This is a genomic window from Paenibacillus sp. FSL R10-2796, from assembly GCF_037965315.1.
Taxonomy (GTDB): Bacteria; Bacillota; Bacilli; order Paenibacillales; family Paenibacillaceae; genus Paenibacillus_AQ; species Paenibacillus_AQ odorifer.
In genome coordinates this window covers 6,339,492-6,570,177 of sequence record NZ_CP150178.1, presented here as the reverse complement: position 1 = coordinate 6,570,177, position 230,686 = coordinate 6,339,492, and the positions used below count along the sequence as shown (strand labels likewise).

199 protein-coding genes, 16 tRNA genes, 2 rRNA genes, 2 riboswitches and 1 other annotated feature (2 of these 220 only partly in view) are annotated in these 230,686 nt (G+C 44.2%); of the genes, 190 read left to right on the top strand and 27 right to left on the bottom strand.

Features of this window, described 5'->3' with window-relative positions; all coding sequences use genetic code 11:
- The 41 genes from NST58_RS29275 to NST58_RS29075 form a co-directional block, all read left to right on the top strand.
- On the top strand, positions 1 to 784 hold the 3' portion of the coding sequence (locus NST58_RS29275) for an ACP S-malonyltransferase (protein ID WP_076193957.1). The gene continues 485 nt to the left of window position 1, outside the view; only the last 784 of its 1,269 coding nucleotides appear in the window; the start codon falls outside the window, past its left edge; the stop codon is at positions 782 to 784.
- Positions 785 to 814: 30 nt separating this feature from the next.
- Positions 815 to 4,636, top strand: coding sequence for a beta-ketoacyl synthase N-terminal-like domain-containing protein (locus NST58_RS29270; protein WP_339245118.1), 3,822 nt, complete (start codon positions 815 to 817; stop codon positions 4,634 to 4,636).
- A complete protein-coding gene (locus tag NST58_RS29265) occupies positions 4,633 to 5,154 on the top strand; it encodes a nucleoside deaminase (RefSeq protein WP_076193961.1) in 522 nt (173 codons plus the stop codon). Before NST58_RS29270 ends, NST58_RS29265 begins: the two co-directional genes overlap by 4 nt.
- A gap of 5 nt (positions 5,155 to 5,159) precedes the next feature.
- The gene (locus NST58_RS29260) at positions 5,160 to 5,843 is read left to right on the top strand and encodes a 7-carboxy-7-deazaguanine synthase QueE (protein ID WP_081387933.1); all 684 of its coding nucleotides are present in this window, start codon (positions 5,160 to 5,162) and stop codon (positions 5,841 to 5,843) included.
- A gap of 16 nt (positions 5,844 to 5,859) precedes the next feature.
- A complete protein-coding gene (locus NST58_RS29255; RefSeq protein ID WP_076193963.1) occupies positions 5,860 to 7,239 on the top strand; it encodes a coproporphyrinogen-III oxidase family protein in 1,380 nt (459 codons plus the stop codon).
- Positions 7,240 to 7,244: 5 nt separating this feature from the next.
- Positions 7,245 to 8,444, top strand: coding sequence for a class I adenylate-forming enzyme family protein (locus NST58_RS29250; RefSeq protein WP_076193965.1), 1,200 nt, complete (start codon positions 7,245 to 7,247; stop codon positions 8,442 to 8,444).
- Entirely contained in the window at positions 8,441 to 8,806 is a 366-nt protein-coding gene (gene queD / locus NST58_RS29245; RefSeq protein ID WP_076193967.1) for a 6-carboxytetrahydropterin synthase QueD, read from the top strand. The genes NST58_RS29250 and queD overlap by 4 nt, the downstream gene beginning before the upstream one ends.
- 43 nt (positions 8,807 to 8,849) lie before the next feature.
- Positions 8,850 to 9,134: a hypothetical protein gene (locus NST58_RS29240; RefSeq protein WP_076193969.1), complete on the top strand. Its 285-nt coding sequence runs from the start codon at positions 8,850 to 8,852 to the stop codon at positions 9,132 to 9,134.
- On the top strand, positions 9,131 to 10,201 hold the full coding sequence (locus NST58_RS29235) for a BtrH N-terminal domain-containing protein (RefSeq protein WP_076193971.1): 1,071 nt from the start codon (positions 9,131 to 9,133) through the stop codon (positions 10,199 to 10,201). Before NST58_RS29240 ends, NST58_RS29235 begins: the two co-directional genes overlap by 4 nt.
- Positions 10,192 to 11,052 (top strand): 3-hydroxyacyl-CoA dehydrogenase family protein, encoded by an 861-nt coding sequence (locus NST58_RS29230; RefSeq protein ID WP_076193973.1) that lies wholly within the window; start codon positions 10,192 to 10,194, stop codon positions 11,050 to 11,052. The genes NST58_RS29235 and NST58_RS29230 overlap by 10 nt, the downstream gene beginning before the upstream one ends.
- A 30-nt stretch (positions 11,053 to 11,082) precedes the next feature.
- Complete coding sequence (locus NST58_RS29225) at positions 11,083 to 11,340, top strand: acyl carrier protein (RefSeq protein WP_076193975.1); 258 nt, start codon at positions 11,083 to 11,085, stop codon at positions 11,338 to 11,340.
- A 13-nt stretch (positions 11,341 to 11,353) separates the two neighbouring features.
- Positions 11,354 to 12,484, top strand: coding sequence for an acyl-CoA dehydrogenase family protein (locus NST58_RS29220; protein ID WP_339245114.1), 1,131 nt, complete (start codon positions 11,354 to 11,356; stop codon positions 12,482 to 12,484).
- Between the two features lie 36 nt (positions 12,485 to 12,520).
- Complete coding sequence (locus tag NST58_RS29215; protein WP_076193980.1) at positions 12,521 to 13,600, top strand: HAD-IIIC family phosphatase; 1,080 nt, start codon at positions 12,521 to 12,523, stop codon at positions 13,598 to 13,600.
- On the top strand, positions 13,587 to 14,186 hold the full coding sequence (gene folE / locus NST58_RS29210) for a GTP cyclohydrolase I FolE (protein WP_076193982.1): 600 nt from the start codon (positions 13,587 to 13,589) through the stop codon (positions 14,184 to 14,186). The genes NST58_RS29215 and folE overlap by 14 nt, the downstream gene beginning before the upstream one ends.
- Before the next feature lie 41 nt (positions 14,187 to 14,227).
- Positions 14,228 to 16,054 (top strand): ABC transporter ATP-binding protein, encoded by a 1,827-nt coding sequence (locus NST58_RS29205; RefSeq protein WP_081387935.1) that lies wholly within the window; start codon positions 14,228 to 14,230, stop codon positions 16,052 to 16,054.
- Positions 16,044 to 17,855 carry an ABC transporter ATP-binding protein gene (locus tag NST58_RS29200; protein WP_076193984.1) on the top strand — a complete coding sequence of 604 codons (1,812 nt, stop codon included), beginning with the start codon at positions 16,044 to 16,046 and terminating at the stop codon, positions 17,853 to 17,855. Before NST58_RS29205 ends, NST58_RS29200 begins: the two co-directional genes overlap by 11 nt.
- A gap of 35 nt (positions 17,856 to 17,890) precedes the next feature.
- Positions 17,891 to 19,108 carry a radical SAM protein gene (locus NST58_RS29195; protein ID WP_076193986.1) on the top strand — a complete coding sequence of 406 codons (1,218 nt, stop codon included), beginning with the start codon at positions 17,891 to 17,893 and terminating at the stop codon, positions 19,106 to 19,108.
- Positions 19,105 to 20,367, top strand: a complete 1,263-nt coding sequence (locus NST58_RS29190; protein ID WP_076193988.1) for a nucleotide disphospho-sugar-binding domain-containing protein — start codon at positions 19,105 to 19,107, stop codon at positions 20,365 to 20,367. Before NST58_RS29195 ends, NST58_RS29190 begins: the two co-directional genes overlap by 4 nt.
- 10 nt (positions 20,368 to 20,377) lie before the next feature.
- Positions 20,378 to 21,583, top strand: a complete 1,206-nt coding sequence (locus NST58_RS29185) for a crosslink repair DNA glycosylase YcaQ family protein (protein ID WP_076193990.1) — start codon at positions 20,378 to 20,380, stop codon at positions 21,581 to 21,583.
- An 18-nt stretch (positions 21,584 to 21,601) separates the two neighbouring features.
- Positions 21,602 to 22,609 (top strand): hypothetical protein, encoded by a 1,008-nt coding sequence (locus NST58_RS29180; protein WP_076193992.1) that lies wholly within the window; start codon positions 21,602 to 21,604, stop codon positions 22,607 to 22,609.
- Between the two features lie 18 nt (positions 22,610 to 22,627).
- Complete coding sequence (locus NST58_RS29175; protein ID WP_143762778.1) at positions 22,628 to 23,764, top strand: hypothetical protein; 1,137 nt, start codon at positions 22,628 to 22,630, stop codon at positions 23,762 to 23,764.
- A gap of 5 nt (positions 23,765 to 23,769) precedes the next feature.
- On the top strand, positions 23,770 to 25,296 hold the full coding sequence (locus tag NST58_RS29170; RefSeq protein WP_076193995.1) for an amino acid adenylation domain-containing protein: 1,527 nt from the start codon (positions 23,770 to 23,772) through the stop codon (positions 25,294 to 25,296).
- 33 nt (positions 25,297 to 25,329) lie between these two features.
- Entirely contained in the window at positions 25,330 to 25,575 is a 246-nt protein-coding gene (locus NST58_RS29165) for an acyl carrier protein (protein WP_076193997.1), read from the top strand.
- A 24-nt stretch (positions 25,576 to 25,599) separates the two neighbouring features.
- Positions 25,600 to 26,583 carry a Gfo/Idh/MocA family oxidoreductase gene (locus NST58_RS29160; RefSeq protein ID WP_076193999.1) on the top strand — a complete coding sequence of 328 codons (984 nt, stop codon included), beginning with the start codon at positions 25,600 to 25,602 and terminating at the stop codon, positions 26,581 to 26,583.
- Positions 26,584 to 26,628: 45 nt separating this feature from the next.
- Complete coding sequence (locus NST58_RS29155; RefSeq protein ID WP_076194000.1) at positions 26,629 to 27,609, top strand: hypothetical protein; 981 nt, start codon at positions 26,629 to 26,631, stop codon at positions 27,607 to 27,609.
- Positions 27,610 to 27,621: 12 nt separating this feature from the next.
- The gene (locus NST58_RS29150; protein ID WP_076194001.1) at positions 27,622 to 27,888 is read left to right on the top strand and encodes an acyl carrier protein; all 267 of its coding nucleotides are present in this window, start codon (positions 27,622 to 27,624) and stop codon (positions 27,886 to 27,888) included.
- A complete protein-coding gene (locus NST58_RS29145; protein WP_076194002.1) occupies positions 27,888 to 28,607 on the top strand; it encodes a 4'-phosphopantetheinyl transferase superfamily protein in 720 nt (239 codons plus the stop codon). Before NST58_RS29150 ends, NST58_RS29145 begins: the two co-directional genes overlap by 1 nt.
- Positions 28,608 to 28,627: 20 nt before the next feature.
- Complete coding sequence (locus NST58_RS29140) at positions 28,628 to 29,710, top strand: hypothetical protein (RefSeq protein ID WP_076194003.1); 1,083 nt, start codon at positions 28,628 to 28,630, stop codon at positions 29,708 to 29,710.
- A 45-nt stretch (positions 29,711 to 29,755) separates the two neighbouring features.
- Positions 29,756 to 31,033, top strand: a complete 1,278-nt coding sequence (locus NST58_RS29135; RefSeq protein WP_076194004.1) for a cation:proton antiporter — start codon at positions 29,756 to 29,758, stop codon at positions 31,031 to 31,033.
- A gap of 59 nt (positions 31,034 to 31,092) precedes the next feature.
- Positions 31,093 to 31,224 carry a hypothetical protein gene (locus tag NST58_RS29130; RefSeq protein ID WP_256716575.1) on the top strand — a complete coding sequence of 44 codons (132 nt, stop codon included), beginning with the start codon at positions 31,093 to 31,095 and terminating at the stop codon, positions 31,222 to 31,224.
- Positions 31,225 to 32,347: 1,123 nt separating this feature from the next.
- Positions 32,348 to 32,551 carry a hypothetical protein gene (locus NST58_RS29125; protein WP_076194010.1) on the top strand — a complete coding sequence of 68 codons (204 nt, stop codon included), beginning with the start codon at positions 32,348 to 32,350 and terminating at the stop codon, positions 32,549 to 32,551.
- A gap of 952 nt (positions 32,552 to 33,503) precedes the next feature.
- Complete coding sequence (locus NST58_RS29120; protein ID WP_256716578.1) at positions 33,504 to 34,043, top strand: TnsA endonuclease N-terminal domain-containing protein; 540 nt, start codon at positions 33,504 to 33,506, stop codon at positions 34,041 to 34,043.
- 22 nt (positions 34,044 to 34,065) lie between these two features.
- Positions 34,066 to 36,246, top strand: a complete 2,181-nt coding sequence (locus tag NST58_RS29115; RefSeq protein WP_339245102.1) for a Mu transposase C-terminal domain-containing protein — start codon at positions 34,066 to 34,068, stop codon at positions 36,244 to 36,246.
- A complete protein-coding gene (locus NST58_RS29110) occupies positions 36,239 to 37,885 on the top strand; it encodes an ATP-binding protein (RefSeq protein ID WP_256716577.1) in 1,647 nt (548 codons plus the stop codon). Before NST58_RS29115 ends, NST58_RS29110 begins: the two co-directional genes overlap by 8 nt.
- 89 nt (positions 37,886 to 37,974) lie before the next feature.
- On the top strand, positions 37,975 to 38,922 hold the full coding sequence (locus NST58_RS29105) for a TniQ family protein (protein ID WP_339245099.1): 948 nt from the start codon (positions 37,975 to 37,977) through the stop codon (positions 38,920 to 38,922).
- Between the two features lie 179 nt (positions 38,923 to 39,101).
- The gene (locus NST58_RS29100) at positions 39,102 to 39,779 is read left to right on the top strand and encodes a TnsD family Tn7-like transposition protein (protein WP_339245097.1); all 678 of its coding nucleotides are present in this window, start codon (positions 39,102 to 39,104) and stop codon (positions 39,777 to 39,779) included.
- A 66-nt stretch (positions 39,780 to 39,845) separates the two neighbouring features.
- On the top strand, positions 39,846 to 41,246 hold the full coding sequence (locus NST58_RS29095) for a TnsD family Tn7-like transposition protein (protein WP_076194020.1): 1,401 nt from the start codon (positions 39,846 to 39,848) through the stop codon (positions 41,244 to 41,246).
- Between the two features lie 334 nt (positions 41,247 to 41,580).
- On the top strand, positions 41,581 to 43,566 hold the full coding sequence (locus NST58_RS29090; RefSeq protein WP_076194022.1) for an AAA family ATPase: 1,986 nt from the start codon (positions 41,581 to 41,583) through the stop codon (positions 43,564 to 43,566).
- A complete protein-coding gene (locus NST58_RS29085; protein WP_076194024.1) occupies positions 43,563 to 45,503 on the top strand; it encodes an ATP-dependent helicase in 1,941 nt (646 codons plus the stop codon). The genes NST58_RS29090 and NST58_RS29085 overlap by 4 nt, the downstream gene beginning before the upstream one ends.
- Positions 45,504 to 45,697: 194 nt before the next feature.
- Positions 45,698 to 46,744: a hypothetical protein gene (locus NST58_RS29080; protein WP_339245093.1), complete on the top strand. Its 1,047-nt coding sequence runs from the start codon at positions 45,698 to 45,700 to the stop codon at positions 46,742 to 46,744.
- Between the two features lie 1,431 nt (positions 46,745 to 48,175).
- The gene (locus tag NST58_RS29075; protein WP_076194028.1) at positions 48,176 to 48,634 is read left to right on the top strand and encodes a hypothetical protein; all 459 of its coding nucleotides are present in this window, start codon (positions 48,176 to 48,178) and stop codon (positions 48,632 to 48,634) included.
- Between the two features lie 421 nt (positions 48,635 to 49,055).
- On the opposite strand, the gene NST58_RS29070 is transcribed toward NST58_RS29075, so the two are convergent.
- The gene (locus tag NST58_RS29070; protein WP_081387940.1) at positions 49,056 to 49,730 is read right to left on the bottom strand and encodes a DUF4097 family beta strand repeat-containing protein; all 675 of its coding nucleotides are present in this window, start codon (positions 49,728 to 49,730) and stop codon (positions 49,056 to 49,058) included.
- 254 nt (positions 49,731 to 49,984) lie between these two features.
- Here NST58_RS29070 and NST58_RS29065 point away from each other — a divergent pair, with 254 nt between their 5' ends.
- From NST58_RS29065 to NST58_RS29030, 8 genes are all read left to right on the top strand, one after another.
- Positions 49,985 to 50,779, top strand: a complete 795-nt coding sequence (locus tag NST58_RS29065) for a MerR family transcriptional regulator (protein WP_076304933.1) — start codon at positions 49,985 to 49,987, stop codon at positions 50,777 to 50,779.
- A gap of 474 nt (positions 50,780 to 51,253) precedes the next feature.
- Positions 51,254 to 51,658, top strand: a complete 405-nt coding sequence (locus tag NST58_RS29060) for a GNAT family N-acetyltransferase (protein WP_038573410.1) — start codon at positions 51,254 to 51,256, stop codon at positions 51,656 to 51,658.
- Between the two features lie 192 nt (positions 51,659 to 51,850).
- Entirely contained in the window at positions 51,851 to 52,339 is a 489-nt protein-coding gene (locus NST58_RS29055) for a DUF2199 domain-containing protein (RefSeq protein WP_076194036.1), read from the top strand.
- Positions 52,340 to 52,839: 500 nt separating this feature from the next.
- Positions 52,840 to 53,058 carry a helix-turn-helix transcriptional regulator gene (locus tag NST58_RS29050; protein WP_038573407.1) on the top strand — a complete coding sequence of 73 codons (219 nt, stop codon included), beginning with the start codon at positions 52,840 to 52,842 and terminating at the stop codon, positions 53,056 to 53,058.
- Positions 53,042 to 53,476, top strand: a complete 435-nt coding sequence (locus NST58_RS29045; RefSeq protein WP_076129794.1) for a hypothetical protein — start codon at positions 53,042 to 53,044, stop codon at positions 53,474 to 53,476. The genes NST58_RS29050 and NST58_RS29045 overlap by 17 nt, the downstream gene beginning before the upstream one ends.
- 58 nt (positions 53,477 to 53,534) lie before the next feature.
- Positions 53,535 to 53,906: an iron chaperone gene (locus NST58_RS29040; RefSeq protein ID WP_036681355.1), complete on the top strand. Its 372-nt coding sequence runs from the start codon at positions 53,535 to 53,537 to the stop codon at positions 53,904 to 53,906.
- A gap of 192 nt (positions 53,907 to 54,098) precedes the next feature.
- Positions 54,099 to 54,293: a hypothetical protein gene (locus NST58_RS29035; RefSeq protein WP_339245089.1), complete on the top strand. Its 195-nt coding sequence runs from the start codon at positions 54,099 to 54,101 to the stop codon at positions 54,291 to 54,293.
- 828 nt (positions 54,294 to 55,121) lie between these two features.
- Positions 55,122 to 55,481, top strand: coding sequence for a hypothetical protein (locus NST58_RS29030; protein ID WP_076282697.1), 360 nt, complete (start codon positions 55,122 to 55,124; stop codon positions 55,479 to 55,481).
- Between the two features lie 72 nt (positions 55,482 to 55,553).
- Here the strand turns inward: NST58_RS29030 and NST58_RS29025 are convergent, their stop codons facing one another.
- A complete protein-coding gene (locus NST58_RS29025; RefSeq protein WP_076220913.1) occupies positions 55,554 to 56,057 on the bottom strand; it encodes a hypothetical protein in 504 nt (167 codons plus the stop codon).
- Between the two features lie 471 nt (positions 56,058 to 56,528).
- Here NST58_RS29025 and NST58_RS29020 point away from each other — a divergent pair, with 471 nt between their 5' ends.
- The 6 genes from NST58_RS29020 to NST58_RS28995 all read left to right on the top strand — a co-directional run bounded on the left by NST58_RS29020 (position 56,529) and on the right by NST58_RS28995 (position 60,060).
- Positions 56,529 to 56,894: a hypothetical protein gene (locus NST58_RS29020; RefSeq protein WP_076277820.1), complete on the top strand. Its 366-nt coding sequence runs from the start codon at positions 56,529 to 56,531 to the stop codon at positions 56,892 to 56,894.
- 13 nt (positions 56,895 to 56,907) lie between these two features.
- Positions 56,908 to 57,096: a hypothetical protein gene (locus NST58_RS29015; RefSeq protein WP_076219833.1), complete on the top strand. Its 189-nt coding sequence runs from the start codon at positions 56,908 to 56,910 to the stop codon at positions 57,094 to 57,096.
- Positions 57,097 to 57,553: 457 nt separating this feature from the next.
- Entirely contained in the window at positions 57,554 to 58,075 is a 522-nt protein-coding gene (locus NST58_RS29010; RefSeq protein ID WP_339245087.1) for an AAA family ATPase, read from the top strand.
- Positions 58,076 to 58,099: 24 nt separating this feature from the next.
- Positions 58,100 to 58,963 (top strand): hypothetical protein, encoded by an 864-nt coding sequence (locus NST58_RS29005; protein ID WP_339245084.1) that lies wholly within the window; start codon positions 58,100 to 58,102, stop codon positions 58,961 to 58,963.
- Positions 58,964 to 59,004: 41 nt separating this feature from the next.
- Positions 59,005 to 59,505 carry a hypothetical protein gene (locus tag NST58_RS29000; protein WP_076303170.1) on the top strand — a complete coding sequence of 167 codons (501 nt, stop codon included), beginning with the start codon at positions 59,005 to 59,007 and terminating at the stop codon, positions 59,503 to 59,505.
- Positions 59,506 to 59,535: 30 nt separating this feature from the next.
- A complete protein-coding gene (locus NST58_RS28995; protein ID WP_339245081.1) occupies positions 59,536 to 60,060 on the top strand; it encodes a hypothetical protein in 525 nt (174 codons plus the stop codon).
- Between the two features lie 55 nt (positions 60,061 to 60,115).
- Here the strand turns inward: NST58_RS28995 and NST58_RS28990 are convergent, their stop codons facing one another.
- The gene (locus NST58_RS28990; RefSeq protein WP_076129799.1) at positions 60,116 to 60,949 is read right to left on the bottom strand and encodes an AraC family transcriptional regulator; all 834 of its coding nucleotides are present in this window, start codon (positions 60,947 to 60,949) and stop codon (positions 60,116 to 60,118) included.
- Between the two features lie 170 nt (positions 60,950 to 61,119).
- Here NST58_RS28990 and NST58_RS28985 point away from each other — a divergent pair, with 170 nt between their 5' ends.
- The 14 genes from NST58_RS28985 (at position 61,120) to NST58_RS28920 (ending at position 85,077) form a co-directional block, all read left to right on the top strand.
- On the top strand, positions 61,120 to 63,171 hold the full coding sequence (locus NST58_RS28985; RefSeq protein WP_076186533.1) for a beta-galactosidase: 2,052 nt from the start codon (positions 61,120 to 61,122) through the stop codon (positions 63,169 to 63,171).
- A 71-nt stretch (positions 63,172 to 63,242) separates the two neighbouring features.
- A riboswitch (TPP riboswitch) is annotated at positions 63,243 to 63,352 on the top strand.
- A 102-nt stretch (positions 63,353 to 63,454) separates the two neighbouring features.
- The gene (gene thiC, locus NST58_RS28980) at positions 63,455 to 65,197 is read left to right on the top strand and encodes a phosphomethylpyrimidine synthase ThiC (protein ID WP_339245079.1); all 1,743 of its coding nucleotides are present in this window, start codon (positions 63,455 to 63,457) and stop codon (positions 65,195 to 65,197) included.
- A gap of 85 nt (positions 65,198 to 65,282) precedes the next feature.
- Positions 65,283 to 66,269, top strand: a complete 987-nt coding sequence (locus NST58_RS28975; protein WP_076194052.1) for a phosphotransferase — start codon at positions 65,283 to 65,285, stop codon at positions 66,267 to 66,269.
- A 253-nt stretch (positions 66,270 to 66,522) separates the two neighbouring features.
- Positions 66,523 to 70,074 (top strand): alpha-amylase family glycosyl hydrolase, encoded by a 3,552-nt coding sequence (locus NST58_RS28970; RefSeq protein ID WP_339245076.1) that lies wholly within the window; start codon positions 66,523 to 66,525, stop codon positions 70,072 to 70,074.
- 93 nt (positions 70,075 to 70,167) lie between these two features.
- Entirely contained in the window at positions 70,168 to 71,046 is an 879-nt protein-coding gene (locus NST58_RS28965) for an aminoglycoside phosphotransferase family protein (protein ID WP_339245072.1), read from the top strand.
- A gap of 249 nt (positions 71,047 to 71,295) precedes the next feature.
- Positions 71,296 to 71,859 carry an alkyl hydroperoxide reductase subunit C gene (gene ahpC / locus NST58_RS28960; RefSeq protein ID WP_036681373.1) on the top strand — a complete coding sequence of 188 codons (564 nt, stop codon included), beginning with the start codon at positions 71,296 to 71,298 and terminating at the stop codon, positions 71,857 to 71,859.
- A gap of 14 nt (positions 71,860 to 71,873) precedes the next feature.
- Complete coding sequence (gene ahpF, locus NST58_RS28955) at positions 71,874 to 73,403, top strand: alkyl hydroperoxide reductase subunit F (RefSeq protein ID WP_076277814.1); 1,530 nt, start codon at positions 71,874 to 71,876, stop codon at positions 73,401 to 73,403.
- Positions 73,404 to 73,660: 257 nt separating this feature from the next.
- Positions 73,661 to 74,482, top strand: a complete 822-nt coding sequence (locus tag NST58_RS28950; RefSeq protein WP_339245069.1) for a methyl-accepting chemotaxis protein — start codon at positions 73,661 to 73,663, stop codon at positions 74,480 to 74,482.
- 116 nt (positions 74,483 to 74,598) lie between these two features.
- Entirely contained in the window at positions 74,599 to 75,315 is a 717-nt protein-coding gene (gene deoD / locus NST58_RS28945) for a purine-nucleoside phosphorylase (RefSeq protein WP_036681380.1), read from the top strand.
- 301 nt (positions 75,316 to 75,616) lie between these two features.
- Positions 75,617 to 81,766: an S-layer homology domain-containing protein gene (locus NST58_RS28940; RefSeq protein ID WP_339245068.1), complete on the top strand. Its 6,150-nt coding sequence runs from the start codon at positions 75,617 to 75,619 to the stop codon at positions 81,764 to 81,766.
- 233 nt (positions 81,767 to 81,999) lie between these two features.
- A complete protein-coding gene (locus NST58_RS28935) occupies positions 82,000 to 83,028 on the top strand; it encodes a cation diffusion facilitator family transporter (protein WP_076128819.1) in 1,029 nt (342 codons plus the stop codon).
- A 74-nt stretch (positions 83,029 to 83,102) separates the two neighbouring features.
- Positions 83,103 to 83,423, top strand: coding sequence for a metal-sensitive transcriptional regulator (locus NST58_RS28930; protein WP_076128794.1), 321 nt, complete (start codon positions 83,103 to 83,105; stop codon positions 83,421 to 83,423).
- Positions 83,424 to 83,528: 105 nt separating this feature from the next.
- Entirely contained in the window at positions 83,529 to 83,858 is a 330-nt protein-coding gene (locus NST58_RS28925) for a four-helix bundle copper-binding protein (protein WP_076128792.1), read from the top strand.
- 220 nt (positions 83,859 to 84,078) lie between these two features.
- Positions 84,079 to 85,077, top strand: a complete 999-nt coding sequence (locus NST58_RS28920) for a globin-coupled sensor protein (RefSeq protein ID WP_076128790.1) — start codon at positions 84,079 to 84,081, stop codon at positions 85,075 to 85,077.
- Between the two features lie 78 nt (positions 85,078 to 85,155).
- Here the strand turns inward: NST58_RS28920 and NST58_RS28915 are convergent, their stop codons facing one another.
- Positions 85,156 to 85,326 (bottom strand): hypothetical protein, encoded by a 171-nt coding sequence (locus NST58_RS28915; RefSeq protein WP_155288200.1) that lies wholly within the window; start codon positions 85,324 to 85,326, stop codon positions 85,156 to 85,158.
- A 137-nt stretch (positions 85,327 to 85,463) separates the two neighbouring features.
- Here NST58_RS28915 and NST58_RS28910 point away from each other — a divergent pair, with 137 nt between their 5' ends.
- The 15 genes from NST58_RS28910 (at position 85,464) to arsC (ending at position 100,515) form a co-directional block, all read left to right on the top strand.
- On the top strand, positions 85,464 to 85,787 hold the full coding sequence (locus NST58_RS28910) for a PadR family transcriptional regulator (protein WP_036681391.1): 324 nt from the start codon (positions 85,464 to 85,466) through the stop codon (positions 85,785 to 85,787).
- Positions 85,788 to 85,803: 16 nt separating this feature from the next.
- Complete coding sequence (locus tag NST58_RS28905; RefSeq protein ID WP_076193619.1) at positions 85,804 to 86,340, top strand: DUF2812 domain-containing protein; 537 nt, start codon at positions 85,804 to 85,806, stop codon at positions 86,338 to 86,340.
- 238 nt (positions 86,341 to 86,578) lie between these two features.
- Entirely contained in the window at positions 86,579 to 87,811 is a 1,233-nt protein-coding gene (locus NST58_RS28900; RefSeq protein WP_339245062.1) for a glycosyl hydrolase family 8, read from the top strand.
- Between the two features lie 839 nt (positions 87,812 to 88,650).
- On the top strand, positions 88,651 to 89,451 hold the full coding sequence (locus tag NST58_RS28895) for a CPBP family intramembrane glutamic endopeptidase (protein ID WP_076219253.1): 801 nt from the start codon (positions 88,651 to 88,653) through the stop codon (positions 89,449 to 89,451).
- A gap of 137 nt (positions 89,452 to 89,588) precedes the next feature.
- Positions 89,589 to 91,970, top strand: coding sequence for an ATP-binding protein (locus tag NST58_RS28890; protein WP_339245061.1), 2,382 nt, complete (start codon positions 89,589 to 89,591; stop codon positions 91,968 to 91,970).
- On the top strand, positions 91,948 to 92,604 hold the full coding sequence (locus NST58_RS28885; protein ID WP_248549609.1) for a response regulator transcription factor: 657 nt from the start codon (positions 91,948 to 91,950) through the stop codon (positions 92,602 to 92,604). Before NST58_RS28890 ends, NST58_RS28885 begins: the two co-directional genes overlap by 23 nt.
- A 168-nt stretch (positions 92,605 to 92,772) precedes the next feature.
- Positions 92,773 to 93,291 (top strand): DinB family protein, encoded by a 519-nt coding sequence (locus tag NST58_RS28880; protein ID WP_076128815.1) that lies wholly within the window; start codon positions 92,773 to 92,775, stop codon positions 93,289 to 93,291.
- 18 nt (positions 93,292 to 93,309) lie between these two features.
- Positions 93,310 to 93,453, top strand: coding sequence for a hypothetical protein (locus NST58_RS28875; protein WP_175620025.1), 144 nt, complete (start codon positions 93,310 to 93,312; stop codon positions 93,451 to 93,453).
- 207 nt (positions 93,454 to 93,660) lie between these two features.
- On the top strand, positions 93,661 to 95,622 hold the full coding sequence (locus tag NST58_RS28870; protein WP_076128781.1) for an ABC transporter ATP-binding protein/permease: 1,962 nt from the start codon (positions 93,661 to 93,663) through the stop codon (positions 95,620 to 95,622).
- A 28-nt stretch (positions 95,623 to 95,650) separates the two neighbouring features.
- Positions 95,651 to 96,319, top strand: a complete 669-nt coding sequence (locus NST58_RS28865; RefSeq protein WP_076128780.1) for a response regulator transcription factor — start codon at positions 95,651 to 95,653, stop codon at positions 96,317 to 96,319.
- Positions 96,320 to 97,663, top strand: coding sequence for a HAMP domain-containing sensor histidine kinase (locus tag NST58_RS28860; RefSeq protein ID WP_076277125.1), 1,344 nt, complete (start codon positions 96,320 to 96,322; stop codon positions 97,661 to 97,663).
- A gap of 39 nt (positions 97,664 to 97,702) precedes the next feature.
- Entirely contained in the window at positions 97,703 to 98,248 is a 546-nt protein-coding gene (locus tag NST58_RS28855) for a GNAT family protein (protein ID WP_339245058.1), read from the top strand.
- Between the two features lie 81 nt (positions 98,249 to 98,329).
- On the top strand, positions 98,330 to 98,656 hold the full coding sequence (locus NST58_RS28850) for a metalloregulator ArsR/SmtB family transcription factor (RefSeq protein ID WP_036680319.1): 327 nt from the start codon (positions 98,330 to 98,332) through the stop codon (positions 98,654 to 98,656).
- Between the two features lie 128 nt (positions 98,657 to 98,784).
- Positions 98,785 to 100,074, top strand: coding sequence for an arsenic transporter (locus tag NST58_RS28845; protein ID WP_076128777.1), 1,290 nt, complete (start codon positions 98,785 to 98,787; stop codon positions 100,072 to 100,074).
- A 21-nt stretch (positions 100,075 to 100,095) separates the two neighbouring features.
- Positions 100,096 to 100,515 (top strand): arsenate reductase (thioredoxin), encoded by a 420-nt coding sequence (gene arsC / locus NST58_RS28840; protein WP_076280270.1) that lies wholly within the window; start codon positions 100,096 to 100,098, stop codon positions 100,513 to 100,515.
- A gap of 18 nt (positions 100,516 to 100,533) precedes the next feature.
- Here the strand turns inward: arsC and NST58_RS28835 are convergent, their stop codons facing one another.
- The gene (locus NST58_RS28835; RefSeq protein ID WP_076128773.1) at positions 100,534 to 101,718 is read right to left on the bottom strand and encodes an oxalate decarboxylase family bicupin; all 1,185 of its coding nucleotides are present in this window, start codon (positions 101,716 to 101,718) and stop codon (positions 100,534 to 100,536) included.
- Between the two features lie 164 nt (positions 101,719 to 101,882).
- Here NST58_RS28835 and NST58_RS28830 point away from each other — a divergent pair, with 164 nt between their 5' ends.
- The 5 genes from NST58_RS28830 (at position 101,883) to NST58_RS28810 (ending at position 107,914) form a co-directional block, all read left to right on the top strand.
- Positions 101,883 to 102,047: a hypothetical protein gene (locus tag NST58_RS28830; protein ID WP_339245055.1), complete on the top strand. Its 165-nt coding sequence runs from the start codon at positions 101,883 to 101,885 to the stop codon at positions 102,045 to 102,047.
- A 3-nt stretch (positions 102,048 to 102,050) separates the two neighbouring features.
- Positions 102,051 to 102,737 carry a copper amine oxidase N-terminal domain-containing protein gene (locus NST58_RS28825; RefSeq protein WP_339245052.1) on the top strand — a complete coding sequence of 229 codons (687 nt, stop codon included), beginning with the start codon at positions 102,051 to 102,053 and terminating at the stop codon, positions 102,735 to 102,737.
- A 55-nt stretch (positions 102,738 to 102,792) separates the two neighbouring features.
- A complete protein-coding gene (locus NST58_RS28820) occupies positions 102,793 to 104,349 on the top strand; it encodes an SAM-dependent methyltransferase (RefSeq protein WP_339245049.1) in 1,557 nt (518 codons plus the stop codon).
- Between the two features lie 45 nt (positions 104,350 to 104,394).
- Positions 104,395 to 104,655: a binding site (T-box leader), on the top strand.
- 81 nt (positions 104,656 to 104,736) lie between these two features.
- On the top strand, positions 104,737 to 106,416 hold the full coding sequence (locus NST58_RS28815; RefSeq protein WP_339245046.1) for a glutamine--tRNA ligase/YqeY domain fusion protein: 1,680 nt from the start codon (positions 104,737 to 104,739) through the stop codon (positions 106,414 to 106,416).
- A gap of 205 nt (positions 106,417 to 106,621) precedes the next feature.
- Entirely contained in the window at positions 106,622 to 107,914 is a 1,293-nt protein-coding gene (locus tag NST58_RS28810; RefSeq protein WP_076219332.1) for an Nramp family divalent metal transporter, read from the top strand.
- A 94-nt stretch (positions 107,915 to 108,008) separates the two neighbouring features.
- On the opposite strand, the gene NST58_RS28805 is transcribed toward NST58_RS28810, so the two are convergent.
- Positions 108,009 to 109,166 (bottom strand): N-acetylmuramoyl-L-alanine amidase, encoded by a 1,158-nt coding sequence (locus NST58_RS28805; RefSeq protein ID WP_312151008.1) that lies wholly within the window; start codon positions 109,164 to 109,166, stop codon positions 108,009 to 108,011.
- Positions 109,167 to 109,315: 149 nt separating this feature from the next.
- On the opposite strand from NST58_RS28805, the gene NST58_RS28800 reads away from it, so the two are divergent.
- Positions 109,316 to 110,323 carry a TIR domain-containing protein gene (locus tag NST58_RS28800; protein WP_175617364.1) on the top strand — a complete coding sequence of 336 codons (1,008 nt, stop codon included), beginning with the start codon at positions 109,316 to 109,318 and terminating at the stop codon, positions 110,321 to 110,323.
- The gene (locus NST58_RS28795) at positions 110,320 to 110,559 is read left to right on the top strand and encodes a hypothetical protein (protein WP_036680302.1); all 240 of its coding nucleotides are present in this window, start codon (positions 110,320 to 110,322) and stop codon (positions 110,557 to 110,559) included. The genes NST58_RS28800 and NST58_RS28795 overlap by 4 nt, the downstream gene beginning before the upstream one ends.
- 61 nt (positions 110,560 to 110,620) lie before the next feature.
- Here the strand turns inward: NST58_RS28795 and NST58_RS28790 are convergent, their stop codons facing one another.
- Positions 110,621 to 111,706 carry an LLM class flavin-dependent oxidoreductase gene (locus NST58_RS28790; RefSeq protein WP_076128762.1) on the bottom strand — a complete coding sequence of 362 codons (1,086 nt, stop codon included), beginning with the start codon at positions 111,704 to 111,706 and terminating at the stop codon, positions 110,621 to 110,623.
- Between the two features lie 246 nt (positions 111,707 to 111,952).
- Here NST58_RS28790 and NST58_RS28785 point away from each other — a divergent pair, with 246 nt between their 5' ends.
- The 3 genes from NST58_RS28785 to NST58_RS28775 all read left to right on the top strand — a co-directional run bounded on the left by NST58_RS28785 (position 111,953) and on the right by NST58_RS28775 (position 115,038).
- On the top strand, positions 111,953 to 113,305 hold the full coding sequence (locus NST58_RS28785; protein ID WP_339245043.1) for a PQQ-binding-like beta-propeller repeat protein: 1,353 nt from the start codon (positions 111,953 to 111,955) through the stop codon (positions 113,303 to 113,305).
- A gap of 164 nt (positions 113,306 to 113,469) precedes the next feature.
- Positions 113,470 to 114,753: an ArsB/NhaD family transporter gene (locus NST58_RS28780; RefSeq protein WP_036680299.1), complete on the top strand. Its 1,284-nt coding sequence runs from the start codon at positions 113,470 to 113,472 to the stop codon at positions 114,751 to 114,753.
- Between the two features lie 90 nt (positions 114,754 to 114,843).
- Positions 114,844 to 115,038 (top strand): hypothetical protein, encoded by a 195-nt coding sequence (locus tag NST58_RS28775; protein ID WP_339245040.1) that lies wholly within the window; start codon positions 114,844 to 114,846, stop codon positions 115,036 to 115,038.
- Positions 115,039 to 115,470: 432 nt separating this feature from the next.
- On the opposite strand, the gene NST58_RS28770 is transcribed toward NST58_RS28775, so the two are convergent.
- Positions 115,471 to 118,566, bottom strand: a complete 3,096-nt coding sequence (locus NST58_RS28770) for an S-layer homology domain-containing protein (RefSeq protein ID WP_339245037.1) — start codon at positions 118,564 to 118,566, stop codon at positions 115,471 to 115,473.
- 327 nt (positions 118,567 to 118,893) lie between these two features.
- On the opposite strand from NST58_RS28770, the gene NST58_RS28765 reads away from it, so the two are divergent.
- The 8 genes from NST58_RS28765 (at position 118,894) to NST58_RS28730 (ending at position 126,684) form a co-directional block, all read left to right on the top strand.
- Positions 118,894 to 119,670, top strand: a complete 777-nt coding sequence (locus NST58_RS28765) for an ABC transporter ATP-binding protein (RefSeq protein ID WP_036680296.1) — start codon at positions 118,894 to 118,896, stop codon at positions 119,668 to 119,670.
- Between the two features lie 106 nt (positions 119,671 to 119,776).
- Positions 119,777 to 120,580, top strand: coding sequence for an ABC transporter permease (locus NST58_RS28760; RefSeq protein ID WP_076128755.1), 804 nt, complete (start codon positions 119,777 to 119,779; stop codon positions 120,578 to 120,580).
- Between the two features lie 35 nt (positions 120,581 to 120,615).
- Positions 120,616 to 121,503: an ABC transporter permease gene (locus NST58_RS28755; RefSeq protein ID WP_339188546.1), complete on the top strand. Its 888-nt coding sequence runs from the start codon at positions 120,616 to 120,618 to the stop codon at positions 121,501 to 121,503.
- A 24-nt stretch (positions 121,504 to 121,527) separates the two neighbouring features.
- Positions 121,528 to 123,135 carry an FAD-binding protein gene (locus NST58_RS28750; protein WP_036680291.1) on the top strand — a complete coding sequence of 536 codons (1,608 nt, stop codon included), beginning with the start codon at positions 121,528 to 121,530 and terminating at the stop codon, positions 123,133 to 123,135.
- Positions 123,132 to 123,464, top strand: coding sequence for a ferredoxin family protein (locus NST58_RS28745; protein WP_036680289.1), 333 nt, complete (start codon positions 123,132 to 123,134; stop codon positions 123,462 to 123,464). Before NST58_RS28750 ends, NST58_RS28745 begins: the two co-directional genes overlap by 4 nt.
- A gap of 47 nt (positions 123,465 to 123,511) precedes the next feature.
- Positions 123,512 to 124,576: an ABC transporter substrate-binding protein gene (locus NST58_RS28740; RefSeq protein WP_076282670.1), complete on the top strand. Its 1,065-nt coding sequence runs from the start codon at positions 123,512 to 123,514 to the stop codon at positions 124,574 to 124,576.
- A 159-nt stretch (positions 124,577 to 124,735) separates the two neighbouring features.
- A complete protein-coding gene (locus NST58_RS28735; protein WP_076185452.1) occupies positions 124,736 to 126,346 on the top strand; it encodes an FAD-binding protein in 1,611 nt (536 codons plus the stop codon).
- Positions 126,343 to 126,684, top strand: a complete 342-nt coding sequence (locus NST58_RS28730; RefSeq protein ID WP_076099941.1) for a 4Fe-4S binding protein — start codon at positions 126,343 to 126,345, stop codon at positions 126,682 to 126,684. The genes NST58_RS28735 and NST58_RS28730 overlap by 4 nt, the downstream gene beginning before the upstream one ends.
- Positions 126,685 to 126,750: 66 nt before the next feature.
- Here NST58_RS28730 and NST58_RS28725 read toward each other — a convergent pair whose 3' ends face one another.
- Positions 126,751 to 127,296 (bottom strand): glutathione peroxidase, encoded by a 546-nt coding sequence (locus tag NST58_RS28725; RefSeq protein ID WP_038573366.1) that lies wholly within the window; start codon positions 127,294 to 127,296, stop codon positions 126,751 to 126,753.
- Between the two features lie 623 nt (positions 127,297 to 127,919).
- Between NST58_RS28725 and NST58_RS28720 the strand changes: the two genes are divergently transcribed.
- From NST58_RS28720 to NST58_RS28695, 6 genes are all read left to right on the top strand, one after another.
- A complete protein-coding gene (locus NST58_RS28720; RefSeq protein WP_076185451.1) occupies positions 127,920 to 128,996 on the top strand; it encodes a bifunctional 3-deoxy-7-phosphoheptulonate synthase/chorismate mutase in 1,077 nt (358 codons plus the stop codon).
- A 261-nt stretch (positions 128,997 to 129,257) separates the two neighbouring features.
- Positions 129,258 to 130,634, top strand: coding sequence for a SulP family inorganic anion transporter (locus NST58_RS28715; RefSeq protein ID WP_254857101.1), 1,377 nt, complete (start codon positions 129,258 to 129,260; stop codon positions 130,632 to 130,634).
- 188 nt (positions 130,635 to 130,822) lie between these two features.
- The gene (locus NST58_RS28710) at positions 130,823 to 131,305 is read left to right on the top strand and encodes an Rrf2 family transcriptional regulator (protein WP_076137019.1); all 483 of its coding nucleotides are present in this window, start codon (positions 130,823 to 130,825) and stop codon (positions 131,303 to 131,305) included.
- Between the two features lie 21 nt (positions 131,306 to 131,326).
- Positions 131,327 to 132,325 (top strand): LLM class flavin-dependent oxidoreductase, encoded by a 999-nt coding sequence (locus tag NST58_RS28705; RefSeq protein WP_339245032.1) that lies wholly within the window; start codon positions 131,327 to 131,329, stop codon positions 132,323 to 132,325.
- A 192-nt stretch (positions 132,326 to 132,517) separates the two neighbouring features.
- Positions 132,518 to 133,291 carry a hypothetical protein gene (locus NST58_RS28700; protein WP_076128735.1) on the top strand — a complete coding sequence of 258 codons (774 nt, stop codon included), beginning with the start codon at positions 132,518 to 132,520 and terminating at the stop codon, positions 133,289 to 133,291.
- A gap of 105 nt (positions 133,292 to 133,396) precedes the next feature.
- Entirely contained in the window at positions 133,397 to 134,230 is an 834-nt protein-coding gene (locus NST58_RS28695) for a prohibitin family protein (protein WP_076128733.1), read from the top strand.
- Between the two features lie 73 nt (positions 134,231 to 134,303).
- Here NST58_RS28695 and NST58_RS28690 read toward each other — a convergent pair whose 3' ends face one another.
- Positions 134,304 to 135,296 carry a ketoacyl-ACP synthase III gene (locus NST58_RS28690; RefSeq protein ID WP_076277142.1) on the bottom strand — a complete coding sequence of 331 codons (993 nt, stop codon included), beginning with the start codon at positions 135,294 to 135,296 and terminating at the stop codon, positions 134,304 to 134,306.
- A 10-nt stretch (positions 135,297 to 135,306) separates the two neighbouring features.
- Complete coding sequence (locus tag NST58_RS28685) at positions 135,307 to 135,648, bottom strand: hypothetical protein (protein ID WP_076185444.1); 342 nt, start codon at positions 135,646 to 135,648, stop codon at positions 135,307 to 135,309.
- 297 nt (positions 135,649 to 135,945) lie between these two features.
- Between NST58_RS28685 and deoC the strand changes: the two genes are divergently transcribed.
- The 7 genes from deoC to NST58_RS28650 all read left to right on the top strand — a co-directional run bounded on the left by deoC (position 135,946) and on the right by NST58_RS28650 (position 145,562).
- A complete protein-coding gene (gene deoC, locus NST58_RS28680; RefSeq protein WP_036680262.1) occupies positions 135,946 to 136,623 on the top strand; it encodes a deoxyribose-phosphate aldolase in 678 nt (225 codons plus the stop codon).
- A gap of 311 nt (positions 136,624 to 136,934) precedes the next feature.
- Positions 136,935 to 138,227: a homocysteine synthase gene (locus tag NST58_RS28675; RefSeq protein ID WP_036680260.1), complete on the top strand. Its 1,293-nt coding sequence runs from the start codon at positions 136,935 to 136,937 to the stop codon at positions 138,225 to 138,227.
- Positions 138,228 to 138,439: 212 nt separating this feature from the next.
- Entirely contained in the window at positions 138,440 to 139,510 is a 1,071-nt protein-coding gene (locus NST58_RS28670) for a hypothetical protein (protein ID WP_076128725.1), read from the top strand.
- A 1,232-nt stretch (positions 139,511 to 140,742) separates the two neighbouring features.
- The gene (aroB, locus tag NST58_RS28665) at positions 140,743 to 141,882 is read left to right on the top strand and encodes a 3-dehydroquinate synthase (protein WP_339245029.1); all 1,140 of its coding nucleotides are present in this window, start codon (positions 140,743 to 140,745) and stop codon (positions 141,880 to 141,882) included.
- Between the two features lie 324 nt (positions 141,883 to 142,206).
- Positions 142,207 to 144,171 carry a heavy metal translocating P-type ATPase gene (locus tag NST58_RS28660; RefSeq protein ID WP_339245026.1) on the top strand — a complete coding sequence of 655 codons (1,965 nt, stop codon included), beginning with the start codon at positions 142,207 to 142,209 and terminating at the stop codon, positions 144,169 to 144,171.
- 183 nt (positions 144,172 to 144,354) lie between these two features.
- Entirely contained in the window at positions 144,355 to 145,296 is a 942-nt protein-coding gene (trxB, locus tag NST58_RS28655) for a thioredoxin-disulfide reductase (RefSeq protein ID WP_076128718.1), read from the top strand.
- A 32-nt stretch (positions 145,297 to 145,328) separates the two neighbouring features.
- Complete coding sequence (locus tag NST58_RS28650) at positions 145,329 to 145,562, top strand: glutaredoxin family protein (RefSeq protein ID WP_076128716.1); 234 nt, start codon at positions 145,329 to 145,331, stop codon at positions 145,560 to 145,562.
- Positions 145,563 to 145,700: 138 nt separating this feature from the next.
- On the opposite strand, the gene NST58_RS28645 is transcribed toward NST58_RS28650, so the two are convergent.
- Both NST58_RS28645 and NST58_RS28640 read right to left on the bottom strand, forming a co-directional pair.
- On the bottom strand, positions 145,701 to 145,901 hold the full coding sequence (locus tag NST58_RS28645) for a hypothetical protein (RefSeq protein ID WP_036680251.1): 201 nt from the start codon (positions 145,899 to 145,901) through the stop codon (positions 145,701 to 145,703).
- Positions 145,902 to 146,093: 192 nt separating this feature from the next.
- Positions 146,094 to 147,254, bottom strand: coding sequence for an ROK family transcriptional regulator (locus NST58_RS28640; protein ID WP_076277146.1), 1,161 nt, complete (start codon positions 147,252 to 147,254; stop codon positions 146,094 to 146,096).
- Between the two features lie 268 nt (positions 147,255 to 147,522).
- Between NST58_RS28640 and xylA the strand changes: the two genes are divergently transcribed.
- The 4 genes from xylA to NST58_RS28620 all read left to right on the top strand — a co-directional run bounded on the left by xylA (position 147,523) and on the right by NST58_RS28620 (position 154,065).
- Positions 147,523 to 148,839, top strand: a complete 1,317-nt coding sequence (gene xylA / locus NST58_RS28635; protein ID WP_076128712.1) for a xylose isomerase — start codon at positions 147,523 to 147,525, stop codon at positions 148,837 to 148,839.
- Positions 148,840 to 149,026: 187 nt separating this feature from the next.
- A complete protein-coding gene (xylB, locus tag NST58_RS28630; RefSeq protein ID WP_339245023.1) occupies positions 149,027 to 150,523 on the top strand; it encodes a xylulokinase in 1,497 nt (498 codons plus the stop codon).
- Between the two features lie 207 nt (positions 150,524 to 150,730).
- A complete protein-coding gene (locus NST58_RS28625; RefSeq protein WP_076219214.1) occupies positions 150,731 to 152,518 on the top strand; it encodes a sensor histidine kinase in 1,788 nt (595 codons plus the stop codon).
- On the top strand, positions 152,515 to 154,065 hold the full coding sequence (locus tag NST58_RS28620; protein ID WP_339245020.1) for a response regulator transcription factor: 1,551 nt from the start codon (positions 152,515 to 152,517) through the stop codon (positions 154,063 to 154,065). Before NST58_RS28625 ends, NST58_RS28620 begins: the two co-directional genes overlap by 4 nt.
- A 78-nt stretch (positions 154,066 to 154,143) precedes the next feature.
- On the opposite strand, the gene NST58_RS28615 is transcribed toward NST58_RS28620, so the two are convergent.
- Positions 154,144 to 154,545 carry a hypothetical protein gene (locus NST58_RS28615; RefSeq protein ID WP_076277147.1) on the bottom strand — a complete coding sequence of 134 codons (402 nt, stop codon included), beginning with the start codon at positions 154,543 to 154,545 and terminating at the stop codon, positions 154,144 to 154,146.
- A 742-nt stretch (positions 154,546 to 155,287) separates the two neighbouring features.
- On the opposite strand from NST58_RS28615, the gene NST58_RS28610 reads away from it, so the two are divergent.
- The 5 genes from NST58_RS28610 (at position 155,288) to NST58_RS28590 (ending at position 162,905) form a co-directional block, all read left to right on the top strand.
- Positions 155,288 to 156,268 (top strand): ABC transporter permease subunit, encoded by a 981-nt coding sequence (locus NST58_RS28610; protein ID WP_076100584.1) that lies wholly within the window; start codon positions 155,288 to 155,290, stop codon positions 156,266 to 156,268.
- A 65-nt stretch (positions 156,269 to 156,333) separates the two neighbouring features.
- A complete protein-coding gene (locus tag NST58_RS28605; protein ID WP_076128700.1) occupies positions 156,334 to 157,239 on the top strand; it encodes a carbohydrate ABC transporter permease in 906 nt (301 codons plus the stop codon).
- Positions 157,240 to 157,380: 141 nt separating this feature from the next.
- The gene (locus tag NST58_RS28600; protein ID WP_080742630.1) at positions 157,381 to 159,138 is read left to right on the top strand and encodes an ABC transporter substrate-binding protein; all 1,758 of its coding nucleotides are present in this window, start codon (positions 157,381 to 157,383) and stop codon (positions 159,136 to 159,138) included.
- Positions 159,139 to 159,253: 115 nt separating this feature from the next.
- On the top strand, positions 159,254 to 161,626 hold the full coding sequence (locus tag NST58_RS28595; protein ID WP_339245016.1) for a glycoside hydrolase family 95 protein: 2,373 nt from the start codon (positions 159,254 to 159,256) through the stop codon (positions 161,624 to 161,626).
- A 139-nt stretch (positions 161,627 to 161,765) separates the two neighbouring features.
- Positions 161,766 to 162,905: a transglutaminase domain-containing protein gene (locus tag NST58_RS28590; RefSeq protein WP_076273155.1), complete on the top strand. Its 1,140-nt coding sequence runs from the start codon at positions 161,766 to 161,768 to the stop codon at positions 162,903 to 162,905.
- Positions 162,906 to 163,014: 109 nt separating this feature from the next.
- Here NST58_RS28590 and NST58_RS28585 read toward each other — a convergent pair whose 3' ends face one another.
- Complete coding sequence (locus NST58_RS28585) at positions 163,015 to 164,496, bottom strand: amino acid permease (protein ID WP_076219968.1); 1,482 nt, start codon at positions 164,494 to 164,496, stop codon at positions 163,015 to 163,017.
- Between the two features lie 199 nt (positions 164,497 to 164,695).
- A riboswitch (Lysine riboswitch) is annotated at positions 164,696 to 164,901 on the bottom strand.
- 101 nt (positions 164,902 to 165,002) lie between these two features.
- Positions 165,003 to 166,139 carry a virulence factor gene (locus NST58_RS28580; protein WP_339245011.1) on the bottom strand — a complete coding sequence of 379 codons (1,137 nt, stop codon included), beginning with the start codon at positions 166,137 to 166,139 and terminating at the stop codon, positions 165,003 to 165,005.
- A 223-nt stretch (positions 166,140 to 166,362) separates the two neighbouring features.
- On the opposite strand from NST58_RS28580, the gene NST58_RS28575 reads away from it, so the two are divergent.
- Both NST58_RS28575 and NST58_RS28570 read left to right on the top strand, forming a co-directional pair.
- Positions 166,363 to 167,328, top strand: coding sequence for an MBL fold metallo-hydrolase (locus tag NST58_RS28575; protein ID WP_339245008.1), 966 nt, complete (start codon positions 166,363 to 166,365; stop codon positions 167,326 to 167,328).
- A 155-nt stretch (positions 167,329 to 167,483) separates the two neighbouring features.
- Positions 167,484 to 169,109 carry an ATP-binding cassette domain-containing protein gene (locus tag NST58_RS28570; protein WP_036680232.1) on the top strand — a complete coding sequence of 542 codons (1,626 nt, stop codon included), beginning with the start codon at positions 167,484 to 167,486 and terminating at the stop codon, positions 169,107 to 169,109.
- Positions 169,110 to 169,433: 324 nt separating this feature from the next.
- Here NST58_RS28570 and NST58_RS28565 read toward each other — a convergent pair whose 3' ends face one another.
- A complete protein-coding gene (locus NST58_RS28565) occupies positions 169,434 to 169,619 on the bottom strand; it encodes a hypothetical protein (protein WP_036680230.1) in 186 nt (61 codons plus the stop codon).
- Positions 169,620 to 169,752: 133 nt separating this feature from the next.
- Between NST58_RS28565 and NST58_RS28560 the strand changes: the two genes are divergently transcribed.
- Both NST58_RS28560 and NST58_RS28555 read left to right on the top strand, forming a co-directional pair.
- Positions 169,753 to 170,622 (top strand): cation diffusion facilitator family transporter, encoded by an 870-nt coding sequence (locus NST58_RS28560; RefSeq protein WP_076128688.1) that lies wholly within the window; start codon positions 169,753 to 169,755, stop codon positions 170,620 to 170,622.
- Positions 170,623 to 170,826: 204 nt separating this feature from the next.
- On the top strand, positions 170,827 to 171,906 hold the full coding sequence (locus NST58_RS28555; RefSeq protein ID WP_339245004.1) for an SH3 domain-containing C40 family peptidase: 1,080 nt from the start codon (positions 170,827 to 170,829) through the stop codon (positions 171,904 to 171,906).
- Between the two features lie 220 nt (positions 171,907 to 172,126).
- Here the strand turns inward: NST58_RS28555 and NST58_RS28550 are convergent, their stop codons facing one another.
- Both NST58_RS28550 and NST58_RS28545 read right to left on the bottom strand, forming a co-directional pair.
- A complete protein-coding gene (locus NST58_RS28550; RefSeq protein WP_076128684.1) occupies positions 172,127 to 172,504 on the bottom strand; it encodes a hypothetical protein in 378 nt (125 codons plus the stop codon).
- A 219-nt stretch (positions 172,505 to 172,723) separates the two neighbouring features.
- A complete protein-coding gene (locus NST58_RS28545) occupies positions 172,724 to 172,891 on the bottom strand; it encodes a DUF1328 domain-containing protein (RefSeq protein ID WP_036680225.1) in 168 nt (55 codons plus the stop codon).
- Positions 172,892 to 173,080: 189 nt separating this feature from the next.
- Between NST58_RS28545 and NST58_RS28540 the strand changes: the two genes are divergently transcribed.
- The 9 genes from NST58_RS28540 (at position 173,081) to NST58_RS28500 (ending at position 183,560) form a co-directional block, all read left to right on the top strand.
- Positions 173,081 to 173,587, top strand: a complete 507-nt coding sequence (locus NST58_RS28540) for a DUF948 domain-containing protein (protein WP_076146325.1) — start codon at positions 173,081 to 173,083, stop codon at positions 173,585 to 173,587.
- 59 nt (positions 173,588 to 173,646) lie between these two features.
- Entirely contained in the window at positions 173,647 to 174,171 is a 525-nt protein-coding gene (locus NST58_RS28535) for a hypothetical protein (protein ID WP_339245002.1), read from the top strand.
- A 237-nt stretch (positions 174,172 to 174,408) separates the two neighbouring features.
- On the top strand, positions 174,409 to 175,575 hold the full coding sequence (locus NST58_RS28530; RefSeq protein ID WP_076128679.1) for a fused response regulator/phosphatase: 1,167 nt from the start codon (positions 174,409 to 174,411) through the stop codon (positions 175,573 to 175,575).
- 2 nt (positions 175,576 to 175,577) lie between these two features.
- Entirely contained in the window at positions 175,578 to 179,246 is a 3,669-nt protein-coding gene (locus tag NST58_RS28525) for a response regulator (protein WP_339248808.1), read from the top strand.
- 79 nt (positions 179,247 to 179,325) lie between these two features.
- Entirely contained in the window at positions 179,326 to 180,192 is an 867-nt protein-coding gene (locus tag NST58_RS28520) for a protein-glutamate O-methyltransferase CheR (protein ID WP_051491113.1), read from the top strand.
- 21 nt (positions 180,193 to 180,213) lie between these two features.
- Positions 180,214 to 181,884 (top strand): response regulator, encoded by a 1,671-nt coding sequence (locus tag NST58_RS28515; RefSeq protein ID WP_076224272.1) that lies wholly within the window; start codon positions 180,214 to 180,216, stop codon positions 181,882 to 181,884.
- A gap of 96 nt (positions 181,885 to 181,980) precedes the next feature.
- The gene (locus NST58_RS28510) at positions 181,981 to 182,319 is read left to right on the top strand and encodes an STAS domain-containing protein (RefSeq protein WP_076128675.1); all 339 of its coding nucleotides are present in this window, start codon (positions 181,981 to 181,983) and stop codon (positions 182,317 to 182,319) included.
- An 18-nt stretch (positions 182,320 to 182,337) separates the two neighbouring features.
- A complete protein-coding gene (gene rsbW, locus NST58_RS28505; RefSeq protein WP_036680217.1) occupies positions 182,338 to 182,793 on the top strand; it encodes an anti-sigma B factor RsbW in 456 nt (151 codons plus the stop codon).
- On the top strand, positions 182,790 to 183,560 hold the full coding sequence (locus tag NST58_RS28500; RefSeq protein ID WP_339244999.1) for a sigma-70 family RNA polymerase sigma factor: 771 nt from the start codon (positions 182,790 to 182,792) through the stop codon (positions 183,558 to 183,560). Before rsbW ends, NST58_RS28500 begins: the two co-directional genes overlap by 4 nt.
- Before the next feature lie 185 nt (positions 183,561 to 183,745).
- Here NST58_RS28500 and NST58_RS28495 read toward each other — a convergent pair whose 3' ends face one another.
- The 3 genes from NST58_RS28495 to NST58_RS28485 all read right to left on the bottom strand — a co-directional run bounded on the left by NST58_RS28495 (position 183,746) and on the right by NST58_RS28485 (position 186,744).
- Positions 183,746 to 184,078, bottom strand: coding sequence for a DUF5665 domain-containing protein (locus NST58_RS28495; RefSeq protein ID WP_036680215.1), 333 nt, complete (start codon positions 184,076 to 184,078; stop codon positions 183,746 to 183,748).
- Between the two features lie 148 nt (positions 184,079 to 184,226).
- The gene (locus tag NST58_RS28490; RefSeq protein WP_339169818.1) at positions 184,227 to 184,724 is read right to left on the bottom strand and encodes a YtxH domain-containing protein; all 498 of its coding nucleotides are present in this window, start codon (positions 184,722 to 184,724) and stop codon (positions 184,227 to 184,229) included.
- Positions 184,725 to 184,977: 253 nt separating this feature from the next.
- The gene (locus NST58_RS28485) at positions 184,978 to 186,744 is read right to left on the bottom strand and encodes a glycoside hydrolase family 13 protein (RefSeq protein WP_305953968.1); all 1,767 of its coding nucleotides are present in this window, start codon (positions 186,742 to 186,744) and stop codon (positions 184,978 to 184,980) included.
- A 446-nt stretch (positions 186,745 to 187,190) separates the two neighbouring features.
- Here NST58_RS28485 and NST58_RS28480 point away from each other — a divergent pair, with 446 nt between their 5' ends.
- The 4 genes from NST58_RS28480 to NST58_RS28465 all read left to right on the top strand — a co-directional run bounded on the left by NST58_RS28480 (position 187,191) and on the right by NST58_RS28465 (position 192,011).
- Complete coding sequence (locus NST58_RS28480) at positions 187,191 to 188,540, top strand: maltose ABC transporter substrate-binding protein (RefSeq protein WP_339244995.1); 1,350 nt, start codon at positions 187,191 to 187,193, stop codon at positions 188,538 to 188,540.
- Between the two features lie 18 nt (positions 188,541 to 188,558).
- Positions 188,559 to 189,866 (top strand): ABC transporter permease subunit, encoded by a 1,308-nt coding sequence (locus NST58_RS28475; protein WP_339244992.1) that lies wholly within the window; start codon positions 188,559 to 188,561, stop codon positions 189,864 to 189,866.
- Positions 189,863 to 190,699, top strand: a complete 837-nt coding sequence (locus tag NST58_RS28470; protein WP_076128667.1) for a sugar ABC transporter permease — start codon at positions 189,863 to 189,865, stop codon at positions 190,697 to 190,699. The genes NST58_RS28475 and NST58_RS28470 overlap by 4 nt, the downstream gene beginning before the upstream one ends.
- A gap of 307 nt (positions 190,700 to 191,006) precedes the next feature.
- Positions 191,007 to 192,011, top strand: coding sequence for an asparaginase (locus NST58_RS28465; protein WP_076224266.1), 1,005 nt, complete (start codon positions 191,007 to 191,009; stop codon positions 192,009 to 192,011).
- A gap of 131 nt (positions 192,012 to 192,142) precedes the next feature.
- Here the strand turns inward: NST58_RS28465 and NST58_RS28460 are convergent, their stop codons facing one another.
- Positions 192,143 to 192,367 carry a DUF1128 domain-containing protein gene (locus NST58_RS28460; protein ID WP_036680203.1) on the bottom strand — a complete coding sequence of 75 codons (225 nt, stop codon included), beginning with the start codon at positions 192,365 to 192,367 and terminating at the stop codon, positions 192,143 to 192,145.
- A gap of 143 nt (positions 192,368 to 192,510) precedes the next feature.
- Between NST58_RS28460 and yyaC the strand changes: the two genes are divergently transcribed.
- The 6 genes from yyaC to NST58_RS28430 all read left to right on the top strand — a co-directional run bounded on the left by yyaC (position 192,511) and on the right by NST58_RS28430 (position 199,661).
- Positions 192,511 to 193,035 carry a spore protease YyaC gene (gene yyaC / locus NST58_RS28455; RefSeq protein ID WP_248549634.1) on the top strand — a complete coding sequence of 175 codons (525 nt, stop codon included), beginning with the start codon at positions 192,511 to 192,513 and terminating at the stop codon, positions 193,033 to 193,035.
- A 108-nt stretch (positions 193,036 to 193,143) separates the two neighbouring features.
- On the top strand, positions 193,144 to 193,950 hold the full coding sequence (locus NST58_RS28450; RefSeq protein WP_339244986.1) for an alpha/beta hydrolase: 807 nt from the start codon (positions 193,144 to 193,146) through the stop codon (positions 193,948 to 193,950).
- A 194-nt stretch (positions 193,951 to 194,144) separates the two neighbouring features.
- The gene (locus NST58_RS28445) at positions 194,145 to 194,816 is read left to right on the top strand and encodes a DUF6483 family protein (RefSeq protein ID WP_076128661.1); all 672 of its coding nucleotides are present in this window, start codon (positions 194,145 to 194,147) and stop codon (positions 194,814 to 194,816) included.
- Positions 194,816 to 195,634 carry a PhzF family phenazine biosynthesis protein gene (locus tag NST58_RS28440; protein WP_256717064.1) on the top strand — a complete coding sequence of 273 codons (819 nt, stop codon included), beginning with the start codon at positions 194,816 to 194,818 and terminating at the stop codon, positions 195,632 to 195,634. Before NST58_RS28445 ends, NST58_RS28440 begins: the two co-directional genes overlap by 1 nt.
- 88 nt (positions 195,635 to 195,722) lie before the next feature.
- Positions 195,723 to 196,913 carry an SAM-dependent methyltransferase gene (locus NST58_RS28435; protein WP_076303094.1) on the top strand — a complete coding sequence of 397 codons (1,191 nt, stop codon included), beginning with the start codon at positions 195,723 to 195,725 and terminating at the stop codon, positions 196,911 to 196,913.
- 408 nt (positions 196,914 to 197,321) lie between these two features.
- Positions 197,322 to 199,661, top strand: a complete 2,340-nt coding sequence (locus NST58_RS28430) for an O-antigen ligase family protein (protein WP_339244984.1) — start codon at positions 197,322 to 197,324, stop codon at positions 199,659 to 199,661.
- Here NST58_RS28430 and NST58_RS28425 read toward each other — a convergent pair.
- Positions 199,650 to 200,306, bottom strand: coding sequence for an SdpI family protein (locus tag NST58_RS28425; RefSeq protein WP_076193667.1), 657 nt, complete (start codon positions 200,304 to 200,306; stop codon positions 199,650 to 199,652). The two genes, NST58_RS28430 and NST58_RS28425, sit on opposite strands and share 12 nt — an antisense overlap.
- On the bottom strand, positions 200,306 to 200,644 hold the full coding sequence (locus NST58_RS28420; RefSeq protein ID WP_076179758.1) for an autorepressor SdpR family transcription factor: 339 nt from the start codon (positions 200,642 to 200,644) through the stop codon (positions 200,306 to 200,308). Before NST58_RS28420 ends, NST58_RS28425 begins: the two co-directional genes overlap by 1 nt.
- 216 nt (positions 200,645 to 200,860) lie before the next feature.
- Here NST58_RS28420 and NST58_RS28415 point away from each other — a divergent pair, with 216 nt between their 5' ends.
- The 20 genes from NST58_RS28415 (at position 200,861) to NST58_RS28320 (ending at position 218,221) form a co-directional block, all read left to right on the top strand.
- Positions 200,861 to 201,619, top strand: coding sequence for an SDR family oxidoreductase (locus tag NST58_RS28415; protein WP_076193669.1), 759 nt, complete (start codon positions 200,861 to 200,863; stop codon positions 201,617 to 201,619).
- Positions 201,620 to 201,969: 350 nt separating this feature from the next.
- The gene (locus NST58_RS28410) at positions 201,970 to 202,584 is read left to right on the top strand and encodes a DedA family protein (RefSeq protein WP_036680184.1); all 615 of its coding nucleotides are present in this window, start codon (positions 201,970 to 201,972) and stop codon (positions 202,582 to 202,584) included.
- Complete coding sequence (locus NST58_RS28405) at positions 202,581 to 203,147, top strand: thioredoxin family protein (protein ID WP_076128653.1); 567 nt, start codon at positions 202,581 to 202,583, stop codon at positions 203,145 to 203,147. The genes NST58_RS28410 and NST58_RS28405 overlap by 4 nt, the downstream gene beginning before the upstream one ends.
- A 4-nt stretch (positions 203,148 to 203,151) precedes the next feature.
- Positions 203,152 to 203,781 carry an MBL fold metallo-hydrolase gene (locus NST58_RS28400; RefSeq protein ID WP_076128651.1) on the top strand — a complete coding sequence of 210 codons (630 nt, stop codon included), beginning with the start codon at positions 203,152 to 203,154 and terminating at the stop codon, positions 203,779 to 203,781.
- 545 nt (positions 203,782 to 204,326) lie between these two features.
- The gene (sigY, locus tag NST58_RS28395; protein WP_076179762.1) at positions 204,327 to 204,872 is read left to right on the top strand and encodes an RNA polymerase sigma factor SigY; all 546 of its coding nucleotides are present in this window, start codon (positions 204,327 to 204,329) and stop codon (positions 204,870 to 204,872) included.
- Positions 204,859 to 205,188, top strand: a complete 330-nt coding sequence (locus NST58_RS28390) for a YxlC family protein (RefSeq protein ID WP_076136947.1) — start codon at positions 204,859 to 204,861, stop codon at positions 205,186 to 205,188. Before sigY ends, NST58_RS28390 begins: the two co-directional genes overlap by 14 nt.
- Positions 205,185 to 205,400, top strand: coding sequence for a hypothetical protein (locus tag NST58_RS28385; RefSeq protein ID WP_036680176.1), 216 nt, complete (start codon positions 205,185 to 205,187; stop codon positions 205,398 to 205,400). The genes NST58_RS28390 and NST58_RS28385 overlap by 4 nt, the downstream gene beginning before the upstream one ends.
- Before the next feature lie 52 nt (positions 205,401 to 205,452).
- On the top strand, positions 205,453 to 205,644 hold the full coding sequence (locus NST58_RS28380; protein ID WP_036680175.1) for a PLDc N-terminal domain-containing protein: 192 nt from the start codon (positions 205,453 to 205,455) through the stop codon (positions 205,642 to 205,644).
- The gene (locus NST58_RS28375) at positions 205,644 to 206,558 is read left to right on the top strand and encodes an ABC transporter ATP-binding protein (RefSeq protein ID WP_076193671.1); all 915 of its coding nucleotides are present in this window, start codon (positions 205,644 to 205,646) and stop codon (positions 206,556 to 206,558) included. Before NST58_RS28380 ends, NST58_RS28375 begins: the two co-directional genes overlap by 1 nt.
- Entirely contained in the window at positions 206,555 to 207,325 is a 771-nt protein-coding gene (locus NST58_RS28370) for an ABC transporter permease subunit (RefSeq protein ID WP_076128640.1), read from the top strand. The genes NST58_RS28375 and NST58_RS28370 overlap by 4 nt, the downstream gene beginning before the upstream one ends.
- Before the next feature lie 147 nt (positions 207,326 to 207,472).
- Positions 207,473 to 207,856, top strand: a complete 384-nt coding sequence (locus NST58_RS28365) for a hypothetical protein (protein WP_036680170.1) — start codon at positions 207,473 to 207,475, stop codon at positions 207,854 to 207,856.
- A 254-nt stretch (positions 207,857 to 208,110) separates the two neighbouring features.
- Complete coding sequence (locus tag NST58_RS28360; RefSeq protein ID WP_036680329.1) at positions 208,111 to 208,608, top strand: sigma-70 family RNA polymerase sigma factor; 498 nt, start codon at positions 208,111 to 208,113, stop codon at positions 208,606 to 208,608.
- A 24-nt stretch (positions 208,609 to 208,632) separates the two neighbouring features.
- Positions 208,633 to 209,805: a DUF4179 domain-containing protein gene (locus NST58_RS28355; RefSeq protein ID WP_339244978.1), complete on the top strand. Its 1,173-nt coding sequence runs from the start codon at positions 208,633 to 208,635 to the stop codon at positions 209,803 to 209,805.
- A 156-nt stretch (positions 209,806 to 209,961) separates the two neighbouring features.
- Positions 209,962 to 210,249 carry an Asp-tRNA(Asn)/Glu-tRNA(Gln) amidotransferase subunit GatC gene (gatC, locus tag NST58_RS28350; RefSeq protein WP_036680166.1) on the top strand — a complete coding sequence of 96 codons (288 nt, stop codon included), beginning with the start codon at positions 209,962 to 209,964 and terminating at the stop codon, positions 210,247 to 210,249.
- 27 nt (positions 210,250 to 210,276) lie between these two features.
- A complete protein-coding gene (gatA, locus tag NST58_RS28345) occupies positions 210,277 to 211,734 on the top strand; it encodes an Asp-tRNA(Asn)/Glu-tRNA(Gln) amidotransferase subunit GatA (protein ID WP_076128638.1) in 1,458 nt (485 codons plus the stop codon).
- Positions 211,735 to 211,757: 23 nt separating this feature from the next.
- Entirely contained in the window at positions 211,758 to 213,191 is a 1,434-nt protein-coding gene (gatB, locus tag NST58_RS28340; RefSeq protein WP_172628862.1) for an Asp-tRNA(Asn)/Glu-tRNA(Gln) amidotransferase subunit GatB, read from the top strand.
- A 122-nt stretch (positions 213,192 to 213,313) separates the two neighbouring features.
- A complete protein-coding gene (locus tag NST58_RS28335) occupies positions 213,314 to 213,784 on the top strand; it encodes a GNAT family N-acetyltransferase (protein ID WP_076146333.1) in 471 nt (156 codons plus the stop codon).
- Positions 213,785 to 213,829: 45 nt separating this feature from the next.
- On the top strand, positions 213,830 to 215,731 hold the full coding sequence (locus NST58_RS28330) for a DUF4097 family beta strand repeat-containing protein (RefSeq protein ID WP_254849011.1): 1,902 nt from the start codon (positions 213,830 to 213,832) through the stop codon (positions 215,729 to 215,731).
- Positions 215,732 to 215,857: 126 nt separating this feature from the next.
- On the top strand, positions 215,858 to 216,289 hold the full coding sequence (gene perR / locus NST58_RS28325) for a peroxide-responsive transcriptional repressor PerR (RefSeq protein WP_036680160.1): 432 nt from the start codon (positions 215,858 to 215,860) through the stop codon (positions 216,287 to 216,289).
- Positions 216,290 to 216,499: 210 nt separating this feature from the next.
- Positions 216,500 to 218,221: a glycosyl hydrolase family 18 protein gene (locus NST58_RS28320; protein ID WP_076128634.1), complete on the top strand. Its 1,722-nt coding sequence runs from the start codon at positions 216,500 to 216,502 to the stop codon at positions 218,219 to 218,221.
- Between the two features lie 117 nt (positions 218,222 to 218,338).
- Here NST58_RS28320 and NST58_RS28315 read toward each other — a convergent pair whose 3' ends face one another.
- Complete coding sequence (locus tag NST58_RS28315; protein ID WP_036680151.1) at positions 218,339 to 218,704, bottom strand: DUF2614 family zinc ribbon-containing protein; 366 nt, start codon at positions 218,702 to 218,704, stop codon at positions 218,339 to 218,341.
- Positions 218,705 to 218,831: 127 nt separating this feature from the next.
- On the opposite strand from NST58_RS28315, the gene NST58_RS28310 reads away from it, so the two are divergent.
- The 19 genes from NST58_RS28310 (at position 218,832) to NST58_RS28220 (ending at position 226,466) form a co-directional block, all read left to right on the top strand.
- Positions 218,832 to 219,710: a nucleotidyltransferase-like protein gene (locus tag NST58_RS28310; RefSeq protein WP_076128632.1), complete on the top strand. Its 879-nt coding sequence runs from the start codon at positions 218,832 to 218,834 to the stop codon at positions 219,708 to 219,710.
- Positions 219,711 to 220,135: 425 nt separating this feature from the next.
- Positions 220,136 to 221,693, top strand: a 16S ribosomal RNA gene (locus NST58_RS28305).
- A gap of 262 nt (positions 221,694 to 221,955) precedes the next feature.
- Positions 221,956 to 224,882: ribosomal RNA gene (locus tag NST58_RS28300) — 23S ribosomal RNA — on the top strand.
- Together the 16S and 23S rRNA genes with 16 tRNA genes alongside form the textbook arrangement of a ribosomal RNA operon.
- Positions 224,883 to 224,942: 60 nt before the next feature.
- Positions 224,943 to 225,018, top strand: a tRNA-Asn gene (locus tag NST58_RS28295).
- A 3-nt stretch (positions 225,019 to 225,021) separates the two neighbouring features.
- Positions 225,022 to 225,114: transfer RNA gene (locus NST58_RS28290), tRNA-Ser, on the top strand.
- Between the two features lie 18 nt (positions 225,115 to 225,132).
- Positions 225,133 to 225,207 (top strand) — tRNA-Glu (locus NST58_RS28285).
- A 55-nt stretch (positions 225,208 to 225,262) separates the two neighbouring features.
- A tRNA-Val gene (locus tag NST58_RS28280) sits at positions 225,263 to 225,338 on the top strand.
- Positions 225,339 to 225,355: 17 nt separating this feature from the next.
- A tRNA-Met gene (locus NST58_RS28275) sits at positions 225,356 to 225,432 on the top strand.
- Positions 225,433 to 225,457: 25 nt separating this feature from the next.
- Positions 225,458 to 225,535, top strand: a tRNA-Asp gene (locus NST58_RS28270).
- 10 nt (positions 225,536 to 225,545) lie between these two features.
- Positions 225,546 to 225,621 (top strand) — tRNA-Phe (locus NST58_RS28265).
- A gap of 28 nt (positions 225,622 to 225,649) precedes the next feature.
- A tRNA-Thr gene (locus NST58_RS28260) sits at positions 225,650 to 225,725 on the top strand.
- Between the two features lie 5 nt (positions 225,726 to 225,730).
- A tRNA-Tyr gene (locus tag NST58_RS28255) sits at positions 225,731 to 225,816 on the top strand.
- Between the two features lie 6 nt (positions 225,817 to 225,822).
- Positions 225,823 to 225,896: transfer RNA gene (locus tag NST58_RS28250), tRNA-Trp, on the top strand.
- A 23-nt stretch (positions 225,897 to 225,919) separates the two neighbouring features.
- A tRNA-His gene (locus NST58_RS28245) sits at positions 225,920 to 225,995 on the top strand.
- A 43-nt stretch (positions 225,996 to 226,038) separates the two neighbouring features.
- Positions 226,039 to 226,114 (top strand) — tRNA-His (locus NST58_RS28240).
- A 19-nt stretch (positions 226,115 to 226,133) separates the two neighbouring features.
- A tRNA-Gln gene (locus NST58_RS28235) sits at positions 226,134 to 226,208 on the top strand.
- A gap of 6 nt (positions 226,209 to 226,214) precedes the next feature.
- Positions 226,215 to 226,289: transfer RNA gene (locus tag NST58_RS28230), tRNA-Gly, on the top strand.
- Positions 226,290 to 226,299: 10 nt separating this feature from the next.
- Positions 226,300 to 226,373, top strand: a tRNA-Cys gene (locus NST58_RS28225).
- A 14-nt stretch (positions 226,374 to 226,387) separates the two neighbouring features.
- Positions 226,388 to 226,466 (top strand) — tRNA-Leu (locus NST58_RS28220).
- A gap of 135 nt (positions 226,467 to 226,601) precedes the next feature.
- Here NST58_RS28220 and NST58_RS28215 read toward each other — a convergent pair.
- Entirely contained in the window at positions 226,602 to 227,357 is a 756-nt protein-coding gene (locus NST58_RS28215; RefSeq protein WP_076130295.1) for an AraC family transcriptional regulator, read from the bottom strand.
- Positions 227,358 to 227,684: 327 nt separating this feature from the next.
- Between NST58_RS28215 and NST58_RS28210 the strand changes: the two genes are divergently transcribed.
- From NST58_RS28210 to NST58_RS28195, 4 genes are all read left to right on the top strand, one after another.
- Entirely contained in the window at positions 227,685 to 228,824 is a 1,140-nt protein-coding gene (locus NST58_RS28210) for a BMP family ABC transporter substrate-binding protein (protein WP_076280292.1), read from the top strand.
- Between the two features lie 124 nt (positions 228,825 to 228,948).
- On the top strand, positions 228,949 to 230,184 hold the full coding sequence (locus NST58_RS28205) for an ABC transporter ATP-binding protein (protein WP_339244974.1): 1,236 nt from the start codon (positions 228,949 to 228,951) through the stop codon (positions 230,182 to 230,184).
- A 3-nt stretch (positions 230,185 to 230,187) separates the two neighbouring features.
- Complete coding sequence (locus tag NST58_RS28200; RefSeq protein ID WP_339244971.1) at positions 230,188 to 230,511, top strand: hypothetical protein; 324 nt, start codon at positions 230,188 to 230,190, stop codon at positions 230,509 to 230,511.
- Positions 230,504 to 230,686 carry the start of an ABC transporter permease gene (locus NST58_RS28195; RefSeq protein WP_036685569.1) on the top strand. 864 nt of this gene lie beyond the right edge of the window, so 183 of the gene's 1,047 nt are visible here — the first part of the coding sequence; it begins with the start codon at positions 230,504 to 230,506; its stop codon lies off the right edge, out of view. Before NST58_RS28200 ends, NST58_RS28195 begins: the two co-directional genes overlap by 8 nt.

Sequence of the window (230,686 nt, the reverse complement as noted above, 5' to 3'; positions counted from 1 at the left end):
CAATTCGGATGAGCAAGTGACGATTTCCGGAAGCAAAAGGGCCCTGTACGAAGTGTCGGCCCGATTGAAATTAGAGGGAGGCGGAATACTACCGATTTCGGTTCGTGGGCCGTACCACAGCCGGTTGATGGAAACTTCTTTGCCATCAATGAAGGTCGAGTTGGATAGCTGTTCATACGCTCCAATTGGTATCCCCGTCGTTTCCAGTATCACGGGAAACCTCTACACGTCGGAAAGGGAGATTCCTGAACAGTTGGCCATTCAACTGGTTAGCCCCGTCCGTTGGACACAGGTATTAGCCTGTCTGGCTGAAGGAGGGATGAGAGATTTGATCGAGGTAGGTCCCCAGACTGTTTTGCGTAATCTCTCGCTGACCAACCGCCTCGACCTGACAGTGTACGGGGCAGAAAATCGTCGAGATTTTCAGGAAATTGTGAGATTGTTCTCGGCGGTTCGCAAGTTGGAAGCCGTGAAGGAGTCCAGCCGATACCAACTAATTAACGATTGTCTCAAAGAGGCGGTATGCGCTCCCAATTCCAACTTCAACGAAAAGGAGTTTGAACAGGGGGTACTGATTCCTTATAGGCAGGTTCTCTCGGGGTTGAAGAATTTAGAAAAAGAGGGGAGGCTGCCCAGTTACAGGGAGATGAGAAACGGACTGGACATGCTTCTACAGGTTCTGCTCACCAAAAAAGTAGCGAAGGCGGAGTGTAAAGAGATTGTAGAAGAGGTGTTGCTTGACAGCGGGCTGTTCGATTGTTATCACGAGTATCTGGATGTGTGATCACGAAAAAGGAGGAGGTGAGTACAGGACATGGAAAATACGAAAGATATCGCAGTGATCGGCATAGGTTTGAAATTTCCCCGGGCGGATTATCCCAAGGCGTTCTGGGAGTGTCTGCGCGACGGGATGGATTGTGTGGGCACCCTGCCTGAGGGAAGAATGCAGGATGCAGAGGAATATGTCCGGGCCATTCATAACGACGTCGAAGTGCCTGACTATCGGAAAGCTGCATACCTGGAGCGGATAGATACGTTCGACTACGAATTTTTCAAAATTTCTCCCAAAGAAGCGGCGCTGATGGACCCTCATCAGAGGTTGCTGCTGGAGACAGCCTTTCATGCCATCGAAAACGCGGGTTACGCTCGGAAGATCGCGGGGACCAAATCAGGCGTATTTATAGGGTTTCCAACTGAATTCTCGGCCATTATGTATCAGCATCTCATTATGAAGCTGAATCCGGAGCAAGCGGAAAACTCTTTCTCAGGCAACTTGCCCGCTGTTCTCGCCGGGCGCATCTCCTATTTTTTTAACCTGAAAGGGCCGTCCCTGCTGGTCGACACATCCTGCTCGTCCTCATTGGCGGCTGTACATATGGCTTGTAGCAGTCTGATCAACGGCGAATGCGAGACGGCTCTGGTCGGTGGCATCAATTTGTTCATAGTGCCGACGGTGAATAAAGTTGTCGAAAATATAGGGATTATCGCCCCGGACGGGCGCACGAAGTCGTTTGATGAGGACTGTGACGGGGTGGGACAAGGCGAGGGAGTAGGCGTCATGCTGCTGAAACCACTTTCCCGGGCACTTGAAGACCATGATTATATTCATGCCGTTATCAAGGGCAGTGCCGTGAACCAGGACGGTAAATCAATCGGAATTACCGCACCGAGCGCCGGCGCCCAGGAGCAAGTGCTGATGCAGGCATGGGAAAACGCCGGAGTGGATCCGGTGACAGTCAGCTATATTGAGACGCACGGGACGGCGACGAAGCTTGGCGACCCGACCGAGATTCTCGGTATTCGTAAGGCTTTCGCGAATTACACGCCGTGCAGGCAATTTTGTGGGATCGGATCGGTCAAATCCAACATTGGTCACACGATAGGTGCGGCTGGAGTCGCGGGCATGATTAAAGCGATTCTGTCGCTTGAACAGCGTCAGATTCCGCCCAGCCTGAATCTGATGAGACCGAACCGGAAGATCAAATTTGAAGATTCTCCGGTCTATCTCAATCACCGGTTGCGGCCGTGGTTAGTAAGCCCACGTAGATGCGGTGTCAGCTCGTTCGGTATCAGTGGAACTAACGCGCATGTGGTTCTGGAAGAAGCGCCGGAGTTGTGTAGAGAGAGTCAGGCCGAGCCGGGCCGCTGTATTTTCACACTGTCGGCTATCGGACGTGAACAGCTTCGGGAACTTGCGGAACGTACGGCGGACTATTTGGGCGGTGACCGTTCCGACTCGTTGATTGATCTCTGCTATACCTCTACTGTAGGCAGACTGCACCTGAAATATCGCATCGCGCTTTTAGCGGAAGATGTTGGTGATCTGAGACGTAAGCTGGTCTTGCTGAGCCGGAACCCAGATACACCGCAGGCCAGTGTATGGACCAACAGCGGAAGCTGTACTCCAGCTCCGTCTGACTTGGAGGGAAGAGATATGGTGCCTGTGATGGATGACGCCGCTACCATTTGCGAGAGTTATGTCCGGGGAAGAGATATTCCCTGGGAAAACCTCTATTCTGACACTCCGGCTTACACGGTACCACTTCCGCACTACCCGTTCAAAAAAAATCGTTGCTGGATTCAGACCGATCCGCGAGTGCTGGCCGAACGGAAGCCGAATTCCGCAGAAGAGATGTATCGGACTGTTTGGAACGGCGATCCGCTTCCTTCGACGGCGTTAGCCTGGACCCGCAAGCAGGTGGTCCTTTTCACAGACCACTCGGTCGCAAGCGCTACATTGGCCGCCATGTTGCGGCGCCAGGGCAACCGGGTGCTAGAAATCGAGATCGGTCCGGTATACGTGCCAATAGCAGAGGAACGCATATGCGTCGCTTTGACCGAATCGGATTTCGAGCGGTTGCTTCCGCACTTGCAGGCGTTCGTACCGGATAAGATCATCCACTTGACGACCGCCTTCGGCGACGGGGATCCCGATACTCTCGGACAGCTGGAGTTGAATTTGGAGGCGGGTGTCTACAGCTTGCTGTACCTCGTCAAGACGCTACACAAGCTGAAGCCCGCCGTGGGAATGGAGCTTGTTATCGTGACTGCTGGTACTGCACGCATTGAATCCAGTGACCTGGTCCAACCGCACAATGCAGCACTGGTGGGTCTAGGCAAGACAGTGCGGTGGGAATATCCACAACTGAAATGTAGAAGCATTGATGTCGGTCGGGGTAGCACGGTCGAAGATCTGATGACTGAAATCCAGTGCGTGAGTGGCGAATATACTGTGGCTCTTCGTGGGGGACGACGGTACGTCGAAGCGGTCGAGGCGGTGCCTGCTTCTTCGATGTCCACTCGGCCCGGCCCGTCTCTGTACCAAGGTGGTACTTATGTGATTACCGGTGGGTTGGGCCGGATCGGGATCCGCCTGGCCGAGATGCTGTCCGGCCGCCAAAACATCAATCTGGTGCTACTCGGGCGATCGGAATTTCCACCGAGGGAGCGGTGGCAGGATCTTCTCGCCGGAAGCGATGAAAGGGAGAACGGGCTCAGAGAGACCCTCGTCAAGCTCGCTAAGATCGAGCAGGGTGGTTCCAGTGTTGATGTTCGATCCTGCGACATCGGCGACCGGCATCACGTGGAGGTAGTGTTCCGGGACATCCGCCGCGATTACGGAAGTATCGATGGCCTGATTCATCTGGCTGTTGCCGACGAGACCTGCACCCTGACCGAGCTGACCTCGGAAATGCTGAATAGCTCGATTAGGGCAAAAGTTCACGGTACCTGGATTCTGGACCGGGAGACGCGTGGGGATAAGCTGTCCTTCTTCATCCTGTTCTCATCGGTGATGACACTGGTATCAGGACTGGGGAACGGGACTTACACTTTGTCTAATGCATATCTGGACGCTTACGCCGGGTATCGAAACTCCCAGATGCCGGGAGCGATGGCCATTGATTGGCCGGAATGGGAAGACATCGGCCTGACCGAGGATAAGCAGACCGACGAAGGACGGTCCATCTTCAAAAAAATATCTGCCCAACAAGGGATCGAGACGTTCTCCCGTATGCTGAGCCTGAACGCGGACCGGCTTATCGCGGGGGAACTGAACGTAAGCAGCCAGGTATTCAAGTTGCTGGATTACTTGCCGTTCCGATTGTCGGACGAACTGACTGCCCGGATCCAGTATTACGGTAAGGCGAATCCCGTCTCCCGTCCGCTGGCCGCCGCGGAAATGAGTGTCACACCGCCGTATGAGCAGGGGACGCATGGCCGGGAGGTGCAATCGGCGGTCGGTGTGTCGCAGGTAAGCGTATGGCCGGGGCTATTCTCCGAGAGCCCGGCCCCTGCGCTCGCTGTAGTTCCGGTTCAGACCGAAGTTCTCAGCCAGCCGCTTCCTATTCAACCGGGAAGAGATACCGGCCTGGAGGGAAGGCTGTCGGGTGAATACACCAGCTATGAACGGATACTGGTGAACGCATGGCAGGACATGTTCGGTTACGAGACAATCAACGTCACAGACAACTTTTTTGAATTAGGCGGCGATTCGATCTTTGCCTTCAGGCTGGCCGTGAAGCTTGCCGACGAGGGGCTGAATGTGGAAGCATCCGACATTCTGCGCTATCAATCCATCGAATCTATTGCAGACTTTATCGGTAAATCGGTAGGAGTGGGTGCCGTTACGACATGAAGAAGTATGATGAGGACTTCATGCGCTTGGCCGTCGCGTCAGCCCGTGACGGGATTGAGCGGCTGGAATTTCCCTTCGGCTGCTGTATAGCCCAGGATCGGAACCGTTATGTCTTCGCCGGAAATCATTCACTGAAATCCGGTGATCCCACTTCGCATGCCGAGATCAACACCATACGGGAGTGGAGCCAACGGTACGGGGCCGCCAGTCTGAAAGAAACAGTCATCTATACCACAAGTGAGCCGTGCCTTATGTGCTTGGGCGCCATCAACTGGGCACAGATTCCGCGGGTTGTCTTCGGAACTTCGCTGAACCGATGTATCCATCACGGTTTTTCGGAGGCGAATATCGACTCCGCCGTTCTGACAGCCTCCTTTCCTCATCCTGTTTCTATGGAAGGGGGGATACTGGAGCAAGAGTGTGAACAACTGTTCACGCTCTGGAATAAAAAAAGACGGTTCGTCGATTTATTCTCTAGGCCCTATACGGGCGAAAGACGCCATGAGAGAAGGAAGTGAAAGCGATGAAGAAAATTGGAATCTATGAAATGTTTGCATCTATCCAGGGAGAAGGTCTTCTGCAAGGTATTCCCTCTGTCCTGCTTCGTCTGGTCGGATGCAACCTCTCCTGCTCATGGTGCGATACTCAGGATTTTCTGCAGGGAGGAAGAGGGACGTATTACAGCCTGGAGGAAATTATGGACGCTCTGGCAGTCTACGACTGCCGTAATATCGTAATAACGGGGGGAGAACCTTTTATCCACCCGGAGCTACCTCTGCTGACCCAGGAACTGCATCAGCGCGGATACCACATCACCATCGAAACTAACGCTACACTGTATCAGGAGGTAACGTGCGATCTTATCAGTATGAGTCCTAAGCTGACCAATTCTGTCGTTACGGAAGCAGACGGACAGAAGAGAAACAAGATTGACCTTGAGACTATACGTAAATTCATCGCTAATTACAGCTATCAGATCAAGTTCGTGGTCAGCGAACGGGATGATATGGACGAGGTGGCTTCTATACTGGCAGAGGTTGGGGACTATGATCCTTTCCGGGTGATGATTATGCCGATGGCAGCCACCATACAGGAATTGCAACGGGTGCAGAAAAAGGTGCTTAAAATGTGTATCGACCACAATATGAGATACGCGAACCGTCTTCAACTGCAAATATGGAACAACAAAAGTGAAATTCTAAATTAACGGAGGAGGCAATGAAATGAAAGGACCACTAAGTTTGAAGGAACGCATGGACGATTTTTGGGTGTATCCGAAATTGTCGAAAGTGAATGACAACCGCGAGTACGAGGATACTTTCTTTGATTTCCTGGAGCAGCCGTCTTCAGATAGCAAGGCGGCGAACAACCTATACATACACATTCCGTTTTGTGACTCCGCCTGTATTTTTTGCCCTTATTACAAAGTTCATGGAAGCAGGGATTTGGAAGGGAAAATTTCGTCTTACATCGACATGCTGATCGCCGAGATGAAGCACTACGCCTCGACGCCGTATTTCAATGGGAAAAAGATCGATTCTGTGCATTTTGGTGGAGGCAATCCGCTCCTTATGCAACCCCTGGATTTTGAGCGGATCATTCAGGCCGTTCAGAGTTATTTCCAGGTGGAGTTCAAGGATAACTGGTCGGTTGAAGGTTCAATCAACTGTGTGAAAAGTGTCGATCAAATTCGTCAGATGATGGATCTTGGCATCAACCGAATCAGCTTTGGCATTCAGACGTTCAAGGAAGATATCCGTGAGGCTATGAATATGAGAGTGACCTTGGATGATATCTACCGCGGAGTGGAGATTTTGAACGCTGCCGGTCTTAATGAGTACTGTATCGACATGATGTACAATATGCCGAATCAATCGATCGCCGACTTCATCGAAGATCTTGAGAAAGTAACGGCATTGAATCCCTATCATATCGATATTTACAATATGGCTGTTTTCCCGAACACCTATCTCGACCGCCAGATCAAGAAAGGGGCTTACCGGATCAATCCCTCCAATCCGAACCAGCTGGCCACCTTCCGCGAAGCTCATAAATGGCTGAAAGAACATGGTTATCAACAGATTACGACCAATACCTACTCCTTGCGGCAAAAGGAAACACACATCGGCGATCGCTTGTATCTGACAAACAACAATGTACTGGGAATTGGAGTTTCATCAAGAGGATATTTGGACGGATATGTTTACAAAAATGTATGCGATATTAAGCAGTATGCGGAACAGGTAAGTCTGGGCAAGTTCCCGGCCAATTTGGCGCATAAGCTTTCAGAAGAAGAGCACGACGACCGAACGATGGTTTTTTTCCCAATCACTTTGGCGATTGACAAAGAGTATATCCCGAACTATGCCTTCTATGAAGAAAAGATTAATACAATCATCAGTATGGGCCTCGCCGAATGGATCGGAGATACGTTGAAATTGACCGAGGAAGGGGTCGTCTGGGCGGGTAATATAGCAGCTCATTTTATCAGCGAGGAACGATGGAATACGTATATGAGTTCCTTTTTCCAGTCGGTTCGTGACAAGACGAATTTCTATAACGAAGATGACACAGGGATGAAAGTTGTGGAACTGGAGGCTTAGTCTGCATGCTATACTCCAGTTTGCTAAAAGCAAAAAATAGTGCCCCTGAGCGATGTGCTGTCAGTTGTGACGGACAGCGCATGAGCTATACCGAGCTGGTGAGAGCGGTAGATTATGCGGCAGATCGGCTGGGTGAGCAGGGGATCGGAACTGGCGAGGCGGTTGGCTTAGTTTTGAACAACTCGCTCGAATTCGTCATCTGCCTGTACGCTCTGTCCAGCAGGCATGTGTCTGTGGTGCTGATCAACCCGCAGAATGATGTGCAGAAAATACGCGAAAATCTGCTTGCGATTCAGTTAGATACGGTAATTATGGAGAATCACCTTTTTGATTCCCTGTTGCGCATAGAGGCATCTTTTTCGTTTCGGCTGCTTTTGCGTAAGGATCTTCCCCAGTTTTGCTTTCCCGGTGAGGCGTCGTCTATAGGAGGGGAAACTGCGGACTATCAATTACGAGGCGACGAAGATCCAGTTATCATCCAATGTTCCTCCGGGACGACAGGGATGCCCAAGATGGCTGTCCGCACGAATCGGAATCTGTTGGCGGACACGGACAACATCATCTCAACCTTCGCCTATACAAGGGAGGATATCGTCTATTGTGCAGTCCCAATATGCCATGGATATGGGCTGACAATGGGGCTGCTGGCCCCGCTGAAGGCGGGTGCTCAGGTATGGTTGGAGCGCTGGTTCATGCCGAATCGCCTTTTCAAAGCTTTTTCAGAGCTCAGCCCTTCTGTATTCCTGGGAACTCCCGAGTATTACGACATTCTGAATCGGGCCGAATATGTCGATAGGAACGTTAGTTTTAGGGACGGCCGGTTATTGTTATGCTCCAGCTCGCCTTTGGAAGAGGAGACCAGTCTATCATTTCATCGGCGGTATGGACGTTGGATTCAACAACTGTATGGCATGATGGAAGTCAGTACCATTTCTTGCAATCTGGATGCGGATGAGCACAATGTTGCAAGCGTTGGTCGAGCGGTAGACAATGTCTTGATCCGGATCGGTGCCGGGGATGAAATCGAAGTGTTCAGCGACACTATTTCTGGGAGTTACATCGGAGACCGGCTCTCTAATACTCCCAAACGCCACGAATGGTTTGGTACGGGCGACCGGGGCTATATAGACGCACACGGTCAGTTATATATCCGGGAGCGGATTCAAGTTTCTAATCATCCTATTGAATCGGAGAGTGAAGTATGAAAGTAACTATCGGTAAAGAATTTCTGTTCGAGGCCGCCCATAAACTTCCGAAGGAGGAAGTATACGGATCCTGTCAGAATCTGCATGGACACCGTTATGAATTGGCTGTGGAAGTGACTGGCGATGTAAATGATCTGGGCTGGGTGTGTAACTTCAAAGAATTAAAGGCAATCGTTAAAGAGAATGTAATCGAACGATACGATCATGCCTACCTAAATGATTATTTCGATCTGCCGACCGTCGAGATCATGGCCGTGCACATCTTCAACGTGCTGTCCGAGAAATTGCGCAACAAGCCTTACGATTTGAACCGGATTGTTCTGTACGAAACACAGGACAGCTACGCCGAGATCAAAGCCTGAACAGGATTAACACACTCAGCCAATCTGAAGGGAGAATAACGTTATGGGAATTCTGTACAATCAAAAATCCGAAACAGACCTTCGCCTCTTTATTCTGAAGAAAATCAGCGAGGAGAGCGTGGATGCTGAGCTGTTCGATGAGAATACCGAGCTTGTAGACAGTAAAATCATCTCCTCTATCTCTCTAATCAATTTGCTCGCGGGAATAGAGGAGTTCCTGGACCAGGAAGTCGTCAACAACGAATTTGGTATTGAAAATTTCACTTCAGTCAACAAAATCATTCAAACTGTCAGAGCTGCCTTGCAATGGCCGGATCAAGTTCAATGACCGAAAGCTCACTCATGCAGGCAGAGTTCGTCTTCCATAAAGAATTTGAGTATTATTGCTTCAAAAATTGTTATTGGAAGCTTTTAGGGTTCTATGGTGTGGATCGTCCAGAGTTGTTTCTGGATTGCGGAGTGGAATGGCTGTTTGCTGAGGAAGAAGAAACGGGTAGGTACGGTTACCGTTTCAGCACCGGAGATTTTTTTTCCAGCTTCCTCCCTTCCTGGAGAGGGCATGCTCATTTCCATTCCGATCCAGGTAGCGGGGAAACCGCTACAGAGATCTGGGAGGTCAACCGGCGCAAGTTGAAAGAAGGGGTTCCGCTGATCATGGCAGCGGATGTACATGAGCTGGATTACACCCCCTTTTATCGCAAAAAGCACTCCTATCACTCACTGCTGCTTACGGGTTACGAGGAGAAAACGGAGCAATATCAGGTAATTGACTGGTATCCACCCTGGTTCTTCAAGGGAGAACGCTCCCAAGCTATGCTCGATCCAGCCAGATCCTCAACTAATGAAGCAGACGGGATTTTAAGCGGAAATCCGATTCGCTATCTTTGGGTCGAAGTGGAGCGGGACGGATGGAATTCACCGAAGAAGCATCTGATCGATGAGGCGCTAACATTGTGCCTGGAGCAGTTTTACTGTAGACCGGATGAAGGGCGGCCCGAGCGGCGGGGAATCAACGCCCTTCATGCCCTCTTCGAAAAGATCGAGCAAATGAAGGACGACTCCAGAGATCGGAAGGGTTTTTTGGAAGATCTGCACGGACAACTGTTCTTCACCGCTTCGCGAAAAACGTTTCTGAAATTCTATCTGAAGTCGGCGGCCGCTGAGTGGCCCTCACCTAAGCTGTATAGCTGCATGAACCACTTGGAGGAAACGATCAAGGAATGGAAAAAGCTTTCTTCTGTCGTGATCAAGGCCTCTCTCTCAGAAAAGGCCGAGCTTTTTCAGCAATTGACAGATTTATTTAGACGTCAGATTGATTTGGAGAAGCAGTTCTATTACCAGTTGTACAGCTTAAGCAAAAGTCTGAAGGTGGAGGGGTATCCGGTATGGATATAAAACAAGTTGCAGTCATCGGCGCCGGCATCATGGGAAGAGGGGTCGCTGAGGCATTAGCCGTTGCCGGTATTGCAGTTATCCTGATTGACCGTGAGGAAGATGTGTTGCAGCAATCCAGAGAGCAGCTTCGGAATGATCTGCGGATGCGGGCACTCTTTCGTCAGACCGGAGCTTCAGTTGAAGAACCGGAGGCTATTCTGGAACGAATAGAATGGACAACCCACTTGGAAGCTTTGAATGAGGCGGATTTCATTGTGGAAAATGTTCCGGAAGTAACCCATTTGAAGAAGGAGCTATATCAGCAGATGGCCCCCTTTCTTCCGGAATCCTGTGTCATAGCGGTAAACACTTCCTGTGTATCCATTACCGAGCTGGCTTCAGGCATACATTGGCCGGAGAGGGTTATTGGAGTTCATTTCATGAACCCCGTACCGCTGATTGCAGCCGTCGAAGTAATCCGGGGATACCATACGTCGGAGGATACGCTGAATGTGACCACGTCGCTAATGGGGCGGCTCGGGAAGGAAGCGATCGTGGTTAACGATTTGCCTGGCTTTGTATCTAACCGCATATCCCATCTGATGATGAATGAAGCCGCCTTTGTCGTTCAGGATCAGGTGGCGACAGTCCGGGAGGTCGATGATATTTTCAAGAAATGTTATGGCCACAAGATGGGGCCTTTGGAGACGGCTGATTTGATCGGTCTTGACACTGTAAAGAATTCACTCGAAGTATTGTATGAGAGTTATCAGGATTCCAAGTTCCGCTGTTGTCCGCTTCTCAAGAAAATGGTGGATGCCGGCCTGCATGGCCGGAAGACGGGGGAAGGATTTTATCAGTACCACATTTAAACTTATTTGGGGACAGGAGAGAAATAACCGATGGATGAGGTTCAGTTGAGAATTGAACATTTTCTGCTTCGTATGTTCCGTGTCAATACGATCGGCCTGCACGATGATATTTTTGCGCTTGGTTCCATTAACTCGTTGTTTGCGATGCAATTGATTCTTTTTCTGGAAAAGGAATTCAAAATTCGCATTGAGAACCAAGATATGGATCTGAATCAATTCAAGACGCTGGCTTCCATTACCGAACTAGTGGAAAGAAAACGTCTTATGCTACGGTCATCAGGCGAATAGAGGGGGGAAAAACATGGGGATTTCCGGGATTCTTCAGACCTTTCGGCATGAGGATTTCAGACGGTTCACCGAGGAAGAAGTAATGCCACTGGCTGCCCAGATTGACCGCGATGAGCACCTTCCGGTTGAACTGATTCGAAAGCTGGGGGAGGCAGGTTATCTGGGTGCATTCCTGCCGAAGCGTTACGGAGGACAAGAGATGAACATGGTGGATGTTGGTCGCTTGAACGAAGAACTGGGCAGATGTTGCTCCTCGACCCGGGGAGTCTTAACAGTGCAGGGGATGGTAGAAATCGCCATCGACCGCTGGGGCGTGGAGAAGCAGCGTGAGGAATGGCTGCCCAAGCTAGCTAAGGGTTCCGTCATCGGTGCTTTTGGTTTGTCCGAGCCCGGGGCAGGAACGGATGCGAAAAGTATTCAGACCACAGCCGTTATCCAGGACGGTAAATATGTGCTGAATGGGCACAAGAAATGGATTACGATGGGGCAATTGGCCGATCTGTTCGTTATTTTCGCCAATTGCAACGAGAAGGTGACCGCCTTCCTAATGCCAAAGTGTACCCCTGGCCTGACTGTTCAGCCTATCCGCGGAATGATGGGTGTCAGAGGGTCTATGCTGGCTGAATTGCATCTGGACAATTGTCGGATACCATTGGAGAACCTGCTGGGTTCTGAAGGCGCGGGACTGACCCATGTCGCGATGTCCTGCCTTGATTACGGCCGATATACAGTGGCCTGCGGTTGCGTTGGTTTGGCTCAGGCCTGTCTGGAGGGATCGTTGTTGTATGCACGCAAGAGAAAACAGTTTGGCAACTCGCTTAGAAACCATCAGCTTATCCAGAAAATGATAACCGAGATGGTGGTTGGCATTCAAGCAGCCCGAGTCTTGTGTGAAAGTGCGGGGCGTCTAAAGGACGAGGGAGACCCGGACTCCATTATGGAAACGTGGAATGCGAAATACTTTGCGTCCAAAATGGTCGCTAAAGCAGCCGCTGATGCGGTGCAGATTCAGGGAGCCATCGGGTGCAGCGCGGAAAGTCCGGCAGAGAGGCATTATCGGGATTCGAAAATTTACGAGATTATCGAAGGAACCTCACAAATTCACGAGTCGATGATCGCAACGCACGCTTTTCGGAGAATGTAGACGGGCCGAGTCGGCCGGGGGGGGCATCTGAAAACGATGGTCAAAAGTATAAAATGTGTGGTCTGGGACTTGGATAATACCCTGTGGGACGGCGTCCTTAGCGAAGGAGATCAAGTGGTGCCGAGTAGTGTTGTCTTGGAGACGATAAAGGCGCTCGACTGTAGGGGGATTCTTCAGTCCATCAGCAGTAAGAACGATTACGACACAGCGATGCGGAAGCTGAAACAGTTCGGTATCGAACACTTTTTTCTTTATCCGCAAATTCATTGGAATCCCAAGTCCGAGGCAGTACAGACTATTATCACACGATTGAACATTGCGGAAGACGCGGTTGCCTTTATTGATGACCAGCCCTTTGAACGGGATGAAGTTGCAGATCTTCTGCCCGGTGTGATGATGATAGACGCTGTTTGTATAAGCCAAATTCTTGATTACCCGGAAATGCAGCCAAGGTTTATCACCGATGATTCCCGTCGGCGCCGGGAAATGTATATGCAGAACCAGCAAAGGAACGAGAGCGAGCATAGCTTCACGGGGAATAAAGAGCAGTTCCTGGCCGAGTTAAATATGGTAATGTCCATTTCCAAGGCGGAAGCGGAAGACCTGAAACGCGCGGAGGAGTTAACTGTTCGAACCCATCAGCTGAACTCGACCGGTATTACATATGATTATGAGGAACTTGACAGCATTAGGCGGTCATCGGATTATCGTCTGCTGATGGCGGATCTCAAGGATCGCTACGGGGACTACGGAAAAATCGGCCTCCTGCTGGTGGAATGTGGTTCCCGGGATTGGACCATCAAGCTGATGCTAATGTCCTGCCGGGTCATGTCCAGGGGTGTGGGAACGGTTCTGCTCAGTTATATCCAAAGAGAAGCGAAGTTGGCAGGCGTAAGGCTGTTGGCTGAGTTCTTGCCAAATGACCGCAACCGGATAATGTATGCCACCTACAAGTTTGCCGGCTTCGCCGAAGTGCCATTGGATCACGGGAAAGGTGTTATTGTGCTGGAGCATGACCTGCACAATCAGGCGGTATACCCGGATTATATGAAGATCATCACACCAAATGAAACGCATGAAAATATGAGGGAGAGGCTGCCTTATGGTAAAAGTTAGCGATCTGTTTGTTCCAGACAGTAACCAAGCCAACACTGAGGAGATTTCCGGCTATATACGTCAAATTTTGCGGCTAATCGGAGAGGATCCGGATCGGGAAGGGCTGCTGGATACACCGATGAGAGTGGCCAAGATGTACACGGAAATTTTCAAAGGTTATTCCGCAGATTGTGAGGAGCTGCTGTCGGCTACATTCAATGAGAATTACGATGAGCTGGTAGCCCTGAGCCATATTAAATACTTCAGCATGTGCGAACATCATATGGTTCCCTTTTACGGACAGGTTCACATCGGTTATATTGCCAATGATCGAATCGTTGGTCTTAGCAAGCTAGCACGGTTGGTTGACGCACTATCCAGCAAGTTGCAGGTTCAGGAGAGATTGACAACGGAAATAGCCGATATGATCGAACAATATTTGAAGCCTTTGGGCGTAATCGTAATCGTGGAAGGTGAGCACCTTTGCATGTGTGCCAGAGGCGTCAAAAAGCCGGGAGTGATCACCACTACATCTGTCAGCCGGGGCGTGTTCAAAACCGATTACAACCGCAAAATTGAATTTTTACATTATATTAGACACGAGTAAGCATACGTAAAAAGACTTCGGGAATTCAAAGGAGCTCGATTATGCTTTTAAAGAAAAAAAAGTACAACCTGTTCGACTCTATTTCTATTGCCTTTCGAACAAACCCGATTACAGTAGTCTGTATTCTGGTGTTTGCCGCAATCAATGGTATTGTTCCGTTCTTGCTGATTCTCATGAATTCCAGCTTTATCGATGCGGCGATTGATTACGTCAACAAAAGTACTCCTTTCGGCGATGTACTAACGCCCCTGCTATTGATCTTTCTGTTAATCGGCTATCTTCAGATGTACGCCGTTGTGTCCCAGATTCTTTTCTCCAGGGTCACGATCAGTCTGAGAGAAAGTTTCAATACGGCCATTATTCAGAAACAGCTGTCGGTAAAATATGAGCATGTGGAAAATGAGGAAACCAGTGAATTGTTGAACCGGATTGTCAAAAACCCCGGGTTTTACGCCATTAATGAAGTGTTCAGGCATCTTGTGGATCTGATTGGCATTTTGATTAACTTTGTTGCGGTAGGCTGGCTGGTGTTCAATCTGAAATGGTGGCTGGGTGCCATTCTATTTATCGTTTCCATTCCGCTAGTGCTGATTTCCTACATCTCGCACCGGGATATTTACAACACACTGAGGTCTACTAGCGACCTTGACCGGAAATCGGGGTATATCGAATTTGATGTGCTCCGCGGTCGCGATCTGGCATCTGAACGCAAGTTATTTGGCTTCACTGTTTATTTCAACGAAAAATTCGAGCAATATTTCAATGGCGCCATAAATTTATCGAAGAAGGTCAAATTTAAATGGCTGGCGATCAACAAATTTTCCGTCTTATTTATTATTATCACCTGTATCGGCTTTACCTTCATGCTGCTGACACCTTTGAAAACCAAAGAAATCAGCCTGGGCTATTTCATCTCGCTCATAACGGCAATCTTTCAGCTGCAGGATAAAATGGCGCACCAGATGTCTGACATCATCGGATTTTTGTCGCGGGACAGTGAATATATGAAGGATCTCAATCGGTTTGTTCAATTGGAGGATGAAGAGGATGCTATAGATCTTCAATCTTTAGAAAAGGAAATACCGATCCAGCGAATAGAGACGATTGAATTTAAGGATGTGTATTTCAAATATCCGGGTACGTCCACGTATATCCTGAAGGGCATGTCTTTTAACATCCGGAGCGGAATGCATTATGCGGTTGTAGGGAAGAACGGTTCGGGTAAAAGTACGATTACCAAATTGCTGCTCGGCCTTTACGCGCCGGACCGGGGAGAGATTCTTATTAACGGAATCAGCATTAACCGGATCAAGCCCCATACGTTGCACACGCTTTTCTCGATTGTATATCAGGATTTTGCCAAGTACTCGCTATCAGTGGGTGAGAATATCGCATTGGGGGATACCCATCATTTCAGCAGTAAGGAGCAGATAAACAGGACTAAAGTGATTGAAATCGCTGAATATGTGGGACTCAAAAAAAATGTTGAGCAGCTTCCTCAGCAGTTCGATACTCCCCTGGGTAAAATTCTGCCGAACGGAATCGACCTGTCGGGCGGGCAGTGGCAAAAAATAGCATTGGCCCGATCGTTGATGAAGAGCGATACCGTTCGTATTCTGGATGAACCGACGGCGGCGCTTGACCCGCTGGAAGAGAGCAACCTGTATAAGCATTATTCCAAAATTTCATCAGAGGATACAACCATTTTCATTTCACATCGCCTGGGTTCTACCAAACTTGCAGACATTATTCTGGTCATTGACGACGGGCAGGTTATCGGATGTGGAAGCCATGAGGAGTTAATACAGGACAAAGGGATTTACTATGACATGTTTAATTCACAGAAGGAATGGTACTATGAATCCTAAAACTATGATGAATTATAAAACTAAGATAAAGCCTAAAACGATGTCTTTCCCAAAAATAATGAGCAGGACCTTATCATATGGATTTCAGAAATTACCTGGTTACTTCATCTTTTACATCTTCATCTCCCTATGTTTGGCGGCGCTGAACTTCCTGTCCATCGATATCATGAAGCGAATGTTCGATACCGTCTCCATGGCCTTTATTTCAGGAAAATGGGGAGAGGCCGCCTCCATTATAGTCTGGGCGGGTTTGATTCTGATTGTATATCAATTCATCGATGGTTATCATAACTTTCTAAATGAAGACTACTTTCTGAAATTCATGAGCAAGATCCTGAAAGACATGAACGCTAAGGCAGGAAGACTCGAATTGATAGAATTCGAGTCGGTGGAGCTTTATGAAAAAATCAGTATGGCCATAGGCGGTGTTCATCACGCAATTAAATCGACCATTCTGTTGTTAAACGGTGTAATTTTCCATCTGGTGTTCTTTGTTAGCATCAGTATTTATTTCTTTTCGATCAAGCCCATTCTTGTTTTATTGTGTTTCCTGTTCTTCATTCCAAAGTTCATCTCCCAGCTGATAAAAGGCTCCAATCTGTACAAATTACAGGAAGAGCTTGTACAGAGCACGAGAGAGATGGAATATTATCAAAAATGTCTTACGGATAAAGAGTATTACAAGGAAACGAAAACCTTGAACGCGAGATCGTATTTCTTCGACTTATACAAAGAGAAGCTCCACCAATGCAATCAGAAGGAATGGAAAGCCAATCTTAAAATTGGCCTGGTTGATTTGCTGCTCAGTTTTATCACTTATTTGGGCTATATTGGTTCCTTCGCTTTAATCACCTATTCCCTGTTGAATGGAGATTTATCAATTGGGATATTTGCCGCTGTCTATTATTCGCTGAATAAATTGATGAACGGTATGAGCGATATGATGGAACTGTTCGGTAACATCTACCAGAATGCGAATCTGGCGGGCAAGCTCTACGACTATCTGGCGATTCCAGAGAGTTCAGGAGAGGAAATCCAGCTGCCCGAACTGGAAAAACTCACATTGCGGAATGTTTCCTTTACTTATCCTTATAAAGATAAAGAATCATTGAGAAATATCGATCTGGAAATCGCCAAGGGCACCAAACTGGCAATCGTGGGCACGAACGGATCGGGCAAAACGACACTTGTCAAAATTATTATGGGACTATTTCGAATGTCTGAGGGCGAAGTTCTTTACAACGACGTCAGTATGTCCAACGTACAGCAGAAGAGCATGTACAGCAGGATTTCAGCGGTTTTTCAGAATTTCGGCAAATATAAGCTGACACTTAAAGAAAATGTCATGCTTAGTGAAATTGACAAACCCTATGATGGGGAGTATTTCGATAGCACCTTAACTAAATCGGGATTTAACAACAACAAAGACGGGTTAAAGGATGGAATTGAGACGATGATGTGCCGCTCGTTCGGAGGGATTGATCTGTCTGGAGGAGAGTGGCAGCGATTGGCTATTGCAAGAGGACTATACAAGTCAAGCGATCTTATCGTGCTGGATGAACCTACTTCGGCCATCGACCCGATAGAGGAAGCCAATGTGTACAAACGCTTCAACGAAATAGCTAAAGACAAAACGACTATCTTCGTAACCCATCGTCTGGCATCAGTCAAATCAGCAGACCGAATTATCGTGCTGGATTCAGGCTCCATTCTGGAAGACGGTAGCCATGAACAGCTGATGAGCCAAAAGGGTAAATACTATGAAATGTATATGTCCCAAGCCGAATGGTATGTTCGCTAGAAGAGCTACACATTTTATCCAAAGGAGAGATAATTATGGACGATTTCCTCCTGAGTTATCTGGAAATCAAAATTACGGAGCATTGCAATTTAAACTGTAGCGTATGCTGCGACTTTGGAAACATCGCCGAGGCCGATGAATACGGTGTGGAAACTTACGAGAAAGATATGAAACGGCTGGTGCAGCTTGGCGTGAAGATCAAGAAAATTCGGTTACTAGGAGGGGAGCCGCTTCTGTCCAAGCATGTAGCTACATACATCAAGCTGACGAGAACCTATCAACCAGAAGCGGACATCCATCTAGTTACGAACGGTATGCTGCTTAGAAAAATGCCTCAGGATTTTTTTGAGATAGTTCGGGGGAACGACATTACAGTTCAAATTTCGAATTACCCGGAAGAGAAAAATCAGCCTTATATTGCTGAGGGGCGGCAGCGGTTGGAGGACGAGGGCGTCGTAAATTTTGAATACAAGCCAGTATGCTTCGAGATCGATTATACCTTTGAGGACAATCTAGAGGATGTAGAGAAGATTTTCAAAAGATGCAATTTAATATACAACTCCACCAATCTTTATCGAGGGAGAATATATAAATGCCCACGACCAATCAGTCTAAGACATTATGACAAGAAATATGGAACTGCGCTCTCTGACATGAGTGACGGTATTGACTTGTTCGAGCAGGGAATGACCTCGACTATAATCGAGCAAAGACTTGAGGAGCCGATAAGATCCTGCCGATACTGCACGCTCTATCGGGGTTATGTGGAGTGGGGGCAGAGCGCTCCGAACCCCAATTATTGGATCAATACGCCGGACAATGATCTGTTGATTGACAACTACGAACCGGGCAGCAGGAAAATGTACGATGCTCTCAACAAGTTTGAATATTTGATTATTGAGAATATAGAGGGAAACCTATCCTTCAGGAAAATTCAAATGGGGGAAATTATGGATTATCCCGATCACAGCTTTAATTTATGGCTCATTGATAAATACAGCATAGAGCGTTTCCATTTCTTCAAACGATTGATAAAAAGGCTAAACCGGAACATTACGGGCTATATCATGGACAATGAAGATTTCCTATGCTGGCTAGACGAACAGGAGCAGCAATCGCTGATCGACAAAAAAAAGATTGGGAATCTTCAGAAATCGATAACTATCTTATTCAGTACTGACGAGAAACTCACCTTAAAGAGCCTATCGTCAGTATTGAGAAAAGAGAAAAGAAGAACCGGGAGTCTGACATGAAAATTGTTGTCCTGACCCTCCCTGAAGAAAGTCATGTTAAACCGTTTCTTCATCTGTTCGATTATTTGACGGGGTTGAAACATGAGGTCACGATTTATATTAAGGACTCTCACCGTGCGATTCTACATAATCCCGATATGAAGCTAAAGATTTATAATCAGTACTTTCTGGACTATATCTTCAATTTCGGCAGAAACCTCTCACCGGCTAACGAACAGGTAGTCCCCAAGAACAGGATAGCCCGAACAGAACCGGAGAAGAAAGGCCAGGTGCTTGAGGCTAGCTATTTGTACCGATGGCGGTGTATCAAAAAATACTTAAAAAATCTGGAGGAGGATTTCAGTCAGTACGATTTGCTCCTGTATGATTACTATCTCTACTTTGGATATGTAGTATCAAAAACCTATGGTCTGACGCCGATATCCCTGATTCCGACGTTGTTGCCGTGCGGCTCGATACGGGATGAGAACCTTGATGATTTCCTGAGGATGAACTATGTTCTTGACACCGATAAACCTTTATTCTCAAGAAAAGGCACGGTCGACATGCTGGATGACTTCTCCAAAAGGCTTAGTGCCCAAACGAAGATGGACTTCGATTACTTCAGTAGCTTCTTCAGCGAGACCAATATCGTGGCAAGTTCACGTGAGCTCTATCCGGAAAGTTACTTGAAGAAGGCCGAACAGGCGTATTGTTTTATCGGTAGACAGCCAGCAGACGGTAACTTGCCCAATAGACCTGTACTGGAGAATGCCCCACCCTTAAAAGACTTATTGGTGTACATGGGGGAGATCGAGGATGTGGAGCAAGCTGAGCGAATGAACGACATCATTAAACAACTGTCGGCTTCCGGTTTGTCCGCGTATATTATCACTCGCAATTTGGATCAATGGGCGACGGAAGAGGTGTGCGTTTCTACCAACGTGGTCTGTCACACATATTTACCGATAGAGGAATATCTGAAGCAAGTGAGGGTGTTCGTCAGCCACGGTGGACTAAGTAGCATTAGTGAAGCTGCAATGGAGGGATTGCCGATGCTTCTGATTCCAACATCCGGCGAGCGGCTAATTAACGCCAGAAGGATTCAAGAACTGGGGGCTGGGGTTATGATGTCCGGGGATGTAGCATCTTTCTGTCTGCTGGACAGGATCGGATTGCTGCTGGCAGACGATAGTTACAACGTTAGATCGCGCAGACTGGGAGCCTCACTCCGGAACGCAAGCACCAACCTTTCCATCACCCTAGAGAATGTATTGTAAGGAGGAAGAAATGGACAGTATAGAAGTTTCCAAAGAAGATCTGAGAACGTTTCTGATCGCTTATCAAGGCTTGCTCCCAACGAAGCCCAGTGCTGACCGGCTGGGTATCATCGAATTCATCAAGAGAGTGGGCTGTATTCAGTATGACCCATTGAACATGGTCGGGCATAATCCCGATCTTGTGCTTCAGTCCCGCTTTAACGATTACGACCCAGACTTACTGGACAAGCTCCTCTACGAGACAAGGGATTTAATTGACGGATGGGATAAGATGATGGCGATTTATTCTTTGGAGGATTGGCCATACTTCCAAAGGCTTCGGGTCAGAAAGAGGGAAGAGACCGAGGGAATTCTGGCATACCGAAAGTCGAGTGAAGCGCTCAAGTACGTGGATAACGTCAGGGAATTCATTGCGAACAACGGTCCCGTATCCCCTTCGCGGTTGGACCTTGGCCGCGCTGAGAACGGACGCTGGGGCCATGGAAAACTGTCAAGCGCCACCATGGATTACATGTGGAACATGGGATCCTTGTCGGTGAAAGAAAAGAAAAACACCCAGAAGATCTATGATCTGACCGAGAATCTGCTGCCACAGGACATTCTGGAGCGGGCAGATCCGTTCGGGGACGACCATGCCTTTTATAAATGGTATTTCAAGAGGAGGATTGGAAGCATAGGGGCCTATTGGGACCGTAACGGAGGGGGCTGGCTCGGCCACTTCGTGTCGGACAAGCATCTGCGAGCCCAGGTGCTGAATGAATTGTCCGAAGCTGGTGAGTTGATCAGACTTAAGGTCTGGGACCTGAAGGAGACGTTTTACATGAGGGCCGAAGATATGGCCATTCTGAACAAGACGGCTTTAGATGTGGACCGGAAAGCCTTTTTCCTGGCTCCTCTAGACAATCTGCTATGGGATCGGAAGCTGGTCAAGGACATTTTTAATTTCGAGTACAGCTGGGAAGTATACAAACCCGTTTCTAGTCGGAAATACGGTTACTATGTGCTTCCGGTGCTTTACGGTAACCAACTTGTGGCCAGATTCGAGCCCGAGAAACACCGGGCGAACGAGCCGCTTAGTATCAAAAAATGGTGGTGGGAGGAGGGGGTCGCCGTAACGGACAACACAATCTCCGCGGTGACGGAAGCGCTGCAGGCTTTTTGCTCCTATCTGAAGGCGGACGGGCTGACTGCGGAATCGCTACTCAAAATTATGTAATTAGGTAGGTGACATTCATTGATCGGTTCATTTCCGCAAGAGAAGCGTTTTTTGAACATGGCTGACCCGTTGCTCAGTTCTTACTCCGACAGCGCCAATTTGTTCTCGGTTCTACAGACCCATGAAACCGTCGACCGTTTTAAGCAATGGGTGATCGACCACTATACTGGGCTGTACATCATCAACGACCCATACTCCGATGCCGATTGTTCGCTCAGCTACACGCAAAACTACGGCGAGTCTCTTCTGCTGAATTGTGATCTACTGGAATACCGAAAGTTCGACAGGGCCGATGTCGGACCGGACGGCGTGGCAAGTTGGATCAGACAGGCGATAGATGAAGGTTTCTACGTCGCCGTGTCCCTGAACAAGTATTATCTCCCTTGCGCCGCGGAATACCGGAAGCGGCATTTCAACCATCAAACAATGTTCTATGGATACGACCATCGTTCCGGGCTGTTGTATGCAGCGGACGGCTACAAAGGGGGGAAATACGCGCTGGAGCCGATTACTTATGAGGACGTGTATAACGCCTATAACGCATTCGATGAAGGTATCAATCCGGTATTTCACGATGTCTACCTACTTAGGAAGTACACGGAGGAAAACGGAGAGTGGAACACCTCAACCTTCCGCTCTTCCCTGGCCGACTATGTTCATGGAACACAGTCGGCCGAAGCCATCGGCGGACTGGCCCTTTATGATCGCGCCGTAGAAAGTCTGTCGGATGGGACCTGTCTGAATTGGGGCTTCTTCCATGTGCTACACGAGCGTAACATGCTGCTACGGGTGAAGGCAGAGTATCTGCAAGCCCTGGGGCTTCTGGACCTCACATCGGCTTCCTTCCGAAAGTTTGGCCAACTGGAAGAGGACAGCCTGCGGGTTCGTAATTTCCATTTTAAATATCAGATCATGACAGAACGGGTCGAGAACGAAACCCTCAAAGGTAAAGTGAGACAGGAGCTTCTGAACCTGAAGGAACTTGATGCCGAATGCTGTGAACTGTTGATGAATCTTATGGGGTAATTTAGAAAGGGTGAAATAATGAGGAAAATATTGGATGTTGCCAAGCCGCCATTCTCGTGTGATGTGGACGATGCGGATCTGTTGTCCGTGCTGTGGGTACACGAGGATGATATCAACATGAAGAAGTGGTTTATCCGAAACTTTATCGATCTGTGGTGCTATGAAACGGACGGAATCCAAACGATGTCATTCGACAAGCCATTCTCGACCAAGCTGCATTGCTTTAGACCGGAAGGGACAAAGCATAATTATTTTGACAAGCCTTTTCCGGACAGCTCGATTCACGATTGCCAGCTTCTGAGTAGGGTGGAATGGGACCGGGATACGCTGGAGAAAAAGTATGAGACGATAACGGATTTGATTGAGGAATGTATTTCCAACGGACTGTATATGTTTCTGGAAATTGACTGCTTTTACATTCCGGTCGCCTTATTCAACCAGAGAATCCATTACAACAGCCGCACGCTGATCTATGGCTTTGACACTGAGCAAAAGATCCTGAACGTGGCCGACTTCTACGGGCCCTTCGACCGGAATGTAGCTTTCAAATTCAGGGAAGTCAGCTATGAGGACTTCATCAAGGCCTATAGTAGCTATGAATGCAGCAAAAATCTGGAGCATGAGCGGTTACTGGCCTTCAAGTACAGCTCGACCGAAATCAGTCTCAACAAAGGTGAACTGAAGTACGCACTCAAACGTTATCTGGACGGTTTTGAAGACCCCTACAATAACATCCGGTTCGGTGTTAAATGTTATGATGCGATCAGTGAGGAGCTGGACAAGAAATACATGGACTTCCGGTTGTTCAATTTTGTGTACAGCCATGCCAAAGCTATGAAGATGCGGGCAGCCTATATGAAGGAGCTCGATGTGTTGGATGAATCATTCACGGATTTAAGTGCATTTGACGAATTGGAGAAGTTCGCCCTATCCTGCAGAAACAGCCTTATAAAATTCGTGGTTAGCCAGGATAAAGGCGTGAAGAACAAAGTCATCCAGCTATACGAAAAATTGCGCGACAAGGACATCGAATGCACCCGGTTACTGATGGACCATATCAAGGATGCTGAGAATGTGTACCGCTGGAAAAAAGGGCTGAAAGAGATTGAGCAAATAAGTGCTGATAACAAAGTAATTTATGCGGATAAGGGTTGATTGCCATGCCCAATGACCGTTATGACTTGGATACCGGCACTCTCGTTCCCTATATCCGGCTTTTTCGAGAACGTCTAGACGGTAACCTGATGAAGACGGCACTCGTCTGCGGTGAACAAGCTTTGTCGTACGAAGAGCTGGACAAGCGGTCGAACCGGGTGGCGGCGTTTTTGCAACGGAGGGCGGTTACGAGTCGGAGTGTTGTCGGTCTTTTTATGAACCGGACGTTGGACCTGTCGGTAGCGTTGCTGGGTATTATGAAGACCGGAGCGGCGTTCCTGCCGCTCGACCCGCAGTATCCGCCTCAGCGAATCAGACATATTGTTGAGGACAGCGGCTGCGAACTGATAATCGTTAATCAGAGCCTTGTGCCCAGTCTGGCTTACTATGAGTATACGGTCGGTTACGAGGAGATCGACCTGGTGGACGAATTCGGACTGCAGCCCGCGACAGCGAATCTGGACGAGGCTGCATACCTGTTGTACACATCCGGATCGACGGGCTTGCCAAAGGGCACGGTCATTACCCAGGAAGCGCTAGCTTCATTCGTGTACGGCATCACCGGCGAGATAGCATTCCCGGACGGCGGTGCAATGCTCTTCCTAACAACCATTTCCTTCGATATTTCACTGCTGGAACTACTGGTTCCCCTCTTGTACGGCATGCGGATCGTAATCGCTAACGAGAGGGAGCAGCGAAATCCGCATTTGCTGAAGAAGATCATTTCCGAGAAGGAAATAGACATAGTTCAGATGACGCCTTCCGCTATGCAACTACTGCTGGATTACGATAAGGAACTTGACTGTCTTCGGCGGGTGACCGATGTGCTACTTGGGGGAGAGGCGTTGCCTTTACCGGTGCTGGAGCATATCCGGACCTACACGGACGCCAACATTTATAACCTTTACGGTCCCACCGAGTCTACAATCTGGTGCATGGCTGCTAATCTGAAGAGCCGTAATTCCATCACCATTGGCAAACCGTTTCGTAGTGTGAAGGTGTACGTGCTTGATCCGGACATGAAGGAAGTGGAACCGGGGGTGATCGGGGAGCTGTATATCGGCGGGCCTCAGGTGGCCAAGGGCTATCTGAATCAGCCACAGCTAACCGCCGAGAAGTTCAGGAAAAATCCGTTTGAAGACGGGGGGATGATCTTCAAGTCCGGCGATTTGGTCCGGTGCTCGGATGAGGGGACTTTCGAGTTCCTGGGCAGGAACGACCATCAGGTCAAAATCCGTGGATTCCGGATCGAACCGGGTGAGATCGAATCGGTTCTGTTATGGCAGCAAGTTATTACTCATGTCGCCGTTGTGCCGAAGACTGGGAAAAACGGTCATTCCTATTTGTGTGGGTATTATGTGTCGGATGGGAGTGTAGACGAGCGGCAGCTGATCTCGAGCCTGCGAAAGGTATTACCCGGCTACATGATCCCGGAACAGTTGATCCGGCTAGACCAGTTGCCTTATACCCCGAATTTCAAAATTGACCGAAACGCCTTGATAAGCTTGGAGAATCTGACGGTCCCTCAATGACGGGGAGATCCATAACGAAGGAGTGTGGAAAAGATGAATTCCGTTGAACAGAGAGTCAGAGAGATTATTACAAGCCATGTTGATGTTTCTGTCGATATGGACAAAGTGAAGAACAACAGCTATCTCGATACGATCGGCGTAAACTCCATTAATTTTATTCGATCCGTGCTCGATTTGGAAAGCGAATATACCATCGAATTTGATATTGATATGCTAGGATTCGACAGCTTTGAGACCTTCGGCAATCTGGTGAAATATGTGGAACAGAAGATCAGTTGAAGTATTCAGCGGTGGGGAGATTAAATGGATAAGGAACATCTGAATGTGGCCGTCGTAGGGACGGGACCCTGGGGGAATCAGCACCTGATTTCCTTCGATCGAAACCGGCATACGAAACTGTGTGCCGTGGTCGGTAGGGATGAAATAAAGACGAGGGAAATCGCCGGACGGTATAACATTCGTCCTTACACCGATATCCGCGAGATGTACCGCAGTGAGAAGGTCGACCTGGTCAGTATCTGCCTGAACGGAATGCATAATTATTTGGACACGCTCTATGCAATCCGGCAGGGAGTGCCACTACTGATCGAAAAGCCCTTATCGTTCTCTCTCGCGGAAGGAGAACGGTTATTACAGGAGATCGAGAGGACGCATACCTTTGTCTCGATCAACTTCATGCACAGATTTGGCAAACCTGTGCAGTATGCCTATAAAGCGATCCAAAAAAACAAGCTGGGCGATCCTTTGATCGTCCTGTGGAAGCTTGAGCATCAAGGCAGCTGCGCGGATCACGAATACCGAAATCTTATCGAGAGCCAATGCCACGGGTTGGATCTGATTGAACATTTGTGCGGTGAGATTGAATCCGTTATGGCCGAGATGACAAATGTGACGCAAAAAGGGTGCTCCTCGCTAAGTGTGGCGTTTAAGCTGAAGAACGGGGGGGTGGGGAGTCTTGTTGGTTCTTATGACTCCATTGATTTTTACCGGCCTTCCCAATTCATGGAAATTACAGGAACAAAAGGAAAAATAAGGATAGAAGACTTCGTGAAAAGGTACAGCTTCCAGAGCATGGGAAGCGAAGATCTAGTAGAGTGGCGTCCTAGTCTTTTTAATTCCGTTGATTGTGATGTGATTTACAACCTGGACAAGCACATTAACGAAATATGCAAAGCCCTTGTGCTTGGTAAGGATCCTCCCGTTAAGGCGAGCCACGGCTACAGAGTATTGTATCTGGCAAACCGAATCATAGAATCCTTTGAACGAGGAGTGCGAGTGCTGGTCTAGAACCTTGAGAACAGGCGTTAGTCCATTGAAACACAGGGGGTAAGGATGGAACTTCTCATACCAGTAAGTTTAATCGATCATGACGACGCAAGAAATTGCACCGAGGAGTCTTTGGCCACCATCGCCTCCTTTCTTGGTAAGGATCACATGCTGATGTACAAAGACGCCTGGCACTTTGCTTATGTCACCCACGATCTGGGAGCCGGACCTTACATGTTCGGTCCTTTGCTGAAGCATGACGAAAAGATTGGCCATAACCTCGAATATTTGGCCCAGTACCACGGTATCCGATTTCATTACCTTAAGAAGTCTACGGAACCGGATATTTCCGGTTTTGTCATGGATGAGCTGAAGGATTCCCGGCCCGTTGCCTTGGATATCGACGGCTTTTGGTGCCCGTGGATCGCGGAATATCAAACCAAACATATCGATCATGGTATTGTCATTTCCGGTGTTGATCGTTCCCGGTGTAGCTTCATTTGTACGGACAGCTTCTACGGTAAAAATGGGGTGACTCTACCCTTTAATCACTTGGACAATGGGCTGCTCGGAGTCTACAGATACGAACTGACCTCGTCCCAGATATATCGCTACGAGCAAATCGGTGCCGATATACTGGCGAACTACGAGAAATACGGATCTCTGGAATCGCTGGAGGAGTTCACTGCGGATTTCGGCCGGTATTTCGACTTTGCCACAGAAATTGAAGGTGTACCCGGCTATGACGTTTCACTGTTCTATATTAACTTTGACCGCTATCGGAAGAACAGAAACAAAATGTCCAAGCTACTTGCTTTTATCGCTCACCGAAGCCAATCCGAAAAGATTCATGGGTTGTCCACGGACATGCATGAGATTTACAGGAGCTGGGATATTTTCCATAAGTACATGCTCAAATTGTACCTATCCGGTAAATTTGATGGGGTTAAGGAGAAGGTGATCCGTTATCTCAACGACATTTTGGTCAAGGAAACGCAGTTCTACGAGAAATTAAAACATGCGAATACTCTATTTAACTACTTGTAGGAGTGAGAAGCAATGCAACAAGCGGAGATCGGACTTATTGTAAGGGAAATTGTGAATGAAGTGGCCGAAGCTAATAGGGAACCATTGAGCTTTGATTTTATGAAGTACGAACTAAGCGATTACACCCTTAACTCTATTACTTTCGTTATGCTGATTGTGCGGCTGGAAGGAGAATTCGATATCGAATTCGACGATGATTATTTGAGTCTGGAACGATTCTCCACCTTTGACGATTTCGTCCGGCTCATTTCCGAAAAGCGGCACGAGCAGGTGCTTTGATGAGAGGTATGCATAAGGGAACCTGTACTCAAATGTATATGATGCAAACACGGTTCGATGAGCTGGAGATAGACGAGACCTTTTTGTACGGCCGGTTGCAACTCGGCGAAATTCGGTCCCTGCCTGAGAGAAGGCGGAGTCTGTTTGCCAGATGCCTGTTGTATTATGTGCTGGAGAAGGACTGGGGTATTGGCGACATAGCGCTTGTCAACGGAAGATTTGGTAAACCGCACTTAAACGGTGGGCATGGGGTTCAGTTCAATATCAGCCATTCGGGTGATTGGGTGTGCTGCGCCGTCAGTCCGGACGTAGTGGGTGTGGATATCCAGGTCGTTCACGAGTTGGATTTGGAGATCAGCCAGCGTTTTTTTATGGAGGAAGAACATGCCTTTATTTTATCCGGGGAAGATCCTGTAAGCAGAACTTCCAAGTTCTTTGACATTTGGAGCTGCAAGGAAGCTTATATCAAAATGCTGGGATACGGCCTAAATAAGCCGTTAAACAGCTTTGAAATTAGGCCGAGTATGGAGGATGGCTACTGTGTGCACGATGAGTTGGCGGTGGAGGACTGTCGTTTGTATCTACAGAAGTATGAGGAGGTTTACAAGCTGGCCGTCTGCTACAACACGCCTGAGCTTGTAATGACTGTAGAGGATCATTCGGTGGTGCTCGCGTTCATCTCGGGTAAGTATGGCGGAAAGCAAACAACAGTATTATGAGGTAAGGGAGGCCAAACGTTTTGGAAACCGTTCAAAAGTCAATCCCGGATATGGATATTCCTTATTATATCCCATGTCTATATCCTTTGATCAATATGTGGTTGAACGCCAACCGGTATGATATTGGTATTAATCTTCTGACAAATCACGATCTACTGAGCGTTCCGACGTTCGCCCTGGACCGAACGGATCTTAGAGGCGAAGTATACATGTGGGACGTTCAACGGCTAGGACGCCAGTATTTACAGACAAAGCTGGGTTTGACACTGGAGTTTATTGAAATCGAAGAAAGTGCAAAGCAGGATTACCTTCATCGCTATCTCAAGCAGGACAACTGCCTGATTATGGGTGGAACGACGTATCATTTGCCACAATCCAAGGATTATCACAGCCGACACTTCGTGGATAACATTGTCCGGGATGGCCGCTTGATGCTTATGACGCATTGGCTTGCCGTTACGGGTGGTGATTTTACGTCATATCAACTGTATGACCCGGTCCCAAATAAATTTCAGGGAGATATCGACGGTGATAATTTGATGCAATTCTGGAAAGGTTTGAGGTATATCCCGGAAATTAGCGAGTTTGAGGATGTAAAAGAGCAGTTGGTCAACGGAGTGTGCCACGTCCATATGGACAAAAAACGACTGCCGGACAAACAAGTACTGGCCCGGGATATTTTGCGTGAAATCATACAGATCCATTACCATCGGGGCCCGGTACGGGAAGGCAATCGAGATTTTTACTACGGCATTAATGCCTTGCAGCAATTAGGCTCATTCTACCGGGACGCAATTACGCAGGTTTTGGATGTTCAGGAGAGAGAAGCGCTGTGGAAATGTTTTTTCGACCTGAAATTCAGTTTTCATTTTCTCAGGCTGTTGTTCGAAGAATTCAGCGAAGTGGAGGACGCCCTTCTAGTAGAGAAAATTAAATCAGACCTGGATGAACTGATCGTGAACATTATTAAGCTGTCAAGCATCATGCAGGCCAACCGTATGCGGGGAAAACATGAGAATTATATTCAAAGCAAAGTGGAGAAAAGTCTGGAACAAATAATGAAGAGTCAGAAATCGCTGCTGCTTCTCATGGAGGGATTGTGACCGACTGGTAGGAGAAATCATTAAAATCGGGACGGGGGTTGACAGGTGGAAGGCGATCTATTTCTGTTTTTTATGCAGATCAGTATTCTGCTCTTAGCTGCGCTTAGCCTGGGCGGACTAGCCAGAAGAATCAATCTTCCGGCAATTATCGGAGAATTGCTCGCGGGTATTTTACTCGGTCCAAGCATCATGGGCCTTCTACCCGAAACGTATTCGAAAATGTGGGGGTTTACCGGAGGCGTTTCCGAGCCGCTGAGTTATTTTACCCAGTTTGCGATGTTGTTTTTTATGTTTTATCTGGGCCTGGAAATTGAACTGAAGCATTTCTTCAATAGCCGGAAGACGATTATCATAACAAGCGTGTTAAGTCTGATTGTTCCCATGTTGATCGGAATTGGAATCATTTTTGTCTTTTCCGAAGTTTTCACTTCCGGCTCGGGAAATCTGCATCCGGTTTATCTCGCCGGGTTTATGGGTGTGGCGCTCTCCATTTCTGCCTTGCCGATCATTCTGAAGATTTTGTCGGATCTGAACATTCTGAATACACGGACTGGTTCGATCATAGTCGGATCGGCGATCATCAATGATTTGATCGGCTGGAGTCTATTCGCGGGCGGTATCTTCCTGATCTCGCAGGAGAATCGGTCGGGGCTTCAAATTGCAACCCGGATGCTAACCATCGTGACGTTTCCCTTTATTATGGTGCTGGTCTTCAAATGGCTAAAGTCGTTCATCAATCAGCAGCTGACACGTGTAAAGGGAGCGAACATTGGCTTTGTTATTTTTCTGGTTGTCCTGATCGCCGCATTGGCTGAAAAAAACCATGTACATCCGTTTTTCGCTGTTTTTATAATGGGTATTCTGTTCAAGCATCAATTCTACAACGACACTATTAAAACACTGAAAGGTGGCTTGTCTTCGATTTGTACGTATTTTTTTTCGCCCTTGTATTTCTCGACGATCGGCCTAAAGGCCAACTTCTTTCAGGATTTTGACCTCCAATTGGTATTGATTATTGTTGTGTTCGCCTGTATAGGGAAAATTCTCGGATCCTCGGTCGGTGCGCGTCTGGGAGGGTTGCGCTGGAACCAGGCACTGACGATCGGATTGGGACTGAACGCCAGAGGAGCCGTGGAAATAATTATCGCCTCGATTGCGCTTGAAGCCCAGGTCATTGATAGGAGAATTTATGTCAGCCTGGTTATTATGGCCATTGTGACCTCGATCGGCAGCGCCCTTGGTCTGAAGCTGATCTACCGAACCCCAGCCGTAACGATTCTTCGCCCGGCTGCAAGCCCGCATCCGCTTCCTCTTGAGGAATGATTTCATAAAAAGTGTATGTAGAGTCCCCATTCACTCTCCTTATTATGAACAAACCGTAGATGATCACGGAAACCGGTTACCAGTGGGAGATTAATCTACGGAATGAGACCGTGTTAACCATTGCGAACGGATATATCGGTCTGAGTGGAAGCTGGACGATCCACTCGGTGAGCCGGACCTACCTGAATTGATTCTAAGGCACGGTTCCCATCACTTACGTGGAAGAAGCCTACTGTTATTCCGAAAATAACCAATATATGTTGAACGTAATGAACATCAAGAATGTTGAAATTTATATTAATAGAGAGAAATGCAGTTTGTTCCCCGGTAAGGTTCATTCACACATACGGCGGCTGGATATGCGGCGTGGATCCGTGATCCAGAAACTGGAGTGGGAGACGATAACCGGGAAACGGGTGGAAATTGTATGGGGGGATGGCCTCAACGGATATGTTACAAGCTTTAGCTATGGATGACTGGTATTGTTCTGTTGGTGCTGCACTTTAATACAACATTTTTGTGCATGAATGCCAAAGAAAAATCCTTATTCGCAAGAAATTCAGGACTTCTATTAGAGATATTCTCTGGTAGAAGTCTTATTTTGTTAAGTGCGGTATTGAATATCGCGTTACAAACAAAAAATTTGTTATATGAATTCTACTTTGTGATATTTGACGAATGTCCATAGTAGAAATGCTTGTTAAGCAAATTTAATGTAAGAGATGAAGCCCGTTAGAATCTTATTTGGTTATTATGGATATTCATCTGAGTTTTCTTTGAGAGAAGCATTTAAAGTAAAGATTGATGCGATGCATACATAAGTCCCCTATATGAGGGGGAATGGAACTGCTATGGTTTAACAACGCATAACTCATTTCTGAATCTTTTAGACCTTTAACAGATTCATCTCTAGGCTATTTGACAAACGGATAGAGGGTAAGAGTGTTCATAAAAAATTACAAGTATTTGTATTAAATCTTCTAACGAATACATCGGAATAAAATATTGGGTTTTAGACAATAATGGTTAGTATGGAAACAATGAAGTGTGTTTACCAAACTAATATGTAGTATAACTATTATTTGTTTTTTGGCATGTTCTTTGTGAAATCAAACTAGATTCATAAATGTACTAAGGGTTCACTATTAGATCGTAGCTTAGAGTTCCTGAAAATTAAACTGACATCCGGCATCAAAGAAGTCTGTTTTAAAATATGATAATGAGGTTAATTGGTTACATATAATACTTCTAGAGACGCATGACAGACCTGTTAACCTGTTATGCGTCTTTCTGTATTGAAAGGAGGAGGATTGAATGACAAATTCTGTATACAAAATACATCTAAATCGACTTAGAGATGGAAGAGGACAAGGAAGAGGAGCAGACTACATTCCTTTCATTCAAGCAAATGATAATAAAGTAGCATCCGAAGGATGGTTAACCCGTACTCCAGGCTGGCATTCAAACCGGATACATCATACGCTGTATAAATATGGGTATCAGTATCTGCTAGTATAAGAATGGGAAGGACAAGTTACAGATTGAGTGGGAGCCCCTCATTTAAAATCGATACTAAAAGGAAATCAATACGGTGGATTGGAATCATGACGAACGGTGATCCAGGAGCCGGTTCATTTTTGGTGTTAGATTATCGCTTGGTTCTTAAATTTTTAGATCAAAAATACTTAAATAACTGAAATGAGCTTATTGTAAAATTGAAGAAATAATAACTCCTGTGCCTCTTCCGCTGCCCTGGTTGGATCATCTCGTTCGGAAATAAAATGAGCACCAGCTTCACTTAAATATCTGGAAGCTACTTCTCTAGCTTCTTTGTCAATATTCTCAAATTGGGAGCCAAGTGCTCTTTGTGCGTTTCCAAAAAAAATGTGTATTCTCCGCTTTGTGGCTCTTTTTGAAAGTAAGGCATATAAATGAAAGGCTTCATTTTTTCATTCCTTTCTGAAGAACTTAACGAAATTGTATGTTCGTGATGTCTTCGTGAAATAATTACGAATATATAGAAAATAGTTTAAATTGAAATAAATGGGTTAAAGATTAATAATAACACCTCAGAATAAACATAAACAACTTGAAGGTAACGGCTTCGCCCTTTTTAAGGGCGAGGCCATTAGTTGTTTGAATATGGTATCAAAAACTGGGGGGTTAATATATGTCACGCCGAGCTTCACGCATAGTTAAACTTCAAGAGAACTATATTAAAAAAGGTAGGGGTCAAGGAACTGGAGATCAGTACCAACCCTTTATTCAAGCACACGACAATAAAGTGGCATCTGAGGGATGGATAACAAGGCATAAGGGGTGGAAGACCAAAAGAATTCACCATACCCTATCAGAACATGAAAGAAAATATCTCTACTACTGTGAATGGCTAGATAGTGTTATTGATATAAGAGAACAATACCCTCTTCTTCCTCTGGAAAGAACTATAGAGATATCTAACTGATTAGGTATCCAACATGCCCATGTTGATGGTTCCCCTGTCATAATGACTACTGACTTTATGCTCACTATACGAACTGCTAATGGACCTACCCCTGCAGTCAGAACAATTAAACCCTTACATAAACTAGATACGAGAACTTTAGAACTATTTGAAATTGAAAGAAGATTTTTTGAAGAACTGGGAATAGATTGGTGCATAATCACTGAAAATAGAATTCCTACTACATTGGTCGCTAATGTTGAATGGATGAGCGAGGCCAGATACCTTGATACACGTCCGGGGATGGATGAGGAGCTGCTATTGCTTGTCTCTGAAGTTTTGATACAAGTCTTACTGAAAGATTCATGCATAACACCGGTTGGTAAACTGTGCCTGTTGACTGATCGAGATATTGGTTTACAGCCAGGTACGTGCATGTTTGTTTTGCAACATATGTTAGCTAATAAAAGATGGAAGTGCGAGATGAATAGTAAAATCATTCGGGAAATGGAACCATTAGAAGTTTCACCAATAGAAAAGCCGTTTGTGAATATTAATTTAGCTTAAATCCTTGAGGGGAGTATGGAGTATGCTTATTGTTCAGAATACGATTATTGAGCGGTTGAATGATGAAAATGAAACAGTGGCCTTACTTAGAGTGTTATGGGTATGGGAAGAAGAAAATTATATTGTTGTTATAAACATTGATAGTTCTCATGAGATAGAGTTACCCTTTTTTCTAAACTATGAAGATCTGGTAAAAGAAATATCTGAACAAAAGAGTCGAATAAGCACAATGGAGACTGATTTAAGGTTGATTTCACCTGAAGATTCTTATCTGGAAAAATATAAAGATAGTAGAGATAAAAGATGGGAAATCATTAAAGACATCGTTACCCAAGAACCGGATATTTATATATCTGAGTCAAGGGGAAGGTTGATAACAAAAGCACATCTAAAGTCAGGTAAAGCAAAAAAAGTGATAAGGGATTATTTGAAAAAGTATTGGTTTTACGGAAAAATGAGAAATGGATTATTAGATAATTATTTTGATTGTGGAGCTCCTGGAAGAGAGCGAACATACCAAAATAAACCGGGAGCTCGCTCTCAAGATGGGAATACTTTTTTGATCACTGAAATGGATAAGAAGATTTTTCTCTCTGCAATCCGCTTGTTCCATATTAGAAAGAATATGGATATTAAAACTACTTATGAGCATATGTGTGAAACATTCTACAAACGTGGCTTCTATAGGAAATTTGGTGTTAGAGTGCCTATAGTAAACCCTGAAAAATCCCCCACACTTCGTCAATTTAGATATTGGTATCAAAAAGATACTTCATTTTCAAAAAGGTACGCAAACAGACATGGAAAACGTAGAGCGTCAATTGATGTAAGGCCCTTGCAAGGGAATGCATCTGAAAGAGCTACTTCCATTGGTGCTTTATTTGAAATCGACTCCACGCCAGCAGATATTTCATTAGTTTCATTTGATCGGAAAACAATTCTGGGAAGACCAACTCTATACATTGTAATAGATGTATTCAGTCTTCTTGTGGTAGGGTATCACGTAAGTTTGGCACCACCGTCCTGGATTGAAGCTATGGTTGCACTAGAGAATGCTGTAACTAATAAAGTTGAAAACTGTGCCAGATATAATATGCAAATTGAAGCGGAAGAGTGGCCGTGTCATTATTTACCCCGGAAATTAGTCTGCGATAGAGGAGAATTGAAAGGGAAGAATGCAGAAAAATTCGTGAATCTTGAAGTTGATGTTCTAAATGCACCGTCCTACCGGGGAGATTTGAAACCATTCGTAGAAAGACGATTTAGAATTACAAATGAGACAATTAGGCAGTTATTACCTGCAGGTATTGGTCCTAAGCCACTTGTTAGAGGAGACAGAGACCCCGCTAAAGATGCAGCACTTACTATTGAAGAATTCAATCAGTTTTTAATAGTTTTCTTTTTGACGTATAACAAGAGTGCCCTTAATCGCGAATATCTCCCAACAAAAGAGATGTTTGAAGAAGGTGTAGAATTAACACCACTCAAAGTTTGGAATTGGGGGAGCGGAAAAAGACTTCTTCATGAAAAATCAAGAAACCTCATTCGATATAACCTAATGCCGCGGGAACAAGCGAAGGTTTCAAGATTCGGAATTGAGTTCAAAGAATTATGCTATACCTGTGAGATAGGAATAAAGGAAGGCTGGTTTGAGGAAAAAGGGGTCAAGGGTAGCAAGTATATAGAGGTTACTTATGATCCTAGAAATTGCAGCAGTATTTACTATACACATAAAGATGGTAATTTAATTCAATGTATACTTACTTCAAAATATCAAGAATATAACGATCTGCACTTTGATGAAGTATCTCTGATCATGAAGTATCGAAAGGAACAAATTAAGCTGCAGGAACGGAATGAGAAACAACATAATTCAGAGCTACATGCATTTTCTCAGGCACTTACTAGATCTGCAACGATCGAAACAAAAAAAGAAACCGCGGAAATGAGCTTTTATGCAAAACAAAAGGATAAACGTGAGCATAGAAAAGTAGATAAGGGAAGATGGGGGGCAACTTATGCTTGGACTAATACCAGTGAGGGCAGTGAAAAGAATCAAGATGCAGATCCAGGAAGATTAATTCAACTAAATCAAGGCTCAAAGATCGAAGAAACGGGAAACAGTGATTTTTACGACGATGCACAGACGCTATTTTCAAGGCGAATAAGTGAGAGGAGGGTAAAACGTGAACTTGATGAATGAAGAATATACTAACTTAAAAGGCACCCACTGCATGGCTAGCTACATTACTCAAATCCTTCCTCAAAACCAGGGCAACCCGTTTATTGAGGCAATACCAAACCGGTTAAACGAAGAAGAATTTATTGATGCACTACATTCTGTACCTCCTTTAATTGATGATTATGAATTATTAAGTATTGAAGATAGATTAGAGTTTGTTCAACAAATAAAACCAAGTTTTTGGCTTCCATATCCTGCACACTATGATAAGTATAGAAACTTATACACTATGATAAAAATAGGTTACCAATCAAGAAATCCGATGCATGCTATGTATAATAGGCAGTTGGCCGTAGGATGGGACAAGATTTTTAAGGCTGGAATAGATGAGAATGGTGCAAATTTAGCAGGGAATGTACAAACAGCTCAAAGTCATGTGGAAATTGCTATCAGTGGATCAGGAAAATCAAAAGTATATGAAAGAATGTTAACTCAACTATTTCCTCAAGTTATACATCACTCTGAATATAATGGTCGGAAGTTACCGTACACACAAATCGTGTGGATGAAAATTGAATGCCCCTTTAATAAATCAGTGGGTGCTTTATGTAAAAACTTTTATTACGAGGTAGATCGGCTATTGGGGACAGATTTCTACGAAAAATTCGGCGAAAAAAAGGGGAGATTAGATACACATGCTAGAAGAATGATAAAAGTCGCTACTCAGATTAACCTTGGTGTACTGGTTATCGATGAAATACAAAAAATTCAAAAAGCTTATTCCGGTGGTGAAGAAGATATGATTGATTTCATCACTGAATTAGTTAATACAATAGGTATTCCAACGGTTTTAATTGGCTCTTATAAAGCCTTGTATTTATTTAATAATTCATTGGCAAATACCCGCCGTGGTATACCGGATGAATTTTCTGAGAATATAACAGGATACATGTTAAAAGAGAGTTGGGAGTGGAGAGAATATATTCATAATTTATGGGATAGTCAATACACAAAGACATTCACGAAAATGACTGAAGAGATTTTGGATACTATGTATTACCACAGTATGGGGATTCCGGATATTGCCGTTAAGCTATTCATGCATGTTCAGTCCAGGGCAATTGTAAACGGGGGTACAGAGACAATCACAGTTAATCTCATAAATGAGGTTGCAGGAAGAAGTTTGAGACTACTACAGCCTATTTACCAGAAGATACGAAGTGGAGATACGGAAGGGTATAATCAATTAGAAGATATCCAACCTGATTGGCTTCCATTAAGAGGATATATTCAAGAAGCAAGTCATCGAATAAAGGTTCATGGAAATCTGATAGAACAACAACAAAGGGCTCTGCAGCAGAGGAATAAAAGTGAGTTACTTGAGAAATTAACATCTTTCGCATTTCATATTGTTAAATCAAGAAGTGTTGCGGAAACTCTTGCTAACCAGGTCTTTGAAGCTAGCGATGGCAAAGGTGATATTGATAATATGTTTGCTGGATTGGCTCGATTAGCTTTAGCTATAAAAGCACCTTATCAGGGAGAGGAAGCGCCTATTTCTACTGAAAGCCTACCGCAACAAAAAAAGCCGCGAAATAAGAATAAGCCGGCTCTGGAGGAGAAGGACATTCGTTATGTGGTTAAGGTTGGTCATCAATGAGGGATGACTACAGAAGAAGCGCTTGAAGAGCGTGGACTTATCAGAGAATGTGATGAATTAAATGATTTTGTCCTGAGAGGAAGGATTTCATGAGTCGTATTCTTATGTTTCCAGAACCCTTTCCTGATGAGGACTTCAGGAGCATTATTTTTAGATATCATGTGCGTTCAGCTAATGCAGATTTTTCTGAAAGTAAATTTGAGCTTTTTGGTACAACTTCATACAAACAAACAGTTTTCCCTAGAAGACTTAATTATTTATTGGGAAAACTACCTATAGGCAGTACTCTTTCAAAAGAGTTACTTTTATACAATCACACATGGTATGGCCTCTATAAGGTTTTTTATATGCCTGAACGTTTTAATAGAACTCTGAAGATTATTAACGGTGAGAGTGGGAGGAAAAGTGAATTTGACGGTTTTTCTCATAGGATGGCTCAATCAATCTTATCTAAAGATATAAAATACTGCCCTGTATGCGTGAATGAGGATGAAGAGATGTACGGTGAAGCTTATGTGCATAGAGGGGACCAAATAGACTTTCTTATATCATGCCCTCAACATAATGTATTGTTAGAGAATAAATGCGCTGAATGTGGTGAAGCCTATGCACACTCAGAGTCGGGAATCCTTTTAAGATCTAAATATTGTGGCTGCGGGAGTAAGATGAAAATAGTAAGGGTGGGGAGTTCTGGCGAGATTGTAAAATTTCAATGCGAAATTTATAATGATCTAGTCATATTAAGAGAGCGGCATTTGGATGTCAATGTTGATATTCTATATCATCAGTTAATAGGATATTTATATAGAGAAAAGTATATCGGAATAACGGGTAAAATTCATAAAAAAATATTAATTAAAGATTTTTTAACCCACTATTCTATTGAGAAACTTAATGGAATAAATATTTCAAAAGATAATATTTCAACTAACCATTTCAGAACACAATTCCTTAATCGGGTTTCAATGTCCAACTTCATTGGGTTCTATTTACTTTTAATTCGCTTTTTAGAAAGCTCATTACAAAAGTTTTTTTAGCTAAGACGGAAATATCATCGAAAATATTTTTCGGTAATGGTCCTTGGACTTGTCGAAATACCGATTGTGTAAATTATAATATCCCCTTAATAAAAATGTGTGTGAGAAAAATAGACAACTGCGAGGATGAGTTAGGTAAGTTGAAGTATTCCTGTGATTTATGTGGATATGCGACCCTCTTGAGAGGGAACATAAATGGAGATTATTGTTCTACTACTTATAAAGATAAGTATGAAAGAAAAGTTAGTTCTGTAGATAACAACTCTCGAATAATCGTTACTGTGGGAGAAAAGAAAAGATTACATGAAAGAAGAAAAGAAATAATTAGAATTTTAGATAAAGGGGTGGATACTCGTAAAAAAATACGACAGGAGAATGAGGCTGTGTATACATGGTTAATGAAATATGATAGAACATGGTTACTAGCTAGACTACCTCCTGAAATAGATAAAAAAGCACGAAAAGTAGATTTTGCTCAATTAGACAATGAACTTTTGATAAAAATCAAGAATGCTGCTAAAAATATTAATCCGAATTACCCTTATCGAATTACTAAACAAACAGTATGTAATCTTTTGGAGGCTACTGAACGTAATAGACTAAAAACTTACAGAGCTTCATTACTTCCATTAAGTTATCAAGAGTTAGAGAAGTATGTTGAGTCCAGGAAAGACTTCCTAATCAGAAGCATACCGAGATTTTATAGTAAATTAGTTAATCGCGGCACTACATCAATGAATATTTATCTATTTAAATCTGCTACAGCTGCCTTTTATCAAGTAGAGGCCGAAGAGAATATAGAAATAGAAAGAGAGATAATTAAATTTCTAGAAGAGAGAAATGCTCTAATAAAATAATAGTTTTAATAAAGTTATAAATGGAAAGAATAGATACTACCAATACTACTTAGTTGGAGTGAGGGTATGATATTTTTTCCGATTACATATGATGATGAACTTTTTTATAGTGTAATGGCACGTTATCACTGGATTTCAGGAAATGAAAATTCGAAAACATCCATGTTAGAGATGTTTGGTTCTTCGCATATTTGTGCAACAAAGTTGTTCCCTACACATCTACAACAATTATGCGAGAGATTGCCCCTTCCTAATATACATACTCCGTCTGACTTCATAGAAAATAATACATTCCTTCCTTACTATTCGAAATTTATTCCGATGGAAAGATATAAAAAATTAAAAGATATTATGATGTACGGCAACGGAACTTCTGTCTATATGTTACTTGGTATAACAGCGAGTGAAATGAAAAAAGCAAAAGTTCTAAAATTTTGCTCCAGTTGTGTAATAGATGATGAAAAAATATATGGGGAGGCATATTGGCATAGGTCGCACCAAGCAGATAGTATCTCTATATGTTTTAAGCATGGGTGCCAGTTACAACTTTCTAATGTAGAAACTAATCAAAGACATAAGCATGCAATGGTGACTTTGAGCAGCTACCTTACTAATGATCATTATTTTCAGGAAAGTGCTGATGAGTTATTGAACTCAGACCATAATCAGTTTATTGCAGAACAATCGTATTTTTTATTAAAGAGCAAAGTGAGTTCAGTAGGATTAGAACGATTGAGGCAATATTATATAATGAAACTTAAGGAGAAAGACTTAATAACTAAATCAGAGAGAATCAGATGGATTAAGTTAATCTCAAAATTTAATCAATTCTACAGTGAAAGCTTTCTGAATAGTTTGAATTGCAAAGTTATTGTAGGTGATGAGCATACCTGGTTTCATAAAGTACTACGTTCACCAAGAGTGACGTGTCATCCATTAAGACACATTTTGATTCTTGGATTTTTAGGAGAAACAATGGACTCTATGTTTGACTATCTTTCTAAGAATAACATCACTGAGAAAAATAACAGTAAAAGATTAAATAGGCCATCACCTACTTTAGGAGATAGTCAGCTTAAAGTTAGAATTGATTGGAAACAACGCGATTCAGAAATTGCTGATAATATTCGTTTAATTGCCAAACATATTTTCAAAGATGAAAATACAATACGAGTAACAAAAAATGAAATTGGAAGGCGTCTTAGAATTCAGTCCCTACTTGTACGAGCTATAGATAAACTACCAGAATCCAAGAAAGCACTAGATGAAGTAGTGGAGTCTGTAGAGCAATTTCAGAAAAGAAGAATTAAGAAAGCGGTAAAGGAATTAACTAAGGATAGAGCAGCCGTGCAACCCTGGGAAGTCGTCCGAATTGCTGGGTTAAGAAAGACGTACGCGGATAAATTAGAGAACGACATATTAAATGAAATAGATATAAATAAGCAATGTTTCCAAGGGAATATCTAAGTTTGCGATTTGAAATGAAACTCACCTCAATATGTTGAGAGACTGAATGCAATGCATTCAGTCTCTTCTGCACTGGATTTTTACCCCATTAGCCTCCCCTTCATATTCTTCAGTACAATTACTCTCTACACACTATTACTAATTATCTATCAGCAAATTCAACGGTAGGTTCAGATCTCCAATTGCATAATACAAGAGCAGTTTCTTCTTTTTATCCAATTCAGTCCTTCCTTTAATGTTAGTTTTATTATTGTATCAAGAGGCAATTCTCTTTTTTTGTCGTATAATGTTAATAATAGGAATTTGGTGTGGAGAAAAGAAGGGTGGGGCATAAGTGCATATATCTAAGTTGTACATTTCAGGATATAAGAATGCTAAAGATAGATCTGAAATAAGGCTAAACAAAGGACTCAACGTGCTAGTTGGAGAAAATGGTTCGGGCAAAACAACAATTGTTAATGCCCTTAGACTTGCTCTGCGAGAGAACGAATTTTCATATATGAATATTGATGAAGATGATTTCTATATATCTTTGGACAAGCAATATATTGCACCGGAAATTAGAATAGATCTTACACTTGAGTCTTTGAGTCCAAATGAACAGGTTACATTTTTAAGTTGGTGTGACGCCGACTACAATGCACAACTACATTTAGAGATTAATTCGAATCCAAATATAAAAGGGTATTATAAAAAGGAAGTTTGGGGAGGTGCTTCAAAATCAAGCATTTTTGAAGACGAGACCTTTGATTGTATTGATTGTATTTATCTCCCACCTCTTCGTGACGCAGAGGAGAAGTTGGTTAATGGAAAGAGATCGAGATTAGCCCAGTTACTAAAAAAACAATACGGTGATAATAAAGATTCACTTGTGAAGAACGTAACTGATTTTAATTCTCAAATAACGAGTAATGCTGAGAATAAATATAATGAAATTGAAAAAGCCAAAATCAATATTAATAACAAGCTCGAGGAGACCCTGGGGCAAAGACTTGGTCAGAGTATAAATCTTCAATTTGCGGATACATCTTTTAATAAAATTGTAGAGAGTATAAAAATGGTGTTCTTTCCTGGTATCAAACAAAATGACTCCGATAAATTTAGGGATATAGCTATTAATAGCTTGGGATATAATAACTTTTTATATATAGCTACTGTATTTGCAGAGCTTGAGCTATTAAAAGACAATAACATGATGACTGTATTATTAATTGAGGAACCAGAAGCTCATTTGCATCCTCAGCTTCAAGTCAAATTCATAAAGTATTTAGAAGACATAACCCGAAACTCGGAAAATCTACAGGTCGTTATTACAACTCATTCTCCAGTACTTGCTTCTTCTATAGACATATATAATTTGATTCATATATCACAGAAGGAAGAGAGTGTTGTTGCAATTCCGTTAAAAGAAATCGATCTGGGTGAAAGTAAAAACTATATTAACAGGTGGCTAGATGTAACAAAATCTGCACTGCTGTTCTCAAAAGGTATAATTCTTGTGGAAGGTATTAGTGAGGCGATGCTCATACCTACTTTAGCTAAGATAGTACTAGCTCAATATAATAAAACAGCTCTGGATAATTTCGATACATTATTACCAACATCCCTAGAAGAAGCTGGTGTGTCTACGATAAATATCAATGGAATTAACTTTAAACATTTCATGAAATTCTTTTCGAATTGTGATGGTAGCACTGGTGATATACATTTACCAATTTTGTGCTCAGGAATTACGGATAATGATCCACCAAAACTAAAAGTACTCGTGTATGACGAGAAAGGCGAATTAAAAAAAGATAAAGATGATGAGCCTCTAACTAAACTCCAAGATATATTTCCTTTACCGAGTGAATTGCCTGTTGGAGCTAATAGTGCACTTCAACTAATGGATGATATTAACAAGAGTGATTGGGGACGATTATTTTCTTCTCCATTAAAGACATTTGAATATGACTTAGCGATAAAAGGTAACACAAATTTATTGGCAAAAGTTATTTGTGATTTATGGCCCACCGAGGGAAAAGTAAAGCAGCGTTGCACTTCAATATCCTTAAAAAACAATGAGTACGATAACGAAGATGAGCTAAAAGAGGATGCTGAATTTATTTTTAAACATATTGATACTGATGAGGTCGGGAAAGGGATCTACGCACAGAAACTAACAGACTATTTAGAGTGCAAAATAAGAGAGCAACTGAATAAAGTTAATGCTACAAAATCAAACATTAATGATGTTTATTTAAACATAAGCAAAATCATTGATATTCCTGATTATATTAAGAAGTCAATTATATGGTCATGCAGTGGCGGTATAGTATGAATAAGGAAGAAATGGAGCAAGAAATAATACATACTTTGAGTTTGAATAAAGAAGCCGTGAATTCCTATCTCTCACTTATTGATAGTAAAGTGAGAGAAAAAACAGAGCAACAACTAAAGTATGTTCTCTCGTCTGCCAAGAAAAACATCTTCTTAGAGGCTTGTGCAGGGAGTGGTAAAACTGAGGTTGTTGGAATGAAAGCTGCATTTGAGATTAGGAAATGGCGTTCAACTAATAGTGGTATTGCGGTGCTTACATTTACTAATGATGCGACTGATACTATCAAAGAACGAGTGAAAATATTTTCAGGATTAACATCATTATATCCTCACTACATAGGAACCCTATCAGGCTTCATACATGGATTTATTGCGCAGAGTTATGGATATAAATTTTCTAAACATAAAAATAGAGAAGGCGATACTTCTTATAGACTGATTGATAAAAGTTTGGTTGTTTATGATAATCACTGGTTAAAAAAATATAAACTCCCTTATTTAAACCTTGCTTCATCAAGTCAGGACGTATACGCAAATCAAATTTATTATGATCATAAAATTAACGACATCATAATTCATTATTCAGAGAACTATAAACTTTCATTAAAAGACTACTATAAGTTAACTGAGGTACAAGAATTTATTCAAAGCGTTCGCGAAAAGAGAGGGAATAAACATCTATTAAGTTTTGAATATATAAAGAAAGAAATAGGGAAAATCAAACAAACTTTTTTTGAGGATGGGTTTGCCAACTTCGAAGATATGAATTATATGGCATATAGAGTTTTAATGAAGAGTGATCATTTAGCTACACTCATAGCTGCGCGGTTTCCTCTTATTATTGTAGATGAATGTCAGGATCTCTCATGGATTGAAATTAATATTCTTAATCAATTAAAGAGTGCTGGTACTTTTCTTCATTTTGTTGGGGACCTTAATCAATCAATATATGAATTTAAGGATGCAGATCCAGTAACCACCAAACAATATTTATCTGTATTTGAGAAGCATTTTCTAACCGATAACTTTAGAAGTTGCGATTCTATTGTAAATACATCCAACAAGTTATTAGGTGTTTCATTGCCTATACGTGGTTTGGAGATTGATAAATATGGTGAGAAGAGTGTTTGTTATTTAGAATATCGAGATCTTGCATCCTTGAAGCAAAAGTATATAGAATTTCTAAAGGAAGTAGAAATACCCTTTAATAATTCGGCTATATTAGTCCGACAACAAAACATGAAACTAGACTTAGAAACGAATTTTAGAGAAAGTAAACATTTAATCTTAGACTCTCTACAACTTTGGATTGAGAATACACCAAAATCACGAATGTTAGCTTTAGAGCTTGCAAGTAGGCATATGCATAGGTGGTTTGGAGGAGCAACGACAAGGAAAAATTATAATTGTCCAAGTTCAATTGATTCTGTTTATAGATGGAGAATCTTTATCAAAGATTTTTTGGATGGATGTTCTGCAGTTTCTGATCTAGTAAGATTTGATGGTATCAATTATTCAACGTGGTACAAGAACTTCAATAATAACTTCTTGAGTATAGTGCAAGAGGCATATCAAAACTTAGCAATTTGTGATAGTGAGAAAAGAGGTTTTTCTGAAATATCTAAGATGATCTCACCTAGAGGTACTGCCAAACAAGACATTACTGTTTACAACATGCCGGATAAAATAAATCTGGTTTCAGTCAACACCATTCATTCAGTTAAAGGGCAAGCTTTTGATAGTGTAATGGTGGTTTCTAGTCTGAAAAATTCAGGGAGTGGGCATTGGAAAAAGTGGATCGAGAAAGAACTTGAATCTGGGCGTATAGGATACGTTGCAAATACTAGGGCCAAATATTCTTTGGTTTGGGGTGTTCCGGTATTGAATAAAGAGGACAGGGATCTGCTTGAGTCTTATGGTTTTAAAAGGGCAGACTAAACGAAGGTTTGTGAAGAACGGCTATTCCTTTTGGATGGCCGTTTTTATTTTATTTTATTTATAGCTTATACCTTTTAGATTAATTGGTATGATTTAAAATCAAAGAATTACTGTTCGCCATATTTTCACCATCTTCTGAGATATAATTATATGTAATAATAAGGGTGACTAGATATTGGAGGTGAAATCAAATCATGATTACATTAAATATCTATGGAAATATTGAACCGACTATTATATCAAAAAAATTAGGTGTTGGAATATCAAATCCACCTAATGATTGGATAAAGGGATTGCAGGACGATATGCTAGAAGAGATGCTAGTACATGAACATAATTTGAAGGTATGGGGAAAAAGAGAATTTAAGAACAGTAAGCTTAGTAATTATGATCTTGCTGAGTTAGTCAAAAAGGCAAAATGGAATATTTCCCATAACTCCGAATTAGAAGTAATAGCGAGAAATCTTGTCGCCATTGATGTATTGGATTTTGAAAATTCATATTTACAATTAAAAAATGACACAATGGATAGCCCTACATGTGAAGTTTCATTTCCACTAAAGTTCATAAATTTTTGCAATAAAATTCAAAATTCAAGTAAAGGGAAGGACGTGTTAAACAAAAGGATACCATTTTCAACTTTTTCTTCAGATGAATTTAACGAGAAGCCGCGCATTCTGAATTTTTTCCGTGCAATATTAAACTCACAGTTGGATTTTGAAAACTATAATAAAGAGTGTATGTCTTCATTAGTTAAAGTAGGAGCACTAATAGATGATTTTTTGCAAAAGGAAGAGGATTTTTGGATTTTAGATTACATAATAAATTCAATGTATCATGATCGCGATTATAATGCTTACCATGTTTTTAAAGTGATGTCCTTAATTGAAATGTTAATCATAAACCCTTCCGGGAATGGAAAGTTAGTTGGTGAGTTAGAGAGGAAACTTCCACAATTCTTAAACGGAACACGAATCGATATTACTAAGAAAGTTACTTTTGCGGAAATAATGAGAAAGTTACGAAATAAAATAGCTCATGGGGATTACAAAGCGATGCAACAGTTGTTACAAATTTATAGAGATGAGTTTATGGTAAACTACGTATTCGATGAATTTGAGCACAGTATAGAAAATTGGACTTACCTAAATATCTGCTGTCGACTAGATGAAGTATTAAATGAAATTGTATGGGAGCTTATAACAAATAAAAATCAGCTGAGAGCACTTCAGTATGCATAAAGACATTGTGAGTATAGGAGGGACTACTCAAATGTTTTACTATTTCGAATTACAATCTTTAATGTAATTAGAGTTTTGGGGATGTTTTCTTGGACACCAACTATAATGTAACTAAAAAAGTGGGCTGAAAGCCAGAAAAGACTTGATTTACCTCAGTTTCTAAGTAACCAACATTAATGTCACTTTACAGTTGTTTGACTAATTACATTAATGTGTTGTTCTGAACATTAAAGTATTGTTTTGAGTAACAAAATTGCAATAAAGTTGTGTTTTGAAAAGCTTAAGAAAAAAATGAGTGTGGAACAGCAACACTGACATCTAGAGCCGTCCTGAAAATACAGGGCGGCTTTATCTTTTTTTTATATGGGGGAAGATGATCTCACAAGGCCGACTTAGTGAAATTGAGCAGGGAAAGACTAAACCCTCTGCCGAAACTCTAAAAGAATTAAGGAAAGAAATTAATGTTGATTTAAACTGGTTATTCGACGAGGATATTTAATTTTGTTAATATGTTGATGGTGTGCTACCCGCGTACGTTCTTTAATAGGTAATTGGAAATGGAATATAATGAGGAGGACGCAGCCCAAGCGAAGGCGCGGGAGCGTTCTTTTTATTAAACTAACGGGAGGATATCCCTCAATTCAATGTTTTAAGTACGGCAGCATAACGAAACAGTAGTTCATTAGCGTTCGAACCAAAACAGTGAGATACAGACAACTGAAGCACGGATGAGTCGGAACGAAACTATCATACGGACGAAGATCCTGGCAGGCAGCATATCTGACCTCCACCTCATGGACAGGTTGAATGAAGGAATGTGGGAGCTAGGCTGTGAGACTTGGGAGGGTTGACCTCCATGAGGAATGTGGAGATCCATAAGTGCAACCATACTTTTCCTAGATAACCACTTTCTTCAGGGTGTGGTTAAGGAAATGTTCTTTTGCGCTTTTCCTCATCCCAACATTTTCTTCGATTTCAACTTGATTCCACCATGAAGTCGTCTGCACTGAACGAATAAAATCAGAAACCTAAGATATTACGAGCATTCAAGAGAAAAGTGATTCCTCATAGAGGGAGAATAGTTTAACAAAGGACAGGATACCGAAGCACCTGTTCTTCAATAATTTCACCATACTTCGGCTACTCTTTGTAAGTGGATTGATCTGTGTCCATGTAGACTACACATTAAAAGACTTATTAGAACATAATATTACATAGAGGAGAATTGGAGATTATTGCGTAAGGAAATTAATATTATAGTAAACTGATGTTCACATGCACTTTAAAAGGTAGTATAATAAAATAAGGAAAATAATACATTTTATAGTTTAATATTTTCCTTTACGGACCTTATCCATTCGTTCAACATTTAAGTGAATATAATGTTTTAAAGTAGGAAATAATTTATTGGTATAGAAAGGGCGGGATAATATGTTTAAAAAAATATATTTAATAGCCTTTGCAATGACTATTATTTCAGGAGTGGCATTAATATCAAATTCAAAAGCAGACACCTATCCAGAAATGGAAACCGTAAATAAGACAGTTGAAAATCCTGTTAACACTAATTTTTCAACAAATAACGTAAAATCCGTAGAATCCGTAGAATCAGTAAAAAACGTAGAATCCGTAGAATCAAAAATCGCAAAAGGGTATTATAGTCAACTATATACACCTCATGGCATGTTCTTGCGAGCAGATAAACAAAGTATCTTTAAGGAATCGGAGATAGCAAGAAATTTAGATCAAATCGGGCCTAATACGAATCAACTAATTTTTGAAGGCGAGTTTTTTTTAAAAGTAGATGAATCAACATTTCTTAAATCGTATCCCAATTCATTGATCTTAAATGAAACCTTAAATGAAACAGATGAAAACCGATTAGACTGACGATGCTTCATTAAGCTAACTGGCAGGATAGTTTGAATATCCAATATACGGTATTATATTAATTATATCGATAGTAGTACTTTTTATATGCATCGGATACATTGAGTTACAAAGGATGGTTCAAAACAGTCAAACAAAATCATGAAGGTATAAGCCGCTATAATACGGCTTATACCTTATTTTGATGGAATTCACGATGAAGCTTAAATTTGGCCTTCGGGTACATCATAAGATAATCGATTTACGGGTCGGATTAACAACTTTATCAAGGTGATTTTCCATTACAAGAGGGAGGGATATTTTATCGGTCATAGGCCGGTGGAAAGTCGAAGAGGTAGGACCAGAAGTTTCAAAAGTGAAACAGAGGTTATCCCTTTCAATATTGTATCGGACTTCATACGAGCTAATATTTAACTACTGGCTACTCAGAAAATTGTAAGGTAATATCGCCGTTATTTGTATAAGCAGATAATTTTTTTGAACCATTCTCTTTATTGGCAGGCAAATTGCTATCTCCTTTCTTTACCTTGCTTAAGATCGCGAAATCATCATATGACCCTAGAATAGAACCGCTAATATTTCCGTTTTTTGTTTCAAGGGTTATAGCCGTCCCTACATTCAATTTGTCCAGTTGGATATTTCCGTTATTTATGTTTACTTCCACTGTCCCTAAAAACACGATTGTTGGTAATACAATACTTTCATTTGATGTTTTTAAAGTCAAATTTTTTAAAGTTGCATCAGGTATCGATACCTGAATAGTTCTGGTTACTTGCGAACCTTTTCCTCCGATATAGTCGTTCCATTCCTTATTACTGTCACTTACCATTGACAGTTCTTTATCGTCAGATAGATCAATCTTGTAAAAATCTTTCTCACTTTCATAGTAAACAATATGAATTTGTTCATCTTTAGATTGGAGGATAGTTACTTTTTTGTCCTTTACATCAATTGTTAAGGTATCAATCTTTTGGGCAGGGATGATGTAATTTTTTTCCTCCAAGGAAGTGGTGTGGGAGGAGCATCCTGCCAATGATATCAATAGTGTCACCAATATGCCTATAGTAGTTAGTAATTTTTTTGCAGTACTTTTCATTATAAAATGCTACTTTGTTAAATCATTTTTCTTTTTAATATAGCCAGTCCTACGAATGCCAATCCTAAGCTTCTATGCAGAAAAATTGCGATATGCAACAAAGTATTAGAGTTGAACATAATGATCTTGAAAAGTCTACCCAAATATGTTGCAAGAGTTGGATCGGATCATTTTTGTATTTCGTTGCGTTTATCAGTCGCATATGTTTTAATCATCATAAACTTTTGTGTTACAAAAAGGTCAAGAGGGTAGATATGAACAACTATTTTACAATTAAGCAAGCAGCAGAAATCGTAGAGATGACCAGTGAGACCTTGCGGCACTATGATCGTATTGGATTAGTCAAGCCATGCCATAAAGATGAATTGTCGGGATATCGATACTATTCCGAGCAGGAGCTCGTAAAGCTGCAAACCATTGAACTGCTCAAAGCAATGGATCTTACTTTAATGGATATTAAAGATATATTGCAGCAGAATGATCTCTCTAAAGTAATTGAATTTCTAAAACAGGCAGAAAAAAGAGCAGACGATAAAATTGCTCGTCTGCAGTATGCAAAATCGAAAATTAAACGTGCCTATCTACATTATGAAAATAAGTTCCACAACGGTTATAGTCAAAGTGAAAATTACTTTATCAGAAACATAGAGGCAAGGGTAATTATGCTTTCGAATAAAATGGAAAGCCCCACACTAAAGAATTTATGGGACTATCACAGACATTTCTATCAACAAATTGAGACTTCTCTGCATTCACAATTTCTATTTGAAGATATGGCGGGAATGTTCACGAATGAAGGAATAACACGGTTATTTGCTGTTTGCTTAAAATATCCGTCTTTAGAGGGGTTGACTGTGCTACCAGAAGGGGACTATCTGTGTGCAAACTGTACCGAAGAGAATAAGAATGCTGTATTACAAAATTTACTTGAAAGGGCAAAGACGGAATACGATGTGTGTCCAGATTTTGTTCTTCATAACATTACTGTGACTGGAATATTGCAGTGGGATTATCAGATACAACTGTTCATTAAGAAACGCACATGTTAGATTAAATACAAAGGAAAAGGTTTAGGAAGAGAAAATCGTTTGATCAAAAGTCGCTAATTTAGCGGCTTTTTTTTTGATTAAGCAATCACGTTTCTTGCCCCAGGCTGAGGACAAGAACGTTATACTTCGCCGATTAGCTAAATAGATAACATTTAACTATAGTTCAATGTTATCTATTTAGCTAACTGGTAGATTAACGCTATAAGCCTCTTAGGAATAGTATGATTAAGTGAAAAAAGTATTCTAATGAATTCTCTAATGTGAATAAATACAAATTCCACTTCAGTTAATCCATTTTCTATACATATTTTTAATAGTATATTGAGGTAAATAAAGTGATTTTTCACTTTGATAAATCCGAAATTGCTTTGTCGGTATTATTTTATGGCTTCGTAAGGATTGCAAAACCAGCGAAATATGGGAGTTTAAAACAGATGTGTGCCGTAGTTAGTTTTATGAAAGGAAGGTATAGGGGTGAGTATTTATTACGCTTCAAGCAAAGAGGATATCACTAAGGATGCACTCCAAGAGTTATTTCTTTCGGTAGAATGGGAGTCTGGCAAGTATCCAAACGAGCTTTTACAAGCAATCGGAGGGTCTCATTCAATTGTTACCGCTTGGGAAGGAGGAAAGCTTGTCGGTTTAATAAATGCTTTGTCAGATGGTGTTTTAACGGTATATTTTCATTATATGCTTATTAATCCGAGTTATCAGAGTATAGGTATAGGTAAGGAAATGATGAATATAATGCTTGATAGATATAAAGGGTGTAAAACAAAGGTATTAATTTCTTATCCGCATGCAGTGGATTTTTATAATAAGTTTGGCTTTAATACAGAGGATGGAGCTACACCAATGTTTATCTCAGAGTTGATATGATTAAAATAACGGATCACGATAGTTTAATCGCAACAAGAAGGCAGCCGATCAGAGGATCAGCTGCCGTTTTTATTGAAGTAAAGGGGCAGGATAACTCAGTAATTTCGCGAATACTCAAAAGATGGAATTATCACAAAGCTCCCGAATAAGACGTTATAAGAAATCGGCGAGAAACTATAAGGAGCAGAAAACATGAAATGCCCTCACTGTAACAACGAATTAAGTGAACTTCCTTTATGTTACGGAAGTGAAGCACCATATTATTTTTACACTGTACCAGAAGAGAAAAGAACAGAATTAATTAGAGATTTTTGTGTAATTGATGAACAGCATTTCTTTATTAGAGGCCATATTGAAATACCAATAATCGATAGCAAAGAGAAATTTATATGGAGTGTGTGGGTTTCTCTTAGTGAAGAAAACTTTCTGAAGTCTAATGAATTATTGCACGTAGAAGGAAGGGGGACGGAAGAACCTTATTTTGGTTGGTTATCGACTGAACTTTCAATATATCCAATAACTACATTATCGTTAAAGACAATGGTGCATACACAAGAGGTTGGTGCTGTTCCGTTAATAGAATTAGAACAAACGAATCATCCACTTGCAGTTGAACAAAGAGAAGGAATTACAATGGAGAGAGTTAAAGAAATTGCTCATTTAATAAACCATAGTCAGTAAGAGAAAAATTTGAATCTATAGTCGAAGAAGCTGCCGACAGCTTATTAAATCATATCTACGCCAACAGACACCCCTGCAAGGCTAAACTCGGTGCGTAATGTCGTTTAAGCTAACAGGAGACTTTTGTTCAATGAAACAGAGACAGTCTTAATATTTTATTTTCTGCTGACAATGACACTTTTTTATCCAAAAGGCAAACTTTCGGAGGGTATATTCTTGAGGCAGACTAAGCTAACTGAAGTGTTTTTTTATAAGTTGTCGCCCGTGAAACACTCAACGTCACCCGTACTCCTATTAGGGAGTTAACGAGTGGCGTTTTTTCATGCCCGATTCTACAGATGTAGTATCAACAAGGCGTGCCCTAAATCATTACACCTATAAAGATCACGGGTTAAATTGCAATCAACTTCAGCTGATGGAAAGTTAGCTTTACATGTATAATCCAATGTGTTATTCTTACGGAAAGTTAACTTTCCATAATTGCTTCAGGAGGTAAGATATTGAAAAACAGGCTTGAAGAGATTAGAAAAGAAAAAGGTATTAAACAAGAAGAACTAGCGGATAAATTGGAAGTATCCAGGCAAACGATTGGTTCACTTGAAAATGGCCGGTATAACCCATCCATCATTCTTGCATTTAAGATTGCGCGATTTTTTGAAATGAGTATTGAAGATATTTTCATTTACGAGGAGGAGCTGGGTAATGAAAACGGCGAGTAAATGGGTGCTCTTAACAATTGCAGGTGCTATTATGGTTTATATGGGTGGATTTATTTTAACTGACGAGAAGCTAAAAGGAATTTCCGGTTTGCTCATTGGTGTGGGTTCAGTCCTTGCAGTGCTTGGAGTAGGAAATATGGTGTATTCGTTATGGCTTAATAAGCCCCAGAACAAAATAAAGAATGATGAGAAAGTTAGAATGAGTAAAATTGAGGCTAATGATGAACGGAAAATAAGAATAAGAGAAAAAGCGGGTTGGAAAACTAATATTGTTAACTTTTACATCCTAATGGCTCTAACTGTTGTATTTAGTTTAATGGGAGTAGATCAAACTGTAGTCACTGTGTTATGTGGTGTTTTTGTTTTTCAAATCTCCTTAGGAATCTTCCTATTTAATTATTATGCTAAGAGAATGTAATTGGAATGACGTAACATCAATTAGAATATTCGAAAATATTTTGTTAGGAGAGAATGACATGGAAGTATTTGCAGAATATTTAGCGCAGATTGATAACCCGCAACATAGGGAAAGAATGGAAGAGGTTTTAGCTTGGGTAGCTGGAAAATTTACTGATTTAAAGCCAAAAGTTGCGTGGAATCAGCCTATGTTTACCGATCACGAGACTTTTATTATTGGCTTTAGTGTATCCAAACATCATTTGGCGGTTGCCCCTGAAATTGCAGGAATTAATCGTTTTTCTGATGAAATTGTGCAGGCAGGTTATGATCACACCAAGCAGTTGTTACGCATCCGGTGGGAAAGTCCCGTTGATTTCTCATTACTTGAAAAAATGATCGAGTTTAATATTTTGGATAAGGCAGACTGTTCAACTTTTTGGCGGAAATAAAACATATTATTTAGCGTTCAATTCATTTTAAGCAAATTTATAAGTGGAAGCACCAGAGGACAAGTCACTTTTAATATGTGATTTGTCTTTTTTATTTGAATTCTCAGCACGAAATATTCAATATTTTGGAAGGTGGATGGAATGTTGGAAGCGAATTTATACACGTTAGTTCAACCTGCTGAATGATGAAAAATGGAAGTGAGACAAATGGCTGCTTCCATTCCGAGAGTCTTTTTTAATAAATATGACACAGTCGGACAAGAGGGAATATTGTTGATGGAAGATCTGACCCCGACACATAACAATTTAGCGGACTGGGAAGTGCCTATTGATTCTGATAAATTATATCCAGATATCAAAATACAACATGCATCCATGGTAATCTAAATGTTGTCAATTTATTATATCCGATGTTCAGCAGTTCAAGGCCGTGCATCATTGATCTTGAAGCAGTGAAGGTTGGGCTTTGTACTGAGGATATCGTTATGTTATTTATCCACGATTTGTTTCACGGCAGTGAGGAGGCTACACGTATTTTTGATCTGTATTTTCATTCAATTAACAATAAAATCAGGAGCGCATACACGTACACACAATTTGTGGAGGACGTTAGATTATCGATTATGGAAGGAATCTTTTTTCCAATAAAGTTATTTGTCCATGATGGAATTAAGGATGAGGAGCTTATATGGAAGTCGATAAATGTTTATAAGGATTTAGTTAGGTTTGATTGAAAGACCACTAACAAGTTGTAAGTCAACAAGCCATTATTTAGTTACATTGTATAAGCTGAAGTGGAATAATTGGGATATAACTGTATTAGGTATTGAGATAAGAAGTATTATATACAACAAAAAGTACGTACTTCAAAAAAATCGCTAAAATTCTCGTTTGTACATTCTGCAGCTGTTGTTAGAATGTCATGAACAGTGGCTTAAATGAACTCTACATTTCTACTTTTGTCGCCATTCGTTAACTGGCGTGTATTCCCAGGTTGATTCAGCTGATAACTTCATCACGCTCAATCGTAAACTCATATTAAATTAATGCTGGTGTTTTCTATCGATGATAAAGTGATTCATTTATTTATAAGAAATTTAAGATTAGGAAGTATTCTAAATGTGTTTGTTTGAATTATTATGGGTACTAAACTATAATTTAGAGGTCTAGGAATCTTTCGACAATCGCGGACTCTTGATCAATAGGAGGTGTAATATGAAATTCTTTAGAGATTCTTCAAAGTGGATAAGTATTATTGGCCTAATTCTAGTGTGGATTAGTGTGTCATATATTTTTGGATTTATTACTTATATATCGTTATTCGTTTTACTTTTACTTATCCAAGTAATTCTCATTTCTTCTTCTAATATTCAAATTAAAAAGAATCAGAGACGTGTAATCGTTATAGGTGGACTAGTAGTGTTAATTGGTATTGTAAGTTTTATCATCGCCTTTTTTATTGAAGTACCTATTTGGTATAAGATATTTCTATTAATTGCTCAAGGAGCGTTTGCTTATGCGGAAATTAAAATGTTAATTGAAGCAAGAACATCAAAAAATAGACTGACTAAATAATAGTAATCTGCAAATAAAAATGAGAGGCGATCCCCAATTTGGGTCGCCTCTCATTTTTATATATCAATGTACTTACGCTACTGCTGTATATTCTGTAGTTGTGTAATACGTCCAGTAGGACATGGTTGGATTTACAATAAGTTTTTGCCAAGTAGTAACTGTAACTTTAATTCTAGTGAAATTTTTATAGTCATTTAAGAGGGTATTAAGAATTTCTTTCAACTGATTAGCGGGTGTATAGCTATCAACCTGTTGAATAAGTTGACCAACTGTAATTAGTGTTGCTGCGGCAACAAGAGCACCTGCAATAAAGGGTGGAAGCTTAGCTTTTATAGCGTTAGTAGCTAGCCCGATTCCTACTGAAGTAACAGCGAGACCGAGACCGGTATAACTACTCCCAACGTGAGAGTTAATCATATCTACAAGCTGGGTCTTAGAAATATAATTGGTTTCCGTAGCACGAACTTCCGGACTTCCAACACCTGCCATTACTTGCTGATTTCTTGCTTCTGCCCGTTCTATATTTAGTAATTCTTCCAGCGATGATTCTTTGATAAATTGATTGTTTTCGTTCATTTTAACTCCTCCAAAAAGTTTATTGAAAGAATGGGGGATGTAAGTTCACAAGAAGAATCCCCTTCTTCTAGGAACAAACATTCTTTTCAAGGATTAATATATCATATAGCGTAACGTAACGCAATATATAATTAATAAAAATATCCAATTATGAAAAAACAGACTTTTCATTCATGAGGAAACTTCTCTTTACTAAGGTTTAAGAACATAAAAATAAAGTGTATTGTCACGATACGTTATATCTTTTTATAATATTTTTTTGTGTTACTATAAATATTATTAAATCCTATCTCTATAAATATTCCTGATTAGGAAGGCTTATCTCACTTATTATCAAAATTCCAAAAATCATTGTAATGATTTGATGAGTATTAATTAAATTTTAAAGGATATAACAAATGAAAAAGTGAAGAATATGGTAGGACGTAACAAATCGCTATATAATGATCAAAATAAATAAGGAGGTTAACCATGAAATATACCATAAATCTATTTGGTTATAACGTTGATTGTCAATTAACCGTGGGAAATGAAGGATTGCATATTAACATTCTTGAAGATGATCAGCGGGCTTTGAAGCAATATCTAATTCGAGTGTTGCCTAAGTATGGGAGAGAGGTTTCTAGCGCTTCTTCATTACAAACACTGCTGGAGCTTGCCTTAGATGCGGAAAAAACGCTAGAGGGCCGTATGGCCGAGCCTAAATTAAAGCTACCTTATGAGTTTCAACCCGAAATCAAGGAAAAACTAATCGAGGCTGCTTCCTTGCAAGAAATGTCTGCTACTCAACTATTGATTCGTATTATTGAAAAAAAATATCAAGAAATTATTGGATAGGAGAGATACAAAAATGGCCTATGGTAATAAGGTGAAATTTCATTATGATGTACCAGCTTACATTAAACAACAGTTGGCAGAAGCGGCTAAACAGATGGGAATGACAGCAACAGAACTACTATCAAGATCAATAGAAGAAGAGTATGAACGTATTAAGAAAGAAAAAAATTCATCGTCTACAAATTCGATAGTTGGGAAATAAACTGGCCAAAAGTCACTATCTGTTCTAAAGGCATACTTTGATAGGTGTAATCAATTCCGATTCTATCACAGAAAAAAAAGTGTCCTATTTTATAGGATTCTTTTAGACTACTCTCAATTAAATAAATGTAGATATTTGGAGTCGTATCTTCAATCTTACAAGAAAATTCAGATGTTGAGCTTGCATTCATAATTCTTATGATATGCTCGTGAACATGCGCAGGAATTAGTGGTTCAAGAAAAGTAAACGGGAACTGATGACGTAAGTTCTCATAAATTAGCATAAGATACTAAACCCCTTTCTAGTTTATTATATGTAATCATAACCAGTTTGTTCATTATAACAAACATACGTTCGTATGTTAAGAGAGCAAATAGCTAATATTTTAGAAAATGAATCCCGACAACATATATCAAATACTTAGCAGATTCATTAATGCTGAAGGAAGTGGCCCTCGTTGTTTTTTCTTCAGATGTCTGGATACCCCGGATCAGGGAAGTCTTCATTAGCCAGAGTAATAGCGCAGCATACTTCTGCTGTTATTCTTGATCACGACATTGTAAAGTCTTCTCTTATGGAATCACTTGGAGCAAACATTGGGTTCAAGGAAGTTGGAAAAATTTCGTATGACATTGAATGGGCTTTGATAGATTCCCACTTATCTCAAGGTCATAATGTTATACTCGATAGCCCTTGTTTATACTCTGAAATGATAGAGAGAGGATTGAATCTGACCCAGAAATATAATGTGGAATATAAATATGTAGAATGTCTATTAAATGACTATGATGAGCTCAATAATAGACTGCGAAATAGAAAAAGAATGATTAGCCAGATTGAAAGAGTGCCTTCTGAAGAGACATTACTAAAATCTATTGAAAATGCTAAAAAGCCATCTAATGTCAGAATACATATTGTTAATACAAAGGAACCGATTGAATCCTATATTAAAAGTGTCATTGAATACTTAAATACTTAGCCTAAATTTTGAGGAGGGGAACAGATGTATTTTGAGAAAGCAGCCCATTTCATTTGGACACATGGCAGATTATTAGAAAGAAGGGTTTTTGAATATATTTTCCACGGTGGATCAATGAGCAATGTTATGACTTCACTAACAGCCTACCAAAACGAAGATGGTGGGTTTGGAAATGCAATAGAGCCGGATTTACGGGCACCCGGTAGTCAGCCACTTTTCATGGAATTTGCACTACGTTTTTTATATGACTGTAACATAAAAGACGAAGAACTTTCTCAAAAAGCATGTGATTATATTTCAAAGCATGCTGATTTAAAAAAAGGGATTCCAACAATATTTCCTTCATCAGCAAACTATCCAAGAGCAAAACATTGGAATAACCCACTTTCTACAGAGCCATCATTTAGCAGACTTACTGGTCTTGTCGGGCTTCTTAAGTGGCAAGGGATAGAACATTCCTGGCTTGATAAGGCGACAGAAATTTGTTTGGTAGATATTCACGCACAAGCATATGACGATGCGCATACAATTTTGACTGCATTTTATTTATTGGAAAGCTTACCTCAATCGGATTTTATCAAAGGATTATTTCAAAAATTATCTAAGGAGCTTATTACTGCCAACTTCTTTTGTATGGATGCCGCATCCCACAGTTATGGACTCTCTCCTCTAGAATTTTCGCCATCACCCACTTCTTACTGTAGCAGCATATTTTCTGATGAAACCATTCTTGATCATTTAAAAGTATTAGAATACCAACAGGAGGATGATGGAGGATGGCAGATAAAATGGGAGCCTCCCGGTGAAACAGCAAGGTTGGAATGGAGAGCCTATAAGACGCTAAAGAGTTTGATGATACTAAATTCATACAACAAGATTAATCTATGAGGCTATTAAGGAGATAATAAACACTCCAAGGAGAGGAACCTATGAACAAATTAAGGGCAATCATAGTTCCGTTATTCTTAATCTTTTTATTTGGATGTAGTAAGGAGCAAATTAGCGATAATTCAAAAAAAGAATATAGCAAAGCTGAACAATTTATTACCGATATGGGCTATCTGATCATTAGTAATGAAGGAATTGTTTCTGAATATTTATTAGATAAAAAACTGCTGACGGAAATGCCATACATGCAATACTGGAGTGTTCAAAGTGTTGATCCAGTCGATTATATAGGCAAGGAAATAACTACAAGTAAGTTCATCGTTAAAAATCACCCCTTAGATAATAAGAAGGATAATACAAAAAAACAAACCCTGATTTTTCTGCTAGAAGCAGACGATCAAGTGATAGGAGGCTATAGTTTTCCTGATTTCGATGAATTACATATGGGCTGGGTTTATACCATTGATGGGAATACACTCGAAGAATTGACCGGAGAAGCTTTCCCGAAATGGTCTAAGGAGTGGAATTTAAGATATAAATAATGGCTGGGGAGTATTTATAAAGGAGCAGATATGAAAAAACTAATCCTAGTACTTGTAGCTGTGGTTATTATTTCGAATGCGATATGGAGTTATTTATATTTCAATAAAGAGGTCGAAACAAATTTAAACACTGGTGTTCAAGTATATACACTTAAGGGTACAGGGGATACATGGGATGTTTTAGATTACAAAATAATAATTTCATCTAATAAAATTTTACGGGGACATGGGAAGTTAGTGTTCAAGGGAGACCCAAGCGCTTTAGTGAATAGTAGCTATTATAAGTATGAAGTCAATGAAAAAAACAATAATAATAAGGATGAAACAGTTCTTGTAAATGAAGCTAGGTCAACGGATGGACCCGTTTCAATATTAAGTAACACTGATATCGGGTCTATAACTGGTCCATATTTATATGACGAATTAAATAAAAATAGACAAAATTATGAAAATACCACTTTATCTATTACATGGAATGATAATGAAGGGGAGCTTCATTCCGAAACAATAAGTCTAGATATTGCGAGTGGAATTTCTCTTAAGGATGATCTTTAAGGGTGATAAATCCAAGAGACTAAGATTGAATCTCTACGGACTGAAGGAAGATCCTCTACGCCCCAAAAGCCTGCCGGTACTTCACAGGAGACATGCCTTCAAACCTTCTGAACACTTTAATGAAATAGCTGGACTGGGCAAAACCGGACTGAGTCGCAACCTGAGCAATGGAGAGTCCTGTGGACACCAGTAAAAGCTTGGCTTTAGCCAGCCGACAATCGGTTAAATAACGGTTAGGTGTTTTACCCATAACCACCCGGAACAGCCTTAGAAAATGATAGCTGCTGTACCCGGTCAATCTTGCCATCGATTCCAGAGACCAAGGGCTGGCACATTCGACATGGATGATATCTGCAGCACTGCGGATGGACTGCCTAACCTCGTGCGGTACTGAGCCGTGAAGCGGCTCGGAGTTCTGCAGCAATTTTACTAGAAGCTCATACAGCAGAGCAGATAGTCTTGGCTCGCTACGGGTCACGTAGGAAGCGCTTAGTATATACATTTCCTCGAATAGTTCGTCCAGCTTAGCATCCAAATCAAAAGTGAACAGGTATGCACGAGACTGGTCCACTTCTTCTAATAAGGGAAGGACAATTTCAGTGTTAAAATGAACCCAGCGGACATCCCAAGGCTCGCCTGGGTCAGAGCCGTATTGCTGATAAGCCCCTTTGGGGTACAGAAAACCTCGTCCTCTACTCATCGGAATACGTTCGCCCTCATGGAATACATAACCCTCCCCACCAAAGATCAAATGCAGGTTATAACTCCCCAGAAACCCTTCGCTTCTTCTCTCTGTATGTTGTGGAAAGTGAGTGTAATGTCCCAAAAATTCAGGATAACAGACATATTTTGAAAAAGCCGGTGTCGGCAAATACCATTGTTTCTTCATGTTTGGCAGCACCCATTTCTGTAGCGCAACAGAGCGCAAGTTGGATTAAGGCAATGAACGCAAGATTGTTATATGATAACAATATTTTGTTATATAAGACCTCTTATCATTGATACTACAATAGAATTATATAATATTGAAAGCATATTTTTAATACTTTGGAGGTAATGATGAAGAAACCTGTCGCAACTGAAAAATTCGAGCTTGGCGTCTGTTATTATCCGGAGCACTGGCCAGAAAACATGTGGGAGGACGATTATCGCCGGATGCGTGAACTCGGCTTTACGATCATTCGGATGGGGGAGTTTGCTTGGTCTATTTTTGAACCGGCAGAAGGGCAGTTTCAGTTCGGGCTCTTTGATCGGGCGATTGATCTAGCACATAAATATGGTCTTCAGGTTGTACTTGGTACTCCGACGGCGACGCCTCCAGCTTGGTTGACTGATAAGTATCCCGAAGTTTTAAATGTAACCTACGAAGGTGTTACACTTCAGCATGGCATGCGCCGTCATTATAATTACAGCAGTCCTAAATACCGGGAACTGTGTGCACGTATTGCAGAACAAATGGCTGAACATTACGGCAATCATCCGGGTGTAGTTGGCTGGCAAATTGATAATGAGCTCAACTGTGAGATCAGTGAATTTTATTCGGAGAGTGACCATAAGGCTTTCCGGGAATGGCTACAGCAGAAATATGTTACACTTGAGCATTTGAACGAGGCTTGGGGAGCTGTTTTTTGGAATCAAAGCTATAGTGACTGGTCTCAGGTCTATCTTCCACGTCCGACTCCAGTACCGAAGCAACCCAATCCTCATCAGGCATTGGATGAAAAACGGTTTATTTCGGACAATACAATTTCTTTTGCCAAAAACCAAGCGGATATCATCCGTAAACTTGCCCCTAAGCAGTGGGTAACCACGAACGGTCTGTTCGGGCATCTCGATAGCCATGAAATGACGGATGAACTGTTGGATTTCTTCAGCTATGATTCCTATCCTCAGTTCTCTACTATTTTTTATGACCCGAATGAGCGGAATCCGCTGAATGATAGAGGCTGGGGACTGTCGTTATCTGTTGTTCGTTCGATATCCCCGAATTTCTGTATTATGGAGCAGCAGTCGGGCCCGGGTGGCTGGGTGAACCGGATGGATATGCCTTCTCCAAAGCCGGGGCAGATGCGGTTATGGACTTATCAGTCGATCGCTCATGGAGCAGATATGGTGTTATATTTCCGCTGGCGGACAGCTACGATGGGCAATGAAATTTATTGGCATGGAATCAATGACTATCATAATCAGCCTAACCGAAGAGTGCGGGAAGCGGGGCAGATCGGTCAGGAGCTGGCAGCAGCAGGTCATGCGTTTGTCGGTACTCGTAATCAGGCTAACATTGCTATTGTTCGTGATTATGACAATGAGTGGGATGGAGAATACGATGTTTGGCATGGCCCGTTTATGTGGAAGAGCAATAAGGAGTGGTACAAGGCGCTTCAGCGGAAGCATATCCCGAATGACGTACTCTATTTACGCAAAAAAACAACGCTGGAGGAGCTTGCAAGGTACGACGTGCTTATCTATCCTCACCCAGCGATTATGACAGATGAGACAACAGCACTGCTGGATGAATATGTTCAGCAAGGCGGCAAACTGATCTTCGGCTGTAGAACTGGCTATAAGGATGAGCGCGGTCAATGTTATATGCGTCCTTTCCCAGGTGCTGCTAAGGATCTATGCGGGATCACAGTTGAAGAATTCACAATGGTTAAGGGCAGTCGTCAGCCAACAACAATTAGCTGGTCGGGCGTGACCGAAGTCGTTACAGGAGCAGATGACTTTAATGATATTCTCAAAATAGAGGAAGCTTCGGTTGAAGTGATGGCGGTTTACGCCTCTGATTATTATGCGGGAAAACCGGCGGTAACTAGAAATCGTCGCGGCAAGGGTGAGGTTTGGTATTACGGAGCCGTATTTAATGAACAGGCAGCGGCTGAGATCATAAATTTAATTGATCTACAATCGCCAGCAGATTGGCTGGAGCTCCCAGAAGAGGTAGAGCTGCAAGTCCGTACCGGAGCTTCTTCCAGTTATGCTTTTTTGCTTAATTATAGTGAGACTCCTGTCACGATCCATCTTCGTGAGACCAAAACAGATTTACTGAGCAGCACAACATTGTCGGGCGAGGTGCTTCTGGAAGGATTTGGGGTATTGGTGTTAAACTAACGTATACATTGATCTCACATTTGAGTAGATTTGGATAATTCTCTCTTTTCGGTTATACTTTGAAGTAGCAATTATATAGTCACGGGAGCTTGGTGGGACCAGGCTGAGAGGATAGTTATAACTATCGACCGTCAAACCTGATCTGGATAATGCCAGCGGAGGAAATGGAGCTTTATTTCTATTTGTCTACTCTAAGGCCGCATCTTATACAGATGTGGCCTTTTCTATGTGTGGGGAGTAGACCGTCTCCGCTTGATCAAATCACCTTATAGGAGGAATTGAGATGACAAGCGAATTGAACAACGATCCAATCAATCTATCAGCTTTTCCAGCAAGTCAAAAAGTGTATGTAAAGGGTTCACGGCCTGATATACAGGTGCCTATGCGGGAGATCTCACTTAGTCCAACTGCGGGCATAGACGGCGAAGAGGAGAATGCCCCAATTCATGTCTATGACACAAGCGGGGCTTACACGGATGCTAATATTCATACTGATATTCGTCAGGGGTTAGAGCCCAATCGTCTAAGCTGGATTGAGGAACGAGGGGATGCGGAAGCGTACGAAGGAAGAACCGTGAAGCCTGAAGATAACGGGAATGCAACGGGAAAAGCTGTGGCGGAAGTGTTTCCAGCGCTCCATAGAAAACCTTTGCGAGCGAAAAAGGGGCTTAATGTCTCTCAAATGCATTATGCACGCAAAGGGATTATTACTTCGGAAATGGAATACGTTGCGATTCGTGAGAATGTGGCACTGGAATTTGTAAGAGATGAAGTAGCCCGCGGCCGCGCCATCATCCCATCGAATATCAATCATCCAGAGAGTGAACCGATGATTATTGGACGCAATTTTTTAGTGAAGATCAATGCCAATATAGGAAATTCCGCAGTATCCTCATCCATAGAGGAAGAGGTAGAGAAGATGAGATGGGCCACCCGCTGGGGTGCAGATAATATAATGGATCTCTCCACAGGTAAAAACATCCATACGACACGCGAGTGGATCATCCGTAATTCTCCTGTTCCTATTGGCACGGTGCCTATCTATCAAGCGTTGGAAAAAGTGAATGGGAAAGCGGAAGATTTAACGTGGGAAGTGTACCGTGATACGCTCATTGAGCAAGCGGAGCAAGGGGTTGATTATTTTACCATTCATGCGGGGGTTCTGCTTCGTTATATCCCGTTGACGGCACAACGTATGACTGGCATTGTTTCAAGAGGTGGTTCCATTATGGCGGCATGGTGTCTTGCGCATCATCAAGAGAACTTTTTATATACACATTTTGAAGAGATATGTGAAATCATGAAGCTGTACGATGTTTCTTTTTCCCTAGGCGATGGATTACGTCCGGGTTCGATTGCTGATGCGAATGATGAAGCACAATTTGCCGAGTTAGAGACGTTAGGTGAATTAACAGCTATAGCTTGGAGTCATGATGTACAGGTGATGGTAGAGGGTCCAGGACATGTGCCGATGCACTTGATTAAAGAGAATATGGATAAGCAAATTGAAACCTGTAACGAAGCCCCTTTTTATACATTAGGTCCACTGACTACAGATATTGCGCCTGGTTATGATCATATTACCTCTGCTATAGGTGCAGCGATGATTGGTTGGTTCGGTACAGCAATGTTGTGTTACGTAACTCCGAAGGAGCATCTTGGCCTGCCTAATAAGGAAGATGTACGTGTAGGGGTCATTACTTATAAAATAGCGGCTCATGCCGCAGATTTGGCGAAAGGGCATAAAGGAGCACAAGACCGGGATAATGCTCTTTCGAAAGCCCGTTTTGAATTTCGTTGGCGTGATCAATTTCATTTATCGTTAGATCCTGAGCGAGCGCTAGAATATCATGATGAGACATTGCCTGCGGAAGGCGCTAAAACAGCTCATTTTTGTTCCATGTGCGGGCCGAAATTTTGCAGTATGAAGATCTCTCATAATATCCGTAATACGACGAGAATTGAATCAGGAATGCAAGAGAAGGCGCAAGAGTTTCTCCAAGGCGGGAGCCTCATTTATAGATAACTTTTTCTGCTAAAAAGAAATATCTAAAAGAAGTCGTCATTGGCGGCTTCTTCTTTTATACTTTGAATAGATAGGAGTTGATGAAATGGAAGCGATTCGTTCAGAGGAAGCCATTTTAGAGGATTTAAGTAATAGTTTCTATCATTTTTTTGGATTGAAAGTCCTTCATGCTACCCCAATAAAACGTGGCTGGTTAAATCTTAAATGGAAAATCATAACGGAATCAGGACCATTTCTACTTAAACAATACAACAAAAAAAGATATAAATTGTATAATCCAGAAGAACTGAGCTTCGCCTTTTCTCAACAGAAAAGATTGTATCTACAGGGACTCCCATGTCCCGGATTGTTGGCTTATAACCATAAAGTTTTACTGGAATCAGATATGGGAGAGACGTTTATGGTTATGGAATATTGTGAAGGGCGTGTCATAGAGCCGGGCAAAATTAACATCCTTCAAATGTTTGATTTGGGTCGTGCCACAGGTAAAATGCATCGTTTATTAAATGATGGGACCCTTAGTTTGAAAAGAACCCCACAATTTATTCCCCAAAGCCCTGAGGAACGTTTAGAACATTGGAATGTACTCCTACAACAATCAAAGGAAATGGGCAAAACTTCACTCATCACTGACCTAGAGATACAACTGAGAGCGACTGAAGAAATAGATCCGGAAATATTCGAAGGACTTGTAGCTGGATGGGCACATCGTGATTTATGGGTTGATAATCTTTTATTTCAAGATAGCCAATTGTCTGCAATTCTAGATTTTGATCGGTTCAAATATGATTATCCGCAGCTTGATGTAGCGCGAGCAGTGATGTCATGTGCTTTAGATGAAGATTTAGATGGAGCACTAGCTTCAGCATTTATTGACGGATATCGTGAGGAACGAACGGTGGAGCAAGGGGATTTAACAAAATCATTGCAGTTGTTGTGGTATATGGAAAGCCCGTGGTGGATTAATGCCGCGATGGACAAACATAGTGTACCTCCAAAACGTTTTGCAAAAGAAATGAATTGGCTGGCTAAGAACCTGAACAATTTACCTGCTATCTTAGGGAACTTATAGTGAAAACGATTGAATTATAGCCTAAAAGATGCATTGACCAGCAAAAGTTTGGCGCTTATAATCTTAACAAGGAAAATTCATCAGATATTGAACCGTTTGTAAACGCATACAATGAGTTTTTTCCTTATTAATCATTGAAGGAGGAGATTAAAACTATTAAGTATTTCTTTTTTTCTCATTTTTGCAAACGTTTGCACATCACGATAGGCTTAAAATCGTAAGCTGCACTTAAAATTATGAGGAGGTTATTTACTTGGTATCCAAACAATCCAGGCGTTATATTTCGTGGTTAATTATTTTTTCACTCATTTTTAGTTTATTTGGTTTATCGGGTGGAGCATCGGCCAGCAATACGGATCATACAGTCACCTATACCAATCCTACAGCGGCAGCTGTGACCTTACATTGGACTACGAATAACTGGGCTAATACTACGGACACGGTGATGACCAAAAATGGAACCACGTTCATCGCCAACCTCAATGTTCAGGAAGGCGCCACCCTAATTTATTGTTATCACATCACGGCTCCAACGGATAGTTGGGACAATAACGGCGGGAAGAACTGGACGGTTGTTATTCCGGTCGCCGGAAAATACGAAGCAGAGAGTGCATCCCTATCTGGTGGTGCAAAAGTAAATACGAATCACACTGGATATTCGGGCACTGGTTTTGTTGATGGATATACAACTACAGGAGCAGCCACCACTTTTAACGTCCAGGCTTCCGCAGCAGGGTCCTATAATGCCACGCTTCACTATGCTAATGCATCCGGCAGTGCTAAAAAAGTGTCCATTTATGTCAATGGAATAAAGGTTACACAGACAACATTAGCCAACCTGACCAACTGGGATACATGGGCAGACCAAACAGAAACACTCTCTTTACAGGCAGGAAATAACACGCTTGCTTATAAATATGACTCGGATGATAGCGGGAATATTAATATCGACTATGTGACCCTTTCGGCCGGAGCTACACCAACACCAACGATAACTCCTAACCCAACAGTGACACCAACACCTACGGTAACTCCTACCCCAACAGTGACGCCAACACCTACCATAACACCCACACCAACGCCAACACCTACCGTAACTCCTACACCAACGCCAACACCTACCGTAACTCCTACACCAACGCCAACAGTGACGCCAACACCTACACCTACTTCAGCGGGGCTAACCGTTCACTTTAAGAAACCAGCAAGCTGGAATGCAGCGATCCGCATCCATTACTGGAATCTGAATCCGGCAACCGTTCCGACTAGTGGAGCGTGGCCGGGAATACTGATGAAATCGGACGGGAACGATTGGTATAGCTATACTGTTCCAAATGCTACAGGGGCAAGCCTGATCTTTAATGACGGCAATGGCAAACAGACGGCTGACTTATCTCGCAGCGTAAAAGAGGGCTGGTATAACTCAGATAACGTATGGTATGACGCCAATCCAGACGTTCCTAAGGTTCCGGTGATAACCGTCTCTCCTGTGCCCAAAACCTATGATTCTGCCCAAACGGTGACCCTATCCAGTACAAATAGCGGCGATAAAATTTATTATACGACCGACGGATCAACACCTACGACAACCTCAACGTTGTATACGACTCCAATCCAAGTACCTTCTTCTTTGACTATCAAAGCATTCGGCGTTAACTCTATAGGGCAAGCGGGTAATGTAGGCTCTTTTGCTTATGTGATTGATCTGAATGCCGATTTGCAAGCTCCGATTATCACTGCGAATCTGCCTGTTGGGAATTCGAGCTCAGCGGTTTCCGTATCTTTTAATATAAAAGACAACAAGGCGGCAACAACCACAGCATATTACACAGATAATGGTACGGAACCAACAACGAGTTCAAAAGTCTATATTTCAGGCAATGCACTGACATCTCTTACCGGACCGTCTATCTTGATTAATAAGACGACAACCTTAAAATTCCTTGTGATCGATGGTGCCGGAAATGAAACTAAACAGAGTTTTGTTTATAACATTGGTAATAAGGGCGATTTTCGTGAAGATACGATTTATTTTGTAATCACTTCCCGGTTTTATGATGGTGATTCGAGTAACAATGAGCATGCATGGGAGGATGCCAAGGCAGGAAATCCGGACTCTGATCCAGCTTGGCGAGGGGATTTCAAAGGACTGATTCAAAAGCTCGATTACATTAAAGCCTTAGGATTCAGTGCCATCTGGATTACACCTGTAGTGCAGAATGCCAGCGGTTATGATTATCATGGGTACCATGCAATAAATTTTGCAAAAGTAGATCCAAGATATGAATCCGCAGGGGCATCTTATCAGGATTTGATCAATGCAGCACACGCTAGAGGGATAAAGGTTATTCAAGATATTGTCGTCAATCATACCGGTAATTTTGGAGAAGAAAATCTGTTCCCGATGTTCAAAAAAGATCCAACGGCGGCGGACACCGTGAGTAACATGCTCAAAATTACGGATAAGCTGCCAGCTAACTATGATTCCATGACCCCGGATCAGCAATATCAGGCAAGACTTGCCTTAATGAAGACTGCGGAGACTAACAATAATATTTACCATACGGAAAAAAGTCTTTCTTGGGAGTCTTACACCGTCCAGACAGGACAGATTGCGGGAGACTGTGTGGACTTAAACACAGAGAATCCTCTAGTGAATCAGTATCTAATCGACAGCTATAATCAATATATTGATATGGGTGTGGATGCTTTCCGGGTCGATACTGTAAAGCATGTAAGCCGGTATATTTTTAACAAATATTTTGTGCCGGCATGGAAAACAAGAGGGGGCTCAGACTTCTTTGTCTTTGGGGAAGTGGCTACTCGGTACAGAGATGTGTGGAACAGTGGAATTCCGGCGATATCAACACCATTTTATACTTGGAAAAGCTCAAAACCCTATCCAGGTGACGGTCAAAATGACTACGCTTCCAACAAGCTATCGGTGGAACAAGAGTGGGCAGATAACTCTACTACAGCAGGACAACCTACCTCGAACAATGCTTTTTTAACAGGAAATACTTATCATACGCCTGATTATTCGAAGAAATCGGGTATGGATGTTATTGATTTTCCAATGCACTGGGCTTTCAAAACTGCTCAGGAAGCATTCAGTATGAGAAGCGGTGATCAATTCTATAATGATGCTACCTGGAATGTAACTTATATTGACTCTCATGACTATGCACCTGACCAAGCACCAGAAAATCAAAGATTTGCCGGCACACAGGACACTTGGGCTGAGAATCTCGCGCTGATGTTCACCTTCCGAGGAATACCTGCGATCTATTATGGTTCTGAAATTGAGTTCAAAAAAGGATCAGTCATTGATGTAGGTCCAAATGCGCCGTTAAGTACAACAGGCCGTGCTTACTTTGGCGATCATATTGAGGGTAGTGTTACTGTTCAAGATTACGGTAAATATACCAATGCTACTGGCACACTTGCAGACTCGTTAAATTATCCTCTGGCGAAACATATCAGACAACTTAATTTAATTAGAAGAGCTGTTCCTGCTTTGCAAAAAGGCCAATATTCTACAGAAAATGTATCAGGTGATTTGGCATTTAAAAGAAGATACACTGATAGTAGCAAAGGAATCGATAGCTTTGCTTTGGTTACGATCTCAGGAAATGCAACATTCACCGGAATTCCTAACGGAACATATGTGGATGCGGTCACTGGTGATACCAAAACCGTTACCAACGGTGTGATCACAATCAACTGCTCCGGTAAAGGAAATGCACGGGTGTATGTATTGAACGGTAGTGGTGGAATCGGAGAGTCAGGAACCTATTTGAAGTAGGACCTTGTATCCATTTCATAGTTAAAAAGAAGCAACATCAGCTCGGATTCCGCAACTGATGTTGCTTCAATTTCATATATGTGGAGAGATATTATGCATACTATAGACGTCGATTTAGTAGCAAGATTAATAAATGAACAATTTCCTGAATGGTCCGATTTAGAGATCAGACCTGTGAAATTCAGTGGGCATGATAATCGGACTTTTCATTTAGGTGAACAGATGAGTGTGCGATTACCAAGTGCAGTCGCTTATGTTCCTCAAGTGGAGAAAGAACAACAATGGTTACCTTTTTTAAAGAAAGGACTGACGTTACCTATTTCAACACCATTAGCGAAAGGGACACCTACCAAAGAATATCCCTGGCCTTGGTCTATTAATAATTGGCTAAAGGGAGAGACTTTATCCCATGAGAACATTAATGATCTCAATCAATTTGCGAGAGACTTGGGAAGCTTTTTAATTGAATTACAGTCTATTGATGCTAGTGGGGGACCTTTAGCCGGAGAGCATAATTTTTATAGAGGTGGGTCCTTAGCTGTATATGATGAGGAATCTAGAAATGCGATTGAGCATAATAAAGATATTTTTAATGAAGGTCTATTGAAAAAGATCTGGGAACTGGCATTAGACTCTGAATGGGAGTCAGAACCAGTTTGGGTTCATGGTGATGTCGCACCTGGAAATATATTAGTCAAAGACGGACAGCTTTGTGCAGTCATTGATTTTGGCATATTAGGGGTGGGTGATCCTGCTTGTGATGCTGCAATGGCGTGGACTTTTTTTGATGAGGCTAGTAGAAGAATCTTTAAAAAGGTATTAAACATGGATGCACAAACGTGGAATAGAGCAAGAGGGTGGGCTTTATGGAAAGCACTGATCACCTATAATAGAAATCGATATTCTAATCCAACAGTAGCGGAAGAATCCTTGAATATTATCAATCTAATAGTAGAAGACATCGAATTGTAGAAATTGAACTACATAAAACATGTAAACTAAACCATAATAGTCAATAAGCACGAATGAGCATCAGTCAGATGATAAAGTGTTGTACTTAAATCCGAAAGAAAGGAATTTGTATGAACATTTAGCGACTGACAACGATTATCATATTAGAATTATTATAAATAACTTGACAGGCCTTAATTTGGTTAATTATAATAATTATAAATAGTATCCACTCTATTCATAAATTAAACCCAAAGGAGATTAAACAATATGTCATTAATCGGAACAGAAGTACTACCATTCAAAGCAAGCGCATTTCAAGATGGGAAATTTATCGATGTTACAGAAGAAAACTTCAAAGGTAAATGGAGTGTAGTTTGCTTTTACCCAGCTGACTTCACATTCGTATGCCCAACTGAACTAGAAGATTTGCAGAACCAATATGAAACCCTCAAACAACTAGGTGTTGAAGTATATTCCGTTTCTACTGACACACACTTTACACATAAAGCATGGCATGAAAGCTCCGCAGCAATTGGCAAGGTGAAGTACATTATGATCGGCGATCCTTCCCATGTGGTTTCCCGCAACTTTGATGTATTGATCGAAGCTGACGGTCTTGCAGATCGTGGTACATTCATCATTGATCCAGACGGTGTTATTCAAACTGTTGAGATTAATGCTGGTGGTATCGGCCGTGATGCTAGCGCTCTTGTTAACAAAATTAAAGCAGCGCAATATGTACGCAATCATCCAGGTGAAGTTTGCCCAGCGAAATGGTCGGAAGGTGCAGAAACTCTTAAACCAAGTCTCGATCTTGTAGGTAAGATTTAAGGAGCGAAAGCTAAATGAAACTAGATCAAGAAATAAAAGCTCAACTAGCGCAATACCTAGAACTCTTGGAAGGCGATGTAGTACTGAAACTCAGTGCAGGCGCTGACGAGGCATCACAAGAGATGACCGAACTAGTTGATGAAATTGCCAAAATGTCACCTAGGATTACGGTGGAAAGAACCGAACTGTCTAGAACCCCAAGCTTTAGTGTAAATCGTGTGGGTGAAGATACGGGCGTAACCTTTGCCGGAACTCCGCTTGGACACGAATTTACTTCATTAGTATTGGCTCTGTTGCAGGTTAGCGGGAGAGCTCCTAAGGTTGAGCAAAGTGTAATTGATCAGATCAAAGGCATTAGTGGTGAATATAAGTTTGAAACTTATGTTAGCCTGAGCTGTCATAATTGCCCTGATGTTGTACAAGCACTGAATCTTATGAGTATCTTTAATCCGGGCATTACCCATACGATGATTGACGGTGGAGTATTCAAAGAAGAGGTAGAAAGCAAAGAAATTATGTCTGTTCCAAGCGTCTACCTTAATGGTGAATTTTTCGAAAGTGGTCGTATGACGGTTGAAGAAATTTTAGCTAAAATGGGCAGCAGTGTGGACGCATCTGAGTTTGACAATAAAGCTCCATATGATGTGCTTGTTGTCGGCAGCGGCCCAGCTGGTGCAAGTGCAGCCATTTATGCGGCACGTAAAGGTATTCGTACAGGTATTGTTGCTGAACGCTTTGGCGGACAGGTTAACGACACGCTTGGTATCGAGAACTTTATTAGTGTGAAGTACACTGAAGGTCCTCAACTCGTAGCTAAACTTGAAGAGCAAGTAAAAGAGTATGGCATTGATGTGATGAAATTGCAGCGTGTCAGACGTCTAGACAAAAATGACTTAATTGAAGTTGAACTCGAGAACGGTGCTGTTCTAAAGAGTAAGACGGTCATTCTGTCTACAGGTGCTCGTTGGCGGAATATGGGCGTGCCTGGTGAAGCTGAATTCAAGAACAAAGGTGTAGCCTACTGCCCACACTGTGATGGTCCTTTGTTTGCAGGCAAAGATGTTGCAGTTGTTGGCGGCGGTAACTCAGGTATTGAGGCAGCTATTGACCTTGCAGGTATAGTGAAGCATGTAACGGTTCTGGAATTTGCTCCAGAGCTCAAAGCTGATGCTGTACTGCAAGATCGTCTCTATAGCCTTCCTAACGTTACTGTTCTTAAAAACGTGCAAACTAAAGAGATTACCGGAACTGATAAGGTAAATGGTATTTCTTATGTTGATCGTGCGACAGAAGAAACTCACCATGTTGAATTGCAGGGTGTATTTGTACAGATTGGTCTGGTTCCAAATACAGAATGGCTAGGTGACACAGTTGAACGTACTCGCGTAGGTGAGATTGTTGTAGATAGCCATGGTGCTACTAGCTTACCAGGAGTATTTGCTGCTGGTGACTGCACTAATAGTGCTTATAAACAAATCATTATCTCGATGGGATCCGGTGCAACTGCAGCGCTAGGAGCATTTGATTATCTGATCCGTAACTAATCGATATTGTTAGTAACAGCAAGAGAACGAAAGCCCTCACTTTTCACAAAGTGGGGGCTTTTTTTATCTTTTGTGAGAGAGAAATGGGTGTTTGTAAACTTTTTTGGAGGATTTTATGTAGATTTTCGCGAATACATATCTAAAATATGAATTAAGCAAAATTAAGGGTTTAGATTAAATGCATGTATGTAAGGCATGATCTGGTTAGACTTGGTGCGCTATAAATAACGTTTTGCTGGAATGGAGACTATATTTCTGTGATTAACAACATTGAATCGTTAGACAAATTTATCTCACTTATACCAATTATAAAATTATCTATCCCCGCTGATTTATCAATAGCGATATGTGATTTGGAACGGTTCGTTGCTTATTTTCCTGGCGACACCATAAATTTAAACATTAACGAAGGACAACCTTTACACAAAGAAGAACCGCTTTACTTAGCGATACAAGAGAATCGTACCTTGAAGTCCGATGTTCCAGCCCACTTTTATGGATTTGAGTTTACAGGTACAGCAACACCTCTTCACGATCAAACGGGACAAGTCATTGGCGGGATTGCAGTTCAGATTCGGAGACAAAGTGAATTAAAAGCTATTGTAGAACAAATCTCGGAATCATTATCCCAAGCCAATGAGCAAATTAATAATATTTCCTATGGTGTAAGTTTACTTTCCGATCACTCTCAGGAACTACTCATTCAATCTCAGCAGGCTGGACAAGATGTGGAGAATACAACAGAAGTCCTATCCATTATAAACAGGGTTGCTGATCAAACGAATTTACTTGGGCTGAATGCTGCAATAGAAGCAGCGCATGCAGGTGAGAAAGGTAGAAGTTTTGAAGTCGTAGCCAAGGAAATCCGGAAATTTTCAAGGGAAACCGTCGCCTCGACGCAAAACATAAATAAAACCATGTTACAGATTAAGGGAATTACGAATCAAATGGCTAATTCGATAGAGAAGATAGCAGCTATCGGGCAAGAACAGGCGGCATCTGTTCAGCATACTTCTACATTTATTGAGGAAATAAAGATAATGTCCCAAAAACTTAACGAGTTTGCTAATAAATTATAAAAAGAGATTCAGTAGCAGTATTTTTGTCGCAATAAAAGAAAATTTTAAACGTATATTTAAAATCATGAATGGTATAGTAAGATAGTAATGAGTAATCAACATAGGAGGAATAAATTATGTCAACGCCGCACAATGCAGCACAAAATGGTGAAATCGCCAAAACAGTATTAATGCCAGGAGATCCTTTGAGAGCGAAGTATATTGCAGAAACCTATTTGGAGAACCCAACCCAATTTAATACGGTACGTAATATGTTTGGATATACAGGAACTTATAAAGGCAAAGAGGTTTCGGTAATGGGTTCGGGAATGGGAATGCCAAGTATCGGTATTTATTCTTATGAACTATACAAAAACTATGGTGTGGAAAACATCATTCGTATCGGTAGTGCTGGAGCATATACTGATAAATTGAATTTATTTGACGTGGTGTTGGCGGATAGCGCGTGGAGTGAATCTACATATGCCTATGTGCAAAGCGGTGTAGAAGGAGATATCCAGCTGCCAAGTAAAGAATTGAACGAAGTCATTGAAGCAGCGGCTACACGTATTAACAAGCCAGTTCTGACGGCGAGAATTCATTCCAGCGATGTATTCTATCATGAAGACAATGTGCCTGGAGTTAATGAATTTTACAATGAACATGGCTGTGTTTGTGTAGAAATGGAGAGTTATGCGTTGTTCCATAATGCGAAAGTGTTAGGTAAACAAGCTGCATGTATTCTTACCATTTCCGATTCGTTAGTTACTCATGCTGTAACCACGGCAGAAGAAAGACAAAATTCTTTCAACGGCATGATGGAAGTAGCTTTAGAAGCAGCGATTTCTATTTAATAAAAAAGATTAAGCAGCTTAAAAAGTTCTACGAGAAAAAGCTTGAAAGCCTATTAAATTCAGGATTAAGTCCTGATATTTAATAGGTTTTTTTCTCATTTGTAAGGTTGTGGAAATGGATAGGTGAAGCGTGTAAATTATTGTTGTTTTTAATCAAAATTTAATGTTAAATTCGTAATAATTCTCTCGGATTATACCGATATAAAAATCAAACCAAATGGCTACAAATCTTAGAAAAGACATCTAATCTCCATATGGTGGAAGTATTTATATTTTGGTGTAATGCCAAAGGGGGAAAATTGTGATTAAGCGGAGTGGCAATCTTTTATTAGCAATAAGTTTAGTATTCTCTATCGTCAGTTCTCTGTTTATGCCTGCAGTAATTTATGCAGCACCCAGCAATAGCAATAGCAATATCATAGATCAAAGCTCCACATCAGCTGGAAATTTGAGCAGTGTTGCTTTTGGTAACAATGTTTTTGTAGCGGTGGGCCAAGGAGGGATATCTACATCATCAAATGGCGTAGATTGGTCTATCTCAAAAAAGGCGGGGAACCCCAAACTAACTTCTATTGTGTTCGCTAATGGGCTGTTCTTAGCTATTGATGGTAGCGAAAAGGCAGTTTACAATTCACTCGATGGTGAAAATTGGACAAAAAAAACGTTAGCTATCACACCGGAAAGGTTGAAAGCGGTCAATGAAAAGTTCTTTGTATGGCAGTCAGTATATAAACCTGGCACCAATCCACCTTCTTATGATGTAACTCTACTACAATCCTCGGATGGCATTAACTGGACAGACACAGGAATCACTTCTACCAATGCAATATTCGGAATGCAAAGCTTAACGGATATTGCTTATGGCAACAACAAATATGTGGTCTCTGCTAACAATGCTGTCTATTATACCTCAACGAATCTGATCAATTGGACAACGGTCACCTTAACCGATCTTGTGATCAACCACTATAACTCTAGTTGGCCTTATGTTACGAATGTAATCTATTTAAATAATCGTTTCTTTAGTTATATTGTGACTCCTTATGCTAAAAAAGTATTCACCTCTACAGACGGTGCTAATTGGACCGTTGATGCCTCATGGGATAACAAGCAATTTTATGGGGGAGGTTCTTTAAATGGGAGCTATTTGTTGTTTGGGCAGGGTGTAATTTATAAATCTTCTGCGGCTCCGCTGGACAGCACCCAGTGGACATCTTCGGATACCCATACAACAATGATGATGAACAATATGGTTTACGGAAATGGAAAATATGTTGCTTCAGGGGGCAACGGCTTACTGGTTTCTTCTGACCTATCGGCGTGGAGTAATGTCAGCGGTAATCTGAAAAGTATTGCTAAGGATGGTAATGGCAATTATGTTGCCGTCTCATCCGGGGAATATGGCTCTATTTACAAATCTAATAGCTCCGCAGTATGGAACGATGTCACACCCTCCAAGCTGCCGGGAATGAATGCGGTCACTTATGGAGCAGGGAAGTTTATTGCGGTTACAGATAAAGAAAACTACAATCTTAACGCCAAAGTGGTGACCTCGACCAACGGTGATACTTGGACTATGACAGATACCGGAGTGCAGGACAATCTGACTGGCGTTGCTTTTGGCACAAATCAGTACGTTGCTGTTTCCGATTATGGCGGAATTTATTCTTCAGTTAACGGAACCTCATGGACAGAGAGATTTAAAAATGGGGATTTTGCATTTAATACAGTAGCTTACTTGAATAATCAATTTGTAGCTCTTGGGATGAAATACAATAGTACTACTTATGAGCAAGAGAGCGTTGTTATCGCAAAATCATCAGATGGAATACAGTGGAATGTGCCCTTAGAGATTGGGTTCCCCAATACTTCTTTAAAGGGAATTGCCTATGATGGTAGAGCTTATATTCTGGTTGGAGAAGATACACTTAGCCAGCAGGCAGTAATTCTAACCACAGAAGATTTGGTAACTTTTACGAAGGTTACAATATCAGCTAGCGCACTAAATAATATCAGCTTTGGTAATGGAAGTTTTCTGGCTGTTGGATTGAAGGGGGAGTTATTCTCTTCGGCAGACGGATCCACGTGGACTCAGGAAACATCTGATCTTACCTCTAATCTTAATGGTATTATTTACGATGGTACTAATTTTAAGGTCGTGGGGGATTATTTCACTAAAATGACCCTGAACCTAGGACCTACTCTTGCATATAGCATCACCGCTTCAGCGGCGACGTTGACACCTGTCGTAGGTGTAGATAATGGCATTACGCTGACTGTGAAGAACTCGCTGGGCAATATGGATACAACGTTTACCGGAACAAAAGAAGTGACGGTAGCGGGTTATGATGTTGCGCCGGACGGAACGTACGGAAGCTTAGGAAGCACCGCTTTGGCAGCTTCACCGAGCAAGATCAACGTTGATTTCGTTGAGGGTGTAGCACAGGTGAACCTGAAGCTGAACAAAGCTGGCGCGCAAGCGGTTGTGTTCAGCCAAGCAGGCGTAGCCACGCCAGCAGCAACAGCGCTGAACGTTACACCTGTCGCAGGTAGCACAGCGATAATGAAGCTGACCACGGGCGTAAGTGCCCCGCAAGCCAATGGCGGTAGCTTCGCGCAGCAGCCAGTGATAACGCTGCTGGATCAGTTTGGGAATGTGAATATTGGCGACAACAGTACGGTTGTTACTGTGTCGAAGAAGGACACTGGAACCTGGACGTTGACGGGGAATGTGACGTTGACGGCAGTAGCGGGTGTCATTTCCTTTACGGATCTAGGAGCTACGAATGCCACTGGAATCACCGGAGCCCAACTGGCATTTGATGCGACAGGACTTCCACAGATCACTAGTGTAGCGTTGAATCTTCCAGAGCCACAGGGAGCGCAAAGCATCACTGCCTCAGCGGCGACGTTGACACCTGTCGTAGGTGTAGATAATGGCATTACGCTGACCGTGAAGAACTCGCTGGGCGACACGGACACTCTGTTTACCGGAACAAAAGAAGTGACGGTAACGGGTTATGATGTTGCGCCGGACGGAACGTACGGAAGCTTAGGAAGCACCGCTTTGGCAGCTTCACCGAGCAAGATCAACGTTGATTTCGTTGAGGGTGTAGCACAGGTGAACCTGAAGCTGAACAAAGCTGGCGCGCAAGCGGTTGTGTTCAGCCAAGCAGGCGTAGCCACGCCAGCAGCAACAGCGCTGAACGTTACACCTGTCGCAGGTAGCACAGCGATAATGAAGCTGACCACGGGCGTAAGTGCCCCGCAAGCCAATGGCGGTAGCTTCGCGCAGCAGCCAGTGATAACGCTGCTGGATCAGTTTGGGAATGTGAATATTGGCGACAACAGTACGGTTGTTACTGTGTCGAAGAAGGACACTGGAACCTGGACGTTGACGGGGAATGTGACGTTGACGGCAGTAGCGGGTGTCATTTCCTTTACGGATCTGGGAGCTACGAATGCAGCTGGAATCACCGGAGCGCAACTGGCATTTGATGCGACGTGTCTTCCACAGATCACTAGCGCTACCGTGAATCTTCCACAACCACAGGGAGCGCAAAGCATCACCGCCTCAGCGGCGACCTTGACGCCTGTCGTAGGTGTAGATAATGGCATTACGCTGACCGTGAAAAATTCGCTGGGTAATACAGATACAACGTTCACCGGAACGAAAGAAGTGACGGTAACGGGTTATGGTGTTGCGCCGGACGGAACGTACGGAAGCTTAGGAAGCACCGCTTTGGCAGCTTCACCGAGCAAGATCAACGTTGATTTCGTTGAGGGTGTAGCACAGGTGAACCTGAAGCTGAACAAAGCTGGCGCGCAAGCGGTTGTGTTCAGCCAAGCAGGCGTAGCCACGCCAGCGGCAACAGTGCTGAACATTGCACCTGTCGCAGGTAGCACAGCGACAATGAAGCTCACTACGGGTGTAAGTGCTCCGCAAGCCAATGGCGGCAGCTTCGCGCAGCAGCCAGTGATAACGCTGCTGGATCAGTTTGGGAATGTGAATATTGGCGACAACAGTACGGTTGTTACTGTGTCGAAGAAGGATACTGGAAGCTGGACGTTGACGGGGAATACGACGTTGACGGCAGTAGCGGGCCTCATTTCCTTTACGGATCTGGGAGCTACGAATGCAGCTGGAATCACCGGAGCGCAACTGGCATTTGATGCGACAGGTCTTGCAGAGATCACTAGCGCAGTTATTGACCTTACCTGGCCTGAACTTGCTGCGCCAAGTATTGAGTCTGTAACAGCAGGAAACGGACATATTCGAATTACTTGGAGTCCCGTATATGGTACCGATAGTTACGCTGTATATCAGTCTACAGCTTCAGGTGTTTATGGAGCTGAGGTAGCTACTATAAGTGGCTCTGAGAACAGTTACGATGCTGTAGGATTAATTAATGGAACTGCTTATTATTTTATTGTTAAAGCTGTTAATCCTGATGGTATCAGTGCGGCTTCCAATGAAGTAACTAGAACGCCTCAGGTTCCAGCGCCGGGCGCGCCAATACTTCATTCACCTGTGGCAAGTAATGGCCTCATCGGCTTAACATGGGATCCGGTGAAGGGTGCGATTGGATACACTATATATCAAGGTATCACTTCCGGAATCTATGAGACCCAAGTGGCTACAGTAAGCGAATCTGTCTACAACTATGATGTGACAGGGTTAACTAATGGCCAATCTTATTATTTCGTAGTTAAGGCATCTAATCCGGGCGGGGAGAGTGCAGCTTCTAACGAAGTCAGCACGAAACCAAGAACATCACCATCTGCACCTACGGACTTAATAGCGGTAGCGGGAGATGGCGAGGTGACTGTGACATTTGCAGTTCCTGATTCGAACGGGGGAACTCCAATTACGAATTATGAGGTAACTGCTTCTCCGGGTAATATCGTAACGGTTGGGGCAACAAGTCCAATAAAGGTAACAGGTCTAGCGAATGGAACCACTTATTCGTTTACAGTTAAAGCGATTAATAGCGCTGGTAGTAGTGTAGCTTCTGAAGTTTCGAACTCCGTGACACCGAAGTCATCAACGGAGGTTGAGGTTACACCTACACCTACACCGCCAACACCAACACCAACGCCAACAGAATCACCGACATCAACACCGACTGCACCACCTTCAACAACTGCACCAACTGCAACAGCAGGATCCACTGCTACAGCTACAGCTACACCATCTAGCAGCATGGTTGAGGTATTGGTGAACGGTAAGGTTGAAAATGCCGGAACAGCAACGATATCTGAGCATAACGGGCAGACGGTTACCACGATTGTTGTAGATCAGGCAAAAATAGAGCAACGTATCGAAAAGGAAGACCAGAATGCAATTATAACTATCCCTGTGACTGCGACTTCAGATGTGATTATTGGCGAGCTTAATGGCCAAATCATCAAAGATATGGAGCAGAAGCAGGCGCTGCTAATCATTCGTACTCCAAAAGGTACTTATACAATATCAGCAGCACAGATTGATATCAGTGCAATTTCAAAACAGTTTGGCACAGACATTGCTCTACAAGATGTGAAGGTGCAAATTTCAATTTCTGTTCCGACTGCGGATGCACTGAAAAGAATAGAAATGTTGGCAGCCAATGAAAAGCTAACGTTGGTAGCTCAGCCATTAGATTTCACGGTGAAGGTTACTTACGCTGGGAAAACTGTTGAACTCACTAAGTTTAATACCTATGTGGAAAGAACTATTCCTCTAGCGGATGGTGTAGACCTTAAGAAGATCACGACTGGGCTAGTGCTTGAAGCGGGGGGGACGTTCCGCCATGTACCCACACAGATTGTTGCCATTGATGGCAAACACTTTGCGAAAATACACAGTTTAACGAACAGTACGTATTTTGTAGTTCAAGATCCACAGAACTTCAAGGATGTCGCCACCCACTGGGCTAAGGACATTGTCAATGAGATGGCTTCCCGTAAGGTTATTAATGGAGTCGGCGACGATTTGTTTAACCCTAATCTGGAGATTACACGTGCAGAATTTGCGGCGATTATCGTACGTGGATTGGGATTGAAGTTGGAAAGCGGGACAACATCCTTTACGGATGTAAAGGTCTCAGATTGGTATAATGATGCTGTGCAGACAGCTTACTCCTATAAGCTAATCAACGGTTTTGAAGATGGAACGTTCCATCCAACAGACAAGATTACTCGGGAACAGGCGATGAGTATTATTGCTAAAGCTATGGTGATTACCGATTTGAAGACAAATCTTCCGGCCAAAGAAGCAAGCGAGCTGCTGAGCATTTACACGGATGCGAATGAAGCATCAGACTGGGCGAAGAGTGGCATCGCAGACAGCCTGCAAGCAGGAATCATCACGGGCAGAAGCGGAAATGTACTTGCCCCACAAGCCTTCATTACGAGAGCAGAAGTTGCGGCTATCATCCAAAGATTGCTGCAACAATCAGATTTGATTTAATACACGGTTCTGATTCGAGAGGATCCTTCATGCAGGAAGAGCTGCGGAGGGTCCTCTTTATTTTATTAGGTCAGAGACAATCATTTGTTGCTTTTTTATTGACAAGAAGAAAAATCCAGTTAATAATAACATATGAACACATGCTCATATGTTATTATTAACTGGAGCTTTTGAATGTAACTGCGCAGGGCTACGAATACTATCTAGCTGAAGGTAATAGGAGGTTAAGCATGATGAACAAGAAGAACAAACGCAATCATCAGGTCGAGAATGTACACGGGCAACAGTCCAATCACGATCACAGTAACCACGACCACGCTCATGAAGGACACAGTCACGCTCATGAAGGACACAGTCACTCCCATGGCTCTCACGGGCATCAACATTTTGATCCTAGTGGAAATAAAAAAGGGCTTTTGATTGCGTTGATCATTACGGTTGGAATTATGTTTTTGGAGTTTTTTGGTGGGTTGATTACTAACAGCTTAGCCCTGTTATCGGACAGTGGGCATATGCTAAACGATGCAAGCTCTCTAGCATTAAGCCTAGTAGCGGTCTGGTTTGCAACTAAACCTGCTTCTCCGAACAAAACGTATGGTTTTCATCGATTTGAAATTTTGGCGGCACTCTTAAACGGAGTTACTTTATTTGTAGTTGCTGGATTTATCATTGTAGAAGCTTATGGGCGGTTTTTTGAGCCGCCGACAGTTGCCAGCGGATCTATGATGCTGATCGCAAGTATTGGTCTTTTAGCCAATGTGGCTAGTGCATGGTCGCTTATGAGAAAAGGGGATGTGAAAAATAACATTAATCTCCGTAGTGCTTATCTCCATGTGCTTGGTGATGCTTTAGGTTCAGTAGGGGCAATTATTGCCGGTTTAATCATGATGATTTTTGGCTGGTATGTTGCTGATCCAATCATAAGCGTACTGGTTGCTCTATTGATTCTTAGAGGGGCATGGGGAATTATCAAACATACCGTTCACGTCCTTATGGAAGGCACCCCGATTACAATTAATCCAGCTGAAGTAAAGGAAATCCTCGAAAGCATTGAGGGGGTTAGAAATGTTCATGACCTGCATATCTGGACCATAACTTCGGGATTAGATTCACTCAGCTGTCATATCTTAATTGAAGAGGAAGCAGATGACCAACGCATTTTGCAGCAAGCGATTCGGTTAACTGCCGATCATTTCAAAATTCAACATACAACCATTCAGGTTGAAACTTCAGCTATAGTTCATGAAGAATTGAAAATCTAATCAATGATTTATTTTTTGAATAGAATAGGGGGGCTATAGTATAATAAAAATACGAGGAAAGGGGTGATCGGTGCATGGATAATCTGACTCACGAGCATGAATCATGCAGTACGGATGAGCGGAAAAGTCATCACTCAGATAAAACTAAAAAGAATTTGATTAGCCGGCTAAATAGAATTGAAGGTCAAGTTAGAGGGCTAAAAGGGTTAATTGAAAAAGACACCTATTGTGATGATGTGCTGCATCAAATCTCCTCGGTCCAATCTGCATTGAACGGCGTGGGCAAGCTTTTGCTGGAGCATCATATGAAAAGTTGTGTAGTGGAACGTATCCAGGAAGGTGAGAACGAGGTACTGGATGAACTACTAGTTACCATTAATAAATTAATTAGATAATTGATCAATCGGAAGGATTCCCCGGAATCCTTTTTTATTTGCTTAAATTGGGTATATATAGAGTAGGGGACTATCCTAATTAATAAATTGAGAGGAGAATGTGTTATGGCACATCAAAACTACAAAGAGTGTATCGATGAGTGTTTAAAATGTATGATAGCTTGCAATCACTGTTACTCAGCTTGTTTGGATGAGGATCATGTGGGGATGATGAAGGAGTGCATTCGCCTGGATCGTGAATGTGCAGATATATGCGAGTTTGCAGCTCATGCCATGTCGATGAACAGTAAATATGCAACAGAGATTTGTTTAGCTTGTGCAGAAGCTTGTGAAGCCTGCGGCAACGAATGCCAAAAGCATGATCATGAACATTGCCAGCAATGTGCAGAAGCTTGTTTTGCTTGTGCAAAAGTTTGCCGTGAAATGGCGGCGTAAATTAAAGCTTGAAACTGAAAGGGCTGCTGCGGCAGCCCTTTATTCATGAATAGGAAGCCAAATCTAAGGGCAACTAGTGAGGTTTTGTAAAATTATTAAGCAATATAGGTAAATATAGTGTTAAAATTTATTGAAATAATACCTTTATAATCAAGAGATATAGATGCATAGGGGATGGCTGAGAAAAATAAACAGTTATGAGAGGGATGTTAACGACGGTATGATCAATCTTAGTCCAGAACGACTCCAGCAAGTTAGCTATATAGGGATTACTGAGGCTGATTTAGAATTATTAAAAAGCAAGGAGAAAGAATTCAACTTAATCGTTAGCTCATTGGTTGAGGAGCTGTATAAACAGATGACGATGGAGCCAGAGCTGCTCCACATCATTGAGCAGCACAGTACACTGGATCGATTGAAAGAAACACAGCAGTGGTATTTTTTATCTATGGCCGCTGGTGTGATCGATGAAGCATTTATTGAAAGACGTTTGCTTATCGGGAAAATCCATTCCCGTATTGGATTAACAACGAATTGGTATTTGGGGACGTACATATTATATCTGGATCTGGCTACTGCTTATTTTGAACGGATATTACCAAACGAATGGAAGCCTGTTATCCATGCCTTAACCAAGATGTTTAATCTCGATTCACAGCTCGTTCTTGAAGCCTATGAAGTGGATGAAAAAGCAAAAATAGAAAACTTGCTGGAGAAGCAAAATCACCTGCTTACAGGAGTGAGTTCAGCCGTTCAGGAGCTGGTATCTTTGATGGTTCAATTAAAGGATAGCAGTGAATCGATAGAAAGTTTAGCTAGTAAAAATGCTGATTATCAAGAGAAAACGCATCAAACGGTATTATATTTGGACAAAGAGGTGGAGTCTATTCATCAAGTGGGTACGATGATTAGAGAAGTGGCTGATCATACGCATCTTTTAGGCCTGAATGCGGCTATTGAAGCAGCCAGAGCTGGGGAGTTTGGAAGAGGTTTTGAAGTTGTGGCTAATGAAGTTCGTAAGCTAGCCCGTCGCTCAAAGGATTCACTGGTAACCATTGACCAGAAACTCGACAATATCAATGCCACCCTTTCCAAGGTGAAAAAAGAATCGGAACATAACTCCATGTATTCCAAGGATCAGGTCAAAAGCTCTCAAGAGCTGGCTTCCTTCGTGAACTTAATTGAAAAAGTGACTGCTGAGTTAGAGAACTTGAAATGAAGCTGCCACGGATTGAAACACTCCTTCAGAAAATTCTGAGGAGTGTTTTTTGATTGAAGAAGTTATTAGCGGTATAGCTTAAACATCAGTTTTGGAGACACCGTTTAAGCTGGGCACATAATCAGCAGCCTTATCGATGTTCACCATCTGAGCGGCTTCATTGAAATTGTTGTTATTCTCCGCATTGTTTTTCTTACTTGGTTGATGTTTTCCTGGAGCTTCTTTGGGATTGGCACTATTTTTGGGCATGACATTCACCTCCATATTCTTCACCTAGTATGAGAAGGTAGTTTGAATTTTATGCCAGCAGTTGACAAGTGTATCATTAAAAGATATAGTTCATTTAATGATATATCTTTTAATGATACATATGAGGAGGTGATTAAGTGTCAAGAACGGACTCATTGGAAATGGGAGAGCTCACAGACACTGCATTTTATATTCTCTTGTCTTTAGTCGAAGCCAAACACGGATATCTGATTATGAAATCAATCGAAACGATGACGAACAATCAATTTTCAATTGGGCCTGCTTCCATGTATACAACCATTAAGAAGCTGTTAGCGGCTGAATTTATTGAGCTGTATAAAGAAGAAGAGGACGACAAACGAAAAACGTATATTGCAACGGAAAAAGGAATTGGATTGCTAAGAAAAGAAGTAGAGCGCCGAAAAGAAATGATTAGACATGCAGAACAAATTCTCAAATAAAAGGTGGGGAATAGGCATGAAGAATACAAAATATGTGACCAGCGGGGGCTTAGCTTTTACTGAAAAAGGAGATATGCAGAAATTGAGTAAGTATGCCAAAAGGGGCTGGCTCCTGGAGAGCTTTGCACCTTTGGGTTATAAGTTAAGAAAGGGAGATCCCCAGAATCTTGAGTACAGTGTAGATTATCACACGAATGTGGATGAGGAGTATTATTTGATTTTTGAAGATGCCGGATGGACTTATGTCTGTTCTGCCGGAAATGGGTTTCATATCTTTCGGGCAGCTGCAGGTACGGCGCCTATCTACTCGGACACAGGGACCCTCATTGACAAATATGAACGTGAAAAGAAAACGATGGGCAAAGTAGCCTTGCCATTGCTTATAGCTTTGATTGCTTTTATCTTCCTAGCGATCTTGGGCGTTAATGGATGGTTACCTGAGATCGTGAGGAATATCAGCCTGGTGTTAGTAGTGGTCACACTTTGTATGTTGGTCTTTCCGGGTCTTCCATACATTGCGTATCGATTCAAATTGAATAAATTACGAGAATAGCGAATGGATTTTTATCTAAAGGATGTTTGCACAGCCATGAATGAAGTTGGTTGTGGAACCATCCTTTTTTTAGTTGAGGAGTGAGAACAAATCTAAGTCTCAGATATATAGTACTAATGATCTATTAATGGAATTTCTTATATATTAATTCCATATTCTGTATTACAATGATAGCGAATACGAATTAGCTTGCTGTTTTCTTTCAAATTTATTACCACAATTGAAGAGGAGGCAATGAATGATGAAGAAGGATGCAAAGCTTAGGTTGAGTTGGAAAAGCCTTATTGTCGTATGCTTGGTAATTAGTATTCTTCCTGCCGGTTCCGCGTTTGCAGCAGTGAACAAACCTTTTCCGCAACATACCACCTACACGAGTGGATCTATCAAGCCAAACAATGTAACCCAGACCAGTATGGATAATTCAGTGAAGACCAAATGGGATGCGTGGAAAACGGCCTATCTCAAACCAGCTGGCACTGGCAAATATTACGTTAAGTATAATTCAGATGGAGAAACGGTATCTGAAGCACATGGTTACGGGATGTTGTTCACAGTTTTGATGGCTGGTTATGACAGCAATGCTCAGACTTATTTTGACGGCTTATATAATTATTACAAGGCTCACCCAAGTGCAATTAACCCTTATTTGATGTCCTGGAAGCAAAACAGCAGCTTTCAAAATATTGAAGGCGAGGACTCTGCTACAGATGGAGATATGGATATAGCGTTCTCATTGCTGCTTGCGGACAAGCAGTGGGGAAGTAGTGGTACAATCAATTATTTACAAGCTGCAAAAGATATCATTAATGCGATTATGGACAATGAGATTAACCAGACACAGTGGACGATCCGTCTAGGTGACTGGGCGAATAGCGGCTCGTATAATACGGCAACTAGACCTTCGGATTTCATGCTAAATCATTTAAAAGCATTCCAACAGGCTACAGGAGATACCCGCTGGACGAATGTTATCGATAAAACGTACACGATTATAAATAGCCTTTATACGGGTTATAGCTCTAGCACTGGGCTGTTGCCTGATTTCGTAGTTTACTCTGGGGGTGTGTATAAACCTGCTGCGGCGAATTTCCTTGAGGATGCCAATGACGGGAATTACAATTACAATTCTTGTCGTACCCCATGGCGGATCGCAACAGATTATTTGATTACTGGAGACAGCAGGGCGCTTACGCAGCTCAATAAGATGAATAGCTGGATTAAGACTAAAGTAAGCAGTACACCTGGTAGTATAAAAGATGGGTATAAGCTAAACGGAACCGTATTTGGAAGTTACAATAGCGGTGCCTTCTATGCTCCATTTGGAGTCAGTGCGATGACCTCATCAACTTACCAAAGCTGGTTGAATTCTCTCTGGGGCCACACAGCAAGCAGTGCTGCAGAAGATTACTATGAAGACAGCATCAAGCTGTTTTCGATGATCGTTATGTCTGGTAACTGGTGGACCTATTAAGATAACGTATAGTTAGAAAAAGGCTGTCCCCAAAACGTTCATGCCCAAAACCATAAAAGTCAAACAGAACAGCGATTCTCCTAATATTGGAGAATCGCTGTTTTGCATTTTTGGTCAACTACTGTTTGTTTCAGTAGATTAGGGGCAAAAGTAAAGCCACCTGATCTCTAATGTTACGGTGGAGCATCCTTTATTTGATAACCAATTGAATCAAGGGGCGTACCTATTGATGCTCCAAAGGATGCAATAAGTGAAGCACTTATACAGCAATTGGGGAATTTCTCCCTAAAATTCAGAGATTTCTGTTCATCAGACTTATAATTAGGGAAAACTTCCCTGAATTTTGGCCGATTCAGTAACTAATAAAGAAATCCCCCTGATTATTAGGGAGGAATTCCCTGATTCCGTCCTTTTAGAGCCAAAATCGGCTATTTTCAGGGAGTATTTCCCTAATTAGTTTACACTTACGCTGCACATCGCACATCGCACATCGCACATCGCACATCGCACATCGCACATCGCACATCGCACATCGCACATCGCACATCGCACATCGCACATCGCACATCGCACATCGCACATCGCACATCGCACATCGCACATCGCACATCGCACATCGCACATCGCACATCGCACATCGCACATCGCACATCGCTCACCATTTCACTATTTTTAGGACAACCTTACTGAAGACTTTGCGGCATACAGATAAGTAGTACCGCAAAAGAATTGTGGTTTTAACGAACGTTGTTTTCGGTGAAACGTCCTGCCTGGTTATATACAATTGGATTAAATAGGAAGATATAGTTCCTTATATCTAAAAAGGGTAGGTGATAATATTGCTCTCAGACAAGAAACAATCTCTTCTATTTATTATTATCGTATGGGCAATGGCGTTAGGGATGTTGCTGCTTCCGGAATCGGCGCAAGGTCTGTATGGATTTACTCCTTTTTTCACAGTATGTATCATGATGTTTCTGATTGTGAGAGATGGATACAGTGCTGAGGGATGGAGAAGGTTGGGCTTCAAATTTAGGGGAGGCAAAGAATACATATTGGCTTTAGTTATTCCCTTAGGTTCACTGGGAGCGGGATATGCTGTCTATTGGATGGGATGGAACTCAAGCTTAATTTCTCCAGATTCATGGATCAAGACTGCTATATATTTGCTCGTTTACATTGTTCTTGGTTCATTATCTGCTTTGGGGGAAGAGATCGGTTGGAGGGGTTGGCTGCTCCCGCGTTTTCAATGGATGGGAAGAGTAAGTTCTAGTGTAACAATGGGCTTAATCTGGGCTATATGGCATTATCCGGCGATTCTTGGGCCGCGTGCTTATCATTCCTCTGGAAGCCGCTGGCTCGTGGTGGTGCTCTTTACCTTATCTGTTATGTTTGCGGGCATCATTATAAATGAACTGCGTCTGACCTCCGGTAGTATTTGGCCGGCAGTGCTTTTACACGGAACTAATAATGCTGTAGATAGTGTTTTGCACAATATTACTGTCAGTTCTTCACCTATGTTGGAGTATGTAGCCGGGGAGAGTGGTTGGGTTCCAGTGATTTTATATGGCTGCGCAGCGATATGGATTCTGGATCGAAACCACAGAGTGAAGCAGCAAAAAGCCAGGATAGAGCTATAATTCAATGCGGATATTTAGAGGAGAAGGAATATCATGCATAAAAGTATATAATTTCCTTTGTGATTCATATAAAATGGTAGGGGAATACCAAATAAGAATAGAGATATGTATAATTTTGTTCGTTCGGGGGATTTGAAATGACAGTAAAACTCCGCCAGTTATTCATATCAGGGTTACTTTGCATTTTTGTTTTTCTTATTATTCATTTTGTGTGGGTCATTCACTCTAACATCTTGCTTGGCGTTGGTCTGGAGCAGAATGAAGAAGGGCAATATTATATTGCTGAGGCAGACGTTTCAAGCGAAGGGTATAAACAGAATCTAAGGGAAGGGGATATCTTATTACGGGTTAATGGGAAACCGATTGATAAAGTGGATGAAGCTGTGAGATATGGAAGCTTAACTCAGGTTCAATCCGTTGACCTTCTTCGTAACTCCAAAGGGGGGGCTCCACTTGCTTTGCATTATGATATTGAGAATAAGTCCTCCATCTATCATACGTTTACCCAGCTTGTAGTCCCTGGAGCGACATTTGTTTTTTTGGCAGTGTTAAGCCTTCTATTATACCGCAGGAAAAGCGGGGATCGCTCAGCAGAGCTGCTGATTTTATTCTTTTTATTAGTCGGAATAACTTACTTTGCGGGATATGCCTCAAGTAGATCTGATCTTATAGGTAGAATCGCGATGGGTAGCGTGTTGCCTTTAATTCCACTGGTTTTTATTCACTTTCTCCAAGTATATCTGAAACGATTTGATGTATTAGTTCTATCTACTACTGTAATCAAAATATACTATGGCCTGGTCATTTTACTAAGCCTATTTTCCACCTCCAGTCTAATGGTTTACTCCTGGGATAGATCCTTGTATTCCTTTGTAAGGTTAATTATTATTGGGTTCTTTGTTTTTGGAATTTTTTACAGCATATTTAAGCTGCTATATTTATACATTACTTATCGAAGCACAGCGCTTAAATCGATGTTTAAAATTATGCTTACCGGACAAATCCTTGCGTTTACACCGTTTGTTCTCTTCTCAGCTGCACCCATTGCTGTTGGGGTCAACCTGATTCCTTACGAAATTACTACGATCTTTTTGTTTTTGATGCCAGTTACTTATTTTTATCTGCTGACGGCTAGGCAACTATTTGATATTGATTTCGCTTTTAATCGGTTTAAATATTATTTATTAATTGCTTTTTTTCCGGCGCTAATGATTGTAGCCGTATTTGCGATCATTCAGAGCAGGCAAGAGTATGATTGGATCAAATGGATTCAGATGTTTTTGGTTGTATATTTATCTATTACAATCTTTTTATTCTTTAAGGAGAAAATAGATTATTATTTCCGGCCTAAACTGTTCCGTGAGCTTTATCATTATCAAGGTAGTCTGGAGCGATTCTCGAAGCAAATCTCCAAGGTTATGAAGCGGTCTGATTTGGAGGCTGCAATTTACAAGGAAATCAATGAGATTTTACCGGTTAGTCGGTCTGCTTTTTTTGAGAGAGATGAGGATATGAGTAACCTCGAACAAATAGTCGACAATTCGGGCCAAGAGATCAACATAGAATTTGTATCGAAATCTCCAGTTTTTAAGGTAGGAGAAGTAGTTCAACTCAAACAGGGGATCTTACTCGTAATCGGACGTCACCAAAAAAAATTTCATCTCCTCTGGATTGATCATAAGAAGAACCATACAAAGCTTAATTCGGATGAGCTTAACTGGTTAAATACCCTCGCAAATTATGCGAGTATTGTCTATGAGAATTTATATCTTATTGAAGGCTTGATTGAAGACCTTGAAGCAGAGATGAAAAAAGAGCTACATGCAGCACCATGGGTTCTACGCCTGATCTTTAACTTATCAGAGAAAGAACGCAGAAAGCTGGCGGCGGATTTACATGATTCTGCTCTTCAGGATCAGCTCATTTGGCTTCGCAGGCTGGAAACACTGATCTCCGATCATGATATTGAGGCGGATATTTTGCCAGAGCTGCTTCAGATTAAAGAGGGACTTCTGGATGTGATATATCAGATTAGGGAGACCTGCAATGAACTGCGTCCACCGCTGCTAAGAGAGACCGGAATTGTGAAGGCACTGGAACTATTGTTTGAGTATGCCCAGCTGCAGTCCAACTACATTATCACTTTTACATCCAGTCCGATTGGTGAGCTAAGTGATGACCTGGTGATTGCGTTGTATCGAATAGTACAGGAGCTCCTGCGGAATGCCGGGAAACATGCCAAGGCGAATCAGATTGAAATTGAGCTGGACCAGCAAGAGCACCTCTATTTTCGATATAAGGATGATGGGATTGGCATGAATATAGTTGATATCAGGGAATCTTTTCAGCATATGGGCCTGTCTGGAATCAAAGAACGTGTTGCTAGCTTAGAGGGGGAGTGCACTTTTACCTCGGAGAAAGGGAAGGGACTGGAGGTTATTATTTATTTACCGACAATGGCTTTTGTAGAAGAAAAGCACAGAGGAGGCGATGACGATGATACGTATCTTGTTGGTTGATGATCATCCTTCAGTCGGAGAAGGAACCAAAACTATGATTGAGCAGGACGCGGATATGGAGGTTACTTTTGTTTTGTCAGCGATGGAAGCTTTGGATAGGCTGGAGCAACAAGAATTTGATGTGATCTTATGCGACCTCAACATGCCTACGATCAGCGGACTTGAATTCGCCAAAAGAGCCGTTCAACGTGATCCTGAATCTAAAGTGGTGATTTATACCGGATATGAGATCAGTGCTCATTATAATCTTTTGATGGAGTCAGGGGTCATAGGATTTATCTCTAAAACAGCTTCCCGGGAACAGTTGTTAAATACCATTCGTTGTGCACTAAGGAATGAGGCGGTCATTCCGGTGTCTTTACTTAAACAGCTACGAAGAAATGATATCAAGATTTCTAATCACCGGGATAATCGGCTGCTTGAAGAAGTGTCCATTAATCAAAGAGAACAGGAAATACTCCAAGAAGTAGCTAGTGGAAAAAGCAATAAAGACATAGCCAGCAAGCTTTTAATGTCACAAAGGACTGTAGAGTATAACCTGACGAGAATCTTTGAGAAGCTTAGTGTACATTCCAGATCCGAAGCTATAGTGGAAGGGAAGCGACTAGGTCTTGTTAGGATGGAGACTTTCTAAGTTGAAGCCCATACAACCCAATACATAGTTTTGTTAGTTTTATTCATGGTGTTAAGCACCTCACTTTGACATCTTGATCGTCATTACCTGTAATTCATAATTCTGAACCATTCCGGTATTTAGAGTATTATTCTGAAGAAATCAAGGAGGAACATCCATATGATTGACATGAACCAAATATTTTTGATTACAGATATCCCAGGTTACTCCCCGCAAATCAGCCGACTTTTATCCATGATGAACTATGCAAGATATACAACATTAGAAGCCGTTAAGGGTCTAACTGTGGAACAACTGGATTATTTATTGGATGCTCAGAGTAACTCTATTGGAGCGTTATTATTGCACTACGCTGCTGTAGAATATGCATATCAAGTGGCAACGTTTGAGCAAAGAGATTTGTCTGAAGAAGAGCTAACGAGATGGGGGCCAGCATTAAATTTAGGAGACGAAGGACGAGCCAATATTAAGGGGAATGACCTGAGCTATTATTTAGATCGCCTAAATGAAGTTAGACAAAAGACTTATGAATTATTCGCAACCGTCGATGATAATTGGTTATATACTGAAGAGGAATTCTGGCATAACAAACCTGCGAACTACTATTTTATGTGGTTTCACGTTTTTGAGGATGAAATCAATCATAGAGGCCAGATTAGGCTGATCCGAAAAAGAGCACTAGCTTAAGAAAGGAGGCGCGCGCGAATGGAGTACATAGAGAAAAATATAAAGCCTTTATTTAAGAAATATCCGCTGCTCTCGAAATTTATATTAACAGTGGTGATTATAGACATCGTTTATTACGCCGGAAAACAAGTTGGAGGATTAGCTTATCACCTCATGCACTAATTTCTTTTGAAAATAAGTCGAATAGAAAAGGCGAGTTCCACTCATTTTGAGTGTGAATTCGCCTTTTTATATTGCTTAACCTAAATATTTGCTGTAGCTCTGACTCTTCCATGTGGCTATCCAGTTCATTATCAGTTCACACAAATTTGTTAGGATATGAAACATCAAAAGAGATATAGAGCATGACCAGGAGAGGAAGAGAAACAAATGAAAATATTAGAAGTTAAACATGTAAAGAAATCATATACTTTGTACGGTAAAGAAAAGGTACCAGTACTCCATGATGTGAATCTAAGCTTTGAGACAGGTGAATTCGTCTCTATTCTAGGTGAGTCTGGCTGCGGAAAGTCCACACTGATGAACATCATTGGGGGAATGGACTCCGATTATGAGGGCGAGGTCCTTGTCCGCGGAAAGAATTTAAGCACGATGACCGAAAAGGAAATGGATGATTATCGTAAGAACAATATTGGCTTCGTTTTTCAAAATTTCAATCTGATCCCGCATCTGTCAGTTTTGGAGAATGTTACAGTGGCGATGCAGATGACGGATACCAGTGAGAAGGACCGTAATAAACGTGCTATAGATATTTTGACTGAGGTAGGCTTGAAAGAGCACCTGAAAAAACGTCCCAATCAGCTGTCCGGTGGACAGAAGCAAAGAGTGTCCATCGCCCGCGCGCTAGCGAATAATCCTGATATTATTTTGGCAGATGAACCTACAGGGGCCTTGGACAAGGATACCGGCGATCAAATTTTAGCCTTATTGGACAGCATAGCCAAAAGAGGGATATTGGTCATTACCGTGACCCACTCACAGAAAGTAGCCGACTCTGGTACCCGTATCGTAAAGGTGGAAGAAGGACGGATTAAAGATGATATTCAGTTAAAGGACCGCTCTTTGATTAGTTACGATGGAGGAGAGGGGTCATCCCGGAATCTCAGTTTATTTGCATCTTTTAAAATGGCTCTGCAGAACATGAAACTCAACGCCAAACGTAATGTATTGGTAGCTTTGGGTGGGTCTATTGGTATTTTAAGCGTACTGTTGATGCTTTCCTTAGGGAATGGAATTACGAACTATATGAATGACGAAATTAATTCAAGTATGGATCCTTTACTCGTGGATATAACTAAACCCAGTGAAGAAGCTAAAGGCATGCAAGGTCCAGAGGCAATGATGTTGCCCGGCGAAACGTTTACGGCTGCCGATATTGAAACCATCCGAAATATTCCAAATGTTGATTATGTAGAAACCATCACTTCCATTTCGGGCAAATCTACTATGGTTTATGCAGATCAGACGGTTAGTCTTACACAATTAACAACCTTAACGGATGCTTTTGCTAAAGAGACGATTACCGCAGGGGCTTTTCCAGAGGGCAAAGAGATATTATTACCCGTGAAAACGGCAAGTAAATTAAGTGGAAATGACAGTCCAGAGTCTTTAGTAGGGAAATCGATTTATCTATATATTAATGAAATGGATGCTAAGCATAAACCGATCACATTGGAACAAGAAGTCACTATCTCTGGTATTTATGAAAGCACTGATCCAAGAGCGCAAATGCAACCCACGGGTTATCTTCCAGCGCAGACTTTGGAGCAAATGTATGTTGACAAGGGGATTACAATAGGTCCAATTCAAGTTAATGCTTTTGCAACCGATATGAAATATGTGAATGATATTAATGCAGCCGCTGTTGATGCTGGATTCTCAGGTTCTCAATCGGCAAAAATCATGGAGCGAATCACAACTTATGTGAATATGGCTACTATAGTTCTCTCTGGTATTGCCGGGATTTCACTTCTCGTATCAGGGATCATGATATTGGTTGTGCTATATATCAGTGTAGTGGAACGGACTAAGGAAATTGGGATTCTTCGGGCAATTGGCGCAAGGAAAAAAGATATCAAACGTATATTCTTTTCTGAATCAGCTTTATTAGGTGTATTCAGCGGTATCTTTGCGGTACTCTTTGCCATTGTCATTAGTTATGTGTTAAATATTCTCTTGGACAATGCTTTTGGAGTGAAACTTATTAATCTATCCGGTTATTATGTGTTATTTGGGATCGTTGTGAGTACCCTGATTAGTATTATCGCCGGTTTGATGCCATCCTCTAAGGCTGCCAAACTGGATCCAATGGAATCTCTACGATATGAATAAATAGGTTAGCGGAGAGGAAAATTGAGAGATGAACACGATTCTAGTGGCGGATGATGATTCTCATATCCGTAGATTAATACGATTATATCTTGAAAAAAACCAATTTTCCGTAGTGGAAGCAGCAGACGGTCAAGAGGCATTAGACATTCTAGCGCATACAAAGATCGATTTGGTGATTGTAGATGTGATGATGCCAAATGTAGATGGTATTGAATTGACCGAAGATATCCGATCTTATATCGATATTCCAATTCTGATGGTTACAGCTAGAGGAGAATCTAAGGACAAAGTCAGAGGATTTAATGCCGGATCAGATGATTATTTAGTCAAACCGTTTGATCCCATTGAATTGGTCCTGAGGGTAAAATCACTATTAAAAAGATATCATTTAACCTCCTCGAGTGTGATTCAACTAGGCGCAGTGATGATTGATCTGGGGAATTTGAACGTTGTTACGGCTCAGAGAACGGTGGAGTTGAAGAAAAAGGAATGTGAGTTGTTATTTGCTCTGGCGGGTTCGCCAGGGCAAATATTCACGCGTTCTCAGCTCATAGAAAATATTTGGGGTGTCGATTATGAAGGCGACGAGCGTACGGTAGATGTGCATATCAAACGTCTGAGAGAAAGACTTGAATCGATTCCCGAGCTAATTATTTCTACGGTAAGAGGACTTGGATACCGTCTGGAGTTGGCCTAAATGTTGAAAAAAAGCCTGCGTCTGCGTATTGTCATTACGTTCATTGGGATTGTGATCGTCAGCTTAATGATCTCTTTTTTGCTAAATGTACGGTTTTCCGAAAATAATGTGACCCCAAACCATATCTTCATTAGAGTAGCTGGAGACGTAGCCAAAGTGCTTACCCTAATCGATGATCCGGAAAAAGCACAGGCATTTACTAAACTGCTCAATAAATATGGGGTCGATATTGCGAAAGTGAGAGTGAATGAGTGGAGTGATGCTGTTTTTTCAGTGGATAAGGAGAAGGTTGCCGCTCTATTTAAGCCAGATTCCACAGACGCAGTGATGCTTAATGATAAGTCTGGTGTTGCTATTGTTGGCATTCCCATCGTAGATAAGGAGAAAGCTGCGCTCATCATTAAAATTGATTTTTCGTCGAGCTTGATCACATTCAGACGCAACGTGTTTTTTACACTTCTAACGGTCTTAGTCATTGGAAGTTTACTGATTCTCTTGATGTCCGGATTCATTGTTAAGCCTATCAAACGTCTGACGGAAGCAGCTAAAAAAATGGCATCAGGCGATTTATCTGTGCGCTTGACGCATAAAAATCAAGATGAGTTCGGGGAACTGATGGAAAGCTTTAATCATATGGCTAGTGAGCTGCAAAAGATAGACTCTGTTCGTGATGATTTTGTCAGCAATGTCTCTCATGAAATGCAGTCTCCGCTTACGTCCATTAGAGGGTTTACTAGAGCGCTGCAAGATGGTGTCGTTCCAGTAGAAGAGCAAAAAGAACATCTGGATATTATTTATCAGGAAACGCTGCGCTTATCCCGCCTAAGTGACAATCTGCTTAGATTAGCCTCGCTTGATTCAGAACATCATCCGGTTAATCTCACCACTTTTCAGCTGGATGAACAGTTAAGAAGAGCGATCGTTCTGGCGGAGCCACAATGGGCACAGAAAAACATTCAGATAGAATTGGATTTATTACCCTGCCAAATTACGGTGGATAAAGATTTGTTTGATCAAGTCTGGCAAAACCTAATCAATAATGCTATAAAATATACAAGCCAAGAGGGTATCATTCATGTCGAAATCGAGCGTTCTATAGCGTTTGTGAAGGTTTCTATTAAAGATTCTGGTCAAGGCATACCAGAGGCAGCATTGCCCCGCATTTTTGATCGTTTTTATATGGTGGATAAAGCGCGGAGCAGCGTTCATAAAGGGAATGGACTTGGATTATCTATTGTATTAAAAATTCTAAAAATGCATGATTGTAAAATAGAAGTGGAGAGCAAGGTTGGGGAAGGAACCCAGTTTATCGTCTGGATCCCTGTCTCTCAACCCTATGAATAGTTAACGGGCTGAAGCTTAAGGCAAACGCTGAGGGGGAAGATGATGATGCTAGAGCGAAATCCTATCTATCTACGCGAACTGAAGTTTACGGACTGGCAAGATGTACATGCCTATTGTTCACAAGAACGTGTATGCCGTTTTCAAGCTTGGGGTCCAAATACTGCTGATCAGACCCTTTCATTTGTGAACCAAGCAATAGAAGACTCTCAAAAAGTTCCCAGAACTCGGTTCGCGCAAGCCATAGTTGCAGTAGGAACTGAACATTTGATCGGCATGATTGAATTAAATATTAGAAGCCATACAGACAGAAGCGGCGAAATCGGCTATATTGTCCATCCTGATGCCTGGGGACAGGGAGTCGCTACAGCAGCGGCCAGACGAATGTTGAAATTTGGTTTTGAAGAACTGCAACTACATCGAATATATGCGACCTGTGACCCTAGAAATAGCGGATCATCCAAGGTACTCACCAAGATAGGTATGACCTATGAGGGAAGATTAAGGGATGCTTTGCTTATTAAAGATGGATGGCGGGATTCTTTGATGTTCAGTATGTTGGAGCATGAGTGGACGATAGCCCGCTAAAAATTAACTCTTGCTTCCGACTGGTAGATTCACTAGAATATAAGTATTAGCTTATATACTTTCAAGAGGAGGAGAGAAGGAATGCAGACACTAACGGAAATTGCTGAAGACTTGAAGCTGTTCGGAGATAAGACACGATTGGCAATGCTTTCTCTTCTGAAAGAGCGGGAATGGTGCGTGTGTGAATTCGTTGATATCTTTGACATTTCCCAGCCGGCGATTAGCCAGCATTTACGGAAATTGAAAAGTAGAGGAATCGTTAGGGAAAGCAAGCGGGGACAGTGGGTACATTATTCGTTAAATGTCGAGGATAAACCACATCTTAAGGCTGTTCTTCAACAGATGCCTAGTACCAAATCGATATTGGCTGAACTGAATAAAGAGGCTAAAGAGCCATGCTGCGACTAAATTTCAGGTAAGGATTTTTTTGATTTATATATAATCATATAGTTATATAATGATGTTGGATTGAAGTCACATGCTTATATAGGAGTGTTGAAAAAGATGTGGATTTGCAGTAAAAGGGGGATGGCACTTTGGCTATTGTAGCTATCCTTATATTTTTAGTAACTTTAATCCTTGTAATCTGGCAGCCCCGTAATTTATCAATTGGATGGTCAGCCTGCGGTGGCGCGATCATAGCTTTGCTAGCTGGGGTAGTCAGCTTTAATGATGTTCTGGATGTAACGCAGATCGTGTGGAATGCTACTTTAGCGTTTGTGGCTATTATTCTGATTTCTTTAATTCTGGATCGAATCGGATTTTTTGAATGGGCTGCTTTACATATGGCGCGGGCTGCCCGCGGGAATGGCAGACGAATGTTTGTGTATGTTATCGTTCTTGGTGCGTTAGTGTCTGCATTTTTTGCGAATGATGGAGCGGCTCTGATTCTTACGCCTATTGTGCTTGCGATGGTAAGGGCGTTGCATTTTGATGAGAAAAAAGTATTTCCGTTTATTATCGCCAGCGGTTTTATTGCCGATACCACCTCATTGCCGCTCGTGGTCAGCAATCTGGTCAATATCGTATCAGCGGATTTTTTCGGGATTACGTTTATGGAGTATGCAGGCAAGATGATTATACCTACGCTGTTCTCACTTGTGGCGAGCATCGTAGTGCTCTATTTCTTTTTTCGAAAAAGTATTCCCAAGCACTTTAACGATTCACAGCTAAAAGATCCGCATGAGGCGATTAAAGACAAAAAAATGTTCCAGCTGTCATGGATTGTATTGGCTGTTCTTTTGGTAGGGTATTTTGTCAGCGAATTTTTGGGTATTCCGGTATCTGTGGTTGCGGGGATCATAGCTATTTTGTTCCTGCTTCTCGCGAGAAGAAGCCCTTACGTCAAGGTGAAAGAAGTGATTACCGGAGCGCCTTGGGCGATTGTGTTCTTTTCTATCGGAATGTATGTCGTAGTATATGGACTTCGAAATGTTGGGCTGACGGATTTACTTGCTAAGATGATTGGGTCTATTGCTGATCAGGGCTTATTTGCCGCAACGATGGGTATGGGCTTCATAGCTGCATTGATCTCATCGCTGATGAATAATCTGCCTACCGTTCTGATTGACGCGCTTGCCATTGATGCGACGCATACCACTGGAATCATTAGAGAGGCTTTAATATATGCGAATGTTATAGGCTCGGACTTAGGACCGAAGATCACTCCGATTGGCTCACTCGCCACACTGCTGTGGCTACATGTACTTTCGGCTAAAGGCGTGAAGATTTCTTGGGGAACGTATTTTAAGACAGGTATTATTTTAACCATTCCAACGTTATTTATTACGCTTTTAGGTCTTTATATGTGGTTGTTGATTAACTAATTTGGACAGGGGAAGATCAAGATGAACAAGAGAACGATTTATTTTTTATGTACAGGGAATTCCTGCAGAAGTCAGATGGCTGAAGGCTGGGCTAAGCAATATCTAGGAGAAGAATGGAGTGTGTACAGTGCAGGTATTGAAGCTCACGGTCTAAATCCAAAAGCTGTACAAGCGATGAGCGAAGTAGGCATAGATATTTCCGGCCAGACTTCGGATATTATTGATGCTAATCTGCTGAACAATGCCGATCTGGTCATTACCTTATGCGGAGATGCTGCGGATAAATGTCCAATGACCCCTCCGCAGGTCAAACGGGAACACTGGGGCTTCGATGATCCGGCAAAAGCGCAAGGGAGTGATGAAGAGAAGTGGGCAGTGTTCCAGCATGTGCGTGACCAGATTGGTGAAAGAATCAAACAATTTGCGGAGACGGGTGAATAAGCAAAGGGAGAAAGTAACCTATTCTTTTAACTTAGGGTATTTCACCACTGGCCATTTCACTTTCCGTAAGGCATTGATCACTTCGGGCCCAACGTTCAAATTACTTTGAACCAATTCATGGGGAGTGAGAGCCATCCATTGGTTCAGAGAGACGTCGGCAAAACGGTCACTTTTGAACATTTCGAGGAACCACAACGATTCTTCTCCTGTATTCTGAATATAATGTCCAAATGCAAAAGGAACATACCCAACATCGCCAGCCCTGTAATTAAAGGTACGTGCTGCACCGTTTCCGGCAAACACAGTCATCCGTCCTTTTCCGGTAAGATAATATTGCCACTCATCGTTGTTGGGGTGCCAGTGGAGCTCTCTCATTCCTCCAGGTTCAATCTCTACCAGTGCAGCAGCCACGGTCTTGGAGACCGGAAAGTTGCTGGAGTCAACGATTCTGACGCTCCCGCCAGGAGTCTTCAATGGAGGCTGTGCCAACAGCGAATGTTTGAAGCTCTGTGGAATTTCTCCATACGGCGATTGCACCTTTTGGCTTTGTAATGAGCCGGGAACTTGATCCTGATAAATATAGACTTGTTCAGTGGGGATGGAGTCAAAGGCCTCGGCAGGTATTCCAAAGTTAGCTGAAAGTACCTCTTTAGGCGTATGGGCGAACCAATCGGAAATAGACAAGGTATTCAGATCAGAGAAGCTTCCGTCGTCGAAGACAAGGAGAAATTCACAGCCTTCTTCAAGACCTTGTATAGAGTGAGGAATACCCGGCGGAAAATACCATAGATCACCAGGTCCTACATCTGCTATAAAGTTCCGTCCATTCTGATCCACAGCAGTAATCCGAGCGCGGCCTAACAGCATATAAGACCATTCCGCTTGCTGATGCCAGTGAAGCTCTCGTACTCCACCGGGGGTCAGGCTCATATTCACACCTGCCAGTGTAGTTGCGATAGGGAGTTCTCTGACGGTTACTTCTCTGGACCAGCCACCATGATTAAGCTGCATATGCGCATCAGAGAAAGAAAATTTCAAATTGGGAACCAGGCCCGCATCAGTCACCGGAGGAACGAACATATCCGGATTCTCAAGATCCCGCATAACATCGCGGGGTCCTTTATCTAATCCCCCTGTGCCATCGCTTCGGATGGGCTGGGGGATGTTTGTTTTGTTTGCCGAATCCTGTCCAGCAGAAGTCATAAGAGGTTCTCCTTTCTTGTTCCTTAAGAGTTCAATGAAAATATATGCGGAATGCTGTCTTTTATGATGGATAGCAGAAGTGGTACAAGTTGACATGTGTAGGGTCATCATTGATTATTACTAATAGAGGCTAAGGTTCTAGATGAACTGGAGAGGGGTTTGTGATGATTCACATCAAGGAGTCCTTACAACGATTAGGGAAAATAAAAGCTTACGTAATAGGTCTATTAGTGATTATGTTCGCCGCGGGATCTGCGGTTACACCTACATCGGTGTCGGCAGCTGTCCAGTTAGGGACACAGGTAATGCCACTGTCATACGGGGGATAATACGTGCTTTTTCCAGGTAAACTCGCCCCTTATTTCAAAGCAGGTAAATTAATGGTGCCGATTCGAGCCTTCTCCAATGCGATTGGCGCAGATTTGCTCTATGACGCTCTGAGCAAGAGTATTACTGTTTCACTGCTGGACCGATCGGTAGGAAATATTAAAGCAGGGCAGCTAGAGGCAGATTTTAATGGGGAGACCGTAGATTCATTAGGCGTTGCTCCAGAGATAAAGGATGGCACTCTGTTTGTTCCGGCGTCTCCCATTTTAGAAGGGCTTAAGTCTTTTCGCTGGGAAGTGCAATTTAATAATGTGAATAAATTAACCCTTGGTATTGGAGCCAGAAAAGGGGAGGAATGGGTGAAGCCTGAGGCAGATCGTGCGCTTGCTCCTTATCCACTCGAAACGACAGCACATCCGTATCCGTTATATCCTACTATGCTAACGCAGGCTCAATCCGGGAAAGAATATAGATTGACCTTAGGCGTGCAAAATACCTCCGGATTCATCATCCCTAAAGGAAACGCTGAATTAGAGCTGGTGAGTGTGGACAGTAAAGGGAATTCTTTTTATCAAACGTTGAAAGGACCTGATTCCTCAACCGCCAAGACGGCATTATTATCATTTTCCGTTAACATACCAACAGAGGCTGAATACGTCATTTTCAGGTCACGCACCTTGAGAGCGCAATAAGGCAATTGCTATAGATTATTCCAACAAGCTAGACAGAGAGCGGGTAAAGAAACAGATGACAGGTAACAAAGAACAGCAATATCGCTTCAGCGAAGCACCGATTTGGGAATTGCAACGAACATATTATGAAGAGCAGGGATTAAAGGCTTGGAATAATGATCAGGTCCCGCAGTACATTACGAGTAACCCTATGATTGCGACAGCATACGCAGAGATGATCTTTGGATTTCTGCAAGACCGGGCTGGACAAGGGCATCTCTCAGAGACCGTTACGATTCTAGAACTTGGAGCAGGAGCAGGCCGGTTAGCCTTCCATGTGCTTAAAAAGTTATGTGAAATCGTAGACTACGCAGATATTCCTCTTCCTCCTTTTCGTTATGTGATGAGTGATTTGCCTTCCAAAAATATATCCAGCTGGCAGCAGCACCCGAGCCTACTTCCTTACGTAGAGCAGGGTATTTTGGACTTCGCTCGTTTTGATGCTGTGCAGGATGTAGAACTACATTTAGTACACGCTAAGCTCAGCATTCGGCCGGGTGATTTACAGCAGCCATTGGTGATTGTGGCAAATTACTTTTTTGACAGCATTCCGCAAGAATTAATTTATGTGGATGAAGGAAAAATATATGAATGTGAGGTTTCGATCCAGTATTCGGCGGAAGTTGATCCGGATAACCCCTCCGATGCGCTCGGCAAAATCATCCCGCAGTACCATTATAGGCGTGCGGCTAGTTATGAAGAGGAGACTTATCCCTATCATGACGTTATAGCGCTTTATCAGCAGAAGCTGGAGGATTCACATATACTCTTTCCGGTGGTGGGGCTTACTTGTCTGGAGCGGCTTGCGCGGCTCTCTACAGAGGGATTCGTGCTGCTTACAGCGGATAAGGGAGACCATCGCTTAGAGAACTGGGAATTTGCAGAACCTCCATTGCTGATTCATCACGGAAGCTTCTCTTTGACCGCGAATTATCATGCGATAGAGCATGTGCTGAAACAAAAAGGGGCGCATTCAATATTCACCAGTCATCACTATAAAAACCTGAACATCGGCTGTATTCTTATGCTACCAACACCGCTGAGCTATACAAACACTCGGCTGGGTTACAAGCGGTTTATAGAACGTTTTGGCCCGGATGATTTCTTTAGTATGAAGGAATGGATGGATCAGCAATTAGATACGATGGGGCTGCAGCAAATTTTGGCCTTTTGGCGTTTGGGTGGGTATGATGCTGAATGGTTTATCCATAGCGCTGAACAGATTTCGGAGCTGCTGCCGGGTGCCAGTGATGAAGAAATGCTGGATCTACAGCGAGGTATACAGTTGATGTGGACGGGCTATTATCCGATGGAACAGAGTTATGATCTGTCGCTAGATGCGGGGTTGCTGCTGTATGAAATGGATAAATTCGCGGAAGCATTGGGTTACTTAGAACGCTCCATGCATGCGAGCACGGAAGAACCATTGGCATCAGTGCTTTATAGCATGGCAATTTGTAACTACGAGCTAGGAGCTGAAGCTGCTGCATTGGAATACGCGCGTAGAGCTTTGGCTGCAGAGCCTGACAATGAAGTAGTATTGGAACTTCTAGCGGCGCTGAGCGGGGAATAAGCACATTTACATAGGGTTATCTTTTTGGTATCCTATACAAAATAATCAAACGCGATGACGAGAAGAGTACATGAAATCATTCCTTCACAGAGAGCCCTGGATGATGAGAACAGGGTAAGGGGGATTTTATCGAAACAAGCCTCTGAGGGGCATATCGGAACCGGATTAAGGGGATGATATGACGGGAGCTCCTGTTATAGAGCTAGAGTATAAGCACTGCTTAAGATGTTTTGCCGTACTTGATGAGATTAATATGGCGACATATTAATGAACCTGGGGTGGTACCGCGAGAATTTCGTCCCCAAGACCATAAGTCTTGGAGGTGAGGTTCTTTTTATTTTGCAGATTAAGCAGGCGGATATCACTTATAAACAGGAGGTAACACCAATGAACGAGGAACCGGAAGTATTAGCAGAGAGTTACATCGACAGATTGATTCAAGAAGAGCTGGAAGCAGGGACTTACAGTAGAGATATTTGCACGAGATTCCCACCGGAGCCTAACGGGTATCTGCATATTGGCAGTGCGTATGCTATTCATACGAACTATACGACTGCGAAAAAGTATGGCGGGAAGTTCCATTTGCGCTTTGATGACACCAATCCTTTAAAAGAGGATCTGGAGTATGTAAATGCCATCATCGAAGATATTCAATGGATGGGCTATCCACCGGACTATATTTTTTATGGATCAGACTATTCTGAGAAAATATACAATAGCGCAGTTACGTTAATCCGAAAAGGAAAGGCGTATGTCTGTGATTTATCACCTGAAGAGGTGACAGCCTATAGAGGGACGCTTACGGAGCCGGGAAAAAACAGCCCGTTCCGGGAGCGTTCTGTGGAAGAGAATTTGCGGTTATTTACGGAGATGAAAGCTGGAGATTATCCAACGGGAGCCAGAGTGTTGCGGGCTAAAATAGATATGAGCTCACCTAATATCAACTTACGTGATCCGGTGATTTACAGAATCATTCATGCGGAGCATTATAGAACGGGTAACGAATGGTGTATCTATCCGATGTATGATTTTGCCCATCCTATACAAGATGCTATCGAAGGGATTACGTATTCCTTATGCTCGATTGAATTTAAGGATCATCGGCCGCTCTATGAGTGGGTATTGAAGGAGCTGGATATCCCTGAGGCTCCTAAGCAAAGAGAGTTTGGACGGGTGAACATCACCGGAGTTGTGACGAGTAAACGGTATATCAGACAGCTGGTTACAGGCCATTATGTGGATGGCTGGGATGACCCGAGACTTCCTACGCTTCGCGGTTTACGCAGAAGAGGTTTTACGCCGGAGAGTATCCGGAATTTTGTGAAGGAAATTGGCTTTGTCAGAAATAGCACCATTGTGGATATTGCCATGTTAGAGCATGCGCTTAGACAAGATTTGAAGGCAAAGGTTCCAAGTGTGATGGCTGTTCTTAAGCCTTTAAAAGTGGTCATTACTAATTATCCTGAAGATCATAACGAATGGCTGACGATTGAGAATAACAGTGAAGATAAGTCACTTGGAGAAAGAGAGGTTCCTTTTTCACGGATCCTTTATATTGAACAAGAAGATTTCATGGAGGAGCCGCCAAAAGGGTATCACAGGCTGACTATGGGGAACGAAGTAAGGCTGAAGGGTGCTTATTTCATAAAGTGCAATGAAGTAATCAAGGATGAAGTTACCGGAGAAATCCTAGAGCTTCGCTGCACCTATGATCCGAGAACGAAGAGCGGAAGCGGGTTTAATGAACGGAAGGTTAAGGCAACCATTCACTGGGTATCGGCAGACCAGGCTATCAAGGCTGATGTTCATCTATATGAGCGTCTGCTGAAAGATAACGACGGTCCTAAAGAAGACGGTGAGCGCTGGGACGCGTATCTTAATCCAGATTCCTTAACGGTCCTGAAGGATTGTTTGCTGGAGCCATCGATGGGCAACGCAAGACCAGAGGATAAGTTTCAATTGATCCGGCATGGATTTTTCTGCGTGGATAAGAAGTATACCACGGCAGATAAGCTGGTGCTGAACCGGATAGTACCGCTGAAGGACACATGGAAGAAAAATTCATAAGCAGCTTAAGCTGGGCGAAGATCGGGTAATTCCTGATCATCGTCCAGCTTTTTTTGTGCCTAGTCGTTGGTGAACAAGCAAATGAAAATTCCATATGAAACATGTTTACATTTTTCAGAAATAAGCATATACTTTAAATATAAGTTGCACAGGGGAAACTTTCGTGTATATAGACAACTTTTTCAGGGCAAGAGGAGGAATTGAAATGCTCGAACAAACTTTAGTAGAACAACCACATATAAAACAACATAAGAACTCGATTTCAGCACAAGCCGTACTTAACGGGGAGATCAAAGGGATTAAACGATTACTTCCTTTTCTAGGCCCAGCTTTTATCGCTGCTGTTGCTTATCTGGATCCAGGTAATTTTGCCACCAATATTACGGCGGGCTCCAAATATGGATATCTCTTATTGTGGGTGATCGTGGCCTCTAATCTAATGGCTGTGCTAATCCAAGCGTTATCCGCCAAGCTGGGGATTGCGACAGGCAAGAACTTGCCTGAGATCGCCCATGATCGTTTTCCGAAGAGTGTATCGATCTTCTTATGGATTCAAAGTGAGCTAGTGATTATAGCTACGGATCTGGCAGAGTTTATCGGGGCGGCATTAGGACTATATCTCTTATTTGATATTCCGATGCTGCCAGCAGCACTGATTACTGCGGTGGGCTCATTTGCTATCTTAGAGCTGCAACGCCGGGGATATCGCTCCTTAGAGGCAGGGATTGCCGCGATGATCCTTATAGTCGTATTAGCCTTCGCTTTTCAAGTTATTGTAGCTAAACCGGATATGGGAGCAGTTGCCGTAGGCATGTTTACACCTAAGTTTGAAGGGGTGGACAGCATCCTATTGGCCGCAGGAATTCTAGGTGCAACCGTGATGCCACATGCGATTTACCTGCATTCATCACTTACACAGAACCGTATCGTCGGGGTGAATGAATCGGAGAAAAAACAGATTTTCAAATTGGAATTTATAGATATTATTATTGCGATGATTATCGCAGGTGCAGTAAATCTGGCTATGGTTATTGTCTCCGCGGCATTGTTTTTCAAAAATGGTCTCGTGGTTGAGGATCTGGATGTCGCGTTTCAACAATTTGGTCACTTAGCTGGGCCAGTAACGGCGATCTCGTTTGGGTTGGGACTACTCATTGCGGGACTGTCGAGTTCCTCCGTAGGGACTATGGCTGGCGATGTGGTTATGCAAGGCTTCATCAACAAAAGAATTAACCTGTACTTGCGCCGTGCGATTACCATCATTCCGCCACTAGCGATCATTGGTTTTGGTGTGAATCCAACCAAAGCACTCGTGATCAGTCAGGTGATCCTGTCCTTTGGGATTGCGTTCGCGTTGATTCCGCTGGTTGTGTTTACAAGCAATCGCCAGATTATGGGCGGGTTAGTGAATCGCAAAATGACAGCCACTCTGGGCTGGATTATCTCCGGTCTGGTTGTATCGTTGAACTTGTTCTTGGTCTATCAAATGCTCGTATAAGGAAGCAGTCAAAAGAGCCCGACCCACAGATCTCCTGAGATCATACCTGAGAGATACATGGGTCGGGCTTTTTTTGGAGTGTTGTTCCAGCCAGTTATTTAAAATAATCCGCAACGCCTTCAGCGATGGCTTTAGCCGCTTTTTTCTGATAGGAGGCCTTGCGGACAATGGACTCGTCTGTAGGATTGGTAAGGAATCCAAGCTCAACCAAGGTAGCTGGAATCCGATTCTCCCTTAGGATGTGATAATCGCCAAAGGACAACCCGTTGCTTTTCAGACCGATGCCTTGCCCCAGCCGGGTTTCAATCGCCCGCGCCAGCTTCAAATCATCCGCTTCTGAATAAAAGAAGGTCAACGTTCCGGACACATTTTTAGGTGAAGAATTATAATGAACGCTTACAAAAGCATCAGCACGCAGGGCTTGGCTCATCTGAACACGACGAGCTAACGTCGGCTTCTGATCGTCTCGGGTGCGCGTCATCTCTACCCGTGCTCCTTTAGCAACAAGAGCATCGCGGACATAAAGTGCAGTATGCAGATTCAAATCTTTTTCCATGGTGTTATATGTAGTGCCAAGCATGCCCGGATCACTGCCGCCATGACCAGGATCGATGACGATCAGCTTTCCTCGTAGTCCGCCTTTATGCTGGACGGTGCTTATGCTGCTTGTACTGCTTGTACTGCTTGATGTGCTTCCACTTCGGATATACTGCTCTGCCACCCAACCAGTTTCACCGCTGACTGTGCGAATTCGAGCCCAGCCGTTCTGATGAAGAAGGAGAGTGACTGTATCCTTGGCTTTTAAAGAACCGAGCACCTTATAGTGAGTTCCTGGGCCACTTCGGATGCGCAGAGAATCAGCCGTGACTGTAGCCTTTGAAGTTCTACTAGAAGTATTGGCTGATGTTGACGAGGCAGTATTGGTTTTAGTAGCAATAGACGTTCCAGAAGCGCTGGATTGCAGGGAGTTGCTGTTCACCTTTTTTAGGTAATAACCCGCTACCCAGCCAGAGGTGCTCCCCGCCTTAACCATTAACCATCCGTGCTGCTCATCAGTCACAGTAACCCGAGCCCCATTCTTAATTGATCCTACAACAGTTGCATTCTTAGCCGGTTCATCGCGTACATTTAAAGAACTCGCATATACCTGTGCGGTATAACTTCCCGCTGCTGTCTTTGCTTCAGCAGACTGTGGCGCTGCTATACCCAAAAGGCAAGCTGTGAGCAGGGTGACACCTATCATTTTGTTCATAGTATCCTCGCTTTTTGAGAGTAGTCGTAATTCCTTACCCAATTTACGAGGTTTAGAATAATATTTTTTGAGAATATGGCCTCTTTTCTGGTGGTCTAAAGACTTGTATAATTATTACATATCGGGAAAGAGGATGAAGGAGCATTGCCGTGACTAAACCAAAGCTATTCATTGGATCTTCCAGGGAGTCTATACGTTATGCAAGAGCGATTCATGAGCAGCTGAAGAGGGATGCTGAAGTGCATCCTTGGTATGCCAACGCTTTTCGGGCGAATGAATACACTATGGAGGCGTTGGAGCGAAATTTGGATGAGAGCGATTTTGCCGTATTTGTGTTCTCGCCAGATGATGTCGCCAAAATCCGTGGTAAATATTATTATGTGACCCGCGATAATACGGGGTTTGAAATGGGTTTGTTTTGGGCTAGATTACGGCGCAGCCGTGTTTTTTGTCTAGTGCCTGATCAGGTAACTGCGCGTGATGATCTCATCCCTGGAGAAAATGTAGAAGAATATCATCTGCTATCTGATTTAGCGGGAATTACATCTTTAGAGTATGAAGTGCATCACGATAATCCTACGGCTGCTGTGGATGTGAGCTGTGGTAAGATTATTGATAGTATTCAAGAACGTGGAAGATTCCGTGACCCGCTTAAAGATTTAGAGCAGCTAAAGATGGATTTAAGGCGCAAGGAAAGTATCCTTCATTTTTTTTGGCAATATAATAGTAATGTGACCATCTCCGAGAATGGAGATAAATATCACGCACTTAGTGAGGCGATACGCAATTCCTTTTTACCTCCGAAGCATTGTCGTGTAATCGGTGCAGCCATCTGGCAGGCACAAGAGAAGGAACAACTTGTTCAGGTGGGGGGGAATGTCGGACGCGGTCACTCCTATCCCTTGTCTGTAACGAAAGGGAATGAGAAGCAGCCTAGTGTGGTAGATGCATTTTTATCGAGTAAATGGACTTTTTTTCAACGCACGGAAGTTGCAGAGGTATATATCCTATGCTATCCTCTAGGTAAGAAGTATGTTCTTTCCGTTCATTTCTCAGGAAGTGATGGATTATCTGCAGATGATCTTAAGGCGGTAGTTGGGAATAATCAGGATTTATTCCGTACCATCAATCATTTAGTAGGAGAGGATTCAGCATGAAGAGAATAAAAGGTATTAACAGCTTATCCGATGCTGTTCTCCGATCTGCGAGTGGTGGGAGCAGGAGTGCAGGCGGCGATGACAAAAGCACCAAAAGAAAAGCGGGCTCGAGTCATTCTGCTCAGCAGCCAGCTTCAGCTCAGATTTATACTGCACCTTCTTTGGACGGCGGAGACGACGAATATAAGAAGCTTATCAGCGGAAAAGTAGATAATAATAAACCATCCTTTGCGTGATTTTTTTTATAAAAAGGGGGCCTCAGCCGTTGGCTTGAGGGCCCCTTTTTGGTATTCCATTCTAACGGCTGTTCTTCTTGGCGATCTCACGCCGTACTACAGGTGCAACCTCTGTTGCCAAAAGTTCAATGGCTTTGGCTACCTGAGCGTAAGGAAGGCCGCCGATATCGAGCTGAGTCATAAAGCGGCTATGACCGAACAGCTCATGCTGATAGAGAATTTTTTCGATAATTTGCTGCGGGCTGCCCACAGCCATCGTGTTATCAGCAGATACATATCGCCCAAAGTCATCACGAGACACCTTGTACTCTTGACCCGGTTTTGGACTGATAGAGTTACGGTAACTATAGTAGTAAGGGTAATATTCATCCAAAGCCTGCTGTGAGGTTTCAGCAATGTAACCGTGGCTAGTGATCGCAATCTTTAGATCCTCAGGTGGATGTCCTGCTTGAATTCCGGCACGCCGATAGGTTGCGGCAAGCTCTTGAAAAGGCTCTGGACTGCCGCTTAGGATGGCGATAGCCATTCCGGTCCCGAGCATCCCGGCCTTCTCCGCGCTTTCTGGAGAACCGCCTACACCAATCCAGAGCGGAAGATTCTCTTGCAATGGACGTGGAGCAATCTCCGAATTCTTCAGCGATGAACGGAAGGCGCCCTCCCAGTTCATAACTTCATGTTTGTTAAGCTCCAAGAGTAGATTGATATTCTCGGAGAATAGACGGTGATAATCTTCAAGCTCATACCCGAAGAGCGGAAAAGACTCCACAAAAGCACCACGCCCCGCAATAATCTCTGCACGTCCATTTGACAGCAAATCAAGTGTGGCGAAATCCTCGAACACCCGTACAGGATCAATGGTGCTTAATACGGTTGTTGCGCTCGTTAGTTTAATTCTGTTAGTAACCTGAGAAATGGCAGCCAGCACCACTGGCACCGAAGAAATTACAAAATCAAGACGATGATGCTCACCTACACCAAATACATCAAGTCCCGCCTCATCTGCCAGCTTAGCTGCAGCTACAACTTCGTCGAGACGTTGTTTTGGACTGATCTTCTTCCCTGTATGACAATCCGCTACGATGTCTCCTAAGGTATAGATACCAAATTCAAAATCGGATGCTGGTGCTGCGGTTGCTTCGTTACTCATGCTCACAAACCCCTTGTTATTCATATATTTGCTAAAGCCTGTCCGTGTATGGAGGAATGTGATTATTATAACACAATGACTTACAAAATGTAAGTTTGTGAGTAAATGTTTTGATTTCTTCTGTTGTTTTTGACAAAATGGAATAATAATCCATAAGGATTATTTCCTGCTCGTCCAATATTATTATATTTGATTTTAAGAAGCTATCCAAATGAGGCAGTTACTTATATGAGGAGGAGTTTGGTGGTGAGAGGAACAATATTGAAATCTTATCTTCGTACTGCGGTTATTGGTTTAGGGGTATTGCTTATGGTAAATCCGGTACAAGCAGCTGCGGTTGATCCACACACCTCTTTTATAGGCTCGAATGGTGATGATTACTATGCAAACCTGCCTGCTGCGAAGGTTGAATGGTCAACAACAATGGATTTGCCAGCTTTGAAAGATGTGCCGTCGGATTATATCATGGGTAAGGGTGTTGTTGCAGTCGGAGCGGGCAAAGCTTTTATCCTTCAAAAGGGTCAGCTTTTAGCAATTAACGTCCAGACTGGAAAAGTAATGTGGAAATACGGCTCCAAATTAACAACGCCGCTGCTCTATCAGGATGGCGTGGCTTACGTCACTTCGGAGGCAGGTACGATCTATGCAGTTAACGCGGCTACGGGCAAAAATAAATGGAGCTCATCGGCAACCAGTAAAGGTGTCAGTAAATTGTTAATTGATAAAGAGCAGCTATTCGCTGCTAATGGCGATATTCAAGCCTACAATCTGAAAGATGGCAAGTTGCAGTGGCGCGATAATTTCAGCGAAATGCTGTTTGAACCATTTATGGTTGAGGGGAATCTGGTGCTAGCTCAAAACTCAGAGTCCGGAGCGTATACGTATGACATTTTACATGCGTTTGATCGAACAACAGGTAAAGAGCTTTGGAATAGTGGTAATCATAGTCTTCCGATTGCAGCAGAGGGGACTACGCTTATCTCACAACGGGAAGCTACATTGGTAGACCCTCTTCCTTTGACGACACTCGATCATTTGGATGTGAAGACAGGTAAGCTTGTAAAGGCTGTAGAGTATAACCCCACTCATATAGATCCTAATCATCCGAAACCAGAAGAAGAATATATGACTAGCGGAGGCAGAGCCTGGATCATTGGGGACAGGATATATATTGGGGGACAAAAAGGAGTCTATGGCTACCCAGTAGATGTTGATCCAGCTGCCGTAACACGAGATAATTATTCGTATGAATCCATCGGAGCTAAGTTATCCTACGCGGCGGGTCCTTATGATGGAAGAATTCTTTTTAGTAACGAACAGAGCATCTATGGTGTTAAAATGTCTAATAAATCTGTGTTCCAGTACGGAGGAATCAGCAATCCGATTGCCCGCTTCGATCTGCTCGGACATGGCATGTATGTTGCCCAGACCGATGGGAAATTGGTTGCTATTGATCTAATTACCGCCAAACCTATCGTGCAGCTCAAAACATCAGGTAGAGTATTCGGCCCAACCTTGCTGGAGGATGGGATGATTATTGTGCAGAGTAAAGGGAAGTTAACTGCTTTCAAGGAGCCTCAGGCTCTGAAAATGAAATAATCGAATCTACAACGGCTCTCCGATAAACATCCGGCAGAGTCGTTTTTTAGTGGAATGATTCCACAATCCCAGTGCGAAAAATACAAATCTATTTTATGATAATAAGGTTATAGTATGAGTAGACTGTAAGTTAACGAAATTACATAGAAGGACCGAGGGATATTATGGAACAGCAAGCGGTTTGGGCGATAGGTATTTTTCTGCTTATTTATGGACTTATTATTTCCGAAAAGATTCACCGTACCATTCTGGCGATGTTAGGAGCTATCGTCATGATAGCGATGGGCATTGTGGATCAGGAGACGGCACTGCAGCACATCGATTTTAATACTATAGGATTGCTTGTAGGAATGATGATGATTGTAGGGATTACCGCTGAGACGGGGCTTTTTAAATACGCAGCTGTGAAATCAGCCAAGTTGGCGAAGGGGAAGCCGAAGAGAATACTGATTGCTTTGTTTGTGATTACCGCAGTGGCTTCAGCCTTTTTGGATAATGTGACGACAGTGCTGCTTATGGTGCCAGTCACCTTCAGTATTACAAGACAACTGCGCATACATCCGCTGCCTTTTTTGATGTCACAAATTATCGCATCTAATGTAGGCGGAACGGCAACCTTGATCGGAGACCCGCCTAATATCATGATTGGCAGTGCGGTTAAGGAGCTGACCTTCATGGCTTTTATTAGCAATCTGACACCCGTGATTATCATCATTGTTTTGGCGTATATCCCGCTGCTGTTATTGATGTTCGGTAAACAAATTAAAACTACACCTGAATTGCAGCAGAGCATCATGGACATGGATGAGAAGGTTATGATTACGGATCATAAGCTGCTGCGAAAATGTCTGATCGTACTGGCAATTACGATTGCCGGGTTCTTTTTACATCAGGCGTTACATTTGGAGTCCGCTACGGTTGCGCTGGCTGGTGCATTTTTACTGCTGCTGCTGACCGGAGGGGAGCATATGCTGGAAAAAGCTTTTCACAGCGTGGAATGGATTACGATCTTCTTTTTTATCGGACTGTTCGTGTTGGTGTCAGGGCTTGTAGAGACAGGTGTGATTGCAGAGCTGGCAGCAAAAGCGATTGAAATAACGAATGGTGATGTGCTGATGAGCTCAATGATGATTTTATGGGTCAGCGCCATTACCTCGGCATTTCTGGATAACATCCCTTTTGTAGCAACTATGATCCCGCTGATTCAGGAGATGGGCAATATGGGGATCAGCAATTTGGAGCCGTTATGGTGGAGTTTGGCCTTAGGCGCTTGTCTGGGTGGCAATGGCACATTGATTGGTGCGAGTGCTAATTTGATCGTAGCAGGTTTGGCAGGAAAAGAGGGGTACCCGATTACATTCATGAAGTATTTGAAGGTCGGATTTCCTTTAATGCTGTTGTCCATTGTGATCTCCAGCGTGTATTTATATTTAAGATATCTGATGTAAGCAGCGTTGCTAAGAGCCGGGGGAGCGATATGCTTGAAGTGATATTTTGAAACGGTAGAAGTTGTGGAGGAAGTAGAAGGAGTAGGAGTAGTGGAAGTAGTGGAAGTAGTGGAAGTAGTGGAAGTAGTGGAAGTAGTGGAAGTAGTGGAAGTGGTGGAAGTAGAGGAAGTAGAGGAAGTAGAGGAAGTAGAGGAAGTAGTGGGAGTAGAGGGAGTAGAGGAAGTAGTGGGAGTAGAGGAAGTAGCGGAAGTTGAGGAAGTAGTGGAAGTAGATGCAGAAGTATAAGTAACAAGTGGAGGCAAAATGCAGATTTTGAAGTGGTAGACATAGGTTGGAGTAACGGTGGGAGCATATAAGTGTATTTTGTACAGTTATAACTCATCGAATAAATTGTCCCCAAAAAATAGCTGTATTCAGTACACTTATTTTCATGATTTCCTCAGCTAAAGGTGATTTTTCTGGATTTTAATTGTATAGAATACAGTTATATTCAGGACAATCCCTTTTTTATACGAAATAAGTGTACAGAATGCAACTAAATCAAAGATTGGGTTTAGATTCGGTAATTAAAATATACGGGAGGGGATGCGGAGGAGTTATTCCGAGGTTTACCCAAAGTCGACTTAACCCTACGCAATGCAGATAAACAAGCAGGCAGTGTTTCTCCAATATCTGGAGGCTCACTGCCTGCTTGTTTTTTACATTAGAAAGGGCTGTTTAAGGAGTATGGCTTCCAAAATACTGGTAAGTTCCTTTGGAATATTGATTCCACTCGCCCTCAAGTGAATACTGCTGTGATCCAGTGTATATACCAGATTTACGGACAATAGTTCCACCTGTGGAGAGGAATTGCTGAGTAGAGGTAGGGTCACCGAGAACATCCACGATTTGGCCGTTTTTCTTCAGTACTAATGCTGTAATATTATATGTTTTTGGATTATATAGACTCAGTTCATCATTGTAATAGGAGATATTCATTAAATCAAATGCGTCCCCAAAAGTAGAATCTATAAACATATACGGCATTGCTACAGGTACAGGGAATAATGACCGGGAATAAACCTGTTTGGTTTGGGTGGCTTTCATAAATTGGTGAACTTCAAGGGTGTAACCTTCTGCTTTTCCTGCGGGATTACCATTTCCTTTATAGTACAGCTCAACTGCGATTCTGCCGTCACCGCCGTCCAGATACTCTGAGAAGAATAGCTCAGAGGTACCCTGTGAAGCCACGCTTATAGATAATACAACCGCTTTGCCATCAGAACCTACTATCCATACCGTTCCTGGACTTGTAGGACCATTCCATATAGCTCCATTCAGAGTTGCAGGTCCGCTCAATGAACCTGTGCTGCTTTCTGTATACACTTTAAATTGACTCTGATTAGGAATCAGCTTGGAAATATCGAAGGAAATATTGGATACACCTTGCTTGGTGGTTATTGGCACAAAGCCGTTGTTTACAAGCTGGGCTGTAATCAAGGTGAAAGTTGAGGTAGCTGAACCTCCTTTATCATCCGTTGCTGTGAGGGTCACTAAACCACTAGCTGAACTATTAGCTGCCGGAGTTATCGTCAGAGTGTTGCCATTAAGGCTAAGTGTACCAGCATTTACGTTATCTATAGAAGCTGAATAAGTAAGCATGTCATTGTCGGGATCTTGAAAAAGCTGGGCCAGATCAAATGTACGTGGTGCAGTGATACCTGGTGTTAAGAGTTGAGTAGTGATTCCAGATATCGCAATTGGTGGCTGATTAGACGTTACAGTGAATGCAAAAGTAGCAGTGTTAACGCCACCTTGGCCGTCCATTGCTGTTATTGTAATCATGGCTGTGCCTGAATCGACCGGCACAAGGTTGAGATGATTCCCATTTACAGATACAGTGGCAACGCTAGCGTCAGAGGATGCAGCTGCGAATGTAAGCGGGTCGCCGTCCGGATCAATGAACACATTACTGATGTCGACGTTTTGGACACGACTTGTGATCAGAGCAGATATTGGATCAATATTATTTTGCACGACTGGTGCATGGTTCACCGGAGTAGGACTAGGAGTCGCGACCGGAGTAGGCTCAGGAGTCGTCGCCGGAGTAGGCTCAGGAGTCGTCGCCGGAGTAGGCTCAGGAGTCGCCACCGGAGTAGGACTAGGAGTCGGCGCCGGAGTAGGACTAGGAGTCACTACGGGAGTAGGCTCAGGAGTCGCGACCGGAGTAGGCTCAGGAGTCGTCGCCGGAGTAGGCTCAGGAGTCGCCACCGGAGTAGGACTAGGAGTCGCGACCGGAGTAGGCTCAGGAGTAGGCGCCGGAGTAGGCTCAGGAGTCGTCACCGGAGTAGGCTCAGGAGTCATCACCGGAGTAGGCTCAGGAGTCGTCACCGGAGTAGGACTAGGAGTCGCCACCGGAGTAGGACTAGGAGTCACTACGGGAGTAGGACTAGGAGTCACTACGGGAGTAGGGCTCGGAGTCGTCACCGGAGTAGGGCTAGGAGTCGCGACCGGAGAAGGACTAGGAGTCGCTACGGGAGTAGGGCTCGGAGTCGGCGCCGGAGAAGGACTAGGAGTCGCAACGGGAGTAGGCTCAGGAGTCGGATCGCTCACGGAGTTAGCAGACGTGGACGAAGTATATGCAGGAGCAACGGCTCCTGATGCATTTTGAACCTTTTGGATATTATCTTGAATGGCTGTGTAATTTGTTATGAAATGTGAAGGCAGACTGTTGCCAGGCAACTGCAGATTTTGAATAGACAAGGAGGGATCGATGGTGATCCTAGCGCCGCCTTCGACTATTTTTAAGGTTTGCAGGGGACCGCTGCCATGAATAGTAACTGGAGTTATAGAGTCCACAATGATCTGCCCAATTTGGCCCTGAAAAGTTATACTCGAAACGCCATTTTTAATCTTTAGATCACCGGTAACATTACCTTTAATAACAACATCATTTCCAGAAATATTGAGCAAAGAACCGGAGGGAAAGCCGGAGGTATTTAGTTGAACCCCTTTTTGTACAATTTCAAGCTCTTGCAAACCATCTACATGACGATTCAAGGAATTGAACTTAAGGACAGCTCCTCTTAAAGCATCATGGTTGCTATCACCCATTAATTCTTTGAGTGTACCTTCAATGAGGTAAGGCGTGCCATTGATCGTTACGAAATCTCCATCTATATTGTCGATCGTTGCAGTTTGTTGTTCTTCTTTAAAAATATTCAGCAGAAAAGAAGCCATATCCTGCCGCTGAACAGTACCTTTGGGGCTGAACATATCTTCGGGAGAGTCTATAAGTTTAAGACGTAGTGCGACATCAGTATACTCTTTTGCCCAATTGCTGATTGTGGATTCGTCATTAACCTTGTTGGCTTGTCCGCCTTGTGCTCCAGTTCCGCGGATGGCACGTACAAATATAACTGCAAGCTCTTCCCTAGTTACAGGTCTGGATGGATTAAAATTACCTGTAAGATCACCCTCCATAAATCCTGCCTTTTTAACAGCCTCAATAGCGGAGACACTCCAACTGGAATCAGATACGTCTCTAAAGGAAGAAGCGGAATTCACTGAGGAATCTAGCTTTAAGGTCTTCGCTAAAATGGCTGCCAGCTCTTGGCGAGTCATAGTCGCAGTGGGTCTGAATTGTCCATTGGGATCGCCTTTAAGCAATCCTAGACGAGCAGCCTCGAGGATTGCGGCACTTTTCGTCTGTTGTATTTCGGTTAAATCGGAGAACGGTGGAGTGATTTCAGCTGCAGATGCATAGAGAGTACCACCGAACAAGGTGTTAAGGGCAACAAGTGTTGCTCCCCATTTTAATGATATGCTTTTCAAGCAAAAGCCCCTTCCTTAGAACCAATTTGTCATAAGCTTACTTCATTATATCGACGCAAAAGCAAAGTTTTTTAATACTTTCATCCTACTGAAAGTGATTAAATTCATTGCTTTTCTAACTTATGAACTAGAAATAACTCCACTTCTATTCCATAAAAGGGCTTGTTTTTTGTTGACAGCTTATAAAATCGATGATATTTTAAATATTATAATTCCAATTGATTTACTTTGAATAATGATTGCCGACTGTTCCTACAGAGGTATTGCGAATGTTAAAAACGCAATGCCTCTGTTTTTTTGTCCATACAGATTAAAGGAGGGGTCAAGGTGGGAGAAGCGTTGCTGTCTATTTCGAACCTAAATAAACGTTTTGAGTCTGCCGGTGGTCATGTTCAAGCACTCCATAATGTAGATCTCCATGTACAGGAGGGCGAATTTATTACAGTCATCGGCCCCAGCGGCTGTGGAAAAAGTACACTATTACGCATCGTAGCCGGTCTGGATAGCGGGTACACTGGCAGTGTCACCCTGGAAGGGGCGGAGATTGGGGGTCCTGGGATCGATAAGGGTTTTATTTTTCAGGAGCATCGCCTCTTTCCCTGGCTTACCGTTGAGAAGAATATTGCCTCTGATTTACCGCTAGGGAACAAGGAGGTTAGGCGGAAGGTCGATGAATTGATTGATCTGGTGAAGTTAAATGGATTTGAGAAATCTTATCCCCGCGAGTTGTCGGGAGGGATGGCCCAGCGGGTGGCAATAGCTCGTGCACTTCTGCGCAATCCGAAAATACTGCTGCTGGACGAACCGTTTGGTGCACTGGATGCATTCACTCGGGCTCATATGCAGACGGTATTGCTGGACATTTGGCGGGCTAACCAAACAACCATGATTTTTGTGACACATGATATTGATGAGGCTGTGTTCTTGGGGAATCGGGTAGTGATTCTAGAGCCGCGTCCCGGGAAAATACGTAAAATTGTACCGATAGATTTACCGTATCCACGAAAAAAAACAACGACATCCTTTCAAGAGCTGCGTTTGAAGGTGTTGAATTATTTTGAAAAGGTAGATGAGCTAGAGCTTACAGACGGAGCCGGAATATAAAATAGGTCGACCATACCCATGGAGACTTTCGAAGGCATTAACATTCGAGGGTCTCTTTCTGTTTAATTAAAGTGATTGTAAAGCTGAAAAAAGGTGGGTTCAAAGTATGACAAATCGGGCTGTAGTCATAAGAACTTCCGGAAGACCCGGAAAGGTGGCAACACTAGGACTTGGTCTTTTGCTGCCGGGCAGTGTGCTAATTCTGTGGCAGACGCTCGGGCATTATGGAATGATCTCGGAGATGCTGTTCCCTACGCCGTATACGATTGCGGAATCTTTTGTAACTTTAGCGGCTTCAGGCGATCTGTGGCCGAACTTTAGAATCAGCTTGGTCAGAGCCTTTTCTGGATTCCTGCTAGGTGGTGGACTGGGTCTGCTGTTAGGACTTCTCGTAGGCCTGTTCCGCAGATCGGAGAAGCTGTTAGATCCTTCCCTGCAAATGATCCGCATGATTCCCAGTCTGGCGGTAGTACCGCTGTTCATTTTATGGTTCGGGATCGGTGAGGAGTCGAAGGTGCTATTGATAGCTAAGGGAGCTTTTTTCCCGCTTTATATCAATACGTTCATGGGAATTCGCGGCGTGGATAACAAGCTGTTCGAAGTTTCCCGGGTACTTGGCTTCAGCCGATTGAAGCAGATTGGCAGGTTAGTACTTCCAGCAGCGCTGCCGAACATTATTCTTGGAGTGCGTCTCTCTCTAGGGCTTTCTTGGCTGGGGTTAGTAGTGGCAGAGCTTATTGCATCTACCTCAGGCATTGGATACATGATGTCCGACGCGCGTCAATTCGCGGACACACCAGTGGTGTTCGTGGGAATTATTATTTTTGCCGTAGCTGGATTGTTGAGTGATTCCATTGTTCGTTACATTGAACGACGGTTGTTGAGATGGCAAGACAGTTATCGCGGATAACCTTGAACGCTCATTAAACAAAAGGGGGATGCACCATGAGCGATGGAGTAGAAGCTATTATCAAAAATACTAAAAGAGCCAGAGAAACGCTGGATAGCAGCGGCACAGCTCCTTTATCCAAGAAGACACCGAAGAAACCTGCAATACAAGTTGCATGGAAAACCCTGCTCTCTGATTGGGGAATGGGTGCAATTATCCCGGTGGTGACGTTAGTCCTTTGGCAGCTGGCAGGGAGTACGGGGCTGGTCTCCGCAACCTTTTTGCCGACTCCGCTTTCGATTGCAAGAGCTTTTACCGACTTGTTGGTTACTGGAGAGTTAACTCATCATCTGGGTGTCAGCATGGGTAGGGCGGGCATCGGATTTCTTATTGGAGGTGTGTTGGGTCTTCTATTCGGCGTACTGACTGGCTTGTTTCGCAGTGTAGAATATGTGCTCGATCCTAGCGTACAAGTGCTTAGGCTTGTTCCCCATTTAGCTATAGCGCCGCTCATTATTCTCTGGTTCGGGTTTGGAGAGATGTCAAAAGTTGTGATCATTATGACAGGCTCATTTTTTCCGCTCTATATTAATACGTTTATGGGCATCCGCAATGTGGACAATAAATTGTTCGAAGTAGCTCGTGTATTGGGATTCAGTCCATATCAGAAGCTGCGCAGGCTTATACTCCCGGCGGCGCTGCCCGGAATTTTGTTAGGGCTAAGATTGTCGCTGGCTGTAGCTTGGATTGGTTTGGTTGTAGCAGAGCTTATTGGATCACAGTCAGGTATTGGTTTTCTTATCAATGAGGCGAAGCAGAACTCTAATACGGAGGTTGTATTCGTAGGCATTATTATTTTCGCAATTGTCGGTAAGCTGATCGATTCCTTGTTCCGGATTATTGAACGAAAGTTCCTGTTCTGGCGCGATAGTTACGAAGGCTAAACAAACTGAGGAGGTCTTGAACATATGAGTGGATCGGTGAAAAAAGGATCGGTGAATTTGGTGGCAGACGTGCTCGTTATCGGAGGAGGTCCGGCAGGAACGTGGGCAGCCCTTACTGCATCAGCGAAGGGGGCCAAAGTAATCCTTGCAGATAAAGGGTACTGCGGTTCAAGTGGGGCAACGGCACCGTCGGGAACGGGAGTCTGGTATGTGAAGCCGGATGAGAAGCTCCGGAAAGAGGCAAAAGCAAGTCGTTATGCGCTTGGCGGGCAGCTGGCTGAATCTCGCTGGATGGACCGGGTGCTGGATCAAACCTATGCCAATATGAACAAGCTGGGTGTTTCCGGTTATCCATTCCCTGTAGATGAGCAGGGCAATCAATTCCGAAGAAGTCTGCAAGGACCGGAATATATGAAATTAATGCGTAGGCTGGTGAAAAAGGCAGGCGTTAAAATTCTAGATCACAGCCCAGCCTTGGAACTCCTGGCAGATGAGCATGGCGTAGCTGGAGCGGCTGGAGTTCATACCCAGAGTGGAGAAACCTGGACTGTTCAGGCAGGAGCAGTCGTTATTGCTACCGGAGGCTGCGCCTTCCTAAGCAAGGCACTTGGCTGCAACGTGTTGACCGGAGATGGTTATCTCTTCGCTGCTGAGGCTGGGGCGAATCTGTCCGGCATGGAATTCTCCAATGCCTATGCGATCTGCCCTACGTTCTCTTCGGTGACCAAGACGGCGTATTACAGCTATGCCAGCTTTTATTATGAGGATGGAAGCATTGTGGAGGGAGCCGGTTCCAAGAAAGGCCGTTCTGTAATTGCCCGGAATCTGTTGGCAGGTAATCAGGTGTACGCCAAGCTGGATGGGGCACCAGAGGATTTAAGACCGCTGCTGCGGGTGGCGCAGACGAACTTTTTCCTTCCTTTTGACCGCCAGGGAATTGATCCGTTCAAGGATGCGTTTCCGGTTACTTTGCGGCTCGAAGGCACGGTTCGGGGGACGGGTGGCATCCATATTACAGATGAAAGCTGCGGCACAGGTGTTCCCGGACTTTACGCGGCAGGAGATGCTGCTACCCGCGAGCTGATTTGCGGAGGTTTTACTGGCGGTGGCAGCCATAATGCGGCGTGGGCGATGTCTTCAGGTTCTTTTGCTGGTGAAGGAGCTGCTGTCTATGCACAGAGTCTGGGGTCGCACGCTGCGCAGCGTAGTCCAGTCGGCTTATCGTCATCACCACTGGTGCATCAGGAAGTGAAGCCGGGAGTGGCAGCCCAAACAGCAGAGTATGTGTCTGCTGTACAGGCTGAGGTGAAGCCGTATGACATCAATTTGTTCCGGACAGAACAAGGGCTGACGTCTGCACTAGATCGTCTGGATGGATTGTGGAAAGAGCAACGAAGCCGCGAAATTCAGCGTACGCCAGAAGGGGTCAAGGCACGGGAAGCCGAAGCCATGACCGCAACAGCCCGCTGGATGTACAATTCTGCACTTGCTCGTACAGAGACGAGAGGCATGCATAAGCGTGAGGATTTCAAGGCTACAGATCATGGCCAGCATCACCGCTTGATCAGTGGCGGATTAGATCAGGTATGGGTGAAGACGGAAGCCGTGGCTAAGGAGGGTGTTCTATCGTGATTGAGGTGATCAGCGCTGCCAGATGTGTAGAGTGCAACCAATGTGTATCTGTCTGCCCGACTAATGTTTTCGAACGGGTAGAGGATGGCATTCCTGTTATTGCCCGGCAGAGTGATTGCCAGACTTGCTTTATGTGTGAGCTGTATTGTCCTGTCGATGCTCTCTACGTTGCACCAGACTCTGAGAATATTATCGGTGTGACAGAAGCGGAACTTCAGGAGCAGGGACTACTTGGCGGTTATCGTGAAAAAGTAGGCTGGGGTAAGGGCAGGCAGCCTGTAGCAAGCCATGACTTTATGTATAAATTGGCGTCGAGGGCAGGGTTCTGAGCTGGATCAAGATTTAAATAAATAGCATAAACCTAGGGGGAGAAACAATGAAACAAGCGTACAGAGAGATTCAAGGGAAACGTTCTAGGAAGATTCGGTTTGCACTTTTAACTACAATTATGATGGCCATGCTGGTGCTTCAGGCTTGCGGAAATAATACGGGCGGCAATGGAGCATCTGCCTCCGGGGGATCAAATACGGAGAAGGCGGGAGAAGGGGCCACGAGCACGAGCAATGTTCCAGCGGTATTGAACTTTGGGTTTATCGGTTCCAACAAATTGAATGTGCCCGGCGGTGCAGAGGGTTGGGGCTTTTATAAAGGGATTATTCAAGAAGAGTTGAAGAAATACGGCATTACTGAAGTGAAGCTTACTGGCTTTCCAAACGGTCCGGATCAGACAGAATCCTTGATTAGTGGTCGGCTGGATATCGGCAGCCTTGGAGATACACCTGCTATTATTGCCTACGCTTCTGGAGCCAAGACCCGTCTGATTTCACAATCTTCCGCGAACACGATTGGTTATTTGATCGGCAAGAAGGATGGGCCCAAGACGGTGAAAGATCTGCAAGGTAAAACTATCGCGATTCAAAAAGGCTCCTTCATGCACCGTTATGTAGTTGGATTACTACAGGAAGAAGGCGTGACCGACTACAAACTCGTGCATATGCTCATTCCTGATGCTACTGCAGCTTTAGCCCGTGGAGATGTAGATGCTACAACAAATCTAGGTGTTCCTGCGCTGAAGCTGATTGACCAAGGTTACACTCACTTGGATGATGCTTCGAAGCACCCGAACCTGCTTGGTTCTAGCGCAACAGTTGTGTCTGAGGATTATCTGGCGAAATTCCCTGATTTTCCGAAGGTATGGAACGAAGCTAGAGAGAAAGCCTTGGCAGACTTGAAGCAGCATGAAGATGAGTATTATCAATTTCTGGCTGAAATCGGAGATACAACGCCTGAGCTGGCGAAGCAAGTGAATCCGATTAGTGATATCAAGGATACTGCGTTCACTGATGAAGGAACAAAGCTGCTGGACGGTACCAAAAACTTCCTCGTAGAAGAGAAGTTAGCGAAAAAAGACTTCAATATTAGCGATTGGCAGCTGAAATAAAGTTGCTTAAAAGCTGCTTTAATTGAACTTAAGATTCTTCTGTAAAGGTAATTGAGTGACTGCGGTGAATGTTTGGACTTTCGGCCGCCTCTCCGCCACTCCTCCCTTTAGTGATTTTTAAGTTCAACTAACTCAGCTAATGGTGTAGGAGGAAAAAATATGTCGCAGCTTAAGAAGGAAATGACAGTGGATGTCCTCGTGCTTGGCGGAGGTCCTGCTGGGGCGTGGTCGGCATGGAGTGCAGCCTCGCAAGGTGCAAAGGTAGTCCTGGCGGATAAGGGCTACTTGGGCACTAGTGGCGCAACTGCACCTGGAGGAACAACGTTGCTCGTTATCCCTCCCATTGCCGAGCTGCGGGAGCAGGCAGTGCAGGCCAGACTTAAGGCCGGCGGATATTTGTCGGAGAATGCTTGGATTCACCGGGTGTTGGATCAGGTCGAACAGAACCTGGCTCAAGTGGAGCAGTGGGGGTATCCCTTTCCGAAGGATGGAGAAGGAAACTCACTGCGCACTCACCTCCATGGACCAGAATATATGCGGATTATGCGAAAAGTTGTGCGCAAAGCAGGGGTCACAATCCTCGATCAGTCACCAGCGCTGGAACTTCTTCACGATGAACACGGTGTTGGTGGAGCGCGTGGGATCAACCGCCTGACAGGAGAGTCCTGGGAAGTGAAGGCAAATGCCGTTGTGATGGCTACCGGCGGCTGTGCTTTTCTCAGCAAAGGTCTTGGTTGCAACGTGCTGACAGGGGAAGGATTGTTGATGTCCGCAGAGGTGGGAGCTGATCTCTCGGGCATGGAATTCAGCCGCCAATATGCGCCAAGCTTTGCGGACGGAACCGTAACACGTGGCCGTATGCTGGCTTGGGCCACTCTCTATGACGCGGACGGTCATCCGTTGCATAGAGGGGATCGGACCTTTGGCAGCATTCCTGAGCTGATGCTGAAGGGTCCGGTTTACGCTTCGCTGGATCTGGCAGACACCGCGGAGAAACAGGATTTCCTGCGCAAAGCGCATCCGATTTTCTTTATGCCGCTGGAGCGGGCGGGAATTGATGCGTTTAAGCAGAAATTCCCGCTCACCCTGCGCTATGAGGGCACGATGCGCGGGACTGGGGGTCTGCGCTTGAGCGGTACGGATTGCCAGACGACCGTGCCCGGACTCTATGCGGCCGGTGATGCCGCATCTCGCGAGAAAGTGACCGGCGCCATCTCCGGCGGCGGGGCTTATAACGCTTCCTGGGCCATGTGCAGCGGAAGCTGGGCTGGACAGGGAGCCGCGCAGCATGCGCTGTCCTGCCGAGGACAGGCGAACAGCCGCAAGCTGACCGCAGCGGGACGCTACGGGCTGGCGGCTGGCGCCGATGCCTCGGAAACGCTGGAGGTGAAGCCGCTAATCGCGGCAATCCAGCGTGAAATCTTGCCGCTGCAGATCAATTATTTCCGCAGCGAGCCGGGCATTTCTTCAGCCTTGAAGCGGCTGAATGCCTTGATGCCCTATTTGAACGGGCAGGCTCCTGCCAGCGTTCAGGGCATCGTGCAATCACGTGAAGCCGCGGCTATGCTCGCGGTCGGCAGGTGGATGTACACCGCGGCACTCGCCCGGAAAGAGACCCGCGGACTGCAAAAGCTAGCGGAATATCCGGAGCTTGATCCGCGCCAGACTCACCGGCTGATCTTATCCGGTATTCAACATATAAGCGTCAGTACAGAGGCTGTGCCCCATGCTCATGAACTGAATGCGCTGAAGGAGGGGCAAGCGATATGATCGAATTAATCAGCTTGGAGCGTTGTGTTGGTTGTAAGCTGTGTACGAAAGTATGTCCGACGAACGTATTCGAAATGCAGGGGAAGATTCCGGTCATTGCCCGTCAGGAAGATTGCCAGACCTGTTTCATGTGTGAAGCTTATTGTCCTGTAGATGCTTTATACGTGGCACCACAGGCGGATCAGCTGATCGGTGTAAATGAGGAGGCGCTGATTCAGTCAGGTGTGTTGGGAAGCTGGCGTGCTGAAATCGGCTGGGGACCTGGTGCGAATGGTTCGATGGCGGAGAGGGACACGACTCCTTATTTTGAAGTGTTTACCGAGCAGTACCGAACATGATTAAGCAGATGCTTAAACCCAAAAAATCCGCCCGAAAGCTGGGCGGATATTTCATATATTAGAAACTTATAGCAGGGCTTCGATAGCTGGTTCAATATCCAGCGGGTCCACCGTAGATTCGAATCTAGTGACCACATTGCCTTCGCGATCAATCAGGAATTTAGTGAAGTTCCACTTGATTTCGTCATTGTTCAGAGCCTCTGGATCTTTGTCTTCAAGCATGCTTTGCAGCAGCTTTCCTGAAGAATGGTTGATGTCGAACCCTTCAAATCCAGCCTGTTCTGTCAGGTAGGTGAAAAGAGGGTGTTTAGCTTCGCCTTTTACGTCAACCTTTTCAAAGAGTGGGAAGGTTACCCCGTAATTGATTTGGCAAAATACATTAACCTCTTCATTGCTGCCGGGTTCTTGCTCTCCAAATTGATTGGAAGGAAAGCCGAGAATTTGGAGGCCGCGTTCCTCGTACCGCTCATAAAGCTTTTGCAGATCTGAATATTGGTGGGTAAATCCGCACTTACTTGCTGTATTCACTATCAGTAGCACTTTACCTTTGTATTGCTCTAGCTCGATATCTTTTCCCCGAATACTGCGTGCTGAATATTGATAAATGCTCATGGCTGCTACATCCCTTCAGTTATCTATGCTTTTTGAAAAAGAACAGGAAATATTTATAATAATTAAATTGTAAACAATTCAATTATCGCTGTCAAACAATTCAGCTTGAAGGAATTGGAACCGTAATTGCAAGGTTGGAATAGGATAGATAATGGGTATGGATCAGTCAAAAAAATTTATTGCGTTAAAGCTACTCTGCGTTCCATTATTATCTTGCATCGGGAACGTTTTTTGATTAAGATAGCAGAAACCAGCGCAAAAGCCGCGCTGACATAGATAAGGACTATGACGAAGAGAGTAAGCATTATAGCGGATCTTAACAGGGAAGGCGTGCCGGAGACTGAGAGCACCCTCATGAGACGATTAATGCCGAAGTTCACTTCCGAGTCGGCCCCTGAAGTAGTTTGTCACAGGTTGTGGCAGGTATGAGTAGGGAGGCCCGCGCCCCGCGTTACCGGGTGAAAGACAGAATTAATTCTTAGTCAGGGGAATATGAGATTCTATTCCTTTGTGCTAGTATTCGGGTTAATTCTAAATAAGGGTGGTACCACGGCTCCTCGTCCCTTGCGACGGGGGGCCTTTTTGCGTTCCAAATTATAACAAAAAGAGGGAGTGGAAGGGTAATGAGTAACGTGGAATTGGATGTTCTTAGAGGTCGTCTGGATGAAATTAATGGGCAATTGCTGGAGCTGATCTCCGAGCGGGCTAAGATTGTTCAGGAGATTGGAGGAGTTAAAGAAAAACAAGGTGTCCCTAAATTTGATCCAGAACGGGAAAAACAGATGCTGGATAAGCTCGTAGCGAGCAACAAAGGCCCTTTCACTAACGGGACGATCCGTAGCCTCTTCAAACAAATTTTCTCAGCTTCTCTGGACTTACAAACAGATGATCATAAAAAAACTTTACTGGTAGCCCGAAAGAGCCACAAAGAGGATACAGTGATTGTTCTGCCGGGAGATGTAACGGTTGGCGGTGCTTCTTCACTGATGGTAGCCGGTCCTTGCTCCGTGGAAAGTGAACTACAGACTCGCACCGTAGCTGCCGCCCTGCAAAAAGCCGGAGTACGTGTAATGCGTGGTGGTGCCTTCAAGCCTCGGACTTCACCTTATGATTTTCAAGGACTGGGAATGGACGGTTTAAGAATATTACGAGAAGCAGCAAATGAATATGGACTGCTGACCATCAGCGAAATTGTAGATCCAAGACATATTGAAGAGTCACTTGATTATGTGGATATCATCCAGATCGGTGCACGTAATATGCATAATTTCGAGCTGCTAAAAGCGGTCGGAGAAGTCGACAAGCCGGTACTGCTGAAACGTGGATTGGCTGCCACACTCGATGAATTCATCCATGCAGCGGAATACATCATGTCTCGTGGAAACACACAGATCATGCTGATTGAACGTGGAATTCGTACCTATGAAAAAGCGACCCGCAATACGCTTGATATCTCAGCAGTGCCAATTCTCAAACAGGAATGTCATTTGCCAGTATTGGTTGATGTAACTCACTCGACAGGCCGCAAAGACATCCTTATTCCATGTGCGAAAGCCGCACTCGCAGCTGGAGCTGACGGCATAATGGTGGAAGTGCATCCTGATCCTGCAACCGCATTGTCTGATGCCGCTCAGCAGCTGAACATTGATGAATTCAACACCTTCTTTAATGAAGTGAAGGCTTCCGGATTGTACCGGTAATCTAGAAATATAGAATTTGCATGATATTTTAAGGATTCGCTAGAAAATGAGGTGTATAAGCGCTTACAAGTCTAACTAATCTTTTTGTGAAGGTGAAGGTGGGTCGAGTACAATAAGCAACATTAGCGTTGCACCGGCCCCGGGTCTTTTCTGACAAAAGATCCACACATTTTAATAGTCACAGGAGGAAAATAGATTTTGAAGCAGCTTACCTTAAATAATGGGTGGTTTTCTAACACTCGAACCGATATTTTATCGGGGATGACCGTAGCCGTTGCGCTGATTCCTGAAGCGATCGCTTTTTCGATCCTGGCGGGAGTAAGTCCGATGGTTGGTTTATATGCCTCTTTTTGCATTGCGATTGTAACGGCACTTGCCGGAGGCAGACCCGGAATGATCTCGGCGGCTACGGGAGCTATGGCTCTGTTAGTCGGAAGTCTCGTATTAGAACACGGAATAGAGTATCTGTTCGCGGCAACTGTACTGGCTGGCGTGTTTCAGATATTGATGGGGATGCTAAAGCTGGGGCGGTTTATCACGTTTTTGCCACAGCCGGTCATGACGGGTTTTGTCAACGCGCTAGCGATACTGATTTTTATGGCACAGCTTACCCATTTTAAAGGACAAGGCTGGGTGATGTACGGACTGGTAGCTCTGACCTTGCTTATTATCTACACGGTTCCTCGGTTTACCAAAGCCGTACCTTCAGCACTTGTAGCGATTGTTATTGTTTCTATTCTTAGCATCGCTCTTCATCTGGACGTAAGAACCGTAGGCGATATGGGGAATATTACAGCAACTTTGCCACTATTCCATCTCCCGCAAATCCCATTTACGTTGGATACTCTGCTTATTATTTTGCCATATTCACTTTCGCTGGCTGTAGTTGGGCTATTGGAATCCCTGATGACTGCCACCTTAATAGATGATATTACGGGCACAGGTAGTGATAAGAACAGAGAGGCGAAGGGACAGGGGCTTGCGAATGTAGTCACTGGTTTTTTCGGAGGGATGGCAGGCTGTGCGATGATTGGCCAATCGATGGTTAACATGAAGTCAGGAGGACGCACGCGTCTGTCCACGTTTGTATCAGGGATCTTTTTATTATTCTTAATTATCGTACTTGGCGATGTGGTGAAGCAGATCCCGATGGGCGCGCTCGTCGGCGTAATGATAATGGTCTGTATCAGCACCTTTGAATGGGGCTCACTCAAAACTTTAACCCGTGTTCCGCTAAGCGATGCGCTGGTTATGATTGTGACGGTGGTCACTGTAGTGGTTACGGACAACCTTTCTATTGGGGTTTTGTTTGGAGTTCTGCTAAGTGCTTTAACGTTTGCTTGGAAAATAGCTTCGATCCGCCTAACTGTTCAGGAAGCAACCTCTTCCAAAACATATGCGGTATCCGGCCAGTTGTTCTTCGGCACGACAAGCCACTTCATTCATGAATTCGCCTACGATAGCGATCCGGATCATATTATTATCGATTTTTCACACTCCCATGTGTGGGACCAATCCGCTGTCCATGCCATAGCGAAGACGATGAGCAAATACGCCGAGCATGGCAAAAAAGTCACCATTACCGGACTTAATGACCAGAGCTCACAGCTGGTTCAGCGGGTGGGATTATCCATATGAAAAAAGATTGCGCTATATGCGCGATCTTTTTTTTATAGCAGATATTAACTGGAAGAAAGGCCAGCAAGGTTTTACTTTGGGTTTAAAATAATATAAAATATAAAGTGGATAATGTTTATCCGCTTTATACGCGGATGGTATTATCTACAGTTTGAATCAAGCTATTTACGTAAATCGAGGTGCTGTACATGCATATGAAAACAGGGGTAGAGCAGTCGGTATATGCACTGGTTCTACTCAACATGCTGCCGGATAAGGCGGTGTTGTCTGGGGAAGCGATTAGCCAGCAGCTCGGAGCATCGGCGACCTATTTTCAGAAACTGTTAAGAAAGCTGGTAACCGCAGATATCATCACGTCTGTTCCCGGCATTAAAGGCGGTTTTAAATTAAAGAAAAGCCCTGAAGATATTCGTGTATATGACGTTTACCTTGCGGTGGAAGGCCAGCAGTCGCTGTATTCATCGAATGGTATTCTGGTAGACATGTTGGATTTAGAAAAAGAAGACAGCTGCTGCCTGTTATCGAATCTGATGGAAGAAGCTGAATCCTCTTGGAAAGCCGTATTAAAGCGGGAGACTATTGCTTCGTTGTCGGAGGAAATGCGTGGTGAACGCTTTAAAGATAAGATTGCTGCCCTAGAGGAATGGGTCAGTAATAAAATGGTCATCTAACCAAAGAAGGGATGTATTCGCATGAGATTAAGCGTATTGGATCAGGCACCCGTGACAAGCGGCAACACTGCGGAAGGTGCCCTGAATAAAGCAGAAGAACTCGCTATTTTAGCAGATGAGCTGGGATATAGCAGAATGTGGATGGCAGAGCACCATGGCGGAAATACATTTGCTAGCTCAGCTCCGGAAGTAACGGCTGCCCGTTTAGCCGCCAAGACCAACCGTATTCGAATCGGCACCGGCGGTGTAATGATGATGCATTATTCTCCGCTTAAGCTGGCTGAAGTATTTAAAACGTTAAGTGCTTTTACCCCGGGGAGAATTGATTTTGGTGTGGGACGAGCTCCTGGTGGCGATACAAGCGCCATGTACGCGTTATCTGAAGGCCGTGAGTTAATGCTGCATAATATGTATGACAAGCTTGGCATTACCATGCAGCTGCTTAGTGATCAGATTCCGGAAGATGAGCTATATGCCAAAAATCTCGCTGCTCCAACGAAGGTGGCGCTCCCTGAAGTATGGCTGTTAGGCTCGAGCGGCAATAGTGCGCGAAAAGCTGCACAAATGGGAGTCGGATACTCCTTCGCACAATTTTTTAATGGTGCGATGAGTAATGAGATCTTGGACCATTACCGGAATAACTACCAGCCTTCTATCTTTATGGACAAACCAGAGATCAGTGTATCCTATATGGTGACCACAGCAGAAACGAAGGAAGAAGCTGAGTATGAAGCATTACCGCAGGATATTTTTCGGTTGATGATGAGTAAGGGCCGGATTACTCAGGTGCTGACACCAGAAGAAGCTCAGAACATTTCGCTATCGGAAATTGACCGGATGTCAATCAAGGAAGGGCGCAAGATTCATTTAGTTGGGGCGGTTAAAGACATCGCCGTACGTTTGCAAGAAGAACAAGCACAATATGGATTCCAAGAAGCAATGATATGCAGCATCCCACATTCGCAGGAGAAACGGCTAGAGGTTTACCGGCTACTGGCGCGTGAACTGCTAGGCTCTTGATTCTGGATAGCTAACCTTAACCCGCATTTCATGCGGGTTTTTTGTATGCCAATTCAGCTTTTTGATCGGCGCATACCCTCAAAAGACAATAAATTAACCCTCCCGCCTCCTAAAAGTAACATTTGAATGCCTAACTTCATCTATGATTAATGAAAGATTTAATTTTAAAAAGAGGATAGGAGGTGATCAAGGATGTTTCCTTTACATAAATCCGTTACGCTGACAGCCTTGCTTCTAATGAATCTGCTGGCAGGTTGCCAACATCAGGTGGACCCATCCCCCTCTCAATCGGCTAACGACTACCACATCTCAAGACCGAAGCCAACAAACACCGCTGCTAACCTCATTAAGCTGGATTGGAAGCTGGTGGATACAATACCCATAGTCTCTCAACTAAGTGCTCCACCCACAGGCGCTACTTTGATTACAGAGAAGAAGCTGGAAGACTTCAGAGGAGTCAAAGTGAGTGTGTATACGATGGCTAGTGACGAAGACTATGTGTATGCCAGAACTTCTACTTCCAAAGGACAATACAGTCTAGGGGCGATAGGAACTTATAATTATCGTCAACCGGAGGATATTAAGGTAGAAGTAGTGCGGCTGTTTAGCGAAAAGGTGTTGAAAATCACCGGGGGACTAGGAGCAAATAACTCGCTCAGTAACTATTATTTAATCGACGAGAGCGGTAACCCCTCGGGTTTGCTGCAAATTGATACCGGACATTCCAAAGAGCTGGATGTTGATCAGGATGGATCTTTTGAGGGTGTAGCCGCACATGGAAATCCAATGAGTGCCTATATTTACCGCTGGAATGTTGATCACGCTGAGATAACTTTTGTTAATGATGCTTTAAAGGCGGACTCCGTGGTGCTAACGGATGAAGGAATATATGAAGCTTCTAATATCGGGGACAAGCAGAGCAAGAAATTCCGGTTGACCGTAGAAGGACTGATTCCAGAGCGGTAACGCCATGACCACTGCTGTTGAAATATTTCCTGCGACCATTTACCCTAAACCTCCGTATAGACGGTTAAGCTTGAATGATTATCCATAATCTAGGAGGGGTATTGGATGAATATGCAAATGAATCCGAAATTGAAACAGCTGCGTCCGGGAAAAATAGTCACCGGTATTGCAGCGGTGCTTATTGTATTGTTGATCGGCGCGAACTCTTTTGTATCTGTGGAATATGGGCATGTAGGTTTATACAAAACCTTTGGTAAATTAAATGACAATACATTGTCACCCGGCATTCATTTTAAAATTCCATTTATTCAGACGGTGATTCAGGTCAATACACAGGTAACGAAGGCGGAGACCGATACTTCAGCCTCTTCAAAAGATCTTCAGCCCGTGTCCACACATGTGGCGGTGAACTATTCCGTAAATAAGGCTTCCGCCTTTAATCTGATGAACAATATCGGAGGTAATTTTGATAGTGTAATTATCAATCCGGCTATTCAAGAAATCGTTAAAGAAGTGACAGCCAAATATCCAGCAGAGGATTTGATTACGCGTCGTGATGTAGTGTCGAGTGAGATTAGTGAGCACTTAACCGCTAGGCTGGCAAAATATGACCTGATCGTCAACGATATTAACATCGTTAACTTTAAATTCTCGGAGGCGTTTAACCAGTCGATTGAAGCAAAGCAGGTCGCCCAGCAGCAGGCATTGAAGGCCGAAAATGATCTCCGGCGGATTGAAATTGAAGCGAAGCAAAAAATCGCCCAGGCGCAAGCAGAGGCTGAATCTTTAAGACTTAAGAAGCAAGAGGTTACACCTGAGCTGGTGCAGCTGAAGCAAATTGAAGTTCAGGAGAAAGCGCTGGAAAAATGGAACGGCGTGTTGCCATCTGTAACAGGGGGAGCCACACCTTTTGTGGATGTTCAATCCCTGACTAAATAATTCATTATTGGGTTTCTGATTTATTTCCTCTGATGAAAGCCCTACTTCTATAGAAGTAGGGCTTTTTATGCTATTAATATTGATAAAGCATCGTAGGAATTTGCCAGCCAGCGCCAACTGACCAAAAGAAGACATAATCGCCACGTTTGATTCGTCCGTCCTCGACTCCGCGTTGAAAGGCGATAAAAGGACTGCTTGTGGCTGTGTAGCCGAACTCGTCGCCTACATAAATGAACTTTTCTGCGGTTAGCCCAAGTCCGATTTGGATGAGCTCGATATTTTTCAGTGAGAATTGTGAAAGGCAGAATGCAGAGATATCATCCGTAGTCAGACCGTTGCGTGAGAGAAGCTCCTTCATATCCGCTATAGCCGCATCCACACACACTGTACCGTCAAAAGGGGTCCACCGTATCCGAATCTGCTCTGGGGTCATACCCTCTTGATAAATATTCGACAGGCCGCAGGCCGGGAACATAATATTTTCGGAGCCTTCAGAATCGGTGTAATAAAGGGAATCTATGAAGCCTGCATGCTCACTGCTGCGCTCTAGAATCACTGCTGCTGCGGCGTCCCCAAAGTTAGGGTAAGTAATTTCATCATCTGTATTGCAGTTCACTGAGCTGTAGTCGCTTCCTACAACGAGTGCGTACCTGATGCTGGGATTGGCTTGCATATAACGACTTGTCTGCTCCACGGCGGAGACCATTCCTGCGCAGTTAGCATTGGAATCCTGCGTAATGGTCCGGTGTTTACCTTGAAGCATACGGTGTAGGAGAAGTGCATTGGTAGGATAGGTGTACTCTGGCGTCTGTGAAGCGAACATGATCATGTCCATATCCTCACCTTGCAAATTCGCTTCGCTAAGCACTTTTTGGGCAGCCTTTAATCCCATCGTCAGAGCATTTTCACCCTGTTCTTTTACGATGTATCTCCGGTCGCGACCCATGACTTCTAGGAATCGTTTGATGTCCTTGCCCATACTCTGAAAATGCTTCAGATAATATTCGTTATCTACGATATGCTCTGGGTGGTAATAAGCAGCTTGGCGAATCGCTATATGTCCCAAGTGGCGCCTCCTATGCTTCAATAATTTCGTAATTTTCTAATTTCGTTGCCCGTGCCACTCGGCTTAACTGCATTTTTAGGACAGGGCTTTTGGCAATAATAAAGGTTACTTTTTTAAATCCGGATTGTTTGTACAGTATGTAGCATTGCTCAAGCATGGGAAGTGTGTCCTTTGAGGATACATTCAATGTCTTGCAATCTAGGATGATCTCATATTGTTTCGGGTCGAATGCACTTATGATTTGGTTGTACTCATTAATGAAACGTCCTGCATCTTCTGGCGACATAGTTCCTTCGACTTGTACATTCAGTTTTTGATCTGTAGCATTTGTGGCGAAATTGAAGTTTCCCATTTTTGATTAATCTCCTCCTAAGTTTTATCTAAGAAAAATTTTGATGAATAGGATAAAAAAACCTATTTATCTAAGACTATTATCGTATTTTTAATTGGGAAAGTTTAGGGGATTAAACCTTTATTTTTTTAAAAAGATAATTTAGGGAATGATAAACTACTTAAAATCCATAAAATCTGCACAAATTAAGGTTTGAGGTAGGCATGCCCACCCTGTTTGCTTTGCAAAGCACAGTTCTATTGGTATGATTACAGAGATGAAAAAAACTACTATCCAAATCATGGAGGAATAATAAAAATGAGCGAAATTACACTATCGGGGATCATTGATCATACACTGCTTAAAGCAGATGCACGGAAAGAAGACATTATTAAATTGGCGGAGGAAGCTAAAACTTATAAGTTTGCTTCTGTTTGCGTAAACCCTGCTTGGGTAGCTACTGCCCATGAAGTGCTGAAAGATACGCCTGAGGTTAAAGTATGTACAGTAATCGGCTTTCCGCTGGGGTCATCGACAACAGAGAGCAAAGCATTCGAGACTACCGATGCTATCGCTAAAGGTGCAGGCGAGGTGGATATGGTCATCAATATCGGAGCATTAAAAGATGGCAACGATGAGCTGGTTAAACGTGATATTGCAGCTGTTGTAGATGCAGCGCGCGGCAAAGCCCTGACAAAAGTCATCATTGAGGCTTGTCTGTTAACGGAAGAAGAAAAAGTTCGTGCCTGCAAGCTATCTGTTGAGGCCGGAGCAGATTACGTAAAAACATCCACTGGATTCTCTACAGGCGGGGCAACGAAAGAAGATATCGCGCTTATGCGTGCTACAGTTGGACCTAATATCGGTGTAAAAGCTTCCGGTGGTGTACGTAGTGCAGAAGATGCACATGTAATGGTACAAGCAGGTGCAAGCCGTATTGGAACTAGTGGTGGTGTAGCGATTGCTAAAGGCGAAACAAGCCAAAGCAATTACTAAGCCGAAGGGCTGAATCGGAAGCGGCGAGTGAGGAGGACAAGCTCATTCGCCGCTGTCCTGATTCAAACTATTAACCGATCAGCTTGATTAGCGATTGTGTTTTATACATAAGGTTGAGGTTTTTATTAATTTATATTGAAAGCGTTATCCAGTAGGTAGAGGACACTAGCAGAAGCATTTGACCAAAGTACAATAATTCACACCGGAATAATGAGATTTTTTTCTTTTCAAATGACGTGGTTTGTGAGAGAATGGGTACAATTCAAAATTGTTAATCATTTCTATACTTAATTATAGGGGAGGAAATACCTATGTCAGAAGATCGCAAGCTGTCGTTTGAAACTTTGGCTGTCCATGCAGGCCAGGAAATTGATCCAACTACTTTCTCACGTGCTGTACCGCTTTATCAGACCACTTCTTACGGGTTCCGTGATGCTGATCATGCAGCGGATCTGTTCGCGCTTAAAGAATTCGGTAATATTTATACTCGGCTGATGAACCCAACTACGGATGTATTTGAACAGCGTGTGGCAGCACTTGAGGGCGGGGCAGGTGCGCTTGCTACAGCTTCCGGGGCAGCGGCTATTTCCTTTTCCATTCTAAATATTGCGGGCGCTGGGGATGAAATTGTATCTGCAGCAAGCCTATATGGCGGGACTTATAATCTATTTTCGACAACACTGCCTAAGCTTGGTATTAAGGTACATTTCGTAGATTCGGATAATCCTGAGAACTTCCGTGCTGCGATTACAGATAAGACCAAAGCCTTGTATGCAGAAACAATCGGCAACCCACAGGGGAATGTTCTGGATATTGCGGCAGTTGCAGCGATCGCCCATGAACATGGGATTCCTCTCATCGTAGACAATACGTTCCCAAGTCCATATTTATTGCGTCCGATTGAGCATGGCGCGGACATTGTTGTCCATTCGGCAACCAAATTCATCGGTGGACATGGTACATCCATTGGCGGGATTATTGTTGACGGCGGTAAATTTGATTGGAAGGCAAGCGGTAAATTCCCAGGTCTTACGGAGCCAGATCCAAGCTATCATGGAGTGGTTTATACGGAAGCGGTGGGCCCGATTGCTTATATTATTAAAGCCCGCGTTCAATTGCTTCGCGATTTAGGGGCGGCGATTTCACCGTTCAATTCTTGGATGCTGCTGCAAGGTCTGGAGACTCTTCATTTGCGGATGGAACGTCATAGCCAGAATGCGCTGAAGGTAGCGCAATATTTGGAGGCACATTCAGATGTGGAATGGGTAAGTTATTCGGGACTTCCTACGCATCCATCTCATGAATTAGCGCAAAAGTATTTGCCTAAAGGCCAAGGTGCGATCCTTACTTTTGGTATTAAAGGTGGAAGTGCTGCGGGACGTAAGCTGATTGAGAATGTGAAGCTGTTCTCTCATTTAGCGAATGTTGGGGATTCCAAGTCATTGATCATCCACCCAGCGAGCACAACTCATGCACAGCTGTCGGATGAAGAGCAAATCACAGCCGGAGTAACGCCGGAATTGCTGCGTTTGTCGATCGGGACGGAGTCCATTGATGATATTATCTATGATCTGGAGCAAGCAATTGCTGCCAGTCAACAATAGAAGTTTATATTTCGAAAAGCATTACTGCTCTGCGGTAATGCTTTTTTTTGTTGCCTAAAAAAGTTGGAATATTCATCGGATTTGGCAACGCTTGCATATTTCAGGTGTGGCTCCCGTATTTATAAGTGAGGTAGGTAAATGAAATGTCGGTCGCTTATGTTATATAGCTTGGCATACCGGCAGCAATCCAAAGATAAAGGGTGGGTGCGAGGATGAAGGGTGAACGTCAGCAGGATGGTTTGCGGAGTAGTGAAGAGCGCCCGTTCAAGTTCATGTATAAGGCTGGTGATCGGACTGTGGGAATGGAAATGAGCCAAGCTGGATCCGTAGCCTCCGCTGCCGCAGAATTTATCGCTGGAGTAGAGCAGAGGGATGTCATTGAGCCTTTGAAGCGATCTTATTTTAAGCGGCCGGGGGAACCATCGACATTCCTAGTGCTGCGTGAAGGAAGAGAAGAACGTCTTGCTGGACGGGAAGGAACAAGGACTGTTCAAGCGGGCCCGTGTTTGATACGGAGTGAGGAATGGCTGCTGGAACCAGAGCTGTTCTGTCTTTATGAGAACTGGTTATCTAGCGAAGATGAACTCCAAACAGCGCGTATTCTGCAGCGAATCTCTTATCGTCTGCGTGCAGCTGTTGCCGAGCTGCTCGAATCGCCGGATGGCGAATGGGCAGCGGTCACCCTGCTGCATCCAGAGTCGCTTGCGGTGGCGCAGCCCGCCAAGCTTGCCGCGCTTCAGGACGCGCAGCTCGAAGCGCTGTTCGCTGCGGTGGCGGAGAGCCAGCGGCAAGGCGGCGATTGCCGCCTTGACCTGCTGGTCGCCTACACCGCAAGCGCAGCCGAATTCGCTGCAAAGCGCGAATTCATCGAAGACGTGGCCGATCAGACACTCGGCCACGCTTATGCGGCGGCATGCCGCATCGGGGCGCTGATCGCGCCCGATGTGGAGCCTGCCGCCGCTGCGGAAATCGCGCGTATCGCCGATTTCCTAGTGCTGGACGGCGCGGCGGGTGAACACGCGCCGGAAGAGACCGCCGCGGAGGAATTCGCCCTGGCGGCGGGGAAGATCTTTGCCGCCGTGACGAGCGTGAAGCCGGCGGCGGTGGTGCTCGCCGCGGGGACACCGGCGGCGTCGGCTTTGGCCGATCTGTATCAGATCGGGCTCAGCGGGATCTTTTGCAGCGCCGGTCAGCGGACCGAAGCGCTGCTGAGAGCGGCCTGCCTGATCTGGATCGCCAGGCAGCGAGAAACGCTGGATACTGCCGCCGGGGGAAGGCAGTAAGCTTTTTCTGCTGAACGATACGGTGCAGTTCATATAAGAATCGAAAAAAGACCTCAGAGCAGCGATTATCCGGTTATCGGAGAATCGTTGCTTTGTTTTTTTGGTCGTTAGCTGCCTGCTTCAACAGCGTACATATATCCCTTTACTCAATCACTATACTCAACCTCCGTGCTCAATACTGTACTCAACCTACGTACTTAAACTAATCTGCACTCATGCTTTGGATGCAACCTCCGAACTCCCACCCTGTGCCCAACCACCGCACTTAAACTAATTTGCACTCATGCTTTGCATTTAAAGTCTGCACTAACCTCCGCACTCCTCAACCCCCGATGCTTAAGGACCCAGATGACGCTATTTGCCTGATTTTAGCTTTTTAAGCGTAGTTTCGGACACCAGAGATGCTATTCGTTAGGAAGAGGTACATATTTGGTGCTTTTCAGGTCAATAGCTGCAATGGGGTCCGTTAGAATACAGAATGTGTTTAAAACCAGCGATTAGGGTCAGCTGAGTCCGATAGTAGCTTCATACGCGAGCACTTGCATCATACATCCATCAATCGTGTCGTACTCATACTTTGCGCTCAACCTCCACACTCAACCTCCTGTACTCCTACCCTGTGCCCAACCTACGTACTTAAACTAACCTGCACTCATGCTTTTGGATGCAACCTCCGCACTCCCACCCTGTGCCCAACCACCGCACTTAAACTAATTTGCACTCATGCTTTGCATTCAAACTCTGAACTCAACCTCTGCACTCCTCCGCCCCCTGATGCTTAAGGACCCAGATGACGCTATTTGCCTGATTTTAGCTTTTTAAGCATGGTTTCGGACACGAGAGACGCTATTCGTTAGGAAGAGGTACATATTTGGTGCTTTTCAGGTCAATAGCTGCAATGGGGTCCGTTAGAATACCAAATGTGTTTAAAATCAGCGATTAGGGTCAGCTGAGTCCGATAGTAGCTACATTTGCGAGCAACTTGCATCATACGCTTATCAATCGTGTCGTATTCATACTTTGCACTTAACCTCCGCACTCAACTCCGTACTCAACCCCCGCACTCAAACTAATCTGTACCGATCCTCTGGACTATCACCAATAGCTACAGACAACATTAGTTTTGGAACCTCCGCATTTGTTTCCAGCTTCTCCTTACATTTTACATAAACAGGATAATGAGAGTGGAGGCTCGAATTTTATTAGCATCTTGCTGAATAGGGGTGCTGTAGATGTCTACAAATTTTAGAGTTGGCCTGCAAAAGGTTGTAGATCATTCTTACGATATTGAGATTGGGGAAGGTCTTTTTGGCGCTCTGATCGAGGATTTGAAACATGGAATTGTCGAGAATGTAAGCAAATTCGCGATTGTTAAAGATTCAAAAGTTGAAGCCCTGTATGGACAAGCCTTGCTGGAACAACTGCATCAGAATGATTTTCAAGCGGAGTTATTTTCTTTCCCTGCTGGAGAGAAGTCTAAAACCCGAGAAACGAAGGCACAGCTGGAGGACCGGCTATTAAGCCGTTCTTACGGACGAGATTGCTGTATCCTTGCCATCGGAGGTGGAGCGGTAACGGATTTGGCAGGTTTTTTGGCTGGAACATTTGGTCGGGGAGTGCCAAGTTTGAACTATGCAACTACCCTTTTAGCAGCAGCGGATGCTTCAATTGGTGGTAAAACGGGCGTGAATACACCAGTTGCAACCAATCTAATTGGTGTTTTTCATCAGCCTAAAAAGGTCTACATCGACCTAGCCACTTGGAAAACGCTTCCGGTACGTGAGCTTCGTAGTGGTTTGGCTGAAACAATCAAACATGCCTGCATCGCGGATGCTGACTTTTTTGAGTTTCTTGAACAGAATATGGAGCGAGTGGTCTCCTCAGATGGCGAACTTGTATTAGATCGAGAGGTTTGCGAACGGATTGCTTTTCATAATTGTGAGATCAAGTACAGCGTGGTGGAAAAGGATGAACTGGAGAGCAACCTGCGCCAAATTCTAAATCTGGGGCATACTGCTGGCCGGGCGTTAGAGGCTTTAAGTGGTTATGAATTATTACATGGTGAGGCTATTGCGATTGGACTCGCGGTTCAGGTGCAGCTGGCAGAGCAGTTGGGGTATGTAACGGCTGACCAAACTCAGCGTGTGATTGCTTTGTTGAAGAAGGCGGGACTTCCGACTGAAATACCAGCAACCATTACAAATAGAATGCTGATTGATAAGATGTATACGGATAAAAAGGTTCGCAAAGGGCGTATACGGTTTGTGTTCCAAGCTGGAATTGGAGCGATGAAGTCTTTTGAAGGTGGAGCTTATTCGACGCCAGTCGAAGAGCAAGTCCTATCCGAGCTTTTAAATAAAATACGCAGCTAAGAGAGGAAAACGTTAGTTTAAATTTATGACAAATAGCCTAGAAGGTAGGGTTTACTTTTTCGTTCAAGGTGGTATTATTAAAATATAAGTTGCACTAAGGAAATATAGTTGTACTGTTGCAACAATGATTATCATTCTCACTACTCATAGTTATCATTCATGCTGTCCCGGCTAAGCCGGGGCAGCATGTGTCATTTTAGGGGTCTTAAGAATGGCTCTCATTATCATTTAGACAAAACAAAACGTATGCTCCCGAAGCAAGTTTTGTTGCGAAGGGAAGTCAATGAAGTAATCCTACACAAAACTTTCAGGATGGTGATTATTATGCAAGCAACATCAAAACATTTACCCCAGCAAACCTCAATCTCCGGCAGCATGAAGAAACCAGGCGCTCCAAAACGCCGGTTCGATCTGAGAGCCATGCTCAGCAACTCCGAGATGCAGGCTGCGCTTGGCAGCGGAGTACTTATGCTTTTTGCTTGGGTTATGGGCAGCTGGTCAGAAGTTTTCTCTATAGTACTTTATGTTATTTCGTATACCATTGGTGGCTGGAACAAAGCCAAAGAAGGCGTTGAGACGCTCGTCAAAGAACGTGATCTCGATGTGAACCTGCTGATGATTGCGGCCGCACTAGGCGCAGCTACCATTGGGTACTGGAATGAAGGTGCTATGCTCATCTTTATTTTTGCGCTTAGTGGAGCACTAGAGAGCTATACGATGGAACGGAGTAAGAAGGATATTTCCTCACTTATGGCCTTGAAACCTGCCACAGCCATGCGGATTGAGAAAGGAAGCATGAACGAGGTAGCTATCGATCAGTTAGTAATTGGAGATCTGTTGCTTGTACGTCCAGGGGATCTTATTCCTGCAGATGGCAAGGTGTACAGAGGAGAATCGGCAGTAGATCAGGCTTCCATTACAGGAGAGTCAGTGCCTGTTGAAAAATGTGCCGGCAGCGAAGTATTCGCAGGTACGGTCAATGGAGAAGGTCCGCTTTATATTGAAGTAACGAAATCAGCAGAGAACACACTTTTTTCCAAGATCATTAAGATGGTAGAAGAAGCAGAGACGGATGTTCCAAACTCACAGCGATTCATTAAAAGACTGGAAGCCATCTATGCACGGGTAGTCGTTGCCTCGACTGTGGCTCTTATTTTCCTTCCACCCTTTTTGCTGGACTGGAGCTGGAGCGCAACCTTTTATAAAGCGATGGTTTTTCTTGTAGTAGCCTCGCCTTGTGCGTTGGTCTCATCGATTATGCCTGCGATGCTGTCGGCCATTTCCAAAAGTGCACGAAAAGGGATTTTATTTAAAGGTGGGGTCCACCTCGAAAATATGGCCCGGACCTCTGTTGTAGCTTTTGATAAGACAGGGACCCTTACAGAGGGAACTCCGCAGGTGACAGACTTTATTGCAGCTGAAGGCTACAACCGGGAAGAATTACTGGCGATTAGCGCATCCATTGAGCATATGTCACGCCATCCATTGGCGGAAGCCATTGTGCGTAAAGCTGAGGAAGAATATCTGGAGCTGCGGGGAGTGCAGGAAAGTAAAACCATCACTGGCTGGGGAATTGAAGGTCAAGTTGACGGGCATCTCTGGAAAATTGGAAAGTCCAATTTACTGGATGAGGTGATTTCATCTGCGATGAACTCTGAGCTTGCATTCTGGAGAACTAAACGGCAGCAGTTGGCGGAAGAGGGGAAGACTGTCTCCATTATTTTGGACGGTGAGCATATTGCAGGTATGATTGCATTGCAGGATACAGTTCGCCCACAAGCAGAAGCCGCAGTGCGGAAGCTGCAGGAGCTGGGGATTAAAGTGGCTATGCTTACGGGTGACCGGGAAGCTACAGCAAAAGTTATTGCGGCTTCAACCGGAGTAGATTTAGTATTTGCCGACCTTTTACCAGAGGATAAAGTAAAGCATATTAAGGCGCTTCGTGAAGAGCACGGTAATGTTGTGATGGTGGGTGACGGTGTGAATGATGCGCCTGCTCTGGCTACAGCGAATGTTGGTATGGGAATGGGCATGAAAGGCAGTGGTGCAGCGCTTGAGATCGCCGATGTAGTGCTTATGAATGATAATATTGAAGAGATCGCCTCGACCATTTCATTGGCACGGCGCTCACAGCGTATTGTGAAGCAAAATATGATTTTTGCTGTAACAGTAATCGCGGTTCTGATGATCAGTAACTTTGTGCAGGGCATCGCCCTTCCTTTTGGCGTGATCGGTCATGAAGGCAGTACGATATTGGTTATTCTTAATGGGCTGCGATTGTTGCGGTAAGAGGTCAGTGATGTTACTGTGTATTATTTATTGCCAAAAATTAAATTGTTCACAAATGATTTTTCCCTGAGGGAGTCTGGCTTATTGACATTTTTGCTTTCAGTTAGCATAATTAAGACTACATTATAATTATTTTAAATAAGAAGCGACGTCACTGCCGTCTAACTCAAGGAGGATATAGATATGTATAAATCAATAATTGTTGGAACCGGACCGGCGGGGTTGACTGCTGCTATCTACTTGGCTCGTGCCAATTTGAACCCACTAGTAATCGAAGGACCTCAACCTGGCGGACAATTGACCACCACTACAGAAGTGGAGAATTTCCCGGGATTTCCTGATGGAATTATGGGTCCAGACTTAATGGATAATATGCGTAAACAAGCTGAACGTTTTGGTGCGGAATTCCGTACGGGTTGGGTGAACAGTGTAGAACTTGGAGAGCGTCCTTTTAAGCTTAATGTTGAAGGATTGGGTGTTCTTACGACGGATACCCTGATCATTTCGACTGGCGCTACGGCAAAATACCTCGGTATCCCAGGCGAGCAGGATAATGTGGGACGCGGTGTAAGCACCTGTGCTACCTGTGATGGATTCTTCTTCCGTAATAAAGAGATCGTGGTTGTTGGCGGTGGAGATTCTGCGCTTGAGGAAGCGGGTTTCTTGACTCGTTTTGCCTCCAAAGTAACGCTGGTACACCGTCGTGAAGAGCTACGTGCTTCCAAGATCATGCAGGATCGCGTTCGCGATAATGTTAAAGTAGCTTGGAGCCTGAATCGTACTCCTCTGGAAGTAACTTCTGGAGACAAAGGCGTGAGTGGACTAAAAGTGTTGAACAATGAGACCGGACAAGAAGAAATCATTGAAGCAAGCGGAGTGTTTGTGGCGATTGGCCACCATCCTAACACTGCATTTTTGGGTGGACAAATCACAACTAATACTGAAGGTTATATCATGACTAACCCAGGTACTTCTGAAACTAATATCCCAGGCGTATTCGCTTGTGGTGATGTGCAGGATACCCGTTATAGACAAGCAATTACAGCAGCAGGCAGTGGATGTATGGCAGCTATGGATGCTGAGAAATACATTGAAAGTCTGGAACATAGCGCGGTTATTCTGTAACATAACTGTAATCTTCCATAGGAGGTCTAATGATGGAAAATGTAATTGTATATACATCAACAAATTGTCCACATTGCCGTCAGGTGAAGAGCTTTTTGAGTGAAAAAGGCGTAGCCTATGAAGAGCGTAATATTGAGCAGAATGATGATTACGCGCAGCAGGTTTGGGATATGGGAATGAGAGCTGTTCCTGTAACTGTAATTGGTGAGCACAAAATCGTGGGGATGAATAAAACTCAGTTCGACAAAGCATTGGCGACTGTTTAATTAAATATATTTCTGTGAGGAAATTGCAAAAGGTCGCTTCCATTTTGGAGGTGATCTTTTTGTGGTCTAAGTATACCAAAATAGCCTGACGCTAATATGCGCAGGCTATTTTTTATGATGTAAATCGCAAAGTTCAATTTAAGCTTGAGTGAAGGAGGTAATGATCTGAAATAGGACGTATACAGCAACACCGCTGCCGATCAGAATGAATCCTGATTTCTTTTTGGCTTGAAAAAAACGGAGCACACCGAGACTGATCAAAGGGGCAATAATGAGCAGAAAAAGCAACACAGTGATGAACATCTGTGCCGAGATATCAGACGTATCAACATAGGTCATGGACTCGCTCTCCATTTCAAAAAAGGGGTTGTAGTGATAAATGTCACACTAACTTATCCTTTATTATATAGGATTTAAGTTGCTTTTACTGCACTTTTGATCCACCTAAATGCGGCAATTTTACGTCAATTCTATCCGCTCTTGAATTTCACCCGTGAAACTGTCCCGCAAAACGTTGTCCATTAGACTACATTAAACGGTGACCCGAATATCGCCTAGAAAATGCATAACTGCAGAGAACCCCGCGCCTATCATCGTGCCTCGGCTGCCCAGCTTGGAGAAGGTAATCTCGAGCTGCTGCTTATGATAAGGAAGTGTACGCTCGGCTACAACCCGGCGAAGGGGCTCCCCTAACCAGGCTTCTGCTTCGGATAAGGCTCCACCGATGACAATTAGCTCTGGATTAAAGCTATTGATTAGATTCGTTACTCCGATGCCGAGATATTCACCTATAGATGAGAAGTGGCGCAAGGCGTCTTCTTGTCCAGCGGCTGCATAACGGACCAGTTCTTGTGTGGTATGAGCAGGGAGGGAGAACTCGGAATGGTCATAGGTTTTCTCCGAGGCATATAGCTCCCAACAGCCACGGCTCCCACAACTGCACGGCTTGCCTTGTGCTTCAATCGTCATATGTCCGGTCTCGCCGGCATATCCTCTTGCACCTTTGTACAGCTCTCCGCCAATAATAATACCGGATCCGATCCCTGAACCCGCACTGATATAGAGCAGATGTCTAACATCTTTTGCCGCCCCAAAGTTCAGTTCACCTTGTGCTCCTGCGTTAGCTTCGTTATCAATAGTGACTGGAACCGCGAATTCCGCCTCCAAAATACCCCGCAGGTCGACCATTTCCCAGCCGAGGTTGGGAGCAAAAAGAACAACCCCGTTCTCATCCACCATCCCGGGGACACCTACTCCGATGCCGACGATACCGTATGGGGATTCAGGTGCTTTATCAATCAAGTCTGAAATTGTTTTTTTCATCCGTTCCAGTACATAAGGCAGAGCATGATTGTCCAGGGAGAAATCGCTTTCGAAAAGAATGCCACCACTTAAATCACATAAGACGGCTGTCAGTTGCTTCACCCGTAGCTCTATACCGATTACACTGCCGGCCATGCTGTTAAAATGCAGCATTAGCGGCTTACGTCCGCCACTGGATTGACCTGGTCCAACTTCAGTCACTAATTCTTGAGCGCATAGCTCAGCCACCAGATTGGATACGGTAGCTTTATTCAGTCCGGTCATCTCTGAAACCTTGGCGCGCGAGAGCGGAGAGTTCCTTCGAATAGTATGTAGTACGATCGATTTATTGATTTTTTTGACCAGCGCCTGATCTCCGGTAACCTTCACGAATCACACATCCTTTTTAGCATAGTTCCCTTTTGTTGTATGCCACTTAGTCTAGAGTGATGTGCTGGAAATTGCAATACATCGGCAGAAAAGAGGAAATCTATGTTTATTGGATTTTTTGAATATTAAACGGATAGGCAAGGGAGACTTAAAGAGGCGGAAATTTTATAAAAAAACTTTGTTTAACCAATATACAAAGTCAAAAAGATGTGTTAAGATGATGCTGTAAACGCTTGCTAGCGTAGCACAATATGAGGAGGATTACACAATGGCTTATTTTGAGACAGTGAACAAAATCTCTTACGAGGGAAGCCGTTCCACCAACCCTTATGCATTTAAATTCTACAATCCTAAAGAAGTCGTAGCCGGCAAAACTATGGAGGAACATCTGAAATTTGCAATGGCTTATTGGCATACATTAACTGCTGGCGGTTCTGATCCGTTTGGCGCTGAAACTGCAATTCGCAGCTGGGACAAATTGAGCGGTCTTGATAAGGCTAAAGCTCGCGCTGAAGCAGCATTCGAATTTATGGACAAGATGGATCTGCCTTACTTCTGCTTCCATGATGTAGATATCGCACCAGAAGGCGCATCTTTGCGTGAGTTCTACAGCAACATCGACACTATTGTTGATATCCTTGAACAAGGCATGAAGACTTCCGGCAAGAAATTGCTGTGGAATACAGCTAATATGTTCACTAACCCGCGTTATATGCACGGTGCAGGTTCTACACCTAACGCTGATGTTTTCGCACATGCAGCAGCACAAGTGAAGAAAGGTCTGGAAGTTGGTAAACGTCTGGGCGCAAGCAACTATGTATTCTGGGGCGGCCGTGAAGGTTACGAAGAATTGCTGAATACAGATATGGGTCTTGAACAAGATAACATTGCACGTCTGTTCAGCATGGCTGTAGATTACGCTAAGGAAATTGGTTTTGATGGTCAATTCCTGATCGAACCTAAACCAAAAGAGCCTACTAAACATCAATATGATTTCGATGCAGCAACAACAATTTCGTTCTTGCAAAAATACAACCTCGACAAGCACTTCAAGCTGAACCTTGAAGCTAACCACGCTACGCTTGCAGGTCATACTTTTGAACATGAACTTCGTGTAGCTCGTATTAATGGCATGCTTGGATCACTTGACGCTAACCAAGGGGATACACTGCTTGGTTGGGATACTGATGAATTCCCAGTAAACATCTACGATGCAACACTTACTCTTTATGAAGTATTGAAGAATGACGGTCTTGGCAAAGGCGGAATTAACTTCGACGCTAAAGTACGTCGTCCTTCCTTCGAGCCACAAGATCTGTTCTTGGCACACATCGCTGGTATGGATACTTACGCAAAAGGCTTGAAAGTTGCTGCTAAATTGATCGAAGATCGCGTATTCGAAGATTTCATTGACAAACGCTACAGCAGCTTCACAGAAGGCGTTGGTGCAGACATCGTTTCCGGTAAAGCAACATTGGCTTCTTTGGCTGAATATGCTTTGAACAATGAGAACCCACGTCCTAACCAATCCGGACGTCAAGAATACCTGAGAGCTACCCTTAACCAATACATCTTGGCTGAGTAGTCCTTATAGGGAGCTTGAAGCTTAGGCTTTGAGTCGAGTTTGAACAAATGCAACGGGGGTTGCTGAAGAGAGCATTCTTCGGCAGCCCCCTTTTTGTAGTAAAAACTAAGCAAGATGCTTACGAAGTAAGTTTTGCTCGAAGTAATTCAATGAAGTCTATGCTAACAAAACTTTTAGGAGGTCAAAAATGAAATACGTTATAGGTGTTGATTTGGGGACTAGTGCAGTGAAGACTGTTCTAGTGGACCCGCAGGGGAAGGTGGCTTTTGAGCATTCCGAGTCCTACCCGCTAAGCAGACCCCAACCGAACTGGAGTGAGCAAAATCCTGAAGATTGGGTAAAGGGCACGCTGGTCAGCCTGCGCCGTCTGATTGAAGTATCAGGCATAGACCCGTCTCAAGTAGACGGTCTAAGTTTCTCCGGACAAATGCACGGATTGGTACTGGTAGATAAAGAAGGGCAAGTGCTGCGTCCAGCTATTCTTTGGAATGATACCCGTACTACTGCACAATGCCGTAAGATTGAGAAGACGCTTGGAACGAAGTTGATCGATATCGCCAGAAACAAAGCATTGGAAGGTTTTACACTGCCTAAGATTCTGTGGGTTCAAGAGAATGAACCAGAAGTATTATCACAGGCGCATCAGTTCCTGCTGCCAAAAGATTATGTTCGTTATCGGTTGACGGGTGATTATGCAATGGATTACTCCGATGCTGCCGGAACGTTGCTATTGGATGTAGGTTCTAAAGAATGGAGTGCAGAAATCGCAGAGGCTTTTGAACTTCCGCTTTCTCTTTGTCCTAGATTGGTAGAATCCTTTGAACAGACTGGAACTTTATTGCCGGACATTGCTGAAGCGTCAGGTCTTTTATCTTCAACGAAGGTATTTGCTGGTGGTGCAGATAATGCTTGTGGCGCGCTCGGAGCGGGTGTATTGGGAGAAGGCCGGACCATGTGCAGTATTGGTACATCTGGTGTAGTTCTTTCTTATGAGAGCAATAAAGATTTGAATCTCGAAGGCAAAGTCCATTTCTTTAACCATGGTGAAAAAGATGCCTACTATATTATGGGGGTTACACTAGCTGCTGGTCATAGCCTTACGTGGTTCAAAGAAACCTTTGCGGCGGACAAAAGCTTTGATGAGCTGTTAAGCGGAGTTTCCTCTATTCCAGCTGGCAGCGGCGGCCTGTTATTCACACCTTATATTGTAGGAGAACGTACACCACATCCAGATGCGAATATTCGCGGAAGCTTTATTGGTATGGATTCAGGGCATACGTTGACGCATTTTACACGTGCAGTATTAGAAGGCATTACCTTCTCACTGCGTGAATCCATTGAGATTGTACGTGAGTCAGGCAAAGAGATTACAGAGATCATTGCAATTGGTGGTGGAGCTAAAAATGAGGCTTGGCTGCAAATGCAGGCTGATATTTTCAATGCATCCATCGTGAAGCTGGAAAGTGAACAGGGTCCGGCAATGGGAGCAGCTATGCTGGCGGCTTATGGAAGCGGATGGTTCACATCCCTTACGGAATGTGCAGAAGCGTTTATCCGTCCTGCTGATGTTTATAAACCAGATCCGAAACAAACGGCAATCTATGATGGTCTATTCAACCTCTATCAGGAAGTTTACGGCCAGACCCGCGAATTGAATAACAAGCTGGCTGCATATCGCCAATAAAACGCCATTTATCAATCTGTCTGATATAAAAAAGGTCTTTCGCATCTGGCGGAAGGCCTTTTTAAAGACCATCTTCTTTATAGAGGTGATGAACGGCAATATTCAAAAATGTTGCCGTTTTCATTTTTCTTCTGTAAAGTATGGAATATCTCCAAGGTAGTGGCAGCCTGTACATGAGATAGTGAAGGTTTTGGGGGGCGAAAGGCCATGTTTCAATGGTTTGTTAAGGTGCTGAATGACATCAAAATCCGCAATAAGCTGCTGCTTGCTTTTTTACTGACTACACTTTTACCGGTATTACTGGTAGGTGGTTATCTTACGATTGAGATGAGGACCATGGCGTTTGAGAACGCACTGGAGCAAGCTTCAATTAACGTAGATCGGGTAAAAAAAAGAACAGAAGAAGTCATCGGTGTATCGCAAGATATAGCGTATCGATTGTCCAATGATGCCCGGCTGAAAAAACTCGCCATACGCCAGTATGTAAGCACTTATGATGTGGTTGAGGCTTATCGGGATTACACTGATATGCGTGAATACCTAAGATTATATAAAGACATATCCAACATACGTTTATACACTGATAATGCTACGCTGCTTAACAACTGGGAGCTGATCAATCCTTCGTCTGCCATTAAGGAGAGCCAGTGGTATCAGAGAGCACAGCGGTACGATAGCCTCGTCGGTTGGGAATATATAGAGGATGAGCGTGATCAGCGGAATTATTTAAGCCTTGTCCGCAAAATCGAGCTGGAGGGCTCCAGTAAAATTGGCGTGCTCGTTATTAATGTAAACAGTCACCAGCTAACCTCGATTCTGAGCCAAGAATCATTTGACACCATGATCGTGGATGATCAGGACAATATCATTGCTGCGAACCGGAGCGATCGGACAGGAAAGAAACTGGCAGATGTTTCTTTTGATACAAAGCTTTTGGGGCAAGGAAGCGGGAGCTATGAGGCAGAAGTAGATGGTGAAGCCTCCAAAATAGTGATAGAAGAACTTAAACCACAAGCCAGCCGTAACGCCCTGCGAATTATTTCTGTTTTTTCTATTGATAGTATAGTCAAAGAACCTAATCGGGTGATTAAGCTTTCGATTACCGTGATTGCCGTAAGCGTTTTATTGGCCTTTTTAATCATATATAGTTTCTCTTCATTATTTTCACGTCGATTATTGCAGTTAAGCAGACATATTAACCGCGTTAGTACGGGTGATTTTGACACTTCATTAAAAATTGATGGCAAAGATGAAATTGCCCTGTTAGCTCGTCAGTTCAATTCTATGGTACGGAGTATTAATGATTTGATGTACGAGGTACAGGAATCTAATGACCAGAACAGTCTGCTGGAACAGAAACAGAATGATATCCGTTTTAAAATGCTGGCAAGCCAGATCAATCCTCATTTCTTGTTCAATGCGCTGGAATCTATTCGTATGGAGGCCCATATGAAAGGGCAAGTGGAGATTGCACGGGTAGTGCGTCTTCTTGGCAAAATGATGCGCAGTAATCTGGAGGTAGGCCGAAGTAAAATTTTGCTTAGCCAGGAGCTTGAAGTGGTTCGTTGTTATTTGGATATTCAGCAATTCCGTTATGAGGATCGTTTGAAATATCAATTTATTGTAGACCCTGCCGTCGAATCACTCTACATCCCGCCGCTGATTGTGCAGCCGCTTGTGGAAAATGCGGTGATTCATGGGTTAGACAACACGATGGATGGAGCAATGGTTACGGTGAATATCAAGCGTGAGCAGAATCATGCGGTCTTTACCATTACCGATAATGGAGCCGGGATCAATCCGGACAAGCTGGAGCAGATCCGTTATACCCTTGAGGTTCGTGATGAGCAGGAAGAGGCACGGATCGGGCTGCGCAATGTACACGACCGTTTGAAGTTATCCTACGGTGTTGAATATGGACTGAATATCGAAAGCCGGATGAATGAAGGAACATCTATTACGTTTCGTATTCCAATGGAGGACATAAATCTATGATCAAAGTATTGATTGTTGATGATGAGCCAAAGCTGCGGGAAGGCCTTCGGGCTCTAATCCCTTGGGAAGAGCTAGGGTATACGGTGGTGGCTACGGCCGCCAACGGCTTGCAAGCTCAGGAGAAATATCATATTTTTTATCCGGAACTGATTGTGGTGGATATCCGCATGCCTGGTATGGACGGGCTGGAGTTAATCGGTGAGCTGCGCGAGGAAGGCTCGACCAGCCATGTGCTAATTTTAAGTGGTCATGCGGATTTTGAGTATGCCAAACGAGCCATTTCTTACCGCATTGACGGCTATTTACTGAAGCCGGTGGATGAGGAAGAGCTAATCAACTATTTGGAGGAACTCAGAGTCACGATCGCTCAGGAAGATCGCTTTAGCCGCTGGAATGAAGAGGAGCCTGCCCGTAATCGCGAAAGCCTGCTGCGTACATTGCTGCAGCCTTCAACTGCGGAGGAGGGGGAGAATGATCCTGTTAAGCATGCGGCAGCACTGGGTCTTAAATCAGACCGTGTCGAAGTGATCCTACTCGAACTACTCGCGCCTGCGGGCGGCAGTGAGGAAGGAGAGCGGGCCGTTAAGGCCGCGGTAGAACAGTATTTTGGCAGCAGTGAAGAGCGGATGTTTTTCACGATGCCGCCATATATTGGATTCCTGCTGCAAGAGCCGCTGCCAGGAAAGCAGGAACAGGAGCGGCTGATGGAAGAGCTTGCTTCCTTAATTTGCCGCGAGGGATACGACTTCAGCGCAGCAACGGGAGGCCCAGTAGCTGGACCAGAAGAGGCGGCGCAGTCTTTTCAAGTGGCGCGTGAACTGCTGCGCCGGGCATTCTTTTACCGCAAAGGGATTCTGATCAGCGCCGATCTCTCCGGTATGTTGTTTCCTGGAGTGGCGGAGGCGTACACCGAAGAAGGGCAGGATGCGGAGAGCCGCCTAATGCTTGCTGTTGAAACCGGAAGCCGCGCGGCCATTGAACCGCTGGTGGATACGATCTGTGCGGAGCTACTGGCTGCGGGCAGTGAGGAGCAGCAGATCAAAGATACATTTGTGCGGATTCTCAGTACGGTGTTGGCCCGTCTCGAACCGGTCTATCCAGAGATTCGCAGCAATGCCGCTAAGCATTCCCCGCCGATCGGTGAGCTCTACCATAGTCATTATCTGGCAGACCTGCAAGAGCAGGCCGTTAATTTCATGGCGGAGATCGCCGATCAAATGTCCAGTGGCAGCAAAGGGAATGAGATCAAAAAAATTACGGAGCTAATCAACCGCCGTTACAATGAGAACCTTAAGCTTGAGACCTTATCTGAGTTATTTAATTACAACAGCGCATATCTAGGTAAAATGTTCAAGAACACTACCGGGGAATACTTCAATACGTATGTGGACAAAGTGCGGATTGAGAAGGCGAAGCAATTCCTAGCGCAAGGCATGAAAGTATATGAGGTGGCCGAGAAAGTTGGGTACATGAACCCCGATTACTTCAACGCCAAGTTCCGTAAATATGTAGGACTCTCCCCAAGTTCTTTTCGCAAAAACATCTAAAATAGAAGCCCAAAAAGCCACAGTTGCAATTCAGGTATAACCTGAGCTTTTGCTGTGGCTTTTTTTCTTACATTAAAGCTACTTCACTAATAATAAATCTAATCTTTGTTGCAATTCTTGATTTGCAGGGTCCTTTAGAAGGGCCAGAAGTAACTCTTGAATTTGATCCATCTCTTTAAAAGGTTCATTTTGTACATATTTGTCATGTATTCTGGTTTCCAAGGTATATCCATAATCGAACCCTAATGTTGAATACGTCGAAAGGGCAGCAACTTTACTCGCTTGCTCTACAGCAAGAATGCTTGGTGTTGAGGATCGTTCTAATTCCACTCTTAGACCGTCGAGTTCTGATGTCAGATTCAGGTCCAGCCTATTCATTAATCTGTTATGGCTTACGTTGTTATTGAATTGAAATAAATTTAGTGTCAATAATACTGCGGCGATAATCAATAATAATGTCTTGATGTTTTTGTTTTTCATTGCTCTCCTATTACCCTCCTTTAGGAAAAGAAATTGCAGGTACAACAGATAATGTCGACTCGGTATGTGCGTATAAGGAATATGTATCTGAAATAGTTGAAGTACTGATGTATCAGGTAATATTTTCTAGCTTTAATGATATTAAAGTAATTAATTTTAATTGAACCATACGGAGGTTTTCGTTGAGGAGCAGGGCAGGGGTTACGGGTATACTTGTTACGCCTCATCTGAGAGCACATTATAGTTTTCATTCGCGGGTATGTCGGACTCCAGAGTCGTTATTTGGGCTATTTCGAGTCCGATTTCGATTTATCGGACTCCATGTACGTTATTAGCTGCAAATGTTCTCCAAAAGGTGGTTTTTTAAGTGAATAAGGTCTTTATAGTCCGCCTAACCCAATAAGATGTGCAATTTGCTTAAATAAGGTCATTTCAGTCCGCGCCTTCGCTTCCGGCCACGTTCACTTATAGAACGTTAGCTCGGGGCGTTTTTTAATTATGGGATGAAGTATTAATTGTGTGAAATAGACAGGGGATTAAGTATCGTATCGATTTATGAAATCAAATAATTTCACTTGATTATATTTTCAGTAAATTCATGTTTGTTTTCAGTGTTTTCAACGATGTATCCGCTTTATTTGGGCTCTAAATCTCTAATTTTCACCTGATTTTAGGTCGAATTTATAGGGTACTGCAATCGCTTACAGAGATTTAGAATATAGACATAGAGAGGAGGGGCTTTATGAAAGCGGACACAGTAACTTCTCAAATCCCGCCGGATACCCGAACACGCAACAAAAAGCCTGCTTCAGGAGGACGGTTTTGGAGAAGCTTTAAGAATCAAAAGTACTTATGGATGATGTCGATACCTTTTGTGATCTGGGCATTCGTCTTCAGTTATCTCCCGTTATGGGGCTGGACGATGGCTTTTCAAAAGTACAAGCCTGCACGTGGCTTTTTTGAACAAGAATGGGTAGGTTTTGAACACTTTAAGACACTGTTCAGTGACTCGCAATTCCTTCTGGCGCTGCGTAATACGCTGGCGATGAGTGGAATGGGCTTAGTCGCAGGATTTATCTTTCCAATAACGTTTGCAATATTGCTCAATGAAGTGCGTCTTGGCTTCTTTAAAAGATTTGCTCAAACAGTCTCGTATTTGCCCCACTTTGTATCATGGGTGGTTGCAGCGGGGATTGTAACTAAAATGTTATCTGGTGAAAATGGTCTTGTAAACGATATCTTGTTAGGAATAGGATTCATAGACGCACCTATCCAGTTTATGGCCCAGGGCCATCTCTTCTGGGGAATCGTTACCTTATCGGATGTCTGGAAAGAGACCGGATGGAACGCCATCATCTACCTTGCAGCTATCGCAGGTATTGGGCCTGAATTGTACGAAGCGGCCCGGGTAGACGGTGCCAGCAGGCTTCGTCAGGTATGGCATATTACACTTCCGGGTATTCGCCCAACAATTACTGTACTACTCATTATGTCGGTGGGTAATTTGCTCAATATCGGCTTTGAGAAGCAATTCTTGCTCGGAAACAACCTCGTTACCGACTATTCTCAAGTGCTAGACTTGTATTCACTGAAATACGGACTGGGCATGGCGAGATATTCCTACGGTACTGCGATCAATATATTCAACTCAGTGATCAGTGTAATTCTACTGTTTACGATTAATGGAATCTTCAAACGTACAACAAAAGAGAGCCTTCTGTAGCACAGAAGGCCCTTCTACCCAATCGTGGCAGTAAATTGCCCTTTTCATGAAAGGAGAGCGTTACAGTGGGAAATTCAGCTATCACCGGAAAGTCATGGTCAGACCGGATCTTTGATTTCTTTGTATATTTTGTAGTACTGTTCGTGGTTGTAATCACGATTTATCCGTTTTTGAACGTGCTTGCCATCTCACTGAATGATTCAGTGGACAGTGTGCGCGGTGGAGTGACCATCTATCCCCGGGATTTTACCTGGGACAATTACCTAAAGATCTTCACTTTCTCCGGATTAATCACCGGGTTTAAAATATCCGCTTTGCGGACAATTATCGGTACTTTGTTCGGACTGATCAGTGCCTCGATGCTGGCGTTTACGATCAGCCGCCCTGACTTTGCAGGTCGCAAGTTTGTCTCCACATTCTTGGCAATGACCATGTATATCTCAGGAGGAATGATTCCAATCTATATGCTGATCAAGGATCTGCATATGATGAACAGCTTTGCAGTCTATGTATTGCCTGGACTGGTTAGTGCCTTTAACGTCTTCGTTATCCGCTCCTTCATCGACGGCCTGCCGTATGCGCTGCAGGAATCGGCGAAGCTGGATGGAGCCAATGACTTTACAATCTACTTCCGCGTTATTCTGCCATTGATGAAGCCAGCGCTAGCAACGATCGCGCTGTTCCTAGCAGTAGGTCAATGGAATGCTTGGTTTGATACTTATCTGTACAATGGTTCAAGCCCTAACTTGACCACATTGCAATATGAATTGATGAAGGTTCTACAGACCACAACAAGTGGTAACGGAGGCGACTACCGCTCCAACATTGCTTCGCTGGCTTCCAATCAGGTCTCGCCGGAGTCGCTCAAAATGGCGATTACGATTGTCGTAACCGTACCGATCCTGTTGGTTTATCCGTTCATTCAGAAGTATTTTGTTAAAGGTATGACACTTGGTGCTGTGAAGAGTTAATCACAGTTTAACGGGGGAGCTTAGTCTCCCCTATGCTTAAAACCTATTGTGTATCCGTTTTCTTTTGGCAAGCTGGGTAAAGTATTAACAGGTCTTCACCTGTGATACGATAGATAAACAATTTTAAGGAGGGTTTATTTAATGGGAAGTAATAGAAAGATAAAAGCCAAAGCTACGGCATTAACGCTCACTTCTATTATGCTGCTCGGTGTGCTTGCAGGCTGCGGCGGTAACAATGGCAACAATGGTAATGCTGCAGCTGGAAATACAGGCGGCAATGCAACTAATGCTGGAAATGCGACCAATGCGGCTGAGGATATTTCCCCGCTCACGATGACCTTCTTCAGTGCAGACCCTAACCCGAACTGGACAGGTATGCAAGATGAAGTTGGTAAAGTGATTACGGAAAAAACGGGAGTAACCCTAAATGCTGAATATGCAGTTGGTGATCCTCAACAAAAAGTAGCCTTGATCGCAGCGAGCGGCGAATATCCGGATTTGATCAGTGCTAAGACTGATGTCAGCAAGCTGGTAGATGCAGGCGCAATGCTTGATCTAACAGACCTGATTGAAAAATATGCTCCGAATATCAAAAAAGTATTGGGCGAAGAAGGCATGAAACGTTCACGTTACAGTGACGATGATCACGCGATTTATGCCATCCCTACCTATGCAGGTGTGGACAACAAATATTTTGATGCTGGTGGCGGATTTGAACTACAGCACCGTGCTGTTAAAGAAGCTGGATATCCTGCAATCAAAACTGTTCAAGATTATGAGAACGTAATCAAGGCTTACCTGGAAAAACATCCTACGGATGAAAATGGTAACAAAAACATCGGCCTGACTCTGAATGCAGATGATTGGTACATGTACATTACAGTAACTAACCCAGCATTTATTACTACTGGTTCTCCTGACGATGGTGAATATGCGATTGATATCGACACCCAAGAAGTAACTTATCACTTCCGTCGTCCGGCTGAAAAAGAATATTTCCGCTGGCTCAACCACATGAACGATATCGGATTGCTTGATCCAGAAAGTTTCGTTCAAAAGTATGATCAGTACAAAGCTAAAATCGCTACCGGCCGCGTTATTGGTTTGATTGACCAAGACTGGGGTTATGGCGATGGAGAAAGAGCATTGAAAGCTGAAGGCAAGCTGGATCAAGGCTATGGACACTATCCTGTAACCTTGTCTGAGGAGTACAAAGAAACCTCCTTCTGGCCTACAGGCTTCATGGGTGGTAACGGAATTGGGATCAGCGTAGATGCTAAAGATCCAGTTCGTGCGATTAAATTCCTGGACTACCTAGCTTCCGACGAAGGTCAAGTATTGGTTAACTGGGGTATTGAAGGCAAACACTACAATGTTGTGGATGGCAAACGTGTCATTCCTGAAGATGTGAACGACCGTAAATATAATGACACTACCAACTTCCAAAAAGAAACTGGTTTGGGTAATGTCGGATCAAACTATGCATTGCTGAGCGCTCACTATGGCGACGGTGTATTGGATCCATCTGGTAACTACTACACAACTCGTTTCCCTGAGCAAGTAACTGTAGGTTACAATGCGGTTGAAAAAGAAACACTTGCTGCTTACAAAGCAACAACTTGGAAAGACCTCTTCCCAAGTGAAGATGAGTTCAAAGTTAAACCTTGGGGCGCAGCATGGAACATCACGATTCCTGGGGATAGCGAAATTGTCGTTCTTGACAACAAGCTGAAGGATATCAGTTGGAAACGGATCCCAGAAGCAATCTTGTCTAAACCAGCTGATTTCGATAAAGTTTGGGATGCTTACATGGCTGAGCTTGATAAAGCTGGTGTAACGAAAGCTGAAGATTTGCGTGAAGAGCTGGTTAAACAACGCGTGAAACTTTGGAATGATTAATTATTAAATTTCGTCTAATCCAATAAAAGCATGAAGATGGCGGGAAGTCCGAACGAAAGTCCGGGCCTCCCGCTGATTGCTTTTCACCGGTAATAACAGGACAGGAGGAATATACATGGGAGAGAGCAAGAACTCCGGACGGCATGAGTTATGGTACAAGCAGCCGGCGGCTGTATGGGAAGAGGCGCTGCCCGTAGGTAACGGCAGGCTGGGCGGCATGGTCTTTGGTGGAATCGAAGAAGAACGGATTCAATTAAATGAAGACACTCTATGGTCAGGTTTCCCGCGGGATAAAGCCAACTATGAGGCACTGCGGCATTTGGCTCCAGCTAAACAGCTAGTTGCAGAGGGGAAATACAAGGAAGCAGAAGCACTGGTGGACGCCAAAATGTTAGGCAGCCGGACGGAATCCTATCAACCGCTTGGAGATTTGCGATTGAAGTTTAATTTTGCAGGTCCTGTAGAGGATTACCGGAGAGAGCTTGATCTGGATCAGGCGTTGGCTACGGTAACCTATACTGCCGGTGGTGTAAGGATCGTACGTGAAGTATTGGCCAGCAGACCGGATGACATTATAGCTCTTCATATCCGTGCTGAGGGGGGGGAGGGCCAAGCTACTCTGCCAGATTTCTGGGCGGATCTGGCATCACCACATCCTTTCAACTCGGAGATTACTCCGGATGGCATGCTGATTATGACTGGCCGTGCCCCGTCGCATGTGGCTGATAACTACGTAGGGGATCACCCGCGTGCCGTATTATATGAAGAGGGGCTTGGCATAAGTTTTGCTGCGGTTATGGAGATCCAGACGGAAGGTGGGACTTGTGTAGCGGAGAACGGCTCGCTGTTGATTTCTGGCGCGCACTCCATTACCCTTCGTCTGGCTGCGGCAACCGATTATGCCGGGTATGACCGGATGCCGGGAAGCGGTGGCAAGCTGCCAGCGGAGTTGTGCCTAGTGCAGTTAGCTTCAGCCTCTAAAGGATACGCAGAGCTTAAGCAGCGCCACTTAGAGGATCATCAATCCTTGTTCCACCGTGTGGAGTTGACGCTTGCATCTGCTGCTTCCCGAGGAGAGCTTCCGACTGATGAGCGCCTGGTACAATACCGCGAAGGACAGGCAGATCCTGAACTGGAAGCGTTGCTGTTCCAGTATGGCCGCTACCTGATGATTGCTGGCTCACGGCCGGGGACGCAAGCTCTGAATCTGCAGGGCATTTGGAATCCCTATATTCAGCCACCATGGAACAGCAATTATACGACAAATATAAACACCGAAATGAATTATTGGCCAGCCGAGTTATGCGGATTGGGTGAATGCCATGAACCTTTAATAGATTTTATCACGGAGCTTAGCGTGGCTGGCAGCCGTACAGCGAGTATTCATTATGCCGCACGTGGCTGGACAGTACACCATAATACCGATTTGTGGCGGATGACTTCTCCATCAGACGGTAAGGCGATGTGGGCTTTTTGGCCGATGGGCGGGGTATGGCTCTCTCGCCATCTATGGGAGCGTTACGCTTTTCGTCCAGATGAGGACTATTTGCGCACAGCTTATCCCATATTAAAGGGAGCCGCATTGTTTTGTCTGGATTGGCTAGTAGAGCTGCCTGATGGAAGATGGACCACAGGTCTGTCTACCTCGCCAGAGAATGTATTTCTGACTGCTGACGGCACACCATGCAGTGTCTCGGCTGGCTCAGCTATGGATTTATCGCTTATCGCTGAGTTGTTCAAGCACTGCATTCAGGCTGCTGATATTTTAAATACCGATGTAGAGCTGCGTCAGGAGCTTATGCAGAAACAGAAACAGCTTGCCCACCAAGGGATCGCACCGGACGGAACTGTCCGCGAATGGAATGAGGATTTTGCTGAACAAGAGCCTGGGCATCGTCATGTTTCTCATTTGTATGACCTGTACCCTGGGAACGTAATTAGCCCTTCCTCCACACCAGAGCTAGCGGAGGCGGCAGCCTTAACACTGAAGAAACGCATAGAACACGGAGGTGGCCATACAGGCTGGAGCGCAGCATGGTTGCTTAATCTTTATGCGCGTCTGAAGGATGGCGAGAGTGCGGTTAGCTGTCTACGTCGCATTTTGCAAGATTCCAGTTTGCCGAACCTGTTCGGAAATCATCCTCCGTTTCAGATTGATGGAAACTTCGGCACTACAGCCGGAATAGCAGAAATGCTTTTGCAGAGTCATCAGGAGGGTCTGGAACTATTACCTGCTCTTCCAGAGGAATGGTCTGAAGGCAGCGTGAAAGGGTTGGTGGCACGTGGTGGCTTTGTCATGACTATAGAATGGAGCGGGGGCTGTTTAACTAGGGCAGAGGTTACCTCGACTCATGGCCGATCCTGCAGAATTGTTCAACACCAGCCTTTGCTCATTCAAAAACCGGATGGTACACAGATTGAAGGAGCGGGGCTGGAATTTGAAACAGTAATAGGAGAGACCTATATCATTACACCCCTAAAGAAATAATTCATATTGATCTGGCTTAGAGGCTGTTCTCAGAGTAGAATTATTCTACAGAGAACAGTCTTTTTTTGCCCAAGTCTTCATTATCTATTAAATGGAGGGTTTTGAATAAGTCTGTAGGAGCCGGAGGATCAGAATAATTATGTGGAAAAAACGCTTCACGTTGGCAAAAGTCATTCTTGGAGGAGTGATTATTTGCGCAGCCATTCCCCCGACATTGTATTGGACCTGGGGGCATGCTTATGCGGCCACGACTTCACCGACCGTTCGTTCTGTGAGTGAAATTGCCCAGAAGCTAACCGGTGCGATGAATAATCGTAGAGAGACTATCACTTTTACTTATGAGGGGAAAACCTCGAATTTAAAAACACAGATACAAACGGGTCTAGATCAAGCGATGAATAGCGATCCCTATTTGTATTACATCATAGACAGCTACGGATACACTTATCGAGGGAGCAAAAGTTCTGTAAAGGTTACGGTAGAAGTGAAATACTTGGAAACGCTGGAGCAGACCGCTTTTGTGAACAAAGAAGTAAAGGCAACGCTCAAGAAGATCATTACACCGGGCATGAATAATCATCAGAAGGTTAAGGCTATCCACGACTGGGTGGTGCTGCGTCTGAAGTATGATACCTCTTATCGTAAATATACGGCTTATGAAGGCCTGAAGAGTGGCAGTGCCGTTTGCCAAGGGTATTCGCTGTTGACCTATAAGCTGCTCAAGGAAGCGGGATTCAGTAATAAAATCGTCGAGGGCACTGCAAAACAGCCGGGAGGACGCAGCCAGTCTCATGCTTGGAATCTAGTGCTGCTCGAAGGGAGATGGTATCATCTCGACACAACTTGGGATGACCCGACACCTGATAAAGCCGGCGTGGTAAGCACCGCGTATTACTTGAAGACGGATGCACAAATGCGTCAGGACCATAGCTGGACGAAGTCTTATCCGGCAGCTTCGGTTGCCTATTATAAGACCTTGTCAGCACTTGTAGAGCGTGGAGGACAGAGCGCCGGGGTGTATAAGCAGCTTCAGAAGGACCTTAATTATGAGCTGTATGCCGAGGAACGGATTGTACGTTCAGCAGCAGATTTAATTCAGCTGGCGAATAAGGCTGTCGCTTCAGGAGAGGGATCTTTATTATTCCGTTATCACGGTAGTGGAACCCAGCTGAAGAATGATCTACAGGAGTTATATAAACTTGGACTAGAGGAAGTGTCTTATTCTAGCACTTCTTTTGATAATACGGGTGATCTAAAAGTGTATGTGACTTGGGAATAGGCAAAGGGCTAAGTAAAATCAGGAGTTGAATATACTAGATTGATTTATATAAAAAGGGATATCCCGCAGCCTTTCAGGCTTCTGGATATCCCTTTTTTGCGGAGTCTATTTATTCTGGGTGAGTACTAAGATCGCATTTTTCCAAAGGAATAATATTACTCTTGCGGAAGAAGCGATAGCCGGCCCAAATCAAGACGAATAATGGCAGACTGATATAGGAAACGGCAATACCGTACCAGTCGATGTTTCCACCTGAGAAGGCACCCATATTCTGGCCAAGGATGGCTACCGTACAAAGTACTAAGGCAAATATAGGCCCAAACGGGAACCATCTAGCCCGGTAGGGCAGCTCATCAAGGGAATGACCTTGAGCTATAAAGGCGCGTCTGAAACGATAATGGCAGACAGCGATGCCGAGCCAGTTAATAAATCCACACATACCGGAAGCATTAAGCAACCAGTTGTATACAGCACCATCACCAAAGAATGATGCTAAAAAGGCTAACATACCCACGGCTGTGGTCACGAGCAAAGCACCAACAGGAACACCGCGGCGATTAAGCTTGCCTAGAGCACGTGGAGCCATTCCATCCTTAGCCATAGCGTACAGGACGCGGGTGGAGGCGTACATTCCCGAGTTCCCGGCTGACAATACGGAGCTGAGAATGACAGCATTCATGACGGATGCGGCAATAGCAAGTCCTGCTTTATTAAATACGATCGTAAACGGACTGACTCCGATATCATCAATACCACCGCGCAGCAGATCTGGATTCGTGTAAGGAATCAGCATTCCGATTACTAGTATAGCGAGGATATAAAAGATTAATATACGCCAGAAGACTTGGCGAATAGCAATAGGTACGTTACGGCGAGGGTTCTCACTCTCACCTGCTGCAACACCGATTAGCTCGGTGCCTTGGAAGGAGAATCCCGCAGCCATAAAGACACCGACGAAAGCGAAGAAGCCACCGTGGAACGAGCTGCCCCCGATCTGGAAATTGCTGAAGCCTACGGCTTTTCCGCCCATGATTCCGAAAATCATCAAAACTCCGACAATAAGGAAGGCGATAACAGTAATAATTTTGATAATGGCAAACCAATATTCTGATTCTCCGTATCCACGAGCAGATAGGAAATTAAGACCGAACATCAGCAGCAGGAACACGAGACTCCAGAGAAAGGAGGGACTGTCCGGGAACCAATATTTAATAATGACGGTGGCGGCAGACAATTCTGCTGCAATCGTAACCGCCCAGTTATACCAGAAGTTCCAGCCGATGGCGAACCCAAAAGCGGGGCTGACGAAACGCGTGCCATAAGTGCTGAATGAGCCCGAATCCGGCAAATAGGTAGCGAGCTCTCCCAGACTGGTCATGAGGAAATAAACCATAACACCAACAGCCGTATAGGCTAGAAGTGCTCCACCGGGTCCGGCTGAAGCGATAGCGCCACCACTGGCCAGGAAGAGTCCAGTACCAATAGATCCTCCAAGCGCAATCATGGTCAAATGCCTTGCTTTAAATGATTTTTTTAGCTCAGGCGGGTTACTTACGTTGCCTTGTGCTAGATTTTGCTGCTTGCCCTGCATGATTTGACACTCCTTATGATCTAATCTTTCAATTCATGAACGGGGAGTGCTGAGCTGCTTCCTCCCGCAGAGCGGGAGAGTGTATTTGGTGGTCTCCATAAGGTTATGGACAAACACTAAATATACAAATTCTGTAAACGCAAAGAAACCGCAGACTATATCTGCGGTTTCCATCTATACAGCTCCGCATCATACTCCCTGTGAAGATAGCGCAACACATTATGACCTGCTGCTTATGCAGGTTATACAATGTGACAGTTCCGTGCCTTTCGGCAACGGCCCCAGCCTGCACCGCTGTAAGAGCGACAGTGCAGACTTCGGCAGATATTCCTTTCGACGCGATTCATAGACGGCTCTAACGTCTCCACGCGCGTACTCTTTATATCCGCGACCTCTACCTCATCTTAGTATGACGAGGCTATCTTTACTTCATTCATTTATAAACAACAGGAATTAGTATAAAGCAAGTTCGCAAGTCAAGCAATGACAAAATCCGGTAGGGAATGTTAGCTGCGACGACGCTCTGACATTTGCTGCCAAACGGTACCCGCCGCTGCTTCACCGGAAGCGATACGTTCCAAAGCCATTTTGGCCTGAAGTCCAACCTCGAATTCCGGATCTTCCGCCGCAACTGACAGCGCTTCTTGGGCATCGGATGTGCCCACCTCATAGAGGAAACGAGCTGCGCGCCAGCGGACAAGCTTGCTCTTATCTGTCAGTGCTGCCGTCATCACTGGCGTGGCGGCAGGATCGCCGATGTCGGACAGCGTATCGCCTGCCGTACGTCTCACGGCTGGCGCGCTGTCTGCCATCGCCTCATAGAGCAGCTCCATCGCTTCAGGCGTGCGAAGGTCGCCTAGATACACGACCGCAAGCCTGCGAATATGCAGCTTGGGATCGTGCAGCGCCGCCTTAAGCTCCGGCAGGAGCTCCGCCGTCGGCGTAAGATCCTCCAGCGCGGCGTAGCGCACGCGCCAATCCTCATGCTTCAGGTCTCGCAGCAGCTCATCCTGACTGCGGGTTCGTCTCTGCTCGACGAACTCGCCTTCGGCGCCGTGCGCAATGGCTTGCTGCACGAGAGAGTCGAGGCGTTCCTGCGGATACGCCGCTTCGACCTCTTGCTCCACCTCGCGTGCAATCTCCGCGGGCTCGCCATAACGCACGCCGTAATCAGTGAGCTTACGCTCTTTAATCATCACGGCGCTAGCCACATCCATAACCGCCTTCGTGAAGCGGTTTGCTAAGGAGATGCGCTCTTCATTCGCGCCGGTCTTAACGCGGATCTGCAGCGGAATTCCGCGGAACATCTGGACGAAGACTTGAGCTTCGCCGAAATGAGCGCCAGCGTTCTCATCGGCAAGACTCCAATCGTCATTTAAGCCTTCGCTGTTGCCGAAGCGGTTCTGGACTTCTCTTAGAATCGCTGCCCAATCCGCATTGCCCTTGCGTTCGAGCGCTGCAAAGTCAGCAGCGTGATAGATGCTAATAACGCCCGGTATCGTTAACATTTCGCGTGCCCAGGCCGGTGCGGAACGTTCACTTTCTGGTGTATAGGTTCTGCGAATTCCAGGTTCCAGACTTTCGTCCAAATGAAGCTTCATCGTATTTGGACTTGGAGTCGGTTCAATAAAAGTAATCTTCATACGTAGCTCCCCCTTGAACGGTATATGCACCGCCATACTTTATACACATATTATCTCATTTCTGGCGTGAAACACAAAAGGGTACTTAGATATTTTGCGGAAAAAGGGCGCACCATTACCAAGTAACTTGTATATTTTGCAAAATACTCTGCCGTTCAATATAGTTGTATTATATTCGCTAAAGTAAAGCATGCTCTGCAAACTTCTAAAGATGAGGTGCTCTATGGCTAAATTTCGCTACAATAACCTCGACAATGTGAGTACCGATAAAACACTTAAAGAGTTTCGTAAGTGGCGGGAGGAACGTCGACGGAAGAAAAAAGATTATTCATATGTAGTGCCAAGTACGCCGCCGAGGTTAGCTTATCTGGCGGAGAATCGCCTGGAGACCACCATTACGTGGATTGGGCATTCAACGTTTTTCCTTCAATATGAAGGGATGAATATCATTACTGATCCAATCTGGGCGAGAAGACTAGGCTTTGAGAAAAGATTGGGGCAACCCGGGATTCCGCTCAGCGAAGTGCCTCCCATTGACCTGATTCTGATCTCGCACTCTCATTATGACCACTTGCATATGGCTTCTATCCGTAAATTATATAGAGCAGGGACAACCCTTGTTGTTCCTATAGGCTTGAAACGAAAGATGCTCCGCAAAGGATTTCATAACTGCATAGAAATGGAATGGTGGCAGGAAAATACGCTAGGTAAAATTAAGCTTACCTTCGTGCCGACTCAGCACTGGACGCGGAGAACGCCTTGGGACACGAATACTTCTCATTGGGGAGGATACATTCTGCAGCCGATCGAATCGGATAGCGACAAGCTGCCTCCTAACCTGTATTTCGCAGGAGATAGCGGTTATTTTCCGGGTTTTAAGGAGATTGGGAGCCGCTATAAGCTTCATGTTGCACTCATGCCGATTGGAGCTTATGAACCGGAGTGGTTCATGACCTCGCAGCATGTAACCCCTGAAGAGGCTATACAAGCATTTGTAGATGTTGGAGCGGAGACCATGATTCCGATGCATTACGGCACCTATAGACTTGCTGATGATACGGCCCGGGAAGCGCTGGATCGGATGGAAAGTGCCCGGCTTAAACAGGGTATTTCTGAAGAACGAATCCGTACGCTCAGCTATGGCGAAACGCTTAGTATACAACCCGAGAATCGCATAACTGGACAATAATTGAAAAAATTCCTCCTAACTGGCGACCTCTGTACAGCAGCTGGAATAACTTTAGTATTGGAGAGAACAGCTGAAAAGGCTATTTTACGGGCTTTTTGCTCTCTATTTATGCTATAATGAGCCGAAACCCTAAGTGAAAAGGATGGTAATGCGTAATGATTAGCACAAGCGGCGTAACACTCCGCTACGGAAAACGCGCTCTCTTTGAAGATGTAAACATAAAATTCACCCCTGGTAACTGCTACGGTTTGATTGGTGCCAATGGTGCCGGTAAATCAACCTTTCTGAAAATTCTGTCTGGTGAGATCGAAGCAAATACCGGTGAGGTACATGTTACACCGGGCGAACGTCTCGCAGTACTCAAACAGAACCATTTTGAGTATGATGAATTCCCAGTACTTGAGACCGTAATTATGGGTCATACACGTCTTTATGAAATTATGAAAGAAAAGGACGCGCTTTATGCGAAGTCCGATTTCACAGAAGCGGATGGCCTGCGTGCAGGGGAGCTTGAAGGTGAGTTCGCTGAGCTTAACGGCTGGGATGCTGAGCCAGATGCAGCTGCCATGCTGATTGGTCTCGGAATTATGCGTGAACTGCATGACAAAAAAATGGCCGAACTGAGCGGCAATGAAAAGGTACGGGTACTCTTGGCGCAAGCCTTGTTTGGCCGTCCAAATAACCTGCTGCTAGATGAGCCTACCAACCACTTGGATCTCGAATCTATTGGCTGGTTAGAGAACTTCCTCATGGACTATGAAGGTACTGTTATCGTCGTATCCCATGACCGTCACTTCCTGAATAAAGTATGTACGCATATTGCGGATATTGATTTTGGCAAAATCCAGATGTACGTCGGCAACTACGACTTCTGGTATGAGTCCAGTCAGCTTGCGCAAGCTTTGCAGCGTGATTCTAACAAGAAGAAGGAAGATAAAATCAAGGAATTGCAGGCATTTATCCAGCGTTTCTCGGCCAATGCTTCCAAGTCTAAACAAGCGACATCACGTAAGAAGCAACTTGAGAAAATTACCCTGGACGACATTCGTCCGTCCAACCGTAAATATCCGTTCCTTAACTTCAAACCAGAACGTGAAGCGGGTAAACAATTGCTGACAGTCAGCGGATTGTCCAAAGCGGTTGAAGGTGAAAAGCTTCTTGATGAAATTAGCTTTGTAGTAAATAAAGGGGATAAGATTGCTTTTGTAGGCCCTTACTCCCAGCCTAAATCACTGCTATTTGATGTGATCATGGGTGAGCAAGAAGCGGATGCGGGCGAATATACATGGGGAGTAACTACAACTCAAGCGTATTTCCCGAAAGACAACTCCAGCTATTTCGATGGTGTGGAAATGAATCTTGTAGAATGGCTACGCCAGTATTCAAAAGATCAGGACGAAACTTTCCTGCGTGGATTCTTGGGCCGTATGTTGTTCGCCGGAGAAGAAGCACTGAAGAAAGCAAGTGTGCTGTCCGGGGGCGAGAAGGTTCGCTGTATGCTGGCCAAAATGATGCTCAACGGCGCGAACGTGCTTGTGTTCGATGAACCAACCAATCACTTGGATCTGGAATCCATCACGGCACTGAATAACGGGCTGATCGATTTCGATGGCACGATTCTATTCACTTCCCATGACCATCAGTTCATCCAAACCATTGCTAACCGCATCATCGAGATTACACCTACAGGTGTAATTGATCGCTCCATGAGCTACGATGAATATTTGGAGAATCCAGAAATTAAGGAAATGCGCCAGCGCATGTATCCTGTAGAAGTATAATATTTAATTTCCGCTATGCGGAAGGAATCCATGAAGCAGCTACACTAATCCTTTTAGGATCAGGGTAGCTGTCTTTATAATTTCAATTTTGAAAAGTTATTAACAAGTAGAATTCTACGGGGTGTATGCGGGGTTTCCAAGACAGGAGTCTTTAGCCCTTGAGGTTTCCCAAAGCGCATGTTTTCAGCTGGCTAATCGTACATTAAAGAGAAGCAATTATGAATTTGAAGAGTTCTAATCCATCCTATCAGGCAGGACGAACGTATAAACGGCTGCGTTTCCCCGAGGGATTCGCAGCCGTTTATGTTTAAGTATAAGTAAATACTAAGATCCGCCAGTACGACGGCGTTGGTTGTTAGGCTTTTTGTTATTTTGGCTTTTTAGCGGTTTGGCGGAACCGGCCTGAAATGTGGATCCAGGCTTGGAGGAAGATTGTTGCTTCTTCTGTTCCAGTTTTTTACGGATAGCTTCCGCTAAGTTGATTTTACCTTTATCGTTGCTTTCGCTCATTATGATAACCTCCTTCGAAGCAAGTCCTTACACTTTATTCTAATTGTTTTTAAATGCTGCCACAAGGGCAAGAATAATTGAAAGAATTCTTTTCCGTATTTTAAATAATCGGGGAAAAGAGGGGGAGCCAAGAATGACTGATATTTACGAAGATATACGTAAAGGTGAACGAGGAGCTTGGGTGAGCATAGCGGCTTACCTCATCCTATCATCATTCAAGCTGGTTTGTGGTTATTTATTTGCATCTAGCGCACTCGTAGCGGACGGGGTCAACAATTTAACAGATATCGTAGCATCCATAGCTGTACTGGTGGGGTTACGGATTTCGCGGAAGCCACCTGACTCTGACCACGCTTATGGGCACTTCCGGGCAGAGACCGTAGCGGCGTTGTTGGCTTCTTTTATCATGGCGGTAGTGGGCCTTCAAGTGATTGTGGAGGCGGTGCGTTCCTTTTTCGATCGTACAAAAGAAACGCCGCAGCTCTGGTCGGCAGGGGTGGCTATTGTATGTGCAGTAGCTATGATGGGGGTATACATATATAACAAAAGACTGGCCAAACAAATTAACAGTGGAGCACTTATGGCAGCGGCTAAGGATAATTTTTCTGATGCAATGGTCAGTGTTGGAGCCGCAGTTGGGATTGTGGGTGCACAGTTTGGTTTGCCATGGATTGATTCCGCAGCAGCTGTTCTTGTCGGACTCATTATCTCCAAGACCGCTTGGGATATTTTTCGTGATTCGACCTATCGGCTTACCGATGGCTTTGATCAAGATAAATTGATGGATCTACGCAGTACGATTGCTCGAACGCCGGGAGTTGAAGAGATTAAAGATGTGAAGGCACGGGTTCATGGTAATCATGTGCATGTGGATGTTGTAGTGGAAGTGGATGCGAATATTTCTGTGACGGAAGGTCATGAAATAAGTGATTCCATCGAAGAAAGAATGAGCAAAATGCATAATATTATGAATGTGCAGGTGCACGTGGAACCTAAAAAATAAATCACGAAATGCTATATTAAGGAAAAATAACACATATTCAAGGAGAAATCGAGACTTTAGACCTGTGTGTTACCATAAAGTGGCATGATTATATGTGAAATTTGGAGCATGTTCCAAATCCCGGGCAAGCCTATAATGAGGGCATAAAGGAATAATGTAGTACAATCCTTTATTGAAATCTCATCATGGAATTTGGGGGAACGTATGATCAAATCACATAAGCAAATTACAGCATCTTTGTTAGTATCTGCTGCAATTGTTGCAGGTTTAGGAGTATCTGCTCCTGGACAAGCAGCGGCAGCCTCAAGTTCATCTAATTCAGTTACAGCAGCTTCAGCCGTTCAAACAGGTGTGATCGAGGCTAGTGTTCGCCTTCGCAGCACCCCTTCTACTGACGGAGAAATAGTGAAGTACTTGCAAAAGGGAGATCAAGTGCAGATCCTTTCGCAGCCGAACAGCTATTGGTATCAAGTAAAAACGGCTGATGGTTCAGTGGGTTATACAAGTGCAGGAGATAAGTATATCAGCGTATCCTCTGCTTCAATAACGACACCATCGGCACAAACTGGCACCATTAAGTATGGTGTGAATCTTCGAGTTTCACCTTCAACAAGCGGGAAAATAATGAAGCTTTTGAATAAGGGAGAAAAAGTAGAAGTTCTGGCGCAGCCTAACAGTTACTGGTATCAAGTTAAAGCGGCGGATGGTAGCATCGGATATATAAGTTCAAGTGAACAATATAGTACACTTTCAGGAAACGGTGGGGGATCTGGAACGGTAACACCAACGCCTACACCTACACCTACACCTACACCCAATCCACCTGTAACAACACCGGGGGCTTCAGCCCAAATCGAACGGGTGATTGCTGCAGGCATGGGATATCTAGGAACGCCTTATGAGTATGGCTCCAGCAGAAATGATACAAGCACCTTTGATTGCTCGGACTTCATCCGGCAAATTTTTATGGATGCAGCCAATCTCAAACTGCCGGCGGATTCCCGTCAACAGGGAGATTGGGTGAAGTCGAATAGTACGGTGGTTACGTCTATTTCCAATTTGAAGCGCGGCGACTTAATGTTCTTTATGGATTATAAGGGGAATTCTGCTTCTGCTTATGAGGGAATCGACAAATCTACAGCTAGAATATCGCATGTTGCAATGTATCTAGGAGATGGACAAGTTCTACAAACTTATTCCGTAGCTTCAGGCGGGGTAAGAGTAGATAAACTAAGCGCTTCTTGGATGAATCGTTTTCTCTACGGAGGTTCGGTCATTCGCTAAATATATGAAAATGCAGGAAGCGACAGCATCGCATGTTTGTGACGGGTGAACGATGGCGGGCGTACGCGCAAGAGGGCTATCCTTTTAGTAGAATTCTCTACTGAAGGGGTAGCTCTTCCTGTTTATCTGTTCAGAATATGTACTCTCCACATAAAAAAAGGGCAGTACCATCGGCCATTTTCTTGGCTCTTGGGACACCCCTTCTTCGCTTATTGATTAATTATGGCAAAATCACATTGGCTGATACAGGAACCTTAACCCATGCTTTTCCTAGCCAAGTGTAAATTTCTCTCCATTCATTACCCCAAGTATCCGAAATGACTTCACCTGTTGTATCAAGAGTCTGAACGCCAAGCCAGCCTGCTGGAATTATACCTCCGACTGAAAAGTAGAAAGGTGTTTTCTCAGTCAGCACTATTTGCGGTGTAGCTGGACTCATATCCGCTGGAGTAATAATGGTTTCAAAAGAATTGCTGTAAGTGCTTCCAGTTACGGTTGCAGGAGCCGTAGTAGTTCCTGTTACTTCAGCTGCTGAAGCTGTAGCTGCAATGGAAGCCATAAGTCCTAAGGCTACTGTAAGGCTGGCGATTTTTTTCATGTTTGGTTCCTCCTGTGGGGGTTGGATGTATTTTTTTCCAAAAGCGCTGTTTGTTAATAAGCTAGTAAACGTAATTGATGCGTGATGAACCACCCATTCAACATTTCTTATTTTCTCAAGTGACATCCGTGCAGGAATGACCTATACTTTCTGCATGATGAATAAGATATATGGATAGATATGGGAGGGATACGAAAGTCACACCATTGAAATGAGGGGCTACATTGATCTACCTCTGCGTCCCGTGAAGAGAGAAATTACAAACAAAACCAGGAAGACGAAGAACAGGATCTTAGCAAGACCAGCAGCGGCAGCTACTAGATTGAAGAAACCAAAGATTCCGGCGATTACTGCGACTACAAGTAGTATTGCGGACCATTTTAACATTACATATCACCTATCCTTTTTTGATTAATGTAGTCATTGTATAAACGGGGGCTTTGATTTTGAAACAAAAGGGAAGAGGGACTCTTGACAACGCTCGACAAGATGTTTCGGCTTATGGGACCAGGGGTAACTATGCAGTATACAAGGCTGATTAGCCGATATTTATGAGATATGGAAGGGGTTATGAATATGATCATTGAACTTAGTGTAGCACTCGTCGCAATTGCATTCGCAGTACTTGTTTTCTTTTTAATTAAAACTTTAAAGTCGGCAAAGGATTCACTCGACAAAGTCAGCCAAACCTTGGTGGAAGTACAGAAGACGATGGATGAGCTTACTTATGAAGTGAAAACGACGGTCAGACACGCAAATGAAATCACTGCTGATGTACAGCATAAGATTCAGAAGATTGACCCAGTCATCGATTCTGTCAAGAATCTGGGTGATGTTATGAATGAGCTAACCTTAACAGTCAAACAAGTGTCAGTCACAGTGATCGAGAAATATCGTAAATCGCGTGAGCTGAAGGAGAAAAGTAAGGAAGTATCTATAAAAGAAGCTCCGCTAACTCCTGCTGAAGAACGTACTGTTAACTCCTATGATGCCATTTATACTGAGAAGTCACCGGGAAAAATAGCTACAGTGCTAAAAGGTGTAGACGTAGCTGCAACTCTTTGGAAGAAATTTCGTCATTAAGCATAAGATAGTAAAGCTTCTGTAATCGGTGGCTGCAGATAAGAAAGGTGGGTCACAACATGAACATGATGATCCTTTTATTTGGTCTTCTTTTCCCATACTTTGATGCGTCTCCACAGTTGGTGCCTATCTCTACTTTTATTGAACAACCTAAGTCGGTTCTCGCATTTGAACATGCTTCAGAATCCAGCCCATATATAAATCGCTTTGATTCTCTGCAAGGTGTCGCTTTATACACCACAAAGGAAGAACTGCTTCTGACCAAAGGCAATCCGCTTGCGGTGACAAATGATCCATTGCTAGAGACAGTGGAGTACCATTACGCAGATGTGACAGTGGGTGTGAGCGAGGGTGTTGTACTTTATGTACATGTTGCACCTCCGCAAGCACAGCAGTTCGGTTTACATGTAGATGGCGTAGAAATCGATCCTTTAACAGATAATCTGCAAGATACTCTGGGCAAACCGTATTTTATAGCCGAAGATGGGGATGTATACCTGAGAGGGAATAACGCACTCAAAATATATCGAAATTTGGCGGGTGAATTCGAAGGAATTGATTTATTTGATAGTATTTCTTCCTAATCTGTTTCATATTTGAGCAAATTGGTTAATAAACATAGGCTGTCTTTAGAATAGAGTAACCTCCAGCCCCACTAGGTATAGTGGGGCTGGAGGTTACTTTGCTGAATACGTAAATTGATCCTATGACTATATTTACATATTATGAAAATAGAAATAACACTGTGAAATAGCGTATGATATAGTTAGTAGGTTTGCAGAATTTTACGGTCGTAATACTAATCGTGTGAGGTGAAGATGATGAGAATCTTAATCGTGGATGACAATCCGACTAATGTTATCATTATCCGTGAAATCCTGAAAAAAGAAGATTACCGAAATTTCGTAACCGCATCCTCTGCCAAAGAGATGCTGGAACGGCTTGGAATCGGTTCGGGGAGTGAAGATGGACGTCCCCGGATGTCAGATATTGATCTGATTTTACTGGATATGATGATGCCAGAAATGGATGGGATCGAAGCATGTCGTGTTGTGCAGCAATACGAACATCTTAAGGATATTCCAATAATAATGGTTACAGCTGTAGGTGATTCAAAGAAATTGGCCGAAGCGCTGGATGCAGGTGCAGTAGATTATGTTACGAAACCTATTAATAAAGTGGAGCTAATGGCCCGGATTCGGCTTGCTCTGCGGTTGAAACGTGAGAAAGATTGGCATAAGGAACGGGATCAGCGGATTCAGGAGGAATTGAGACTGGCTGCACTCGTGCAGAATGCTGTACTCAGCCTACCCCTGCAGGAAGAGAATTTCGAGGTGCATGCTATCTATCAGCCTTCCTCTGAATTGGCGGGTGATTTATATGCCTGGTATCCCCTTGGGGATGGCCGATATGGCGTAATCCTCCTGGACATTATGGGACACGGTATATCGTCCTCTCTTTTTTGCATGTTCCTTGCGTCAGTATTAAAGGATACGGTAACTACCTATGTAGAGCCGGAAAAGGTAATTCAGGAACTCAATCGAAGGTTTAACCAACTTTATATTGAGAAAAAGCTGATTCAATATTATTTTACGACGATTTATCTTGTGATCGACACTCGTATAAAGCGTATTGACTACGTTAACGCCGGGCATCCACCTGCGCTATTTTTTGAGGGCGCAGCTAAGACTCCGGTCTTGCTGGAAAGTAATTGTCACCCTGTAGGCCTGTTTGAACGGATTGATATTCAGCCTCAGAGCTTGACCTACGAAGATGAAGGGCATTTGGTTCTCTATACAGATGGTCTGCTGGAGCTGGTTGAGGGTGAACAGGAAGAGCAGCTGAAGTTTATGATTAAGCATTTAAATGTTGAGCATGAATGGAAGGAAGAAACTATACGGGCTGCTTTTTTCAATGCTGATGTTCCTAAAGAGCGTGACGATGACAAATGTATAGTGTGGATCTCACTGAAGAAGGGAACAGAATGAGGATGAAAATAAAGGCTAAACTCTTAATTGGTTTTAGTGCGATGCTGGCGATTATGCTGGCACTTACTATGATTGGATACGATCGTTTGGATTATATGAATGGTCAGCTTGAGGGTTACCAGGATAGATATATGAAGGGGCGCTCTTCTTCAGGTATGCGTGGAGAAGTGAATGATATGGCGCGCATATTAACGACGACCATGTTAAGCGCGGATACATCAACGGTAGAATCACAAAAAAAAGAGATTGATAAAAAAATAGCTAAGGCGAATGAGCACTACGACAAAATAAAAGAATCAATGACTAGCGCTGAAGAGATGCAGATCGTTAATCAAATTGATGATTCTTATACGATCTATCTAAATTATCAGGAAAAAATATTGAAGCTGCTATCAGCTGGTTATTTCCAGAATGCCAGCACGTATTCTAACACAGAGGGACAAGCGATTCAGAATGCCGTGTTAAATGCTCTGAACAGTCTCTCTGATTATAATGCCTTTATTATGAATGAAGAGAGCGCAAAAGCTAAAGATGCCTATCAAAGCTCTACTCAGATGGTCATCTTGATGATGATTGTGGGCCTGCTACTTGGACTTGGAGTTGTTCTATGGATCATTCCAAGCATTACGCGGGGGCTTAATGTCGTTTCGATGATGATTACCAGCTTTGGCAACGGCAGAATACGGGCCATAAGGCGCATAAAGGTTACTTCGAAAGATGAGATTGGTGAGGTTGCCCTTGTCTTTAAGAAAATGGCGTTAGATCTTGAAGAGAAACAGCAAATGGAACAGGCTTATGCACAGGCACAGAATGATCAATCCTGGCTGAATGCAAATGTTGCTCAGGTGACAGAACTTCTCCGGGGGGTTAGCTCATTGGATCAGGTCTCACAGACCTTTATCAACGAGTTCACCCCTGTGCTCGGAGCCCAGTTTGGAGCTGTGTATTTGAAGGATGCTAATCGTCCCGATTTTTTACGAAGCAGTGGTTATTATGCAGTAGATAACGATAAGAAACCAAAGGAAGGTTTTTTGATTGGAGAAGGGCTTGTAGGACAAAGTGCGCTTGATATGCACCCAATCAGATTGGAGCGGGCTCCTGAAGATTATATCTCCGTGAAATCCGGCTTTGTGGATTCACAGCCAGGATATATTTCCATTCATCCGCTTATTTTTGAAGACGAGCTGCTCGGTGTAGTAGAATTCGCTTCATTCCAGCCATTTAGCAGTCTGAAAAATGATTTGCTGCAACAACTTGCGAATAATTTAAGCATTATTTTCAATAATATTAGTCGTCGTCTGATTGTAGAGAAATTACTGCGTGAGTCACAAGCACTCACGGAAGAACTGCAATGTCAGTCAGAGGAGCTGCAGACTCAGCAAGAAGAACTGCGTCGTTCTAATGAGAACTTGGAAGAGCAGACAGATGCGCTTAAGCGTTCAGAAGAACTGCTGCAACGTCAGCAGGAGGAACTGGAGCATTACAATACGGAACTCGTCGCCAAGACTCGTGCACTAGAGGAACAAGTGCAGGAGGTCGAGGAGAAAAAAGATGAAATTGAGCATGCTAAGGTTCAGCTAGAGAAACAGGCTATGCAATTATCCGTGACTAGTAAGTATAAATCGGAATTTATGGCGAACATGTCCCATGAATTGCGGACGCCGCTCAACAGTCTGCTGATCTTGTCCCAGCTGCTTACCGAGAACAAAGATGGTAATTTAACGGAGAAGCAGGTTGAATTTGCCCATACGATTTATATGTCAGGTGCTGACCTGCTTAAGATGATTGATGAAATTTTAGACCTGTCCAAGGTTGATGCAGGAAAAATGGAACTGAATCATGAAGAAATTAAACTGACTGAGCTGAAAAGCTTTGTGAAGCAGAATTTTGCTCCGCAGGCGATCAAAAAAGGACTCTCCTTACGGATAGCCTTTAACGAGCCGCTGCCAGATAGCGTAATTGCCGATAGTCACCGGTTGAAGCAGGTTTTAAGAAACCTGCTTTCCAATGCCTTTAAATTTACAACCGAAGGTTTTATCGAGTTTTCAGTTAGCCCGGCAGATAATAATCTCTTGCCACTAAATCTGCCGAGTGATAATGAATATATTGCTATTGCTGTGAAGGACAGTGGCATTGGTATTCCGGCTGACAAAACAGATATTGTATTCGAAGCCTTCCAGCAAGTAGACGGAACAACCAGCCGTAAATATGGAGGCACGGGGTTGGGATTGTCGATCAGCCGTGAATTGGTTCGTATAATGGGTGGAGCTATTGTGCTCGAATCCCGTGAGGGACAAGGCAGTACCTTCACTTTATATTTGCCGGTGAAGGCAAATTACAGTAACCAACGTGCAGAAATAGAAGCTGCGGTGTCCAAAGAGGATTCCACATATGATGAATATATTGGAGACATGCTTCCAACCTTAGTGCCAGCAGCCGTTAACGTACCCCTTCCACAACTGACAATTGAGGATGACCGTGACAATTTGACGGCGAATGACAAAGTCCTGCTTATTATTGAAGATGATGAAAGCTTTGCGAAAATCTTGTTAGACATGGCTCGTGGGCGCAGATTTAAAGGTTTAGTAGCGCTTCAAGGCGATATAGGACTGCAGATGGCAAAAACTTATTTGCCAGATGCGATCATTCTCGATATACAGCTGCCTGTAATGGACGGCTGGACCATCCTTAGAGAGCTGAAAAGTGCATCTCAGACCCGTCACATTCCTGTTCATGTTATCTCAGTGAACGATGAAGTGAAGCAAGGATTAATGATGGGAGCTATGGCGTATCTTAGAAAACCATCTTCAAGAGAAGCATTGGAGCGGGCTTTCTCACAAATTGAGAACTATACGTCCAGCACAGTGAAGTACCTTCTGATTGTTGAAGATGATGAGATTCAACGTCGTTCCATTATGGAATTGATCGGTCACGATGATGTAGCTATCACCGCGGTATCAACCGGCAATGAGGCACTGATGGAGCTGCGCAAGCAGAGATATGATTGTATGGTTCTGGATCTTATGCTTGGGGATATGAACGGCTTTGAATTGCTGGATCAGATTCGTGATGATGAAGAATTAAATGATCTTCCTATTATTATTTATACAGGTAAGGATTTAGATAGCAAAGAGGAGACACAGCTCCGCAAGTATGCTGAATCCATAATTATTAAGGATGTTCGTTCTCCGGAACGACTACTGGATGAGACAACGTTGTTCTTGCACCGGGTAGAAGCCAATCTTCCGGAAGATAAACGTAAAATTTTGCAGAAGCTGCATAACAAAGAAGAGTTATTCGAAGGGAAGAAAATACTGCTCGTCGATGATGATATTCGTAATGTTTTTGCACTCTCTAGTGTACTGGAAGAATACCACATGGAAGTGAAGTTTGCGGAGAATGGACGTGAAGCGCTGGAAATGCTGGTAGAGCAGGAAGATTTTGATCTCGTGCTTATGGATATGATGATGCCGGAAATGGACGGATATGAAGCTATGCGCCGAATCCGTGAAATGCCGCAATATCAGAAACTGCCTATTATTGCGCTTACCGCCAAAGCAATGAAAGAGGATCGCGCCAAATGTATTGAAGCGGGAGCTTCTGATTATATGAAGAAACCGATCGCAACAGGTCAACTTCTTTCGTTAATGCGTGTCTGGTTGTATTCGTAAACTCAAATTTGGGGTAATACCTTTTTAAGAACTAACATGACTAGAATTACGGTGTGTTAATAAGGGAGTCGGGATAACAATGAAAGCGATAGAACACGGATATGAGGAGCAGCCCGTTATGGTAGGAAGTGACGAGTTGGAGCAAATTGAGATCGAGCTGCTCCTTGATGGAGTACACCGTTTATATGGATATGATTTCCGGAATTATGCGTTGCCTTCTTTGAAGCGACGTATCTGGCATCATGTGCATGCGGAGAATGTACACAGCATATCCGCGCTGCAAGAAAAGGTGCTGCATGATCGTGCCTGCTTTGAACGATTTGTCTATAGTCTCTCCATTCCGGTTACCGAAATGTTTAGGGACCCGGGGTTATTTTTAACGTTTCGCCAGAAGGTAGTTCCGTTGTTGAGGACTTATCCCTATATTCGTATCTGGCATGCCGGATGCTCCACTGGTGAAGAAGTATACTCTATGGCCATCCTGCTTCATGAAGAAGGGCTTTACGATAAGGCTCGGATTTATGCCACAGATATGAATGAGCGTTCTTTACAGCAGGCTAAGGAAGGCGTCTATGATATTAGCAGAATGAAGCAATACACTAAGAATTATTTGGAGGCGGGAGGTACCCGGGCATTCTCTGAATACTATACAGCGAAGTATAACTCGGTTATTTTACAGCCATATTTACGCAAAAACATTATATTCGCTGAGCATAACTTGGCTACAGATACTTCTTTTAATGAGTTTAATGTTATTTTCTGCCGCAATGTGATGATTTATTTCAATGATGAGCTGCGGGATCATGTTCACGGCTTGTTTCATGAAAGTTTGAGTCGTTTTGGAATACTTGTTCTAGGCTCTAAAGAATCCATTCACTTTACGAAGTACAGCGATTGTTATGAGTCTTTGGACAGAGTAGAAAAAATATACCGTAACATAAAATAACGCATGAAGGAGGGTGGTCCTATGGGGTTTCAAGAACCAATTCATATACTACTAGTAGATGACCGTCCTGAAAATCTGCTGGCGCTGGAGGCGGTACTTGAAAGCCAGCATTATGAGCTAGTCAAAGCCACCTCCGGCGAAGAAGCGCTGCGGTGTTTGTTAAGGTATGATTTTGCTGTCATCGTACTGGACGTGCAGATGCCAGGTATGGATGGGATCGAGACCGCAAAGTTGATTAAAGCCAGAGAAAAAACAAAGGAAATTCCGATTATCTTTATCTCTGCGAATAGTAAGGAAGCGGAGCATTTATTCGCGGGCTATTCTGCAGGGGCTATTGATTATATGGTCAAGCCCTTCATTCCACAAATTCTGAAGTCTAAGATACAAGGTTTTGTCGAAATGTATATTACGAGCAAAAAACATCAGACTCAGACCATGCTGCTGCAGCAAAAGACGAAAGAACTGGAAATCATAAATAGTGAGCTCGTAAAGGCTAAGGAAGAGGCGGAGATCGCCTCCAAAGCGAAGTCGGAATTTCTGGCTATGATGAGTCATGAGATTCGTACACCAATGAATGGCGTAGTGGGTATGATTGATTTATTAATGGAGACTGACCTTGCTCCTGAGCAGAAGGAGTATTCTGAGATCATTCGGAAAAGTGCAGACACGTTGATTACGGTTATAAACGATATTCTTGATTTCACCAAAATGGAATCCGGTAAAATGGAAATCGAAGAGCAGCTGTTCGAACTTCGCACATGTATTCAAGAGGTGTTCAGCCTCTTTTCGGTGGAAGCGGGAAAAAAGAACCTGGAGCTCGCTTATTTTATCGATCAGAAGTTGCCTAGACTTTTATATGGAGATATGGCCCGTTTACGCCAAGTATTAATTAATCTGATTGCTAACGCAGTTAAATTTACGAATCAAGGCGGTGTCTATTTAGTCGCTTCCATCAAAGAAACATCTGGGAACAAGGTAGAAGTCGAGTTCACGATCATGGATACAGGGATTGGTATTTCTCCAGAGAAATGCGACCGATTGTTCCAACCGTTCTCACAGCTGGATTCTTCAATGACACGCAAATACGGGGGGACAGGGCTTGGTTTAGCCATATGTAAATCCCTTGTAGGCATGATGGGCGGAGAAATACGGGTAGAATCCATGGAGCAAAAAGGAGCTACCTTTATTTTTACGATACAAGCATCCGTACCTGGAGAAGATTTGACAGGAGGTTATCAAGAAGAGGAATCGCCTCATCTTCTTCTTAATCAGGAGAGCAGAAGCCGAATCCTTGTTGTAGATGACCATCCTATCAATCAGCGTCTGATGGTTAGCATGCTAGATAAGCTCGGCTATGAAGCTGATATGGCTGAGGACGGGAAACAGGCTGTGCAAATGGCGCTTAAGCAGCCCTATGATTTTATCTTTATGGATCTCCAAATGCCAGTAATGGATGGTCTGGAGGCAACCGCTCAAATCCGTCGAGAAGGCGGTCCGGCGGCTGAGAAGACTATTATTATTGCAATGACTGCGAATGTCATGGATGGCATCCAGAATCGCTGTAAAGCCTCAGGAATGGATGACTATATCAGCAAGCCACTTAAGATGAGTAGTATTAAGCAGATTATCTCTCGGTATTCTAGCAGCGATAATCGGATGGTTGAACCAGATACATCTATTTTTCAGGCGTAACCCAATATTTACTAGTTTATATTTTAATGTTATTTGTTTCAAAGGTAGGACTATGAGGTTATTAATATAGAAAATATTTATCAGGAGAGATCGTCTATGAACACGCATAAAAGTAATAAGTTTCACGCTAAGACAGAGACAAAAGAAAGTGTATGTACGGTTTTCCTGAATGGTGAACTTGATCTGTCCGTTGCTTCCGATTTCCGTTTGGTAATGGAGCCGCTTGTAGGTGATACGAAGCATGATTTAGTAATAAATCTTAAAGAATTAAAATACATCGATAGCACGGGTATTGGTATTCTACTTTCGATCCTGAAATCAAGACAAGGTATGGACGTTAAGTTTATGGTTGAGGATGTTCCTCCCCAAATTCAGAAGCTGTTTGACATGACTGGTATTACCAAGTTTTTTGCCTCCCAAGAGAATTCCCACTAGGAAAGGATAGAACAAAGAATGAGTGATGATGTGCAAAAAGTAATTCTTCAGCTGCCGGCTAGCGCAGAGTATGTGGATATTGTTAGGTTGAATTTATATGGTATTGCTTCAAAAATGGGCTTCACCTACGAAGATATTGAAGATATGAAGGTAGCTGTATCAGAGGCGTGTAACAACTCAGTATTGTACGCCTATGGACAACAAGACGGAATGGTTGATGTAATCTTTGAGGTGGGTGAAAGTGCCCTATCCATTACAGTCAAAGACGAGGGGGAGAGCTTTGACGGTTTGGAAGACTCGTCCAGTGAGCGTATGACACTGCATGATAAAGAGTTAAGTGACGTTCAGGTCGGCGGTTTAGGGTTCTACTTAATGCAAGCGTTGATGGATGACGTGAGCGTCGTAAGTGAGGCCGGAAGAGGGACGGTAGTAACTTTGAAGAAGCACCTTAACTTTAGCGAGGAAAAGGTATGAGTGATAAGGCGACTCCCCCCGAGTCCATGAATGAAGCAGTCACCCAAATTTGGGAATATCAGCAGACTAAGGATAATGAACGCGCAACAGTGCTGATTCAGAAATATGAGCCTATGGTAAAAATGGCTGCTGGAAAAATTTCTCGCAACCGCCCCGACTTGTATGAGGATTTATATCAGGTCGGGCAAATGGCGCTCATCCGGTTATTACAGCAATATGATATTAGCCTTGGAATCCCTTTTGAGCCCTATGCGATGAAAAGCATGATTGGACATATGAAGAATTTCCTGCGTGATAAATCTTGGTACATACAGGTACCTAGACGGATTAAAGAAAAGGGAGCACTTGTTCAACACGCGATTGACGAACTAACAGTGAAGCTGGAACGTTCGCCTGCGGTGGATGAGATTGCTCATTATCTTGATTTGTCTGTTGAAGAAACTGTAGAAGTACTGGCGGGCAGAGAATGTTATCATTACGTCTCCCTAGACTCGCCCCTTTCTCAAGAGGAGACAGGAGCTACACTAGGCGAGCTGATCAGCTCTGACGCAAATGATTACGAGACCGTAGAGAAACGTATGGATTTGCAACAAGCACTAGGTCAATTGAAGGAACAGGAGCAGCAGGTGCTGCTGTTAGCGTTCCAAGATGGACAATCCCAGCGGGCGATCGCCCAGAAGCTGGGGGTATCACAGATGAGCGTTTCACGCATACAGAAGCGGGCCACTGAGAAGTTAAAGCAGATTATGGCCAACTCTTCCTATTGAGTTCCTGTATGGGTAATATACATTTTCGACGATAAGGACATGCCTCTCTCCGCTGACTGGAGACCCGCATGTCCTTTATTTGTATTCGTAGACTTATTCCCCCGCTTGTCCGTCCAACCTAGAGGATTAGACGGACAAGCGGGGGAAGCGGTCGATAGTTGGGGAATAGATCGATAGTCTTGCGGTTAGCTATTAGCATCAATGTATTTTTTAATTTCGCCAAGATACTCTCCGATTACTGGAACATTAAGAAAAAGACTAAGAATGTAGCCTAATAAACCAAGGACTACAAATGTTCCGAGAGATAGTCCAAGTCCCCGAGATATACCGGCCATCAGGTTTGTGATGATTCTTTTTTTCGGATCTGAATAGTTGTCGAGAATGTCTTTGAATTCTGATTTTTCCAGTGAGTGAGCGATCTTATCAAGACGACTGTTTAAGCGTTTCACTTCATGTCGCAACTCGAAAGGATGTTCATCAATTTCATAAGGTTTTGTTTGGTTATTTGAATCTGCCATGCGCCATCCCTGCTTTCTATAGCCCGAACGGGCATTAATTAAATGTCTAGTTGTATCTGCTGATGTGAATAAAGGTGTAACTAAACAACAGCCAGCTGCGGTCAGCTGGCTGTTGTTTGTTAAAGTGATAGCTGTATGATGCCGCAGATTAGTAATTGGATTTATAGGAGGATTTTACATCCTCTTTCGCATCCTTAGCCTGATTGGCAACCTCTTTAGAGGATGCTTTGGCTTCGTCAGCTACGTCTTTAGAAGCGTCTTTAACATCCGAGCTTACATTGCTTGAGGCTTCACTTACAGTTTCACCAATTTTACTTCCAGCCTCTTGAAGAGTGGCGGCAATTTGCTGTTTGCTGTCACTGACAGTGGTATAGATATCAGAAGCTTTATCTGACACCGTACTAGCCAAATCGGTTGCTTTTTCGCCAACGGTTGTCGCAATAGCTTTGGTTTTGTCAGTTACGGCACCAGCAACTTCTTTGGTCTTGTCTGTAGCTTGAGAAAGTTTATCTGACAGATCACTGCGCATTTCACGACCAGGCTTTGGTGCAAATAGCAGGGCTGCTGCGGCACCAATTAAGCTACCAATAAAGATACCTTTTAATAAGCTGCTTCCGTTCTCTACTTCATGTTCTACGTTACTCATCACCAATCACTCCTTATAATTTATCTTACTTCGTATATAAACTTTGGCGTATGGGCTGAAACAGTTGAAGAGCAAGGGAGAGATTACGGGAGTTTAAGGGAGGAAACGGTAACCTAGAGGGCTTTAGGTCATATAAACCGCGTTTTTAAGGCTTTATCAAGATTTGTTTATGCGCAAAAAGAAGGGCGAAGACAGGCTGTGATATGCAGCATATGTCTCCATCCTTCCACGATTGAATTTATAATGTTACGGATTAATCATTAACGGCTTGGAGTACCGCATAGCCGAATTCAGGCAGATTCAGATGCAGCTGGGATGTGGAGGTTTCAGTCCGCTTCTGCGTCTTTAGATTTACCCATATCGTGTCTGCTCCGGTTACAGGAATGATGACTTCGGCCATAACATCTTCATTGTTCAATACGATTATGAACCGGCTTTGTTTGTCCCACCGCTCATATACAAGCAGCTTTGGATAACCCGGAATCTCCAGCGCTTTAAATCCACTGCTCCGGAATGCGGGATGAGATTTACGAAGGCTGATCGTCCAGCGATAGTATTCGAACAATTCTTGATTCTGTTTCTGGGAGTCCCACTCCATACATTTTCGGTTGTCCGGATCGTATCCGCCATCCATGCCGATTTCATCGCCATAATAAACACAGGGTGCTCCTTGAAAGGTCATCTGGAACAAAACGGCCAGCTTTAACTTCCTGATGTCACCGCCACAAAGTGTCAGGAAACGAACTGTATCATGGCTGTCTAGCAGATTAAAGGCGGCTTCCGTAATTTGCTGCGGATAATTCGCTAGCATAGTAGCAACCGACTGAGAGAATTGTGCAGCATTGATCTGTCCGTGAGCGAAAAAATTAATTTGAATATTCGTTAGCGGGTAATTCATAACGGCGTCAAATTGATCGCCAAGCAGCCACGGCAAGGAATCATGCATGATTTCTCCTACGAGATAGGCTTCTGGATTAATGCTTTTGATCGTACTGCAGAATTGCCGCCAGAACGAATGGGAGACTTCATTTGCGACATCAAGCCGCCAGCCGTCTATACCGATTTCCTCGATCCAATAGCGGCCTGCATTCAGTAGATATTCTATGACTTCAGGATTCTCAGTGTTAAACTTAGGCATGATAGGCTCAAATGCAAAGGTGTCATAGGTGGGAATTCCGTCGATGACCTGTGGCGGCCACTCGCGTACATGGAACCAATCCGCATAACGTGAAGATTGCCCGTTCGCGAGCAGATCAACAAATGGCGGGAAGGTATGACCGCAATGATTAAAGACACCGTCCAGGATGACACGGATGCCTTTGGAGTGACAGGAGTCCACAAGCTCTTTCAGCAATGTATTGGTGCCAAAATGAGGATCGACCAAATAATAATCTTTTGTATCGTATTTATGATTGGTGGTTGCCGCAAATAAAGGATTAAAATATATAGCATTGATGCCCAATTCACAGAGATAATCCAAATGATCTAGTACACCCTGTAAGTCCCCTCCGAAGAAATTCCGAGGGCTCGGCGTGCCGCCCCATTCCAATACATCTGTCGGATCGTTGGTGGGATCCCCATTCGCGAAACGCTCCGGGAATATTTGATAAAATACTGCATCTTTCACCCACGATGGAGGGGAGTGCACATCTTCACGATTCAAAAATGGAAAGTCGAACAAGCCCTCATATACAACAGCAGGTGGCTCTGGATAAAAACCTTTTTCCAAAAAATAAAGAACTTCGTCTTTGTCATAAAGCGCAAAGTAATACGCGAGTCTGCGGTAAACGGGACGGACGGAGGCTTGCCAGTAATCGAACAAGCCGTCAGAAGCGAGGCGCTGCATTGGAATGACCTCATGCGTTTTGTCCCAGCCAAATTTATCTCCACAGAAAAGATCGATCTGTGATACGTTGTCCCGCTTAGTTCTTATGCGAATATGAAGTGTAGACTCATCGTAGGCATATGACCAATTTTGTCCCATACGGTGATAAACGGCTTCCGGTTGAATCATACTCATTTTCCATCCCTTCGGGCATGTAAACGCAAAAAAGGGCCAACCTCATGATTTTCAGAGGTTGAACCCTTGGCGGTTTCATTGCCTTTAAATTTGTCTGCATCTTACCATAACCCTCAAGAGCAAAGCAAGAGGTTATTTCACAAGAATTTAAAATATGGAATATTTAGTATGTGGTAGGGATAAAGAGAAAATAAAAGAAAAGATAAGATAAACTTTGTTAAACCGTCTTGTTTGGACTTATACTCTGATTGCAATCAAAATTATGGATATTATAGAATGAGGGCGAACGAACTTGATTTTTCATAACACGCATTCAAATTAAAGGCACTGTTACCTGGAAAGGTACAACCTCGGCACTTTGTGCAAATGAGGTTGTACCTTTTTTATATGCTTTTTTTCAATGCGGGTTAGGTTTAATCACTCATGAACGAAGGGGAGATGAGCAAATGAAGAAGAGTAAACGTTCCAAAATGCAAGCGGTAACATTTAGTTTAGTCCTATGCCTGCTGTTAACTTTGACGGTCACCGCATGCGGTTCAGGCAATGGGAACTCCGCATCAAAGCCGAATTCGAGTCCGAATTCCGCAGTGAACGAGCCGGGGGGAACCACAAATGAGACAAATACTTCCGGAGAGAATACCACCGATGAGGAAATGAAACCAGAAGCAGGGGCCAAACTGATGGTCTGGGAAGCCAAGGAGCAGCTTGAGTACATGAAGCAGGTTGCTGTTGATTTCGCAAAAGAATATGGTGTTCCCGTCACAGTTGAGGAAATGGCAGGTGGTGATCAAGGCGCAAGACTGGCGACGGATGGTCCGTCTAAACTTGCTGCAGATGTGTTGACTCTGCCCCATGACCAGATCGGGCAAGCCGTAAAAGCAGGGCTGCTTTTGCCAAATGATGTTTTTGAGGAAGAAACCAAATCAACGATGGTGGCAACAGCCGTTCAGGCGTCGTCTTATGATGGCATTCTTTACGGTTATCCTAAATCGGTAGAAACCTATGCGCTGTTCTACAACAAGGACCTGATTCCTGAGGCTCCTAAAACGTGGGATGATGTGATTGCTTTTGCAGATACGTATAACAATCCGAAGGAAAACAAATTTGCAATCATGTGGGAATTCGTCGGATATTACAGCTATCCGTTTATTGGCAGCTTCGGCGGATATATTTACGGAGACAACAATACGAATTTCAAGGATATTGGATTGAACAATGAAGGCACTATCAAAGGGTTTACGTTTCTGCAGAGCCTCAAAAAAATTCTGCCTTTGAATGCAGGAGATATCACTTATGACGTGAAAACACAGTTGTTCCAAGAAGGTAAGCTGGCGATGAATATCGACGGGCCGTGGTCCATAGCGGCGTTTAAGGAAAATGTTAACCTGGGTGTGGCGCCTCTTCCAAAGGGACCTGACGGTCAAGACAGTCTTTCTTTCTCCGGGGTCAAATCGTATTATGTCAACTCATATACGGAATATCCGGTCGCAGGCCGTTTGTTCGCACATTTTGCAAGCAATAAGGAGAATCAGCTTAAGAATTTTGAGATGACGGGAGCGATTCCTGCGAGTATAGAGGCTGGAGAAGCGCCGGAAATCAAAGATGACCCTATTATTGGGGGATTCTTCGAGCAATTCCAAAATTCCGTTCCAATGCCTTCCGTTTCAGAAATTAAATCGGTCTGGGAACCCCTAAAAGCAGCGTTTGTGTCCCTGTGGAACGACTCAAATCTTGATGTTAAACAGACGCTGGATCAGACTGTAACCACGATTCAGGCCGATCTGGAGTCGAAGTAAAGGGCAGGTGATTTAACCATGAGGAAAAAAACAGGCGCAGCGCTACTCTCGGCTATTATTCCGGGACTGGGCCAGTTCTACAACCGGCAGTGGCTGAAAGGATTGGTATTCCTGCTGCTGGGGTCTGCTGGAATCTACTATATTGCTCATGATCTGATGGGACATTTGCATGGCTTAATTACGCTTGGTGAATTTCCAAGCCGTATGGTCAAGGTAGGCAAATTAACCCGGATGGTGGAAGGCGATCACTCCATTTTTATGATGATCAATGGTCTAATGGCATTGCTGGCGCTGCTCTTTTATACAGCTTTTCATTTACTGAACATCAGAGATGCATTCCTAGTTGGAGCTGCACGGGACCGGAAAGAGCCCATTCATTCATTCGCTGAATCGCTCAGAGCTATGGGGCGGAGGAATTTTGCCTATCTTGTCCTCGCGATTCCCTTTGTGGCCGTGGTTTTTCTGACGATATTACCACTTGTTTTTTCGGTGCTACTGGCGTTTACGAACTATGCCGACCCGATTTTACCGCCAGCACATCTGGTAGACTGGGTGGGTTTCGGTAATTTTAATAAAATGCTTAGTCTGGATGTCTGGAGTTCCACCTTCGGTGGAGTGCTGACTTGGACCTTGATCTGGGCGGTTATTGCTACTGCGACGACTTACATTGGAGGTGTGCTCATTGCAGTACTTATTCACCAGCCCCGTGTCCGCTGCAAAAAGCTTTGGCGCACACTTCTGATCGTTCCTTTCGCTATTCCCAATATGATTTCTCTGCTCGTCATGCGCAATATGTTCAATAATCAATTCGGACCGATCAATAGTTATTTAAGAGCCTTGGGACTGGAGGGTGTGGCCTGGCTAACCAATCCTTTCTGGGCTAAGGTCACTGTAATTCTGGCTAATATGTGGATCGGCATTCCGGTGACCATGATTCTGGCCTTTGGGGTGCTGACAACAATTCCGAAGGATATGTATGAAGCGGCAGAAGTAGACGGTGCTGGGTCATTTTATAAATTCCGCATGATTACGCTGCCCATGGTATTGTTCGCAACCGCACCTATCCTGATTATGCAGTTTGCCGGCAACATTAACAGCTTTAATGTCATTTATCTAATGACTAACGGAGAACCGGTTAATCCTAACTACCAGTACGCGGGCCACACTGACCTGCTGGTGACTTGGCTTTATAAACTGGCGCTGAACCAGTCACAGTACAGCTTTGCTTCTGTCATCGGGATTGTCATCTTCCTGATGGTCGCGACATTCTCCATCTGGAGCTACCGGCGGACGCGATCCTTTAAAGAGGAGGATATGATTGCATGAAGCTAAGACTGACGGAAGCGTTAAAAACGTTTGGAAGCCATTTATTGCTGATTGTGCTCAGTTTTATTAGTCTTTTCCCAGCTTTCTGGATTATTATGTCTTCTTTCAAAACAGGAAACAGTTTGTTCAGTGACTCATTGATTCCTAAGAATTTCACCTTTGTTCATTACAAGGAACTGTTTGAGCAAACTAAATATTTGTTATGGTTCATGAATACGCTAAAGATTGCGGCGTTGTCTACGCTGCTCGGCACCTTTTTGCTGCTGCTGACTTCGTACGCCATTTCTCGTTATCGATTTACGGGCAGAAAAACTACACTAACCACGCTCTTAGTTCTGCAGATGTTTCCGGGATTTATGGCTATGATAGCAGTTTACGTGCTGCTGAACACACTTGGGCTACTGAATTCTCATTGGGCACTTGTGCTCGTGTACAGCAGCGGTGCTATTATCACGAATGTTTTTGTGGCTAAAGGTTTTTTTGATACGATTCCTAAAAGCTTGGAAGATGCTGCGCGAATGGATGGGGCGAGTCATATGAAAGTATTTCTTTCTATCATGATCCCGTTATCTAAGCCGATGCTCACCTATGCCAGCCTTATGATTTTCAACGGCTGCTTTGTGGATTTTATATTCGCCGACCTTGTATTGCGCACGGAGGATACAAGAACGCTCGCCGTTGGGCTTTACCGGATGGTGAACCAAAGTAACTCAACCGAGTTTACGTTGTTCGCTGCCGGAGCGGTATTGGTCGCTCTCCCAGTCACGCTGCTGTTCATTTTCCTACAGCGTTTCTTGGTGGATGGCCTGACCGCAGGTGCAAGCAAAGGATAAGACGAACTGCGCTACCCTTGTGAGGCTACGCTGAATTCCATAAAAACCGCTTTCTACTCAGAGATCAAGATTCTGAGAAGGAAGCGGTTTTTTATATTTTATCCGGTTTCTAAAATCTTCTTGGTGGGGACAGGATTGAAGAATAATGAAAATAGGAGTAGAATTCCTCATGGAACCAACACTTAAGGGAGTTTGTAGAGTACTCAAAAATCCCGGAGCACGGGGTTATTTTCTAGCATTTATTAAATGTGAATACTAATAAGTCCTTGTGAGTTATAGAGCATCTAGTTAAAAGAGGAGAGAAATCATGGAAACCGTATTAGTACGAGAGTATCGGGCGGATTTGCTGGAATGTGTCCATAGTGGGCATATTGCCATCGTAGGAGAGAACGGAAATTTAAAGGGGTATGCAGGTGATCCGGAATTTGTATCGTTCACCCGTTCAGCTGCTAAACCCCTTCAGGCTATTCCAGGCGTACGTGGGGGGATTGTGGAGCATTACGGCTTTACACCCGCAGAGGTTGCCCTGATGACCGCCTCTCATCGGGGAGAGAGCTACCATGTAGCTGCGCTAGAGAGCATATCCTCCAAGATTGGCATCGATGAGCAACAAATGATCTGTGCAACGAGTTACCCGCTGGATTATTCCAGCAGGGAGAACGCCATTCGTGGTGCGGGCAAAAGAAAGTTCTATCATAACTGTGCGGGCAAGCACATGGGCATCTTATCTTACAGTAAGCTCAAAGGTTTGCCACTTGAAGAATACTCACAGCCGGAGCAAACGGTGCAGCGTGAGATTATCGACACCATTGCTTATATGGCTGGTGTGGCCCCAGACAGTATCGGTTTAGGTACGGACGGATGCGGGCTGCCGGTATTTGCTCTGCCTCTGACCGCCTTGGCGACGGCCTATTTGAAATTAGCCAATCCCGATTTGATTGCAGATGAAGCTACTCGCAAAGCGGTTACTACTATTACAACGGCAATGAATGCTTATCCGGAGATGGTTTCTGGATCTGGTCGCCTTGATTCTATTCTTTTGGAAGATGATAATATTATTGCTAAGGGTGGATTTAAGGGTGTCTATTGCTTCGGCTTACGCCGTGAGCGACTGGGGATTGCTTTCAAGATTCTGGATGGGTCGGAAGAAGAGTGGGGACTTATTGTACAGGGAATTTTAAATCAAATTGGTTATAGTCAGAAAAATACCATGGAAAAGCTGCGCAATGCATTTTCAGGCGTGATTTACAATGACGGGGGTACACGAGTAGGCCATGCGGATACCGAGTTCAAGCTTAATTTCATAAAGTAGGATCATATAAAAAGAGCCCTTCGACTACGAATCCATCTTCTGGATACGCAGCGAAGGGCTTTTTTCTACGAGAAGCGGTGGTCATATTTAAAGGACGGCAACATCGGTTCTTCTTGTAATAGGGAGAACTATTATTTATGACGTAGACGGCCGAGTTCGGAGACGAGTGCTTCCACCTGAGAAATACTCAGTCTGTCACTGCCCATGGCTACCTCATAAACATCATAGATATCTTCATAATGATCTACTGAAAAAGCGGAGGCTTGCATCGCCGCGGCACTGGCCATTTTTAATTTGTTCTTGATAGCCTCGATCATATACTCAACATTTTCCTGACTAGGCTTTGTTAAATCCATTAGGTTAAAACATCCTCTCTGTATACTGATTCATGTATTTTACCATGTTTGGCAGCTTGACCACCATTTTTTTGTCGGGTTCACTGAAATCATGTTAAATTAAAGGCATGAGATCAAAAATATCATCGAAGGGAGGAAATGTATTGGCAATCAGAGAACAGGGAAGCGGAAAACGCATTAAAATGGACGATGCTGGATTAGTGTCCTTTTTCATGGAAATAGCTGCTCTGCATTCCGCCGAGGAAGTCACGTTCCTGTGCATTGGAACAGATCGGTCTACAGGAGATGCACTCGGTCCGCTGACGGGCAGCAAACTTGTGGAACATGGCTTCCGACATGTAATCGGTACGTTGCCGTCTCCTTGCGATGCAGATAACTTGGTGGCCAGAGTGGCTGAGATTCCCTCCGGGCATATTGTAGTTGCGGTAGATGCTTGTCTGGGTCCTCCGATCGCGCTTGGATATTACTTCGTTTCGAGTGAGCCACTACAGCCTGCACAATCGGTGGGGGCAAATCTTCCAGCCGTAGGTCACTATAGTTTGGCGGCCGTTGTAGATATGAATGGCCCGAAACCCTATAGAACGTTGCAGACCACTCCACTGCATAGAGTGATGGTTATGGCAGAACATATCGCTATAGCGGCAGCAAAAGGATTCGGACTCCAGTAGTACCCATTGGGCACTTAAAAATAAGTTGTCCGTTTCAAGGCGGGCTGTTTTGCTTAATAATAGATATTAGACACATTATCTTAGTATTCTAGAAAGAGGGAAGCAGCCATGGAAAGAGTTCGTTGTGACGGAAGCAATATATGCTACAGTGATCAGGGGAAAGGCGAAGTTATTGTATTGCTGCATGGCTTTTGTGGAAGCGCTGAATATTGGGAACAAGTCATTCCTGTCTTAAGCAGCGGCTACCGAGTGATTGCTCCCGATTTACGTGGTCACGGAGCTTCGGAAGCTCCATTAGGACCTTATAGTATTGAACAAATGGCAGATGATGTTCTGGGTCTGTTAGATTCGCTGGAGATTGCTGAATGCATCATGCTTGGTCATTCGCTTGGCGGATATATTACGCTATCGTTTGCTCAGCGTTATGCTTCTCGATTGAAAGGCTTTGGATTAATTCATTCTACTGCTTATCCAGATAGTGAAGAAGCTAAGGAAAAACGACTGAAGAGTGTCAGCGCGATTCAAAATGAAGGGATTACTCCTTTCGTAGACAGCTTCGTACCAGGATTGTTTGCTGAAGCAACCGCTTCTGCATCTCCACAGCTGCTGGAGCGCGTTAAAGAAATCGGCTACAAAACGCCTCCACAAGGAGCGGCAGGAGCTGCACTGGCGATGCGTGAGCGTCCAGATCGACGGGATGTAATTACGGCCACTACGTTGCCGGTATTGCTTGTTGCTGGCGAGCAGGATGGATTGATTCCTGCTGAACGAACCTTTACTGCGGATAAACCGAATATAACGCAAGCAACGATATCGGGTACAGGCCACATGAGTCTTTTTGAAGCTCCTGAACGATTAGCCGAGATCATAAAGGATTTTGTTCAGGCTTCCGTTTTAGACAATAGCCGCGTATAAAAAATCATCTACAAAGAGGCAGCACGGCGCCATTATGGCGTGTGCTGCCTCTTTTTTTAAGGGCTATCTAATGATCTGGTATTTTCCTTAACTGGCATAGAATTCGGCAATGGTTTAAGATAAATCAATAGAATAACTTAAGTGGTCTGAGTCCTGAATTTTTTGCTACCACAGTACGGAAAAGGAGGAATTGCATGTTTCGAAGAGACTATATTGTCCGGATGATCGAAGATATGACGGCTATGGTTGCCAAGGTATTTTCTCTGAAGCAGGAACGGAAGACGACAGAAGCTTTATGGGAAATCGATGAGCTGTTGAACCGGCATTTTCCGCTGAATTCACGTCTTTTAAATTCACTATCTGTAGAAGATATCATAGATATGTTTCGTTTTGGCGGTGTGGTTGAGTCCGATAAGCTTCAAGGTCTGGCCAAACTGCTGAAGGAAGAAGGCAGCATTTATGCGGCAAATGGCGATAAGGATGCAGCATTATTTAGAAGTATGAGAGCTTTACATTTATATTTGTACGCGGATCTTCATGGAGCAGACAGGGAGCTGCTGCATATGACTCAGGAAATTGATGAACTCTTGCAGGATGTGCAGGCCTATCGTCTCCCGTCTAAAACGGAGCGGCTACTGTTGGAGTATATGGAGTCGGTAGGACGATATAGTAAAGCGGAGGACAGCCTCTACCGGCTGTGGGAGCAAGGAGAAGATGTTGTAATAGAAGGGGATAAGCTGTACAATCGGCTGCTGCTCAAATCATCTGCAGAATTGGAACAAGGTGCCCTTCCTCTGGAGGAAGTAGAGCAGGGGTTAAAAGAGTGGGGCAGGGTAACAGCGATACGAAAGGAAGCAGGAACCTGATGAATACGATGAATATCCCTTTATATATTATCGATGCTTTTGCAGAACAGGCTTATTCAGGCAATCCTGCGGCGGTATGTTTACTGGAGCATCCCGTCGATGAAGGTTATATGCAGAAGACAGCAGCGGAAATGAACTTGTCAGAGACAGCTTTTCTCTGGCCAGAGGAAGATGGATATCGCCTGCGATGGTTTACACCTAAAGTTGAGGTCAAGCTATGTGGGCATGGGACTCTAGCAAGTGCGCATGTACTATGGGAGAGCGGATTGCTAGCGCCTGACATGGAAGCAAGGTTCTATACACGCAGTGGGTTGCTCAGAGCTTCTCGTTCAGGAGATTTGATCTCACTGTACTTCCCGCCTTATCAGCTTCAACCCTCTCCTGTAATTTCAGGTCTCGCAGCAGCACTTGGTATTGCAGAAGCTAATGTGGTGGAAACTATGCGATATGCTGACAATGTACTTGTACGACTGGATCAGGAAGCCCGGGTTCGCGAACTCAGCCCTGACTTCGGAGCTTTATCCGGGCTTGAAGGGAGAGGTTTCGCGGTTACCGCAGAAAGCTCTATCGAAGGTATTGATTGTATATCACGTTTTTTTGCGCCGAAGGTAGGAGTGAATGAGGATCCGGTAACAGGCTCAGCGCATACTGCATTGGCACCTTTTTGGGCGGATAGACTCAATCGTACGCAGTTGACCGCTTATCAAGCTTCGAAACGTGGAGGTTTGCTTCAGTTAGAGGTAAGTAAAGACGAGATTAAGTTGTCTGGGCGAGCATTAACTATAGTTAGTGGAGAGCTGCATGTTAAGCCCTGCTAGAACAAGGAACGCCCCTTGTTAACACGTGATATAATGAACGATGATGGTTAGGAGACATAGATTCTCCATTTTTAATCCCGAAAGTGAGATGTGCGTTGTGGAATCTTTAACAGCTCTAATTGAACAACTAATTAATGACCGTACTTTGATTACGGCTACCCTAAGTCAAGTACGTTATAAAGGCGAAAATTGTACCAAAGTGCAGGTTAAACCTGTTGAACTAAAGGGGAAGCTGCATTATCAGTTTGCGTCCTATATTGGTACAAAGGTAGAACATCGCAACGTACCCGCAGAGTTAGCGGCGGAAGAAATATCTCTTTTATTTAGAGAAACGTATCGGCAAGGTTTGTTGTGTACAGTAGAAGCCGATTATCAGGTGCTTATTAGTAAGAAATTCAAAGTATCAATCCTAACCAAGTCTCCAAGTAAAAAGGAAGAGCCGGATCTAGCTCACAACCGTCGCAAACGTTATGTGCTGGAGGATGGAGAGCCTGTGCCATTTCTGGTGGAGCTTGGAATCATGAATAAAGAAGGTAAAGTGCTGGCCAAAAGATATGATAAGTTTCGGCAGATCAATCGTTTTCTGGAGATGGTAGAGGACGTGCTTGCCGATCTGCCAACAGGCCGACCGTTGACGATTGTGGATTTTGGCTGTGGAAAATCATATTTGACCTTTGCGCTGTATCACTATCTGACCGTTCGCAAGAAGCGGGAGCTTAATATCATTGGGTTAGATTTAAAAGCAGATGTGATTGAGCATTGTAACGAACTTGCTGCCAAAATCGGTTATGATCACTTGAAGTTCTTCGTGGGTGACATTGCCGAGTATAATGAGCTGGAGCAAGTGGACATGGTGATCACACTTCATGCTTGTGACACAGCTACCGATGCTGCCCTTGAAAAAGCAGTACGTTGGGGAGCGTCTGTAATTTTATCTGTGCCTTGCTGCCAGCATGAATTATTCGCACAAATCGAAAATGAAGTAATGAGCCCTATGCTTTCGCATGGCATATTGAAAGAACGTTTTTCCGCCTTGGCTACAGACGCCATTCGCGCCAAATTGCTCGACATGATGGGCTATAGCAGCCAGCTGCTGGAATTCATCGATCTGGAGAATACACCGAAGAACATTTTGATTCGTGCTGTTAAGAGCTCAGCCGGGGACAACTCCGTCAAATGGCGCGAATACACCGCATTCCGCGATTTTCTGGGAGCAAAACCCTACCTCGAACGCGTATGCGCCGATCTGCTTCCTACTGAGAGTTCGGTAGAAGGGTAGAGGATATTAAGGTAGAAAGCGTAGGATGTTGCAGTGAGTGCGATCTAATGGTGAGTTGATTTAGTTGTACTTTGTGCAATTAAATATGCTCTGAAGCTGCGTTTTAGTGATTTAGTTGCACTTTGTACACTTAAAAACGAACAATACTCCGCATATGGCGGGATTCTCGAAAAACAGTTGCACAAAGTACAATTAAAGTGGAAGTCAGCAGCGAAAGCACGGGAATAGCTGCACTTTTTACAACTATATAGCTTTTTTGATGAGAATTCGGATAGTGCAGCAAGTGTGATCTAATGGTTAGGACGGTGCGGCTCCTTTGTGGAGAGGTATCGTCTTTTTGCGTTCTAGTCTTGTAAAGGGGAAATGTGGAAAGGATATTGATAAATTAACGAATATAGGGGTATCTATATGTGGCGTTTTAAAAAAGACCGGAGTCTGGAATCATCAATCGCATATATTTGTGGAGCCTTAGTGATAGCAGCTGGGGTGGGTGCTTGTTTGTTGCGGGGATTGTTTTTTACTGAGGAGATGTATCCCTTTCTAACCTTATGGTTTGTGCTGTGTTGTGCATGCTCGCTTTATTATCTAGTTGGGGTTGGCGCATGGAGAAAAAGTGGGGGAGGAGTAGGTGCAGGTGCAGGTGCAGTAAGAGGTATTACAGGAGTTAGTGAAGTTAGTGGAGAAAATAAAGCCTTAAGAATATTATTAAGCGTCCCTTTAATTATTCTATCGCTTTATGTGATTCATTGGTTGCGCGGGCTGCTTTCCTCCCAGGGAACTATGAATGAAATGCTGCGGTGGGGCTTGTATGCTAGCTTTGCATTATTGGTTTGTTTTTGTGCGGTGAACCGGGTGGGGCGGCGGATTGTAAATGTAACTTGGTCTATGGCGGGTATGTTTTTGAGCATGAGCGCTTTGTTGGCTGTTTGTGGAGTGGTAAAGTTGCCTTTCGCTGTCGCCTACAGCAATTCATCGGAAGTGAGCGCCACAGGGGTTAGGTTAGCAGGATTGATGGAATATCCGAATGCTTTTGGTGCTGTGATGGCTGTTTTTCTGCTGGAACGGCTATTTATTGTTGCTGTTTATTACGGGGAGCCAAAAAAGAGCGTGAATATGTTGGGAGCAAGAAGTGTTGGGCTGGGGATGGAGTGCGCAGAAGCAGAACGGAGGAGCAAAGGGGCAGGAGGCGTGGAAGCGGAGCAGGGAAAAGCGGGAAGCACGACCGCCGCGCTGCTGCGCTTGCTGCCGCTGTTCCCGTACACCACCGCGCTGCTCCTCAGCGAGTCGCGCGGAGCATGGCTGACGGCGGCTTGCGCCTGCGCCGCCGTCTTGCTCTGGAAGCGGCAGCTAATCGCGCCGCTTCTTGCTGCTGGCGCCGCGCCCGTGGCCGCCGCGGCGCTACTCTACCGCCAACTGGCCCGTGCCGGGTTGGCGGTAGAGCCAGTGCCCGGCCTGCTGTTGCTGGCCGGGCTTTGGGCCGGCGCGCTGCTAGCCGGCCTGTGGCTGTGCCGCCGCCAGCGCAGCGCGGCGGGCACTGCCCGAGCCGCCATGCTGGCATTGGCGGCGGCAGGTTGGACGGCGGCCGGGATCGCCGTCCTCCTGCACGTGCGCGAGCGGATTACCGGACCGTCATCGACGGTATCCGCGCGCGGGCTGTTCTACCGCGACGCCTGGCGGCTAGCGGCAGAGGCACCTTGGCTGGGACGTGGGGGTGAGACTTGGCGGCATGCCTACCTTGCCGCCCAATCTCGCCCTTATGTAGGCAGCCAGGTGCATAATGGATACCTTGACATCCTGTTGAACTTAGGATTCGTTGGTCTTGCAGCCATACTCCTTATGCTGTTGGCAACAGGCTGGCTGCTGGCTACTAAATCGCCGCGGTTGCTACCGCCGTTTCTGGTCATCGTCTTACACAGCGTCGTCGATTTTGACTGGAGCTACGGATTATTTTGGCTGCTGCTATTCTGGCTGCCAGCGCTTGCTCTGGCTGAGGATAAGCAGAAACATCAATCTGCGCCAACCCACCCTCAGTCTGAGACCAAGCTGCCAATTCAATCCACATCTACGAACCCGCTCACCAATGTCACTACACCTACGAATCCGCTAATCGCTTACCCCACACCCAAGAAATCGCCCCAAATCCGCCTTCGCCGACTAATCGGAACTGCGGCATGTTGTTTTTCGCTTCTGCTGGGGGTGCTATCTTTTCACGCCGCTCAAGGAGAGAAGTTCTATCGACAAGCGATTATGTCGGTGGATCCTTCGGTGAAGGTAGAGTTGCTACAGCAATCGCTGGGTTGGAATCCCCGGTCACCTCGAACGGTTATAGCATTATCTAGGTTGCTCTCGGGTGAACAGAGCGTGAGTCTGCTTCGGCAGAGTTTGTTGTATTCTCCCGAGAATGCCAGCTTAAGCTGGGAGCTGGCTGAACGATGGATAAGCAGTGGCCGTCCGGGGGCGTCGTTATATTGGATGCGCCAGAGCCTTAGGCTGGATAAGTACAACAATGCCAAGTGGATGAAGGCGATTGAAGGGATGTTTCTTATGGGGCAAAAAAAGCTTGCAGAAGGAAATCGAAAGGAAGGCTTAGTCTGCGTCGCCTCTGGGAATGAACTTCTTCTGGAATATAGAAGGTTGGCAGAAGAGGAGGCTAATAAAGGAGGGCAACATAATGACCGTGAGTTCCAAATGACAGAACAAGCCGACGACTTGAGTCGACGGCTTAGTATGTTGGCTTTACGATTTTAGCGGACGTGAAATCATCCAGGAGTAGAGAATGGGCACGATAATTGCAAGTACGAGTGCCGTAATAATAAGAAGCTGAGACAAGGCTCCGCTCAAAAAGGCTCCTGCAAAAATAAGTAGGCCACCGATCATCCACATTATCCCGGATAGGCGATGTGTTTTTCGCCATACCTCGGGGTTGGCGAGCGTCCAGGCTGTACGAACCCCAAACAAGTAATTATCTTTTATCTGTGGCATGTAGTTGCCAAGAGCAATAAACATAATTCCAACAGCGCCTATGGCGATCTTCCCAACGTTTATATCTTTACCTAGACCGTAAGCAATCGACAGCACCAGCATTAGATTAAAAAGCACCCCAATAGCAAGTCTGCTCATGGCATAGGCATTTTCGAATTTTTTGTAATTGTCCCGCTTAGGGTCGATGCTGCGTGTGAACTGCATGATCAGCGGGAGCACAATGCCTAAGATTCCGAACACAAAAATAGCTATATTTTTGTCCCAGTATCTGTTGACCTTACCCGTAATTCCAAATTGTGCCGGTAACTCCTGCGGAAGCTTGCTGTAATTGATCAGAGCGTAGGCTAATGTAGCTAAACCTAATATTACGATGAGGGTATCCTGCCATCTCCATTTGAAATCTTTCATCATTAATCCGCCTCCTTTTTGGAATCGATATCCTGATGTTGCTGCTTTCCGTCCAGTGATTTACTCTCCGTCTCCGTTTGCTTACCTGTCCCAGTGAGCTCCAATAACCAACCGAGAACCTCTTCGAGGACTGTTGTGTTTAGCGAGTACATAATAAATTGTCCTTTTCGCTCATCCTGTACAAGATCGGCATGCTTCAGCGCATTCAGATGGTGAGAAATGCTTGGCTTAGACATGTTGAAAAAATCTGCGATTTCACCTGCGGTTCGATCTTTCTCCCTTAGTAACCGAATGATTTGGCGACGGGTAGGGTCAGCTAGTGCTTTGAAGGATTCATTCATATTCCACCCTGCCTTTCGATATTTAAATAATTATCTAAATGTATAATAACTCTTTGTTTTAATAGCTGTCAATGCAGTATTCACTTAGCAATAGCGTGTGTAAAAGTGTCACCGAATCTTTAAAATTAAGGACCGTTCAAAGCCTCCTCCTGTTCATACTAACGAAGGGCATGCATTCCTTGATGCACCGAACATACGATGCAGAGGAGCGGATATATGATACTAACCAATAAAGTCGCAGTTGTTACGGGTGCAGGATCGGGGATTGGAGAAGCGATTGCTCTGCTTTTTGCCCGACAGGGTGCTAAAGTGATTGCTGCGGACATCCATCTGGCGAATGTAGAAGCGGTAGCCAAAAAGGCGGAAAAGGGTGAGGGACACGGAGTCGTCTACCCTGTAAAGGCCGATGTCTCGAAGGAAGAGGACACACAGCGAATGATTGATGCCGCAACCACACAGTTCGGAGGCCTTCATATCCTTGTTAATAATGCCGGAATTATGGATAAAATGACGCCAGCGCACGAGATCACTGATGACTTATGGGAGCAGGTGCTTGCGGTCAACGTAACCGGTCCGATGAGAGCCATTCGTAAGGTTTTGCCGATTTTTATGGCGCAGGAAAGCGGATGTATCATCAATGTAGCCTCTATTGGCGGCTTAGCGGGCTCGCGTGCGGGAGTGGCTTATACTTCCTCTAAGCATGCTGTAATCGGGATGACCAAAAATATAGGATTTCAATACACTAAGCTTGGAATTCGCTGTAATGCGATAGCGCCGGGCGGGGTAAAGACAAATATTGATCTGTCTGATCCAAGTCCTTTTGGGAGTCAAAAAGCGGGCGAAGGTATGGCGTCGATGCCACGGACAGGGGAGAGCAGTGAGATTGCTTCAGTAGCTTTATTTTTAGCTTCAGAGGCTGCAAGCTTTTTGAATGGATCGGTGATAACGGCGGATGCCGGCTGGATGGCTTATTGATTGAGCGCAGATAAAAAGGTGTTCATTTTCCCTTTATTGGTGGAATTTGTTCACCTCTTTTGTTTATGCCTGTTACTCAAACTCTTTTTAAGTATGGATTGGAAGATGGAAGCTGCTTGCCGCGTAAGTAGAAGTGATAAGGTTGCTTGTGCTAGAATAGGCTAAGAGAAACTGGAAAATATAGCAGAGCGGCAAAGCTTTTAAAAATATAAGAAAGTATAAGATTAGTATCTATGCTTTTATGTTCTTATATTTCACTCGCTTAAACGCTTAGTGTCTTATAAAGATGCCAAAGGCGATTAGCTTGATACATGTAGCCATATTCTGCGGAAAAGGGAGGAGGAGCACGTTTGCATTTTATTTCTGATCTGATCTCGACATTATTTGAATGGATTCAGAGTCTTGGTTATTTTGGGATTATGATCGGACTGATGATTGAAGTTATTCCTAGTGAAATTGTATTGGCTTTCGGTGGTTTCTTGGTATGGAGTGGAGATATTAATTTTTTCGGCGCAGTATTGTTTGGTACGATAGGCGGAGTGATTGCCCAGATCTTTGTATATTGGATTGGCCGTTATGGGGGCAGGCCTGTACTGGAGAAATACGGGAAATATATTCTTATCCAAAAAAAGCATATTGATCATTCGGAAGAGTGGTTCAATAAATATGGGACAGGCGTAATCTTTACGGCACGCTTTATTCCCGTTGTTCGCCATGCCATTTCCGTTCCAGCGGGGATTTCTCGTATGCCTTTAGGTAAGTTCACTTTATTGACTACACTTGCTGTTATTCCATGGAGTGCTTTGTTCGTATATCTCGGTATGACATTGGGGAATAAGTGGGAAGATATTGACGAGGTAGCAGCTAAGTATACCAACGAAATTATTCTCGTAGCGTTAGCACTAATCATCATTTATTTTGTGTATAAGTGGTTTAAATCCAAGAAGAGGGGGACTGCAAAATGAAACCGAATGTAGCTCATAAATTTGGAAAAGGTCTTACACCGCGCCAATTTGTAGAAAGCATGACGAAGAACCAGCAGGCTTTTGAATCCTGGTATGAGAAGTTTTCTTGGGAAGATGAGAGTGACAAGGAATTTTTTGAAAGCCTGAACCATCGTGATGATTTGCGAGTACTTATCCTTGCCGCTGATTGGTGTGGAGATGTAGTTCGTAATGTCCCTGCGGTATTCCGTATTTTGGAGACTGCCGGAATGAAGACAGAGGTATTCATTTTGGAGGAGAACCAGGAGCTTATGGATGAATTCTTGACCATGGGCGGAAGATCTGTTCCGATTGTGATCTTTGCAGATACCGGCGGATATGTGCTTGGACATTGGGGTCCTCGTCCAGAGCATGTGCAGAGCCTAATGAGAGAGTTCAAACGTGAGAATCCTGATCGCGAGGCCGCTGATTACGACAGCAAAATCGCAGAAGTACGTAAGGCTATGGGGCAAGCTTATGGGGAAGGAACGGAATCACAAGCAGTTATCGCAAAAGAGCTGCGTAGTCTGATTTCCGGATTCTAGACCAATGCTAAATATACGTTCGTTTAATTTAGGTCCTCTTCAGACCAATGCCTACTTGCTGACAGGTGCAGATCCAACGAAGGGTATCATTATTGATCCCGGTATGAATCCTGCGGCATTAGTGCGGAGTATTGAAGGGATGGAGATCGAGGCTATTTTGCTGACGCATGCGCACTTTGACCATATGGGCGGCGTAGACGAAATTCGTAAAGCTAAGAAATGCCCTGTTTATTTACATCCACTAGAGAGTGAATGGCTCAGCAGCCCTAAGCTAAATGGTTCATTGATGTGGCCTGATGTTTCATCTCCTTTAACTACAGATCCTGCAGAATATGATCTGGCAGAAGGACAAGTTCTGCAATTCATCGGACATACCTTCCGCGTGTACCATACACCTGGGCACTCTCCGGGCAGTGTCAGCTTCCTATGCGGGAATGATTTATTCTCTGGAGATGTGCTGTTTAAGATGGGAGTTGGGCGCACCGATTTGCCTGGTGGCAGGGAACGTGATTTGTTCGATTCTATTCGTGGCAAGCTGTACAAAATGGATGATGAAGTGAAGGTTTATCCAGGTCATGGTTCCCGAACAACCATCGGTTTTGAAAAAGTTCGTAACCCTTATATCCCTCAATAAACAATCATTCTAGTAGAACTGACAAGAATCGAGGAATTTTTGATAGACAAAGGGATACAAAAGGACTACAATATTGTTAATTAAATGTAACATTAACCTCGCGAAGCACGCAGACTGCGGAATTAATCCCGGTTTGCGTTCTTTTTTTGTCTACATATAGGTTTAAAAGCATGGGGGGAAATAGATTGGAGAAGAATATATATTACCCGTTGGATTACGGATGGTATGACTCCAAGGAGAAATGGACTAGTTTTTGCAGCAGTAAATGCCGATGTTTTTCAGAATGTTCTGGAAAGGGCGGTTTTTGTACTTCCATAGAACGCAGGGACATACAATCTGAGAATAAGGATGGGAGAATACCAGTGAATTCAGGAGGCGAGCCTAGAAGAACGCCTCTTTTTTGGCATTTCCCTGCTGAAGCAGGATTGCTTCAGCCATGGCGGCGTAAGCTCTGGGAGCTCAAAAAATAAAATTAAAGCGCATTGAACGAATCACTATACATAATCGTATTACAAATAAGAACGAAATCCTGAATGGAGGGGCAGATGAGCGATCAGGCGCTGGAGAAAATCAGACGGGCACAGCAGGGAGATACTTCAGCACTGTCTTCACTGCTGCGAGAACATTATACTTTTCTGTTCAAATATCTACTCAAAGTGACTATGGATCCGTTGCTGGCAGAGGATCTTGTACAGGACACGATGGTCAGATGTATGGAAAAAATCAATACCTATAACGGTTCTTCTTCGTTCTCCTCTTGGTTAATTACGATAGCCACCAGAATATTTATCGATCGAAAGCGGCGCTGGAAACGTGAGGCAGAATGGAAGAAACGGGAACAGCAGGCGCAGGGCACCCGTTCGATTCGTTGGCGGTTTGAGAGCAGGGGGGAAGAATGGAGTGAAGTACTTGATTCCATTTCCAAGCTACCCTCTGCTCAGAGGGTAGCTGTGCTGCTGAAGCATTATTATGGCTATAGCTATGAAGAAATCGGTGTGATCATGCAAATTCCTTCTGGCACGGTCAAATCGCGTGTGTCCCTTGGTCTTAACCAATTGCGAAAGGAGCTGAATGAGGATGGAGAAGGATAAGGAGCCAGAACTGTATTTGCACAAGCTTACTGAAGAGCTTGAACGTTTGGATGCGCAATATGATGACATCACCCCACCTTCGTTACAGGAACTGGAGTGGTTAATGGCTGATGCAGCTGTGCAGAGAAAGAGAAGGGAACGCAAAGAACTACTGTTATTCTGGGGGGTCTCATTGATCCTGATCTGCGCATTTTTATCCATTCTCACTTCTGCGCCAATGATCTATTGGATTATTCAGGCGATCATTCCTATTGTAGGACTGGGTGGCTTAGGGATCGCCAGGATCAGAAGAAATAGAGAAGGTGTACAAGAATGAATGAGCTGCAGGATGTGCCTCTTTGGTTGTGGTTTGGCATAGCAGTAGCGTTAATGCTGCAGGGGACCTTACTGTTCCGGGACGCAAGACGGCGAGGGAAAAAAGCTTGGTTCTGGGGATTATGGGCGATTACTACAGTTCCGTCACCCGCATTAGTCTACTTACTTGTTGTTATTCTTCCTGATCGACGTAGACGGAAGAAGCAGTTGTGAAGCTTTAGTAAAAAGCTCGTTCCTTTCATCTTATTACAAGGAGTGGTACTTCATGGAAGAGGTAAAATGGGGTTTAATCATGCCGTTAATTATTCTGCAGGCTTTGCTTGCTATTATTGGTCTGATATCTCTGGCCAAAGCGGATAACGTTCGTGGTCCAAAATGGATGTGGATTATTATCATTATTTGCGGAAATATATTAGGCAGCGTAGCTTATTTCACAATAGGAAGGAAAGATGTCTGATGTCACTCCTTCAAGTTAAGAATTTGCGCAAAAGCTATGGGGCGCATATTTCCGTAAATGATATAAGCTTTGAAATTGAGAAAGAACGGTGCGTCGCTTTACTGGGGCCTAACGGTGCTGGGAAAACGACCACACTTCGTATGCTGGCAGGGCTGCTAGAACCCACCTCTGGAATGATTTCATTTGAGGGGAGCCGTCCTGGAGCCGAATATCGCAGAGGATTAGGATATGTGCCACAGTCCCCAGCTTTTTATGGTTGGATGACTGGACATGAATATGTTGTTTTCGCTGCAAAGCTTAGTGGAATGGGAACTAAAGACGCAACCAGCAGGGCATTGGAATCGCTCGAGCGTGTAGGGCTTAAAGGTGATGCTCGTCGCCGGATTGGTGGATACTCCGGTGGGATGAAGCAGCGGCTGGGTCTGGCTCAGGCGCTTGTGCACCGGCCTCGTCTGCTGTTGCTTGATGAGCCTGTATCTGCACTTGATCCGATTGGCCGCAGAGAAGTAATGGGACTGCTGCGGGAGATACGTGAAGAGACAACTGTAGTTTTTTCTACACATGTGCTGCATGATGCAGAAGAAATTTGCGATGATATTATTTTAATGAATCAGGGCTTGATTGCTGAGAAGGGGTCTTTATCACAGCTGCGTAGACAATACAGCCTTCCTGTTATTCGTTTACGTACAGAGAAGCAAGAAAAAGCTATTCAGTGGCTGGAGTCTCTTGCTGCCAAACCGTTTGTACTAGAGACTCAGTTGTTCGGAGATCAGGCAATTTTTAATGTGAACGATGTAGACATGGCCCGATGGACGATTCTGCAAGAAGCGGCGCAGCTCGAAATTCCATTACTGCAATTTGAAGCGGGTTCTTCCACGTTAGAGGATTTATTTATGAAGGTGGTGGGAGTATGAGAAGCGCCTGGGTCCTTTATCGCAAAGAAATGCTCGAAATGGCTCGCAGTTATAAGTTAATCTGGATACCTGTCGTTTTTATCCTATTAGGTATTATGCAGCCGTTAACTACTTATTATTTGCCGGAAATATTAAAAGCTTCAGGTGATGTTCCCCCAGGTCTGCTAGAGGGGTATGAAATACCGAGTGCCGCAGCTGTGATGGCGCAATCTCTGGGACAGTACGGAACGATCGGAATGTTAGTATTGGCGCTTGGCGCGATGAATGTTTTAGCCGGTGAGCGCTATAGCGGAACTATGGAATTAATTCTGGTAAGGCCGGTTTCTCCAGCCGCAATAGTGTTCGCTAAATGGGCAGCGCAGCTGACCCTGTTGATCGTTGCTCTAGGATTAGGTGCAGCGGGGGCGGCTTACTACACGGAGCAGTTGATTGGTTCACTATCTTGGGGAGATGTCATCGCAGCTTCTGGAGTATATGGATTGTGGCTGTTATGTGCTGTCTCAGCTACGTTGTTGTTTAGTGGATTTTTAAAATCTCCAGTTGCCGCCTTTTTAGCATTGGCGCTAATGGCAGGATTATCATTAGGCCAAAGCTTATTGCCTTCATGGTTTGAATGGGCACCTGCGGGTCTTTCCGGGTTATCGGCTGGAATTCTTATGGCTGGAGAAGGCTTCAGGGTTGGACCCTATCTTTCAGCAGCTATTTTGATCTTGATTTGTTTAGTGGGTGCTGCACTTTTGACAAGGAAGAATAACTTACCCGCTTGAACCATAAGTTATATTTTTATTAAATATAGTATATTTTCATAGAATTTGTAGGATCGGCCAGCCTTCAACTAGACAGTTCTATCTTTTTTTAGTAGACTGTTGAAACAAGCAAAATCTTGAAAGATTTTGGGGTTAGGAGGTAGGGCGATGCTGCGTTTAGGAGAGAAGATTGTCATTGTTGCGGACGCTTTCGAGCAGAGTCTTCCTATCGGGGAATACGGCTACCTAATTGCTTACGACCGCAATCCCGATAATGCGTTTGACTATGTTATTCGTGTACCAGAGGCTAATAGGAACTTTTATGTTCCGGCTGAGGACATTGAGGCGGAAGAACATTTATTAGTAGCTGAGGCTGAGAGAGCAACGCATGAAGCGTTGATTGATTATGCTTTGTCCACGTACAATGAGAAGCTGTTCCATCATTTGATGAACGGTGAAGATATGGATATAGAAGAGACGGAATCAACGTCAAGCGAAAGCATGTCCCAAGCGGATTTCATCAAACAAGTGAATCTTCGAGCTTGGATTTAAGGAAGGCCGGCGCAAGCCGGCTTTTTTGTTTTGTCATAAAAAGTATTTCCCCCACATTAATCCTCTGAATTTACACATTATTTTCAAAATCTTTTCTTTTATTCCTTCTTTATAGTTTCGAAAGTTTGTTTTTATTTTTTTGGTATACAACCAATCTCCTGTTTTATGTATCTAAATTATTGAGAGCCGAATACGAGAATGCAGATCTGCGGTATAGGCGTTTTAACTTAAATAAAGGAGAACCTCAAGTGAAGATGATCACCGCTGTTCAAAAAGCGAGAAATGGCGATAAAGAAGCGTTTATCCAGCTATGCCGGCAGATTGAACCTGAAATGTACGGCATGGCCCGATCTATTTTGGGCAGGGACGAGGAATGTGCAGATGCCATGCAGGAAGCCACCCTAAAGGCTTACCGGTCTATCCATGGATTGCGGCAACCAGAATTTTTCAAGACATGGATGCTTCGCATCCTTATAAATGAATGTCATAAGCTCCAACGCAAGCGGACAAATATTGTGGAGTTTGGAGATCCCCTTACTGCTTTGGAATGCCATTCTTCCGGTGCAGAATATGAGAAAATTGAGCTGCGGGAAGCAGTGGAACGATTGGATACTTCGCTCCAGACCGTGATATCGCTGCATTATTTTCAGGACATGCCCGTTAAGCAAATTGCCGATCTTCTGAATATTTCCGAAACGGCAGTCAAATCGCGCCTCTACAGAGCAAGAAAAAACTTATTGAATGGATTCTAATGATATTTAGAAAGGATGGAACAGATGAAGAAGAGAACAGCGCAAGAGCTTGAATTGCTTTTGAAAGATATGGACATCCTCCCGGCAAATGAGCTTCCCTCTATGATTCGCCAACGTCAAGAGGATACGTATACAATGCTGGATCATGTGAAGATAAAGAGATCCACGCACAAATTTCGTAATGTTAAGAGGACAGCGCTTGGCTTCGGGGCAGCTCTTGTTTTGGGGGTTATCGTGCTTGGAAGCGGCTTTACTTCTCCCGCATTGGCTAGGTCGCTGGAACGTATTCCGTTAGTCAATAGTATTTTTGAGCTCGCAGGTGATATGGGACTTCAAGCGGCGAGTCGCCAAGGCTTAACGACTGCAGTTGATACCAGTGATCAGGTTCAAGATGTTATTATCCGTGCTAATGAAGTTATATATGACGGCACACGGCTTTCTGTAGCATTGAAACTTGAAGGTGAAGATGAAGAGGGAATATTCAGTGGAGACATTCAGGATTTGCAGGTATTTATTGATGGACAGCCTTTAAACGCTGCTGGGGAGGAAGAAGAGGATTCTTTTAAACACAATATTGGTCTTATCCTTTCTCCGGGAGTAGATGAACAATCGTTGATTTTGCAATTTTCAGAGAAATCCTATGATGAGGAAGGCATTACTTTACCAGAGCAGTTCCAAATGACAGTAAAAGGTCGTTTGTCCGGAATTGATGATGATTTTCAAATTGAAATTCCTGTGAAAAAGGATATGAGTCATAATATTATTCAGCAACCCGGAATCAGTCAAACTTACAATGATGTAACGACCACAGTGGAGAAGATTACACAGACTCCGGCAACTACACAAATACGGATGAGTGCGGTAGCCCTCGAGGGTATTCCTTATACTTATCTGACAGATACCAACAACCTGGCATTAAATTATGAAGTCTATGATGATAAAGGTAACTTGTTGCAATATGTAAACGGCAGCAATGGTTGGTCGGATTCGAAAAAGATAGATGACACAATCCACTATAGTCTTAAAGAGGATGTTAATATTGTACCGCTGCCCAAGGATGTAAAAGCACTGACAATCAAAACCTTTCTCTACAAATATACTGGAGAGGGTAGTGAAAAACGAAATTTGCTAGACAATAATGGATACCCGGCAGTCGAATATATTCCGCAGTTGGAAATGACAATACCTATATATTGATGAACGATACGCTCCTTTAAAATGTGTAGGAATCCCCTTCACTTTGATAAAGGAGCGTTTGTTTTACAGCCCATCATTGAATTGTCCAAGCTTCTACAATATAATTAAAAACGTTATCCGGGCGCTTTAGCCCTTTAAACAGGAGGGATTTTTCTTATGAGCATTACCGTTAAAGATGTGCAGCATGTGGCCAAGCTGGCTCGTCTGCAGCTGAGCCCGGAAGAAGAGGCAACCTTTACAGAACAAATGAATGCTATTTTACAATATGCCGAGAAATTAAATGAGCTAGATACGGAGAATGTAAAGCCGACCACGCATGTGCTGCAAGTCAGCAATGTAATGCGGGAGGATGTTGTGAAGGATAGCCTTACGCAAGAGGAAGCACTTCTTAACGCTCCAGATGATGAAGACGGACATTTCAAGGTTCCAGCTGTTTTGGAATAACTACATAATTAGAAAGGGGGAAGAATCTTGAGCCTGTTTCAAAATCGATTGCCTGAAGTACACCGCATGTTAACTGCTAAAGAGGTATCGGTCAGTGAACTGACTGAAGAATCGCTGGCGATTATCGCTGAGCGGGATAAGAACGTAAATGCATTTTTGACCTTGAATGAGGAGGGCGCTCGTAGCACTGCACGCGCTTTGGACGACAAACTGGCATCCGGAGCAGCACGTGGGTTGCTGTTTGGTCTTCCTGCTGGAATCAAGGATAATATTGTAACTAAAGGCCTGCGCACAACTTGTGCCAGCCAATTTTTGAGTGACTTCCAGCCGATTTATAACGCTACTGTAGCTTCTAAACTGCAGCAAGCAGATGCCGTAACGATCGGTAAATTAAATATGGATGAATTCGCAATGGGCGGATCTAATGAGAACTCAAGCTTTGGTCCTGTACGCAATCCTTGGGATTTAGAGCGTGTGCCCGGCGGTTCCAGTGGCGGATCTGCAGCAGCAGTAGCTGCGGGCGAAGTGTTCTTCTCACTAGGTTCGGATACTGGGGGTTCCATCCGCCAGCCAGCTTCCTATTGTGGTGTTGTAGGTCTCAAACCTACTTATGGTCTTGTATCACGTTACGGGCTGGTAGCCTTTGCCTCCTCACTAGATCAGATTGGACCATTAACACGTAATGTAGAGGATTCTGCCTATGTGCTTCAAGCAATTGCTGGTTATGATGCCCAAGACTCTACTTCGGCTAAAGTAGAAATTCCTGATTATTTGAGTTCACTTACTGGTGATGTTTCCGGACTTCGCATTGCTGTTCCTAAGGAATACCTGGGAGCAGGTGTCGATGCTTCTGTGCGTGAGACAGTTTTGTCTGCACTTAAAGTGCTGGAAGGAATGGGTGCTGTCTGGGAGGAAGTTTCATTACCACATACGGAATACGCAGTAGCAGCTTATTATTTGCTGTCCTCTTCGGAAGCTTCATCTAACCTCGCGCGTTTTGACGGTGTGCGTTATGGCGCACGTGTAGATGAAGGCGGAGGATTGCTTGATCTATATCTTAATTCCCGCAGCCGCGGCTTTGGCCCTGAGGTTAAACGTCGTATTATGTTGGGTACTTATGCACTCAGCTCCGGGTATTACGATGCTTACTATTTAAAAGCACAAAAGGTGCGTACTTTGATTAAACAGGACTTTGATGACATCTTTAAAAAATATGATGTGGTCATCGGCCCAACAGCACCAACGACAGCATTCAAATTGGGTTCACAGACTGAAGATCCGCTGACCATGTATCTGAACGATATTCTCACGATTCCTGTAAGCTTGGCGGGTATTCCGGCCGTGAGTGTTCCTTGTGGTTTTGCGGAAGGCATGCCTGTAGGTCTGCAAATTATCGGTAAGGAATTTGACGAGAGCACGATTTTGCGTGTCGCTCATGCTTTTGAACAAAATACAGATCATCACAAGCAGCGTCCACAGCTGTAGTAAAGGAGGGAATGGGATTACTTATGTCTAAATACGAAACGGTCATCGGCTTGGAAGTTCACGTAGAGCTTCATACCAACTCCAAAATCTTTTGCGGATGCTCCACTGAATTTGGAGCCCCACCTAACACTCATACCTGTCCTGTCTGCTTGGGTCACCCCGGCGTATTGCCAGTGCTCAACAAACAAGCGGTAGAATACGCTATGAAAGCAGCGATGGCGCTGAATTGCACCATTGGTGATGTTAGCAAATTCGACCGCAAAAACTATTTTTACCCGGATTCACCAAAAGCTTATCAGATTTCACAATTTGATCAGCCTATCGGCCTGAACGGTTGGATCGACATTGAAGTTAACGGAGAGACCAAACGGATCGGCATTACTCGTCTTCATTTGGAAGAGGATGCAGGTAAGCTTACGCACGTAGATGGCGGTTTTGCCTCGTTAGTCGATTTTAACCGGGTGGGAACACCGCTTATCGAAATCGTATCCGAACCTGATCTGCGCTCCCCTGAGGAAGCTCGTGCTTATCTGGAGAAAATCCGTGCGATTATGCAGTATTGTGACGTATCCGATGTCAAGATGGAAGAAGGATCGATGCGCTGTGACGCGAACATCAGTCTACGCCCAGAAGGACAAGAGGAATTCGGCATTAGAGCAGAGCTTAAGAACATGAACTCCTTCCGCGGTGTATTGCGTGGACTGGAGTATGAACAATATCGTCAGGCTGAGATCCTGGATGATGGTGGAGTTGTTGTGCAGGAGACTCGCCGCTGGGATGAAGCACAAGGGAAAACATTATCGATGCGCGGGAAAGAAGAAGCGCATGATTATCGTTACTTCCCGGACCCGGACTTGATCGTTCTGCATATTGATGATGCTTGGAAAGAATCCATTCGTTCAACGATTCCAGAACTTCCGGATGCTCGGAAAGCACGTTATAGCGAGGAACTGGGCCTGACAGCTTATGATGCAGGCGTCATTACATCCTCTAAACTGTTAGCGGACTTTTTCGAAGGGTGTCTTGCCTATACGCAGGATGCCAAGGCTGTAGCTAACTGGATTATGGGTGACTTGCTTGCCTATTTGAATGGTAATAATCTGGAGTTGTCGCAGGTACAAATTACACCACAAGGGCTAGGCGAGATGATCGGGCTGATTGCAGCCGGAACCATCAGCAGCAAAATCGCTAAAACAGTATTTAAAGAAATGCTAGAGAGCGGTAAACTGCCAGCTGTTATCGTTGAGGAAAAAGGTCTAGTGCAGATCAGCGATGAAGGTGCCATTAAAGGGATAGTGGAAGCAGTCGTAGCCGCCAATCCGCAATCAGTGGAAGATTATAAAGCGGGTAAACAGAAAGCAATCGGCTTCCTGGTCGGACAAGTCATGAAAGAAAGTAAAGGTAAGGCGAATCCGGGTCTTGCTAATAAACTTCTCATCGAGGTATTGAGCAGCTAAACGCTTGTCGTCTGTAAAAGGACGCCAGAGGCGTTTATAATTGGGGTAATATACTTATGTAATAAGCTAAGGGCTTGTCGGCAACGGCAGGCCCTTAGCGGCATATAAGGGGACTGGTTAGGATGAATACAATTAACAAGCTAAATCTGCAGGATGAAAGCACCGTTAATGAATTATGGAGTCTTCAGCATAAGGCCTATAGACTGGAAGCTGAACTTATAGGCTTTCGTGAAATACCACCTCTGATGGAGACGAGAGAAATGCTCAGCAGCTCTAAAGAGGGTTTTTATGGCTGCTTCGATAAAGATGAGGAACTAATGGGTGCTGTTGCTGTAGAGGAAGAATCTCCTGGAAAATTGACGATTACACGAATGATGGTGGGGCCGGACTTTTTTCGTAGAGGTATCGCTAGCCATCTTTTGGAATATGTATTTGAGCATTTTGCAGGGATGGAGCAATTCATTGTGTCGACAGGCAAAAAGAATACACCTGCCGTTTCGTTGTACAGTAAACATGGTTTTCTGCCTACCGGTGTGGAGGAAGTCGCTCCAGGAGTTGAATTGATTGAATTTCATCGGAGTGGTTCGCTTTGAAAAAAGATATTCATAGACAACTATTTACGAAAGGAGGAGTCCAAAATGAAACATGACTCTGCAATGCTCCCAGAGCAGGAAGAACTGCAAGGTTCTGTTGATATAGAGACTAAGGAAAATGAGATACAGAAGAGGATTATTCCTCCGCGTCCGAAGCGGCGCCACCGCAAACGTAAATTTATTGCTGGACTGCTGGCAGCACTCATCCCTGGGACGGGGCATTTGTATTTTGGACTTCTCCGAAAAGGGATCACCTTCATCTTTCTAATTCTTTTGGATATCTCAGCTTTATTGTATTTCTCATCCATCGGGATGCAGATCAATGTTCCACTGCTTATTTTACTTGCGCTCATTATTCCAGTGATCTATTTTTATAACGTGTATGACGTATTGCAATCAGCGGACAGGCTTCTTCGCTTCCCAGAGGATCATGATCTTGCTATTTCTGTGACCAAAGCAAACGAGGCTCCTAAACGTCGTAGTATCGTCAGCGAGCCTGGGATATCCTTTGGACTCTTATTGCTCTTAGGGGGCGCCCTGCTTATTCTGTTCCGGCAGAAACCAACATGGCTCCAGTTCTTTATTGAACATTATGCCGAAATGGCCGTGTCTGTCATTTTAGTATGCGGTGGCTTATTTATAGGAGCTAGAGAAATTGCCAGAGCAGTTGTGCAGCGTAAAGACAATGAACCTCGCAAGCGGCGCGTGGGAAGATATACGGCTTCTGTATTACTGATAGCTATTTCTGTTCCTTTGTTTTTGGATTGGAGAGAGGGAACTGACTATATGCTTCTGCTCTTGAAGTGGTGGCCAGTCATCCCGGTGTTATGGGGGATTGAGTTCCTGCTGATGTTTATCTTCTCTAACCGTTCAGCCAAGGGAACCAGAATCAGATTGGATTTACGTGGGCTTTTATCTGCTATATTGCTAGCTGCGAGTGTATTTATTGTTGCAGAGCAAGAACATTATTTATATCTATGGAAAAATGTCAGTCTAAACCTGACGGCAGCAGCAGTGGACTATGGTGAGGCTAAAGGCAGCAAATATCAGAAAGCCCCGCTAATTGTTCCGGTGGAATTAAATACAGCAAAAATATCTATTGATAGTATTAATGGTGATATTTTATTACACCGTGCTCCGGTGGATGATATTCAAATTACAACGACAGTTTGGGTAGATCAGTTGGATGGGCCGATGGCTGAAGCTATATCAGAACAGTCCTTTGTGGACGTTGTTGAAGGGCCCAACATAAAAATCACCTCGAATAGCAAGGCCTATGGAGAATCCGGTAAACGCCAGCCACGCATGGATTTAGATATTTACTTGCCGGAGGATCGCCGCTTTAATCTCGATGTTCGCACTATGAATGGCGGGATCACGTTGCAGAATGTAGAAGCCATTGAAGACATTTCTCTGGAAACGGGGAATGGAGAGCTGATCCTTCATCGTATCTTTGGTAATGTTAAGGGAAAAACACTGAATGGAGCTGTCCGTGCCAGATCTGTTCAAGGCAGCGTTGATTTAACAACGAGCGGAGGCAATATGAATGCTTGGGATGTTACCGGTGCTTTGAAATTATCGACGGCTGTCGGCAATATTAGTGCGATCGGAAATAGCAATGATATCGATATTACTACCAAAAACGGTAATTTAGAGGTGGATGGAGCCAGATCCAAGCTACATGCCGAATCTCTAAATGGTACCATTGATGTTCGCTCTTCTGATGTCGCTGGAGATTGGGACATTTATAGCGCAGTTGGTGACATTCAATTGTATTTACCGATGTTAAGCAACTATACAGTGAATGGATCCAGTGGATATGGTGATATTACTTCAGATTTGCCTGAACTTACAATTGATAAGAAAAAAGTATCAGGTGAAGTGGGAACCGGCGAGTTCAAGCTTCATGTTGAAGGAAATAGCAATCTAAATGTTAGGAAATATTGAAAAAAGTAATTTTTCTTATATAATAATAAATATAATGTATAGACTTCGTTGACAATATTGAAAAATCGGTCTTACAATCTTAAGAAGTATTTCTTTTATTTTTAAATTCAAAAGGCGGTGACAGTAATGGGGAGTGGAGTACAACATGCACTGGAACAATTAAAGACAACAGGTGTCCGTATAACGCCCCAGCGTCATGCGATTCTTACGTATTTGATGGAAGCAATGAATCATCCTACAGCTGACGATATATACCGGGCGCTAGAGCCGAAATTTCCGAGCATGAGCGTAGCAACTGTATATAATAATCTCAAGATGTTTATGGAAGCCGGCATGGTTCGCGAGTTGACCTACGGGGATAGTTCCAGTCGTTTTGATGCCAATGTATCTGATCATTATCATGTCATCTGTCAGCTATGCGGTAAGATTGAAGATTTTAGTTATCCTTCGCTTCATGATGTAGAGATACATGCAGAGCAGGAAACGGGCTTCAAAATTACGGGTTTGCGTATGGAATTGCATGGAGTTTGCAAATGTTGCAGAGAGAAGCAACAATAAGACAGAATACTACTGTACTTAAGGGCGTATAGCCAAGCTACACAATAAACGTGTGAAATCCGAAAGCGGAGGACTCACGTTTTTATTTTTTTCAAAATAACAAAATATAGTGAAAATGACTAACTTATACTGGTTATCCGGAACCAAGTGGATGTTATAATCGTATTGTTAGACTTAACTTAAAATCATCTAATATTTGGAGGATATATTTTGGACAGAAGATATAGACAGAAACGCGTCAAAAAGCGCGGAGGTCTTTTCCGACGCTTTTTTGGACTTTTGCTCATTGCGGCAGCAGCTTATTGGGTTGTGTTTTTTGTATTGCCAAATCGCCAGCACATCGATCCAGACTGGAAAGGCCTAGAACATCCTATCTTCGTAAAAGGAGAGCTAACAGGATATTCCGCCTCAGGGACCGGTGATAGCATGCTTTTACCTCTACCATTACTGCAGGAACATGTGGACTCATCTATTCGTTATGAAGAAAAGACTAAATCGGTCATCCTATCAACGGAAAGTGAACTTCTATATATGCAAGAGGATAAAACCGATGCTAGTCTGAACAATCGTCCGCTGCAGCTGCGGCTGGCACCTGAAGTTAAGGAAAAGATAACTTATCTTCCTGCGGATGTTTTAGAAGACCTGTATGGGTTTGAGATTCAAGAGGATACGACTACCGGGGCTGTGCTGTTAATGACAGCAGGGGAGACTGTACCGCTGGGGAAAGTGAAAGGTGAAGCAGGTGATAAGACAGTCGCTCTTCGCAGCGAAGCGTCGATTCACGCACCCATCGTGGCCGATATGTCCCCAGGTGCCATCGTGAGTATTTGGAATAAAGAAAATGAGGACTGGCTGTATGTGCAGTTAAGCAGCGGTTATGCGGGTTATGCCAAGGCCAGTGATATTATCTCAGACGGTCAAAAGACAGTGGAACCCAAAAGCACCACTCCCTCACGGGCAGAACGAAGCTGGAAAGGGAAGTCAGTGAATTTGTATTGGGAAGCTGTTTATCAACGCAAACCTGACCCAAGTACATTCGGTGAGCTTCCGGGCGTTAACGTGGCTAGCCCGACTTGGTTCAGTATCATAGATGGTGACGGGAATGTGCGCAGTCAGGCTGATAGTGCGTATGTGCAGTGGGCCCATGAGCGCGGTTTGGAAGTATGGGGGCTGCTCAGCAATAGCTTTGAACCAGACATAACCACTGAGGCATTGTCGAGCTATGAGAAGCGGATGAACGCGATCGTACAGATCCTCGAGTATTCAGATTTATACAAGCTGGATGGAATTAATATTGACTTTGAGAATGTATATACGAAAGACGGGGAGAATGTTACACAATTTATGCGAGAGCTAAAACCTATGGCTCAAGCCAAAAACTTAATCGTCTCCATAGACGTAACCCCTAAATCTAACAGTGAGATGTGGTCAGCATTCCTTGATCGTAGAGCTCTTAATTCAGTAGTTGATTATCTTATTGTTATGGCTTATGACGAGCATTGGGCTGCTAGTCCTGTAGCGGGCTCTGTTGCGTCTCTGCCGTGGGTAGAAAGCTCGTTAAGCCGGATCATAGAGGAAGACGATGTGCCGCCTGAGAAGCTGATTCTAGGGATTCCACTGTATACTAGAATCTGGACTGAGGCCCAGGTGGATGGCAAGACCAAAGTAAGCTCTAAATCGGTTAGTATGAATGCCGTTGAAAAAATTATTAAAGAGAAGAAGCTGACCCCAACCTTTGATAAGGCAGCAGGGCAGAATTACGTTGAGTATAAGGAGGATGGCGCTCTTAAAAAAATATGGATCGAAGACAAAGTTTCTTTAAAAGCTAGAGTTGAGCTTGCTAAGTCTTTAGGGCTTGGTGGCATCGGTTCATGGAATCGCAGCTTTAGTAATCCGTCTGCGTGGGAGGCATTACAAGGGATTCATAAGTAATTATTATTTCATTCATAATAAACAAAGGGGCTCCCAATATAGGGGCCCCTTTGTTGTATTAAGCAAATGTTTGATTGCATTATAAATCGCTAGTAATAAGCTTCTGTAAGATGTGTTTTATTGATTAAGCTGCTGACTCTTAAGTTGTTCCGCAGTAATATTGGCCTCAGCTGGATCCATAGTAAGGATGGTATGGCAGAACATACAGCGGTCTGTTTTGCCCAGCATTTTGGTCAGCTTGTGACATTCAGGGCATTCCAGTTGGACTGCGCTAGTTGACAGCATCCCAGCCCAGAAATAGATTGCAAGACTTGCCATCATTGAGATTAAACCGATTACAAGACCGATTCCAGCGAATACTTTTCCAGTTGAGCCCCAAAACACGATGCCCGCTGTACCCAAAACCATAAGTCCCATTCCGAGCATTGTGAGCAGTAATCCCCATGTGCGAAAAGCGTTGATCTTAGCCGTTTTAAACTTCATGAGTGTTTGCTCCTAACTAAATATAGTTGGGTTGTCCAGAAGGAACTGTCTTTCATATGTAGAATAATAATTATAACTGAATTATAACTGACTGGACGCAAAATCGCCAAATTTAATGGAGGGAAGCATGGAATTGTCCAATGTAACTTTGTTGAGTGGAGAAACGTTTGATGAGAATGTTTTAGGAGCGGTCGTTTTGCGGCAGAATGGGGATATTCCGTTTCAAAGCGCACTTCTTCAAGATTTTGATATGGTAGTGTTAGTATTGCATGAAGAACAGGATAGAGAGCATATTGTTCGCCATACCATTGCCGGTGACCAACGGACCCAGTCAGTCCATATCGGCCTTTTTGCTTTGGAGCAGGCTGTTATGGCAGGGGATAATAACGAACTTCTTATCAGTTTGATGAGGGGGGAAGTGATCTGGGACCCCAAGGGAATACTCGAGGAAATGCGCCGCGAGATATTACAATTTGAAGGACCGATTAAGGAACGGGTCGCATTTATGGAGTTTGCTCGCTTTTTGCATATGTATGTGAAATCCAAGCGCTATATAGAGGCTGGCTTTATTATGGATGCTTACAACTGTGTATTGATAGCCTTATATCATTGGGCAAGAATAGAAGTGAGTGAAGTGGGTGCTTTCCCCGAGCCAGCTATTTGGGAGCAGGTTAAAAGCATGAATACCTCTGTTCATAAACTTTATGAGGAGTTAACGGTCAGTACTGAGACCTTAGAGCAACGTGTGGAGCTTGTGCTTCTTGCATGTGAATTTGGGATTATGTCCAAAATGACGGACTGTTGTCTATTGCTCTTTAATATTTTGAATAGCCGTAAGGAAGCATGGAGCATTAAAGAATTACTGCAGCATTCAGGTCTGAGTCAATTAGAGTCTGAACTACCCCTTGTTTTACGAAAGCTGGTTTCTCGTTCGCTAATCCGAGAGATTACATCTTGGGCTGATGTTCACGAGGGAGAAGGGCATGCGATCCGCTATACATTATAGAGATGAATTAGATACAGCAGAAGATGTTTAATTATAGAGAGATGAGCAAGGATAGGGAGAGGCTGAGCACTCTCTTTTTGTTTGTTTACTAATATGAAACGCTCATATTTATTCAGAAAAATTAATGGTTGACTCTTTCCTTGTTCATGTGTTAAATTATAACTCGTCCCTCTGACACAGAGATGTGCTTTCGAAAACATTCGAAAGACAACCGAAAAAAGAAATTAAAAAAATGGTTGACTAAAACGAGGACGCTGTGATATATTATAAAGGTCGCTGCTGAACAACACATCGACGAAATAAACAGCTTGATCTTTGAAAACTGAACAACGAGTGAGTAGGAAATCACGCAAGTGAAATCCAAAATTAGAGAATTAATTTTCTCGTCAGATGTTTCAAAATGAGCATATCGCTCTTTTCAATACTAATTGGAGAGTTTGATCCTGGCTCAGGACGAACGCTGGCGGCGTGCCTAATACATGCAAGTCGAGCGGAGTTACTTTGAAAGCTTGCTTTCAAAGTAACTTAGCGGCGGACGGGTGAGTAACACGTAGGCAACCTGCCCTTCAGACTGGGATAACTACCGGAAACGGTAGCTAATACCGGATAATTTCTTTTTTCTCCTGAGAGAAGAATGAAAGACGGAGCAATCTGTCACTGAGGGATGGGCCTGCGGCGCATTAGCTAGTTGGTGGGGTAACGGCCCACCAAGGCGACGATGCGTAGCCGACCTGAGAGGGTGAACGGCCACACTGGGACTGAGACACGGCCCAGACTCCTACGGGAGGCAGCAGTAGGGAATCTTCCGCAATGGGCGAAAGCCTGACGGAGCAACGCCGCGTGAGTGATGAAGGTTTTCGGATCGTAAAGCTCTGTTGCCAGGGAAGAACGTCCGGTAGAGTAACTGTTACCGGAGTGACGGTACCTGAGAAGAAAGCCCCGGCTAACTACGTGCCAGCAGCCGCGGTAATACGTAGGGGGCAAGCGTTGTCCGGAATTATTGGGCGTAAAGCGCGCGCAGGCGGCTATTTAAGTCTGGTGTTTAAACCTTGGGCTCAACCTGAGGTCGCACTGGAAACTGGGTGGCTTGAGTACAGAAGAGGAAAGTGGAATTCCACGTGTAGCGGTGAAATGCGTAGATATGTGGAGGAACACCAGTGGCGAAGGCGACTTTCTGGGCTGTAACTGACGCTGAGGCGCGAAAGCGTGGGGAGCAAACAGGATTAGATACCCTGGTAGTCCACGCCGTAAACGATGAGTGCTAGGTGTTAGGGGTTTCGATACCCTTGGTGCCGAAGTTAACACAGTAAGCACTCCGCCTGGGGAGTACGGTCGCAAGACTGAAACTCAAAGGAATTGACGGGGACCCGCACAAGCAGTGGAGTATGTGGTTTAATTCGAAGCAACGCGAAGAACCTTACCAGGTCTTGACATCCCTCTGAATCCACTAGAGATAGTGGCGGCCTTCGGGACAGAGGAGACAGGTGGTGCATGGTTGTCGTCAGCTCGTGTCGTGAGATGTTGGGTTAAGTCCCGCAACGAGCGCAACCCTTAACTTTAGTTGCCAGCAGGTTAAGCTGGGCACTCTAGAGTGACTGCCGGTGACAAACCGGAGGAAGGTGGGGATGACGTCAAATCATCATGCCCCTTATGACCTGGGCTACACACGTACTACAATGGCCGGTACAACGGGAAGCGAAGCCGCGAGGTGGAGCCAATCCCATCAAAGCCGGTCTCAGTTCGGATTGCAGGCTGCAACTCGCCTGCATGAAGTCGGAATTGCTAGTAATCGCGGATCAGCATGCCGCGGTGAATACGTTCCCGGGTCTTGTACACACCGCCCGTCACACCACGAGAGTTTACAACACCCGAAGTCGGTGGGGTAACCCGCAAGGGAGCCAGCCGCCGAAGGTGGGGTAGATGATTGGGGTGAAGTCGTAACAAGGTAGCCGTATCGGAAGGTGCGGCTGGATCACCTCCTTTCTATGGAGAATCGTTCTCTGCAATGAGAACATTCAAATCGGAAGCTCAGCTTCCAAAACTCAGGTTTAGGCCTGTTACTCACTCGTTGCTCAGTTTTGAGAGTTTAAGCTCTCAAGTAAGACTTGATCCTTGAAAACTGGATACCGAAACGAATTTGCGTTTTAGAACATCTTTTAGCAACTTGTGTAAACAAGTAAATGTTATTAGTGAGATGATTCCAAAGAGAATGTCATCGTATGATATTTTCCTGCGGAAAAATCAAGGTTAAGCTAATAAGAGCACACGGAGGATGCCTAGGCGCCAGGAGCCGACGAAGGACGTGGCGAACAACGAAACTGCCTCGGGGAGCTGTAAGCAAGCTTTGATCCGGGGGTGTCCGAATGGGGAAACCCAGCTGTGGTAATTCGCAGTTACTCATACCTGAATACATAGGGTGTGTAGAGGCAGACCAGGGGAACTGAAACATCTAAGTACCCTGAGGAAGAGAAAACAATAGTGATTCCGTCAGTAGCGGCGAGCGAACGCGGAACAGCCTAAACCTAAGAGCTTGCTCTTAGGGGTTGTGGGACGTCTCACATGGAGTTACAAAGGAATATGGTAGGCGAAGAGGTCTGGAAAGGCCCGCGATAGAGGTAAAAGCCCTGTAACCTAAACTGTGTTCTCTCCGAGACGGATCCCGAGTAGTGCGGGGCACGTGAAACCCCGTATGAATCCAGCAGGACCATCTGCTAAGGCTAAATACTACCTGGCGACCGATAGTGAAACAGTACCGTGAGGGAAAGGTGAAAAGCACCCCGGAAGGGGAGTGAAATAGAACCTGAAACCGTGTGCTTACAAAAAGTCAGAGCCCTATTAATGGGTGATGGCGTGCCTTTTGTAGAATGAACCGGCGAGTTACGTTTAACATGCAAGGTTAAGCCGAGAAGGTGGAGCCGCAGCGAAAGCGAGTCTGAATAGGGCGAATTAGTATGTGGACGTAGACCCGAAACCGTGTGATCTACCCCTGTCCAGGGTGAAGGTGCGGTAACACGCACTGGAGGCCCGAACCCACGTACGTTGAAAAGTGCGGGGATGAGGTGGGGGTAGCGGAGAAATTCCAATCGAACTCGGAGATAGCTGGTTCTCCCCGAAATAGCTTTAGGGCTAGCCTCGGTATAAGAGTAGTGGAGGTAGAGCACTGATTGGGTGCGGGGTCCGCAAGGATTACCAAGCTCAGTCAAACTCCGAATGCCATATACTTATTGCCGGGAGTCAGACAGTGAGTGCTAAGATCCATTGTCAAAAGGGAAACAGCCCAGACCATCAGCTAAGGTCCCCAAGTGTGTGTTAAGTGGGAAAGGATGTGGAGTTGCACAGACAACCAGGATGTTGGCTTAGAAGCAGCCACCATTGAAAGAGTGCGTAATAGCTCACTGGTCGAGTGACTCTGCGCCGAAAATGTAACGGGGCTAAACACACCACCGAAGCTATGGCTAGATACGTATGTATCTGGGGTAGGGGAGCGTTGTGTAGGGGTTGAAGGTGTACTGAAAAGAGCGCTGGACACTACACAAGTGAGAATGCCGGTATGAGTAACGAAAAGATCAGTGAGAATCTGATCCGCCGAAAGCCCAAGGTTTCCTGAGGAAGGCTCGTCCGCTCAGGGTAAGTCGGGACCTAAGGCGAGGCCGAAAGGCGTAGTCGAAGGACAACAGTTTGAAATTACTGTACCACCGTAATCCGCTATGAGCGATGGGGTGACGCAGGAGGGTAGTGACGCGGACTGATGGATGTCCGTCTAAGCAGTGAGGCTGATGTGTAGGCAAATCCGCACATCATTAAGGCTGGGCTGTGATGGGGAGCGAAAATTGTAGTAGCGAAGGTCATGATCTCACACTGCCAAGAAAAGCCTCTAGCCAGGAGAAGGTGCCCGTACCGCAAACCGACACAGGTAGGCGAGAAGAGAATTCTAAGGCGCGCGGAAGAACTCTCGTTAAGGAACTCGGCAAAATGACCCCGTAACTTCGGGAGAAGGGGTGCCCCGGTAGTGTGAATAGCACGAGGGGGCCGCAGTGAAAAGGCCCAAGCGACTGTTTAGCAAAAACACAGGTCTGTGCGAAGCCGCAAGGCGAAGTATACGGGCTGACGCCTGCCCGGTGCTGGAAGGTTAAGGGGAGTGGTTAGGGGTAACCCGAAGCTATGAACCGAAGCCCCAGTAAACGGCGGCCGTAACTATAACGGTCCTAAGGTAGCGAAATTCCTTGTCAGGTAAATTCTGACCCGCACGAATGGCGTAACGACTTGGGCGCTGTCTCAACGAGAGATCCGGTGAAATTTTAATACCTGTGAAGATGCAGGTTACCCGCGACAAGACGGAAAGACCCCATGGAGCTTTACTGCAGCTTGATATTGAATTTGGGTACGATCTGTACAGGATAGGTGGGAGCCGTAGAAATCGGAGCGCAAGCTTCGGTGGAGGCGCCGTTGGGATACCACCCTGATCGTATCTAGGTTCTAACCTAGTACCCTTACCGGGTACGGGGACCGTGTCAGGCGGGCAGTTTGACTGGGGCGGTCGCCTCCTAAAGAGTAACGGAGGCGTTCCAAGGTTCCCTCAGAATGGTTGGAAATCATTCGCAGAGTGCAAAGGCATAAGGGAGCTTGACTGCGAGACCTACAAGTCGAGCAGGGACGAAAGTCGGACTTAGTGATCCGGTGGTACCGCATGGAAGGGCCATCGCTCAACGGATAAAAGCTACCCTGGGGATAACAGGCTTATCTCCCCCAAGAGTCCACATCGACGGGGAGGTTTGGCACCTCGATGTCGGCTCATCGCATCCTGGGGCTGAAGTAGGTCCCAAGGGTTGGGCTGTTCGCCCATTAAAGCGGTACGCGAGCTGGGTTCAGAACGTCGTGAGACAGTTCGGTCCCTATCTGTCGTGGGCGCAGGAAATTTGAGAGGAGCTGTCCTTAGTACGAGAGGACCGGGATGGACGTACCGCTGGTGCACCAGTTGTTCCGCCAGGAGCATGGCTGGGTAGCTACGTACGGACGGGATAAGCGCTGAAAGCATCTAAGCGTGAAGCCCCCCTCAAGATGAGATTTCCCAATTAGTAAGACCCCTTGAAGACGACGAGGTAGATAGGTTGGAGGTGGAAGTGCAGCAATGCATGGAGCTGACCAATACTAATCGGTCGAGGGCTTATCCTATACGTAGAATGCAAATTTGTTTCGGATTCAGTTTTCAGGCATCAAGCCTGGTATGAATATTCCCTGATAGCTCAGTTGGTAGAGCACTCGACTGTTAATCGAGTTGTCACAGGTTCGAGTCCTGTTCGGGGAGCCATATGGAGAGGTGTCCGAGTTTGGCCGAAGGAGCACGATTGGAAATCGTGTAGGCGCCACAAGCGTCTCGAGGGTTCGAATCCCTCTCTCTCCGCCACAAATTTTTAATTAGTATGGCCCGTTGGTCAAGGGGTTAAGACACCTCCCTTTCACGGAGGTAACATGGGTTCGAATCCCATACGGGTCACCAAATTTTCACTTGATTTATCCTAGTGGACTTTGGTACAATAACAATTGTTGTTTATGGAGGCTTAGCTCAGCTGGGAGAGCATCTGCCTTACAAGCAGAGGGTCGGGGGTTCGATCCCCTCAGCCTCCACCATAACATTTTCTTACTGACGCGGGGTGGAGCAGCCCGGTAGCTCGTCGGGCTCATAACCCGAAGGCCGCAGGTTCAAATCCTGCCCCCGCAACCAATTAACTTAAGCAATTATATCTTTTGGAACCGTGGTGTAGTTGGCCTAACATGCCTGCCTGTCACGCAGGAGATCGCGGGTTCGAATCCCGTCGGTTCCGCCATTTTCATCATGGCTCGGTAGCTCAGTCGGTAGAGCAGAGGACTGAAAATCCTCGTGTCGGCGGTTCGATTCCGTCCCGAGCCACCATTTATCATCACAAAAGAATGAGTGCCATGCCGGTGTAGCTCAATTGGTAGAGCAACTGACTTGTAATCAGTAGGTTGGGGGTTCAAGTCCTCTCGCCGGCACCATCCTTGGAGGATTAGCGAAGTGGCCAAACGCATCAGACTGTAAATCTGCTCACGTGAGTGTTCGGTGGTTCGAATCCATCATCCTCCACCAGTTTTTAGGGGCATAGTTTAAAGGTAGAACAACGGTCTCCAAAACCGTTGGTGTGGGTTCAATTCCTGCTGCCCCTGCCAAGTTCTTTCTAAAGTTTAATATGGCGGCCGTGGCGAAGGGGTTAACGCACCGGATTGTGGTTCCGGCATTCGTGGGTTCGAGACCCATCGGCCGCCCCATTTACTTTAAAATGAATAATGGCAACAATATCAACTTAATATGGCGACTGTGGCGAAGGGGTTAACGCACCGGATTGTGGTTCCGGCATTCGTGGGTTCGAGACCCATCAGTCGCCCCATTTTACTTTAAAATGTTATTGGGGATTAGCCAAGCGGTAAGGCAACGGACTTTGACTCCGTCACTCATAGGTTCGAATCCTATATCCCCAGCCATTTTATGCGGACGTGGCTCAGCGGTAGAGCATCGCCTTGCCAAGGCGAGGGTCGCGGGTTCGATTCCCGTCGTCCGCTCCAAAATTTACATGGCGCCATAGCCAAGTGGTAAGGCAAAGCTCTGCAAAAGCTTTATCCCCAGTTCAAATCTGGGTGGCGCCTCCATTTAGTTCATATGTGCCGGCGTGGCGGAATGGCAGACGCGCTCGACTCAAAATCGAGTGGGAAACCGTGGAGGTTCGAGTCCTCTCGCCGGTATCTTAAAAAGGTTTGTAAGATTGCTTATAAAAGCATTCTTACAAACCTTTTTTCTTTATGTTCTTGGGTTTACAGCATTAAGCCGTTGAAATAGAGAAACTCTCTATTCAACGGCTTTTTTAATCTGATTAGTGATTAACCTGATTGATTATTAATGCGGAATGCTCGCGGAGTAAGACCTATTTCTCGTTTGAACATATTGCAGAATTGGGCATCGTTCACAAAACCTGCAGCAGCGGATACTTCAGAGATTTGCATCTGAGTATGACGTAATAGAGATTTTGCATAATCCAGGCGTTTTAACAGCAAATACCGCAGGGGTGAAGACCCGAAACGTTCTTTAAATAGATGGCGAAAACGATCGTAACTATATCCGGACATTTCTGATAGTGTTTCGACGGACAATTTATGGCGATAATGCTCATTCATATAATTAAGGACATATTGTACTCGATCTTCTGTTGGGGATTGATATCCAGAGGCACTAAGAAGCCTCATAAGATGGACGGTAATCTCGCTCATTTGTAGGTTTAGAAGCTCAGAGAATCCGTCTTGCTTGCGTGTAAACTCTGCTTTCATTCGCAGCAGGATTTGAAGAACGGTCTGATCTTTATCATCTTCATATACGCCGAGCAGATTACTCATATTAGGGTGTTCCGAGTGGAAGCCTACAAATAATACATTTGCATCCTCACGGTGGTGCTCGTCATGTTTATGATTGGGTGGCACAAGCGCGAAAGAAGAGGAGCGAAAATGGTAACTTCGTGGGCCAACATTGGTTGTCCCTACCCCCTGTAAATAATAGACTAGTTCGTAGCATTCATGCTGGTGTGGAGGGATATAAGTATTTAGCTCATGTGTGGCACTTACAATATATAGAACACGATCCATGATGATCCTCCAATACTTATGTTTTAGCCGAATCGTACAAAACTATGACCGAAATCATATAATTATTTTTAATAATATTTGTTATGATCGTATCAATAAATCCGAAAGTTCGCAACCTGACTGGCCATCTCGTTCGGAAATAAAGCGGATTATTAATAATAATGGTATTTTTATTGCTATTTTTGAGCCTAAACGTTAAATTTATTACTTTCAATGATACTTTATTTGGAAAAAAGAGAATTTCCATTTGAACCGTGAATTATACAATGGGTGAAGATGGGATTCTGCGGATTACTAACCAACTAAAATTAGGGGTGGAATAGAGTAATGAATAAAAAAGTTCTTTCTTTGTTGTTATTAATGGTGATGGTTCTGGTCACAGCATGTGGAAATAACACGTCCAATAACGGTTCTTCTGCGAATACTGGATCAAACGCTGCTGAGGGTGGAGAAACAGGTGCAGGGGATAAACTCAAGGTTGTATTGCTGATTCCGGGGACACTTGGGGATAAATCATTTTTTGATTCCGCTAATAACGGCTTGCAAAAGGTTAAGGATGAACTTGGTGCAGAAACAAAGGTTGTTGAAATGGGCGTTGATAAAACGAAATGGGAGCCTACATTTAACGATATCGCTTCCGAGGATTGGGATGTAATTATTTCTGGCGGTTCTGAAATTACAGAGATGTTTAATGCAACGGCAGAATTGTATCCAGACAAAAAATTCATTAATTATGATACCGACATCGATGAAGCACCAGATAACATGTACAACATGTCTTATGCGACAAATGAAGTATCTTTCTTGGCAGGTGCCGTAGCAGCATTAGCTACACAATCGGATATGCCGAATGCTACCCCTGAGAATGTGATTGGGTTTGTGGGCGGTATGGATATTCCGGGGATTAATGCTTTCTTGGTCGGTTACATTCAAGGTGCTCAGTACGTTGATCCTGATGTAAAAGTGGCTGTGTCGTACGCTGGTGATTTTGTTAACCCGGCAAAAGGTAAGGAGCTGTCTCTAATTCAATATAACTCCGGTGTGGATGTTATTTTTAACGTGGCTGGGGGTACAGGTCTTGGGATCTTTGACGCAGCTAAAGAGAAGAAAAAATATGCAATCGGTGTAGACTCCGATCAGGCAATGTTGATTAACGATACAGATAGTGAAAAAGCAAATCTAATCGTTACTTCATCGATTAAAAAGATTGATACGGCTATTCTAGGTGCAGTGAAGAGATTGCAAGAGGGTACGCTAGAAATGGGCAAACGTGATGTATTGAGCTTTGTAGATGATGGTGTAGGTATTGCTGAGAATGATATTTATAAAAATGTATTCCCGGCTGATCTTCAGGCCAAGGTTGAAGAAGTGAAGCAAAAGCTGATCAATAAAGAAATTAAAGTGGATAATGCGATGGGGATGGAAACCGCAGAGGTAGAAGCTATTCGTAACGCAGTTAAGCCTTAAGCCTTAAGCTTTAAACCTTAAGATCAGCTCTATAGAGATAAACCTACAGTTGGAGATTCTTCTAGTCAGGGGAATTCCAGCTGTATATTTTTGCAGACCTCCAAGTTGAAAGGCGTTGAGACCTATGTACACAGCTCTGCTGGAAATGCGGGGAATTACCAAGGTATATCCCAATGGCGTCGTTGCAAATAAAGACGTGCATTTTTCTTTACGTGAGGGAGAAATACATGCGATTGCAGGTGAGAACGGTGCAGGTAAATCGACTTTAATGAAGATTATGTTCGGCATGGAAGAGCCAAGTGAAGGCGAGATCTATATCAAGGGTGAAAAAGTAAAGCTGCAATCCGCTCAGGACGCCATTGATAGAGGTATCGGCATGGTCCACCAGCATTTCATGTTGGTACCTTCTTTTACGGTGGCAGAGAATATGGTGCTGGGTATGGAGCCGCGCAGAGGAGTTGGCATTAATTATGCCGAGGCTGTGCGCATGACGGAAGAGACCGCAAGGAAATACAATCTGGCCGTGGATCCAAAGGCAAAAGTAGAGGATCTTACAGTTGGGATGAAGCAAAAGGTTGAGATTCTTAAGGCGCTGCTGCGTGGTGCGAAAATTCTGGTGCTTGATGAGCCAACTGCGGTGTTGACTCCACAGGAAACAGAGGAATTGTTCCGCGAGCTTAAGCAATTAAGGGAACAGGGGCATACGATAGTTTTTATTTCGCACAAATTAAAGGAAGTCAAAGCGATTTGCGACAGAATTACGATTATGCGCAGCGGCCGTAGTGAAGGTGTTTTTCAAACACAGGATGTGACAGAACAGGAAATCTCGCGGTTAATGGTCGGCAGAGATGTCGTGCTGAAATATGACAAAGAGATTCTGGCTGTTAGTGAGCCAGTACTAACGGTGCAGGGACTCGGTGTGAATGATGCAGATGGCAAAGCATTATTGTCGGATATCAATTTTGCGGTACGTGGTGGGCAGATCGTTGGGATTGCTGGTGTAGAAGGCAACGGGCAGACACAGCTTATTGAAGCTCTTACAGGTAGCTTGAGAGGTGTCTCAAGTCAGGGTTCTGTACTAGTGAAGGGAAAGGATATCCGTGAATCGGATATTTTGGATATTCGTAAGCTAGGCGTTTCCTATATACCGGAGGATCGGATGCGGCAAGGGATCGCTAGTGAAGCAAGCATAGCTGATAATCTGCTATCTACTCAGTATCGTACAAAAGCAATGAATAAAGGTCTTTTTTTGAATGGTTCACGAATTGCCAAGCTAGCAGTATCCCTTGTAGAGGAATTTAAAGTCCGCTGTTCAGGACCTTCGCAGCCCATAGGAATGTTGTCAGGCGGTAATATGTAGAAGGTGGTCGTAGCTAGAGAGTGTTCGACTGAACCGCAGCTGCTTATTGCAGAACAGCCGACACGGGGTGTGGATATAGGCGCAGCCCAGTTCATACATCAAAAGTTGTTGGAATTACGTTCAGACGATTGCGCGATTTTGCTAGTGTCGGCAGATTTGAATGAGATCTTGGAGATCAGCGATAGTCTGTTAGTAATGTACGAGGGTAAGATTGTTGCCTTTTTCGAGGAGCCATCTAAGGTTAGTGAGGAAGAATTAGGTCTTTATATGCTGGGGATTCATCGACAGGACGAGGAGCACATCGGGAGGGCCGTAAATCATGTTTAAAGTTAAATATTTTGAGTACATTCGGACATCGGCGGTAATCGTTATTGCACTCGCTATTGCCTTTCTGATCATCTCTTTGGTCAGTAATCAGCCTGTGAAGACGATTGGTATATTCCTATTAGAGCCGTTATCCAGTAAAGGTCATATTGGTAATGTGATTGAGATGGCGATTCCG

Coding starts and splice junctions, on each gene's coding strand:
- NST58_RS29270 (WP_339245118.1), top strand. CDS start 815: ATGGAAAATACGAAAGATATCGCAGTGATCGGCATAGGTTTGAAATTT.
- NST58_RS29265 (WP_076193961.1), top strand. CDS start 4,633: ATGAAGAAGTATGATGAGGACTTCATGCGCTTGGCCGTCGCGTCAGCC.
- NST58_RS29260 (WP_081387933.1), top strand. CDS start 5,160: ATGAAGAAAATTGGAATCTATGAAATGTTTGCATCTATCCAGGGAGAA.
- NST58_RS29255 (WP_076193963.1), top strand. CDS start 5,860: ATGAAAGGACCACTAAGTTTGAAGGAACGCATGGACGATTTTTGGGTG.
- NST58_RS29250 (WP_076193965.1), top strand. CDS start 7,245: ATGCTATACTCCAGTTTGCTAAAAGCAAAAAATAGTGCCCCTGAGCGA.
- queD (WP_076193967.1), top strand. CDS start 8,441: ATGAAAGTAACTATCGGTAAAGAATTTCTGTTCGAGGCCGCCCATAAA.
- NST58_RS29240 (WP_076193969.1), top strand. CDS start 8,850: ATGGGAATTCTGTACAATCAAAAATCCGAAACAGACCTTCGCCTCTTT.
- NST58_RS29235 (WP_076193971.1), top strand. CDS start 9,131: ATGACCGAAAGCTCACTCATGCAGGCAGAGTTCGTCTTCCATAAAGAA.
- NST58_RS29230 (WP_076193973.1), top strand. CDS start 10,192: ATGGATATAAAACAAGTTGCAGTCATCGGCGCCGGCATCATGGGAAGA.
- NST58_RS29225 (WP_076193975.1), top strand. CDS start 11,083: ATGGATGAGGTTCAGTTGAGAATTGAACATTTTCTGCTTCGTATGTTC.
- NST58_RS29220 (WP_339245114.1), top strand. CDS start 11,354: ATGGGGATTTCCGGGATTCTTCAGACCTTTCGGCATGAGGATTTCAGA.
- NST58_RS29215 (WP_076193980.1), top strand. CDS start 12,521: ATGGTCAAAAGTATAAAATGTGTGGTCTGGGACTTGGATAATACCCTG.
- folE (WP_076193982.1), top strand. CDS start 13,587: ATGGTAAAAGTTAGCGATCTGTTTGTTCCAGACAGTAACCAAGCCAAC.
- NST58_RS29205 (WP_081387935.1), top strand. CDS start 14,228: ATGCTTTTAAAGAAAAAAAAGTACAACCTGTTCGACTCTATTTCTATT.
- NST58_RS29200 (WP_076193984.1), top strand. CDS start 16,044: ATGAATCCTAAAACTATGATGAATTATAAAACTAAGATAAAGCCTAAA.
- NST58_RS29195 (WP_076193986.1), top strand. CDS start 17,891: ATGGACGATTTCCTCCTGAGTTATCTGGAAATCAAAATTACGGAGCAT.
- NST58_RS29190 (WP_076193988.1), top strand. CDS start 19,105: ATGAAAATTGTTGTCCTGACCCTCCCTGAAGAAAGTCATGTTAAACCG.
- NST58_RS29185 (WP_076193990.1), top strand. CDS start 20,378: ATGGACAGTATAGAAGTTTCCAAAGAAGATCTGAGAACGTTTCTGATC.
- NST58_RS29175 (WP_143762778.1), top strand. CDS start 22,628: ATGAGGAAAATATTGGATGTTGCCAAGCCGCCATTCTCGTGTGATGTG.
- NST58_RS29170 (WP_076193995.1), top strand. CDS start 23,770: ATGCCCAATGACCGTTATGACTTGGATACCGGCACTCTCGTTCCCTAT.
- NST58_RS29165 (WP_076193997.1), top strand. CDS start 25,330: ATGAATTCCGTTGAACAGAGAGTCAGAGAGATTATTACAAGCCATGTT.
- NST58_RS29160 (WP_076193999.1), top strand. CDS start 25,600: ATGGATAAGGAACATCTGAATGTGGCCGTCGTAGGGACGGGACCCTGG.
- NST58_RS29155 (WP_076194000.1), top strand. CDS start 26,629: ATGGAACTTCTCATACCAGTAAGTTTAATCGATCATGACGACGCAAGA.
- NST58_RS29150 (WP_076194001.1), top strand. CDS start 27,622: ATGCAACAAGCGGAGATCGGACTTATTGTAAGGGAAATTGTGAATGAA.
- NST58_RS29145 (WP_076194002.1), top strand. CDS start 27,888: ATGAGAGGTATGCATAAGGGAACCTGTACTCAAATGTATATGATGCAA.
- NST58_RS29130 (WP_256716575.1), top strand. CDS start 31,093: ATGATCACGGAAACCGGTTACCAGTGGGAGATTAATCTACGGAATGAG.
- NST58_RS29125 (WP_076194010.1), top strand. CDS start 32,348: ATGACAAATTCTGTATACAAAATACATCTAAATCGACTTAGAGATGGA.
- NST58_RS29115 (WP_339245102.1), top strand. CDS start 34,066: ATGCTTATTGTTCAGAATACGATTATTGAGCGGTTGAATGATGAAAAT.
- NST58_RS29110 (WP_256716577.1), top strand. CDS start 36,239: ATGAATGAAGAATATACTAACTTAAAAGGCACCCACTGCATGGCTAGC.
- NST58_RS29105 (WP_339245099.1), top strand. CDS start 37,975: ATGAGTCGTATTCTTATGTTTCCAGAACCCTTTCCTGATGAGGACTTC.
- NST58_RS29095 (WP_076194020.1), top strand. CDS start 39,846: ATGATATTTTTTCCGATTACATATGATGATGAACTTTTTTATAGTGTA.
- NST58_RS29085 (WP_076194024.1), top strand. CDS start 43,563: ATGAATAAGGAAGAAATGGAGCAAGAAATAATACATACTTTGAGTTTG.
- NST58_RS29080 (WP_339245093.1), top strand. CDS start 45,698: ATGATTACATTAAATATCTATGGAAATATTGAACCGACTATTATATCA.
- NST58_RS29075 (WP_076194028.1), top strand. CDS start 48,176: ATGTTTAAAAAAATATATTTAATAGCCTTTGCAATGACTATTATTTCA.
- NST58_RS29070 (WP_081387940.1), bottom strand. CDS start 49,730: ATGAAAAGTACTGCAAAAAAATTACTAACTACTATAGGCATATTGGTG.
- NST58_RS29065 (WP_076304933.1), top strand. CDS start 49,985: ATGAACAACTATTTTACAATTAAGCAAGCAGCAGAAATCGTAGAGATG.
- NST58_RS29055 (WP_076194036.1), top strand. CDS start 51,851: ATGAAATGCCCTCACTGTAACAACGAATTAAGTGAACTTCCTTTATGT.
- NST58_RS29045 (WP_076129794.1), top strand. CDS start 53,042: ATGAAAACGGCGAGTAAATGGGTGCTCTTAACAATTGCAGGTGCTATT.
- NST58_RS29040 (WP_036681355.1), top strand. CDS start 53,535: ATGGAAGTATTTGCAGAATATTTAGCGCAGATTGATAACCCGCAACAT.
- NST58_RS29035 (WP_339245089.1), top strand. CDS start 54,099: ATGGAAGTGAGACAAATGGCTGCTTCCATTCCGAGAGTCTTTTTTAAT.
- NST58_RS29030 (WP_076282697.1), top strand. CDS start 55,122: ATGAAATTCTTTAGAGATTCTTCAAAGTGGATAAGTATTATTGGCCTA.
- NST58_RS29025 (WP_076220913.1), bottom strand. CDS start 56,057: ATGAACGAAAACAATCAATTTATCAAAGAATCATCGCTGGAAGAATTA.
- NST58_RS29020 (WP_076277820.1), top strand. CDS start 56,529: ATGAAATATACCATAAATCTATTTGGTTATAACGTTGATTGTCAATTA.
- NST58_RS29015 (WP_076219833.1), top strand. CDS start 56,908: ATGGCCTATGGTAATAAGGTGAAATTTCATTATGATGTACCAGCTTAC.
- NST58_RS29005 (WP_339245084.1), top strand. CDS start 58,100: ATGTATTTTGAGAAAGCAGCCCATTTCATTTGGACACATGGCAGATTA.
- NST58_RS29000 (WP_076303170.1), top strand. CDS start 59,005: ATGAACAAATTAAGGGCAATCATAGTTCCGTTATTCTTAATCTTTTTA.
- NST58_RS28995 (WP_339245081.1), top strand. CDS start 59,536: ATGAAAAAACTAATCCTAGTACTTGTAGCTGTGGTTATTATTTCGAAT.
- NST58_RS28990 (WP_076129799.1), bottom strand. CDS start 60,949: ATGAAGAAACAATGGTATTTGCCGACACCGGCTTTTTCAAAATATGTC.
- NST58_RS28985 (WP_076186533.1), top strand. CDS start 61,120: ATGAAGAAACCTGTCGCAACTGAAAAATTCGAGCTTGGCGTCTGTTAT.
- thiC (WP_339245079.1), top strand. CDS start 63,455: ATGACAAGCGAATTGAACAACGATCCAATCAATCTATCAGCTTTTCCA.
- NST58_RS28975 (WP_076194052.1), top strand. CDS start 65,283: ATGGAAGCGATTCGTTCAGAGGAAGCCATTTTAGAGGATTTAAGTAAT.
- NST58_RS28965 (WP_339245072.1), top strand. CDS start 70,168: ATGCATACTATAGACGTCGATTTAGTAGCAAGATTAATAAATGAACAA.
- ahpC (WP_036681373.1), top strand. CDS start 71,296: ATGTCATTAATCGGAACAGAAGTACTACCATTCAAAGCAAGCGCATTT.
- ahpF (WP_076277814.1), top strand. CDS start 71,874: ATGAAACTAGATCAAGAAATAAAAGCTCAACTAGCGCAATACCTAGAA.
- deoD (WP_036681380.1), top strand. CDS start 74,599: ATGTCAACGCCGCACAATGCAGCACAAAATGGTGAAATCGCCAAAACA.
- NST58_RS28935 (WP_076128819.1), top strand. CDS start 82,000: ATGAACAAGAAGAACAAACGCAATCATCAGGTCGAGAATGTACACGGG.
- NST58_RS28930 (WP_076128794.1), top strand. CDS start 83,103: ATGGATAATCTGACTCACGAGCATGAATCATGCAGTACGGATGAGCGG.
- NST58_RS28925 (WP_076128792.1), top strand. CDS start 83,529: ATGGCACATCAAAACTACAAAGAGTGTATCGATGAGTGTTTAAAATGT.
- NST58_RS28920 (WP_076128790.1), top strand. CDS start 84,079: ATGATCAATCTTAGTCCAGAACGACTCCAGCAAGTTAGCTATATAGGG.
- NST58_RS28915 (WP_155288200.1), bottom strand. CDS start 85,326: ATGCCCAAAAATAGTGCCAATCCCAAAGAAGCTCCAGGAAAACATCAA.
- NST58_RS28905 (WP_076193619.1), top strand. CDS start 85,804: ATGAAGAATACAAAATATGTGACCAGCGGGGGCTTAGCTTTTACTGAA.
- NST58_RS28900 (WP_339245062.1), top strand. CDS start 86,579: ATGATGAAGAAGGATGCAAAGCTTAGGTTGAGTTGGAAAAGCCTTATT.
- NST58_RS28890 (WP_339245061.1), top strand. CDS start 89,589: ATGACAGTAAAACTCCGCCAGTTATTCATATCAGGGTTACTTTGCATT.
- NST58_RS28885 (WP_248549609.1), top strand. CDS start 91,948: ATGATACGTATCTTGTTGGTTGATGATCATCCTTCAGTCGGAGAAGGA.
- NST58_RS28880 (WP_076128815.1), top strand. CDS start 92,773: ATGAACCAAATATTTTTGATTACAGATATCCCAGGTTACTCCCCGCAA.
- NST58_RS28875 (WP_175620025.1), top strand. CDS start 93,310: ATGGAGTACATAGAGAAAAATATAAAGCCTTTATTTAAGAAATATCCG.
- NST58_RS28870 (WP_076128781.1), top strand. CDS start 93,661: ATGAAAATATTAGAAGTTAAACATGTAAAGAAATCATATACTTTGTAC.
- NST58_RS28865 (WP_076128780.1), top strand. CDS start 95,651: ATGAACACGATTCTAGTGGCGGATGATGATTCTCATATCCGTAGATTA.
- NST58_RS28860 (WP_076277125.1), top strand. CDS start 96,320: ATGTTGAAAAAAAGCCTGCGTCTGCGTATTGTCATTACGTTCATTGGG.
- NST58_RS28855 (WP_339245058.1), top strand. CDS start 97,703: ATGATGATGCTAGAGCGAAATCCTATCTATCTACGCGAACTGAAGTTT.
- NST58_RS28850 (WP_036680319.1), top strand. CDS start 98,330: ATGCAGACACTAACGGAAATTGCTGAAGACTTGAAGCTGTTCGGAGAT.
- arsC (WP_076280270.1), top strand. CDS start 100,096: ATGAACAAGAGAACGATTTATTTTTTATGTACAGGGAATTCCTGCAGA.
- NST58_RS28835 (WP_076128773.1), bottom strand. CDS start 101,718: ATGACTTCTGCTGGACAGGATTCGGCAAACAAAACAAACATCCCCCAG.
- NST58_RS28830 (WP_339245055.1), top strand. CDS start 101,883: ATGATTCACATCAAGGAGTCCTTACAACGATTAGGGAAAATAAAAGCT.
- NST58_RS28820 (WP_339245049.1), top strand. CDS start 102,793: ATGACAGGTAACAAAGAACAGCAATATCGCTTCAGCGAAGCACCGATT.
- NST58_RS28815 (WP_339245046.1), top strand. CDS start 104,737: ATGAACGAGGAACCGGAAGTATTAGCAGAGAGTTACATCGACAGATTG.
- NST58_RS28810 (WP_076219332.1), top strand. CDS start 106,622: ATGCTCGAACAAACTTTAGTAGAACAACCACATATAAAACAACATAAG.
- NST58_RS28805 (WP_312151008.1), bottom strand. CDS start 109,166: ATGAACAAAATGATAGGTGTCACCCTGCTCACAGCTTGCCTTTTGGGT.
- NST58_RS28795 (WP_036680302.1), top strand. CDS start 110,320: ATGAAGAGAATAAAAGGTATTAACAGCTTATCCGATGCTGTTCTCCGA.
- NST58_RS28790 (WP_076128762.1), bottom strand. CDS start 111,706: ATGAGTAACGAAGCAACCGCAGCACCAGCATCCGATTTTGAATTTGGT.
- NST58_RS28780 (WP_036680299.1), top strand. CDS start 113,470: ATGGAACAGCAAGCGGTTTGGGCGATAGGTATTTTTCTGCTTATTTAT.
- NST58_RS28760 (WP_076128755.1), top strand. CDS start 119,777: ATGACAAATCGGGCTGTAGTCATAAGAACTTCCGGAAGACCCGGAAAG.
- NST58_RS28755 (WP_339188546.1), top strand. CDS start 120,616: ATGAGCGATGGAGTAGAAGCTATTATCAAAAATACTAAAAGAGCCAGA.
- NST58_RS28750 (WP_036680291.1), top strand. CDS start 121,528: ATGAGTGGATCGGTGAAAAAAGGATCGGTGAATTTGGTGGCAGACGTG.
- NST58_RS28740 (WP_076282670.1), top strand. CDS start 123,512: ATGAAACAAGCGTACAGAGAGATTCAAGGGAAACGTTCTAGGAAGATT.
- NST58_RS28735 (WP_076185452.1), top strand. CDS start 124,736: ATGTCGCAGCTTAAGAAGGAAATGACAGTGGATGTCCTCGTGCTTGGC.
- NST58_RS28730 (WP_076099941.1), top strand. CDS start 126,343: ATGATCGAATTAATCAGCTTGGAGCGTTGTGTTGGTTGTAAGCTGTGT.
- NST58_RS28725 (WP_038573366.1), bottom strand. CDS start 127,296: ATGAGCATTTATCAATATTCAGCACGCAGTATTCGGGGAAAAGATATC.
- NST58_RS28720 (WP_076185451.1), top strand. CDS start 127,920: ATGAGTAACGTGGAATTGGATGTTCTTAGAGGTCGTCTGGATGAAATT.
- NST58_RS28715 (WP_254857101.1), top strand. CDS start 129,258: ATGACCGTAGCCGTTGCGCTGATTCCTGAAGCGATCGCTTTTTCGATC.
- NST58_RS28710 (WP_076137019.1), top strand. CDS start 130,823: ATGCATATGAAAACAGGGGTAGAGCAGTCGGTATATGCACTGGTTCTA.
- NST58_RS28705 (WP_339245032.1), top strand. CDS start 131,327: ATGAGATTAAGCGTATTGGATCAGGCACCCGTGACAAGCGGCAACACT.
- NST58_RS28700 (WP_076128735.1), top strand. CDS start 132,518: ATGTTTCCTTTACATAAATCCGTTACGCTGACAGCCTTGCTTCTAATG.
- NST58_RS28695 (WP_076128733.1), top strand. CDS start 133,397: ATGAATATGCAAATGAATCCGAAATTGAAACAGCTGCGTCCGGGAAAA.
- NST58_RS28685 (WP_076185444.1), bottom strand. CDS start 135,648: ATGGGAAACTTCAATTTCGCCACAAATGCTACAGATCAAAAACTGAAT.
- deoC (WP_036680262.1), top strand. CDS start 135,946: ATGAGCGAAATTACACTATCGGGGATCATTGATCATACACTGCTTAAA.
- NST58_RS28675 (WP_036680260.1), top strand. CDS start 136,935: ATGTCAGAAGATCGCAAGCTGTCGTTTGAAACTTTGGCTGTCCATGCA.
- NST58_RS28670 (WP_076128725.1), top strand. CDS start 138,440: ATGAAGGGTGAACGTCAGCAGGATGGTTTGCGGAGTAGTGAAGAGCGC.
- aroB (WP_339245029.1), top strand. CDS start 140,743: ATGTCTACAAATTTTAGAGTTGGCCTGCAAAAGGTTGTAGATCATTCT.
- NST58_RS28660 (WP_339245026.1), top strand. CDS start 142,207: ATGCAAGCAACATCAAAACATTTACCCCAGCAAACCTCAATCTCCGGC.
- trxB (WP_076128718.1), top strand. CDS start 144,355: ATGTATAAATCAATAATTGTTGGAACCGGACCGGCGGGGTTGACTGCT.
- NST58_RS28650 (WP_076128716.1), top strand. CDS start 145,329: ATGGAAAATGTAATTGTATATACATCAACAAATTGTCCACATTGCCGT.
- NST58_RS28645 (WP_036680251.1), bottom strand. CDS start 145,901: ATGACCTATGTTGATACGTCTGATATCTCGGCACAGATGTTCATCACT.
- xylA (WP_076128712.1), top strand. CDS start 147,523: ATGGCTTATTTTGAGACAGTGAACAAAATCTCTTACGAGGGAAGCCGT.
- xylB (WP_339245023.1), top strand. CDS start 149,027: ATGAAATACGTTATAGGTGTTGATTTGGGGACTAGTGCAGTGAAGACT.
- NST58_RS28625 (WP_076219214.1), top strand. CDS start 150,731: ATGTTTCAATGGTTTGTTAAGGTGCTGAATGACATCAAAATCCGCAAT.
- NST58_RS28620 (WP_339245020.1), top strand. CDS start 152,515: ATGATCAAAGTATTGATTGTTGATGATGAGCCAAAGCTGCGGGAAGGC.
- NST58_RS28615 (WP_076277147.1), bottom strand. CDS start 154,545: ATGAAAAACAAAAACATCAAGACATTATTATTGATTATCGCCGCAGTA.
- NST58_RS28610 (WP_076100584.1), top strand. CDS start 155,288: ATGAAAGCGGACACAGTAACTTCTCAAATCCCGCCGGATACCCGAACA.
- NST58_RS28600 (WP_080742630.1), top strand. CDS start 157,381: ATGGGAAGTAATAGAAAGATAAAAGCCAAAGCTACGGCATTAACGCTC.
- NST58_RS28595 (WP_339245016.1), top strand. CDS start 159,254: ATGGGAGAGAGCAAGAACTCCGGACGGCATGAGTTATGGTACAAGCAG.
- NST58_RS28590 (WP_076273155.1), top strand. CDS start 161,766: ATGTGGAAAAAACGCTTCACGTTGGCAAAAGTCATTCTTGGAGGAGTG.
- NST58_RS28585 (WP_076219968.1), bottom strand. CDS start 164,496: ATGCAGGGCAAGCAGCAAAATCTAGCACAAGGCAACGTAAGTAACCCG.
- NST58_RS28580 (WP_339245011.1), bottom strand. CDS start 166,139: ATGAAGATTACTTTTATTGAACCGACTCCAAGTCCAAATACGATGAAG.
- NST58_RS28575 (WP_339245008.1), top strand. CDS start 166,363: ATGGCTAAATTTCGCTACAATAACCTCGACAATGTGAGTACCGATAAA.
- NST58_RS28570 (WP_036680232.1), top strand. CDS start 167,484: ATGATTAGCACAAGCGGCGTAACACTCCGCTACGGAAAACGCGCTCTC.
- NST58_RS28565 (WP_036680230.1), bottom strand. CDS start 169,619: ATGAGCGAAAGCAACGATAAAGGTAAAATCAACTTAGCGGAAGCTATC.
- NST58_RS28560 (WP_076128688.1), top strand. CDS start 169,753: ATGACTGATATTTACGAAGATATACGTAAAGGTGAACGAGGAGCTTGG.
- NST58_RS28555 (WP_339245004.1), top strand. CDS start 170,827: ATGATCAAATCACATAAGCAAATTACAGCATCTTTGTTAGTATCTGCT.
- NST58_RS28550 (WP_076128684.1), bottom strand. CDS start 172,504: ATGAAAAAAATCGCCAGCCTTACAGTAGCCTTAGGACTTATGGCTTCC.
- NST58_RS28545 (WP_036680225.1), bottom strand. CDS start 172,891: ATGTTAAAATGGTCCGCAATACTACTTGTAGTCGCAGTAATCGCCGGA.
- NST58_RS28540 (WP_076146325.1), top strand. CDS start 173,081: ATGATCATTGAACTTAGTGTAGCACTCGTCGCAATTGCATTCGCAGTA.
- NST58_RS28535 (WP_339245002.1), top strand. CDS start 173,647: ATGAACATGATGATCCTTTTATTTGGTCTTCTTTTCCCATACTTTGAT.
- NST58_RS28530 (WP_076128679.1), top strand. CDS start 174,409: ATGAGAATCTTAATCGTGGATGACAATCCGACTAATGTTATCATTATC.
- NST58_RS28525 (WP_339248808.1), top strand. CDS start 175,578: ATGAAAATAAAGGCTAAACTCTTAATTGGTTTTAGTGCGATGCTGGCG.
- NST58_RS28520 (WP_051491113.1), top strand. CDS start 179,326: ATGAAAGCGATAGAACACGGATATGAGGAGCAGCCCGTTATGGTAGGA.
- NST58_RS28515 (WP_076224272.1), top strand. CDS start 180,214: ATGGGGTTTCAAGAACCAATTCATATACTACTAGTAGATGACCGTCCT.
- NST58_RS28510 (WP_076128675.1), top strand. CDS start 181,981: ATGAACACGCATAAAAGTAATAAGTTTCACGCTAAGACAGAGACAAAA.
- rsbW (WP_036680217.1), top strand. CDS start 182,338: ATGAGTGATGATGTGCAAAAAGTAATTCTTCAGCTGCCGGCTAGCGCA.
- NST58_RS28500 (WP_339244999.1), top strand. CDS start 182,790: ATGAGTGATAAGGCGACTCCCCCCGAGTCCATGAATGAAGCAGTCACC.
- NST58_RS28495 (WP_036680215.1), bottom strand. CDS start 184,078: ATGGCAGATTCAAATAACCAAACAAAACCTTATGAAATTGATGAACAT.
- NST58_RS28490 (WP_339169818.1), bottom strand. CDS start 184,724: ATGAGTAACGTAGAACATGAAGTAGAGAACGGAAGCAGCTTATTAAAA.
- NST58_RS28485 (WP_305953968.1), bottom strand. CDS start 186,744: ATGAGTATGATTCAACCGGAAGCCGTTTATCACCGTATGGGACAAAAT.
- NST58_RS28480 (WP_339244995.1), top strand. CDS start 187,191: ATGAAGAAGAGTAAACGTTCCAAAATGCAAGCGGTAACATTTAGTTTA.
- NST58_RS28475 (WP_339244992.1), top strand. CDS start 188,559: ATGAGGAAAAAAACAGGCGCAGCGCTACTCTCGGCTATTATTCCGGGA.
- NST58_RS28470 (WP_076128667.1), top strand. CDS start 189,863: ATGAAGCTAAGACTGACGGAAGCGTTAAAAACGTTTGGAAGCCATTTA.
- NST58_RS28465 (WP_076224266.1), top strand. CDS start 191,007: ATGGAAACCGTATTAGTACGAGAGTATCGGGCGGATTTGCTGGAATGT.
- NST58_RS28460 (WP_036680203.1), bottom strand. CDS start 192,367: ATGGATTTAACAAAGCCTAGTCAGGAAAATGTTGAGTATATGATCGAG.
- NST58_RS28450 (WP_339244986.1), top strand. CDS start 193,144: ATGGAAAGAGTTCGTTGTGACGGAAGCAATATATGCTACAGTGATCAG.
- NST58_RS28445 (WP_076128661.1), top strand. CDS start 194,145: ATGTTTCGAAGAGACTATATTGTCCGGATGATCGAAGATATGACGGCT.
- NST58_RS28440 (WP_256717064.1), top strand. CDS start 194,816: ATGAATACGATGAATATCCCTTTATATATTATCGATGCTTTTGCAGAA.
- NST58_RS28435 (WP_076303094.1), top strand. CDS start 195,723: ATGTGCGTTGTGGAATCTTTAACAGCTCTAATTGAACAACTAATTAAT.
- NST58_RS28430 (WP_339244984.1), top strand. CDS start 197,322: ATGTGGCGTTTTAAAAAAGACCGGAGTCTGGAATCATCAATCGCATAT.
- NST58_RS28425 (WP_076193667.1), bottom strand. CDS start 200,306: ATGATGAAAGATTTCAAATGGAGATGGCAGGATACCCTCATCGTAATA.
- NST58_RS28420 (WP_076179758.1), bottom strand. CDS start 200,644: ATGAATGAATCCTTCAAAGCACTAGCTGACCCTACCCGTCGCCAAATC.
- NST58_RS28415 (WP_076193669.1), top strand. CDS start 200,861: ATGATACTAACCAATAAAGTCGCAGTTGTTACGGGTGCAGGATCGGGG.
- NST58_RS28405 (WP_076128653.1), top strand. CDS start 202,581: ATGAAACCGAATGTAGCTCATAAATTTGGAAAAGGTCTTACACCGCGC.
- NST58_RS28400 (WP_076128651.1), top strand. CDS start 203,152: ATGCTAAATATACGTTCGTTTAATTTAGGTCCTCTTCAGACCAATGCC.
- sigY (WP_076179762.1), top strand. CDS start 204,327: ATGAGCGATCAGGCGCTGGAGAAAATCAGACGGGCACAGCAGGGAGAT.
- NST58_RS28390 (WP_076136947.1), top strand. CDS start 204,859: ATGGAGAAGGATAAGGAGCCAGAACTGTATTTGCACAAGCTTACTGAA.
- NST58_RS28385 (WP_036680176.1), top strand. CDS start 205,185: ATGAATGAGCTGCAGGATGTGCCTCTTTGGTTGTGGTTTGGCATAGCA.
- NST58_RS28380 (WP_036680175.1), top strand. CDS start 205,453: ATGGAAGAGGTAAAATGGGGTTTAATCATGCCGTTAATTATTCTGCAG.
- NST58_RS28375 (WP_076193671.1), top strand. CDS start 205,644: ATGTCACTCCTTCAAGTTAAGAATTTGCGCAAAAGCTATGGGGCGCAT.
- NST58_RS28370 (WP_076128640.1), top strand. CDS start 206,555: ATGAGAAGCGCCTGGGTCCTTTATCGCAAAGAAATGCTCGAAATGGCT.
- NST58_RS28365 (WP_036680170.1), top strand. CDS start 207,473: ATGCTGCGTTTAGGAGAGAAGATTGTCATTGTTGCGGACGCTTTCGAG.
- NST58_RS28360 (WP_036680329.1), top strand. CDS start 208,111: ATGATCACCGCTGTTCAAAAAGCGAGAAATGGCGATAAAGAAGCGTTT.
- NST58_RS28355 (WP_339244978.1), top strand. CDS start 208,633: ATGAAGAAGAGAACAGCGCAAGAGCTTGAATTGCTTTTGAAAGATATG.
- gatC (WP_036680166.1), top strand. CDS start 209,962: ATGAGCATTACCGTTAAAGATGTGCAGCATGTGGCCAAGCTGGCTCGT.
- gatB (WP_172628862.1), top strand. CDS start 211,758: ATGTCTAAATACGAAACGGTCATCGGCTTGGAAGTTCACGTAGAGCTT.
- NST58_RS28335 (WP_076146333.1), top strand. CDS start 213,314: ATGAATACAATTAACAAGCTAAATCTGCAGGATGAAAGCACCGTTAAT.
- NST58_RS28330 (WP_254849011.1), top strand. CDS start 213,830: ATGAAACATGACTCTGCAATGCTCCCAGAGCAGGAAGAACTGCAAGGT.
- perR (WP_036680160.1), top strand. CDS start 215,858: ATGGGGAGTGGAGTACAACATGCACTGGAACAATTAAAGACAACAGGT.
- NST58_RS28315 (WP_036680151.1), bottom strand. CDS start 218,704: ATGAAGTTTAAAACGGCTAAGATCAACGCTTTTCGCACATGGGGATTA.
- NST58_RS28310 (WP_076128632.1), top strand. CDS start 218,832: ATGGAATTGTCCAATGTAACTTTGTTGAGTGGAGAAACGTTTGATGAG.
- NST58_RS28215 (WP_076130295.1), bottom strand. CDS start 227,357: ATGGATCGTGTTCTATATATTGTAAGTGCCACACATGAGCTAAATACT.
- NST58_RS28210 (WP_076280292.1), top strand. CDS start 227,685: ATGAATAAAAAAGTTCTTTCTTTGTTGTTATTAATGGTGATGGTTCTG.
- NST58_RS28205 (WP_339244974.1), top strand. CDS start 228,949: ATGTACACAGCTCTGCTGGAAATGCGGGGAATTACCAAGGTATATCCC.